This is a genomic window from Hymenobacter plasmatis, assembly GCF_020711255.1.
GTDB lineage: Bacteria > Bacteroidota > Bacteroidia > Cytophagales > Hymenobacteraceae > Hymenobacter.
In genome coordinates, this window is sequence record NZ_JAJFAW010000005.1 from 1 (window position 1) to 229,623 (window position 229,623).

Below are 229,623 nucleotides of genomic sequence, written 5' to 3' on the forward strand. Positions count from 1 at the left end.
GAGTACTTGTCCCATAAGTGCGTGCGAAATTCCAGCCCGGAAAATACACCATCACTCTTTGGGACTATACATCTAAGGGGCAATAATTCAATAAAAAAAGGCCTTTCCTAAGCCGGGGAAGGCCTTTTTTTATTTCCCGAATTTGGTTCGGGACCATGGGGGATTTGCGAAGAATTCGGAGAAGCTGAAAATAAAAAAATACAGGGGCAAAAACCGCAAATATTGACAGAAATGGGATTAAATAAGTACTTTTGATTGTTCAGTACCTAGCAACCCGAAGGGCTGTTTAACGACCTGATTTAATCCCGCCCACATGAGCGAAACGAAAGAGAAAATGGCACAGTCGGACTATTCCGCCGACAGCATTCAAGTACTGGAAGGGTTGGAGGCCGTGCGCAAGCGGCCCAGCATGTACATCGGCGACACTGGCATGAAAGGCCTGCACCATCTGGTGTGGGAAGTAGTCGACAACTCGATTGACGAAGCCCTCGCCGGGCACTGCGACCTGATTAACGTTACCATCAACGAAAACAACTCCATCACCGTCCGCGACAACGGCCGCGGCATTCCGGTGGACTGGCACGCCAAAGAAGGCAAGTCGGCCCTGGAAGTGGTGCTGACCGTGCTGCACGCCGGTGGCAAGTTCGATAAGGGCTCCTATAAAGTATCCGGTGGCCTGCACGGCGTAGGCGTGAGCTGCGTGAACGCGCTGAGCACCGACCTGAAAGTGACCGTGCGCCGCAACGGCCACATGTACGAGCAGGAGTACAAAATTGGCTTCCCGCAGTACCCCGTGAAGGAAGTAGGCGACACCGAGGAGCACGGCACGGAAGTGCAGTTCTTGCCCGATGCCAGCATCTTCACCGAAACCGAATACCGCTACGACACCGTGGCGTCGCGCCTGCGCGACCTGTCTTATCTAAACAAAGGCATTCGCATCACCCTCACCGACCGCCGCGAGAAGCTTGAAGGCGGGGAGTTCCGCGGCGAAGAGTTCTTCTCGACCGGTGGTCTGCGCGACTTCGTGCAGTACCTCGACGGCGAGCAGCGGCCTTCGCTGCTCTCGGAGCCCATCTACGTGGAGAGCGAGAAAGGCGGCACGCCGGTAGAAGTGGCTCTGCAGTACAATACCTCGTACCAGGAAAACGTCTATTCCTACGTTAATAACATCAACACCATTGAGGGTGGCACGCACGTGGCGGGCTTCCGCTCGGCGGTGACGCGGGTGCTCAAGACCTACGGCGATAAGAACAAACTGTTCGAGAAAGCTAAGGTGGAAATCACCGGCGACGATTTCCGCGAAGGCCTCACGGCCGTAATCTCGGTGAAGGTGATGGAGCCGCAGTTCGAAGGCCAGACCAAAACCAAGCTCGGCAACTCCGAGGTGAGCGGCGCAGTGAACTCGGTAGTGGGCGAGATTCTGACCCAGTACCTGGACGAGAACCCCAACCAGGCCAACCGCATTATGGAGAAGGTGATTCTGGCTGCCAAGGCCCGCATCGCCGCCCGTAAGGCTAAGGACATGGTGCAGCGCAAGGGCGTGCTATCGAGCAACAGCCTGCCGGGTAAGCTGGCCGACTGCTCGGAGTCGGACCCCGAAATATGCGAACTGTACCTTGTCGAAGGTGACTCGGCTGGTGGTACTGCTAAGCAGGGCCGCAACCGGGCGTTTCAGGCTATTCTGCCGCTGCGCGGTAAAATCCTGAACGTGGAGAAAGCCCAGGAGCACCGCATCCTGGAAAACGAGGAAATCAAGAACATGATTACCGCGTTGGGCGTGAGCTTCAACGAGCGTAAGTCCTTGGCCTTTACTACCGAGGATGACGGCACCGAGTCGGGCCCGCTCAACTTCAGCAAGCTGCGCTACCACAAGGTCATCATCATGACCGACGCCGACATCGACGGCTCGCACATCCGGACCCTGATTCTGACCTTCTTCTTCCGCTACATGCGCGAGCTGGTGGACCGGGGTATTATCTACATCGCCCTGCCGCCGCTCTACCTCGTGAAGCGTGGCAAGGAAGAGCGCTACTGCTGGACCGAGGAGGAGCGCAGCCAGGCCCAGGAAGACCTTGGCCGCGGCAAGCCCGAAACGGTGAACGTGCAGCGCTACAAAGGTCTTGGTGAAATGAACGCCGAGCAGCTCTGGACCACCACCATGCAGCCCATGACCCGCACCCTGAAGCAGGTAACGGTAGAATCGGCCGCCGAAGCCGACCACCTGTTTTCGATGCTGATGGGCGACGAAGTAGCGCCCCGCCGCGACTTCATCGAACGGAACGCCAAGTATGCGAAACTGGACGTGTAAGCACCACGCCACTGCAAAGGCCCGCTGCAAAGCGGGCCTTTTCTTTTTCAATGAAACGTCATGCAGAGAAACGTCATGCTGAGCGCAGCCGAAGCATCTCGCTTGTGGTAGTAATCCAATCGTGAGGACGAAGCGAGCGAGATGCTTCGGCTGCGCTCAGCATGACTGCCACATGACGGTATTGAGTGGTGCTACCCGATATTTATAAACCTTATGCGACAACTGATTTCTTCCGGCGCACCCTGGGAAGCCATCGTAGGCTACTCGCGGGCCGTGCGCGTGGGCAACGTGGTGGAAGTAGCCGGCACCACGGCTCAGGACGGCGACACCGTGACCGGCTCGGACGCTTATGCGCAAGCCCGGCGCGTACTGGAGAAGATAGGAATGGCACTAACCGAGGCCGGTGCATCGTTTGAAGATGTGGTCCGCACGCGCATGTTTGTTACCGATATCTCCCGGTGGGAGGAGGTAGGACGGGCCCACGGGGAGGTGTTTGGGCACATCCGCCCCGCAACGTCCATGGTTGAAGTTAAGGCGCTGATTGACCCGCGGTTGCTGGTTGAAATAGAAGCCACGGCCATTATTTCCACATAAAATAGCCTGAACAGGGCCATTTCCCCGTATTTTGCCCTGTCTTTCCCCGCCACCATGAAGCTCTTCAAATCTGCCGACCTTATTCGTAAAAGCAAGTACATCAGCCGCGACCTGAGCTGGCTGCGCTTTAACTACCGCGTGCTCGACCAGGTGCAGGACCCCAACCGAGCCCTGTTTGACAAGCTCAAGTTTCTGGCCATCACCAGCTCGAACCTGGACGAGTTTTTCATGATTCGGGTCGGGTCGCTGTACAACTACCTCGACTACGGCAAGGAGCGGATTGACTATTCGGGCCTACGGGAGCTGCCGTTTCGGCGCAAACTGCTTGATTTCGCGCACCGCTTCGTGAACGACCAAAGCCTGACCTATCTGAACGAGCTGAAGCCCAACTTCGAAAAGAACGGCTTCAACATCCTCAAGATGGCGGACCTGACCGAGCTGGAAGTGAAGAAGGTGGACGGCTTTTTCAAGAACACCGTGTTTCCGCTGCTTACGCCCATGGTGTACGACGCCTACCACGGCTTCCCGCTGATGATGAACCAGATGCTCATCTTCGGCGTGGTGACGCGCATCGGCAACGGCGTGGCCGTGGGGCTGGACGGCGAAGCCGAGAAAGGGCAGGAGCGGCTCACCTTCGTGCAGATTCCGCAGAACCTGACCCGTTTTTTTGAGCTCAACCGCAAAGACAAGGTCATCTTCGTGCCCATCGAGGAAGTGGTGCGAGAGTTTTTGCCGCGCCTATTCCGCAACGTGGAGATTGTGGCGGCCAACCTGTTCCGCATCACCCGCAACGGCGACTTTACCCTCGAAGAATCCGACGACATCGACAACGACTTCATCAAGGAAATCCAGGTTGGGCTAAAAACCCGGAAGCGCGGCCGCGTGGTACGGGTAGAAGTCGAGCCCAACGCCTCGCCGGTACTGATGAACGTGCTGCGCGAGCGGTGGAATATCGATAATGGTAACGTATTCGTTATCAACTCGCTGATTGACCTGAAAGGTCTGTGGCAGATTGTGCGCCACCCCAACTTCCGGGGCAAAACCGCTAAGTTGCCCTCGCCGGTGGCCCCGCTGAGTTTGCCCGAGGGTGCCGAGGAAAACATGTTTGAGTACCTCAAGACGCACGACGTGCTGCTGCACCATCCCTACAACAGCATAGAGCCCATGGTGCGGCTGCTGGAGCAGGCCGCCGTGGACCCGCACGTGCTGGGCATCAAGCAAACCATCTACCGGCTGGCCGACGACTCGCGCGTATCGGCCGCGCTGCTGAAGGCGGCGGAGAATGGCAAGCACGTCTCGGTACTCTTTGAGGTGAAGGCGCGTTTTGACGAGGAGAAGAACATCCGCGAAGGAGCCCGGCTGGAGAAGGCTGGCTGCTTCGTGATTTATGGGGTGAGTAAGTACAAGACGCACACCAAGCTCCTCATGATTATCCGCAAGGAAGGGGAGAAGGTGACGCGCTACGTGCACATCGGCTCGGGCAACTACAACGAGCAGACCTCGCGCCTGTACACCGATGTGAGCCTGCTCACGACCAACGACGTGTATGGCCACGATGTGTCGGAATTCTTCAACGTTATCACCGGGCACTCGCAGCCCGACGACTACGAGTACCTCATCACGGCACCCAAAGACATGCGCCAGCAGCTCATCCACCTGATTCGGGAGGAAGTGAAGCACGCGAAAAAGGGCCTGCCCAGCGGCATCGTGATGAAGATGAATTCGCTCGAAGACAAGGAAATCATCGACGAGTTTTACAAGGCCGCGAAGGCCGGCGTGCCCATCCGGTTCATCGTGCGCGGCATCTGCTGCCTGCGCCCGGGCCGCCCGGGACTGAGCGACAACATCGAGGTTCGCAGCATTGTGGGTGAGTACCTGGAGCACACGCGGTTGTTCTATTTCCACCACGGCGGCGAGGCCCGGGTGTACGCCGGCTCAGCCGATATCATGGTGCGTTCTTTTGACCGCCGCATCGAAGCGCTGTTTTTGATTGTTAATCCGCAGCTTAAAAGAGAGGCCATTAATATTCTGATGATGAATATGATGGATAATCAAAACAGCTACGTGATGCGCGAGGATGGCGCTTACATTCGCCAGCACCCGGCCCCCGGCGAACCGGTGGTGAACGTGCACCGGGACTTCTTCAAGCGCGACGAAGCCCAGCTGGCCACGGCCTCGCCCGAAGGCCTGCTGGCCCTGCTAGACGTACAGGCCCAACGCCGGGTCGACGCAGCTGTAGCCCTTGGAGTGGCTGAAGAAGCCGCTGCCCAAGCTGCTCTCGAAGCCAGCGAAGCAGCAGGAGACGATTCCTTCGGCGAAGGAGAAGAAGTTGAGGTCGAGGTGTGCGAGGACGACGCTACGCCCGTAGGTCATATCGATGAGGAAGGTGTAGGGGAGTTGGTCGTTCCGAGCTAATTCACCTTGCCATGCCGTGGGAACCTCACCCCCGGCCCCTCTCCAATAGAGAAGGGAGCCACGGCGCAACATTTTAGTTCAATTCCTGAAAACCAAAAGTCCCAGCTCAATATTGAGCTGGGACTTTTCATTTGGTTACCTTCAGGCTCCCCTCTCTTTTGGAGAGGGGCCGGGGGTGAGGTGTCCCTCAGCGCGTCCGCAGTTACTCCAACTGCTCGGCGTGCTGATTCTGCATGTCGGGCACGGGGAGATGGGCGGGATGGCCGGTTTCGGGATGCGGGTTGAGCTCATCGAAGAAGTCTTCGAACAAGGATTGGAGCATGCCATCTTTCAGCCCAATGTCGGGCACGAGCATGCTGTTGATGCCAGCCCACTCCATGGCGGACAGGTAGATGTGGCCGGCGGGCACAATGACATCGGCCCGGTCGGGGTTGAGCATGGCCACGTTCACGCGTTGTTCCATGCTCAGGCCGGAAAGGCGCGTGAGGATGGTGTCGATGCTGCGCTTGGTGATGGGCCGGTTGGGCGCGGCGGGCGAGAGGCTGTAGATTTTGTTGATGTTGCCGCCCGTGCCGATGGCCCGGGTGACGTGGTGCTTGCGGGACTGCTCGCGTACCCAGGCTTCCATGCGGGCCCAGAGGTCGGTTTGGGCGTCGGTATTGGCATCGCCGCTTTCTTCCTGCTGCATCCGCCGAATGGAGCCGATTTCGAACGACTGAGCCGCCACCTTGCGGCGGTCGTGGTATATGTTGAATTCGGTACTGCCACCGCCTACGTCGATGTGCAGGTAGTGCTTGTTGTCTTCCAGCAGGTGTTCGATGACGCGGTTGATGAAAAAGGCTTCGTCCTGGCCGTCAATTACCTTGATTTCCATGCCCAACTCCTGCTGCACACGGGCCTTAATGGCGGCTCCATTGCTGGCCGACCGCATTGCTGAGGTGGCACACACCAGGTAGTGGCAGACTTCGTGCACCTCCATCAGCAGCTTCAGCGAGTGCAGAAACTTTACAAATTTCTCTTCCTTGGCCGGTGAAATCTTGCCGGAGGCAAACACATCTTCGCCCAGCCGCATTGGGAAGCGCACGTACTCCACGCGCTTGAGCCGGTAGCGTCCTTCGTAGTAAAGCACCGCGGAAATCTGGCACCGCACGGCGTTGGACCCTATATCAATGGCGGCAAGTTTGCGAAGCGGATAGTTCATAAGCACGAAATTACGGTACAATAGCTGCGGGCTACGCTTTAATTCCTTGAGCCTAGCAAGTCCCATTTGTCCTGCCCACGGCTACACCAATGGCGCTCAAGTTGCTGAGTGGGCTTTGGTCAACGGTAGAAATGCAGCTCGCGTTTTGCTTTCAAAAGCACGGTATCTGCAGCAGAACGTTGGATTTTAGCTCAATTTTCTACTTATCGATGCGGAAGCCCAGGCCGAATTGGATAAGCGTACTTTCAGCTGACTGCTGATAGGACACTGAAAGGGCCAGCGTTTCCACTACCGGGGCTATGTAGAAGCCCGCGCCGTAGCCGCTGTGCCAGCCATCGGTAGAAGCAGCCTGGAAGTACACACGGCCCTGGTCGTAGAAGCCAAATACGCCGTAGTAGAAGGGCAGGAAGCTGTTTTTGACCTGACCCAGGGCAAAGCGCAGCTCGGTGTTGTAGTACAGGCTGGCGTCGCCGCTGAAGCGGTTGCGGTAGTAGCCCCGCAGGTTTTCGGTTTGGCCCAAGCTGGCAAATTTGTAGAACGGAATGTTCGAATCGGGGCCGTAGTTTTTGGCGCCGCCGCCTTTCACCACCAGCGTGATGGGAACGCCGATTTTGGCAGTGCCATAGTACTCGGCGAAGGCTTGAGTTAGGCCGAAGTTACTCATGGTATCGTTGAGCTGGCGGTAAGAGTCGTGCTGCACGCGGATGCGGACACCGCGCTGGGCGAAGCTGGGGCGGTTACGCAGGTCCAGGTCAAGCACGGCGTTTAAGCCCAGCAGCTGCTGAGGATTGGTATTGGCCCGGGCCCGGTTGGATAGCTCCAAATTAGTGGTGCCCAAGTAACTGTTGCCGGCGAAGCTGCTGGTGTAGTCTTCGTAGGTGGGGCCCACGCGGAGGATGCTGCGCTGAAAAAACGTGCGCTCCACGAAGGCATTGAGGGTATAGCCGCGGTAGCGGGCGTTGTAGAACTTGTTGTCGTACTGGTCCTGGCTGAAGGCGGTATTGTTGCCCAGCCCAAAGAAGCGGTAAAAGGGGAAGTAGTTACCGTAGCGGACCTCGGCGCCTACATCCACTTTGCCAATGGCGTAGCGGTGGCGGGTGCTGGCCGTGACCTGAAACAGACCATTGGAGCTGCCCTGCACGTTGAACTGGTACATGTTCTTGTAGCCGGGCTTGCGGAAGCCCTGGCGCAGGAAGGTGACACCCGCCCCGGCCCCGAAGCCGTCGTTGGCGTTGTAGAACAGTGAGATGCTGGGCCGGTAGCTGTTGTACTCAAACTGCTCCCGGTCGTAGGCATTCACGCCCACGCTAGAGCTGGTGTGGTTGTCGGATTCGGGGCCCAGGTGCAGGTCGGTGTCGGGCACGTCGTACACTTTGGTGAGGGTACGCAGGCCGGCCGCGTGCGAGTCGTCGGTGATGCGGTCTTTGCCCTCGCCGCCGATTACGCGCACCAAAATGCTGTGGCTGCCGCCGTCGCCGGTGACCGTAAATACGTCTTTCCCGTCGAGGCCGTACAGGCATACTTCGTCGGTTTCGTTGGGCTTGAATGTACGGTCGAACAAGGCCGGACCATTGGCTGCTTCGCCCTCTTTGGCCTTGTCAAACATCTGCACCCGCACCTGCCCATCAGGCATCCGGTTGACCTGAAATACCTCGCTTTTGTTGCTGCCTACCACGTCCACCCGCTTGGCCAGCAGGAGGTAATATTCGTCTAGTGCTTTGGGCAAGGTTTGGATTCTGGACTTCAACTTTCGGTTGATGTCTTTGCCGGATAGGGGCTGAACTTCAGATGGTAGCTTGGCCGTTGCTTCGTCGATAACGGCGGGTGTCAGCTTGGCCTGGAGGTACTTCCCTGCCTCTTGCCACTGCTCCCGGCTCAGGCCCTGGAGCAGAAACCGGTCGAGGTGCCGCGCGGGCCAGTTAAGGCTTTTGAGGTCGTGAAACTCGTCCTCGAAATCCTCGATGCTGGGCACGGCCCACTCCCGGTTGGCGATGTAAGTGAGCAGGCCGTTCCACAGGGTAAAAGACTGGTCGCGGTCGCGGGGAATGGGGCGGTAGAGAATGCCGCCACCGGGCTGCTTGAAGCCAGCCCACTTCCAGTTGTCTTCGTGTTTGCCGAAGTCGGCCACCAGCATATCAAAGGCCCGGGCCCGGGCCAGACCGGGGGCGTCCACCCGGTTGTCGTGGTCCTTGAAGAGCTTGCGGAAGAGACCGAAGCTGCGGGTTACTTCGTCGGAGTTGCCAAACCCAGCCAGGTTGGCTTTGGGGTCCTTGGGGCTTTCCTCGAGGGTACCCAGCAGGCCGGCGTATTGCTCCCGGTAGGGGCCCAGCTGCTGGTTGTCGGGCAGGCGGAACAGGCGGGGCCGGGCGTGCAGGATATCCGTCTGGTCGAGCAGGTAGCCGATGGGCAGGTTGGAATAAGGGTTGGCCGTGGCCGTGATGTCGCGCAGCACATCGGACGCAATGGAGTTGCGCAGCTCCGGGGGTAGGATTCGCGTCACGTCCTTATCCACCGACCGGAACACGTATTCCGAACTATCGTTGGCAATGAGCTTGAGGGAAGTCGTCTGCCGACCGCCGCCCTTGCCATAGGGATGCAAGCCGCCTTTTTCGGTGGCCAGGTCCAGCGTGGGCACGGCCACGGGCTGCAGCCAAGAAGAGCGGTAGAGGTCGCCGAGGAGAAAGCGCTTTGTGGGCCCAGCCTTGTACTCCGGGCCGGGCACTACAGTAGTAGTAGCCTGAAACGGGGCGTCGGGTTTGCTTTCGGCAACTGTTTTGGTAGCGCCAGGGCACTGGGAGATAAACGGATTGACCGGGGCCTTGCCGCCCGCCCCATCGGTGCAGGCCGAACGGAATAGCGTGCCGGTGTAGGCATCCTGGCCTGGCTGGCTCCCCCCGCCAAACGTGTGGAAATGCGTGGTGACGGTACCGTCGGCAAAGTATTCGAGGGTGGTGTATCCTTCTTTGCTTTCGTTGTAGAGCGACTCCTCGTTGGCTCCGACGTGCTCACTCTCTACAAAGCTGCCGCTTACGATGTGGTAGTTGCCCTGAAAGGGCGTGAGCTGCAGGCTGTAGTCGTGGGCAGCGGCGTACACCAGGCCGGGGTTGCTTTGCAGGGTGTTCAGCAGTTCCTTGCTCAGCTCCTGGTAGCGCGGGTTGGCCAGGTCGCGGGGGCTGCCCACGTTCTGGCGGTAGGCGGCGTAGATGGTACCCAGCACCGGTGGGCTCAGGTGCCGCGAAAGGGGCTGGCGGCCGCCATACTCCCCATTGCTGAGGACGGGGTGGTGGCCCACTAGCAGCACATTTTTGTTCTTGGTGTCGTCGAGAATGTCCTGGAGCTGCTCCCGAAATTCCTCTTTGGTCAGGGTTTTGCAATCGGTGTCGGGCGCTTCGGGCCGGTCATACGGGTGCGTGAACCAGGGCGTGTTGAGCGCCACGAGCCGAACCAGCGGGGCTACGTCCACTACCTCGGGGCCCGGGCATCCATTGGTCGGAATGAAAGCGTTTTGCCCCGGTAGCTGCTTCTCAATGTATTTCTCCAGGCGGCGCACAGCCTTGAGGCCTGTGGGGCCGGAGTTGGCCCAATCCTTATCACCGGGCAGGAAATAAATTTTGCCCTGTGGCAGGCCTTTTACCAGCCCAATTAGCGCATCGGCGCGGCTGTGCTCGGCCTCCGCCAGGGCCGTATCGCCTTTGGCGGCCAGTCCCGTGTTGCCCACGATATCGCCGAGGTGCACCACCGTAAAAGGACCAGTCTGCTGTTCCAGCGTTTGGCGCAATAGCTTGAGGTGCTCGGTGGGTAAACTGGCCTGAGCGGTATTGCCTAGCAGAAAAACGGTGTGGGCGGGAGCGGAAACCTGGGCGTTAGCAGTGCCTGCCAGCAGCAGCGAGGCTGCTAGTAAAAGTGAGTAGATGCGACGCATAAAAACAGAATATAGGCTCTCTTACGGCTGTTCAACCAAAAAGTAAGGCCGTAGTTGCGCGATGCTCCGCAGTAACGCCTTGCCCAAAGTCAGCCCGAATGCCAGCTCAACTGTTATTTATACCGAGTTATACCGAGGCCAGCTCCCGCAAAATCTTGGGCACGCCCGAGGTCGCGGGCTCGGCCACGTACTGAATGCCGCGCCGGCCGGCTGCGGGCTGGTGTGGGTCGATGACGTATACCGGGCAGCCCACGGGAGCATAATGCAGCAGCCCGGCCGCCGGGTACACCTGCAGCGACGTGCCCACCACGAGCAAGGCATCGGCGGTGCCGGTGGCTGCGGCCGCGTCTTCTATCAAGGGCACCATTTCGCCAAACCACACGATGTGGGGCCGCAACTGCCCGCCGTCCGGGGCTAGGTCGCCGAGGTGAATGTCGCCGGGGCAGTCGTACACCACGGACTCGTCTTTCACCGAGCGCATCTTGTTCAGCATGCCGTGCAAGTGAATGACCTCGGTGGAGCCGGCGCGCTCGTGCAGGTCGTCTACGTTTTGGGTAATGATGGTGACGCGCCAGCCCGGCTCCTCCTCAAAGCCGGCCAGGGCAAAGTGGGCGGCGTTGGGCTCCACGCTGCGGGCCTGGGCGCGGCGTTGGTTGTAGAAATCAAGCACCAGCTCGGGGTTGCGGGCAAAGCCTTCGGGCGAGGCCACGTCTTCCACCCGGTGGCTTTCCCACAAGCCATTGCTGTCGCGGAAGGTGCGAATACCTGACTCGGCGGATACGCCGGCACCGGTAAGAACGACAAGGTGTTTCACTGCGGAGTAGACTAAAAGGTTGGAGGGTGTTTTTAGCTGGCAAACGCTGCTTCCAGTATTTTAACCGACGTTTTTCCAGCTCAGCGCCTAATTTTCAACTAAGCAACAGGCTGGAAGGCATAATCATCAGTACCCCAACAAGGCGGATAATGGCAGGGATATAAACCGGAAAAGCGCCACAAAGTGGCTGCGCCCAAAAGCGGCAGTTGCTGCCTATTTTCTCTAACGGTCTTGCACCTGCGGGGTTATAGACGAGAAATACAGGCGACTGACTTGCTTGAGCAGCTTTAGTAACTTGACGTTTTAGCTCAATTTGCCAGAAGCCGGCTCAGTCGAAAATCACCGTCTTATTACGGTGCACAAACACCTGTTCATCAAATACCAGCTTGAGCGAGCGGGCCAGCACGATTTTCTCTACATCGCGGCCGGCCTGAGCCATTTCGCGGGCGCTCTGGGTGTGGTCGATGGGGATGACGCTTTGGGAAATAATGGGGCCCTGGTCCAGCTGCTCGTTCACAAAATGCGCCGTGGCCCCGATGATTTTTACGCCCCGCTCGTAGGCCTGCGCGTAGGGGCTGGCGCCCACAAAGGCCGGCAAAAAAGAATGGTGAATGTTTATCAGTCGGTTGGAGTAGTGGGCCACGAAGTCCGACGAAAGAATGCGCATGTACTTAGCCAGCACCACAAACTCGGGCTGGTATTGCGTGAGCACAGCCAATACCTCGGCCTCGTGCGCCTCGCGGCTCTTGCCTTCGTGCGTGATGAAGTGAAACGGGATGTCAAACCGGCGGGTCAGGTCGCCCAGCACCTCGTAGTTGCTCACCACGGCCAGCACGCGGGCATTCATCTCGCCAAATGCGTGGCGCACCAGGAGCTCACTCAGGCAGTGATGCTCCTTCGTTGCCATCAGCACAATGTCCTTTCTGTGGTTGTTGGTAAGGCGAATGTGGGCGGCCGCCGGGAGCACCGCCTCCAGCTCAGCCAAAAGCGCCGCGGGCTCCACGGAGCCGGCAAATTCCGTGCGCATGAAAAAGTGGTTGTCGTGCCGCTCCACAAACTCCCCGTTGCGGATGATATTTAAGTGGTGGCCAAACAGTACCCCCGTGATTTTATACACCAGCCCGGGTTCGTCGGGGCAATTGATAAGTAATAAATGCGCCATAGGATAGTAGATGACAGCTGGGTTAGATTCTGAGTGAGGCTAAGTCCTACAATGTAGTAGAAGGATAAAGAAGCAGACCAAGGGGCAAACAAAAGCCCGCAACGAGGCGGGCTTTTGAGGAATTTAATTGAGCTAAAACCAGCTCAATTTCGCAACTATTTTGCTTTTGCCGGGGCTTTTTTGGCGGCCGGCTTGGCAGCGGCTTTTGCAGCTGGCTTCTTCTTTGCCGCGGGCTTTTTGGCGGCTGGTTTTTTCTTAGCTGGCGTGTCGGCTTTCTCCTCCTTGGCGGCAGGGGCAGCCTTTTTGCCGAAGCGTCCGCCTTTGGCGGGCTTGTCGGGGGTGGCGTCGGCCAGCTCCTGGCAACGCGCCAGCGTGAGTTCGGTAGGCTCTTCGCCTTTGGGAATCTTCACGTTCTTCTTGCCTGCCACGATGTAGGGCCCAAATCGGCCATTCAATACCTGAATGTCAGGGTTTTCGGGGAAGGACTTGATGAGGCGCTCGGCATCGGTTTTGCGCTTGTTTTCAATCAGCGCCACGCCTTCCTCGGCCGTGATGGTGTGCGGGTCCTGCTCCTTGGTGAGGGAATAGAACTTGCTGTCGTGGCGGATGTAAGGGCCGAAGCGGCCCAGGTTGGCCGTCATGTCCTTGCCCTCAAACTCGCCCACCACGCGCGGCAGTTTGAACAGGTCCAGCGCCTCATCAAGGGTAATGCTTTCGATGAACTGGCCTTTGCGCAGGTTGGCGTATGCGGGTTTCACCTCGGGGTCGGTGGTGTCGCCCAGCGCCACGTAGGGGCCGTAGCGGCCCAGGCGGGCCGTTATTTTCTCGCCGGTTTCGGGGTGCACGCCGATTTCGCGGGTGCTGCCCAGGGTGCTCCGTTCAATGTCCTGCCCGGCCTCGATGGTTGCGTGGAACTTGCCGTAGAAGCCGGTCAGCATCTGCGTCCAGTTTTCGTGGCCGTTGGCAATCTGGTCAAACTCATCCTCGACCTTGGCCGTGAACTGGTAGTCCACAATCACGGGGAAGTGCTCCACCAGAAAGTCGTTGACTACCATGGCCGTATCCGTCGGAAACAGCTTGGCTTTTTCGGCGCCGTAGTTCTCGGTTTTGATTTCGGTGTTAACTCCGTTGCCTTCCAAAGTCAGCACGTGGAAAGCACGCTCCTTGCCTTCGCGGGTGTCCTTTTCCACGTAGCCGCGCTTCTGCACGGTGCTGATAGTAGGCGCATAGGTGGAAGGCCGGCCGATGCCCATTTCTTCCAGCTTCTTCACCAGCGAGGCTTCGGTGTAGCGCGCCGGGGGCGCCGAAAACCGCTCGGTAGCAGTTAGACGCTGCAACGGCAGGTTCTGCCCAATGCTCAGCGGCGGCAAACCGCGCGAAAAGCTGGATTCACCGTCTTTTGCTTCTTCCTCGTCATCGTCGTCCTTGCTCTCGGCATATACTTTCAGGAAGCCCTCGAAGGTTATGACCTCGCCGGTGGCCGTGAACGTGACGCCCGGCTGCGTGCTGATGCCAATAACCGCCGTGGTGCGCTCAATCACAGCTTCCGCCATCTGCGAGGCCATGGCCCGCTTGCGAATCAGGTCGTACAAGCGCTGCTCCGACGCATCAGAGCCCGCTTTTACGGCGCCAAAATCGGTGGGCCGGATGGCTTCGTGCGCTTCCTGAGCCGACGCCGACTTGGTTTTGAACGTGCGAGTGTGGTGATACTCGGCGCCGTAAGCCGCCGTGATGGCCGCCTGCGCGCCCGCCAAGGCCTCGCCCGAGAGGTTCACGGAGTCCGTCCGCATGTAGCTGATTTTACCAGCTTCGTAGAGCTTCTGAGCTACGCTCATGGTCTGGGCCACCGAGAATCCCAGCTTACGCGAAGCCTCCTGCTGCAGCGTAGACGTGGTAAACGGCGCGGCCGGGCTGCGCTTGCCAGGCTTCTTGTCGAGGCTCTCAATCTGATAAGTAGCGCCCATGCAGCGCTGCAAAAACGCCTCGGCTTCTTCCCGCACCTTATAGCGGGTCGGCAGCTCGGCTTCGAGCACAGCGCCCCGGCCGGCATCAAAGCGGGCCACAATGCGGTAGGCGCTGGCCGACAGGAAATGGGAAACTTCGCGCTCCCGCTCCACTACAAGGCGCACGGCCACCGACTGTACCCGGCCGGCCGAGAGGCCCGGCTTTACTTTTTTCCAGAGCACGGGGCTCAATTCGAAGCCCACGAGGCGGTCGAGTACGCGGCGGGCCTGCTGGGCATTCACCAGGTTCTGGTCAACTTCGCGCGGGTTGGCAATGGCGCCCAGAATGGCGTTTTTGGTGATTTCGCGGAATACGATGCGCTTGGTCTTCGCAAGGGGCAAGTTCAGGGTTTCGGCCAAGTGCCAGCTGATGGCTTCGCCTTCGCGGTCATCGTCACTCGCCAACCAAACCATTTCGGCCTCCTTGGAAAGTTTTTTTAGCTGGGCAATTAGCTCCCGTTTATCGGCCGATACCACATAAGTGGGCTTAAAACCATTGGCTATATCAATGGCATTATTGTCTTTAGGCAGGTCGCGGACGTGCCCGTAGCTGGAGCGCACCACGAAATCCTGGCCCAGATAGCCTTCTATGGTTTTGGCCTTGGCCGGCGACTCGACGATAACTAAATTCTTGACCATGTGGGCACGTAAGGGGAAACGGCAGGCAATTGAAGGCGGTGGGAAGTGAAACGGCCAGCCGTAGGGAAATGTTAAAATTGGCCGCAAAGATGCCGGATATTTCCCAGCGACGCCGCACTCGGCCATAATCCGGCCCCGACAGGCCAGGTTAACAGGGCTTCTGTACGGCGGAGTTCATTGGCTTGGTAAACCGGCGTATCTTTGCTTATTCGCGGATAACCCCCGTACTTCGCCTTCCCCTTTTTGTCCTCCTTCCATCCGCTTGTTACTTATATAATATGGCTTCCCCCAAGAATCCGCAGACTAAGCTTCGCCGCACCCCGACGACCGCTGACACGGATGATATTACCGGTGGCAAGCCGGATACCGGTGCCGTATCGGCCCTGGATGTTGTGCGGACCAACAACGACCTGACCCGCAAAAAAGGCGGCTCGCGGGGTTCGGTGGATACCCAGGACCCGGGCTACGTAAACGACCAGCTCAACCGGGTGCTCTACGCGCTTGACGCCTTCAAAAAAGGCGACGTGTCGGTGCGCCTCACCAAGCAGAACGACGACATCTTCGCCGAAATCGCCGAAGCCTACAACTCGATGGTTGAGATGATAGGCGGGGTAGGCGGCGAGGTATCGCGCATCTCGAAGGTGGCCGGGGTAGAAGGAAACCTGAAGGCCCGCGCCTCGGCCGACGGCGCCGCGGGTTTCTGGCGCGACATGATTAACAATATCAACGGCTTGGTGGACAGCATCGCCGTTCCGGTATTGGAAGTAGGCAAGGTACTGAAGAACATCAGCCGCGGCAACCTGGACGAAAGCTTCCAGATTCCGGTATCGGGCGACTTCAAGCTGATGGCCGAAACCATCAACAAAACGATTGACAACCTGAACATCTTCGCCGGCGAGGTAACTCGTGTGGCCCAAGAAGTAGGAACCGAAGGCAAGCTCGGTGGCCAGGCCAGCGTACCAAACGTAGGCGGCATCTGGAAAGACCTAACCGACAACGTAAACAACATGGCCTCGAACCTGACTTCTCAGGTACGAGACATTGCCAACGTAGCTACCGCCGTGGCCAAAGGCGACTTGACCCAAAAGGTAACGGTTGATGTAAAAGGTGAATTCCTGCAGCTGAAGCAGAACCTGAACCAAATGGTGGACTCGCTGAACCTGTTTGCTGGCGAGGTAACCCGCGTGGCCCAGGAAGTAGGAACGGAGGGGAAGCTGGGTGGACAAGCTAGCGTGCCCAACGTGGCCGGTGTGTGGAAGGACCTGACGGATAACGTAAACAACATGGCCAGCAACCTGACCTCTCAGGTGCGGGACATTGCCAACGTAGCCACCGCGGTAGCCAAAGGCGACTTGAGCCAGAAAGTAACGGTTGATGTAAAAGGTGAACTGCTCCAACTGAAGCAGAACCTTAACCAGATGGTGGACTCGCTCAACCTGTTCGCCGGCGAAGTAACCCGCGTGGCGCAGGAGGTGGGCACCGAAGGGCGCCTGGGTGGCCAGGCCTCCGTGCCCAGCGTCGCTGGTGTGTGGAAGGACCTGACCGACAACGTAAACTACATGGCTTCGAACTTGACGAGCCAGGTACGAGACATTGCCAACGTAGCCACCGCGGTAGCAAAAGGCGACTTGACGCAGACGGTAACCGTCGACGTAAAAGGTGAATTCCTGCAGCTCAAGCAAAACCTCAACCAAATGGTGGCGTCTCTGAACCTGTTTGCCGGCGAGGTAACTCGCGTGGCACAGGAAGTAGGAACGGAAGGGAAGCTGGGTGGACAGGCTAGCGTGCCCAACGTGGCCGGTGTGTGGAAAGCCCTCACCGACAACGTAAACGACATGGCCGCGGCTCTTACCTCGCAGGTACGAGACATTGCCAACGTGGCCACGGCCGTAGCGCGCGGCGACTTGAGCCAGAAGATGACGGTGAACGTGAAGGGCGAAATCCTGGAGCTGAAGAACATCCTCAACCAGATGGTTGACTCCCTGAACATCTTCGGTGACGAAGTAACCCGCGTGGCCCGCGAAGTAGGAACGGAAGGGAAACTGGGCGGCCAGGCCGTTGTGCCCCGCGTAGGTGGTACCTGGAAGGAGCTGACCGACAACGTGAACACGATGGCGAGCAACCTGACTTCTCAGGTGCGAGACATTGCCAACGTAGCCACCGCCGTATCGAAAGGTGACTTGAGCCAGAAGATTACGGTAGATGTAAAAGGCGAACTGCTGGACCTGAAGGACAACCTTAACCAGATGGTGGACTCCCTGAACATCTTCGCCGGCGAGGTAACTCGTGTGGCCCGTGAGGTGGGCACCGAGGGTATTCTGGGCGGTCAGGCCAACGTGCCGCGCGTAAGCGGCACCTGGAAGGACTTGACGGACAACGTGAATACGATGGCCTCGAACTTGACCTCGCAAATGCGCGACATTGCCAACGTGGCAACCGCCGTAGCAAAAGGCGACTTGAGCCAGAAAATCACGGTTAATGTGCGCGGTGAGCTGTTGCAGTTGAAGGAAAACCTCAACGAAATGGTTGACTCCCTGAACACCTTCGGTGACGAAGTAACCCGCGTGGCCCGCGAAGTAGGTACCGAAGGCAAGCTGGGCGGCCAAGCCAAGGTGCCCAACGTGCGCGGCACCTGGAAAGACCTGACCGACAACGTAAATACGATGGCCAGCAACCTGACCTCTCAGGTGCGAGACATTGCTAACGTAGCTACCGCCGTATCGCGCGGCGACTTGAGCCAGAAGGTATCGGTAAACGTCAACGGCGAGCTGCTGGACCTGAAAGACAACTTGAACCGAATGGTGGACTCCCTGAACATCTTCGCCGGCGAGGTAACTCGTGTGGCCCAAGAGGTAGGCACCGAGGGCAAGCTGGGCGGTCAGGCTTCGGTACCCAGCGTGGCTGGTGTGTGGAAAGAACTCACCGACAACGTAAACTACATGGCATCGAACCTCACCACGCAGGTGCGGGGCATTGTGAAGGTAGTAACCGCGGTATCGAAGGGTGACTTGACCCAGAAACTGACGCTGCAAGCCAAAGGCGAAGTAGCTGAGCTGGCCGACACCATCAATCGAATGGTGGACGACCTTAACCGCCTCGCCGTCGAAGTAAGCCGCGTGGCGAAAGTGGCCGGTGTGGAAGGCAAGCTGACTGAACGCGCCACGGTAGGCGGCGTATCCGGCTCCTGGAAAGAACTAGTGGACACGCTCAACGCCCTGCTCGAATCCATTGCCTCGCCGGTACTGGAAGTAAGCCGCGTGGTGCGGGCCATCTCGGAAGGCGACCTGACCCAGCGCGTGGAAGTGCCCACCACGGGCGACATCCTGGCCATGTCCAACGCCCTTAACCTCGCCGTAGAGAACCTGAACGAGCTGCTCGGCGAAATCAACGACTCGTCGCAGATTGTGGGTACTTCGTCGGAAGAAATGGCTGGTAAAGGCCAGGAGATGAGCCGCGTAACCGTCGATGTGGCCTTGGCCATGCAGCAGATGGCTGAAGGCGCTCAGAACCAGGCTTTGAAAACCGACCAGGCCTTTAAGCTGATTGAAGAAATCATGCAGGCCACGAAGGAAACCGCCAACAAGGCCGACGTGGTAAACAAATCGGCTATCCTGGGTGAGCAGACCTCGCAGCTCGGTCTGAAAACGGTGGCGGAAGTGGTAAAAAACATGGAAGAAATATCCAGCGCCGCTTCGCAAACGTCCCGCACCATTGAAGTACTGAGTACCCGGTCGGGTGAAATCAGCAAGTCGCTGGGTGTAATTACCGACATTGCCTCGCAAACCAACCTGCTGGCTCTGAACGCCGCCATCGAAGCCGCCCGCGCCGGGGAAGCCGGCCGTGGCTTCGCGGTAGTAGCCGAGGAAATCCGGAAGCTGGCCGAAGGCTCCCGCAAGTCGGCCAACGAAATTGCCACGCTGGTAGAGGACGTTCGCAAGGACACCACCTCGGCCGCAACCGCTATTTCGACCATGGAAAACCGGGTACTCAAAGGCAAGAACGCCACGTTCGAAGCCAGCTCGGCCTTTAAGAACATTGCGACCAGCAGCGGCGAAACTCTTCGCACCTCGCGCGACATTCTAACGGCTACCGAGGTACAGAAAACCTCGATTGGCGACGTAGTGAAGTACGTGGAAGAAGTGGTAGCCATTGCCGAGCAAACGGCAACGGGCACGCAGCAAGTGGCCGGCACGGCCAAGCAGCTGTCGACGGCTATGCAGGAGCTGACTACCAGCTCGCAGCGCCTCACCGACATTGCCGACGACCTCCAGGCCGGTCTCGAAACCTTCCAGCTCAGTTCCTACGAGCCGGAGCCCGAGCCGCTGCCGCTGCGCCGCGGCCCCAGCGTGCGGGATATGTACCGGGCCCGCGATTCTTACGCCCCCGCTCCGCAGAATGGCAACGGCAGCGCCAACCGTCGGGCTCAAAGCCGGTCCGAAGCAGCTCCGGAACCTTCCGAAAATGGCCGCCGCAACGGCATGGTGCGTCGCAACGGCCGGGCCGAAACGTTTGCTCCGGCAGCTCCCAAAACGGAGCGGCGGGTACGGTCGAATCGCGCGGAGGTAGAAATTAACGGCAATGGGGCGCCCAAGCCTGCAGCTCCAGCCTCGCGGCCGGCGCCTGCAAAGCCGGCGGCCCAGCCCGAACAGGCGAAGAATGGCAAGAGCCCGCGCAACGGCCAGGCCGTGAAGGACGCAGCCCCCAAATCAAAAGCCAAAGCCAAGTAATTTTTGGTAACTGGTAGTGGTATTTGGTAGTCGCAAGCAACAGTGCTTTAGCCTTCCGACTACCAAATACCCACTACTGACCACCAGCTGCTGACTACCAAGTATATGGCCGAGATTGAACTAGCCGCTCCTGCCCCTAAATCTGAACGTGCCAAACCGGCCGAGCTGGTTCAGCTCATTGTGTTCCGGCTGGGCGACGAAGACTACGGCATCCGCATTGAGCAGGTGAAGGAAGTGACCGTGACGCCGGAAGTGGCGCGCATGCCCAAAACACCGCCCTTCATCAAAGGCATTGCCAACCTGCGCGGCGACATTATTGCCATCATCGACCTGGAGGAGCGGTTTCGGCTGCGGCCCGCCGGCCGGCCCTTGCCCGAGCGCAGTTATACTGTAGCCGTGGAGGCTGCCGACTATACCCTGGGCCTGATGGTGCGCGAAGTGCCGCGTCCCTTCACGCTGCCCCTGAGCCAGATTGAGCCGGCCCCGGAGTTTGTGCAGGACTCCAGCACCCGCGACAAGTACCTCGAAGGCATTGCCAAGCTACCGGAAGGAGGCATCATCATCGTGCTCGACATGCGTAAGCTGCTCACCCCAAGCGAGGTGATGCGGCTGCCGGGCAAAGGGGCATCTTCGTAGCCCCCAGCCCGTACAACGCGGGGCCGGGCGCAGTAGCTCGGCCATGCAATCGAATTATCCCTATGTCACCCAATACCATGAACAAGCGCATTCTCATCGTCGACGACTCATTTTACATGCGGACGATGCTCAAGAACATGCTCACCGACGCTGGCTACGAGGTAGTAGGCGAAGCCGCCAACGGGGCCCAGGCCCTGGAAATGGCCACTTCAACCGAGCCTGACCTTATCACCCTCGACGTGATTCTGCCCGATAACACCGGGCTGGACGTGCTCAAGAGCCTTCGCCAAACGCAGCCGTCGGCCAAGGTGGTAATGTGCAGCGCCGTGGGCCAGGAGGTCATCGTGAACGAAGCCATCGAGAACGGGGCCCTGGCCTACATCGTGAAGCCGTTCTCGGAAGAGAAGGTGTTGGAGATAGTGGGCGCCGCGTTGCAAAACAACGACGCCACCGAACAGACGGCCTAAGGTGCGGCCGCAACCTCCCGTGACTATGCAGCTCACCGTCGGAAACGATGGGGCTTGGCAGCGCGTGGCGGTTTGGGAAGAACGTGTAACTAAGAAAATCGGCCAATGAAAACGCGCGACCAGGAATACCGGGAGCTGTTCATGGCCGAGGCGCTGGAGTATTACGACTCCATGAGCCGGCACCTAAGCGAGCTGGAGCGCAATCCTGACGCAGGCCCGGCGCTCAACGAGCTGTTCCGGCTCATGCACAACCTCAAGGCCAATGCCCGGGCCATGGGCTTTACGGACCTGGGCGAGGTTGCCCACCACCTGGAAACGCTATTTGGGCTGATTCGGGACCATGAGCGCACCTTTAGCGGGCCACTCATTCGGGTGGTGTTTGCCGGGGTCGATGCGTTGGGCAATATGATTCGGGCGGTGGGGGCCAACCAGCCCCTGCCCGATGCCAGCGCGCTGCTTGAGAACCTCGACCGCTTGGTGCGCGGCGAAGCGCCGGTGCTGGATGAAGAAGAGACCATCGACACCGAAGAGGAGTCGAACCGGAAAATGGAGCTGTCGGACCTGGTGTACATCCAGGTCAAGAAGCTTGATAACCTGCTGAACCTGGTAGGCGAGCTCGTGATTGACCGCGACCGGATAATGACTCTGGCCCAGGAGCTTGATAACCCCGCGCTGCTGGCCACGGCCCAGCACCTGTTCCGCATTTCCGATGATTTGCAGTACAGCGTGATGGATGCCCGGCTGGTAGGAGTGGGCGTCCTGCTCAACAAGTTTCCGAGGGTGGTACGCGACGTGGCCGCTGTCGAGGACAAGCAAGTTGAGCTGACAATGAGCGGGCAGGACGTGCAGATTGACCGCAACATCCTGCAAATCATCACTGACGCCTTGCTCCACTTGGTGCGCAACGCCGTCAGCCACGGCCTCGAAACTACCGAGCAACGCCTGAAGTCGGGCAAGTCCCCAATCGGGCAGCTCACCCTTTCCGCCCTGACCGAGCGCGACGACGTGCTCATTCAGGTGCGCGACGATGGCCGCGGCATCGACACCGAAGCCGTGCGCCGCAAAGCCGTAGAGCGCGGCCTGACCACGGCCAAAGCCGCCGCCAAACTTGACGAGCACGCCGTGTGGGCGTTCTTATTCGAGCCGGGCTTCTCAATGGCTCAACAAGTGACCGACATCTCCGGCCGCGGCGTGGGCCTGGATGTGGTGAAGCTGGCCCTGGATTCGCTGGGCGGCCAGCTGCGGGTGGAGTCGCAATTGGGCGTAGGCACCACGTTTACGCTGGTACTGCCCACCTCCATTGCCGTAAAAGGCGCCTTGCTGGTGGAAGTAGACGACCGTCCCTACGCCGTTCCACTGCTGCACACCGACACTGTGCTGGCATTGCACCCCGGGCAGATTTCGGTGGTGGGCGGCGTGCTTGTGACCCAATTCCACGAGCAGTCCGTGCCGCTGGTGCCCTTGCGGCAGCTGCTGTACGACGAAGGCGATGGGCCGCTGCCCCTTGCCGACAAGAACGACATGAATGGCCCCCAGCATGTGCTGGTGGTCAACTACAACAACCGCCGCCTGGGCCTGGTCGTCGACCGATTTATGCGTCAGCAGAACATCGTCATCAAGCCACTCAGTAAGCCTTTAGATACCATTGACCTGTTTGGGGGAGTCACCCTGCTCGGAAGCGGGCAAGTGTGCCTCGTACTGGATGTGCCGGCACTCACCCGCTTGTTTTTAAACAAACGGCCCTAAACTCACCTTCTCTCACCACAGTCCTCGCAGCTGCACTTCCCCCTATATTCGACGTTATGGATTTATCGATGACCGACTTAGAACGTGATATAATCCGCGAGATTTTGAACATTGGCCTGGCTCGCGCCGCCGATTCGTTCGCCGTAGTCGCACAGGAACGGGTGCTCCTGGAAGTGCCGAATATTGACTTGCTGGTAAGCGACGATATTTTGGTTAGAGTGCGCGATTACCAGACCAACCACGTTGCTATTCAGTCCGATATCCGGGGGGACTTCAACGGTACTACGCTGATGTTCTTCTCGGGCCAGCACATTCAGCGGCTTTCCCGGGTATGTCTGCGCATGCAGACGGCCGAATCGTTGGAAGTGAATGAGCTTCAGGAATCGCTACTACTGGAAATCAGCAACATCATCACCGGAGCCCTGGTCACGCAGCTCGCCAACATCCTCAAGGCCAACATTTACGGGGCTCCTCCCACAGCTCCTCACGGCGACATCGGGGATATCCTGCAGAGCCTGCTGCCTCAGCACCAATTGCAGCCGCTTATTTTCTCGGTAATCACCCAGTTTTCCGACAAGGACAACATGGTGGAGCTGCCGCTGATGCTGTTCTTCGACCGGATTACTTTCTCGAAAATTCTGGAGATAATCCGCAGTTACGATTTCCTGGGCAGCCAGATGTCGGCTTAGTCTTTTTACTGAAGGCTGTTTACTGCGTTTAGCAACATAACGTCCTTTGATATAAGCACGTCATACAGATTGAGCTGTTTCATTTGGCTCAACTTGATACTTTGGATTTTTGAGGAGCTATCTAATAGCTTCCCTGCCCATGCCGCCAGCGGATTCAACCCGATTGGCGGCCTTGGTTTTTAATAACCCTTCACTAGCAAACACCGATGTCTAAGAACGATGCCGCTTTGGCCCAAAAAATAGCCTCCTTCGACCCCAATGCTCCTGGCGATGCGGGAGGCGGCCTGTTTGGTTTGCCCTTCACCACCGAGGAAGCTCAGGTGGTGGTGGTGCCCGTGCCGTGGGAAGTGACGGTGAGCTACCGTGCCGGTACCGCCGATGGGCCAGCCGCCATTCGCGAAGCCTCCATGCAAGTCGACCTGTACGACCAGGATTTGCCCGATGCCTGGAAGCTGGGCCTGGCCATGGAAGACGAGGACGAGGCCATTGCCGAAACCAGCCGCCAGCTCCGGCCGCAAGCCTCCGAATACATCGATTGGCTGGAAGCCGGCCAGCCCGAGGCCGACCAGCAAAAATTCAGCACCGTGCCCGGCCAAATCACGGCCGCAGGCAACAAGATGCTAAATTGGCTCAAGGATAAAACCGGCGCCCTGCTCGACGATGGCAAGGCCGTAGTAGTGCTGGGTGGCGACCACAGCACGCCCCTGGGCTACCTGCACGCGCTGGCCGAGCGGCACGAAGAATTCGCCATCCTGCAATTCGACGCACATTGCGACTTGCGCCCGGCATACGAAGGGTTTCAGTATTCGCACGCCAGCATCATGTACAACGCCCTGGAACTGCCCCAGGTGAAGAAGCTGGTGCAAGTTGGCATCCGGGACATGTGCCAGCAGGAGGCCGATTTTATTGCTACTTCCAACGGGCGGGTGGCGTTGTTTGGCCAGCGCTTTTTGAGCGAAGAGAAATTCGCCAAGAAATCCTGGAAGAAAGTCTGCGGCAAAATCATAGCCCAACTTCCCCCCAAAGTGTACATCAGCTTCGACATCGACGGGCTCGACCCCAAGCTATGCCCCGGCACCGGCACGCCCGTGCCCGGCGGCCTGGAGTTTGAAGAAGCTACGTACCTCATCCGCTCCATCGTGCGGGCAGGTATTACCATCATCGGCTGCGACCTCAACGAAGTAGCCCCCGGTGATACCGATTGGAACGGCATAGTGGGCGCGCGCCTGCTCTACCAACTTTGCAACTGGATGGCCGTATCTCAAGGCCGCCTCGTCGCGAAAGGGATGGAGGCGGAATAAACTTCTTTCACCTCAACCCTTTTTTCCATGATTGGTTTTATCCTCAAATTTATCCTCACGGCAGTGCTGGTGTACGGCCTCAGCCTGGTGCTGCCCGGCGTGGTACTGAGCGGCTTTGGCAGCGCGGCCATTCTGGTGCTGGTGCTGGGCCTGCTCAACGCAGTTGTGAAGCCCATCCTCAAGATTCTCGGCTTTCCCATTACCGTACTGACGCTGGGTCTGTTCCTGCTGGTCATCAACGTCATCATCGTGAAGCTGGCCGATTTCCTGATGAGCAGCTTCGACGTGCACGGTTTTCTCAATGCGCTGCTCTTCAGCATTGCGCTGTCGCTGGTGAACGCCGTGGTTGATTTGGTGGTAGACTAATTCGCCATTTCAGCTCAACTTAATCCAGGACTTCACTTAAGAATTGGCAAACAAAAAAGCCCGGCTTCATAGCCGGGCTTTTTTGTTTGCTAAAATGCAATTGGTTATAACCGGCGAATGTCGGCCCCGAGGGCGGTGAGGCGCTGGTCGATGTTCTGGTAGCCGCGGTCAATCTGCTCCACGTTTTCAATGATGCTTTTGCCTTCGGCAGAAAGGGCAGCGATGAGGAGGGCCACACCGGCCCGAATGTCGGGCGAGGTCATCGTGATGCCGCGCAGGCGCGTGCGCTGGTCCAGGCCGATAACCGTGGCGCGGTGCGGGTCGCAGAGAATAATCTGGGCGCCCATGTCAATGAGCTTGTCCACGAAGAACAGACGGCTCTCGAACATCTTTTGGTGAATGAGCACCGTGCCCTTGGCCTGGCAGGCCACCACCAGCACAATGCTGAGCAGGTCGGGTGTGAAGCCAGGCCAGGTATGGTCGCTCACTGTGAGGATGGAGCCGTCGAGATAGGTGGCGATTTCGTAGTGGGGCTGGGCCGGAATGTGTATGTCATCGCCGCGGAACTCCAGCTGAATGCCCAACTTGCGGAACGTATCCGGAATAAGGCCCAGCTGCGGAATCTGGCAGTCCTTGATGGTGATTTCGGAGCCCGTCATGGCGGCAAGGCCGATGAAGGAGCCGATTTCAATCATGTCGGGTAGCATGCGGTGTTCGGTGCCGCCCAGGCTTTCCACGCCTTCAATGGTGAGCAAGTTGGAGCCGATGCCTTGGATGTTGGCACCCATGCGCACTAGCATCCGGCAGAGCTGTTGCAGGTACGGCTCGCAGGCAGCGTTGTAGATGGTGGTGGTGCCTTCGGCCAGTACCGCCGCCATCAGGATGTTGGCTGTGCCGGTTACGGAAGCTTCATCGAGTAGCATGTGGGTGCCCTTGAGCTTGCCCTCGGCCTTGATGCGGTAGAAATCGGTGCCTTCCAGCGTGAGCTTGCCGCCCAGCTTCTCGAGGCCCAGGAAGTGCGTGTCCATGGGCCGGCGGCCAATTTTGTCGCCACCCGGCTTGGGTAGCTGGCAGCGGCCGTAGCGGCCCAGCATCGGGCCCAGAATCATTACCGAACCCCGCAGCGCACCGGCCTGGGCCACAAATTCGGCGGAATCCATGTAGTCGAGGTTAACGTCCTCGGCTTGAAAAATGTACGTGTCGGTGGCCAGCTTGCCCACTTTCACGCCCATATCGCGCAGCAGCTCAATGAGCTTGTTCACGTCCCGGATGTCGGGGATGTTGCTGATGGTCACCGGCTCCGGCGTCAGCAGTACTGCACAGAGAATTTGGAGGGCTTCGTTTTTAGCGCCCTGGGGCGTGATTTCGCCGCGCAGCGCTTTGCCACCGCGTACTTCAAATGCAGCCATTTTTTAATTTAATCGGTTTGATATTCGAGTAGGCAGAATGTCATGCTGAGCTGGCCGAAGCATCACGCCTGCTTTACTAAACTCATTTAGTTGAGCAGTATAGATGCTTCGGCCAGCTCAGCATGACGTTCTGAAAGAAACTGTTACTGAGGAGGCTGTTGGGGTTCCTGGCGACCTTTCTTGCGCTTTTTACCGCCTTTGTTACCAAAGCCGCCATTACGGCCATCACGGTTGTCGCGGCTTTCGCGACGGTCGCGGCCTTCCCGTTGCTGGGGCTGGGGCACGATAAAGACCGGGGTGCGGCCAGTGCCAGCCGGCATCTCAAAGAGGCTCTCGCTGTCGACCACAGCCGGGTCGAGTCGGAGCTGGCCGCCCGACAGCTCGCCCAAGTGGCGCAAGATGGTCACGTCCTTAGCGTTTTCCTTGTTGTGCTGGCGGTACAGGAACTTCATCGTCCGGCCGATTTGCACAGTGGCCTGCTCGCGCTCGGCGGGGTCCTCAATGGTGAGGGCCTTCGCAATCAGGGCTTCAACGGCCGCGCCGTAGGCCCGCAGCTTGGGAGCCTGGCGGGGGTAGGGCACACGCGTTGGCTTCTCGGTACGAATGGTGAGGCTGCGCAGTGGAACCGGTGCATCCAGGGTCACTTCTTCGCCAGCCATGGCGTGCAGGTGGTTCCAGAGGCGGGTTTGCACCTCGGGCAGCTCGCGCAAAGAAGGCTGCAGGCGAAGCATGAGCTGCACAATCTGCCCGGCCCGCTTGGTGCGCTCGGCCAGGTCTTCAATCTGAGCCAGGCCCTGAATGAGCTGATAGGTGCTGTGCCCGTATTCGCGCACCAGCAGTTGCAGGTGGAAGGGCAGGGTGGTGAGGTCGGTCATAGAAAGCAATAGGAGGGCCCGCCAAAGGCGGGCCCGGGCCAAAGATAGGAAGAAGGCTTACGCCTCCTCCATACGGGCCGCAAAAGGTTAGTGCACCCGCAGCTTGGCGAAGCTGAGCAACAGCACTTTCTCGCCGACTTCTTCAAATTGAATGGTGGCTTTGGTGGTGCCCTGCTGGGTTTCGAGCTGGCTCACTACGCCGAAGCCAAACTTGGCGTGCTCCACGCGCTGCCCGCTTTGCAGCTTGGAGGTATCGGAAGGAGTGAAGTCGGCCGGAGCCACGTACTTGGTAGCTTGTACTTTACGCGGCGCGGTCGGAATCAGGTTCGAGCGCCGCTCAAATACATGCTGAAACGGTGACTCGCCCGCGCCCGGCCCAGCCTCGAATTTGAAGTTGACATACTGCGGGTCAATCTCATCCAGAAAGCGGCTTTTCTCGCAGCTGCGCAGGTTGCCCCACTGGTAGCGCGAGGTGGCGTAGCTCAACGTGAGCTTCTTCTCAGCCCGCGTAATGGCCACGTAAAACAGGCGGCGCTCTTCTTCCAGGTCGGCCCGCGAGGTAATCATCATCTGGCTCGGGAAGAGGTTTTCTTCCATGCCCACGATGTAGACGTTGCGGAATTCCAAGCCCTTAGCCGAGTGAATGGTCATCAGCGTCACAGCTTCGCCTTCCTGCGCCGCATCTTTAAGGTCAGAATCCGTTACCAGGGCAATGTCCTGTAGGAAGGCGCCAAGGCTCTTGTCTTCGCGCTCGGGGTCGTCGACGTATTCATTGATACCGTTGAGCAGCTCCTGCATGTTTTCGTAGCGGGAGAGGCCTTCGATGCTCTTATCGGCGTACAGTTCCTCGAGCATGCCCGAGTTTTTGGCGATGAACTTGGCGGCTTCGAAGGCATCCTCCTTGGCAGCTATCACCATGTAGCTCTTGATTTTCTCGGCAAATCCCACCACCGGGTTCGATACCCGCGCCGGCATAAACTGGTCGGCGTTGGCTACTACTTCCCACAGTGAGTGGTTATTCTCGTCGGCCGTGGTAATTAGCTTGCTAATCGTCGTGTCGCCGATGCCGCGCTTGGGGTAGTTAATCACTCGGCGCAGCGCTTGCTCGTCGTTTTGATTGACTGTCAGGCGCAAATAGGCCACCAAATCCTTGATTTCCTTGCGCTGATAAAACGACAGGCCCCCAACGATTTTATACCGGATATTGAGCTTCCGCAGGGCTTCTTCCATCGCGCGGCTTTGCGCGTTGGTGCGGTACAGGATGGCGAAGTTGTCGTAGGACAAATGGCCGTTCATCTTGTCCTCGTAGATGGAATTGGCCACCAGCTTGCCTTCTTCGTTGTCGGAAGCGGCTTTTAGGACTTCAATCAGGGTGCCGTCTTCGTTCTCTGAGAAAACGTCCTTGCGCAGCTGCGCCTGGTTGTTTTTAATTACAGAGTTCGCGGCCCACACGATGTTCTTAGTGGAGCGGTAGTTCTGCTCGAGTTTGAAAACCTGGAGTTCGGGGTAGTCTTTCTCGAAATTAAGAATATTGGTGATGTCGGCGCCGCGGAAGGCATAGATGCTTTGCGCGTCGTCGCCCACCACGCAGATGTTGCGCTCTTTGGCGGCCAGCTTGCGGGTAATCAGGTACTGCGAGTAGTTGGTGTCCTGGTACTCGTCCACCATCACAAACCGGAACATGTTCTGGTACTTGTTTAGCACGTCGACGTGCTCTTTGAACAACACGTTGGTGTTGAAGAGCAAGTCGTCGAAGTCCATGGCGCCGGCCTTGAAGCAGCGCTGCTGGTACTGCTGGTAGAGAACGCCGATTTTGGGCCGAAGCGCTGCCTCGTCGTCGGCCTTGATGGCCGCGTCGTTTAGATACTGGTTTACCGAAATCAGCTTGTTCTTAGCGGCCGAGATGCGGCCCAGCACCAGGCTGGGCTTGTAGAGCTTATCGTCTAGCTCCAGCTCTTTCACAATCTGCCCAATCAGGGTTTTCGAGTCCTGCGTGTCGTAGATGGTGAAGCTGCGCGGGTAGCCAATCTTGTCGGCTTCGGAACGGAGGATTTTGGCGAACACCGAGTGGAAGGTACCCATCCAGAGGTTGCGGGCGGCGGGGCCAACTACTTTCTCAACACGGGCGCGCATCTCCTTGGCGGCCTTGTTGGTAAAGGTGAGGGCGAGGATGTTGAACGGGTCGACGCCCTTTTCCAGTAGGTTGGCAATGCGGTAGGTGAGCACCCGGGTTTTGCCCGAGCCGGCACCGGCGATAATCATGCACGGGCCTTCGGTTTGCATCACCGCGGCGGCCTGCGACGGATTGAGGAGGGATAAATAATCTAGTGCCATCTGCGAATTAAGCCGCCTTTTGGGCGGTTGACAAAGATACGGCCCGCCGGGTAGGGGGCCCAATGAATTTCTGGCCCCGCGGCCGGGGTTATCTTTGTACTAATGATTATTATTCAAGAAACGGTCATCTCCGACGACATCGCCGACAACTTTTTCGTCTGCAACCTCGAAGCCTGCAAGGGCGCTTGCTGCGTGGAGGGCGACCTCGGCGCGCCGCTCGAAGAACCCGAGCTCAAGATTCTGGAGCAGGAATACGCCAACATCAAGCCCTTCCTCACCGAAGCGGGCCGCGCGGCCATTGAGGCCCAGGGCCTGTATATCAAAGACTGGGAAGGCGACTTCAGTACAACAACAATTGACGACAAGGAGTGCGCCTACGCGCTCTACGACGAGCGCGGCATCCTGAAGTGCGGCATTGAGCAGGCGTATCTGGCCGGCGCCACCACGTTCAAAAAGCCCATCAGCTGCCACCTGTACCCCATTCGCATCACCAAATACGACGGATTCGACGCGCTTAACTACGACCGCTGGGGCATCTGCAACCCGGCATGCGCCTTTGGCGGCTCACTAGGCGTGAAGGTGTACCAGTTTTTGAAGGACCCGCTGATTCGCAAGTACGGCGAGGGCTGGTACAGCGAACTGGTGCAGGAAATTGAAGACCCAACGCCCGTTAAGAAATAGCTCCCGTCATCCTGAACGCAGTGAAGGACCTTATCACACTAGAACAAGTCGTTCTGGCGTGATATGGTCCTTCACTGCGTTCAGGATGACAAAGGATTGAAACGCCTAGGCTTCTTTCACTACAATCTTCTCGATTTCGTCGTTAGCCTGAATCTGGTCAATAACCTCGACGCCTTCCACCACTTTGCCGAACACGGTGTGCACGCGGTCGAGGTGGGCGGTGTTCTGGCGGTCGTGCACGATGAAGAACTGCGAGCCGCCGGTGTTTTTGCCGGCGTGAGCCATGCTCAGGGCGCCGCGCTCGTGGTGCTGGTTGCCGCCGCTGGTTTCGCAGTCAATCTTATAGCCGGGGCCGCCGGTGCCGGGCACGCCTTTGGCGCCGGCGCGGGTGTTGGGGCAGCCACCCTGAATCACGAAGTTCGGGATGACGCGGTGAAACTTCAGGCCGTCGTAGTAGCCTTTTTCGGCCAGGTCGATGAAGTTCTTAACGGTTTTCGGAGCGTCCTGCTCGTAAAACTCGACCTTCATTACCCCCTTTTTGGTGTGGATTTCAGCAGTTTTCATAAATCTCGGAATGGTGCTTGCGAATTGGGTTTGGCGAAAGACTGTGGCGCTTTCCCGGGGGCGAAGGTAAGAAATCGGTTGGCGTAGCGAAACATCCATGCCGGTTTGTTACTTCGTAAGCTCAACTGCCGCATCGGCATAGTCACACCAAACCACTTTTTCACCACACTTCTTTCATGAAAAAACATTTTGCTCCTCTGCTCGCGGCCCTGGCTACTTCGCTGATGCTGGCAAGCTGCGGCAACGACAAGCCCGCTACCACCGAAACCGAGACCACCAGCACCGTCAACCCCGCTGACTCGGTGGCTGCCATGGCCGGCGACTCGGCCCGGATGGCCAAGCCCGAAGGCGTAATGGTGGACGGTGTGGCCATGACCGCCGACAAAAACATTGTAGAAAATGCCGCTGCCGCGAAAAGCGTGAGCACGCTGGTGGCCGCCGTGAAGCAGGCTGGTTTAGTTGAAACCCTTAGCGGCCCCGGCCCCTTCACCGTATTCGCGCCCACCAATGCCGCCTTCGACAAGCTGCCCAAAGGCGCCGTAGCCGGCCTGATGGACCCCGCCAGCAAAGCCAAGCTCGCCGGCGTGCTCAAGTACCACGTCATCCCCGGCCGCCTCGTAGCCGCCGACCTGAAAGACGGCCAGGAACTGACCACCGTAAACGGTGAGAAGCTCCACATCATGGTGCGCGACGGCAAGGTGATGGTAGGCAACGGCAAAGACGCTCCCGCCACCGTGCAAATCCCCGACGTGATTTCCAGCAATGGCGTAACCCACGTTATCGACGGCGTAGTACTGCCCTTGGGCAAGTAGAGTGCCCGTCATTGCGAGCGCAGCGCGGCAATCCGTCTGTTTTGCGCGACCAGCCTTATAATGTGAAAAGCCCCGGTACTACGCAGTACCGGGGCTTTTTGCTTAAGAAAGTGTCTGACCTTGACAGGACGGATTGCCACGGCCTGCGGCCTCGCAATGACAGATGTTTAGTGTCGGTTGTCTTCGCCGGCAAGCATGCTCAGGTAGCTATCGTACCGGGGCAGTGCAATGCGGCCTTGTTCTACGGCCTCGCGCACGGCACAGCCGGGCTCGTGGGTGTGCTGGCAGTTGTGGTAGCGGCACTGGTTGAGCAGGGCGCGCATCTCGGGGAAATAGCCGGCCAGCTCTGCGGGCGGGATTTCAACTAGCCCCAGCTCTTTAATACCGGGTGTATCGATAATATGGGTGCCGGGGCGCACTTCCAGCATTTCGGCGAAGGTGGTGGTGTGAACCCCTTTATCAGAGAACTCGCTGATTTCAGCGGTTTTCAAATCGAGGTCAGGCACGAGGGCATTGATGAGAGTGCTTTTGCCCACGCCGGAGTGTCCGGCCAGCAAACTCACTTTGCCCTCCAGCAAGGCATCGATTTCGGCCACGCCCTCGCCCGTGGTGGCAGCGCAGGTACGGCTGGGGTAGCCCAAGCTGGCGTACATGCCCGCAATCTCAGCCTGGTACTCAAACCCATCGGCGTCGTACAAGTCGGTCTTGTTGAAAAGGAGCGTGACCGGAATGTGGTAGGCCTCGGCCGTAACCAGAAATCGGTCGATAAACCCGAACGATGTGGCCGGCGACACCAGCGTCACCACCAGCAGTGCCTGGTCGAGATTAGCTGCTACGATGTGCACGTGGCCGGTTTTGTGCACCGAGCGGCGTACGATATAATTACGCCGCGGCACAATGTGCGAGATTACCGCCGACCCTTCGGCCTGCGCTTCCACTGTGAAATCCACGTGGTCGCCCACAGCCAAGGGGTTGCTGGCTTTCAGACCTTTGATTTTGAATTTCCCCCGCAGTCGGCACCGGTGCAGCTGGCCCGCGGTATCGCGCACGATGTACCACGAGCCAGTAGATTTCACCACGGTACCGTGCAGCAGGGCAGTTGGGCTGGTTGTTGAAGAAGTATCCGAAATCATGATGCAGTGAGGTGGGGCAGCGCGGCCATAATGGTGCGGGTGGCGCCGGCCTGGCTGTGCACGTAGGTTAGCATTGTGGCTCGCAGGCGCAGGCGGGCTTCTTCGTTGTGCCAGAGTTGGGCAAAAGCCGTTTCCAGCTCCTGCGCATTATGCACGGGAAACGCGCATTTCAGCTCAACTAATTCAGTAGCCTCCTGGAATTTGGCATAAGTAGGGCCAAAGAACAGCGGCAGCCCAAAAGCAGCAGCCTCCAGCGTATTGTGCAAGCCCTTGCCAAAAGCGCCGCCCACGTAGGCGTACTGGCCAAAGCGGTAGAGTTGGCTCAACAGCCCCACGTTGTCGAACAGCAGGATGCGGGCCTGCGTCACCGTGGCGGCGTCGGCCTGCGAATACCGCAGTACCTGGCCCGGAAAAGCTGCCTCCACCTGGCGTAGGTTGGTTTCGCTTATTTCGTGTGGGGCCATGAGCACCCGCAGCTTGGACTGGTAGTGCGTGAGGAGCGGGGATAGGGCCGGCAGGTCTTCGGGCCAGCTGCTGCCCACCACCAGCACCGGCGCGCCATCGGCCACAAAGGCTTCCACTACGGGCAAGGACCTGGGCGGGGCCGCGGCCGTGGCCACCACGGTATCGAACCGGGTATCGCCGGCCACGCTCACCCGGGTCAGGCCCAAGCCACGAAGCAGGGAAGCCGAGGCTTCGTTTTGGGTGAAGATGTGCGCAAAACGGCTCAGAATCTGGCGAAAGAAACCACCCCACGGCTGGAAGAATACTTGGTCGGCCCGGAAGATGGCGGAAACTACCACGGCAGGGATGCCGCGCCGATGCGCTTCGTTGAGGAAGTGGTACCAGAATTCGTACTTCACAAACACAATCAGCCGGGGCTTCACTATGTCCAGAAAGACGCGCGCATTGCGGCGGGTATCCAGCGGTAGGTAAAAGATATAGTCGGCGCCAGGCCAGTTATGACGGATTTCGTAGCCCGAAGGCGAGAAGAACGTCAGCACCAGTTTGGTATCGGGGTGGGCTTGGCGGTAGGCCTCCAGCAGCGGCCGGCCTTGCTCAAACTCGCCCAGCGAGGCGCAATGGAACCACACCCGTGGTGCGGGGTCGGCCCCTATGGTGCGGGCAATGTGGGGCAGCAGCCCGCGGCGGCCCGCGACCCAGGCCGCCGCCTTGGGCACAAACGGCGCCGCGAGGCGCAGCAACAGGCCATACAGGCCCAGCGCAGTATTATAGAGGAACAGCAAGGCGCAAAATTACGCAATCCGGACTCGGCCCGGAATTACGGTCGCGTTTATAATTGCGGGTGGGCTTCCCAATCGACGGGGCAGGCCTCGCCATGTTTCTCGAAGTGCTGTAAGGCATCAATCATGCGCAGGGCTTCGGCAAGGCTCCGGCCCAGTGGGCGGTCGTTCACCAGCTGGTGCCGCACTATGCCGTCTTTATCGATGAGGAAAAGGCCGCGGTAGGCCATGGGCGAGCCCACGTAGGTCATTTCGCCCTGCTCGTTGTAATCGTAGTGGCCGCCCAGCACGTCGTAGTTGGCCGAAATGGTTTTCGTGGAGTCGGCCACCAGCGGGTATTTCACGCCCGCAATGCCGCCCTTGTCGCGTGGCTTGAGCTGCCAGGCCAGGTGCGAATACTGCGAATCGGTGGAGCAGCCCACCACGGCCACCCCGCGGCGCTCAAATTCCTCGAGCCGGTCCTGAAACGCCAGGATTTCGGTGGGGCACACGTGGCTGAAATCGGCTGGGTAGAAGTAAAACAGGACGTGCTTTTTGCCTAGGTAGCGGTCCAGCGAAAAGTCCTCTTCGAAGGAGCCGTCAATCACGGCCGTGGCTTTAAAGGAAGGGGCACGCTTGCCGACGAGAACTGACATAATCTTAAAGTGAAATTGTAATGGGTGAGTACCGTACGAATCTTGAGCTAATTCGCCGAAAAGCGAGGGGCTATTTGCGTCCCGCTAAGGCTTAGGCAATACTACCACCGCATTGCTGAGCTACTTACACACAAACTGAAACGTGCTGCGGGTGCGCTGCTCCAGGAGCAGGCCACGGCCTTGGGTGAGGCGGGCTATGCTGGCCGTATCATAATTCTTAATGGTGAAAAGTGTGAGCCCGGTATTGTAGTGCAGCGTGAAATGTTCGCGCAGCAAATCCAAAAGCTGGTGAATGCGACGCTCGGAATAATCGGTGCATACCGAAAAACTGATGGCCGAATTCTGCATGACGTTAATTTTCAGCTTGGCCTGGGCCAACGCGCCGAAAATTACTTCCAGGTTTTCTTCCGAGATAAACGCGAAGTCCTTGCTCTCGAAAGACAGCAGGCACTGGTTGGTTTTGCAAATAAAAGCCGGCGCCAGCATGGGGTGGTGGCAGTCGTGAATGAGCGTGCCCTCCGCTTCGGGGTCCATAAACGACTTCACGCGCAGCGGAATGCGGCGGTCGGCCAAGGGCTTTAAGGTTTTGGGGTGGATGACGGAAGCCCCGTAATACGCCATTTCGATGGTTTCGCGGTAGCTGATTTCCGGATAGCGCACCGTGTCGGGGAATATTTTGGGGTCGGCGTTGAGCAGGCCGGCCACGTCCTTCCAGATGGTGACGCTCGCCGCCCGCAGGCAGTATGCAAAAATGGCCGCCGTATAATCAGAGCCTTCGCGGCCGAGTGTGGTGGTGGCCCCGCCCGCGGTGCCGCCCAAAAAGCCCTGCGTCAGCACCGGCCCCTCGGCCAGCAGCGCCGGTACAGCCGCCGTGATGTGGCGCTCCGTAGTGGGCCAGTCTACGCGCCCTTCGCGCCAGGTGTGGTCGGTGCGAATCAGCGGGCGGCAGTCGAGCCACTGCATGCCCAGCGCCCGGGCCACGATGCACGTCGCCAGCAGCTCGCCGAAGCTCACAATTTGGTCATACTGCCGGTCGTAGTCGCTGGGGCCCACTGTGGCGAGGCGGTCGGCCATTTCGGTGAGCAGGTCCGAAAGGAGCGGTGCTTCTGCTTTATCGGCGGCGTGAGTTTCCTCAGACCAGCCCAGTTCAGCGGCCACGCCTTCGTGAAAGGCACTGAGCCGGGCGAGTTGGGCTGAATAATCCTGACCTTCGTAGGCCAGCTGAAACAGCTCCTCGAGCGCATTGGTGGTTTTGCCCATGGCCGACACCACCACCAGCAGCGGCTGCTGGCGGCCGTATTGCCGCACGATTCCGGCCAGGTTTCTGATGGCGTCGGCATCGCGCACCGAAGCCCCGCCAAACTTGTAAACATGCACATTATCCATGGCGGGCAAAGGTAGGAGTACCGACAGGCTTTGCCCAGCCCAACTTAAAAACAATCCTTACACCCCGCCAGCCCTATTCCCAGGCATAGCCCAACTACCATATAGGTCCGGTGCCGAGCAATTTTAAGCGAAAATTTTCGGCCCCGCCGAAGTAGCTTTGCCCTGCGTTCCTGCCCCTCATTTCGCTCCTCTATATATGGACCACAATAAACTGGCCCTGCCCGTTGGCACCACCCTCGACCGTTTTATCATGCGCAAGCAGGAGGACTTTCCCTACGCCACCGGGGAATTGTCGCAGCTGCTGCGCGATATCGCCTTGGCAGCCAAAATTGTAAACCGCGAAATCAACCGTTCGGGCCTCATCGACATTGCCGGCGCCTACGGCAACCGCAACGTGCAGGGCGAGGACCAGCAGAAGCTCGACGTGATTGCCAACATCCGCTTCATCCGGGCCTTGCGCAACGGCGGCGAAGTCTGCACCATCATCTCGGAGGAAGACGATGAAATGATTCAGACCGGCAACAACCAGGGCAAGTACGTGGTGGCCATCGACCCGCTTGACGGCTCCTCGAACATTGACGTGAACGTGAGCATCGGCACCATTTTCAGCATCTACCGCCGCGTGTCGCCCACCGGCCGCGAAGGCACCGCCGCCGACTGCCTGCAGCCCGGCACGCACCAGGTCGCCGCGGGCTACGTCATCTACGGCTCCAGCACCATGCTCGTGTACACCACCGGCAACGGCGTGAACGGCTTTACCTATGAGCACTCGCTGGGCGAATTCTTCCTTTCGCACCCCGACATACAGACGCCCAAAACCGGCGCCATCTACTCTATCAACGAGGGTAGCTCCGACTCGTTTTCGCCCGGGGTGGCCGCGTTTGTGAAGCATTGCAAGGAGCGCAGCTTTTCGGCCCGCTACATTGGCTCGCTCGTGGCCGACTTCCACCGCAACCTGCTCAAGGGCGGTATTTATATTTACCCCGCCACTTCCAAAGGGCCCCAAGGCAAGCTGCGCCTCATGTACGAGTGCAACCCGTTGGCCTTCATCGTGGAGCAGGCCGGCGGCAAAAGCTCCAACGGGTACCAGCGCACCATGGAAATTGAGCCAAAAACGCCGCACGAGCGTTGCCCCGTTTTCATCGGCAGCAAAGAGCTGGTAGAAGAAGCCGAAGCATTCCTGGCGAAAGAGAAGCAGCCCAAAAGCGTGCCTACCAAATAGCTTAAACAAATAATAAAAAAGCCCGCTCCTGATTCAGGAGCGGGCTTTTTTGTGGGAATCAATTACTGATTACTCGGCCTTTTTGCGGCTTTTCTTGGCGGGAGCAGCTTCCGGGTTGCCCTCGGCACTGGCATTCTCGTCGGCTGCGGCAATTACGCCGCCGGTGCTCAGGGGCTCGTCGGCCGTGGGCTCGCTGTCAGCCTTGGACGCCTTGCCTTTGGCTTTGGGAGCAGCTTCGGCGCTATCGGTGGCTTCGGCAGGGGCCGTGGCTTCCTGGTAGGGGACGTACTTGCTCACAATGCCAAACCAGCTGGCCAGCTTCTTGATGTCGGACAGGTACACGCGGTCGCGGTCGTAGTCGGGGATTACGCTGGCCATGAAATCGGTCAGTTCGCCTTCGCTCGACTTGGATGTAACCGGCGCCGTAGCGCCGTGCTTTTGGTAGATGCGGTCAAACGCTTCCGTGAGCGGCACGGTCTGGTCGGGGTCCTGGGTGTAAATGGAGATTTCCGACAGCAGCGACACTTTGTTGCGAGCCGGCGCCAGGGTGCGAGTGGCTTTCTCATCGAGGCTTTCAACCAGCACGCCGTGGCGCGCGGCGCGCACTAAGCGGTACAGACCGGGCATGCCGCTGATGGCGGCCAACTCTTGCAATTCGTAAGGCATCTTGGGGAGTGTAAGAATGGAAAATGAGGAATAAGGAGTGAAAATTGGGCTGGTTAGGGCCCGTCTTCCTTCCTCATTCCTCATTCAAAATTAGGGATTATTGTCCGTCCGTCGCGTTCGAGGCCGTCTGCCCGAGCTTGAACACAATGGGGAGGCTGGCCCGGATGGGCAGTTCAGGCTTCTTGAATTTGAGCAGGCGCACCACGCGCAGCGCTTCCTCGCCGGTGCCGCCGCCCAGCTGTTTCACAATGCGCATGTCTTGCATGGTGCCATCGGCGTTGAGCTGAAAGCTGATGATGCACTGGCCCTGAATGCGGTTGCGCTTGGCGATGGGTGGGTATTTCAGCTCCTTGGCAATGAAGGCATACATGGCCTCCTGGCCGCCTTCGTAGTACTCCGCCACGGGAATGACCTTGCCCACCGAGCCAATGCCGGTGCCTTGTTCGGCGTGGGCCTTGGCCCCGGGCTGGGTGTTGGGGGCGGTTTGGGCCATGGCCGGTGCGGCAGCGGCCAGCAGCAGGCCCATAGCCAGTTGCGAAATGGATGGTTTTCTAATCATGATATATAAAAAGCGGAGAGTAGATAGGGGAGCAGCAGCCCAATGCAGGCCGGGCCGCTAATGGCAATTTCGGGGCCAATTTACTCTTGGGCAGCAGCATTGGCATCCCACTGCTTGTTCACTTCTTCAATAAAATCCAGCACTTCGTCGCGCCCCAGCCCGGTTTCGGCCGAAGTCTGGAAGTAGCGTGGCAGCTCGTCCCAGATTTCGCTCATTTTTTGCAGGTAGGACGTAACCAGGGCCTTGGTTTGGGCAGTGGACTGCTTATCCGTCTTGGTAAATATCATTACGAACGGAATGCCTTCTTCGCCGAGCTTTTCCATGAATTCAAGGTCGGCGGCCTGCGGCGGGTGGCGCGAATCGATGAGCACGCACACGCACATCAGATTGGCCCGGTTGCGCAAATAGAAGTTAATCATGCGGGCCCACTCGGCGCGCGAGGTTTTGCTCACTTTAGCATAACCGTAGCCCGGCAAATCGACCAGGAACCATTCATCATTAATTACAAAATGGTTTATCAATTGCGTCTTGCCCGGTGAGGACGAGGTTTTGGCCAGGCCGTTGCGGCCCGTCAGCATATTAATAAGGGAGGACTTGCCAACGTTGGAACGGCCAATAAAGGCGTATTCGGGCATCGTAGGCTCGGGGCAGAGGTCGGCCCGGGAGTTACTGGTTAAAAAACGAGCATCGCGAATAATCATCGAATGGCTGGTAATAGCGAAAATGTAAGGAGTTGCAAAATTACATCCGAAACCCAGCGGCGGTCTGAGAAATAAAAATGTGCAAATCAATGGCTATTTCATTGGTGCTTCTATATTTGCGCGTCATGCCTGCCAATCCAGTGGGCCGCTGCCGTCGCACTCGCCCGTCGTAGAATGGCCCTAATGCCGCCAAAAACCGCTTTTTGCAAGCAAAAAACCTATCTTTGCTCGTCATGGGCCTGCCCTTGACCATATAAATAGGCACGCGGTTGGCGCTACTGTACGGTTACCTTAGCCGTAAACAGGTATTAAAGCCTAACCCTGCAGCCTTTTTTGAGTATAAGGCCAAAAAAACTACGCGGCCCAACGCTTCGCGTTTCTACTTACCAACCCTTCAGAAATTTCTTTTTTTCAAACCTCTCCTCCAATGGACAACTTATCCAGAAGGTTACTGCAAGCGTCGTGCGCCGTTGCCCTCACCGCCACTATCGCCTCACCGGCCCAGGCGCAAAGCACACGGAAGGACCTCAAGACCGGCAACAAGTTCTTCGAGCAGGAAAACTACCGCGCTGCCCTCCCTTACTACGAAAAGGTGCTCGCCAAAGACCCAAACAATGCCAAAGCGTTGTTCAACGCGGGTATTTCCTATATGTCGTTCGACAAGGAGAAGGCCAGCGACTACATCTATAAGGCGCAGAAAATTAAGCCGAAGGTTTCGAAGGACGTGGAGTACTGGCTTGGCCGGGTAGACCACCTCAACTATAACTTTGATGAGGCCGTAGCTCACTTTCAGGCGTACAACGCTACCTTGAAAAAGAACGACCAGCGCAAAGAAGAGCTGGCTCAGCTGATTCAGCACAGCAAGAATGCTAAGGTGCAGTTCAACTCGCCGAAGGACATTTTCGTGAAGAACCTGGGCCCGACCATCAACACGCAATTCTCGGAGCACAGCCCGGTTATTTCGTCCGATGACAAGTTGCTCATCTACACCTCGCGTGGTGAGAACGTAACCGGTGCTACCGGCAAGCCCAGCGACAAGAAAAACAAGAGCATTGCCGCCGACGGTGAGTACTACGAAGACATCTTCGAAGCCACCCGCCTCGACGACGAGAACTGGAACAAGCCCCGCTCGCTGAGCGGCGTGCTCAACGGCAAAGGCCACGATGCCTCGACGCAGCTGTTCGACAACGACACCAAGCTGCTGATGTATCGCAACGATAACAACGGCGATATCTTCATCTCGGAGAAGAGCGGTGGCGACTGGACGGCTCCTAAGCCCTTGGGCAGCAACATTAACTCGAAGTCGTACGAAGGTGATGCTTACATTACTCCGGACGGACTGACGCTTTACTTCTCGACGGGCCGCTATTCGGAAGATGGCACCCTCGACCTGTACGTGTCGACCCGTGCTTCGATGACCGACGAATTTGGCCCGGCCAAATCGCTCGGTGGCGCCATCAACACCAAGTACGACGACGACAGCCCATACCTGAGCAAAGACGGCAAAACGCTGTATTTCTCGTCGCGCGGCCACAACACCATGGGCGGCTACGACATCTTCAAGTCGGAGTATAACCCCGATACCCGTCGTTGGGGCGAAGCTCAGAACCTGGGCTATCCCATCAACACGCCGGACGATGACTCGTACTACCGTTTGAGCCCCGATGGTTCGTATGCTTACCTGAGCTCCTACCGCATCGGTGGCTACGGTGAAAAAGACATCTACACCATCAACTACATCAAGAACGCCATCATCAAAGGCAAGGTGTTCTCGTCGAAGGACAGCACGACGGTGATTCCGGGTGTTGAGCTGGTGTTCACTGGTGCCCAGGCCGACAAAACGGCGTTGAGCTTCCGCGACGTAACCAAGCCCGATGGTGCTTACCAAGTAGCCGTGCTTTCGGGCCGTACCTACCAGGTAGCCGTAAGCAAAGACGGCAAAAACATCGAAACGCAGGAATTTGCCGTGCCGGTGTCGACGAATGACTCGACGACCATCACGAAGAACTTCTACGTGAACTACATCGACACCACCACCCTGGCGAACGGGATGTTCAAGAACATCTACTTCGACACCGACAAGTACAAGCTGCGTCCGGAGTCGATTACGGAGCTGAACAACACAGCTCAGAAGCTGATGGCTAATACGGGCATCAACATCTCGATTGAAGGCCACTGCGACTCGCGCAACACCGACGAGTACAACATGGTACTGGGCCAGAACCGCGCCGATGCCGCCAAGAACTACTTGAAAAAGCAGGGCATTGCTGAAAGCCGCATGACTACGGTAAGCTACGGCGAGCGTCGTCCGGCTGCACCGAACGATTCGCCCGAGAACATGCAGCTCAACCGTCGTGACGAGTTCCGTCCGGTGATGCAGGAAGGCGCTACCATGCCGACCACTGCCGCCCCGGCTGCTCCCGCCGCCACCGACACCACCGGTACTTCCGGCGCTAGCACTACCGGTACCACCGGCACCGCTGTGCCGCTGGCCCCCGGCAAGAGCAAGGTGAAGATGGCCGACGGCACCAAGGTGAAAACCAAAGTGGACGAGGACTCGGACAAAGTGAAAGTGAAAACCAAAAGCGACGCTGGCGACACCAAAACCAAAACCAAAAACGGTGAGTTGGATGGCAAAGCCAAAGACGCCAATGGCGAAAAAACCAAGATTAAGACCAAAAACGAGTAGTCGTTCAGGCCTTTAACTAGGGGAGCGGGCCGGGCAAATTGTCCGGCCCGCTTTTTTATGTGCTTACCCGAATAGCCCTGTCGCGCTTTTATGGCGGGGCCGCCTAACAAACCTGACCCGTTGGGCGTTGGGGAAGGACAATTTTCTCGCTTCCATACCGTTCTTTGCGCCCGCTCATGGCCGTAGTACCCTACAAAGACAATTCCGCCGATAAGAAATCGCAGGTTGCCCAGATGTTTAACTCCATCGCGGGCAAGTACGATTTTCTCAACCATTTCCTCAGTGCTGGCACCGATATTTATTGGCGGCGCAAAGCGGTGGACGAGTTGAAAGAACTGCGCCCGGCGCGCATTCTCGACATCGCAACCGGCACCGCCGATTTTGCCATTGAAACCCTGCGCACCGCCGCAACCGATGCGCACGTGACGGGCGTGGATATTTCGGAAGGCATGCTGGAAGTGGGCCGGCGCAAGCTGGCTGCCAAAGGCCTGGGCCACCGCATTCAGCTGGAGCTGGGCGACTCGGAGAACCTGCCCTTTCAGGACGGGGAATTCGACGCCGTGACCGCCTCTTTTGGCGTGCGCAACTTTGCGCACCTGGAGGCGGGCTTGGCCGAAATGCTGCGTGTGCTGCGCCCGGGCGGTAAGCTTGTGATTCTAGAATTCAGCAAGCCCACGGCGTTTCCGCTCAAGCAAGCGTATAATTTTTACTTCCGTCGGGTGTTGCCGGTTTTTGGCAAATTGATTTCCAAAGACCAATCGGCTTACACCTATTTGCCTGCTTCGGTGCAGGCATTTCCCGATGGCCCCGACTTTTTGGCTATTCTGGCCAAAGTCGGTTTTAAAGAACCTGCATGGCAACCACTCACCTTCGGCATCAGCTCCATTTACACGGCGCACAAGTAAAGCGCCTCGCGCTGCTGGGCCTTTTAGGCCTGCTGCTGCCCACCGCAGCAATGGCGCAGCGCAAGTCTAGCAACAAAGCCAACCGCGGCAAGGGCGGCACCGTGAAGTCCGTAACCGTGAAAAACCTGCCGGCTTACGACGACCGGTGGTTTCACCCGGGCATGTACATGGCGTTCACCGCTTCGCGGTTCGATATCGAGCATTCGGAGCGGTACATCAATCGGCAGGACATTACGGCCAACGCCATTATCAGCCCCAGCTTTGGCGTCGGTTTCATTGGCGATGCCCGCTTGGGCAATGCGCAATCGCCGTTTATTCTGCGGTTTGCCCCGGGCGTTAGCTTCCTGACCCGCAAAGTGGAATTCCGGCCCCGTGGCTATCCCAGCCCGGATTCTATTGTGACCCAGCAGGTCACAACTACCGTTATCCAATTCCCGGTGCTTTTGAAGTACCAGTCGGAGCGGCGGCGCAACACCCGCGTGTACATGATAGCCGGCCTCAGCCCCAGCCTGACGGCCAGCAACCGCCGCAGCGACCTCTTGCGCAACCAGCTCCAGATAGTGAAAAGCGACCTAACCTTGGAATATGGTTTTGGGCTGGACTTGTTTTACCCGCTGTTTAAGCTGGCGCCGGAGGTTCGCTTTTCGCATGGCCTGCGCAATTTGCTGGTGCCGCACAATGACACTTTCACCCGCAGCTTGCAGAGCTTGAGTACCAATTCGGTGACTCTTTACATTAATATTCAAAACTAATCGGGCTGTAATTATTGAGCTGATTGCAGTGGAGTATGAATTCATACTCCGCTGCAATCAGCTCAATTTCTGCGTTTGCCTATTATTCAGCTTTATGAAAACTGCATTTATTACTGGTGCTTCGTCGGGGATTGGTCGGGCCACGGCGGTAGCGCTGGCCGGGGCTGGTTTTCAGTTGGTGGTGGCGGGTCGGCGGCGTGAGCGGCTGGAGGAGCTAGCCGCCCAGGTGGCCCCAGTGCCGGTGCACATTCTGGAGTTTGACGTGCGCGACCGGGCCGCGGTGCAGGCGGCCGTGGCTACATTGCCAGCCGAATTGCAAGCGCCCGACGTGCTGGTGAACAACGCTGGGGGCGCCCATGGGCTGGCTCCCATCCAAACGGGCGACCCGGCCGACTGGGACCAGATGCTGGACGCCAACGTGCGCGGCTTGCTGAACGTGACCCACGCCCTGCTCCCTGGTATGACGGCCCGCCAGACCGGCTTCATTCTCAACGTTGGGTCGGTGGCCGGGCAGGAAGCGTATGCCAATGGCAACGTGTATTGCGCCAGCAAAGCGGCAGTGGGCATGCTCACCAAAACCATGCGGCTGGATTTGCTGCCGACCGGCGTGCGGGTGGCCGAGGTGAACCCAGGGGCGGTGGAAACCGAGTTCTCCCAGGTGCGCTTCAAAGGCGATGAGGCACGAGCGGCCAAGGTGTACGAAGGCTTTGAACCCCTGCGGCCCGAAGACATCGCCGACATTATTGTGTTTATGGTGACCCGGCCGCCACACGTGACCATTGCCGAAGTGCTGGTGCTAGCTGGTGCGCAAGGTGCCGCCACCACCATTGTGCGGAAGTAAACGCTTCGGCCTTGCCTAGTCAGCTTAAGCCTTGCGCTGGGCTTAGGCTGGCAAGCGCTTCCAAAACTGCCCGGTTCATTTCGTGCTTGCCGGCAAACGTGACCAGTTTGGGTGTGGCCCCAAGTTCCCGCAGTTGCTCTTGTTGCTGCTGCATCCGAGACAAAGTGATGTATTGGTCTTCCGTGCCTAATACGAGGGTTAAGGAGAGGCCATTGAGCAGGCGCTTGGCCGCGGCTGGCTCCAGGTCTTCGGGGAAACTGCCCGCCCAGAGGATGAGGCGGGCCGGGGCAAAATGCGCCCGCGTGAGCCAACGGCAGACGGTAGCCGTGCCCTGCGAAAAGCCCAACACGGTGACCTGAACATCGGCGGCGCATAGTGCCAGCACCTGGTCAGCTAGTTGATTCAGGAAGTTGACGTGGTCTTCTATCTCGTGCAGGCGGTCGTCGCGGGTCATCCAGCTGGCGCCCACGCGGCCGCCGTTGCCGGTGAGGTAAAAACGCGAGAGGCCTTCGGGCGCGATGACGACGGTGGCAGGGTCGGCTTCTGGTAGAAAAGCGAAGTGCCGGGAGAAGTACCCGGCAAGCTGTCCGTAGCCGTGGCACACAAACCACACGCGCTTGGTCGCTGCCGATAATTGGCCTAACTGATAATAGCGGGCCGTGCGCATGACGGCCAAGTGGTGTTCAGTCATGCTTGAGGCCGGATTCAGGTTGTTTTCAGGCACTATCCAACCCGACAACGCGCCGCGCGAATGGGTAGGCGCATATCCTTCAACTAGCTCGCCGGCAAGTCGTCGGCCGAGAAGTTGAAGGGCATGATGGCAGCCAGGGAGTCGAAGCGAAGAATGGTGCCCGCGCGGCTGGGCAGCAGCAGGGGGATAAGCTGGCCCTGGCGAGCTTCGTATTCGAGCATGACCTGGCGGCAAGCTCCGCAGGGGAGGGCGGGGCCGAAATCGCCCCCGTTGGGGCGGGCAGCCACGGCCATGCCCACAATGGCTTCATGGTTGGGCTGGCTGGCGGCGAGGCCAAACAGGGCCGTGCGCTCGGCGCAGAGACCCGAGGGGAAGGCGGCGTTCTCTTGGTTGGTGCCCCGGAAGATGGTGCCGTCGGCCAAGAGCAGGGCGGCGCCCACGTGAAAGCTGGAGTAGGGGGCGTAGGCGTGCGCGGTGGCATCGCGGGCGGCTTGCCACGTAGCATGCTCGGCGGCGGTGAGGTCGTTGGCGGAGTCCAGCTCTTCGTAGGAAATCAGTTGCTGGCGAGGAATGCGGGCCATGAGGTGGGAATAAGGGGCGGCGAAGATAAGGCAGTTCACCGCGATTTTTAAGCACCTGCGGAAAGTTCGCTCAATGGGGACATGGTTGAGCTTAGCATTTGGTTTCCAAGTGCGGCGCCTACGACTACTTTTGCCGCATGACTACCCGCTTGCTATTGCTTGGCGCCGGCCGTTCGGCTTCGTCCCTTATTCAGTACTTGCTGCGCCATGCGCCCACCGAAAACTGGTTTTTGACCGTAGCCGATGCCAACCCGGCGCACCTCGCGCCGGTGCTGGCGGCACACTCCGAATACGCGCGGGCGGTTCCGTTTGCCTTAGAGGATGAAGCGCTGCTCGATGAACTAGTGGAGCAGGCCGATGTGGTGATTTCTATGCTGCCGGCGATGCTGCATGCGGTGGTGGCCCGAGCCTGCGTGCGGCACGGGCGGCACCTGGCCACGGCCAGCTACGTGAGCCCGGAAATCCGGGCGCTGCACGAGGAGGCCGTAGCCGCGGGAGTGACGCTGCTCATGGAATGCGGCCTCGACCCCGGCCTGGACCACATGTCGGCTATGCGGGCCATCGAGCATATCCGGGCGCGCGGCGGGCGGCTCACTTCCTTCAAATCGTATTGCGGGGGGCTGCTAGCCCCGGCGGCGGAAGGCGACAATCCTTGGAAATATAAGTTTACCTGGAACCCGCGCAACGTGGTATTGGCGGGCCAAAGCACGGCCAAATACCTGGAAAATGGCCTTCTGCGCTTTATTCCTTACCAGCAATTATTTGCCCGCACCGAAACGCTGGCGGTGCCTGGCTACGGCGAATTTGAGGGCTATGCCAACCGGGACTCGTTGAGCTACCGCACGCCATATGGTCTCGATGATATCCCGACCATTCTGCGGGGTACGCTGCGCCGGCCGGGATACTGCGCCGCCTGGCACGCGCTGGTGCGGCTGGGTCTCACCGATGATACCGTGAACCTGGACAACTCCGAAGCCATGACCTGGGCTGAACTGGTGGAAGCCTACTTGCCCGTTTCGCTCGTTCCCGACCTGGACTTGTCGGTGCGCGTGGCCAATTACCTGGGCCTGGACCCCACCGGCGAGGAAATGGGGCGCCTGAACTGGCTGGGGTTGTTTTCGGACCGGCCTGTGGGCCACGCCAACGGCACGCCAGCCCAACTGCTAGAGCGCCTGCTCAGCGAAAAATGGCAGCTCCAGCCCCACGACCACGACCTGATTGTGATGCAGCACCTGTTCGGGTTTGAGTTGAATGGAGCTGTCCGCAGCCTGACCTCATCCCTGGCCGTGCTGGGCGATGATGCCACCCACACGGCCATGGCCAAAACCGTGGGCCTGCCTTTGGGCATGGCCGTGCGCCGCCTGGTGCGCGGTGAGATAACGCAGCGCGGCGTGCTGCTGCCGGTAGGAGCCGAGCTGTACGAGCCGATACTCGATGAGCTGGCTGCGGATTATGGCATTGTATTCACCGAGGAGGAGAATTGAGCTAAACGCCGCACGCCACGGCGGTCACTCACAGAGCCAGGTAAAATCCTGTAAGCAATGCCCGGAACTCACTCGAATACCCGGGCGTGGCACCGGCGTGAATCACCAGTTCCTTTTCAGCACAAGCTGCTGCGCCGCGTTCGAATCTGGTGATGTGCCGCGTCACACGTGCCCCGGGGCGGTGCCGAATTGATAATCGTGTCGCTGCCGATAAGCCCACGGCTTGAGCAGCCTGCTCGAACCAAGCCATTTCCGGCGGCGGGAGCAATACCGTGAGTGAACCGCTTGGCAGCAGGAATTGGGCAGCAAATTGAGCCAACTCTTCAAACGAAAGCGAGGCGGCGCTCACGTGCCGGGCGTTATTGCGCGCCAAGTCAGCTGAAGGCAGGGACTCCCGAAAAAACGGGGGGTTGCAGATAATGTGGCTAAATGATGCGGGTTGTGTGGCTGCATAATCAGCCAGGCCCACGGCGTGTACCCGCATGCGGTGGGCCCAGGGGCTCGCGGCCACATTGGCCGCGGCCTGAGCGGCGGCCGCGCTGTCTATCTCCACCGCTTCGATTTCCACGCTGGGGTGGCGCTGAGCGGCCATTAGCGCGAGCAGGCCGGTACCGGTGCCAATATCGAGCAGGTGCGTGGCGCTGGTGAGGTCGGTGGCGGCGCCCAGCAGGCAGGCATCTGTGCTCACCTTCATGGCGCAGGCGCTTTGCTCGATGCGGAACTGCTTAAAATCGAAGTAGTCGTTGGGCATGAGGCGCGGCTACAGCAGCGGCGTTTGGCTCAGGGCCTCGTAGCCTTCGTCAATCAGCAGGCCCTTGCCGAGGGCGCTTTGCACGGCCAGCACGTCGCAGCGCTCGTTTTCGGGGTGGCCGGCGTGGCCCTTTATCCAGTGGAAGCTCACTTTGCGCTGCCGGTAGATTTTTAGAAAGCGGCGCCACAGGTCCTCGTTGGCCTTTTTGCCAAAGTCGGGCTTCTTTTCCCAGCCAAACACCCACTTTTTCTCCACGGCATCCACCACGTACTTCGAGTCGGAAACAACGCGAATGGGCAGGTCGGGCCGCGTCACGGCTTCGAGCCCGACAATGACGGCGAGCAGTTCCATGCGGTTGTTGGTGGTATAGCGGAAGCCTTGGGTGAGCTCCTTTTCGTGAGGGCCGTAGCGCAGTATGGTCCCGTACCCGCCGGGGCCGGGATTGCCGCGGGCCGAGCCGTCGGTGAATAAATGAATCATGTACTTAGAGAATGAAGGAATCGGGTGAGGACCCGGCTATGGGAGCATCGGCCCTCACCCCGGCACTTCAAGCCGGAAATTCTTTGGCAAAAAACTGCACCAGGGCCTCAAAAGCGGCATCGGGCACAGCGGGGAAGTTGGCAATGCGCACGGTCGTGTTCTTCAGCGGGCCGTAGCCGCTACCCAGGTTCAGACCCGCCTCCTGGGCCTTGCGCTTGATTTCTTCGATGATGCTCGCCTCGCCTTTCAGGCCGATGACGGTGGTGGAGCGGGTTTCGGGGTTGGTAATGAGCGGTTGCAGGGGGGTGGCCTGCTCGAAGAAGTCGTAAAGCTTCTGGGCGCGGTCGGCCAGGTGCTGGTGCACGGTTTTGATGGGCTCACGCTCGGCCATTACACGGCTCAATAAATAGATGTCGAGCACGTTGGGCGTGAAGTTGGTTTGGAAGTTGAGCATCTGGGACAGCATGGCGGGCAGTCCGTTGTAATGTGCCCGGTCGTTGACCAGGCGGGCCTGGGCCACAGCGCGCGGCGAGAGCACGAGCAAGCCCAGGCCCGCGGGCAGCCCAAAGCACTTCTGCACGGAGGCAAACCAGGCGTCGGCCTTGATGTACTTGAGGTTGAGTCCGCCGAGGCTGCTGGTGGCGTCTACGGCCAGCAGGGCGCCGCCGAGGCGGTTGTAGAGGTTCAGGATAAAGCCCTCACGGAGCTGGGTAGCGGTGCTGGTTTCGTTTTGGGTGATGCACACCAGGTCGGTTTCCTCGCTGTTGAAGGGCAGGGCCGCGATGTCGGGCACTTCGTCGAGGCCAAAGGATACGCCCGTGCTGGCGGGCCGCAGGGCCTTGGCGTACTTCAGCCATTTCTCGCCGAAGTCGCCGTTGTAGAGGTGAAAGCTGCGGCGCGGCGTGAGGCTTTGGGCCAGAATTTCCCAGCACTCGGTGGCCGAGCTGGTGAACAGGACGGTGTAGTCCTGCGGGATGTTGAGCTTGGATTTGAGGTCGGCAACGGTCTGGCGCACCAGGCTGGTGACTTTCTCGCTGCGGTGCGGGGCCGAGAGCCAGCCCTCGTCGTAGGCATCGGTGAGGTACTGGCGAACGGCAGGATATACGGCCGAAGGCCCGGGGTTGAAAGTGAAGGTCTGAACCACGAATTGAACGGATTTTCAGATGGAAGGAAGGTTGGGGGAGGGCTCTGGGTTCCCGGCCGGCAGCACCGGCGCAGGTGCCAGCGATGGGTGGGGCCGGGAAGAAGCTGCTACCCGCAACGTGGATGGAAGGTCAAAAAATATCCACCCGCACAAAGTTCGCCCCCAAATACTCGCCAACCGAATGCGCACACGGGGAAATTCAGCTCAATTGAAAAACCCGGGCTCTGGGGTTAGGAGACCCGAAAACCGACCTTTTTGGGCTGCTGGTTTACGAACCACTGCACGGCCAGCCGGTAGCTTTCCAGCCCAAAGCCGCTGATGCTGCCCGCGCAGTTTTTGCCCAGCAGGCTTTTTTGCCTGAATTCCTCGCGGGCGTGAAGGTTGCTTAAGTGAACCTCCACCACGGGGGCGGCAATGGCAGCTACGGCATCGGCCAGGGCCACGCTGGTGTGGGTGTAGCCGCCGGCATTCAGCACGATGCCGTGGTGGGTGAACCCAATTTCGTGGAGCTTGTCGAGCAGCTCGCCTTCGTGGTTGGACTGGAAGTGCGTGAGCGTGGCCTGGGGGAAAGCCGTTTCTAGCTCCGGGAAAAAGTCATCGAACGAGCGGGTGCCATAAATGCCGGGTTCGCGGCGGCCCAGCAGGTTCAGGTTGGGGCCGTTGAGAATGAGAATGTCCATCAATTCAGTTAACAATTATCAATTAACATTTAACACGCTGGCACTGGGGCTGCCCAGCGGGGCGCGCCATAGTCGTGGTTAGCGGCGTTCTTTGGGACCGCAAGCTACGTCGTCGGCTTTCGTGCGCTCGCAATGCCCGCCAGCGTGATAAATGTTAAATGGTAATTGTTAACTGACATGACCTGGCCCGTTGCCATCAACCAATTTCAGGGCTACCTCCGGCTCGAAAAGTCTCTATCGCCCAATTCGGTGGAGGCGTATGTGCGGGATGTCACCAAGCTCCAGCAGTTTCTGGTGATGCAGCAACTGCACATGGGCCCCATCCAGGTGAGTACGCCGGTGCTGCATGAATTCCTGGCCACGCTGCAGGGCCTGGGCCTGAGCGCCACCTCGCAGGCCCGCACGCTTTCGGGCCTGAAGGCTTTTTTCAACTTCCTCATCATGGAAGACCTGCTGAAGCTGGACCCCACCGATACCCTGGAAGCACCCAAAACCGGCCGCCACCTCCCGGATACCCTCAGCTACCCCGAAATTGAAGAGCTGCTGGCCGCCATCGACCTGAGCACTGACGAAGGGCTGCGGGCCCGGGCGCTGCTGGAAGTTATGTATTCCTCCGGCTTGCGCGTGAGCGAATTGTGCGACCTGCGGCTGTCGAACATGTACGCCGAGCAGGGCTTCGTGAAGGTGGTAGGCAAGGGCAACAAAGAGCGGCTGGTACCCATCGGCCGCGAGGCCCTGAAGCACCTGAACTTCTACCTCAGCGGCGTGCGCGGGCACCTCGATATTAAAAGTGGCGCCGAGGACGTGGTTTTTCTGAGCCAGCGCGGCCGGCCGCTGTCGCGCATCACCGTGTTTACCACGCTCAAAAAACTGGCCGAGCAGGCGGGGCTGCGCAAGACCATCAGCCCGCACACCCTGCGGCATTCTTTCGCCACGCACCTCATCGAGGGTGGCGCCGACCTGCGCGCCGTGCAGGAAATGCTCGGTCACGCCAGCATTACCACCACCGAAATCTACACCCACCTCGACCGGGACTATCTACGCCAGGTTATTACCGAGTTTCACCCGCGGAGCTAGGAAAGGGGAGGGGTGAGGCAGTTGGTGCTGTGGGCACCGCTACAAAGTCGGACGAGGTGCTTGGGCGAGGCATATAGTAAGAAAGCCATACGGCAAGATGCGCAAGATGCGGCCGTGCAATGCGTTCTGGTGGCGTTCGGGCCCGCAGCCATTCCAATTTCAGGATGGTTAAATTGGCTCATCCGTTAATAGAAGGTGAGTTTGGCCTTCTGCTGGTCGTTTACTAGCCTGCATTATGTAAATTTGGCCTTTATGCTTCCGTCGAATGGCAGATAATCGTTACAAGAACCCTTCCTCCGGCTCCTCTGCCAACCGCCCCGCCGACCCCCGGCAGCCCCGGCGCAACGAGCCCCGCCCTGCTACTCCTGCCTCTGAGCCCGCCCCCGTGCGCCCGGAGCCGCGCCCGGCAGCCACCAACGTACCCAAAGCCGCTCGCGCAGCGGCTCCACCAAAGCCCCCCAAGCCGCCGCGCGCGCCTCGCGGGCCCTTGCCGGGCCTGAGCAACGCACTGGCCTTGCTGCGCGACCGCCGCTTTCACCTGTTTATCGGGTTTGGGCTACTGCTCGGGAGCTTATACCTCACCATTGCCTTCACGTCGTTCCTCTTCACCGGCCACGCCGACCAGAGCGTGGTGGCGAGCCTGAGCACCACGCCGCTCAAAGAAGCCGGGCAGGAGTCGGGCAACTGGCTGGGCTTGCTGGGCGCCTGGGCCGCGCAGCTGTTTATCTACAAGCTGTTTGGGGTGGCGGCGTTTGCGCTGGTGCCCATGGTATTTTTTTTGGGCTATAAGATTGTCTTCCGCTCGGCGGTGGGCTCGGTGAGCTACGTGCTGGCCCTCGGGCTGTTCACCATGGCTTGGCTGAGCATTCTGCTGGGTTATGTGGTGGTTACGCTGGCCACACCTGGCGCCGACCCGGTGCTTGCCCATCGGCTCGATTTCCTGTGCGGCGGCGTGGGTTTTGAGGCCGCTTCCTGGCTCGACAGCCTCATTGGCTGGGGCACGGTGCTGCTGCTGGCGTTCGCCCTGATTTCGTTTGTGGTCTTTTTCTTCAACGTCACCAGCATTAACCTGGGTAGCTTCCGCCGCCTCGGGGCCGAAGACGATGCCGAGGAAGACGCGGAGCTGGAAGCCGAGTTGGCTGCCGAGCAAGCCGCGGCTGCCGCTCCAGTGGCCGTAGTTGCTCCGGCCGTAAAAGCCAGACCGGCAGTACAGGAATCGGCAGCCAACTCAACTGCTACTGTAGCTGCTGGCGGTGCTCAGGCAAAACCGGCCTTGGCGCTCGATGCTGATGAACCTGAAGAAGCGCCGGCAGCGGTAGAATTTGAGCCGGCGCCCCGCCTGGGCGCTGGCGTAGCTCTGAGCGTGGCCAGCGCTGCTGTCGCTCCGGCCGCTGTAACGGTTGCTGCTGCGGCAGTGCCGCTGGCGGTCAGCGGCCCCGCTTTCTCCATCGAAATGCCTACGCCGGAAGTGGCTTCTAGCGTGCCGGCTTCCACCGTCCCCACGCCGCTATCGCTGGCCGATTTGGCGGATAACGACACGCCGCTGGCCAAACCGGAAAAGCGCGAACTGCCCGACCTCACCCTCACCACGCCTGGCCGCGACGACCTGGACCCGAACGCGGGCGCCGACATCGCTGCCGTGGCCGACGAGGACGAGGACGCCGACGCCATGCCGAACGTGAACTACGACCCCACGCTGGACCTGCCCCGCTTCCAATTCCCGACCCTCGAGCTGCTCAACGACTACGGCCAAGCCAAGGCCCAGGTCACCAAGGAAGAACTGGAGGCCAACAAGGACCGCATTGTCGAGACCCTGGGCCACTACGGCATCAGCATTGCCAGCATCAAGGCCACCATCGGCCCCACCGTTACGCTATATGAAATCGTGCCCGAAGCCGGCGTGCGCATCTCCAAAATCAAGGCCCTGGAAGACGACATCGCCCTGAGCCTGGCCGCCTTGGGCATCCGTATCATCGCGCCCATTCCGGGCAAAGGCACCATCGGTATCGAGGTGCCGAACACGAAAAAGGAGATGGTGAGCATCCGCTCGGTGCTGGGCTCGGAGAAGTTCGCCCGCTCGGAAATGGACCTGCCCATTGCCTTCGGCCGCACCATCACCAACGAAGTATTTGTGGCCGACTTGGCCAAAATGCCCCACTTGCTCATGGCCGGTGCCACAGGCCAGGGCAAGTCGGTGGGCCTGAACGTGATTCTGGCTTCGCTGCTCTACAAGCGCCACCCCGCTCAGCTCAAATTTGTGCTCGTCGACCCCAAAAAGGTGGAATTGAGCATCTTCAACAAGATTGAGCGCCACTACCTGGCCAAGCTGCCGGATACCGACGAGGCCATCATCACCGATACCAAGAAGGTGGTGAACACGCTCAACTCGCTGTGCATGGAGATGGACCGGCGCTACGACCTGCTGAAGGAAGCCGGCTGCCGCAACCTGAAGGAATACAACCACAAGTTCATCGAGCGCCGGCTCAACCCCAAGAAAGGCCACCGCTTCCTGCCCTTTATCGTGCTGGTAATCGACGAATTAGCCGACTTGATGATGACGGCCGGCAAAGAGGTCGAAACCCCCATTGCCCGCCTCGCGCAGCTGGCCCGCGCCATCGGTATTCACCTCATCGTGGCCACCCAGCGCCCCAGCGTGAACGTAATCACCGGCATCATCAAGGCCAACTTCCCGTGCCGCATTTCCTTTAAGGTGACCAGCAAGATTGACTCGCGCACCATCCTGGACACCGGCGGCGCCGACCAGCTCATCGGCCAGGGCGACATGCTGTTCTCGGCCGGCTCGGACCTGATTCGCGTGCAGTGCGCCTTCATCGACACGCCCGAAGTGGACCGCGTCTGCGACTTCATTGGCGAGCAGCAGGGGTATTCTGATGCCTACATGCTGCCCGAAGTGGCCGGGGCCGACGGCGACGCCGGCAGTGGCAACGAAGACATGGACCCCACCGAGCGCGACTCCATGTTTGAGGACGCGGCCCGCTGCATTGTGCTGCACCAGCAGGGCAGCACCAGCCTGCTCCAGCGCAAGCTCAAGTTGGGCTACAACCGTGCCGGCCGCCTCATCGACCAGCTCCAGCACGCTGGCATCGTGGGACCGTTTGAGGGCAGCAAGGCCCGCGACGTGCTCATTCCCGATGAGTACCAACTCGAGCAACTGCTCAATAGTATGAGCAAATAATAGCCGCTGAGAACCTTGCCCAATTACGGCGGAGGTAATTTTAGCTAATTATTTTGCCTTCCTCGGCGTCGACGTAGCATTTTGGCCGGTCGTTTGTTAAACGAAATCTGTATCAGGCCATCGGAGCGTATTTCAGACGCTTCAGTTCTTACCCCTTCAAATGAAAAAAACGTTCTCCTTCCTGCTGCTCGCGGCCACGCTGGCACTGCCCGCCTCCGCCCAGCAGGACCCCAAAGCCGGCAAAATCCTTGACCAAATGAGTGCCAAATACCAGGCGCTGAATGCTTTTCAAGCCACTTTCACCCAAACCCTGGAAAACCCCAGCGCCAAGGTGAAGCAGAACATCAACGGTGACATCATCGTGAGCGGTAAGAAGTTTCGCTTGAAAATCAGTGGTCAGGAAGTCATCAACAACGGCACTACCACCTGGACTTACCTGAAGAACGAAAACGAGGTTAACATCTCTGATTCAGACCCGGATTCGCAGGAAATGTCGCCCTCGCAGATTTATACCATGTACAAAAAGGGGTATAAATACACCTATGTGCAGCAAGTGCAAGAAGGCGGCGAAGCCCTAGATGTAATTGAGCTATCGCCGGAAAATCGGCAAAACGACGTGTTCAAAGTGCGCCTGAAAGTGCGCAAGAAAGACGCTTCGGTGAAGAGCTGGCAGATGTTCAAAAAGAACGGCAACCAGTATACCTTCACTATCAAGAAGTTTCAGCCCAACCCACCCGTTGATGCCAATACCTTCGCCTTCGATAAGGCCAAGTACAAGGGCGTGAAGGTGGTGGATTTGCGGTAATGATTTAGTTATTCGTTATCAGTTGCTAGGCTGGTAATATTTGGCGGCCCGTTTCTTTGGAGACGGGCCGTTTTTTATGGAACGTGGCCTCACAAATTTGCGGACAACTGATAACGAGCAACTGACTACTAATTTTGCCCAATGCGCGAAGATTTTCTCCATTACATCTGGCAGCACCAGTACTTCGATAAAGTCGATTTACGCACCGCCGATGGCGAAGAAATCCAGGTATTACGCCCGGGCCACCGCAACGCCGATGCGGGCCCGGACTTCCTAAATGCCCGCCTGCGCCTAGGCGAAGTGGAGTGGAATGGCGCCGTGGAAATCCACCTCCGCGCCTCCGATTGGGCCCGGCACAGCCATCAGACTGACCCGAAGTACGACCAGGTAATCCTGCACGTAGTGGGCAGCCACGACGTCGACGTCGCCCGCACCAACGGTAGTCTCATTCCTACCCTGGCCCTGCAGCCGCGCCTGATGCCTGAGCTGCTGGCCCGCTACCAAGCCTTGGTGGAGGCACCGGCTGCTGCTCCTTTGCCCTGCGCCCCGCTCTTGCCCCTGGTCCCCGAAATCACGAAAACGATGATGACCGAGCGTGCCCTGCTTGAGCGGGTAGAACGCAAGGCCGACACCATCATGGACCTCCATAAGCACCTGGGCCAGGACTGGGAGGCCACGGCCTATCATGCGCTAATGGCGGCTTTTGGCTTTCAGAAAAACAGCGAGCCCCTGTCCCGGCTAGCTAAAGCGCTGCCGCTGGCGGTGCTCCGTCGGCATCGGCACGACCAGCGCCAACTGGAAGCCTTGCTTTTTGGACAGGCCGGATTTTTGGTTGAAAATGAGGAAACTGTTTCGGATGAGTACATCCAGGACTTGAGGCGCGAGTACGAGTTTCTGAGCCATAAATACGGCCTACTACCCACGGCACTGCACGTGCACGAGTGGAACTACCTGCGCCTGCGGCCGGCGAATTTCCCGCCCGTGCGCCTGGGCCAGCTGGTGGCCATGCTGCACGCGCGGCCGGCGCTGTTCGATGCCCTGCTGACGGCGCAAAGCGTGCCGGCGCTGACCGAGTTTTTCCAGGCTCCGGTGCCGGCATATTGGCGCACGCACTTCCGGCCCGGCCGGCCGGGTAAGGTGCCGGCCCTGGGCAAAAGCAGCACCGACCTGTTAATTACTAACGTGGTGGTGCCGCTGCGCGTGGCCTACGCCCGGCACGTAGGCCAACCCGCCTTGGTCGAAAGCAGCGTGGCCCTGCTAAGCGAGTTACCCGCAGAGCACAACCAATACACCGACGTGTACGACCTGCTCGGTTTCACCCACCGCTCCGCCGCCGATTCGCAGGGGCTTCTGGCTTTGCACAAGAGCTATTGCGCGCCGCGCCGCTGCCTGCACTGCGCCATCGGCAACCGCCTGGTGCAGCAACCCCGGGTAGTTCGATGAGGCTGCTGCTTGCTATTCTGTTGAATGCCGGACTGCTGGTGGTGCTGGTGCCGTGGCTGCGGCGGCAGTGGCACTGGGCTGGTACTGGCTGGTGGCGCACCGTGCTCGTGGTTGGCCTTGGGCTGCGGGTGCTGGTGGGCGTGGCCCGCAACTGGACTCCGAAGCTCGATGCTGAGTTTATGAGCGGCATAAGCCAGCAGGTCACCGCCCAGCTCTGGGCCAGCCCAAGCACGGCCGTCCAGACACTGACCAAGGCAATAACGATAATGCATATTGATACGCCGGGTGGGGGTTACGATGCGGTGTATCAGAATACCTCCAACACCTGGTTTCTCATAAAACTCCTGGCATTGCTCAACCTGGGCTCGCTGGGTGCCGGTTGGCTCAACGGATTATACTTAAGCGTATTCGCCTTTGTGGGGTGCTGGAAGTTGGTTCGGGCGCTGGCTGATGTACTCCCACGCACGCCGGCTGCGGCTGGAGTAGTTGGCTTTTTGCTGTGGCCATCGGTCTGGTTTTGGGCCACGGGCATCAGCAAAGAAGCGGTGCTTTTGGGCAGCGGGGCGTGGCTTACGGCCCGGGTGTTGAAGTGGCTTTATAGCCAGAAACTGGAATGGCGGGCGTCGGCCCAACAGCAAATTTTGTGGTGGCTGGGCACGACTTTGCTGGCGCTGCTGCATTTTCAGATGCGGTACTTTTTTGCGCTGCCGCTGCTGGGGGTGATGGGCGGCGTGGCCCTGGGGCATTGGCTGCAGCGCTTTGGTTTCGCCCGTTACAGGTGGGCGCAGGTGGCGGTTTTGGCGGCCGTATTGGGCGCCGGGGTTTGGCTTGCGCCCCAATTCAGCATTGCTTTTAGCATTAATAAATTTACGTATCAGGTAATTCGGGTATATTCCTTCGAGGTAACCCACTCAGTGGGCCGGCCCCATTTCGAATATCCGGACCTTCGTCCTACCATAGAAAGCATCGCGGCGCACGCGCCGCTGGCCGCGGTCAATACCGTTACCCGGCCCTGGCTTGGGGAAGCCTGGCAGCCCTTATACATCGCAGCAGCCCTCGAAAATGTGGCCCTACTGGTGTTGCTGGGCATGGCTGCCGTGGCCACGGCCCGGGGCCGCGCGGGGCACATGCCGTTTGAACTGGGGCTGGGATTAGTCATTTTCTGTGTGGTGCTGGCCATGCTGATGGGACTAACCACGCCCAACTTTGGCTCCCTGAACCGGTACCGCAGCGAGCTGCTGCCGTTTTTACTGCTGCTGCTCCTGCAGAACTATTATGCGGCAGCGCTGCTCCGTCGTGTAGGGTTGGGCAGTGGCACCCGGGCCAGCGGGATGCCGGCTAAATCGTCGGCACGGCCGGTGGCGTAACTTTGCGGTTCGTTCTGCTGCGGCCGGGGCCTTTTTCTCCGGGGCTTAGAACGCCCAATTGATAACGTATTCATGGAAAATCCCGTCATTATTCTTGGTGCCCAAACGGTTGGCACGGCTGCCCTCGATGCTTTCCTATCCAACGACGTGGTGGTGTACTGCCTGCTCGACGACGACAAAACGCTGCAAGGCACGGAGCTGCTCGACGTGCCGGTAATGGGCAACACCGACGACGGTGAACTGCTGAAGCTGTTGGGCAAGAAATGCGAAGTCTTTGTAGCCACCGACGACACCGCCAGCCGCCGCAGCCTCACCAATATGCTGCGCACCGAATACGAGGCCGTGCCCGTGAATGCCATCCACCAGCGCGCCAGCGTCGCCACCCACGCCACGCTGGGCCACGGCAACTACGTGGGACCAAACGCCGTGGTAGCCGCCACCGCGACCCTCGGCGATGGCTGCCTGGTGGGTGCCAATGCCGTAGTGGAAGCCCGCGCCACCGTCGGCAGCTTTGCCCAACTTGGCAGCGGGGCCTTGATTGGCGCCGATGCGCAGGTCGGTGAGCTGGCCTTCATCGGGGCCGGCGCTGTGGTGGTAGCCGGTGTGAAAATTGGTGAAAAAGCCCGCGTAGGCGCCGGCTCGGTCGTGGTGGCCGACGTGGCGAACGGGCAAACCGTTTTTGGCAACCCTGCTGTGAAAGTGTAAATTTTAATGAGGAATGAAGAATGAGGAATGAAGAATTGATAATGCATTGCGCATGTTCAGCCCTTTAATTCCTCATTCTTCATTCCTAATTCTTCATTGAGACATGTCGTTTCAAGTTCTTCTTTATTACTGCTATACGCCACTCGACAATCCGGAGCAGTTCCGGGAGGAGCATCATCGCATGTGCCTGGAATTGGATTTGCGCGGGCGCATCATCGTGGCCGCCGAGGGCTTGAACGGAACCGTGTCGGGCACGGTGGAAAGCTGTGCGCGCTACATGACAGCCGTAAAAGCTGACCCGCGCTTTGCGGCGCTGGAGTTTAAAATTGACGAAGTGCTGGCGCACACGTTTCAGAAGCTGCACGTGCGCGTGAAGCCCGAAATTGTGCACAGCAGCCTGCGCCACGTGCGGCCGCATGAAAAAACCGGCCAACACCTTTCGCCCGAAGAGTTTAAGGCCCTAAAAGACCGCGACGATGTGGTGGTGGTGGACGTGCGCTCCGACTACGAGTACAATCTGGGCCGCTTCAAAAACGCCGTTACCCTGGACATGGAAAACTTCCGCGACTTCCCCGAGCGGGTGGAGCGGCTCAAGGAATTCAAGGACAAAAAGATTCTCACGTACTGCACCGGCGGGGTGAAGTGCGAAAAAGCCAGTGCGTTTCTGTTGGAGCAGGGGTTTGAAAACGTATACCAGCTGCACGGCGGCATCATCAAGTATGGTATCGAAGCCGGCGGCGAGGATTTCGACGGCCAATGCTATGTGTTTGACAACCGCGTGGCCGTGGACGTAAACCGGGTGAACCCCACCGTGATTTCGCGCTGCCAGCACTGCCAGCAGCCCAGCAACCGCCTGGTGAACTGCGCCAACCCGCACTGCAACGCCCACCTGCCGCTGTGCGAAGCCTGCGGCGAGCAGCTGCAGGGCGCGTGCTCGGAGGCCTGCGCCGCCCACCCCGACAAGCGCCCTTACGATGGCACCGGCGCATATCCCAAACTCAGCAACCACTACAACCCCGCCCAGGGCCTGGCCTCGTATAAGGCATAGTAAGTACCAAGTATAGCTGAACATTCAGCTCAATTACTAGCCTTTCCCCCGTACTCCACACCGAGCGCTCTGCTCTTTCACCATGATAAAATCTTCCGAGCTCATCCTGAATCCCGACGGCAGCATCTACCACCTCAACCTGCTGCCCGACCACATTTCCGATACCATCCTCACCGTGGGCGACCCCGGCCGGGTGGCCCAGGTGAGCCGGCATTTCGATTCCATTGAGTTTGAAACCACGCACCGCGAGTTTGTGACCCACGTGGGCTACTACCGAGGCAAGCGCATCACGGTGCTAAGCACGGGCATGGGCACCGACAATATCGACATCGTGATGAACGAACTGGACGCGCTGGTGAACATCGACTTTATGTCGCGCACCGTGCGCCCGGTGGAGGAGCGCATGAGCCTACGCATCATCCGGCTGGGCACCAGCGGCAGCCTGCAGGCCGATGTGCCCATTGGGGCGATGCTGGCCACCGAGCACGCTGTTGGACTCGACAGCCTGATGCAATTCTATCCCCTGATGGAAACGGGCATCGAAACCGAAATTGCCACGGAACTCCAGCAGTCGTTGGGCCTGGCCTTTGCGCCCTACGTGGTGCGGGGCTCCGATATCTTGCGCGAGCAAGTGGGCGCCGGCATGGTGATGGGCAATACGCTCACTTGCCCCGGTTTTTATGGCCCGCAGGGCCGCAGCCTGCGTCTCGATTTGCGCCAGCCCGACTACATCGCGCGGCTGCAGAATTTCCGTCACCAGAGCGCCGAAGGCGTGTTCCTGCTCAGCAACTTCGAAATGGAAACTGCGGGGTACTATTCCCTGGGCCGCCTGCTGGGCCACGAGGTGCTGTCGCTCAATGCCATTGTGGCCAACCGCGCCACCGGCGAGTTCGCCGAAAATGCCGGGGCCGTAGTGGATGCCATGATTGAGCGCACACTGCTGCGCCTCTAGCCCATCTTCGCAGAAGAATCAAAAAAGGCTTGCCACTTGGCAAGCCTTTTTTGATTTGGAAACGACCCCAAAATCTGTCGACTGTGCTTAGTAGAAGTCAAAGCCCAGCACGGCGCGCATGGGGAGCGAAGCGCCTGACTTCAGCGTGAGGTGGTCGGCATCGGCGGCCCAGATGGTGGTAGCTACGCGTTTGGTAGCGCCATCGGCGGTCTGGAAATAGATGTCGAGCTTGCCGTGGTAGGCGTTGCCCAGCGTGGCGGCGCGTTCGGCATCGGCCCGGCGGCGCTGGCGGGCCGCTTCGTCGGTCAGCACGTCCTCCGGGGCGAAGTGCATGGTAGTCAAATCCTCTTTTTCAACTATCTCGACAGAGTGAGCAGCGGGCGTGAACGACATGGTGATATGGCTTAGCGGTACAGCAGAAAGGTAGCAGGGAAATGCATAAATTCTTCCGGTTTGTAACGATAAATAAACCGCGTCAGTCTAAGTTTTTAATGAAAATGTTAAGGCAGTTGGGCCAGGAATTCCATGGTGTCAACCCGGTCGGCGTATTCGTCTACGCCGGGCGACTGGGCCTGGCCAAACGGCAGGCTTCCGGCAAAGCGTCCACCGGCCGAAACCACGCATTGGGTCTGGGCTGCGATGTCGGTGAGCTGGTCCACCAGGTCGATTTCGCTGCAATATTCGGCGTAGTGCGCTACCGAAATGGGCGAAACCAGCACCGGGCTGGGCCGGAGCAAAAAGAAGCCATTGTCGTAGTGATGCACGCGGTTGACTAGCAGAATGCTCTTATTGTAGTCATAGTTGTTGTTGTACTTGTGGTGGTTAATCACGCCTTCGCAGGGTTGCAGGGCATCCAGCAACGGAACAAAATCATAGTTCTCGGGTACGAACAGCTTGCTCACGTTGCGGCAGCCCAACCCGTAGTACTGAAAGATGTCGGGGCCCAGCAGGGCTAGCTCCGCGCCGGTTTCCTGGCCGGTGAGCACAGCTACGCTGGTGCGGTTGCGGCGAATGAGGTGGGGCTTCTTGCCGAAGTAAAATTCGAAGTAGCGCGCCGTGTTGTCGGAGCCGGTGGCGATAAAGGCATCGGCCGCGTTGAGGCGGGGCAGCACCTGGATAAAGTCGGCGAAGCGCGGCTCAATGCGGGTGAGTTCTTCTATCACCCAGGTCATGAGCACGGTATCGTCGGCACTGAGCTTGGCCAGGAGGATGTGGCCGCTGAGCAACACGCACAGCAGGTCGTGAAAGCCCACCATGGGGATGTTGCCGGCCATTACCACGCCCACTTGGTGCACGGTGGTGGGTTCGGGTGGGTAGCGGGCGGCCCAGTGCCGCAGGGGCTCTTCGGCCAGCATGTGGGCGATGCCGGCCACGGCGGCCGTCACACTGGGCTCGTCGAACCAGGCGTTTTGGTTGCGGGCCCGGGCAGCCAGCGTGAGGATTTCGTCGGAGGAAAGGGTGGCCAGGCGCTGGCCCAGGGCCACAAAAGCAGCTAAACGTTCGGAGTGATTCATAGGAAAGAAAGGAGCCGGGAAACCAAAGGCGGGGCCTCAGCAGGCAAATACCCGGCAAAATTGGGCAAAACCATGTAAACCCAGCCGCTGTTGGTTAATTTTGCAGCGCCAAAGAACGGCGCAGGCTCGGCGTTTTACGTAAAGCCCGCAGTTTCCGCTTTGGTTTCCCTTCACTACCTGACCCCCGACGCCCTATGGCCATCATGATAACCGACGAGTGCATCAACTGCGGTGCCTGCGAGCCGGAATGTCCCAACAATGCAATTTACGAAGGTGGTGCCCAATGGCGCTGGGCCGATGGCACCACTTTGAAAGAAGTAGCCACTGCCGATGGCACCGTAGTGAGCGGCACCGCTCCCCAGACGCCAGTTTCGGACGAGTACTACTACATCGTATCGGATAAATGCACCGAGTGCGTAGGTTTCCACGAGGAGCCGCAGTGCGCCGCCGTGTGCCCCGTCGATTGCTGCGTGGACGACCCCGACTACCGCGAAACCCGCGAGCGCCTGCTCGAAAAGAAAGACTGGCTGCACATTGCTGCTTAAGTCTAAAACAAGGACGAATTAAAAAAGCCGCTTCTCATCAGAAGCGGCTTTTTTAATTCAGTTTTATTAATTGTTGGCCTATGTGCCGCAGTTGAAGTACTTGTCGTAGGCCGACTCTGGAATCAAGTTGAGCCGGCTCATTAGCTTGATTGGGCCCTTGAATAGCCGCAGAAACTGGTAGCTATTTGGGTAGTCGTGGAAAGTCTTGGGGGGGGCTGCCACGATTTCGTCAAACTCGGCGCGGGTCAGGCCCAGGCGCTTGATGCACAGCGCCACCACCGACTCATCCTCGATGGAATTAATGCGAGAAATGCGGTCCAAGGCCACCTCCCGGCTCATTTGGCCAGACCGCACCAGGGCCGAATAATTGAATAGCCGTCGGTCAATGTTGAACTTGATGCGGTTGAGGTAGTAAATAAGGCTTTGGTATAGGTCGTCGGCGTAGTGAGCGCCGGGGCTTTTCCAGGCCAGCTCGCGCACCAGCAACTCGTCTATTTCGGTGCGCACATAGTCCAGGTGGTAGAGCAAGGTCACGGTTTTGATACGCCGGATGAAAGCGTAGTAGAACATTTCCTTGATGCCAAGATTGAACCCCGGGTCGTTGGGCTGCCAGCGCCGCAGCGGCCCGGTGCCAAACTGCTTGTGCACGGCGCGCAGATAGCGGCCATCGAGAAAATTCCAGCTCAACGGAGCAATGCCTTCGGTGCGGAACGACTGCCCAATGACCATGTGCTGCAGGCCTTCCTTGGCGGCCACACCGTAGAGCGCCGTGGCGATGCCAAGGTCGGTGCCTTCTTCCATGTCGGGCACGGAGGCTTTCAGAAAAGCAATTTTCAGGTCTTTCGACTCGCGCCAGTCCGAGGTGATGGTGCGGAGCTCCACGCCCAGGCGCTGGCAGGTGCGCACCATGTTTTCGCCGGCGATAGGGTTGCCAAAGCCGTCGTTGAAGTGCACTGCCAGCGGGCGCAGCTTGAGCTGGGTCACGCAGTACCAGAGCGTGTAGGTGCTGTCGCGCCCGCCGCTCACGCCCACTACGCAGTCGTAGCGGCGGCCGCGGCCGGCCCGGCGCATGTCGTCGGCCAGGCGCTGCACAGTGCGGCGCCCGGCTTCGCCCAACGGGAAGGCGTGCTCCAACCGGTCGTGCAACTCACAAAAGCTGCACACGCCGGCCGCGTCGAAGGAAATGCCCGGCGCAGTTGTATCCATCACGCAGCGGCTGCACCGCTGGTAATCTTCCGGCGGGGCCGCCGATACGGAAGCTTCAACAGGACGTAATTGAGTAAGCAAGGGGTGGAAATGAAGGGGTGGCTGCGGAAGGAAAGGGCGGGTGGGCAGCAAAAGGAAGAACGAGGTAAGCTTAAAGACCGGGCATCTGGTCAAATTGGTAGCCTTTGCCCTGCAGCATGACGCCAATGTCGGTGCCGCGCTCGGGGCGGTGGGGGCGGGCCAGGTCGGCCACTACGAGTTGCCCGGCAAATTCATTGAAAACGCCTTGGGCCTGCACGCCGCTGGCATCAACCGCCAGGGAACACCCGACGCTTTTTTTTCCTTCGTAAGGGCCGCCCACGATGTAGCCCACCGACGTTGTCCCGACAACTACGACGTTATACAGCTTGGCCAAAATGGAAAAAGGACGGACCCATTTTTCCTGGTAGGGGTCGTGCTCTTCGGTGATGGAATAATCGACGGTCCAGGACGACGGCGCGATGATGAATTCAGCACCCATGCGGGCCAGGGTGTGGCCAATGGCTAAGCCGTCGATGTAGTTATCGGCGCAGATGTTTACCCCGATTTTGCCCAGGGGCGTGTCCACCACATTCAGGGTCTGGCCCACAGCATAGAAGGGCTGCTCCACCGAAAGCAAGTTAATTTTATGATACTTGACGATTATCTCGCCCTGGGAATTGATAAGAATTGCGGCGTTGTAGTTACGGCCATCGGCCGCACGCTCAGTAAGGCCAGCACATATGTAGATGCCGTGTTGGGCAGCGGCCTGGCACAGCAAGTCGCTGAAGGGCCCGGGAATGGGCTGGGCTTCGTAGAGCGCGCTGGGGTGCGTCCAGGCAAAGTCCAGGGTTTCGGGCAGCAGCACCAGGTCGCATTTTTCGGCAGCGGCTTGGGCAATCTGCTCTACCGCGCGGGCCAGGTTGCGGGCGGGCTCGCCTCCCTCCACCAGCAGCTGGCCCATGCCGATGCGCAGCGTGCCCAGGCTGGGCTGGGCAACGGGCGGGACGGGAGCCGCCGGAGAAGGCTTGAGGAAAGAGAAAATAGTCTTCACAGCTTGATGGTAGGAGGGTGGCGACGGACGAGCTATTTCGAAGATTTATTGGAAGTTACAAATAGGAGATTAAACCTTGTGTCCTCTGTTTTGTCGCCGCTATCCATTGGCGTTAAACGCGAGGTGCAGGCAATTAGAAGGTGTTAGCTGAGACGTTCTTTATAAGTATTTGTTATTCAGTGAGAAAAGCGATTTTTGCTTCGGTCTTGTCATGCATCAAAACAGATTAATTATGATTTTGAGAAATGCAATCTAGCTGACATGAAGTTTACATGAAACTGGAAAACGAATAGCACTTGGTGCTGACCAGTTAGGAATTCACGCGTCGCTGCGTAGAGCGTTTTCCGGGCCCGCGCTTCTAATGCCTATTTTTGCTCTTTCTGCTTCTTGTTATTTCCCTTATGTCCCTCGCCACCACCTATTCGCCCACCGACGTTGAAGCCAAATGGTACCAGCGTTGGCAGGAACAAGGCTTTTTCAAAGCGTCTCCCAACCCGAAAAAGGTCCCTTATACCGTAGTCATCCCGCCACCCAACGTAACCGGTGTGCTGCACATGGGCCACATGCTGAACAATACCATTCAGGATGTGCTGGTGCGCCGTGCGCGCATGCAGGGCAAAGAAGCCTGCTGGGTGCCCGGCACCGACCACGCCAGCATCGCCACCGAGGCCAAAGTAGTGGCCCAACTCAAGGAGCAAGGCATCGAGAAGCGCGACCTCACGCGCGACCAGTTCCTGAGCCACGCCTTCGACTGGAAAGAGAAGTACGGCGGCATTATATTGGAACAGCTCAAGCAGCTGGGCGCCTCCTGCGACTGGGACCGCACGCGCTTCACCATGGAGCCCGACCTGACCGAGGCCGTTTTGCGCGTGTTCGTTGATTTGTATAAGAAGGGTCTGATTTACCGCGGCGTGCGCATGGTTAACTGGGACCCTGAAGGCCGCACCGCAATCTCCGACGAAGAGGTGATTGCCAAGGACGTGCAGGCCAAAATGTTCTACCTCAACTACGCTGTAGTAGGGCAGGAGGGTCAGTTTCTGACCGTGGCCACGTCGCGGCCCGAAACCATCATGGCCGACGTGGCCGTGGCCGTGAACCCCACCGACCCGCGCTATGCCCATCTGGCTGGGGCCAGCGTGCGTATCCCGCTGTTGGGCCGCGAAATCCCGGTGATTTTCGACGAGTACGTATCGGTGGAATTTGGCACGGGCGCCCTGAAAGTGACGCCGGCGCACGACCTGAATGACTACGAACTGGGCCTAAAGCACAACCTGCCCGTAATCGACATTCTGGCCGACAACGGCACGCTCAACGAGAAAGCCGTGCTGTACGTGGGCCAGGACCGGTTTGCGGCGCGCAAGCAAATCACCAAGGATTTGCAGGAGGCCGGCTTGCTCGACAAAATCGAAGAGTACGCCAGCATCGTGCAGACTTCGGAGCGCACCAAGGCCGTAATTGAGCCAAAACTGAGCTTGCAGTGGTTCCTGAAAATGGAGCACCTCGCCAAACCCGCCCTGGAAGTGGTGGAAAACGACACCGTGCGCCTGCACCCGCCCAAGTTCAAGAACATGTACCGGGCCTGGATGGAGAACGTGCGCGATTGGTGCATCTCGCGCCAGCTGTGGTGGGGCCAGCAAATCCCGGCTTACTACCTGCCCGACGGCACCTTTGTGGTGGCCCTCACCGAGGAGGAGGCCTTGGTGCAGGCCCGCACGCAAAGCGGCAACCATGACCTGCAGCTCAGCGACCTGCGCCAAGACGAGGACGTGCTCGATACCTGGTTTTCGTCGTGGCTGTGGCCGATTTCGGTGTTTGATGGATTCAAAGACCCCGACAACGCCGACATCAATTATTTCTACCCTACCAACGACCTAGTGACGGGCCCGGACATCCTGTTCTTCTGGGTGGCCCGCATGATTATGGCCGGCCTGGAGTACCGCAAGGAAGTGCCGTTTAAAAACGTGTACCTCACCGGCATCGTGCGCGACGCCCAGGGCCGCAAGATGAGCAAGCAGCTCGGCAACTCGCCCGACCCGCTGGAGCTAATAGCCCAATACGGCGCCGACGGCGTGCGTACGGGCATGCTGTTCTCGGCGCCGGCCGGCAACGACTTGCTGTTCGACATCAAGCTCGTGGAGCAGGGCCGCAACTTCTCCAACAAGCTCTGGAACGCCTTCCGCCTCGTGAAAGGCTGGGAAGTGGACGCTGCGTTGCCCTTCGTGAACGAGAAGCCTGTGGCGTGGTTTAACGCCAAGCTGCAGGCCGCCATCGTGGAGCTCGACGACCACTTCGAGAAGTTCCGGATGAGCGACGCGCTGATGACGGTGTACAAGCTGGTGTGGGACGATTTCTGCTCCCAGTACCTGGAAATGGTGAAGCCCACTTACCAGCACCCCATCGACGCCGAAACGCTGCGCCACACCACCGCCTTCCTCGAAACGCTGCTCAAGCTGCTGCATCCTTTCATGCCCTTCATCACCGAAGAGCTGTGGCACGAGCTGGCCGAGCGCGGCCCCCGCGACTACGTGACGGTGGCGCCCTGGCCCAAAGCCTCGGCACCAGCCGATGCCGCTCAGACGCTGGCTGAAATGGAAAAGGCCCTGGCAGTAGTGGCGGGCATTCGCACCGTGCGCAACCAGAAAAACATTGGCCCCAACAAGCCCCTGGCCCTTGTGGCCAAGACCGACGAGCCCGCGCTGCTGACTAACTACGACGGCATCATCCGCAAACTCGGCAGCATTTCCGAAGTAACCTTCGCCGATGCGGGCCCTGCGGCCTCGGTCACCTTCGTGCTGGGCGGCAGCGAGTTCTTCATCCCGCTGGAAGGCCACATCGACATGGCGGCTGAACGCACGCGTTTGGAGAAAGAACTGGAGTATGCCCAGGGCTTCCGCGAGTCGGTGCAAAAGAAGTTGGGCAATGAGAAGTTCGCTCAGAATGCCAAGCCCGATGTACTCGAGCGGGAGCGCCAGAAGTTGGCCGACGCAGAAGCGAAAATCTCCGCCTTGGAGCAGTCATTACAAGCGCTGTAATTACTTTCGGAGCGAAAAAAAGGCCACTTCCTGGAGCAGGAAGTGGCTTTTTTATTTTACCAGTTATCGTAATCAAAATTCCAGCTCAATTTTTCCGAATGCTTGCTCGGTGTAGCATTCCGCTAATCAAAGCTACTGCGGGATGCCGCCGGGCTGTTTTTTCTGCAGCGGCGCCAGCTGGTGCTGCAGCTGGAACGTGACTTTTTCGCAATCCGCAAACCGCTTTTGGGCCAGTTGTAACTCTTTTTCGGTAGCTGACAGCTGTTGGTATAAATAACCGATGAGGCCCAGCGCCAGTACCAGGGCCCCCAGGACGATAATGTTTTTCATGTGGTTCTAAAAATGAAAAAAGAACGTCATGCTCATCTGGCTTTCGCGCAGCCGAGCATGACGTTCTGGAACGCTACGGTAGATTAAATAGCCATATTGGGGTCAAACTGCTCGAGGTAATCGGCCACCTTGCGCACAAACATGCCGCCCAGCGAACCGTCCACCACGCGGTGGTCGTAGCTGTGGCTCAGGAACATGAAGTGGCGGATGCCGATGAGGTCGCCCTGCGGCGTTTCAATCACGGCGGGCTTCTTCTTGATGGCGCCCACGGCCATGATGGCCACCTGCGGCTGCATAATGATGGGCGTGCCCATCACGTTGCCAAACGAGCCCACGTTGCTGAGGGTGTACGTACCTCCCTCCAGGTCTTCGGGCTTCAGCTTATTGATGCGGGCGCGGTTGGCCAGGTCGTTCACTTTTTTGGTCAGCCCATTCAGGTTGAGCTGGTCGGCGTTGTGAATGACCGGCACAATCAGGTTGCCGCTGGGTAGCGCCACCGCTACGCCAATGTTGATGTCGCGCTTCTTCACGATGTAGTCGCCGTCAATCGACACGTTAATCATCGGGAAGTCCTGGATGGCGCGGGCCACGGCCTGAATGAAGATGGGCGTGAAGGTGAGGTTTTCACCTTCGCGCTTCTTGTAGGCGTCCTTGTGCTTGTTGCGCCAGTTCACCAGGTCCGTCACATCGGCTTCCACGAAGCTGGTCACATGGGGCGAAATCCGCACCGAATCCACCATGCGCTGCGCAATCATCTTGCGCATGCGGTCCATTTCTATCAGCTCCTGGCCACCACTCACGCTCGGCGCGGGCTTGGTGCTGGGAGCGGCTGCGGGGGCGGCAGGAGCAGGCGTGGCAGTGGGCTGAGGCTGTGCAGCAGGAGCCACAGCGGCAGGTTGAGCTGGGGCAGCGGTGGGCGTCATCGCCTGTTTACCATTGGCTACGTAATCCAGAATGTCTTTTTTGGTCACGCGGCCTTCTTTGCCGGTGCCGGGCAAGTACTCCAGGTCTGTCATGCTCACGCCCTCTTCGCGGGCAATGCTCAGCACCAACGGCGAAAGGAAGCGGCCGGGCTGATGCACTGCATTGGTGGCGGGCTGCATGCCGCGTTGGGCTGCCTGTGGGTCGCCGGCTTCGGGCAGGTAAGGCACTTCGGCCACGCCAGCGTCTACGGGTACGCCGTTGCTGGAAGGAGCGGGAGCGGCTTGCGCAGCACCAGCAGGCGCAGCCGTTGCACCGGCCGAATCAGTTTCCATGATGGCGATGGGGGCGCCCACGGCTACCACTTGGCCTTCCTGCACCAGAATCTCCTGCAATACGCCCGCGTAAATGGCTGGCACTTCGGTATCTACTTTGTCGGTGGCCACTTCCAGTACCGATTCGTCCTGCTCAATCGTGTCGCCGACTTGCTTGAGCCATTTCAGGACGGTGCCTTCCATGATGCTTTCGCCCATTTTGGGCATCGTCATTTCCACTCGTGCCATATTAGGAGGGGTGTTTTGGGAATTAAGGGTGGGATGGGAATTTGGTGGGGCAAAGGTAGCCAGAAAGCCGAACGCCCCCGGCGCTTGGGGCGGCGGGGGCGTTCGAATTAGAATTAAGGACTAACTATATCGCGGGATGTGCGATGAAAGTGCTTGCGTTTCAGCTTGCGGCGAATGGCGGGCGGGATGGAACCGCCAGCTTGGTAGCGCTGAATGATGGCGGCCTCGTTCTCGGCGCTGTAGTCACCTGCCTTCAGCACGCTCGCAATCGCGAATCCGGTACTGGCCAGCGCATCCTGCCTCGCTTCCTGGGCAGTGCGGGGTCTGCCCATGCGTTCGGCATATAAGGCCGTGCTGGCTACGCTGTCCTTGGCTGCCTGCAAACCCTTGGCACTGCTGCGTTTCGCCCTAAACAATTTGTGCACGGCAAAAACAGTATCTCGGCCTTGGCAAAAGGCAGGTAACGAGCTGCCAAGCAGCAGGCCACCAACAAGCAAGAAAACTCTCATCAATTCGAGCTAGGCCAGAGTATAGTCAGTGAAAAGAGGCCAACCGGACCGTCAACAGTTGCAGCCTAATCCGATTTCTTTAATAGAGCCGAATCTGTGGAATGCCATCCTCACTCAAATCGCCTCCAGCTTCTGCAGCTCCTTTTTGGTATTCGGTAAAGCAGATTTTGCTGTTCGACGCAAATTTGCTGGCCGGGTCGTGAATGATAATCACATGGGGAAAGGTGCCAAACTCCTTGCCTTCATACAGCAAGGTCTTTTTAATACCTAGGTCAGGTTTGTTGACCACATCTACATATATGGACCGGCCCACGCCTTTGGGGCCTGGTTTGGCGTAGAGCACCGTGGTTTCAATGTTGCCATTGCAGGATTCAGCGCAGCCATCAAGCAAAAAGCTAGTGCTCAAGAAGAGGCAAAATGTAAGTAGCTTTTTCATAGTCGGGATAAATCAAAATTGAGCCAACAGCAACGCCTAACCAAATATGATTAGGCGTTGCTGTTGACTCAAAATAGGAAGCTTAAATCGATGAGAAATCGAATGACTGCTCCAGAAAAGCCGTCGTGAAATTGCCTTCGCGGAACTGCTCGTTATCCATCAGCGCGAGGTGGAAGGGGATGGTCGTTTTCACGCCTTCTACCACAAACTCGCTTAGGGCGCGCTTCATCTTCACGATGCACTCTTCACGGGTTTGGGCCACGGTGATGAGCTTGGCAATCATCGAGTCGTAGTTGGGCGGGATGGTGTAGCCCGCGTACACGTGCGTATCCACGCGCACGCCGTGGCCGCCGGGAATGTGCAGGGTGGTGATTTTGCCGGGAGCCGGGCGGAACCCGTTGCGCGGGTCTTCGGCGTTGATGCGGCACTCCATGGCGTGCATCTTCGGGAAGTAGTTCTTGCCCGAAATCGGGATGCCCGCGGCCACCTTGATTTGTTCTTTAATGAGGTCGTAGTTAATGATTTCCTCGGTCACGGGATGCTCCACCTGAATGCGGGTGTTCATCTCCATGAAGTAGAAATCACGGTTGGCATCCACCAGGAATTCAATGGTGCCCACGCCCTCGTAGCCAATGGCCGCAGCGCCGGCAATGGCCGCTTTGCCCATTTTCTCGCGTAGCGCGTCGGTCATAAACGGGGAAGGCGCTTCCTCCACCAGCTTCTGGTGGCGGCGCTGGATGCTGCAGTCGCGTTCCGAAAGGTGGGCTACGTGGCCGAACTGGTCGCCCACAATCTGCACTTCGATGTGGCGGGGCTCCACCACAAACTTCTCCAGGTACATGCCGTCGTTGCCGAAGGCGGCTTTAGACTCCGTGCGGGCGTCGTCCCAGGCTTTCTGGAATTCGTCGTCGCTGTGGATAATGCGCATGCCGCGCCCGCCGCCGCCAGCCGTGGCCTTCAGAATAACGGGGTATTTAATTTTGTTGGCAATCTTCTTGCCCTGCTCCACCGAGTCGAGCAAACCCACCGAGCCAGGAATGCAGGGCACGCCGGCTTTAATCATCGTGGCTTTGGCAGTAGCCTTGTCGCCCATCTGATTAATCATCTCGGGCGCGGCCCCGATGAACTTGATGCCGTTCTCGGCGCAAATGCGCGAGAATTCTGCGTTCTCCGAGAGGAATCCGTAGCCGGGGTGAATGGCGTCGGCGTTGGTGATTTCGGCTGCCGAAATCAGGTTGGGCATGCTCAGGTACGATTGCGACGAGGCGGGCGGGCCGATGCACACGGCTTCGTCGGCAAATTTTACGTGCAGGCTTTCCTTGTCAGCGGTTGAGTACACGGCCACCGTCTTGATGCCCATTTCCTTGCAGGTGCGGATAATGCGCAGGGCAATTTCGCCCCGGTTGGCGATGAGTATTTTCTTGAACATGGGTGGGATAGTCAGGAATAAAAAAACTGTCATCCTGAGCGGAGCGAAGGACCCTATCAAGTCAGAACAAGTCGTTCAAACATGATAAGGTCCTTCGCTCCACTCAGGATGACAGGCGTATTAACTACTCAATCAAAAACAAAGGCTGGTCGTACTCCACCGGGGTAGCATTTTCCACCAGGGCCTTCACGATGCGGCCGCTTTCTTCGGCTTCGATTTCGTTGAAAAGCTTCATGGCTTCGATAATGCAGATAACCTGGCCTTTTTCCACCATATCACCTACTTGCACGAAGGCTGGAGCATCGGGGCCGCTGCTGCGATAGAACGTACCAATCATGGGCGCTTTCAGGGACTTGTGGTTAGCAGCGGGCGCTGCTTCTGCGGGCGCCGCGGAAGCCGCGGGGGCAGGAGCCGGAGCTGCAATCTGAGCCGGGGCAGGCGCGTGGGTATGGGCCGGAGCGGCCATACTCACTACTTGTTTGGTATTGGGGTCACGCTGCACCGAAATCTTGAATTCCTCGGTTTCAATGTTAACCTTGTTGAGGCCTGATTTGGAGATAAAATCGAGCAGTTCCTGTATTTCTTTGGCTTTCATGGCAGCGTCCTTTTTGGGCGAATCCTTACTTGACTCTTTCGACATAAGCGTAGTTGCGGGTGTCCACCCGAATTTTGGTGTCCTGGTCGATGAACAGCGGCACCTGGATGCGGGCGCCGGTTTCAACCGTGGCGGGCTTCAGGGTGTTGGTAGCCGTGTCGCCCTTCAGGCCGGGCTCGGTATACGTTACCATCAGCTCAACGGTGGTGGGCAGTTCGGCGGTGAGGGGCTGCTCGGTTTCGGCGTGCATCAGGATGGTTACTTCCTGGCCTTCCTTCATGAGGTCGGCAAAGGGCACCATGGCGTCGGGCAGCACAATTTGCTCAAAGGTGCTGGTGTCCATGAACGTGTAGCCGTAGTCGTCCTTGTAAATGAACTGGTGGGGGCGTTGCTCTACGCGGGCCGTTTCCACTTTCACCCCGGCGTTGAAGGTGTTGTCGATAACGCGGCCGGTCTTGATGTTACGCAGCTTGGTCCGCACAAAGGCCGGGCCTTTGCCGGGCTTTACGTGCTGAAATTCGGTAATGACGTGCAGCTCGTTGTTGTAATTAAGAACGAGCCCGTTGCGGAAGTCGGCGGTACTTGCCATGGCTTTAAAATCTATTAGCGTATAGCACGGGGCTAATAGCTGGTTTGGATGGGAAAGAAATGTAATTCAGCGCAAAGGATGCAAAGCTAACAGCTATTAGCTTCTGGCTACCGCTGCGCCATCATACGCCCATTTGATATAGATGGAGCCCCAGGTGAATCCACCCCCAAAGGCGGCCAGCACCAGGTTGTCGCCGCGCTTGAGCTGGCTTTCGTAGTCGGCCAGGCACAGCGGAATGGTGGCGTTGGTGGTGTTGCCGTAGCGGTGAATGTTGAGCATCACTTTCTCGGGGCCCACACCCATGCGGTTGGCCGTGGCGTCGATGATGCGCTTGTTGGCCTGGTGCGGTACCAGCCAGGCCACGTCGTCCTTGCTGAGGTGGTTGCGCTCCATTACCTGCGCGGCCACGTCGGCCATGCTCTTCACGGCAAACTTGAACACCGTGGCACCCTCCTGGTAGATGAAGTGCTCCTTGGCGTCCACGGTGGCGTGCGACGGGGGGCGGCGGCTGCCGCCGGCTTTCTGGTGCAGGTAGGCCTCGCCGCTGCCGTCGGTGCGCAGCACGTGGTCGAGCAGGCCGTAGCCCTCGGTGTTGGGCTCCAAAAGCACTGCCGCGGCACCATCGCCGAACAGGATGCAGTTGGCGCGGTCCGTGTAGTCCACAATGGACGACATTTTATCCGCACCCACCACAATTACCTTCTTGTAGGTGCCCGCCTGAATGAACTGTGAACCCGTAGCTAATGCAAATAGGAAGCTGGAGCACGCTGCGTTCAAATCGTAGCTGAACGCCTTGGTGATGCCCACGCCATTGGAAATGATGTTGGCCGTAGCCGGAAACAGCACGTCGGGGGTGGTGGTGGCGCAAATCAGGAGGTCAATGTCCTCCGGATTGGTGCCGGTTTTATCCAGCAATTGCTGCACCGCTTTGATGCCCATCACGGACGCGCCCTGGTTTTCACCCTTCAATATGCGGCGTTCCTTAATGCCGGTGCGGGACATAATCCACTCATCGGTGGTATCCACCAGCTTTTCAAGCTCAGCATTGGTAAGCACATATTCGGGCACATAAGCGCCCACGCCGGTGATGGCAGCAGTAATCTTCATACGGGCAAAAGTAGGCGTGGTAAGCGAGAAATGGGCATCGCAACAGAAAAAAGCGCGACCATTTCGCGCTAAAGGTGCCGCCAGGGGTGCCAGGGAGTTATAAGAAAAATCCGGCCGGGGCCGGAAGTTTCCCCTTCGCTTAAAGCTGGAGTTATGACTTAAATGTAGCCTTTATTTGGTCGACAATGCCGGAATCCGCCATGTTGTAGCCCTGCACCAACATGTTGCAGATAGCCAGCGGCGTGCTCCGGCCGTGGCCGATGATGGCGTTGTCGTTGATACCCAGGATGGGCGAGCCGCCCACGGCCTCGTAGTTGAACTTGTCGAAGAACGGGTCGTGAATCTGCTTTTCGTCCATCATCTCGTAGATGGACTCGGCCATTTTCAGCAAAATGTTGCCGGTGAAGCCATCGCAGACCACTACGTCGGCCTTTTCGTTGAACATGTCGCGGCCTTCGATATTGCCCACGAAATGAATGTGCGGGTTGGCTTTCAGCAGCTGATGAGCGGCTTGAGTGTTGGGGGTGCCCTTGCCTTCTTCTTCGCCCAGGTTTACCAGCCCAACTTTGGGCTCGGCAATGCCCAGCACGTACTGCGCATACAGGGAGCCCAGCTCACCAAACTGCTCGAGCATTTCGGGTTTGCATTCGGCATTGGCGCCCACGTCGAGCAGGATGCCGAACTTGTCTTTTAGCTTGGGAACGAAGTTGGCAATGGCCGGGCGAATCACGCCGGGCACGGCCTTCACCGTGAACATGGCCCCAACGAGCATGGCGCCCGTGTTGCCCGCCGAGCAAAATGCATCGACCTCGCCCGCCAGCAGCAGCTTGTAGCCCACGGCAATGCTGGAGTCCTGCTTTTGTTGGAAGGCTTTGGCCGGGTGCTCGGCCATTTCGATAATCTGCGTCGCAGGCACGAATTCGAGGGCGGCACCGGCGGGGCCGGCTGCTTGGAGCAGGGGCCGCACGGCGTCTTCCTGACCAATGAGGACGATGGTGGCCCGGCCGGCGAGTTCTTCGGCGGCCAGCAGGGCACCCGCCACGGCGGCTTGGGGAGCGAAATCGCCGCCCATTGCGTCGAGGGCTATTTTCATGTAGGAGGTGTTTGGGGAGGTCAGGGAAAGGGGTAGTAACTACAAGTCCGGCCCCGCTGGCTTAAAAAAGGAGCGAAGCCGGACCGTAAGGTACCGCGAATTAACAACCTGACGCGCTATTCGTCGTCGCCGGTGGTATCGGCAGCGGGAGCAGAGCTCACCTTCGAGTAGTTTTTGATGGCCAGCTGGCCGTTGTGGTACAGGTCGCCGTCTACTACATAGGCCTTGTGGCGCAGGTGCAGTTCGCCCGTGTTGGGGCACAAGGTAACGGCCTTCGGGGTAAGCTTGTAGTGCGTGCGACGCTTATCGCGAACGGAGGAAGAGGTGCGGCGCTTAGGATGAGCCATGGGTTTGTTGAATTAGGGAATTTGAAGTAACGGTGAACGAGTGGGGCGCGACTCGGGGCGCTTAGTTGAGGTTGCGCAGGGCGGCCCAACGCGGGTCGGCCGGCTCGTCGTCATCGGGCGCATCATCGGCAGGACGGGTGCTGAAGATGAGCTTGGTGGGAGCGTCGGGGTTGTCGTCGGCTTCGTCCTGGAAGCGCGGGTGCAGCTTCTTCATGGGCAGCGCCAGGCCGATGTAATCGTACAGGTGCTGGGCCAGGGGCAAAGACTGGGTTTCGGGCGTGATTTGCAGCACGTTGTCGTCCAGTTCCTTGTTCTCGTCGCCGAAGCGCACCAAGAGCTGCTCCTCGATGTCCAGCGGCTGGTCGAACTCGTCGAGGCTGCGGTCACAGGTCAGGCGCACGGTGCCGGTGATGTGAAAATTCAGGGTGAGGAGCCGCTCGGTTTTGATTAGCTCAACGTCGGCGTGCAGGTTGCCTTGCTCCACCAGGGGCTGGTCGAATAAGGCAAAAAAGTCGGGACCCAACTCAAATTCAAAATGGTGCGTTTTCAGCGCCAGCTTGGCAAGATTGAGGTCGAATTGGCTTTCTTTTTTCACGGTCGGCTTGATAGCAGGGGGCAAAAGTAGTGAAATTCCGGCTTTTTGCCAAAAGATAAGCCCAACTTTCTTAGCGTTTTCACCCAGCTAGAGCCGGTGTTTACGCTGAGGGTCAGCTCATCTCTGGCAAAATGTGCAGCTCACTATACGTAGCTCACTTTTTATTGATGCCCGATAATATCCCCTTTGGCTACCGAGCCGAACGCGGCTGGGCATCTTCCCAGCGCTGCCGCCACACCTCGCAGGCCAGGTAAACCGCCGCTCGAAACGACGCTTCGCTGGCTTTGAACTGTCCTGCTAAGCTGTACGCTGTGCCATGGTCAGGAGAGGTGCGCACCACTGGCAGGCCCGCCGTGAAGTTCACGCCGCGCTCAAATGCCATCAGCTTAAAAGGAATCAAGCCTTGGTCGTGGTAAAGTGCCAGGGTGGCGTCGAACTGCCGGAACTGCTGGGTGCCGAAGTAGCCATCGGCCGGGAAGGGGCCAAAAACCAAGTGACCTTCCTGAGCAAACTGCTGGATGACGGGCGTCACGATATCACCTTCCTCGCTACCCAGCAGGCCGTTTTCGCCGGCGTGGGGGTTGAGGCCCAGCACCGCGATGCGCGGCTTGAGAATGCCGAAATCCTGCGTGAGCGATTTGAGCAGCAAGGTGATTTTGGTGCGCAGCAGCTCCGAAGTAAGGCGCCCGGGCACATCCTTGAGCGGGATATGACCCGTGACGGTGGCAATGCGCAGGCCACCTTCGTCCACGAGGAACATCAGGCTCTCCGGCGCTCCGAAAAACGTGGTCAGGAACTCGGTGTGGCCAGGGTAGCGAAATTCGTCGGACTGGGTGTTGTCCTTGCTAATGGGCGCCGTGACGAGGGCATCGAGCTTGCCAGCTTTGAGGTCGCGGCTGGCGGCCAACAGGCTTTCGCGGGCTGCCTGACCCGTGGCAGGCGAGGGCTTGCCGGGCGCAAGGACAAAGTCCTCTTCCCAGCACGTGACGGCGTTGAGCCGGCCGGGAGCAATATCGGCCGCGTCCCGCAACTGCCGGAAGGTGAGGTGCTCGGCATCGGGGTCAACCGGGAAATCGTCAAACAGCGCTGTGGCCGTGCCGTAAATAACCGGGGTGCAAATCTTGAGCAGCCGCTCGTCGAGCAGCGTTTTGTAAATAACCTCGGGGCCGATGCCGGCAAGGTCGCCGACCGAAAAGCCTAAGCGGGGAAGGGAGGGGGGCATTGTACTAATCTAGAACGTCAGGCAAAAAGAACGTCATGCTAAGTGTAGCGAAGCATCTCTACCGCTTCTACTGTCAACCTGAGCAGCGCGAAGGGCCTTCTCACGGCTGAACAATTCGTTTCAACGTGATAAGATGCTTCGCTGCACTCTGCATGACAGACGGCGCGAGCGAGATGCTTCGACAAGCTCAGCATGACGGCTATTTATTCAATTGATTGGTCAGGAACTGGTACAGCAAGCGCACGCCGGTGCCCGTACCGCCTTTGCCGCGGTAGCTTTCGGCTGCCGTGAGGAAGGCGGGGCCGGCGATGTCGAGGTGCAACCAGGGGTAAGCCTCGGCGAAGCGCTCCAGGAACTTGGCGGCGGAGATTTGGCCGGCTTCGCCCTTGCCCAGGTTGCTCAGGTCAGCGATGTCAGACTTGATGTGGTCGGCGTACTCGTCCCACAGCGGAAACTCTACCAGCCGCTCGTGGACGCGGTAGCCGGCAGCGGTAAGCTCCTGCTTGGTGGCAACATCGGCAGTGCCCATCACGGCCGAGGCTTCGGTGCCTAGAGCGCGCACGGCGGCGCCGGTGAGCGTAGCAAGGTCGATGACTAGTTCGGGGTTGTATTTCTTGGCGAAGCTCAGGGCGTCGGCGAGAAGCAGGCGGCCTTCGGCATCGGTGTTTTTTACTTCAACGGTGAGGCCGCTGTGCATGGTGATGACGTCGCCGGGAGCATAGGCCAGGCCGCCGGGGCGGTTGTCGGTGGCCGGCACCAGGCCGATGACGTGCAACGGAACGTTGTTTTTTGCGAGGGCGTAGAGCGTGCCGGCCACGGCCGCGCCGCCCGCCATGTCGCACTTCATCATGTCCATGCTATTTGGCGTGGGCTTGAGGCTGAGGCCGCCGGTGTCAAACACCACGCCTTTGCCCACCAGCACGTAGGGCTTGGCGTTTTGGGCGCCGGCAGGCTTCCACTCCAGGATGCTGAAGGTGGGCGGCTCGGGCGAGCCCAGGTTCACGGCCAGCAGACCGCCCATGCGCAAGGCTTCGATTTTGGGCAGGTCGAGGATGTCGGTGGTGTAGCCGGCTTCGTCGCCGGCGGTGGCGATGCTCTCGGCTAGCTGCAGGGCGTTGAGCTTATTGAGCGGGGCATTGACCAGGTTGCGGGCCAGGAACACGCCTTGCAGCAGGCCGTCGAGTTCGGCGATGGCGGCCGGTGTGGCGGCGTCGCCAACCACAGAAACAGTGGTGAGGCTGGCGGCCTTGCGCGATTTCTCGTCGGTTTTGTAGCCTTCAAACTGGTAGGCTGTCAGGGCTAGGCCTTCGGCTAGCAGCAGGGCGGCGTCGGGTGTGTCGCTCAGGTTGTGAATGAACAGCTCGGCTACTTTTTCTTTCTTGAGCTGGGCGTGCAGGGAATTGCCGCTTCGGCGCAGGGCCTCGGCTACCTGCTCGGGGGTAGGCTTGTTGGCCAGTACCACAAAGAAGTGGTGATGGCTGAAGTGATTGAGGTGAACGAGCTTCTGGTCGTCGGCGAGGGCCGCAGTCACGTATTGCTGGGCTTCGGCCGAAAGGTCGCCGGCGGCGCCGGCAGGCAGGGCAGAAACCCCGTGCGACAAAATGAATACCTGCGAAGATTGGGCCGGTGCGGTGGCCGCGTGGGCAAGGACTAGGGACATGAGCGGGAGTGAAGGCCGTAGATTTGAGGCCGCAAGGTACTGTTTAGGTGGCGAGGTTTTGACAGAACGCATAGGAACGTCAGGCTGAGCCGCTCGAAGCAGTGTTACCGTCTCGGTAAACGGCTTTGATTCTTTGCGTACTAGCGTTGTTGGGCTGGCGCCTTCCTTCAGTTGGGCCGAGCCGACACCGCGTTTTGTTTCCTTCTTAATAGATCCCTGTGAATACCGTTCGCCCCAAAAAACACCTCGGCCAACACTTCCTGGCTGACCCCAACATTGCCCGCCGCATCGTGGCTGCCCTGCAGCTGCCCGATGGCGTGGGCCAGGTGCTCGAAATTGGGCCCGGCATGGGGGTGCTCACGCAGTATTTGCTGGAAAACCCAGCCTACCAGACCAGCGTGGTGGAAATCGATACCGAGTCGGTGGCCTACCTAAAGGCCCACTACCCAGCGCTGGCAGACCGCATCTACGCCACCGACTTCCTGCGGCAGGACCTGAGCACGATGTTCCCGGACCAGCCGCTGGCCATTATCGGCAACTTTCCCTACAATATCAGCAGCCAGATATTTTTCCAGGTGCTGGCCAATCGCCAGCAGGTGCGCGAAGTGGTGGGCATGATTCAGAAGGAAGTAGCCCAGCGCCTGGCCGAGCCGCCCGGCTCCAAAACCTACGGCATTCTGAGCGTGCTTCTGCAGGCTTATTATAAAATCGAGTACCTGTTTACGGTACCGCCGCACGTGTTTGTGCCGCCGCCCAAAGTGGAGTCGGCCGTGGTGCGCCTCACACGCAACGAAACCCAGCAGCTTGACTGCGACGAGAAGCTGTTTTTCCGGGTCGTGAAGCAGGCGTTTCAAACGCGGCGCAAGACCCTGCGCAATGCGTTGAAGCCCTTCGGCCTGCCTCCAGAGGCCACGACGGATGCCATATTCGAGAAGCGGGCCGAGCAATTAGGTGTGGCCGAATTTGTTGGGCTGACCCAGCGCATCGGGCAGCACAATGCGGGCTTGAGCGCCGCCCTGCCCGATTTGGACCTGAACGACCTATCTGAATAGTATTGCTGTAGCGCGGACTTTGTAGTCCGCGTCCCCGGCGGACATCCGGACGACACCCTAACGGCGCCGGGACGCGGACTACAAAGTCCGCGCTACTTCGCCCTCAATACGACACTAGCCGCATTTTATGAACCTGGCCCAAGGCCCTGCCTCAACTGCTCACCTGCCGCCCGCTCCCGCAACCCAAGGCATATGCCTAGTGGTGGACGAGATGCACCCGTCGCTGCAGCCGATGCTGCAAGCCATTGGCGTATCAATAAACTATTGCCCTAACCTAACAGCCGCCGAAATACCCGCCGCCCTCGCAGCTTTTCCCTACGAGGGCCTGATGGTGCGGAGCAAACTGCGCGTGACGGCTGACCTGCTGGCCCACGGACCACAGTTGCGCTACGTAGCCCGGGCCGGTGCCGGAGTCGATAACATTGACGAAGACGCCATGGCCGCGGCGGGCGTCACGCTGCTCAACGCGCCGGAGGGCAACCGCGACGCTGTGGGCGAATACGCTGTGGGCATGCTGCTGGCGCTGTTCCGCAACATTGCCCGGGCCGACCACGAAGTGCGACAGGGCCGGTGGCAGCGCGAGGCCAACCGGGGCGAAGAAATCGGGGGCAAAACCGTTGGGCTGTTGGGCTATGGGCACATGGGCCGGGCGTTTGCGCGCCGGCTCAGCGCTTTTGGCTGCACCGTGCTGGCCCACGACATTGACCCAAACTGTGCTGCAGATGACTATGCTAAGCTAGTGAGCCTGTCCGAGCTGCAGGCCCGCGCCGAGGTGCTGAGCCTGCACATTCCGTACTCGCCGGCCAACCATCATTTTGTCGATGAGCGCCTACTCGCGGGGTTTGCCGCGCCGATTTGGCTGCTTAATACGGCCCGGGGCGAAGTGCTAAACCAAGCGGCATTGGTGCGAGCCCTGCAGGCCGGTACGGTGCGTGGGGCCGCGCTCGATGTGCTCGAAAATGAACGGCTTGGCACGCTTACTCCTGAGCAGCAACAGACGTTTGAGTTCCTCGCTTCCGATGCCAACGTCGTGCTTTCGCCCCACATCGGTGGCTGGACGCACCAGAGCTACGCTCGCATCAACGAAGTGCTGGTGCGTAAGATTGCGGCCTTTCGGCAGGGGCCCCAGGGGGCGGTAGCAGGGAGCTAGCCCATTTTGCGTATCTTTGCAGTGAACCTAAGAAGGGAGAACGGTTGGCAGTGCCAGCCGTTCTCCTTGCTTTTTAGCCAAACCCACCAGCCGCTACATTCATCATGTCCACCATCAACTATTACACCCCCGAGGGCCTGCAAAAACTGAAGGAGGAACTCCAGGACCTGAAAGTCCGGGGCCGGGCCAAAGCTGCCGAAGATTTGCGCGAAGCCCGCGACAAAGGCGACCTGAGCGAAAATGCCGAATACGACGCCGCCAAGGATGCCCAAGGTTTGCTGGAGCTTAAGATTTCGAAGCTCGAAGAAGTGGTCGGCAACGCCCGCGTCATCGACGAAACGAACATGGACTTCACCAAAGTCCTCATCATGAGCAAGGTGAAGCTCAAGAACCTGAAAAACAACATGGTGCTCGACTACACGCTGGTAGCCGAGGAAGAAGCCAACCTGTCCGCGGGCAAAATCTCCGTGAAGTCGCCCATCGGCAAAGGCTTGCTGGGGAAATCGGCCGGCGACATGGCCGAAATCATTGTGCCGGCTGGCAAGCTGCAGTTTGAGATTCTGGAAATCAGCCGCTAAACTGGACTGACGATTTCTGATTGTCCATGGAAAGGGCAGCGCCGCAGGGCGCTGCCCTTTTTATTTTTCCATCTGCATTCAGCTATGGCTGGATGGTTCTCGTTTACTTGCACCGACAACCGTTCCCCAACCTACGCCCACCCACCAATCCCAGCTTATGCCTTCTATTTTTTCGCGCATTGTTTCCGGCGAGCTGCCGGCATTTAAAGTAGCCGAAGACGGCCGCCACCTGGCATTTCTCGACATCACGCCCCTGGTGGAAGGCCATACGCTGGTGATTCCAAAAAAGGAAGTTGACTACATCTTCGACCTGCCGACGGATGAGCTGGCCGCGCTGCACGTCTTTGCCCAGCGCGTAGCCAAGGGAGTGCAGGCCGCCGTGACTTGTAAGCGCATCGGGGTAGCAGTTATTGGGCTGGAAGTGCCCCACGCGCACATCCACCTCATCCCGATGAACAAGGTGTCGGACATGAATTTTGCCAACCCCAAAATCAAAGTGCCCGAAGCCCGCATGCAGGAACTGGCGGCGGCCATCGCGGCCAAAGTGGAGGGCGGCAGCGGCCTGAGCGAAGCAAAAGCCAGCTCAACTGCCGACTCTGGAGCCGCGGTGCCACCAGAGCTAAAAAAGCAGGTGGAAGGCCTAATTTTTATGAGCGAATCGGATGCCCCGCTTGAAGCCGTGGCGTATGCCGCTCCCGGTGGCGAGTTGTCCGATGCCGCGCTACTGAAAGCGGTGGGCGAGCCCGCGGGCACCAAAGTGGAAACCGTGGAGCTCACCCAGTTCCTGCGCAACCACACGGCCGATAACGGCGTGCTGGGCGATGAAAAGCTGGCCAACCGCTACAAAGCCCTGCAGATGTTCATGAAGCAGGAGCTGGATGGTACAAAAGTGTACCGCGTGGGCACCGGGCCGCAGGTGCACGCCTACGCGCTGGGCCGCACTGCCGATGGGACCTTGGCCGGCTTCAAAACCGTGCTGACGGAAACCTGAGGCCACTTCATTTTTGCATATTTAGCTCAATAAGGCGTGCAACTTTAGCGTAGGGTTGGCGGTCAGGCACAAACACGGGAGGGTCCCGTGCAAAATGCCCTGCTACCTCGATGAAAAAACTTTATGCCTTTCTGCTGCTAGGCCTGAGCTTCAGTGCCTGCCAGCAACAGCCAGTTCCTCTAGCCACGGACCAGGTAAATACCCTCGTGGGCAATGCGGGCTACGTAGCCGCTACGGGCCAACAGCCCACCGCCAGCACCAATGACGATGCCCGGGTGCAGGCCCACCTGGCGTATGCCGAGCGGCTGTTGCGCCAGCGCACTGCCGCTGGCCTGAGCCCCACCCTGGCCCAACGCCGCGCCCACGTGCTCGATTTGCTGCATAGCTACTGGACGGCCGGCGTGTTTCCGCGCAACTACGACTATCCCGGGGAGCGCCGGCCGTGCTTCATCGACCGCGACGGCCGCCTGTGCGCGGTCGGATTCTTGATAGCCGAAACGGCTGGCCGCCCCGTGGCCGAACGCATTAACAAAGCGCATCAGTACGACCTGATTGCCGACATGCGCACCCCCGCGCTGGCCGAATGGGTGCAGACTTCCGGCCTCACCAAGCAGGAGTGCGCTCTGATTCAGCCAACTTATGGCTACCCAGTTCCCGGCGCCAGCACCCAAACCGTGGTGCCGGTAGCTACCCGCTACGCGGTGGGCACGGCTGTATGGAGCGGCTTCAACACCATGCTGGGCGTCGCCAATGCCAGCCAGTTCAACCTGTCGGGAGTGAGCCGGGGCGTGGCCTACGTAGGCCTGCTCAGCGGAGCTGGGCAAGTGCTGATGGGCGCCTTCAATATGCCCGCCGACGAAACGCCTTATTACGGCATTGGGTGGAATCCTTATCCTGCGGCTGGCATATCGCACGCACCGGAGCGTACCGTTTCCACTATCAATATTGGAGCAGGCACAGCTACTGTGGCGCTGAGTACCTGGAATCTGCTCCACCACCGAAGCATGGCTAAAGCCAGCCGCACGGCAGTGGGAGTGGTGAATTTCCCGGGCCACTCGGGAGGAACCGGGCTTTCGCTTACGCACCGCTTCTAGCTGTTAGCAGTCAAATAGTCTAACTGAAACGATAACTAAAACGCCTGAAGCAACTGCTGCTTCAGGCGTTTTGGCTTTACATCAATCCAGTCAAATATGGCGTCAATTCTGATGCCTGCTCTCGTTTGCTACTGCTAGTGCTAGAGTGCCCGGCCGCTGTCTACCAGCTTCTGCAAGCGGGCCTGGGTGTTTTGCGGCAAGGCACTGAGCAAATCCAATCCGGAAGCGGCTTCGATTTTATCGACGGAAGTGAGGTACTGCCGCCAGTCGGGGTTCACGCCGTTGTCGTTGGGCGTGTCGATGGCCAGCACGCGCACGCTGGGGTCGGTGCTGAGCCGCTGCAGGTCGTTCTGGCCTTCGGGGAGCATGACCATGACTTTCCAGATGCGGGCGGGCACGGTCACGCGGCCCTGGTCCAGGGTTTGGGCGAAGCCGTTGGCGCCGGTGCCGCCGCGGCCGTAGCTGCCCATGATGATGTATACCTCCTGGCCGCGTTGTACCTGCGAGCGGCCGTATTCTTCTAAGTGGGCCCAGGTCTGCTGGTTGTTATGCGGGGCCTGGGGCACCATGTTGGTCATCAGGAAGGTGGCCGAGTTGGCGTCGAGGTCGCTGGTGCGGTCGCCGCTGGGGCAGTTGTGACCTTTATCGAAGCCGGAGCGGGCATAGCTGGCGGGCGTTACCTGATAAAACTGCCGGGGCAGGGCAGCGTCGGGGCGGAAGTTGTTCTGGCGCGGGGCCTGGCCAAGGTCGCCGCGGCCCAGGTGCCAGCTCACCCACGTGGGTATGCCGCGCGTGGCGTGGTAGCCTATCGTAAATTCCGGGTGGACCAGCAGGTAATTGTTGGCGTTGGCGGGGTCGGAAGTGGCGCCGCTGGGGTTGCCCAGGGCCAGGTTGTCTTCGGAAGTAGAGGGCGCCTGGGCACCCGTGGCTACCGGTACCTCGCCGGTGCGGGGCTGGGAAGCCCGCGAATTGGGTTGGCTGGGTGTGGCTGGTTGGGGGTTATTTCGGTTTTCGAAATAGCCGCCGGTGGCGCCGGTGCTCACGGCTATGGCGGGCCCTTTAGCTGTTTCCAGCGTGATGTCGTCGATGTTGAGCCGGTTGTTTGGGCCGCTGGTTTTGCGGATTTCCAGGCGGATGGGCTCGTTGGCTACCCCGGCGAACACGTGGGGCACTAGGGTCGCGCCGCGGGTTTCGATGGGCTGGCCGGTGCGCACGAAGCTGCGGCCGCCGTCGCGGCTCAGCCACAGCTCCCAGGTGCTGGGGCCGTCCTGCCCGTAGGCCGCTGCGCTGATGGTAATGCGCTGCACCCCGGGCACGGCGTCGAAGTTCATGCGGATGCGGCCCAGGTTGTGCAGGCGGGCCGCGCGCTCGCCACTTTTATGGTCTTGCGGGCTGCTGCCCACCAGGGCGTCGGCAAAGTGCCAGGTACCGGTGGCCAGGGGCTCGTCGGCCTCGGTATAAGCGCCCTTGCTGCCGGTTTCGAAGGTCTCGGGGAAAGGAGCGGGGGCTGCCTGAGCAGACTTTGCAGGGACCGGGGGCCGCTGGGTAGTGTTTTCGGGCTGCTGCTGCGAGCAGGCCAGCAAAGCCAGGGATAAAAGCAGGAAAGGGGAGCGCATGAAGGCGAAAGTAGGAAGCCCGGCGGTTTCAAGCAGACAACAAAAAGACCTCCGTTGGGCTACGGAGGTCTTTTGCAACGTTACCAAAGTGATTTACTGCTATATCAAGGCTTCGGGAAGACTTTGTGCCGGAAGTTGAGCGGAATTTAAAACGCAGAATTCCGGCCAATGCCTACAAGCTTATGAACTGCACGAAAGCGTGGCGCAGCCCGGCATGTCCCAGGCCCAATCGGGGCGTTTGGCGGCAAATTCCTCGTGCTCGGGTTGCTCACTGAATGGGTTTTTGAGAACTTCCATCAAGGTGTTCAAGTAGGCCAGGTCGCCTTTTTCGGCGGCTTCAATGGCGTTCTGAGCCAGGTAATTCCGCAGTACGTACTTGGGGTTGGCGCCGAGCATCAGGGTCTTGATGGCTGCCTCGGAATTGGTTTCCTGCCGCAGGCGCTGCAGGTAGCGCTGCAGCCACTGGAGCAAAGGCGCGTGGGCTGGGTTGGGCAGCGGAACGTACGTCGCAGCGGCCAGCAGCTCCTGAAACCGTTCGCTTTCCTGCTCGGGTGCCGTCACCAGCGCTGGGGCAATGTGCGAAAGCTGCCGGAAGAAAATAGTCATGTCAACCTCCGCTTCGGCCAGAGCCTCGTGCAGGCCGCCGGTCAGGTGCGCGTCTTCCTTGGGGTGCAGGGCGGTGAGCCCCAGTTTGCGGAGCATGATTTCCTGTCGTGTGCTTTCAAACGCAGTGACATACAAATCAAGGCCGGGCCGTAACACTTCGACATCGGCAACGAGCAACGCCAGCGCCTCGGCCAGCCGCGCCAGGTTCCAGAGCGCGACCTGGGGCTGCTGGCCAAAGGCGTAGCGGCGGTAGCTGAAGTCGGTGGTGTTGGGCGTCCAGCCGGGGTCGTAGGGCTCGAGCCAGCCGTAGGGGCCGTAGTCGATGGTGAGGCCCAGGATGGACATGTTGTCGGTATTCATCACGCCATGCACGAAGCCCACGGTCATCCAGTGGGCCACCATCACGGCGGTGCGGCGGCAGATTTCGGCAAACCACTGCACGTAGACTTCCGTTGAGGGCGCCCCCAGCTCCGGGTAGTGGTGCGTGATAACGTAGTCGGCCAAGGCGCGCAGGTTGTCCAGCTCGCCGGCGGCGGCCATCATCTGGAAGTTGCCAAACCGAATGAAGGTGGGCGCCACGCGGGCCACAATGGCGCCCGGCTCGGGCCGGGGGTTGCCGTTGTAAAACATGTCGCGCACCACGGTATCGCCGGTGCCCACCAAACTAAGGGCCCGGGTGGTGGGCACGCCCAGGTAGTGCATGGCCTCGCTGCACACAAACTCCCGCAGGGAGGAGCGCAGCACGGCCCGGCCATCGGCGCGGCGCGAGTAGGGCGTGGGACCCGCGCCCTTGAGCTGGATTTCCCAGGTGCTGCCGTCGGTGGCTTCCAGTTCGCCCAGGGAAATGGCGCGGCCGTCGCCGAGCTGGCCCGCCCAATTGCCAAACTGGTGGCCGGCATAGCGCGCCGCAAAGGGTTTCATGCTGTCCGTTACGAGGTTGCCAGCCAGGGCATCCACCGTGGGGCCGCGCTCGGCGGGCCGGGCCAGGCCGAGGTAGTCGCCCAGTTCGTCGGACCAGGCCAGCAGGTGCGGGTCGCGCACGGGCGTCGGCTCTACCCGCGAATACGTGTAGCCCGGCACCTGGCGGGGCCGGTTGTCCGGGGCGGTTTCGCCGTGCAGCTCATCAACTAAAGTGTTGCTGAATTCGGCTTCGTGTAGTTGCTGAGGAGTCATGTGGATAGAATAGTGAGCAAAAAGAGACGGAGCAGCAGGACCAAAACCAGCCGCTGTAAGCTGGCAAACGCGTATGGAGCAGGCTTGTTCGGTTCAGCTTCGGATGAGGGTGCTTCCGAAATCAGGGCAGCCCAACACCGTAACGCGCACACTTAAAAAATCCTTGCTGATTCCCAGCAAACTCAACAGGCCCACAGTTGAGCTGCGGGCCTGTTAGGTGAAGGTGCTTGGGGCAGGAGTTACGCTTGTCTGTCGCCGCCGGTGAAAGCCAGCATCCAGCCCGGGTATTCGGGCGTGAGCTTGCTTACCTCATCCAGCTGCTGCAGTTCCTCGGGCGTAAACCGCACGTCGATGGCCTGGAGGTTGTCGTCGAGTTGCTCCATCTTTTTGGCGCCGATGATGACGCTGGTCACCACTTGCTGGTGCAGCAGCCAGGCCAGCGCCAGGGCTGCTACCGAAGTGTCTTTGGCCAGGGCCATGGGCCGCAGGTGGTCGATGATGTCGAAGGCCAGGTCTTTGTTGACGGGCGGGAAGTCGAAGCCGCTGCGGCGGGAGTCGTCGGCGTGCTGGTTTTCGCGGGTGAACTTGCCGCTGAGGAAGCCGCCGGCCAGGGGGCTCCATACCATTAGCCCCACTTTCTGGTCGAGCAGCAGCGGCACCAGTTCGCGCTCCAGGTCGCGCCCCGCAATGGTGTAGTAGGCTTGCAGCGACACGAACCGGGACAGGTGGCGGAAATGCGAGTAGTCGAGGGCCTTCATCAGCTGCCAGGCCGCCAGGTTGCTGGCCCCGATGTAGCGCACTTTGCCGCTGCGCACCAAGTCGTCGAGGGCCCGCAGGGTTTCGTCGAGGGGCGTGAGGGGGTCGTAGCTGTGGATTTGGTAGAGGTCGATGTAGTCGGTGTTCAGGCGCCGGAGGCTGGCCTCGGCTTCGGCCATGATGTGCTTGCGCGTGAGGCCGGAATCGTTGGGGCCTTCGCCCATTTTGCCGCGCACTTTGGTGGCCAGGACCAAATCGTCGCGGTTCACGCCCAGGTTGCGGATGGACTGCCCGGTGAGCTCCTCGGAAAGGCCTTCGGAGTAGACGTTGGCCGTGTCAATGAAATTGATGCCGGCGTCGAGCGCGCGACGCATAATGTCGTCCACGGCTGGCTGCTGGAGCGAGCCAATGGCCTGGGCCCAGCCCTTGCCGCCAAAGGTCATGGTGCCGAGGCAGAGCTCCGATACTTTGAGGCCGGTTTGGCCGAGTAGGTTGTATTTCATAGAGACAGAGTAAGGGTGATAGCGGGAAAGAACCGAGGCCGGGCCGGAATGTTGTTGGGCTGACTTGAGCCAGCTCAACCTACGGCCAACCCAGCTACAGCACCGTTACCCCATTTTGCTTCAGCACCTGCTGGAAAAAGAGCAGCTGGTACGGCAGCGCATTCTGCCAGTATTCCCAGGTGTGGGCGCCGGGCCGCTCGGTGTAGTCGTGCGGGGTGTGGTTGTAGACCAAGCGGCGGTGCAGTTCGCGGTTGATGTCAATCAGGCCGTCATCAACGCCGCAATCGATGATGAGCGGCAGCTTGTTGCGCTGAATCTGGTCGACGAGGCCCATGACCGAGTTGGCGGCGAAGCGTTCGGGGTTGTCGGCTTCAGAGCCAAGGATGGGTGCCCAGAGCTTTACGCGTTGGGCGACGTCGGCGGGGGAGAGCTTGCGGTTCAAGCTCATCAAATCAAGGGCGCCACTCATGCTGCCGGCGGCGTAGTAGAGGTCGGGGTGACGGGCCGAGAGGTACAGGGCGCCGTGCCCACCCATGGAAAGCCCGGCGATGACGCGCCCTTTGCGGTCGGCCACGGTGCGGTAGGTCTGGTCGATTTTGGGCAGAACCTCCTTCGTCAAGTAAGTTTCAAACTGGCTATCGGGGCTCACTGGGCTGTCGAGGTAAAAGCTGAACGTTTCGCCCTCGGGCAGCACAATGATTATGTTGTACTGGTCGGCTAGGTTGTGCACCAGCTGCTTGTCGGGTGTGCTTTTCAGCCAATCGGCAAAGTGGCCGTAGGCGCCGTGCAGCAGGTAAAGCACCGGGTAATGGGCCTTCTTGTTTTTGGCGTAGGAAGTCGGCAGCACCACGGCGGCGCGGTAGGTTTTGTGCATTGCCGCGCTGGGAATGGCTAGCGTATCAACGCGAGCTGCGAAGGAGGCAGTAGTGGCTGTGAACAGGAGTAGAGCGAGGAGTAGGAGGCGGGGCATGGGGTGAATGGGAAAGATTAGGAGGGAAAAGAACTTCATGCAGATAGCGCTTGCATGCAGCAATAAATCAATCGTCTGTCATGCAGAGCGCAGCGAAGCATCTTATCAGGTCAGCACAAATCGTTGAGCCGTGAGAAGATGCTTCGCTGCGCTCTGCATGACAGACGGCGCGAGCTGCATAACAGACTGCCAGAAAATACCAACTGTCGCTACCGCATAAACACCGGCCGAATCAGGTTCTCAAAGGTGAAAATCTCGTCCCATTTCTCCTGGGTGAGCAGCCCGCGTTCCGTTACAGCAATTTCGTGCACCGACTTGCCGGTGAGCAAGGCTTCCTTGGCGATTTCGGCCGAGGCCTCGTAGCCGATGACGGGGTTGAGCTGGGTGACGATGCCAATGCTATTGCGCACGAGGCTTTCGGCGTGGGCCTTGTTGGCGGTGATGCCCACCACGCACTTGTCGCGCAGGGTGCGGCAGGCGTTGGTCATGTAGCTGATGCTGGTGAACAGGGCGAAGGAAATCACCGGCTCCATCACGTTGAGCTGGAGCTGGCCGGCTTCAGCGGCCATGGTCACGGTGAGGTCGGCCCCGATGACGTAGAAGGCGGTTTGGTTCACCACTTCGGGCACCACGGGGTTCACCTTGCCGGGCATGATGCTGGAGCCGGGCTGCAGGGGCGGCAGGTTGATTTCGTTGATGCCACAGCGGGGGCCAGAGGAGAGCAGGCGCAGGTCGTTGCAGATTTTGGAAAGCTTCACGGCCGTGCGCTTGAGCACGCCGGAGAGCTGCACGTAGGCGCCCGTGTCGTAGGTGGCCTCGATGAGGTCGCCGGCCAAGCTCAGGTTGAGGCCGGTGATGCGGCGCAGGTGCTCGGTCACTAGCTCGGGGTAGCCGGCGGGGGCATTTACGCGGGTGCCGATGGCGGTGGCGCCCATGTTGATTTCGTCGATGAGGCGGCGCGAGTCGTCGATGCGGAGCAGCTCCTCGCGCAGGTTGGTGGCGAAGGCGTGAAACTCGTCGCCCATGCTCATCGGCACGGCATCCTGAAGCTGGGTGCGGCCCATCTTGAGCACGTCTTGAAACTCAACGCCTTTCTGGGCGAAGGCATCGGCTAGGGCGCCTAGGGTTTCGCGGTAGCCCACCAGCTTGTTGTTGAGTGCAATGCGGAAGGCGGTAGGGTAGGCGTCGTTGGTGCTTTGCGAGCAGTTGACGTGGTTGTTGGGGTGGCAGTACTGGTAAGCACCCTTGGGGTGGCCCATGATTTCGAGGGCCACGTTAGCGATGACCTCGTTGGCGTTCATGTTCACCGACGTGCCCGCACCGCCCTGAATCATGTCGGTAAGAAACTGATTGTCGAACTCGCCGGCCGCCACCCGGTCGCAGGCCGCCACAATGGCTTCGCCGATGTTGGCGGGCAGCACGCCCAGCTCGCAGTTGGCCAGGGCCGCGCCTTTTTTCACATAAGCCAGGGCCTGCACAAACAGCCGCTCGGTGTTGATGGGAATGCCGGTAATGGAGAAATTCTCGAGGGCGCGCAGGGTCTGGATGCCGTAGTAAGCGGTGTCGGGCAGTTCGCGCTCGCCGAGGAAGTCGTGTTCAAGTCGGAAGGTGGTCATGGGCATGGGAAGGGTGGGATGGAGGGGCTTGTACGAAATGAGTAAAGCGGCAGACAAACGTACAGCCCAGCTTTGCTAATTGTGGGGTTTGCGGCGTTCCTTTACTGCATTCCTGCCCAAAAATTATCCGCGTTTTCGCTCTGCATGAAACTCCGTTACCTGCCCTTGCTGGCCCTGGCCGTAGCCAGCTGCTCCCATGCCGATAAGCCGGCCGCAACCGCTGCGCCCGATGCCCGCTTCGATGCCTTCAAAAACCAGTTTATTGAAGCGCTGTGGCGTCAAAACCCCGATTTTGCCTCCTCGCAGGGCTACCACAAGTACGACTCGCTGCTGGTAATACCCGATGCCGCCCAGCGCCAGCGCGACGCCGCTTTCATGCAGCAGTACCTGGCGGCGCTGGGCAAGTTTTCGCTGGATAGCCTCTCGCCCAACAACCAGATTGACCTGCGACTGCTGCGCAACGAGCTGCGGGCCGAACGCTGGTATGCCGACACGCTCCAGAACTGGCAGTGGAACCCGGCCGGCTACAACCTGGGCGCCACGGTGGGCGACCTGCTCAACGGCCGCTACTTCCCGCTGGACCGCCGCCTGCGCAACATCTCCGACAAAATCAGCCACGCCAGCGAGTTTTATACAGCTGCTCGGGCAAACCTCAGCAACCCCACCCGCGAGCACACCCAGCTGGCCATCAAGCAAAACACCGGTGGCCTGGCCGTATTCGGCTCGGCCCTGGCTGACTCGGTACAGAAATCGGGACTAAGCGCGGCCGAAAAGAAAACGCTCACCGACCGCATTGCCACCACGCGGCAGGCGGTGCAGGGCTACCTCGATTTTCTGCAAAAGCAGGTGCTGCCAGCTGGCAAGTTTCGCTCGTTCCGCATCGGCAAGGACCTGTTTGACCAGAAGTTTGCCTACGACATACAGTCGCATTTCACTGCCGCCGAAATTTACCAGCAAGCCCTGAAGCACAAGGCCGAGCTGTTGCACGACATGGGCCACCGCGCCGCGCGGCTGTACCCTAAGTATTTCCCCGGCCAAAAAGCCCCGGCCGATACGCTGGCCCTCATTACCGCCGTCGTCAATCAGCTCACCTTGAAGCATGCCCCGCGCGAAGGGTTTGTGGATGCGGTGAAGCGCCAGATTCCCACGCTCGTGGCGTTTGTAAACGAACATAAGCTCCTGACCCAGGACCCCAGCAAGCCGCTGGTGGTGCGCGAAACGCCGCTCTACATGCGTGGCAGCGGCGCGGGCGCCAGCGTATCGGCTCCCGGCCCCTACGATAAGGGCGCCAACACCTACTACAACGTGGAGCCGATTCCGGCCGAGTGGACGCCCGCTCAGGCCGAAAGCTACCTGCGCGAGTACAACGACTACACCCTGCAAATCCTCAACATCCACGAGGCCATCCCCGGCCACTATACCCAGCTGGTTTACGCCAACCGCTCGCCTTCGCTGGTGAAAAGCATTTTCGGCAATGGCGCCATGGTGGAGGGTTGGGCCGTATACGCCGAGCGTATGATGCTGGAAAACGGCTACGGCAATAATTCCGACGAAATGTGGCTGCTCTGGGACAAGTGGAATATGCGCGTGACCCTGAATACCATCATCGACCGCGCCATTCAGGTCAACAACATGAGCGAAAACGACGTGGTGACGATGCTACGGCGCGACGGTTTTCAGGAGGAGGCCGAGGCCCGCGGCAAGTGGCTGCGCGCCACGCTCAGCCAAGTGCAGCTCAGCAGCTACTTCTCGGGTTACACCGAGATTTATGCCCTGCGCGAAGAGTTGAAGAAGAAAAAAGGCAAGGATTTCAACCTGAAAGCCTTTCACGAAGAGTTTCTCAGCTACGGCAGCGCCCCGGTCAAATACATCCGCGAGCTGATGCTGCGGAAGTAACCGCCAGCCCAACCGCCTGCGCTGGGGCACCGGAATCATTTAGATGTTCATGGTGTCTGAGGCGCGGGGCATCAAGTTTGACCTTGTTTTTGGCGGTGCCCCGCCACCGCTACTTATTCTATGTTAGAAAAACTACTCAATTCAGCCGTCGTTGATACAGATGACCAGGGACTACGCCAGTTCATCTATGAGCACTCGAAGGTGTTTGCCCAATTCACCGCCGACAACTGCCCGATTTGTGCTTTGGTAGCCCCGGGCTTCCTGAAGCTTGCCGACGACAAGGCCTATGACAGCATCCTGTTCATCCGCCTGGATTCCGACGACAACCCCGTGGCCAAACACTTGATGGCCGAGCGCGCGGCGCCGTTTTTCGTGAGCTACTGCCAGGGCCGGATGCTGGAGTGCGACACCCAGGTAACCGATGCGGCCGTGCTGGCCCAACTTGACCGCCTGCGCGCTCACCAACCCCACCCGGCCTAACACGCCCGTCGCCTTACTTTTGGCGATGTTCTTTCTGCTTTCCAAAATTCTTGATTTCGTATTGCTGCCCACCGTGTGGCTGCTGGCGTTGCTGCTGGCGGCGCTGGTGACCCGGCAGCCGCGCCGCCAGCGGCGGTGGCTGATAGCCGCCGCACTGCTCACGCTCATCGGCACCAATCCGGCCCTCGTCAACGAGGCCTTGCTGGCGTGGGAAATGCCGCCGGTGCCACTCGCGGCACTGCCCGCCCACGCCGATGCGGCTGTGGTGCTCACCGGCGTTACGGAAGTCAGCAAATCGCCGCACGACCGGGTGTACCTGGGCCAGGGCGCCGACCGCCTTACCAATGCACTGTGGCTGTACCGGGCCGGGCGGGTACGCCGCATCATCGTATCGGGCGGCTCGGGAGCGGTGCAGCAAAGGGCCCACACCGAAGCCGAGGACTTAACCACGCTGCTGCGCCTAGCCGGTGTGCCGCAGTCGGACATTCTGGTGGAAACGCGCAGCCGCAACACGCACGAAAACGCCGTGTACACAAAGCAACTGCTGGCTGCCTACCCCGACATCAAGTCGTTAATATTGGTAACCTCGGCGTTTCACGAGCGACGCGCCTTGGGCTGCTTTCATAAAGTTGGGCTGAATCCCATTCCATTCCCCGCCGGCTTCCGGACTACCGACCGCGCCCGCACCCCAGACTACTGGTTTGTGCCCAACCCTGAAGCTCTGGTGCTCTGGAGTTTGCTGGTGCACGAGATGAGTGGTTGGGCCGTTTATAAGGTGTCGGGGTATTTGTAAGTTGGGCTGAATTGGAACGTCATGCCGGGCGCAGCGAAGCATCTCTACCGCTTCGTTGTAATCGTCTGTCATGCAGAGCGCAGCGAAGCATCTTATCACCGCAAAACGAATCGTTGTGCCGTGATAAGATGCTTCGCTGCGCTCTGCATGACAACGAAGCGAGAAGCTACCCTGCGTACTCCAAGTTGTCTGGTTCAATTTTACTTGAGCTAAAACCCGCCCTTCGCACTACTCCACCTTCGCAGGCGCGGCCGAATCCTGGCCAATCCACACGGATTTCTGGTTCACAAATTCCCGGATGCCCAGGTACGACAGCTCGCGGCCGTAGCCGGATTTTTTGACGCCGCCGAAGGGCAGCTCGGGCATCGATTTTACGAGGCCGTTGACGAACACGGCGCCGCTCTCAATGTGCCGGGCCATTGCCTCGCCCTTCTTGGGGTCCGATGTCCAGATGGCGGCGCCCAGGCCGAAGCGAGAGTCGTTGGCGAGGCGCACGGCGTCGTCGGCGTTTTTGGCTTCCAGTACCAAGGCCACCGGTCCAAAAAGCTCTTCCTCGTAGGCGCGTTGGCCGGGCTTGATGTTCGACAAAATCATGGGCCGGAACAGGGCGGTGCCGGGCTTAGCCTGGCCGCCGAACAGCTCCACTTTGGCGCCTTGCTCCACGGAGTCGTCTACCTGTTTGGTGAGCTCATCGGCGAGGTCTGGGCGGGCGAGGGGGCCGTACTGCGTGGCCTCGTCGAGGGGGTCGCCGGGGCGCATGGCCAGCAGGTGGGTTTTCATCTGGCTGATGAAATCCTTGATAACCGGCTTCTCCACGATGAAGCGCTTGGCGGCAATGCAGCTCTGGCCGGTGTTTATCATGCGCGCCTGGGCGGCGGTTTTGGCGGCCAGGGCCACGTCGGCATCCGCCAGCACGATGAAGGCGTCGCTGCCGCCCAACTCCAGCACGGTTTTCTTGATGTGGGCACCGGCGATGGCGGCCACGGAGGCGCCAGCGCCCTCGCTGCCGGTGAGCGTGGCCGCGCGCACCCGGTCGTCGCTCAGCAGTTTCTCGACCAAATCGGAGCCGATGAGCAGGGTGCGGAAACACGCCGGCGGCAGCCCCGCATCGTGAAATATTTTCTCCAGCGCCAGGGCGCATTGCGGCACGTTGGAGGCGTGCTTGAGCAGGCCCACGTTGCCGGCCATGAGAGCCGGCGCGGCAAAGCGCACGACCTGCCAGAGTGGGAAGTTCCAGGGCATAATGGCCAGCACCACGCCAAGGGGCTGGTAGCTGATGAAGCTGCGGCTGGCGTCGGTTTTCACCACCTCATCGGCCAGGAAACCTTCGGCGTGCTCGGCGTAGAACTCGCAGCAGGCCGCGCATTTCTGCACTTCGGCGCGGCCGTCGGTCACGGGCTTGCCCATTTCCAGCGCCATGGTGCGGGCCAGGTCGTCCTGGCGCTCGCGCAGCAGGGCCGCGGCGGCGCGCAACACGTCGGCCCGGTGGGCAAACGGCGTGGCCTGCCACTTGGCAGCGGCGCGGTGGGCCTGGTCGAGGATGCGCTCGGTTTTGGCCCAACTAAAAGCAGTGAAACGGCGCAGCACGCGGCCGGTGTGGGGATTGTAGGTTTCGATGGCCATAGCGGAAGGGGAAGAATAGCGGGGTGAGGAAGACGGAACTGTAGACGGAAAATGGCCTTAAAGCTGAAGCGCAAGGCGGTAATTTCCTAAAGCTTCAACTTCAGCGGGGGTGGTACGGTTACGTAGGCCCGGCGCGCATGGTGCCCATTGCCCCGCTCCGCGTATTTTCGTGCGCTAAGTATGGCGCCGGTTCCGGCCTCATTTTCCACTTTCTGTCACTCCCGTGTCCGATACCCCCCTTATTTCCCTACCACCCGCCGCCGAGGCGGACCTCGTGCGGCGGCTGCAGGCCCGCGACGAATCGGCCATGACGCTCTTTTACGAGCGGTATTCGTCGGCCCTCTACGGCGTCATCTTTCGCATTGTGAAAGCCGAAGACGAAGCCGAAGACGTGCTGCAGGAAGCCCTGGTGAAAATCTGGCACGCCTTTGCCAGCTACGATTCCAGCAAGGGCCGCCTCTTTACGTGGGTTCTGAATATATGCCGGAATCTGAGCATCGATAAAATCCGCTCACGACAGCACCGCGTAGGTAGCCGCACTCAGGGACTGGACGATAGTCTGACGGCGCAGCGCCAAGCCGCACCCACGACCTTCCGCCCGGAACACATTGGGCTGCAGGAAATCACCCAAAAATTGATTCCCGAACAGCGTCAGATTATCGACCTGCTCTATTTCGAGGGCTTTACGCAAAGTGAAGTGGCCGAGGAGCTCAACCTTCCTCTGGGAACGGTGAAAACCCGGGCCCGCACCGCCATCAAAGTCCTTAGCAAACTTATTCGCTGAATCAATCGTGGAAAACATCCAAGACTATATAGAATCGGGCATCCTGGAGCAATACGCTCTCGGAGAGCTTTCGCCCGCCGAACAAGCGTCCGTGGAAGCTCAGGCGGCCCGCCACCCCGAAATCCGGACGGAACTGCAACAGGTACAGGAGGCATTAGGTTTTTATGCCGAAGCGCACGCCATCACCCCACCCGCCGGCATGCGCGAGCGGGTGCTGGGCAACGTAATGGCCCAGATTGCCAAGCCCGCCAGCACGCTGCGGGCCGATGTAGACGCCGTGGCGCAAGCCAATAGCGGCGCCTATGTTTCTGCAGCTCAACCCGTGGCCGCTGCGCCGGAAGCGGTGGTACGCCCCATATCGTCAGCACCCGTAGCTGGTCCTTCGCGCTCCACTTGGGCCATGGCGGCCTCGGTGGCCCTCATCCTGAGTTTGGGCGCCAATGCCCTGCTTTACACCCGCTGGAAAGACGCCAGCTCCGACCTCGTGGCCCTGCAAAACGACCAGGCCCGCTTTGCCACCACGACCACCGTGGTGCAGAAGGAGCTCGGCGCCCTGCGCCAGGAAAACGAGGTGTTGCGCAGCGACGAGTTCCGGGCCGTGGCCCTGGCCGGCACCAAAACCGCCCCCACCGCGCATGCCAAGGTGCTGTTCAATCCCGCTACCCACAAGGTCTACGTCGATGTGAAAAGCCTGCCCGCCCTGCCCGCCGGCAAGCAGTACCAGCTCTGGGCCCTCGACAAAGGCAAGCCCGTAGATGCCGGCGTGCTCACCGCGGCCACGGCTACCGGCGAGGGAATTCAGCAGATGAAGGACATTGCCAGCGCCCAGACCTTCGCCATGACGGTGGAGCCCGAAGGCGGCAGCGTGAGCCCAACCCTGAGCACCATGACCGTAGTGGGGAATATATAAAAGCCGCGCAAGCATTTCCTTGAATGGAATTCAGAAAGAGTTGAGCTGATTTACAATACCTTTCGGACGATTACCGCCTGATGGCCGAAGCGGCTGCCAGGCGGTAATTTTGTTTTCTACCAGTTTGGAATCCTGTTCTATGCACGGCACTATTTTTACGTTGCTAAAGCGCTATGTGCAAACCCAGTACGACCACAGCACCTGGGTGAAGCTCGTGGAGCTATCGGGCCTCGAAAACACCGAGTTTGACCACAAGACTGTTTACCCCGACGAGCACATCTATGCCCTGGTGGGCCACGCGGCCGAGATGACCGGCATGTCGGCGGGCGAATTGCACGAGAAGTTCGGCGAGTACCTGGTGCCCGACCTCATGTACATGTACCAGAAACTGGTGCAGCCCGGCTGGCGAACCCTGGAAATGATTGAGCACACGGAAGATACTATGCACAAGCAGGTGCGCCAGGAGCATTCCGAAAACGCGCCGCCCGTGCTCAACGTCACGCGTTTGGGCCCCAACGAGCTGATGATAGAGTACGTCTCGACGCGGCGCATGAGCGGCCTGGCCGTGGGCATCGTGCGGGGCCTGGCCACTTATTTCGACGAAGCCGACCGCATCGACGTGATGCCCACCACCAGCGAGGAAGGCGAACGGGTGAGCATCCGCGTGCGCCGCAATTGAACCGCAGGCCGCCCAAGTGGTTTTTCATTCCCAGATACATTTCATCGGGAGGTACAATCAGCTCAACTCGGCTAGCCATTCTTCCTTCATTTCCCTTATTTGCGCCACTATGGCCTTGAAACGCGCCAGTTTAGCCTTCTTTAGCTTGTTTGCGCTGAGCGCCTGCGGCCAGGCTGGCACCGGCACTCCGGGTGGCAGCCATCCCAACTACGACCGGCTTCTGAAGGCCTTGTATCGCAACACCGTGCCCACCGTCAAAGCGGCGGCCCTGGTACAGGAATTGAGCCGGCCCGCCGCGCCGCTGCTGCTCGATGCCCGCACCCCGGCCGAGTTCAAGGTGAGCCACTTGCGCGGCGCCCGGTTCGTGAATTATGATTCGCTGGCCAAGGAAAAATTTGTGGGCATCGACCGCAAGCAGCCGGTGGTGGTGTATTGCTCGGTGGGCTACCGCAGCGAGCGGCTAGGCGAGCGGCTGCACACGTTGGGCTTCCGAAGCGTGCGCAATCTGTACGGTGGACTGTTTGAATGGGTGAACGAAGGCTTCCCCGTGTACAACGCCCAGGGCCTCACCCACAACGTGCACCCGTACTCGCCGCTGTGGAGCCCCTGGCTCAAAAACGGGCAAAAAGTATATGAGTAAAGAACTGATGGACGCAATAACTACCCCAACCAGCGCGGTGCAACTGCTGGTATTTGCGCGGGTGCCCGCGCTGGGCCAAGTGAAAACCCGGCTCGCTGCCGGCGTGGGAGACACCGAGGCGCTGGCCATTTACCACGAGCTACTGGGCATCACCCGCGCGGCGATAGCGGAGGCGGGCGTGGCGGCCACGGTTTGGCTAGCCGGTACCGCCGGCCCGGAACCCACGGCGCTGGAGGCGCAGGAGTGGGCTCAACTAACTGCCCGCAGCCAACAAGCCGGCGACTTGGGCCAGCGCATGACCGCGGCTTTCGCGGCAGCGTTTGCGGCTGGAGCCGAGAAGGTGGCCATCATCGGCACCGATTGCCCCGGCCTGCGGCCCGAGCATCTCACCGAAGCTTTTGCCTTGTTAAGCCAGCACGACGTGGTTCTGGGCCCGGCCACCGATGGCGGGTATTACCTGCTGGGCCTGCGCCAGCCCCAGCCAGAGCTGTTTCAAAACAAAGCCTGGAGCACCGAAACGGTGCTGGCCGATACCGTGGCCGATGCCCGACGCCTGGGCCGGCGCGTGGCACTGCTGCCGGAGCTGCACGACGTGGACACGGCCGAGGACCTGGCCACCTGGCGAGCAGCTATAGAGGGTTGAGAATAAGATGTGTACAAGCAGCATTAAAGCTAATTGGCCGCCAGGAAAATAAGCAAGCAGTAAAGACGCGACATGTTGCGGCGCTACTCTGTACTGATTTTTTGACAATTTTAATAGGCTAAGCTACAGCTGTAAGCTGTCCTCGGCATCGCCCACTGACAGCATTAAGGAGCTTTAGAAGCTGCGATTACGGGCTGCTTATCAGCATCGGGCCGGTAAAGCTCCCAGACTAACACAGCAAACGTAACCGCATATTCCAGCCCAACGAGCCAGAGGTTTTCGGCATACGCGCTGGTGCGGTAGGCGGCGTAGGAGAGCACGGCCATGCCGCCCCACACCAGCGGGAAGCGAAACCGGGACAAGGCACTTAGCCCAATTAGCAGCGTCAGGTACCAGGGGTGCACGGTAGTGGCCAGGGCGTAGTAGGCCGTGAGCATGAGCAGCAGCGTTTGGGGCAATGCGGCCCCGCTGAGGCGCCGCTCGCGCCACGCCAGCGCCAGCCCAACGACGCCGCTGGTAAGCGCCAGCAACGGCCCAATAATCGCAATTTCATTGTAAGTAGTGAGCCAATACCCCAGGGCGCGCAGCAGGTAGTAGAAGCTAGCGTTGAACTCAAAACTGCGGAAGTACAGGTTGAGGCTCCGGCTGATGTTCACAAACAGCTCAACCGAAATAAAGGGGCTGAAAAGCAGCAGGAGCGTGCCCGCCACGGCAGCCACATATGCTAGAAACCGGCGCCAGCCCAACCGCCTAACCAGCAGGGGCAACGCCAGCAAAGGCAGCAACTTGGTAGCCACACCCAGCCCCAACGCCACCGCCGAAACAGCCCAACGGTTGCGGCTGAGCAGCCATAGTGCCAGCAGTAGGAAAAAGAACACCAGCCCTTCAAAGTGCAGGTTGCCCGTGATTTCTACAATCACCAAGGGGTGCAGCAGGTACCGGAGCGCCCGCTCGGGGCGCATTCCCAAGGCGGGCAAGAGCGCCAGCAGCAGCCAGGCCGTGCCCACTTCGGCCGCTAGCACCACGGCACGCAGGCAGGCAGCAAAACCAGCCTCTGAAACTGGAAACAGCCGGGCCGTCGCCCCGAAAATAAACTGGCAAACGGGCGGGTAAACCGAATAATAGTGGGGCGAGTTTATCTGGCGGTAGAGCTGCTGCAGCTGCGGCAGGGCCACGTCGCGGCGCGGCTGGTTTGGGATGGCCGTGCGGGCACCATCGGCAATGATTTCGTCGGGACGAAACTGGAAGGGGTTGGCGCCATTTGCCACCAGCAGGCCATCCCAGCGAAAGCGGTGCACGTCGTCGGACAGGGCGGGCGTGGCCGGCAGCCACAGCAGCCGGAACAGCAAGGCGCCCGCCAGGCCCCACCGCAGCGGTATTTCGCTGCGCAGCAGCCAGACATAGGCCAGCAAAGCCACGGCAAACAGCCCCACCAATTGCCCAAAGTGCGCCCGCGGCGTGGCATAGGCCAGCCCACCATACGCTGCGCCCGAAAGCAGGAGCGCCGCAACTTGCGAAACCGAACGAAGCTTAGTGGCCAATGAGTTTGGAATGGAAAGCTTAGCGGGCGTGCCGCACCGAGTAAAAGCACACCGCCGCAAAGCCAAAAGTGAGCAGCGTGTGAAACGGCACCAGCCCCGCATCGCCGAAGTAGATGCCGGCCCCGAGCCCGAAGGCAAAATACGCGGCCAATAAGCCTTCCAGCACCTCCAGAGGGCCCAGCCCACCGGTACGGTACCGGCGTTTGCCCCGCGCCAGGGTGCCGGATTTGGGGGTGCGCACAAACGGCGTGCTTTGCCCCATCCAGCCCAATATCACCGCCCGGGAATTGTGCAGAGCCAGGCCCATGGAAACCGACAAAAACAGCAGAAAGAACCCTGGATATAGCTGGGCCTTGCCGGTGGGCCGGGCCAGCCGCCAGGCGGTATAGTAGTAGTAAATGAGCGGAGCAAAACCGAGCAAAAACACCGACGACAGCTGAAACACCAGCTTGTAGCCCGCGTAATTGGCGCGCACAAATACCAGCGGCACGCTCAGCAGGGCCATGAGCAGAATCACGACGTACACGCTGCTGTTGAGCAGGTGAAAGGTGGCCTGCAGCTTGGTGGCCAGGGGCTGCGACGAGCGCCACATGGCGCCCAGGTGCTTGCGGGCGGTTTCGGCGGCGCCCTTGGTCCAGCGAAACTGCTGCGACTTGAGCGCGTCCATCACGGCGGGCAGTTCGGCGGGCGCCACTATTTCGGGACGGTACACAAAGCGCCAGCCGCGCAGCTGGGCGCGGTAGCTCAGGTCGAGGTCTTCGGTGAGGGTGTCGGTGTGCCAGCCGCCGGCATCGGTGATGCAGGTGCGGCGCCACACCCCGCCGGTGCCGTTGAAATTGATGAAAAACCCGGCGAAGGTGCGGCCCACCTGCTCAATGAGAAAGTGCGCATCCAGCCCAAATGCCTGCAGGCGCGTGAGCAAGGATTCATCCTGGTTGAGGTGGCCCCAGCGGGTCTGGACCACGCCCACGGTTTCGTCCTGCAAAAAATACGGCACCGTCCGGCGCAGAAAATCGGGCGTGGGCACAAAGTCGGCGTCGAAAATGGCGATGAACTCGCCGTCGGTTTCGTCCATGCCGTGGCGCAGGGCGCCGGCCTTGTAGCCCTCGCGGGTGGGGCGCCGCACGTGGCTGATGCGCAGGCCCCGGCCGGTGTGGTGGGCCACGCGGGCTGCCGCCAGCGCCACGGTGGCATCGGTGGAGTCGTCGAGTACCTGAATGTGCAGAAGCTCGGGCGGGTAGTCGAGGGCGGCCGTGGCGTCAATTACCCGCTCCACCACGTTCTGCTCGTTGTAGAGCGGCAGCTGCACCGTCACGCGGGGCCACGCGGCCGGGGCAGGGGGCAGCGCGGCATCGGGCCGGGCATAGGCCCGCCGCGCCAACCGCGTAAGCTGCCACTGGCCCAGGCTGAAGCAAATAATAAACAGCAGGCACAGGCCATAGAGCACCACAAGCAAAAGAGGCAGTACCGGCATTACAAAAACGAGCAGAAGACCAAAAACACGGAGAAGTATTGCCAGAAAGAAGCAGGAAAGTAGCAGCAAGCGGGCTTACCAATACCGAAAAATGGTCCACAGAATCTTGTAGCCGGCCCCGATGGTGCCGCGCACCGTGCCCGACACCTTGCTGGTGCCGATGCGCTTGCGGTAGCGCACGGGTACTTCCACGGTGCGCAGGCCGTGGCGGGCGGCTTTTACCTGCATTTCCACCGTCCAGCCGTAGGTTTTGTCTTCCATGTGGAGGCTGAGCAAGGCAGGAGCGATGATGGCCCGGAAAGGCCCTAAATCAGTGAATGTGCCGCCGTAACGCAGGCGCAGCAGCCGCGAAGCCAGCCAGTTGCCGAAGCGCTGCTGGGGCAGCAGCGCGCCGCGCTCCCGCACACCCAACGCCCGCGAGCCGATGACCATATCGGCATCGCCCCGGAGCAGGGGCGCCAGCAGCTCCGGCATCTGCTCGGGAAAATCAGAATGGTCGCCGTCGAGGAATACGACGATTTCGGGCTGTTCGGATTGGGGCTTGCCAAAAACGTAGGCCATGCCGGCCAGGCACGCGTAGCCGTAGCCGGGGCGGGGCTCGCGGAGCACAGTGGCGCCCGCGGCATGGGCGGCGGCGCTGGTGTCGTCGCTCGAGTTATTATCCACTACCACCACTTCCTGCACCAGGCCGGCCGGGATTTCGCCCAGCACCAGCCCAATGGCTTTGGCTTCGTTGTGGGCGGGAATAATGACGCTGATGCGGGGTTGGGGCATGAAAGACAGGAGCGGAGCCAAGCCCCGGCAAAGCAATAAAGGCGACCGCACAAGCCAGCCGCGCCACAAAGATGCCGCCGCCGCCGTAAAGCAGCGCGCTGCCGCTACTTTGCGGCTGTCAATCATTTACTCGAGATATGCTCCAGGTAGGCCAACCCGCCCCCGATTTTACCCTCAAGACCACCACCGGCGAAACCTTTCGCCTCTCCGAGCTGCGAGGCCGCCACGTGGTACTGTACTTCTATCCCAAAGACGACACCCCCGGCTGCACGGCCGAAGCCTGCTCGTTCCGCGACCAATACGAGGACTTCAAAGACCTCGGCGCCGAAGTAGTAGGCATCAGCTCCGACAGCGAAAAGTCGCACCAGAAATTCACGGCCAAGCACAACCTGCCTTTCCAGCTGCTGGCCGATGAAAAAGGCGAAGTTCGCAAACTCTACGAGGTGCCCCGTGCGCTGCTGGGCCTGCTGCCGGGCCGCGTCACGTTCGTGATTGATAAGAAGGGTGTCATCCAGTACATTTTCAATTCATTGAGCGGTGCTACTGACCATGTGAACAACGCCAAGAAAGTGTTGGCTGGGCTGCCGGCTTAGTACTGCTCAACGTCTTTGCACCGTTAGTTGTCTGGGCAATTAATCGTCTGTCATGCAGAGCGCAGCGAAGCATCTTATCACGGTTGAACGAGTCGTCCAAACGTGAGAAGATGCTTCCTGAGTCAGCATGACAATAGTTTAGGATAACAGAAGCACATAGCACAGTTTTCATACATCGGCGCAAGCGCGAGCCCTGGCTTTCGCGTAATGAGAATTTCACCTTCTCCATCGCGATGCCCCGTTCCTTTTTGTTGCTGCTGTTTCTCTTGCTGCTCGCATCCACTTCTGCTTCAGCCCAACCTGCTGTTCTCAACGCCACGCTCGACGGCTATGACTACCCGTACCCCGTAAAAACACTGCCGCTGAAGCTGGAAGGCCAAGCCCTACGCATGGCCTACATGGACGTGCCGGCCACCGCCAGGCCAAACGGCCGCACCGTGGTGCTGCTGCACGGCAAGAATTTCTTCGGAGCCTACTGGCGCGAAACCATCAAGGTGCTGACGGCGGCCGGGTTTCGGGTGGTGGTGCCCGACCAGATTGGGTTTGGCAAGTCTGACAAGGCCGATATCCACTACTCTTTCCACCAACTGGCCCGCAACACCAAGCACCTGCTCGATACGCTGGGCGTGAAAAATGCCGTCATCGTGGGGCATAGTATGGGCGGCATGCTGGCCACCCGCTTCGCCCTGCTGTACCCGGAAACCACCGAAAAGCTGGTGCTCGAAAACCCGATTGGGCTGGAAGATTACCGTGTTGGCGTGCCTTTTCAAAGCATAGACCAGGCCGAGGCATCTGAGCTAAAAAGCACCGAGGCCAGCATCCGCAAGTACCACACAACCTACTATCCCAACGGCTACCCGGCCGCCCACGACCAATGGCTGCTGCCCCTGGCCGCCCAAACCAAAAGTCCCGACTTCCCGAAAGTAGCCCGGGCCAATGCCCTCACCTTTGACATGATTTACCAGCAGCCGGTGAGCTATGAATTCGGCCGCATCGCCATGCCCACGCTGCTCATCATCGGCCAGCAGGACCGCACCGTGGTGGGCAAAGGATTGATAAAAGACCCCAAATTGCTGGCCCAAATGGGCCAATACCCGGCGCTGGGCCGCCGCACTGCCGCCCAGATAAAAGGTGCCAAGCTGGTTGAGCTAAACAAGGTGGGCCACATTCCGCACCTGGAAGCACCAGCCCAATTCCACCAAGCGCTGCTAGCGTTTCTAAAGTAGCGCTTACAGCGGTGAGCCGAAATCCCTCGATTTGGTAATTCTAATAGAGACTGTTAAAGGCTTGACAAAGAGCCTTAATTACAAACTCACCCTACTACAACCCCTTCAGCATTTTGTAAAATGCATCGGCATAGGTATCACTGATGGGGATGATTTGGTCTCCAATCCGAATCCTGTTTTTCTCGATGTGCTCAATTTTGTCGATAGCGACCAGAAAGGACCGGTGCACGCGGGCAAAATCCTGGGCGGGCAGCAGCTCTTCCAGCCTGGCAAAGCTGAGCAGCGTCATAATCTTCTCGTCCCGGGTATGAATTCGCAAGTAGTCTTTCATGCCCTCCACAAAGAGAATATCACGGGTTGCTACATTCTGGATGCGGTGGCCCACCTTGAGGAAAAGGTACTCCTGTTCGGGCTTTGTTTCCGCTTTTACTTCCCTTTTCTCCACGGCCTGCCGGGGGCTTTGTTCCTGGTACAGGCGTAACACACCTTTATAAAACCGCTCGAACGTGAAGGGTTTTAACAGGTAGTCCTTCACCTCCAGGTCATACGCCTTCAGCGCGTACTGGTCGTAGGCGGTGGTGAGAATAATTATGGGTTTGGGGTTCAGCATCGGGATGAAACTGAGCCCATCCAGGTCCGGCATGTTGATATCCAGAAACAGCAGGTCGGGTTTGTCCGCCGCCAAATGAGCGGCGGCCTCCAGGGGACTTGCGAAGGTCCCTTTCAACTCCAGGAAGGAGACTTTGCTGATGTATTCTTCCAGTATTTCCTGGGCCAGGTACTCGTCCTCAATGATGTAGCAAGTCAGCTTGTCTTTCATGAGCCGGTACGTGTAGGCCGTGGATGGTAAGATTCACCGTAAAAGTCTCGCCGGTGTCCTGAATGGTAAGTTTATGCTGGTCAGGATACAACAAAGCCAGCCGTTTCCGCACATTGGGCAAGCCGATGCCCCCGGGTTCTTCCAGCGGATTGGCCGCCTTTTTGGCAATGGGGTTCTGCACGCTGAAAGCGAGGGTATCTTCTTTTACCTGCACCCGCACCTTCAGGTCGCCGGGTTCCAGGCGGGCGGGGCTGTGCTTGTAGGCATTTTCCAGCAGGTGGATGAACAGCAAGGGGGCAATGTAGCAGGATACAATCTCCCCCGCTATCTGCAGGTCGACCACCGGGCTGTTCTTGTAGCGAAGCTGCTGCAAACTCACATAATCCCGCAAATAGTCCATCTCCCGGGCCAGCGGCACCGTGGCCGCATTGGACTCATAAATCATGTAGCGCATCAACGAGGCCAGGTGCATGACCGCCTCCGGAGCGGCCGGGGCCTGCTTGTACACCAGCGTGTGGATGTTATTGAGGGTATTGAACAGGAAGTGCGGGTTAATCTGCGACTTCAGGTTGGTGAGTTCGGCCTCCACGGCTTGCTTCTCCAGTTGCTCTTTCCGGATGGTATTCAGTACCAGCGTCTCGGTGACTCGGGCCAGCCAACTCAGGAAGAGAAAGACGGGTACGGTCGTGACCAAGTACATCGCATAAAACCCAAAATCGAACGGCTTCTGGTGGAAAAGCAAACAGGGCAACGGCCCGCTCAAGGCAATTCCCCCCAGCCGGAGCCAGTATCCTCTTCCTTTTCTCCTACCGGAATACTGGGTCAGTAGGTAGAAATGGATGTAGAAAACATACAGACCGGTGGCCATGAATCCTGCCGCGGTGCTCCGCCAGTAGGCATCGGTGTCACTCTTGAGTTGCAAGACGACCATCAAGGTGAACAAGGCCCAGACGGACAAGTGAATCAGCCAGAAGATTTTTTTGACGTGCTCCATAACACAAAGGTGGGGTTGTAGGCGGTGGCCCGCGCCCGCGTTTCGACCAGCTGGGAAGGCTAATCTACGGGAGGGAAAAAGGAGCCTGCCAGTGCTTTGGCGGAAGCAAAGACCTGCTTGGCAGATTACTTCCCCGCATCAGCATATCGGGTTTCGCTATGCGAGCCAATAGCCATTGCTTCGTACCAAAATAGAGAAAGCCAGCATCAGCCAAGGTGCTTCACTTCCCTCATTCTAAACGATTCACCGAAGCAAATCAAGATAAAATGGAAAAGCACCCGTTGGGTCTGGCCATCCGCAATGTTTCCAAAAGGTATGCAAATGGCGTGCAGGCATTGGATAATGTATCACTGGATATTCCTCCGGGCATGTATGGCCTGCTGGGCCCGAACGGCGCGGGCAAATCCACCCTCATGCGCACGCTGGCCACGCTGCAGGAACCCGATGAAGGGCAAATATTCTTGGGAGACATCGATGTGGTGAACCAGAAGGAGGCGGTGCGGCAGACGCTGGGCTACCTGCCCCAGGAGTTCGGCGTGTACCCCAAAGCCAGCGCGGAGGAACTGCTGGACTACTTCGCGGTGCTCAAAGGCCTTACCAACCGGGCGGAGCGCCGGGCCACCACCGAGGCCTTACTCCGACAAACCAACCTCTGGGACAAGCGCCACCAGAAGCTGGGCGGCTACTCCGGCGGCATGCGCCAACGCTTTGGCGTGGCGGTGGCACTACTGGGCAACCCCACCCTGCTCATTGTGGACGAGCCCACCGCCGGCCTGGACCCCGCCGAACGCGTGCGCTTCCTCAACCTGCTCAGCGAATTAGGGGAAAACAGCGTGGTCATCCTCTCCACGCACATCGTGGAAGACGTCTCGGAGCTGTGCACCAACATGGCCATCATCAACCAGGGCCAAATCCTGCTGGAAGCGCAGCCCCTGGAGGCCGTGACTGCGCTCAAAGGCCGCATCTGGCGCAAACTGACCGATAAACCCGCCCTGCCGGCACTGGAGCAGGAGCACCAGATTATTTCCGCCAAACTGCTCAGTGGCCGCACCATGGTGCACGTGTACAGCCCGGACATGCCCGGCAACGGGTTTGAGCCGGTGGAACCGGACCTGGAGGATGTCTATTTCAGTGCCATGACGGGTTGCTTCGACGCGGTTAGTCAGCAGCCAAAAGCGGAGGGGATAACGCTATGAAATTTCAACGGATTTTTGCGCTGGAATTCAGCTACCAGCTGCGCCAGGTTGCTACCTGGCTCTACTTCGGGGTCATCTTACTCATCACGTTTCTGGTGGTCATTGCCAACTTTGCCTCCGATGCGCGGGACGGGTACATTTTACTGAATGCGCCCATCGTCATGGCCGCCGTCACGGTTATTTGCTGCGTGTTTTGGCTGGTGATAGGCGCCTCCGTGGCGGGCGAGGCGGCGGCCCGCGATGTGCAGACCCGCATGCATTTGCTCACCTACGCGGCCCCCGCCAGCAAAGCCGCCTACCTGGGCGGGCGGTACCTGGCCGCCTTGGCCCTCAGCGCCTTCCAGCTGCTCGCCATCCCGGTGGGTATGCTGCTGGCCATGCACTTTGCCGGGGTAGAAGCCGAGATTCTGGGGCCGTTCCGGGTGGCGCCCTACCTGACTACCTTTTTCTTTATCGCGCTGCCCAACGCTTTTTTCGCGACGGCCATGCAATTTTCGGCGGCGGCGCTCAGCCGCCGGGCCCTGGCCAGTTATCTGGTGGGAGCGGTCCTGTTCGCGGCGGCCTACACGATATGGCCGCTGCTGGAAAAAGGGGGAGAATGGGGGAATCTGGCCGACCCGATGAGTTTTGGACCGGTGCTGAGCCATTTGTCCACTGACTGGAGCCCGCAGGAGAAAAGCACGCGTTTTCTGCTGCTGGAGGGCTCATTTCTCGCCAACCGCCTCCTGTGGTTCGGCATTTCGCTGGGCCTGCTCGCGTTTACCTACTTCCGGTTTCAGTTCGTATTGCCCGGAACCGGCCAAAAACAGCAGTCGGGCAAACCGCTACCCGCAGCGGTGACGGCCTGGGAGAAGCTGAACTGGGGAACCGGGGAAGCGCTGCCGCAGGCCAAGCGAACATATGGATTGGTCACCCAACTGCGCCAGTTGCGCCTCATTACCTGGGAATCGTTTCTGCAGCTTGCCAAAAGCAAAGCCGGGCTGCCCCTGCTGGCCGTCCTCGCCCTGCTGGTGGGCGCGACCGTGCCCGGCAACCTGAAGGGCCGAGGCGTGCCCCTGCTGCCCCGAACTGACTTTGTCCTGGATTATCTGACCGGGCCCCTGGCGCAGCCAGAGCGTTTCTGGATACTCATCGCCCTGCTCACCATTTTCTACGCCGGCGAGCTAGTCTGGCGGGAACGGGAGGCGGGCCTGAGCGAAATTGCCAACTCCGCGCCGGTCCCGGAATGGGTGCTTTTTCTGAGCCGCTTTCTGGCGCTGAGCCTGGTACTGGTGGTGTGGCTGGCCTTCCTGATGACGGCCGGCATGGTGGCGCAAGTGGCCATCGGGGGTGCTACTCCGGAAATCGGGCTGTACCTGCAAACCCTCTTCGGGCTGCAGCTGGTCGATTGCCTGCTTTTCGCCCTGCTGGCCCTGCTGGTGCACGCGCTGGTCAATCAGAAATTCGTGGGCCACCTGGTGGCGCTGGTAGCCTACGGCTTCATCGCCTTCGCTCCCAGCCTGGGCATAGCGCACAAGCTGCTTCTCTTTGGCGCCAGTCCTCCCTGGACCTATACCAATATGGCCGGCTTTGGCTCGTCGCTGGGTCCCTGGCTGTGGTTCAAGGGGTATTGGGTGGCTTGGGCGCTGCTGTTGGCGGTGGTGGCGCGGCTTTTCTGGGTACGAGGCCGGGAGGGCAGTGTTGCTGCACGGCTGCAGTTGGCTCGTCGGCGCTTCACGGGTTCTACCGTCGGGGTTTCGGCGGCGGCCTTTGCCGGCATCTTCTTGTTTGGCGGCTTCATCTTCTACAACACCAACGTGTTGCACGACTACCTGTCCGCTGCAGAGACCACGGCGCAGCGAGCGGCTTACGAGCAGCTTTACCGCCGGTACCTGAACGTACCTCAGCCCCTGCTGACCGGCGTCAACCTGCGGGTGGAAATCTATCCCCAGCAGCGGGCGGTGGACATACGGGGTAGCTACCTGCTGGTGAACAACAGTCCATCACCCATTGACTCCATCCATCTGGCGACGGGGGCGGGCGTTGAAACCGCCGCGGTTCACTTCGACCGGCCCTTCAAGCAGGTGCATCGGGACGCGGAGCATGGCTACCACATGTACGCGCTGACCAGGCCCTTACGCCCTGGCGATTCGCTGCGCCTGAGCTTTCAGGTAACGCACCAGGCGCGGGGCTTTTCCAACAGCGGCGCTGACGCGCAGGTGCTGGCCAACGGCACCAGCTTTCGGAATCTGGAGTGGCTGCCGGTGTTAGGGTACCAGCCCTACCGGGAGCTGGACGAGGCCGGCGCCCGCAAAGCGTATGGCTTGGCCGCCCGACCCGCCACGTACTCACTCTACGACGTGGCTGCCCGCCGCTACGCCCCGTTTCCGGAGCAAATCCGCTTGGAGGCCATCGTGGGTACGGATGTAAACCAGACGGTGGTGGCCCCGGGCACCTTGCGCCGGACCTGGACCAAAGCGGGCCGCCGCTACTTTCACTACGCCACGGACGCGCCCATCCGCAACGAATACGCCTTTTTCTCGGCCAACTACGCGGTGCAGGAAGGGAAATGGCGCAACCCGTCGGCCCCGGATAAGGAGGTTGCCATCCAAGTCTACTACCCCCCCGGGCTGAAGGAAAACCCGGCGCGCATGGTCCGGAGCGCCCAGGCGTCGCTGGACCATTACACCAAGCAGTTTGGGCCGTACCCGTACCGGCAGCTCCGATTTGTAGCCCATCCCAGCTACGCCTTCGGTCACCACGCCGCGCCCATCAACATTACGGCGGAGGAAGGATTTTTCCTGCTCAACCCGAAGGATGATAAGCGGGGCTTTGACCTGGTGACGGCCGTGGTGGCGCACGAGGTAGCGCACCAATGGTGGGGAAACCAGCTCAAGCAAGCCTATGTAGCGGGCGCCGGGCTGATTACCGAAAGCCTGGCGTGGTACTCGGCCATGGGCGTGCTGGAAGACAACTACGGCCCGGAGCACCTGCAAGCACTGCTGCGTTTTCTGCGGGAAGAAAACGAGACCCCGCGCACCCGCGCCGCCAAGCCGCTACTGCAGGCCGACGACTTCTACCAAAACTACCGCAAAGGGCCCTTGGCGCTGTACGCGCTGAGCCAATACATCGGCCGGGACCGGATAAACGGGGCGCTGCGGAATTTGCTGGCCAGGCACCGCCCCGGGGCGCTTCCCTTCGCAACTTCGCTGGACCTCTATCGGGAGCTGCAGACGGCCACGCCGGACTCGCTCCAACCGCTGCTGCACGACCTATTCGAGGCCAACACCTTTTGGGAGCTGGCGGCGGAAACCGCCACCGCTAGACAGCTCAAAGGAGGCGCCTGGCAGGTGACGCTCAACCTGAAGGCCAGCAAGCTGGTAGTGGACAGCGCCGGCACCGAGACGAAACGACCGATGAAGGAATGGGTGGAAATCGGAGTCTTCGCCCCCGGCGAAGCGGGCAAGGAGCTAGGCAAGGCGCTCCATCTGCAAAAGCACCTTATCAAATCCGGCCAGCAGACAATCTTATTGACGGTGCCTGGCAGACCCTCTAAAGTCGGTGTTGACCCCCGCAATTTGTTAATTGATTGGAAGGTAGAGGATAATTTCAAAGTGGTGAAGCTGATAAAATAGCTCTTTGTCTGAACCCCGTAGCCAACTTCTGTCGCAACTTCTCACGGAGCAGTTAAGAAGCGCTTTTAGTTGCTTCGGATATGCCTACTCCGTCCCTCCCGGATAGGGTTGTGGCAGTGCAGCTGCGTGGTTCCTGTTTAAATCTAATGCAACACTTTGCCCTGCTTAATTAAGTCTTTGATGGTGCCCACCACGTCCTCAATGGGCACGGCCGGGTCGACTTGGTGTTGATACAGCAGGTCGATACGGTCGGTGCGCAGGCGCTACAGCATGTTGTCCACCACGGCCTTGATGTGGTCGGGCCGGCTGTTCAGGCCCGGCAGGCGCTGGCCGGTTTACTGGTCGATGTTCCAGCCGAACATCTTCTCAATCACGATTTTGTTGCGGAAGGGGCCAACGGCTTCACCAAGAATGCGCTCCACTTCCCAAGGACCGTAGGCTTCGGTAGCATCGAATAGGGTAAGGCCGTGGTCGTAGGCGGTCCGGATGATGTTATGCATTTCGGTCCGGGTGGGGACCGTTGTTTGGTAGGTCCGGCTCATGTTCTGCACGCCCAGGCAATGCTGGAAACCTCCAGGGCGCCCAACCCTATTAATTCTTGTGGCCTAACAAGACTTAGCTCAATATCCGCAGGCTATCGGCGTGAATGAGCTGCGAGCCTTGGTAACGGCCTTCGCGCGGGCCGTTTTCGAGGTTGAGCACGCCGCGGGGGCAGGCGGTGCTGCACATGCCACAGCCCACGCAGGACGCCCTGATAATCGGCTCGCCGCGCTGGGCGTACTGCTTCACGTCGATGCCCATTTCGCACACGTTAGAGCAGTTGCCGCAGCTGATGCACTGGCCGCCGTTGGTGGTGATGCGGAAGCGGGAGAAATGCTTTTGCAGCAGGCCCAGGTAGGCCGCCATGGGGCACCCAAACCGGCACCACACCCGCGAGCCCATGATGGGGTAGAAGCCCACGCCAATCACCCCCGAAAACACCGCGCCAATGGCGAAGCCGTACCACTTCGCCGCCACGTTGCCCACCTCGCCGAGCAGCGCGCTGTGCATGGCAAAATTCGCCCAGAGCAGTACCGTGATAGTTATGATGATGGCCAGCACCGAGTAAATAATGCGCACTTCCCAGCGCCAGGAGGCGCGGCTTTTGTCGGCGAGCTGGCGGTAGGGGTCGCCGGCGGTTTCGGCCAGCCCGCCGCAGCCGCACACCCAGGAGCAGTACCAACGCTTGCCGTAGAAATAGGTGAGCACCGGCGTGGCCAGGAATGACATCACCGCGCCCCAAAATACCATGAAGACGCCCAGGCCACCGTTTTGCACCAGCGAAGTCACGGTGCCCGGAAACAGGTAATCGTACTTCAGGGGCCAGAAGTAGCTGAAGTAAAACTCGGGCTGCTGGAAAAACTGCAGCACCCCCGGAATGATAAAGGCAAAAGCCAGCTGGAAGAACATCACCGAAGCGGTGCGGATAATCTGGTAGCGCGAGTGGCGGTATTTCCAGAGGGCCCGGGCCCCCATCACCAGGATGGCCAGTGTGTAGAACGTGCCGTAGAGAAACCACTGGTCGGCAGGGCGGGCGCGCAGCAGCTGGCTGAAGCCGTCGAGGCCGTGCACCAGGTTGTTGAGCGGGCCGAAGTTGCCCTGGCCGTTGTCGCCGCTGTACCAGTACAGCACCACGTAGAAGCCCGTAAGAACGAGGCCGGTTACCCAGGCTATGCCGCCCCGCCCGGTGCTCGCCCGCAGCCATAGGTTGTTCTGCTGCACGCCGGCTGGGTGCTGCCCGAATTTCAGCCAGCTCCAGCCCAGCGTGCCGCCACTCACCAGGCCCAGCGCCAGGTACAGCCAGGTGCGCTGACGGCCCGGGTCGGCATCGGCCAGTGCCAGGAGCAGCGCCAGTAATCCGCCTGCTACCACGGCCAGGGTGAGCTTTTCAGCCGGCGAGGAAGTGGGCAGCGGTGGCGTGGCGAGCGTTGGGGTCATTTCTTGTTAATGAAGGCTGGTTGTTGAGCTGACTTCCTGAGCTGAACTATTTAATCGGCTGTCATGCAGAGCGCAGCGAAGCATCTTCTCACGCCAGACCGTTTCTCGGCGATAAGATGCTTCGCTGCGGACTGCATGACGGCACTTATCCAAGCAGTTCTTTGCGTCAAAAACTAGTGGTGATGCTCGTGCGGCTCGTCGGGCTTGCCGAACAGGTTGATGAGGGTGCCTACCACGTAGAAGCCAGCCCAACAGACGTAGAGCCAGTTAAAACCCGCGGGCATGGGGCGGGTCACGAAGTAGCGCAGTATCAGGTGGGCGCCGGCGCTCATCAGCAGGCCCGTGAGGGCGATGAACTGGAAGCTATTGAGCGCCGAAGGGCGGTAAAGTTTGGATAAGTCCACGGCGGGTATGGGATGACAAGTGTATGGAGCTAAAAGCGGGCAAACAGGCCTTTCTTCTGCTTCAGCGTGACAACGCGCTGCGGAAACTGCTGGTTGAAGGCCGTCACAATGGCTTTTTCGTGCTGCGGAAAAAACTCCGGGTCAAAATTAGCCGCGCCCAGGTGGGCCATCACAGTTTCTAAAGGCGCCCGTTGCTGAATCCACTGTTCGCATACGTGGTGACGCAGGCGTAGGCCCAGGGCGTTGAACCCGACTACCGCGTGCGGCGCCTCGACCCGGAAGTAGATGCGTAACGCCACCCGGCCCGAGGGATGTTCCCAGTAAAAGCTGTCGAGCCCGGCCACGGAGCAGGCCGGGGCCTGGCCATAGGTCTGGTATTCAAGGTTAAAGAACTTGGCCGAGTTGTACCACACGCCGCGCCGGTAGGGGGTGGGCTGCCCGGCTATGGTCTGGGCTACGGTTTCGCCCTGGATGCGGCCAGTGTACCAGAGCTGCTCGATGGAGACCTCGGCCGCGTCGGGTTGGCGGAATTGGGCACAGTCGCCGGCGGCGTACACGTTGGGCACGCTGGTGCGCAGATACTCGTCGACGAGGATGCCGCGGTCAGTTTCCAGGGTCGAGGTTTTGGCCAGGGTGAGGTTGGACGTTACGCCGATGGCCAGCCCAACCCACTGGCAGGCGATTTCCTCGCCGGCGGCGGTCACCACGGCCCGCACGCGCCCCTGGGCATCACCCAGAATCTCGCGCAGCTCGGTGCCGTAGTGCACCGCCACGTGGTTTTCCTGGAACTGGCGGTCTACCAGCTGGGCTTCCTCGGGTGGCAGCACCGAGCCCCAGAAATGGGGCGCGCGCACCAGTACTGTGGCCGCAATGCCGCGGGAGTGCAGCATTTCGGCCAGTTCTGCGCCAATGAGGCCGCCGCCCACCACTACGCCGCGGCCGATGCCGTGGGTATCGCGGGTCATAGCGGCGAGGTCGGGCAAATTGTAGAAGCCCTGCACCCCGGCCAGGTGCTGCCCGGGCCAGTCGGCTAGTTTGCTTTCGGAGCCCGTGGCCAGCAGCAGCTGGTCGTAGCGCAGGGTGCTGCCATTGTCCAGGGTTACTAGGTTTTCGTTGGTGTGCAGTGAAGTGGCGGTGGCGTGCACCAGGGTCAGGCGGTTTTCGGCCCAGAACCAGTCTTCGTAGGGCTTGATGTCCTGCGGGCGCAGGTGCCCCATGTACACGTACATCAGCGCCGTGCGGGAGTAGTGGTGCGCACTCTCCGACGAGACAATGGTTATTTGCGCTTCGGGCCGCAGCCGGCGCACGGCCAATGCACACGTGACGCCGGTAATGCCATTGCCAATGATAACCAGGTGCATGCGTGAGGGCAGGGGTGAAGGCAGGAATTTGAGTTAGAAGCCAAAAGTAGGCGGAGCCCGAGGAATACCACCGGCTCCATTTCCGACGTTTGTGGCTCAATCATTGACTGGCCGCAGTGGTCAACCTTACAAGGGTACGCTTGTTCTCATCCTCCTGGATTTACGCTCATGATAATGCTAGACCGCTCCCGGCGTTTCGCCGCCCGCTTTGCCACAGCTGTTTGCCTGCTTGCCGCGCATGTGGCAGCCGCCGAAGCCACACCGCCCACGCTGCCGGCGGCCGCCACGGCCTTCCTCACCAAGTTTGTGGATACGGAGGGCAACGTAAACTACGCCGCCATCAAGCGCAACCCGCTGGAGCTGCAGGGCTTGCTGAAGCGCGTGGCGGCGTTCGATGCGGCCACGGCCCAGCCCAACGACCGCAAAGCCTTCTACCTGAACGCCTACAACCTGTCGGTGATTGGCCAGATCGTGGCGAATTACCCCCTCGAATCGGTGCAAAAAGTGCCGGGCTTCTTCGATAAAAACCTGGTGAGTGTGGCCGGCGAACAGCTCACGCTCAACGACCTGGAGACCAAAAAGCTGCGCCAGCCGTATGCCGACCCGCGCGTGCATTTTGCCCTGGTGTGCGGCGCCAAGGGCTGCCCCCGCCTGCGGCGCGCCGCCTACGAAGCCAACTCGCTCGACGCGCAGCTCACCATTCAGGCCCAACAGGTGCTGCAGGACCCGGCCTTTGTTCGGGTCGATGACAAGGCGCGCAAGGTGCACCTTTCCCAAATATTCAAGTGGTACGAAGCCGACTTTAAGGCCAGCGGCAAAACCGGGGTGGCGTACGTCAACCAGTTCCGGGAAGGCAAAAAGATTCCGGCCAGTTACGCCGTCGACTATTACCCCTACGACTGGTCCCTGAATAGCCAGAAGTGAGCCGGCTAGCCCAATTGAGCTGGTATCCTGCGTAATTGGGCTAAAGTTGGGCCGCGCCATGGCCGGGCTTTTTCGTAACGGAAAGGCTGGGGTTGCGTAAGTCTGGAAACACAAGCTCCCACCACTTTAGCTTATACCCTATGCTTCCTGACAATATTTCCGGCAACGGAACCGATGCCGACGAGGGCGAAAACGCCCACATTACGGAGAACAAGCATTTCCCGAAAAACGAAGAGCTGGAACGGCAGAAAGAATACAAGCAGGACCAGAGCAACAACAAATCCAGCAACGACCCTTCGGCGGCCCGCAACACGGGGGCCAACGGCTATACCCAGCGCGATAACCAGAAAGACCAGCTCCAGAACCTGCACATCGGCGGCTCGGAAACCAGCCCCCAGGGCGGCAACCAGCACACGAGCGCAGACGAGCAGGCTCAGGGCCCCGGCTTCGAGTCCGAAGGCAGTATTGAGCTGGACCACAACCTGCGCACCCGCGACCAGGAGTTCGGCGAAAAAGCTCCCAGCGGTGAGGCCAAGCCGGCCGGCCGCAACGAAACCATCAGCGACGGCTAACCGCTGCTGCCACTCAGCCCCATGCTCCCGGAAGCGGGGCGGGAACTCAGGCAATATGCCTGGGCTCTCGCCCCGCTTCTGCATTTGCCGGCTGCCCCGAATTGTGCTCTGCGGCTGGAGAAACAGGTTGCGGAAGTGATTCCGGCCAGTATATCCGGCTTACCAACAGCGCGTACCGGCGCTAGGGCCGAGGTTGGGCTAGAAGCGGCCGAAATAAATTTTCCGCTAGAGCATAAAACCCGACAATAGCTTAACTTGCGGACCATATTTGGGATAGTGTCTTCGATGACTAACTATTTCCGGATATCCCTTTGTCATCATCTCAAACCTCATTTTAAACCTATGAATCCAGAAAATCTACCCAAGCTTGAAGAGGAGCAATACGACCCCAACCTGGACGCCCAGGATGAGGAGGTAATGTCCGGCGGAAACAACCGCCTCATGTACGTGCTGGTGGCCGTTATTCTGGCGCTGGTGGTGGGCTACATCGCGTTGCCCAAGGGCGGCAAGGGCGGAGGAAGCGGCCTGGCAGCTGCCACGCCTTCGTTCATGCTCGATGACGCGGCCGTTACTGCTACCGCCCGCACCTCATCCGATAGCATTGCCGCCGGCCTCAAAGCCGCTCCGGCTGCCAAAGACGAGGAAGCCGACGAGGAAGTAGCCAAGCCCGCCGCCAAAACGGCTGCTCCCAAGCCCGCCGCGGCCACGACCCCCACGGCTGCTCCGGCAGCAGTAGCGGCTGCCCCGGCACCCGCCCCAGCAGTAGCTGAGGCCGCACCCGCACCGGTGGCTGCACCCGAACCCGCGGCTCCGGCCAACTCTACCATCTCGGGTCGCATTGTTGACGAAAATGGTAAGCCGATGGTAGGCGCTACCGTTTTGCTGAAGGGCAGCAGCAAAGGCACCAGCACCGACGCCAATGGCAACTACTCCATGGAAGTGCCCGGTGGCGACGACCACAGCCTGATTTTTGGCTACGGCGGCTACGAAGACGAAGTGGTGCGCAGCAGCGGCTCCAAATCTGTGAATGTGACCCTCACGCCTCGCGCCAAAGCCAGTAAGCGCCGCTAATCCACGAAGCAAGCGCCGAAGTATATCGACATAAAAAAAGGCCTCCCGACGGGAGGCCTTTTTTTATGTCCTGGCATTGCTACGCTTCGGAGCGTTTGCCAAAACCTCGGCCGAATAGGAAGTAGACAGGAAGGCCTAGGGCTACCAGGCCCAGGCCACGGCGGGAGAACTCGGCGGTGTCGGGCGCAATCAGGAGGATGATGCAGAACGCGCTGGCCAGCAAAATGTACAGGCCCGGCACCACCGGGTAACCCCAGGCGCGGTAGGGCCGGGGTGCGTCGGGGCGGGTGCGGCGCAGCACGAAAATTCCGATGATGGTGACGACGTAAAACAAAATCACGGCGAACATCACGTAGTTGAGCAGCTGGCCATAGGACCCGCTTAGGCAGAGCAGGCAGGCCCACAGGCACTGGGCCCAGAGGGCGCGGCCGGGTACGCCGGCTCCGTTCAGGCGGGCCAGGCCGGGGAAGAACAGGCCGTCCTTGGCCATGGCAAAATAAGCCCGCGAGCCGCTCAGGATGATGCCGTTATTGGCCCCGAAGGTGCTGAGCATGATGAGCACGGCCATGATGTAGGCGCCAGCCTTGCCCAGTACCGATTCGGCCACGGCGGTGGCTACCCGGTCGTCGGCGGCGTACTGAATGCCGCGGCCGGCCAGGGTGGTGGCTTCAGGCGAGCCGTGCAGCGGCAGCACCAGCAGGTACACCACGTTGATGAGAATGTAGAGGGCCGTGACGATGGCCGTGCCGATGGCCATGCTGCGCACCAGCGTGCGCTCGGGATTCTGGATTTCCTCGCCGGCAAAGCCGATGTTGTTCCAGGAGTCGGACGAGAACAGCGAGCCCGTCATGGCCATGCCGATGGCGATGACAAGGGCGCTGCCGCTGATGGGCACAGTAAGTGCGCTCACACCAGGGGCGGGGGACCGGCTCGCCGACCACAGGTCAGCAAAGTTGGCCTGGATGGCTTCGTGGTTCATGCCCAGGGCCACGCCGAACAGGATGAGCAGTCCCAGCGCAATGAGCTTGGTGCTGCCCAGCACGTTCTGAATGAGCTTGCCGGTGCGCACGCCCTGCGCGTTGAGCGCCGTGATGGCGATGATGAGGATGATGGCCAGCAGCTGCACGCTGCTGAACTCAAAGCTGCCGGCCTGAAACAGCACGTTTTTCACGCTGAAATACGGGACCAGCACGCCGGTGAACTTGGCAAAGGCGACGGCCACGGCGGCAATTACACCGGTCTGGATGACGAGGAAAAGCGTCCAGCCGTAGAGGAACGCCGTGAGGCGGCCAAAGGCCTCGCGCAGGTACACGTACTGCCCGCCCACCTTGGGGAACATGCTGGCCAGCTCGCCGTAGCTGATGGCCCCCGCCATGGTGATGAAGCCGGTGAGCAGCCACACCACCAGCAGCCAGCCAGCGCTGCCCACTTGCCGGGCAATGTCGGCCGAAACGATGAAGATGCCCGAGCCTATCATGCTGCCCGTGACGAGCATGATGGCATCGAAGAGGTTAATGGCCCGCTTAAAGTGCGGTTGTGCGGTTTGCGGTTCGGTCACGAGTTGAGGTTCGGTCATAGAGGAGGAGAGAATTTTGTCAAAGAAAACGAAAAGGCCCGCCGTAAACGGCAGGCCTTGCTTGAAAACGTAGCGAAAAGCGAATTAAAATTTGCTGCGGTCGTACCAGCTGCGCATGCGCCACGGGGCGTTGCGATGCTTGCGCACCAGCACCAGCCGGGCCGTGCCCGCGCCCGAAATCCGCTCGTTGTTGCACTGCTCGATGGTGAGCAGGAAGGAGCGTTCCACATTAGCCAGCGTGTCCGATGACAGCGTGTCGGAGCTGGGCAGGTACTGCATCCACTGCAAATTGATGGAACGGGCGGCTTTGAACAGGCGGGAGGTGGTATTGGCATCCACGTCGCGGGGCCAGGAGCGGTCAGCGTTGGCCGCGAAATCGTGGTAGGTAAACCGGAACTTGGGCGCGAGCAGCTGCCCGTAGAGCGTGGAGTCGCGCCGCTGGTAGGCTACCTGAAACCGGTCGAAGAAGCCGCGCACCATTTCGGGGGTGCCCAGCAGCTCATTGTGGACGGCTGTTACCTCATCGAGGCCCGGCGCAATGGGGTTGCAGGCGGGCATCATCAACAGCAGCACGATGCCCGAAAACAGCTCAACTGAAAACGAGGGGCGCACCAGCAGCTTCATGAAGCGAAATATACGAAGCCTGCCGCAACGCTGAGCTTTTTATTTTAGCCGTTAGCGTCGGCTAAGGCATTGGGCTAATGGCTGCTAAAATGCTTTTCAAAGTAACCCCGGCTAAGAGTGCCGAATGGCGCCAGCCACGTTTTTCCACCCCTTGTAACTCTATATAGCTTCACTTTTTTGAGCGCGGTAGCCTGCAGAAAGTACTCTGGCTTTCGCTGGCTGCCTAATTGAGCTGGATATTCCTGGTCGCCGCTGGTTACCGTTGCGTTGGCAACCTGCCTTAGGCCGTACTTTCGTCGCCCGTCATCCGCTTCCCTAAGCATGTCCCGAAAGCTCCTGGCGTTATTAACGGCGCTGCTCCTGCTACTCGCGCTGGCCACTTACGTCTATTACCGGCGCACCCTGGCGGCCGTGCCAGTAGACCCTTACACCCTGGTGCCGGACGATGCCGTGCTGGTGCTGAGCACCCACGACCACCCCGCGCTGGTGCGCCACCTGCAGGAAACGGAGCTGTGGGACAACCTCACGGCAGTGCGCTACTTTCAGCAGGCCGCTGGGCACCTGGCCCTAGCCGACAGCCTGGCGGGTGGCAGCGCGCGGCGCCGCAACGGCATTCTGGCCCTGCTGGGCCGCAAGCTGGTGATAACCTCCGTGCACGTAACCGGGCCGGGCGAGTTCGATGTGCTCTACCAGATTCCGCTGGCCCGCGTGGCCGAGTACCGACAGGTGCGGAGCCTGCTCGAAACGCTGGGCCGCGACCCCCGCTACCAGCTCAGCACCCGCGACTACGAAGACCAGGAGCTTACCGTGCTCACCGAGCGGCGCAGCGAAAACAGCCTCACCGTGCTCAACTACCGCAACCACCTCGTGGTGAGTGCCAACCCGGGGCTGGTGGAATCAGTAGTGCGCTGCCTGGCCCACCCCGATGCGCCGACGGTATTGGCCGCGTTCAGTTCCACCGATTTGCTGAAGCTGCGAGGCCTGGATGCCAGCCTGCTGGTGAACTACCGCCGCCTGCCGCAGTTTCTGGACGTGCTGTTTCGAAAGGATGCCCACAGCCAGTTTGACCAGCTGGCGGGCCTGGTATCCGAGGGCCTGCTGGGCGTGAAGCTGGCCGGCAGCCGGGCCCAGCTCCAGGGGTTTTCGAACCCCGAAACGGCCCGGGGCGCGCTGCACCAGCGCCTGCGCGGCCAGCCCGCCCAACCCCAGCGAATGACCAGCCTGATGAGCACGCGCACGGCTATGCTGCTGCACCTGGCCGCCGACCCCGCCCGCACCTGGCCCAGCCCAGGCCGCCCGTTGGTCGATTCCCTGGGTCGCAACGCCGCGCTGGATAGCTTGCGGGCTTCTTTTGATGGGGAAATGGCCATTGGCTACTTGGCTACGGCGGCGGCGGGCAGCCGGCCCGGCCGGCTGGCTTTTGTACGCTGCCCGGTGCCCGCCCGCACCAACAAGTGGCTGGCCCGGCTGCGCCGCATCTACAACAGTTCGCCAGCGTTTACCAGAGTGGGCCCCTACGAGGTGCACCCGGTCGCATTCCCGGAGGCGGCTATTTTGGGCCCCTTGCTGGCTCCGGCGCGGCCCTACGCGGTGGAGGCCGTTGCCGGCGCGGGCGTGATGGTGGGAAATTTTCTGGTACTCTCCGACGATTTGACCCTTAATGGCTACCTGGCCGACGTAGTGGCCGGCCGCACCTGGGCGCAAAGCCCGACGCAGGTTTCTTTTTTGCAGGAAACCCTGCCCCAGGCCCGCCTGAGCATTATTATCGATACGCGCAACAGCTGGAATGCCCTGCTGGGTGTGCTCACCGAAGAGCGTCGGGCGGGCCTGCTGCGCAACGAGGCCCTGTTTAAGCGCTTCCCCCAGATTGCGATGCAGCTGGTGCCGGCCGAGAATGAGTCGGCCCCGGATGCGCAGTATTACACTCAGCTGTTGCTGCGGCACCCCGACCTGGGGCCCGCTTTATCCCAGGCCGGTGGGGCGGCCAACGGGCGGGTCATGACCTTTCAGTACCCGTTGCTGGGGGCGCCTACGCTGCTGCCGGCGTTGGGCACGCGCATACCGGCGGTGGTGGTGCAGGACTCGACGGGCGTGCTCTACTATGTGAGTGCCGATAACACCGTGCTATGGTCGGATACGCTCACCACGCCGGTAGTGGGACTGAACCTGCTGCCGAGTGCGGGCGGTGTCCCAGGCGGCCTGCTGCTGGGTGCTGGCCACAAATTGCATCTGCTCGCCAATGATGGCCGCGAAGTGCTGCCCTTCCCCCTGAACCTGCCCGATAGCGTGCGCGTGGCCGCCCTGCTGGCCGCACCTGGCAACGGCGCAGGCACCCCCGCGCGCCTGCTGGCCGTGACGGCCGGCAACGACCTGCTGCTGCTCGACGCCAAAGGCCACCTTTTCCCGGGCTGGCAGCCCAAGCAGCTCGACTTTCCGCTGGTGGGCCGGCCGGCCTTGCTCAGCGTGAATGGGCGCGATGTGGTGCTGGTGCCGCTGCAAAACGGCTACGTATATGCCTTTGATGGGAAGGGGAGCCTGTTCCCCGGCTTTCCATTGAGCATGGGCGGGCGGCTGGCCGGTGGGGTGCTCGTGCAGGCTGGCGCCACGCTGGCGCGCAGCCGCTTCACACTCGTCAACCAGCACGGCGAGCTGGTGGTCTTCAACCTCAGCGGCGACATCATCAGCCGAACCCGGGTGGCCACTTGGAGCCGCACCGCCCGCTTCCGGCTGGTGCCCGACCCCCGCGGCCGCACCTTCGCCGTGACCCGGGAGGATGGCAATCAACTCGATGTATTTCTGCCCAAAACGGCCACTCCGCTCATCACTCAACGCTTCGTGACCTCGGGCGAAAAACCCGTTCAATACTTCGATTTCGGCAATGGCCGGCGGATTATTGCCATCACGGAAACAGGCCCGGGTCACGTGTTTGTGTACGATGGCAAGGGCCGGCTGCTGGGTGGTGCGCCCATGCCCAGCACCGGCACTGGCGTGGGACTGAGCTACGATGCCACCACCGATACTTATCAGTTGGTGCGCACCGTGGGCCGCGAATTGCGCCGCACGGAGCTAAAGGTGGCGTTGCCTTAATAACAAGCTCAACAGGACGTCATGCAGAGCACTTTGGAGCATCTTTCCGCTTCGTTGCAAATCGTCTGTCATGCAGAGCGCAGCGAAGCATCTTATCCCCGCGGAACGAGTCGTGCTGACCTGATAAGATGCTTCCTTCGTCAGCATGACAAGCGGCGTGAGCGAGATTTTGCGCTGCGCTAAGCATGTCAGTCTGTTACGTTGATACATACATCTTACATGAACCCATCTGAATCAACAGGCTTGGTAGTTGGCAAATTCTGGCCGCTGCACAAAGGCCACCAGCTTCTACTTGAAACCGCTGCTGCTCAAGTAACCGAGCTGGTGCTGCTAGTGTATGCCAATCCTGATTCGGACACGATGCCCGCCGCTGTTCGCGCCGGCTGGATTCGGGAGCTGTACCGGGGCGATGAGATTTCCGAAGGCCCAAGAATCAGCGGCACGCCCCTGCGCATTTACGCCCTTTCGGCCGAAGCTGATGGTGTACCGCCTGATGCGGCCGATGACGCCACGCAGCGTGAATTTGTGCGCCGCTGGCTAGCCCAACATGATATTCATGTCGACGTTGTTTTCAGCAGCGAGGCCTACGGGCCTGGGTTTGCCCAGCACCTGGGCGCCGCGCATGTAGCCGTAGACACTGCCCGCCAGCAAATGCCGATATCCGGAAGCATGGTGCGCAGCAATCCGGCAGCATTTGCGCAATACCTGCATCCGCTGGTAGCAGCTCAATTTGGTGTCGTGCCACCGGGCAGCGTGCCCCGCGTGGTGTTGCTCGGGGCCGAAAGCAGTGGCAAATCAACCTTGTGCGCTGCCCTGGCCGAAGCGTTGGATACGGTGTGGGTGCCGGAATACGGCCGCACACTGCACGAGCAAAAAAGCGGCAACCTCGACTATGAAGACCTGCTCTATATAGCTCGCCGCCACGTGGAATTGGAGGACAAAGCCGCTGCTCAAGCCCAGGGAGTTATTTTTTGCGATACCAACGCCGCCACTACGGCCCTGTATTCCTATTACTATTTCCACCGCTGCGACCCCATGCTGCAGGCCATGGCCGCCGTGTGCGGGCAGCGCTACGCCCACACCTTTGTGTGCGCCCCCACCGTGCCCTTTGAGCAGGACGGCTGGCGCGGGCCCGAGGCGTTGCGTAGCTTCCAGCACGGCATGATTATCATGCAACTGGACTTCTTCGGCATCCCCTACACCCTCTTGGAAGGCACCGTGGCCGAGCGAGTAGCCCAAGTTTTGGGTCATTTAACAGTTAGCATTTAACATTTATCAGCCGTTCGGTCAGCTCAATTTGGGCAGACCGAACGGCTGATAAATGTTAAATGCTAACTGTTAAATGAAATCTATCTATTTGTCAGCCAGCCTTTGCGGTAGAAATACACGAGCTGAATCATAACTACGATGAACATGAGGCCGAGCACCATGGGGTAGCCCCAGGGTTTGTAGAGTTCGGGCATGTTGAGGGGCAGCACGTGGCCGTGGCCGTCGTCGTGCTGGAAGTTCATGCCATAGAGGCCCACCACGAAGCTTAGGGGGATGAAAATGGTGCTGATGATGGTGAGCACCTTCATCACTTCGTTCATGCGGTTGCCCTGGTCGGAAAGGTAGAGGTCGGTGAGCGAGGAGATGTTGTCGCGGTAGCTCTCGGCCAGGTCGAGGGCCTGAATGGCGTGGTCGTAGGCGTCGCGGTAGAAAATTTTCAACTCCTCGGGCATTACTTCATCGGGCAGGCGCAGGATTTCTGCGATTTTGTCGCGCTCCGGGTACACCAGGCGCCGAAAACGCACCACGTCCTTTTTGATGCGCAGGATGCGGTTGAGCAACCGCCGCGGGCGCTTGTCGGCAAAAATGGCTTCTTCGAGCTCCTCAATGTAGTCGCCGATGGCGGCCATGGTGGGGTAGTAGTGGTCGAGCACCACATCGGTGAGGGCGTAGGCCAGGTACAGCATGGGCCGGCGCCGCAGGGTGCTGAAGTTGGACCGGATGCGCGTGCGCAGCGAGTCGAGGCAGTCGTCGTAATCGTCCTGAAACGACAGCATGTAGTTGGGACCCGTAAAGAGCGAGAGCTGGTCGTCGTCGATTTCGAGGTTGCGGGTGAAGTCGGTCATCCGCGACACCATGAACAGGCGGTGGTCGTCGAATACCTCCACCTTGGCGCGTTGGTAGTCGTTGAGCACGTCTTCCATTTGCAGGGGGTGGAGGCCGAAATCCTGCATCAGCTGCTCCATCAGGGCCAGGTCGCCGTAGCCGCGCACGTCAATCCAGTGCTTGAGCTCGGGGTGGTCGCGTAGCCAGGCCAGCAGCTCGTCGTAGCGGTCGGTGTATTCTTCTTCGATGAAGCTGTTTTCGTCGTAGGCCATCAAAAACAAGCGCGGCTTCATGGCCCCTTCGCGCACGTTGAGGGTGCCGGGGCGCTGGCCCACCATCTGTTCGCGGGCCTGCCGGGTGGCCTCGCGGTCGGTGACGGTGTAGCCCACCGGGCCGTCGGTATCGGCCAGAGCCGGCGAGCGGTTGGGCGCGGCCGAAGCAGGAGAAATAAGCGGGTTCATGCGGCGGAAAGGAAATAAAGAAACGAAAACGCAAATTCGGCCCCTACGCATGGCGGGCAGATGAAGATATCTCGGAGCGCAGTCGTACCCGGATTAATGAAATGGCGCCTGATGATGGGGCCGTCCGTGGTCAGACGACGGTTCTGTGCCGTACTTTGCTGGCAGGGCTACGATAAGTAAGTTTGAAAAGTACGGATTCTACAGTTGCGGTTGAGGCGGACGCGGAGCGCGGGGCGGCGGGGCTCGCCGTCTGGGCCGTGGAAAGTGGGCCGGCTGGCCCGGCCGCGCCCCGGCTGCCGCTGGCCTTCGAGTCGTTTCTGTATCTGCGGCCCGAGCACCAGGCACTGCAGCCGGCTGCCCCCTCGGTCCTGAGCCTGTACCTGGAAGACGCCGGGGCCGGCCAAACGGTAGCTCAACTGCACCTGGCACTGGAGGAAAACGACGGCCTGGCCCGCAGCCCCGCCCAGGCGCCCTTTGGGGCGGTGCAGCTGGCAGCCGGCGTGAGCGTAGCCCAACTGCACGGCCTGCTCGATGCCGCCGAAAACGCCCTTAGCCAACGCGGGATTCAGGAAGTAGCCTTACGCGGCTACCCCTTTGCCTACGACCCCGCGGGTGCCGCCGTGCTGGCCGAAACGCTTCGGCAGCGCGGCTACCGCGTCACGCTGGCCGAGCAGAACTATCACCTCGACCCCAACCGGGCCTACGAAGCCAACCTGCATCCATCGGAGCGCCGCCGCCTGCATAAGTGCCGGCGCTATGGCTTGCATTTTGAGCAGGAACCGCCCTTTCTGCTGCCGGCGGCTTACGAGTTTATTCAGGCGTGCCGGCAGGAGCGGGGCCAGGAGCTGTCGTTGCCGTTGGCGCGGGTGCAGGAGCTGTTTCGAAACTTCCCGAAAGAGCATTTTCTGTTCTCCGTGCGACAGCCGGATGGGGGCTGGGCCGCGCTCACGGTCGCCATTCGGGTCGATGAGCAGGTGCTGTATAATTTTTACCCCGCCAGCCCTTTGCGCTGCAATGCCCTGAGCCCGGTGGTCATGCTCAACGAAGGCCTGCACGCCTTTGCCCAAGCCAGCGGCATGGCGGTGCTGGACCTGGGCACTTCCACGCTCGATTCCGGCCCCAATACCTCCTTGCTGCGGTTTAAGCGGCACCTGGGCGGGGTGGCGGGCCTGCGCCTAAGCTGGGCCAAAAGCCTCCGGAGCAAGTGAGAAGGGCCATGAAACCAGGGCTGTCGTTCTTTACGCCCTCGTTGGGCAAATCTGCCGCGCCGCCTGTGTTGCCAACTTCTTCTACATCACCAGCCCGGCCGCTTGCCGCCCCGTCCGTCTGGCGGGGCTTTGTGCGCGGCTCCCTGGGCACGGGTGTGGCCGTAGTAGCGCGGGCCGCGGGCGCGCTGGTGCTCAACAAGCTGTTTGCGACCTACGCGCCGGCCGGCGGCCTCACCCTGCTGGCCCAATTCCAAAACCTGATGGCCCTGCTCACCACCCTGCCCAACGACGGCGTGCAGGTGGGCCTGGTGAAGTACCTCGCGCCGCTGCAGCCCGGGAGCCCCCGCTTCCGGGTGTGGCTGGGCGCGGCGGCAGGACTCAATGGCGCGGCGCTGCTGGCCGGGGCCGCAGTGCTGGCCAGCCAGGGTCTGTTGGGCTGGGGATGGGGCAGTCTGGCGGCATTTGTGGTGGGCATTGCGCTGCTCACCGGACAAGGGCTGCTGAGTGCTGCGCTGCTGGCGGCGGGGCGGCTGCGGGCCTACATCAGCTTATCGGTGGCGGTAGCGCTGCTGGGCACGGGTGCGGCCGCCGTGGCGCTGCTGCGCCATTTACCGCTCAACCTTGTGCTGCTGGCCTACCTGCTGGCGCAGGGCCTCACGCTGCTGCCGGCCCTGGTGCTGGCGGCGCGGGCCGGCGTGCTGCGGCACCTGCGGCCGGAAGGGCCCGTCAGCCGCTTGGCCGTGCGCCGGTTGAGCCAGTTTCTGCTCATGGCCATGAGTACGCTGCTGTTTGGCAAAGCTGTGGACTATGTGTTGCGCAGCTACCTGTTGGCCACCTTCGGGCCCGCCCGCACCGACTTATGGCAGACCGTGGCCAAGCTCTCCGACAATTACACCATGGTATTTGCAGCGGTGATGAGCAGCGTTTTCTACCCGCGGCTGGCGGCGCTGGCCGGGCAGCCGCGGGCCGCGCGCGGCTACCTGCTGGGGGTGCTGGGTTTGTTGGCCCCGGTGCTTGCCGTCGGCCTGGGGCTGATTTTTGCCTGCCGCAACTGGCTGCTGCCGCTGCTTTTCGCGCCGCAGCTGCTGGGGGCACGCGAGTTTCTCGGGCCCCAATTGCTGGGCGATTGGGCTAAGCTATTGAGCTGGATTTTCATTTTTCAGCTCACCGCCCGGGCGCGCACGGGCCCCTACGTAGCCGTGCAAGCAGCTTCGGCAGCGGTGTTTGCCGCGTTACTGGCTGTGCTGCTCCCACGCTTTGGCCTGGAAGGCGCGGTGCTCGCCCACGCCGGCCGCTACTGGCTGTTGCTGCTGGTCTGCGCGGGATTTCAGTTGAGAAGGAAGAATGAGCCATTAGAAATGAAGAATGAAGAATGAAGAATGAAGAATGAAGAATTTTTCTTCCCTTCATTTGTCGCCATTGCCCCATGCCAAATTCCTCATTATCCATTCCTCATTCTTCATTCCCCAGCGCAGCGCCCGTTACCATAGTGGCGCTGTGCCACAACCATGCGCCGTTTTTGCGTGAGGCGCTGGATTCTATTCTCAGCCAAACCTATCCGAACCTGGAAGTGTGGCTCGTGGACGATGCCAGTACCGACGAAAGCCCTGCCATACTGCGCGAGTACGCTGCCCGGTACCCAAGCTGGCACGTGCATTTGCTCACCGAAAACTTGGGAAACTGCCGCGCCTTCAACCTGGCATTCCGGCAAAGCCAAGGTGAGTTTGTGATTGATTTCGCCACCGACGATGTGCTGCTGCCCGAGCGGGTAGCCCAACAAGTGGCGGCGTTTCGGGCCGCCGCGCCCACGGTGGGAGTGGTGTATTCCAATGCCGAGCTGATAGCCGAAAACGGCACCCTACTGGGCCTGCACCACCGGCCCGATGGCCACGGTGGCCTGAAGCCCCGCCCGGCCAGCGGCTGGGTATTCGCCGAGGTATTGCGGCGCTACTTCATCAGCACGCCCACCATGATGATGCGCCGCGCCTGCCTGGCCCAACTGGGCGGCTACGACGAGACGCTGGCCTATGAAGACTTTGACTTCTGGGTGCGCGCCAGCCGCGAGTGGCAGTTTCAGTACCTCGATGAAGTGACGACCCGCAAGCGCAAGCACCCCAGCAGCATGAGCAGCCGCGCCTACCAGCGCCACGACCCATACCTTGCCTCCACCATCCAGGTGTGCGGCAAGGCCCTGGCGCTCGTGCGCACCGCCGACGAGCGCGCCGCCCTGGCCACCCGCTTGCGCTGGGAACTGCGCCAAGCCGCCCGCCGCCACCGCCACACCGAAGTGAAGGAGCTGTTCGCGCTGTTGCGGCAAACCACCAGCCCCACCGCCCTGGATTGGGCCCTGGCTACGTGGAGCCGGATGTTTTAATAATTAATAGCCCAGCTTAAATCTGGTGGTCTTTTTTGAAAGTAGGAAGACCAAGCAAGGCTTAAGAAATGAGCTCATGGCAGGGACGATGCCGCCCGGCCCCGTTTCTTCGCTGAAAATCTCCCGTTGCCCCAGTGCCGAATCACTCCCGTTTAGCCATTTTTGCCCGCGTTGTGTTGCTGCCATTGGCGCTCACGCTTGGTACGGTGGCGGGATTGGGCAGCTACTACGAAACCAGCGATGATGGCTCACTGGCCTGGCTTTTTTCGGGGGTGATGGCCTTGAAGCCAGTCACGTCCTTGCCGCTTTATTTCCACGGCTACGGGCACGTGCTGGCCGCGGCCTACAATGCCCTGCCCAACTGGCCTTGGTTTGGGCTGCTCAATGCCGCGCTGCTTGGCTTGGCCACCGTGCTCATTTTTGCGGTACTTGATAGGCTCTTGCGGCCCCATTTGCGGCCAGCGATGCTGGTGCTGGCGCTGGTTGTGTTCTTCGGCATGGCGTGGCTGGAGCATTGGCTGTGGTTTAGCCACGTGCGGGTGGGGGTGCTACTGGCCGGGGGCGCGGTGCTGTTTGCGGCTCAGCGGCCGGGGCGTGGAGCGGCGCTACTTATTGGGCTGGCGGGGTTGGGGGCCGCTTGGCTAATGCGGCCCAGCCTGGCTCTGTTGGGTTTTGTGGCGGTGCTACCCGCAGCCGTGCTGTTGGCAGGCAGCATTCGGCGGGCGGCTCCGGTAGTGCTGGGCGCGGCGCTGGGGCTGGCCCTGGCGGCTGGCGCGGCCGCGTTGCTGCAAACGCCTACTGAAGCGCGGACCCAAGCGCGCGACCGCTACTTCGCCCGCGTTCTCGACTTCGACCAACTGTGCCCGCAACCCCGCACACCTGCGGATAGCCTGGGCACGGCTGCGCTTAGCCTATGGCTAATGGGCGACTCAACCGTAGTAAACGAAGCCTTGTGCCAGCGAGCGTATGCGTTCAGTGCCCGGGAGTTTTTCGCCCAGCAGGTGCCGGCCAAAATCATGGTGCGGGTTGGGCAGATGGTTCGCGACTATTTCCCCTTGTTGCTAGCCTTAGCGGCAACTGCCTGGGGCATGGTACGGTACCGGCGACAGCGCCCCATGTTCTGGCTGGTGCAACTAGGTTTTGTAGCGGCGCTGGGGCTCTGCGCAGGCTTCCTCAAGCTGCCGCCGCGCCTGGCGCTCCCGCTGCTGGATTTCTGGCTGCTTACTAATCTGGCTTTCGTGTTCTCAGCGCAAGAACGAAGCGTTGGCCTTAGCTCAACGGCCAGTGTCTTATTCCCGAACCTCCCGCGTGCCCTACGCTTGCTGGGCTTAGTCGTTGGGCTGGTAGTCGTGCTGATTTACGGGGCCAAAACGCTTCATCGCCGGCAGGTGTTGGGCCAGGAGGAACGGCGCCACCGGCTGGCGCTACAAGCAATAGCTCAAGCTCGTGCGGGCCGCATCCTCATCCTGGCGGGAAGCAATGACTTGCTGAAAAGCCTCTCGCCCTTTCGCTCATATTCACTCGGGCCCGGGCCGGTGTTGGTGCTCACCGGCTGGCAGTCGCACGATGCGTCACAAAGCCAACTGCGGCGCGCGCTCAGCGGCACCGCCGACCAAACCGAGTGCTTGCGTCGCCTGGCAACTTCAGCTCAACCCGGCCTAGCGCCCGTGTGGGTGCTCACCCCCGAAACGGCCGCCTGGCTTAGCCGTCGTTTCCGTTTCGATGGGCCCCGCATGCAGTTAAGCCCTACCTTTGGCCTAGCGCTGCCCACCGAGTCAACGCTGCGTTTTTATCGCGTGCAGCCCTGGCCGGCCCGCTGAGCCCGGCAGCCATGGTGGTGCCCGATTGCGCCAATGCCATAATTTTATACCCTGCTCCGTGCCCGCGCCGCAGACCTTTGCTTCGGCAAAAGCGTTTCTTCATTAATTATTCACGCTTCTTCGCCCCCTCTTATGCTAACGTCCACGATGACTTCCCGCAGCGAAGTGCTGCAGAACCTAGAAGGCTATTTGAAGTCCAACATGGGCACCTTCCTCAAAAGCGTGGAAGACAGCTGGCAGCCCGCCGATTTTCTGCCCGATTCGCGCGAAGAGTCGTTCTTCGACCAGGTAAAAGAATTGCGTGAAAAAGCCGGCAACCTCAGCTACGACTTGCTGGCCGTGCTTATCGGCGATACCATCACGGAAGAAGCGCTGCCCAACTACGAGGCCTGGTTTCACGAGCTCGACGACCTGAACCGCGACCGCGACAACGGCTGGGCCCAGTGGATTCGGGGCTGGACGGCCGAAGAAAACCGCCACGGCGACCTGCTCAACCGCTACCTGTACCTGAGCGGCCGCGTCAACATGCGCGAGTTTGAAGTGTCGACTCAGTACCTCATCAACGACGGCTTCGACCTCGGCACCGCCCACGACCCGTACCGCGCCTTTGTGTACACCAGCTACCAGGAGCAGGCTACCAACATCTCCCACCGCCGCGTGGGCCAACTGGCCCGCACCGCCGGCGACGACCAGCTTTCCAAAATCTGCGGCATGATTGCGGGCGACGAAAACCGCCACGCCCGCGTCTACAAGACCTTTGTGGAGAAGATTTTCGAAGTAGACCCCAGCGAAATGATGCTGGCCTTCGAGGACATGATGCGCAAGAAAATCGTGATGCCGGCCCACTACATGCGCGAAATGGGCATCGAAATGGGCAAAACCTTCGGCCACTTCACCGACGCCGCCCAGCGCCTCGGTGTGTACACCAGCTCGGACTACACCGACATCCTCGACTCGCTCATCCACGATTGGAAAATTGAGCACATCGGCGGCCTCACCGGCCCGGCCGAAAAAGCCCGCGACTACATCATGGCCCTGCCCAACCGCCTGCGCCGCGTAGCCGACCGCATGCCCGTTCCCAAGCTGGAATACAAGTTCAAGTGGATTTCTTAATCCAGTTATCAGCTAGCATTTAACAATTAACAGCCGTTCCGACGGGCCCATTTGGTCCTTCAGAACGGCTGTTAATTGTTAAACGCTAACCGTTAAATGACATGTCGTGCGGCTTCCCAGCCAATCAGCGCAGCTTTGCGCGTGGCGCCCCAGCGGTATTGGCCCAACTCGCCGGTTTGCCGAATCACGCGGTGGCAGGGGATGAGGTAGCCCACCGGGTTGGCCCCGATGGCCGTGCCCGTAGCGCGCACCGCCGCTCCATTCTCGGCCGCAGCGGCCAGCTGGGCGTAGGTGCGCAGCTCACCTTCCGGAATACGCAGCAGTGATTCCCAAATTTTGAGCTGAAACGGCGTGCCTTTCAGGTGCAAATGCAGGCGGTCGGTGGGCTGGAACGTGCGGGCGAAAAACCGCGCTACCTGCGCGTGGGCCGGCGCTTCGGCAGCAACTAGCGTCGCGTTGGGCCACTCCTGGCGTAAGTCGGCGAGGGCCATTGCGGCGTCTTCTACAAACACAAGTTTGCAGATGCCTTTGGCTGTGGAGGCCACGAGGTAGGGGCCGAATTGGCACTCTCCAAAACTGTACGCTATGGCCAACGAGGCGCCGCCTTGGCGGTATTCGCCGGGCGTCATGGCTTCCAGGGTTACGAATAAATCGTGCAGGCGCCCAGTGCCCGATAGGCCCGTTTCATACGCTGCTTCGGCTACCGAAACCTGCTGCCGCAGCATGCGCTTGGCGTGGTCCAGGCTCAGGTATTGTAGAAACTTCTTGGGCGACACGCCGGCCCACTCCTGGAACTTGCGCTGGAAGTGAAACGGGCTCCAATGTGCCTGTTCGGCCAGCGTCTCCAGGGTGGGCTGTTCCTGGAAATTGTCGCGCGTGAAGGTGAGCGCGGCGGCAATGCGTTCGTAGTCCGTCATGGGAATCGGGGGCTGATTGGCTACAAATTTCGTGCATTGCCCCGGCCTTCAAAACCCGATTCTTGCGCAAGTTGCGCGGGGCTTATTGCTCGATTTTGACGCCCTTCCAAAAAGCCACCCGCCCTTTGATGTGCTGGGCGGCATCCTTGGGCTCGGGGTAGTACCAGGCGGCGTCTTTGTTGTGCTCACCCGCTACCCGCAGGGAGTAGTAGCTTGCGCGTCCTTTCCAGGGGCAACTGGTTTGGGCAATGCTGGCTTCGAAGAACTCCGATTTGAGGGAATCGGCGGGGAAGTAGTGGTTGTTTTCAACCACTACGGTGTCGTCGCTTTCGGCCACGACGGTATTGTTCCAAATAGCTTTCATGAGAGTACGGGGATACCAAGCTCCTGCCGGGCAGGCAAAGGGCAAGACAATGGATGCCCAAGGCCAAGCTTGGGCTTACCGGTTGAACATTGCGTCCGCGCCGGTTGTTTTCCGGGCCTACCCTTGATATTCGATACTTATGGCCGTTGGCTTCCGATTCCGCGATTTTGTTCCCGAAGACCAGCCCGAAAAAGGGTTTGAGTCCTTGTTTAAGCTATTCATGCAGCTCGTTACCATCACCTCCGGCGATGTGGGCGAAGCGCTGCAATGGCTCAACGAACTAGACAAACAGTACGGCCTCACCGACGACCAGTACGGCATGGGCAATTTCATCGATGACCTCAAAAAGAAGGGCTACATCGATGAGAACGAGAAGGAGCGGGGCGCCTTCAAAATCACGCCCAAAACCGAGCAGGGCATCCGCAAATCGGCGCTGGAGGAGATTTTTGGCAAGCTGAAAAAGAGCAGCACCGGCAACCACCGCACGCCCCACACCGGGCAGGGCGACGAGCAAAGCACCGACCTGCGCGAATTCCGCTTTGGCGACTCGCTCGAGCAGATTCAGATGTCGGAATCCATCCGAAATGCCCAGCTCAACCACGGCATGGACGGCGACGATTTCATGTTGACCGAAGGCGACCTGGAAGTGCGCGAAAACGAGCACAAGTCCCAGACCAGCACCGTGCTGATGATTGACATCTCGCACTCGATGATTCTTTACGGCGAGGACCGCATCACCCCGGCCAAGAAAGTGGCCATGGCCCTGGCCGAGTTGGTGAAGCAGAAGTACCCCAAGGATTTTCTCGACGTCATCGTGTTCGGCAACGACGCCTGGCAGATTGAGGTGAAGGACTTGCCCTACCTGCAAGTGGGCCCCTACCACACCAACACCGTAGCCGGTCTTGAACTGGCCATGGACCTGCTCCGCAAGCGCAAGACACCCAACAAGCAGATTTTCATGATTACCGACGGCAAGCCTACCTGCTTGAAGGAAGGCAACGGCTACTACAAAAACTCCTTCGGCCTCGACCGCAAAGTGGTGAACAAGACCCTGAACATCGCCGCCGCCGCCCGCCGCGTGAAGATTCCCATCACCACATTCATGATTACCTCCGACCCGTATTTGCAGAAATTTGTGGAGGAATTCACCGAGGTGAACCAGGGCAAAGCCTACTATTCCGGCTTGCAGGGCCTGGGCCACTTAGTATTTGAGGACTACAAAAAGAACCGCCGCAAAACCCTGTAAGGCTGCTTTTTATGAAGCTTGAATCTGGCATGTCAGGCGCAGCAAAGCATCTCGCCCCGACATTTGTCATGCAGAGCGCAGCGAAGCATCTTATCACCGCTGAACGATTGGTTCTGACCTGATAAGATGCTTCGCTGCGCTCTGCATGACAGGCGATTCATCGAAGCGGTAATAATGCTTGGCTACGCCGACCTTCGGTTCGCTGCGCTGCGCATGACGAATGTTCCTTCTTTGCTTCAATTCCAAGTAATCCCAATACTACTTGGTAGTAACAGCAACATCTTCCGGCGTAGCATTCTTGATTTTTGGGACGGTTTTCAGGTAAGCCCATAAGGCATGAACCTCCTCATCGGTCATGGTCGAGAATTTGGGCATTGGCGCGTGCAGAATGCCGGTAGGTGCCATTCCAAATTTCACTGCTTTGCTGAATTGAGCTTCACTCCACTTGCCTAGGCCGGTTTCGGGGTCCATGGTCAGGTTGCGGCTGATGCGGAGCTGCAGCTCATCGTCAAGCATTTTGTGCCCGCCGCCCAAAAAGCCTTTGGATAGTTCGGGCTTGGCTTCGTTGTTGGTGCTAAAATCCTGCGAATGGCAGAAGTAGCACTGGTAGCGGCCCACTACCAGGTAATGGCCCAGTGCCACGGGTTGGGAAGCCGGAGGGGCATCGGCCAGGTGCTTGACCAGGGGAGTTGGTTTCAGCACGTTTTGGAGCAGGTTCTTGCCTAGGGGAGACAATTCCTGGGGGTGGCTGGGCTCCGCGGTGGGCAGCACCAGGGCATTATTCGAGCGCAGAAAGGCCACAATACTAGCGGCGTCTTCATCAGATAGGTACGCAAAGTGGGGCATTGCTACGCGCAAGCGGCCGTCGGGGCCCGCCCCCGTACGCACCATGGTCACAATCTGCTGGTCGGTCCAGTCGCCGATACCAAATTTGGGGTCCTTCGTGATATTGGCCGAATACAGCTTGCCAAAGTCGGTGCCCAGGTCGGGCATGGGCCGGCCGGCCAGGGTATTGGTGGACGGGTTGCGGTGGCAGTGCGCGCACATCACCGTCACTATTTTTTCGCCTTGCTCCACGCGTTTCGGCGTACTGGGCCGAACCGCTGCCACTGCCGGAGCCTGCTGTTGGGGCTCGCTCTGCTGCAAGCTGATAAATGCCGCGGAGCCAGCCACGGCCAGCAACAGCAATCCAATTGCCAAGCTGGGAGTACGTGGGTTTCTTTTCATTTTCTCGCAGAAGGTTATCGTAGTGAAAAAGGATAGTGTCAATTAAAAAACAACAATTATTATTAAAAAAGCAATAGTTGAGCTGGTGCTGAGTTAGGAATACAGCCGATGCTTTTTCCTGCAAGGCTGCTTCAGCAAGTGTTCCTTATGCCTCTTCCGTAAGCAGTAGAGCACGCGGCTGCTCAGGCAGCTTGGCGTGTAGCGGCGGCCGCGAGTGCCCGCCTGAACCTCCATCCCCCTTTCACGGTTAAACTACCCGGGAAGCCCTTTTCCCTCCAACGCACTCCATGAAGCACGAAACCATCCGCACCCTGGGCCAACTCCGCGCCAGTGGCTATAAACCGCGCAGCGTCAAAGCAGAGCTGCGCGAAAACCTGATTCAAAAGCTCCGTAACAAAGAGGAAGTATTTCCCGGCATTTTCGGCTACGACGAAACCGTGATTCCGGACCTGCAGCGCGCCATCTTGGCCGGGCACCACATCAACCTGCTTGGCCTGCGCGGCCAGGCCAAAACCCGCATTGCGCGCCTGCTGATAAACTTATTGGATGAGTGGATGCCCGTAGTAGCCGGCTCCGAGCTGAACGACGACCCGCTGCAGCCCCTGTCGGTGTTTGCCAAGAATCTTATTGCCGAGAAAGGCGAAGACACGCCCGTAGACTGGATGCACCGCGACTCGCGCTACACCGAGAAACTGGCCACGCCCGACGTATCAGTGGCCGACCTTATCGGTGACGCCGACCCCATCAAAGCGGCTACGCTCAAGCTGCCGTACAGCGACGAACGGGTGATTCACTTTGGGCTGATTCCGCGGGCGCACCGCGGCATTTTCGTCATCAATGAATTGCCCGACTTGCAGGCCCGAATCCAGGTGTCGTTGTTCAACATCCTGCAGGAAGGCGACATCCAGATTCGCGGCTTCAAGGTGCGCCTGCCGCTGGACATCCAGTTTGTGTTCACCGCCAACCCCGAGGACTACACCAACCGCGGCAGCATCGTGACGCCGCTCAAGGACCGGATTGATGCCCAGATTATCACGCACTACCCCAAGTCGATTGAGATTGGCAAGCGCATCACCAAGCAGGAAGCCCGCATCAAAGACGAGCAGAAAGGCATGGTGACCAGCAACGAAATCATCCACGACCTGGTGGAGCAGGTGGCCGTGGAAGCCCGCGGCTCCGAGTTTGTGGATGCCAAATCGGGCGTGTCGGCCCGCCTCACCATCTCGGCCTACGAGCAGGTGATAGCCGGAGCCGAGCGCCGCGCGCTGCTAAACGGCGAAAAGAACACCTACGTCCGCGTGGGCGACTTTATTTCGGCGGTGCCCGCCATCACCGGCAAAGTTGAGCTGGTGTACGAGGGCGAGCAGGAGGGCGCGGGCATCGTGGCCGAGAAGCTCATGGGCAAGGCCATTCGCACGCTGTTCCTGCAGTATTACCCCGACCCCGACAAGTCCAAGAAGCTCAAGAACCGCCCGTCGCCCTACAAAACTGTGCAGGAGTGGTTCGGCAACGGCCACACCCTGGACCTGCTGCACGACGCCAGCACCACCGACTACCGCAAGGCGCTGGACCAGGTGCCCGGCCTGCGCGACATCGTGACCGAGCTGCACCCCAATGAAACGCCCGAGCACACCTATTTCCTGATGGAATTCCTGCTCCACGGCCTGGCCGAGCACAGCCTGATTTCGCGCAACCGCCTCACCTCGGGCGCGCAGTTCAAGGATTTGCTTTCGTCGATGTTCACCATGCCCACCTTTGGCGAAGATGACGACGAGGACGAAGACGAAAAGCCGCGCCGCCGTCGCTAGCCCGCGACTTCGAACCTAAAGCAAAGCCCCGCGCACCAACTGGTGCGCGGGGCTTTTTAGTTGCTTTTGAGGACCAAGTTTGCGGGCCACTGCCGGTGGCTCAATCCATAGCTGGTTAGTAGCGTTCAGCTTCGTAGTTTTGACTCTTCCCGGTTTTTGCATCGTTTTCTTTCATTTCCCTTGCAGTTTGCTTACCACCCCGACCAGGACATCTTCACCGCACGCTGGGTTACATCGCACGCCCTCCAGACCGAGCGCGCCGAGTATGAGGCCATCTTGCTGGCACCTGAGGGCCTGGGTACCCCGTACTGGCTGCTCGACGTGCGGCGCCGGCCCACTACCGATGCCGATGCCGCTAGCTGGGTGACCACCAACTGGCTGCCACGGGCCGCCGCGCAGCATCGCCCCGCCCGCCTGCGCTTAGCCTTTTTGGTGGCTCCGGTACGTGCCGAGAACCTGCGCGCCGACCTTGCTTTGCGCGCCGTGATGGACGCAGCTTATGCCCCCGGCAACCTCTTCGACCTGCGGACTTTCACCGACGAGGACGCCGCCCGGAGCTGGTTGCAAGGGCTGCTTGACAAGCCAACTGAAGTAGCGGGATGAGAAATCGAAAAACGGACTTTGCCCAACCAGCTCAACTTTCGCGCGCGGTTCCAGTGGCTCGTTGGTTGCGAGAAAGGCGGGACTTAGGCCGGTAAGCGCGAGCGTAGTACAGCGAAACCGCTCGGTTTTGCGTACGTGGGCATTCCAGCGACGGCACAGTCGGCCTTAGTCGCTGCATGCAATTATTGAACCCTTGCTCATGAAGAAAATAGCGGAAATCACCCTCCTTTTCTGGATAATGAAAATTTGCGCCACCACGCTTGGTGAGACAGCGGGCGACCTGCTGGCCCAGACCATGAAGGTGGGCTACGGCACGAGCTCGCTTATTCTCATTGGGTTTTTCCTGGTGGTGCTGGCGGGCCAGCTGGCCGTCTCGCGCTACATCCCGGCGTTGTATTGGGCCACTATTCTGGCCACCAGCACGGCGGGTACCACCATTTCCGATTACATGGACCGGACTCTGGGGTTGGGCTACGCCACCGGTTCGCTCATTCTGGTTTCGCTGCTCGTAGCCGTGCTGGGCCTGTGGTGGCTGCGGGAAAAGTCGCTTTCAGTAACCGAGATTAAAACCCGAGCCGGCGAAGTTTTCTACTGGGCTGCTATTTTGGTATCCAATACGTTGGGCACGGCCCTGGGCGACTTTCTTGCCGATGATTCCGGGTTAGGGTTTGGCGGCGGTGCGCTGCTCATCGGCAGCTTGCTCGCCGTGCTGGTGCTGGCTTACTATTTCACCAGCATCTCCCGCGTGCTGCTTTTCTGGGTGGCATTTGTGCTCACGCGCCCATTCGGAGCCACGTTTGGTGACTTACTGACCAAGTCTACCGAAAAGCATGGGCTTGGCTTTGGTACGCAAGGCTCCTCGCTTATTCTGTTTGGGCTCTTGGTTGGACTGGTTCTTTACGAGACCTTCCGCACCAAGCAACCTGGCAGCTTGACCGATGCCCGAACTTCGCTTTAAGTCCCCGGCGGCTGGCTGCGATGACACCCACAAGCGTGCATCACCCGAATCAGCCACCGCGCATTGCTTATTGGTCTAAGCGGCCGGTGCCCAACCACCGGGCCACGGGGTAGCGGTTGAAGCCAGCCTCCCGGTGGGGCGAGTTAAGATATACCCATTCCAGCTGGGCGGCGCCGTTGCTGGCGAAGGCCGGATTTTGCTGCTTCAGCGTTTCGAGGCGCTGCTTCAAGGCCGGGTCGCGGCGCAGGAGGTCGGCGGCCACGTCTTCGAACACATAGTCGGAGAAATGCTCCTTTTGCTGCAATATGCTGTCGAAGAAGCCCCAAGCGAAGAACGAGTCGGTGGCCTGAGGCTCCAGCGTTTCGATGAGGTAGCGTACGGGGGCTGCATCCGTCAGGTAACACACGAAGTCCCCTTTGTGAAAGGTCACGGTTTCAGTGGTGGGCCTCAACTGCACCTGGCTGTGCAGGTAGTGGCCTTCATAGGCGCGCGGGCTGGTTTTGTAGTCTTCCAAGTAATACACTTCCACGGGCGCGGTCAGGTCGCTGGCCAAGGGTTCCAGCGTGGCGCCGTTGCGGCGCAGGATGTCCAGCACTTCGCCCCAGGCCTGGGGGATGATATAGGCCGTGGGGCGGGCGGCGGTAGCGGTGGGTTTGTAGGTGTTGAAGTACTTTACGGGCCGGGTGAAGGGCGCGGCGCGGTCGTAGTAGAGGCGGGTATGGCCGCTCACTTCGCTGGGCTTGGTGCGGCCTTCGTAGCCCCGGAACTGCACGGTTTCGTGCTGGCTCTCGTCGAGCGTCCAGGCGAGCGGGAAGGTGGTTTGGGTTGCCATGCTGGCCGTGGCAGCGGCGCGGGCTGTTGCAATGGCGGCCGACTGCTGCCCCACGGTTTCGAGCATGATTTTCAGAAAGTCATAAGTGGCGTGCACCCGCGGCGCAAACGCCTTCAGCATGTGCGTTTCGGGCATGAAGCCGATGGTATTGAACAGCGCCGCGTAGCCGGTGGAGTAGCGCGGCGTTTCCAGAAAAGCCTGCAGGCCGCTCTCGGGCGTTTTGCCTTCAAAGTCGACGTAGGGCGTCATGGGCCACTTTTTCTGCTCCATGCTCTTGTACAGCGCGGGCAGCAGCTGGCCCTGCAGGTAGGTGCCCAGTGCAGGCGCCAGCTTGCTGTGCTGGGTGGCAATGAGCGTCATCGTGTACTGGTAGTCGGCCCCGTTGGAGGTGTGGGTTTCCACGAAAATATCCGGCTGCCACTTCTGAAACAGCGCAGCAAAGGAGCGGGCATTACGCGAGTCCTGCTTGATGTAGTCGCGGTTCAGGTCGAGGTGCCGGGCGTTGCCCCGAAAGCCGTAGGCGGCGGGGCCGTTCTGGTTCACGCGGGTGGTGGAGTTGCGGTTGAGCATGCCGTCCACGTTGTACACCGGCACGATGACGACCGTCACGCCCTCGAGCAGCTTGTGCAGCTTGGGCTGCTGCACGAGGTCGCGGGCCAGCATCATGCTGGCGTCGATGCCTTCGGGCTCGCCGGGGTGAATGCCGTTTTGAATGAACAGCACGCGGCGGTTTTTGCGGCGCGTGCTGGCGGGGTCGGTGTCGCCATCCGAGGCCAGCACCACCTCGTGCAGCGGCAGGCCCGAGTCGGTGGGGCCTGCTTCGGCCATATGCAGCAGCTTGGGGTAAGCACTTGCCAGCTTTTGGTAGTAGGCAATGCATTCTGCGTGCGTGGCGGTGGTGTTGCTGGCGGGGTCGTTTTCGAACGGCGTGCGCCAGGCTGGGGCCGGAGTGGTCGGGGTGGGAGCGAGGGTCATCAGCGAAGCAAGGAGAAAAGCAAACATGCAACAAAAGAACAACACCCAACTTAGTGGTCAGAATAGTTGAGCTAAAGGCTGGCCTTGAATTGAGTGGGTTGGGGAAATTGAGCTGAAAGCCAGGGGTGTTTTCGTTCGCTCTTTGTTCGTTATGCTCACCTTCGGTTCAACGCACGCAACCACCCCAGCTCAACTTAGCAGTTGAGCATCCCCTCCTTAACCAATGAGGGGAGTATGGTCCGGGGTTACCTTTGCGCACGTAGTACCTACTTTTCACTCGCCTCCTTGCTCTTGAAAAAGCCCCTAATACTCGTTTCAAACGACGACGGCATCACTGCTCCCGGCATCCGCTACCTGGTTGAAATTGTGCAGGCCCTGGGGGCCGAAGTCGTAGTGGTAGCCCCCGATGCGCCGCAGTCGGGCATGGGCCACGCCATCACCATCGGCCAAGCGCTGCGCCTCACCAAAAACCCAGTTTTCGGCCCCGACATTGAAGCCTACGAATGCTCCGGCACCCCGGCCGACTGCGTGAAAATCGCCAAGCATTACGTGCTCAAAGACCGCACGCCCGACCTCGTGGTTTCGGGCATCAACCACGGCTCCAATGCCTCTGTGAACGTGCTCTACTCCGGCACCATGTCGGCGGCCATCGAAGCGGCCATTGAAGGCCTGCCCGCCGTGGGCTTCTCCCTGTGCGAATACGGGCCCCAGGCCGATTTCTCGCACGTAGGAGAATGGGTGACCCAAGTGTGCCGCTACGCGCTGGAGCACGGCGTGCCCGCCGGCACGGCCCTCAACGTAAACATCCCCAAAAACTCCGATACGCCCATTGCCGGCCTGCGCCTATCGCGCCAGGCCCGCGCCAAGTGGCAGGAAGAGTTTGACCGGCGCCTCGACCCGTACCAGCGCCCATACTACTGGCTCATCGGCTCGTTCGTCAACCTCGACCACGGCACCGATACCGACGAGTGGGCCCTGGCCAACAACTACGTGTCGGTGGTGCCCTGTCAGTTCGACCTCACCGCCCACCACGGCCTCGACCACCTCAGTGCCAAGTGGCAGCTGCCCATGCCCGAAGCCATGGAAGCCCAGGCCGCGCCCCAGCCCGTGCCGTCCGGCGACTACGGCCCTGCCACGCAAAGCTAAACCCCCACAAAAAAGCCCCAACTACTGAGTTGGGGCTTTTTTGTGCGATTTTGAAGGTGGTATGTTGGCGGGCTTCTTGGTGGGCTCCTTTACCTGGCGCACGGTTTTGGGGGGCGCGTGGGCGTGGGGGGCTTTGCGCACCACCACGGGAGCCGCTGGTTTAGGTGAGCCGGGCACCTGGCTGCGATGCAGGGCCACCACTTCGGTGCCCAACGCCACGGCCAGCAGCAGTAGCAACCCGCAAAGCAAGACTTTGAGTAGATTTTGCACGGAAGTTAAATTTCTTCCCGAAGGTAAAGCGCTGCTATGAAGAGGGAATGAACCCGACGGCGTGGTTTGATTCGGGCTTAAATTCCAGCTCAAAAGCAGTGCCTTTCCCTAGTTCTGACTCGGCCCGCAGCGTGGCACCGTGGAAGCCAGCAATGGTCTGGGCGATGGGCAGCCCCAGCCCATAGCCCTCCGGCGCCCCGGGCGCATTGCCATGGAAGCGCCGGAACCGGTCGAAGAGGTAGGGCTGGTGGTCGGGCGCAATGCCCGGGCCCGTGTCTTCCACCCGCAGGCGATAGCCGCCCTGCGGCAGGGGCCGGCCCAACACCCGGATGTGGCCCCCTTCGTGGTTGTACTTAATGGCATTCGAGAGCAGGTTGCGCAGCAGCGTGTGCAGCAGGCTGGCGTTGGCCCGGGGCCGCACGTCGTCGCCGGCGATGTCGATGTCTAGGGTGATTTCGCGCTGCTGGCGGCGGTCGTCAAGCTCCTCGGCTACGTCTGCCACGGCGGCCGAAAGGCTCACTGGCTCGTCGCGCAGGTACTGCTCGTTTTCGATGTTGGCGATGAGCAGCAGGGTGCGCACGGTGTTGCGCAGGCGGTAGAGCGTGCGCTGCGATTCCACAATCTGCTGGGCATGCGCCTCGGGCAAGGTAGGGTCCTGAAGCATGTTCTCGAAGCGCGACTGCAGGATGCTGACCGGCGTGAGCAGCTCGTGGCTTACGTTGCTCATAAATTCCCGCTCCTTGGCAAAAGCCGACTGTACCTGGTGCATCAGTGAGTTCAACCGGTCGTCGAGGCGGCGGAAGTCAGTAGTATCAGTATCAATGGGTTCAAAGTTAAATTCCGAGGGCTGCCGGATGCTGCGCAGCTTGCGAATGGTCAGCTCCCGGAGCGGCTTAAGCAGGTAGTGGGCAAAGGCCGCATCAGTAAAAATGGTGAGGACAGACGCCGCGACCAGCACCCATAGCGCCAACTGGCGGAGGGTATTGGTGAGTAGCTCAACCGTTTCGAGCGAGGAGCCTATTTCGATGCGAAAGGCCCGCTGCCCCGGCGCGCTCGGCGCTCGGGCAAAGCTGAGGATGCGGAAGTCTTCCACCTGCTGGTCGACCTGCCGGCGCTCTTCAAAAATGCGCTCCTTGGGCAGGGGCGCACCGGCGGGCAGCGGCGTGAGGGTGATGTACTCCTGCTTGATGATGTTGTAGTCGGCGTAGGTTTCGGCGCGCTCTCCCTGCTCAAACGCCTGCAGGCCGTCGCGGGCAATAAGGGCCAACACCCGCCGCTGCTTGTCGCGCAAGTGATAGTCGGTGTGGCCCACGGCCACCCGCTGCACGATGGGCGGAATCACCACCGCCCCCAACAGTACCAGCAGCAGCTTGGAAAGGCCGTTGAATAAGGCAAGCTTGGCTTCTAATCGCATGGCATTCCATTTATCAATTAACATTTATCATTTAAACACCCGAGTAGCACCCGGGAGAGGTTGCGGACGCTTTGTAGTACCAAAGCCGCCTTAAGCTGATAAATGTTAAATGAAAACTACTCGGCGGCCCGGTAGCCAATGCCGCGCACGGTTTCCAGAAAATCGGCGGGCCCGAATTGAGCCAGTTTCTTGCGCACGTTTTTGATGTGCACGTCGATGTAGTTGGAGTCGGAGTCGTCTTCGAGCACGTTGCCCCACAGATGTTCGCCGAGCTGCAAGCGGGTGAGCACCCGGCCGCGGTGCAGCAGCAGGTAGTGCAGCAGGTCGAATTCCTTTTTGGTGAGGGGCACTTCCTGGCCATTGTGCCGCACTGTGCGCGCATTGGAGTCCATGCTAAACCCTTGGCCGAAGGTGATTTCGGGCCGCTTTAGATTGAATTTGCGGCGGGTAATGGCCTGCATCCGGCTGGTGAGCTCCAGCAGCGAGAAGGGCTTGGGCAGGTAGTCATCGGCCCCGAGGTCGAGGCCCCGAATCCGGTCGTCGAGGGCGCCGCGGGCGGTGAGAATGATGAACGAAGCCTCCTGGTTTTCATTCAGGCGAGCTTCCTTGAGCAGGTCCAGGCCATCGCCGCCGGGCAACCCCAGGTCGAGCAGCACAAAGTCGTAGCTGCTCACATACAGCTTTTCGGAAGCTTCGGCGAAGGTGTAGGCCGAGTCCACCAGGTATTGGGCCTGTAGTAGAAACTGGCGCATTTCCTGGTGCAGGCTTTTTTCGTCTTCGATGAGCAAAACGTGCATGGCTTCTGGGGGAGATGAGGGGTGGAGACGGCGAATTCCGCGGCGCAACATACGGTACGGCTACCTGAACACCGCATGAAGGTTCTACGCGCTGGGCACCCGAACAGAAGGCTTACGGGATTGTGCCGTAATTTGCTAGTGATTCATTTTCCTAGTTTTTGCCTTTTCGATATGACCCCACGCTTTTCTCACCTGTTGTTTTTGCTGGTTGGGCTGGCAGCTTTCCTCAGTAGTGCCACGGCCCGGGCCCAGGCACCTGCAAAGGGTAAAGCCAAGCCACGCGTGACCACCGTTTACCTCGTGCGCCACGCCGAGAAGGACACCGCCGCGAGCACACTCAGCGACCCGCCGCTATCGGCCGTGGGCGAGGTGCGGGCCCAGGTGCTGAGCCAGTTGCTGGCCCGCCGCCACCCCGCGGCACTGTTCACTACCGATACCAAGCGCACGCGCGCCACCCTGGCCCCGCTGGCGGCCGCCACCCGGCTTGAGCCGCAGGTGTACAACCCCAAGGAGACGACGGCCCTGGCCCTGCGCATTCGCAAAGAATACCTGGGCAAGACGGTAGTGGTCGTGGGCCATTCCAATACCTTGCTGCCCCTCATCGAGTCGTTGGGTGGCACGCCGCCCGTCGAGAGCATCGCCGATAATGAGTACGACTATTTGTTCACGGTTCGCATTACGGAAGGCGCATTGCCCAAGGTGAGCGTGCAGGGCTACGGCCCCGAGCGGCGCACCGAAGCCGTCGCGAAGCCCTCACGTGTGCACTAGCTGAGCCGTCCCGCGTACTTTCGCAGCACAACCCCGCCGTTTGGGGTGCCTACACATCCATTATGACCCATTTTAATTCAGCCGCCTGGTGCCGTCGCACCGCGCTGGCCGCTGCCGCAGTACTAACCGGGCTGGCGCCCGCCCATGCCCAGCGCGGAGCCAAAGCTGCCAAAGCCAAACCCGAAAAACCGGCTGCCGCCGTAGCTGCCGTGCCCGTATCGGACTCGGTGGCTTTGCGCCGAATCTTTGATGAAGCCCTGCTGCGCGGCGAGAGCTACGACAACCTTCGCTACCTCACCGGCACCATTGGGGCGCGGCTGTCGGGCTCGCCCCAGGCCCAGCAAGCAGTGGAGTGGGGCAAGGCCACCATGGAAAAAGCGGGTTTCGACCGCGTATACCTGCAGGAGGTGATGGTGCCACACTGGGTGCGTGGCAGCAAGGAGAAAGGCGAAATTGTGGGCAATAAGGGCAAGGAAATCAAGGTGCCTGTATGCGCGCTGGGTGGCTCGGTGGGTACCGGCGGCAAGCTCAAGGCCGGCGTAGTGGAAGTGCACAGCTTCGACGAGCTGAAAAAACTGCCCGACGCGGCGGTAAAAGGCAAATTCATCTTCTACAACCGGCCTTTCGACGATGCCCTGATTGAGCCCGGCACGGCCTATGGCCGCGCCGGCGACCAGCGCCGCAGCGGCGCCATCGAGGCGGCCAAGCGCGGGGCGGTAGGCGCATTGGTGCGCTCGCTCACCAGCGCCCGCGACGACAACCCGCACACGGGCACCATGGCTTATGACGAGGCCGTGACCAAGGTGCCCGGCGCCGCCCTGAGCACCAACGCCGCCGACCAGCTGAGCCTGCTGCTCAAGGCCAACCCCGAGCTGCAGTTTGAGCTGGAAATGGAATGTGCCACCCTGCCCGAGGTGAAAAGCTACAACGTGGTGGGTGAAATCAAAGGCAACAAATTCCCGCAGGAAATCATCACTGTTGGCGGCCACCTCGACTCCTGGGACCTCGCCCAGGGGGCTCACGATGACGGCACCGGCTGCGTGCAGAGCATGGAGGCTTTGCGCCTGTTGCGCGCCGCAGGCTTCCGGCCCGAGCGTACCGTGCGTGCGGTGCTCTTTATGAACGAAGAGAACGGCGCCCGCGGTGGTAAAGAATACGCCCGCCTGGCCGCCCAAAACAAAGAAACCCACGTAGCGGCCATCGAATCAGACGGCGGCGGCTTCACACCCCGCGGCTTCAATCTGGAAGCCGATGCGGCCACCCTGGCCAAGGTGGCGAAATGGGCGCCCTTACTCAAACCCTACAACGCGGACGACATCACGGCCGGCCACGGCGGCACCGATATCGAGCCCCTGCAAGAGGCGGTGCACCCCAAAGCCCTCATCGGCTATAAGTGCGACTCGCAACGCTACTTCGACATCCACCACACCGCCGCCGATACCTTCGATAAGGTGAACCGGCGCGAGCTGGAGCTGGGCGGTGCCAGCATGGCTTCGCTAATATATTTGCTGAGTAAATACGGTCTTTAAGAGTCGGTTATTGCTGAATAGCTTAATGAGTAGATTAAGTTAATTTTTGGTGAGCTACTGCTGGACAATGCAACTGGGCCGCGTAAATTAGCCAGAATGGCAGGTGCTCTTTGGATTATTGCGGCTGCCAAATCAGCTCAATAAATGGTTTGAGCCGGTAGTTGCTAGGGACAGGAATCAGTTTTGATGCGTGAATTTTGAAAGGTAATTGGGCTCGTCTTGTGTGGAGTTTGGTGCTGCTGCTTGGGCTGGCGGCACGGGCCGACGCGCAGGAATACGGCGCCGATGGTGCGAACCGGTACTGGGTAACTCTGAAGGATAAAAGCGGCGTCAGCTTCGCCCCAACCCGCTACTTTACGCCAGCAGCCCAAGCCCGTCGGGGCCGCCAGCACCTCCCGGCTTTTGAGACAACCGACCTGCCCGTACGGGCAGACTATGTGGCCAATATCCGGGCCCGGGTAGACACAATTACTTTGGTGAGCCGCTGGTTTAATGCCGTTGCGTGCCGGGCCACTCCGGCCCAGGCGGCGGCGCTGCGCACGCTCCCGGGCGTGCTGTCGGTGGAGCGCTGGCCGCAAGCAACTGCCCAGATAGCCGCGCATAAGGCTGCCACTTTACTTCCTAAGCCCAAAACGAACTTAACGGTTGAGCCAATTTCGGCCAGTGACTACCTGCTGTCCCGCCGCCAGACGGCTCACCTGGATGGCCCAGCGCTCCGCGCCGCGGGGCTCGAGGGCCAGGGCCTACGCATTGCGGTCTTCGATGTGGGCTTTCGGGGGCTGCCGGAACACCCCGGGTTCCAGGAGTTGGTGAAAAGCAAGCGCATCGTGGCCACCCACGATTTCCTGAAAAACCGCGACGACGTGTACCACGGGGGCAGCCACGGCACGGAGGTAATGGGCTGCCTGGCCGGCCGCCTGGCTACCACTACGGGTGCTCCCGGGCCAGCGCTGGGCTTAGCCCCCGCAGCTGAGTACCTGCTGGCGCGCACGGAGCAGCTGGGCCGGGAGCGCTACGCCGAGGAAGAAGCCTGGCTGGCCGCAGTGGAATGGGCCGACCGCCTCGGGGCCGACATCATCAATTCCTCGCTGGCTTACACCGAGCAGCGCTATTTCCCGGAGCAAATGGACGGCCGGCGCAGCCTCATTTCTCGCGCCGCCAACCTGGCCGCTCGCAAAGGCATTCTGGTAGTAAGCGCGGCCGGCAATGACGGGGACAACGACTGGGTGCGCATCGGCACACCGGCAGATGCCGACTCGGTGCTCGCCGTGGGTGGCCTGGACCCCGAAACGGGACTGCACCTCGATTTTAGCTCTTTTGGGCCCACGGCCGACCGCCGGCCCAAGCCCAATTTGTCCGCCTTCGGCATCGTGCTCACCACCACGCCCAGCGGATACGAGCGGCTGGAAGGAACTTCCTTTTCTTCGCCACTGGTGGCGGGCTTTGCGGCCTGCATGTGGCAAAAGAACCGCAAGCTGACGGCCATGCAGCTGTTTCAGGAGCTGGAAAAATCAGCCGAGCTGTATCCGTATTTTGATTATGCGCACGGTTATGGGCGGCCGCGCTATCAGCAATTTGGCATTCCGACCGCTGCCCCGCAGGCCAAAGCACCGGTTCCCACCTTCGATTTTGTGGCTCACGACAGCTTGATTGCCGTCATCATCCGGCCGGAAGCGGCCATGCGCCTGGCGGAAATGCTCCCGCTCACGATTGACCAAAGCGGAATAGCCGTGCAGGTTGCGCCTATCGTGCCGGGCGCAAAAGCGCCGGCCGCCGATGCGTCGGCGCCGCCCGTAGGCCACGAGCAGCCGGCCGTCCCCGGTAGCTCCTCGCAGGCCGCGCTGCCCGAGCCCAATTACCCCGCCTACCTCTACTGGAACGTGGCCGACCGTCGCGGTGTGCTGCGCCGTTACGAAACCCGCGCCGTGAACCAACGCCTGGTGGTGCAGGTGCCGCGCCGCCTGCTGAGCCCCGGCGATGTGCTGCGGGTATATTTCAAAGGCTACACCGGGACTTATTCGGAATGAGAAGGCTACTTTCCAGATTAAGGGTCCTGCGTTCAGAGGGGCATTTTTGCCTGGGCAGGGAGGCGCGGTGGGCCGCGGCCGCGCTGGTGTTGGCCTGCGGGCCGCAGGCGGCGCGGGCGCAGCAAGTGCTGGTACAAGCCGACGTGGCCGAAGACACCCTGAAGAATACATTTGGGCCCAACCGCAGCTACTACGGCCATTTGTACCTGGGCTATGGGCTGCTGGCAGGCCCAGCAGGCGCCGGGGCTGGCGTGCGGTATGGCACGGCCTCGGCCGAGCTGCGCGCCGGGGGGCGCCTGAAAGTCCGGCTCAACCAAGCGCTTTCTCTCAACCTCGACCTAGGGTATGCCTACCAGCACTATGGCCTGGCTCAGAATAGTCACAAGACTCTGCCGACACCCGCCGTGCACCTGCGCGAAAGCCTGGGCACACAGCAGGTATTCTCAGAAGTGAGCCTGCGGTTGAACGCCGGCCGCCGGGGCAACTCCATTGGGCGCTACGTGGATGTGCTGGCCAGCGGCGGCTGGATTGCCGCCACCAGCCACCAAACGGAAGACGAGCCCGCGCCCGGCATCGCTTCCGTCGAAACCACTGAGCGCGGCCTGCCGTATCTGCGCCGCTGGATGGGTGGGGTAGGTGCCCGCCTCGGCATAGACCGCTACGCGCTGGTTGGCCGCTACCGGCTGACTTCGGTGTTTGGGCCCAGCTACGCGGCCTGGCCCGAACTGCCGCGGTGGGTGGTGGGAGTGGAAGTCGGGTTATTCTGAGAAATGAATAGGGCAAAGGCAAACCTATTGCTTAGCTATTCGCGTAAAATCCCCGGCTTCGGTTCAGTTTAAATATTGAGACCTAACCACCCAACCCCTTTTTTCTCAGCATATCTTCGTGCGCCTAATTGTTTGCGCCGCCCCATTTCATATGAAAATTTTTCCTCTTAAACTTTCGGGCATTGCCCTGCTTGCTGCCGGGCTCACGCTCCAGCTTTCTTCTTGCGTAAGCACCGAACGCGAGGTCAGCGGTTCGACAACTGACCCCCGCACTACCTACAAGCCGCCGGTGGCCGGCAACGGTGCCCGCATCAGCAGCAAGACCGTGCTGAATACCGTGAGCACCAGCCACACGTTTTCGGACCCCAACACCAAGGACAACTTTATTCTGCAGCTGCGCGGCCCGCGGGTGCTCACGGCCCGGGCCCACCTCATCGTGACCAGCAGCAAGGGCGACACCCTGCGCCACGAGGTGATGCCCGCCCGCGCCTTACTGAGCGAAAGCACCTTAGATCCGCAGGCTTCGAGCGTGCGCGACCAGGAAATTGCCATCCTGCAGGGCATGAACACCTTCTTCTCCGATGGTCACTTTAGCCAGCCCGCCGTACCCGCCGGCCTGGAGCAGCCCGCCGAGGTAGATACCAAGACCTGGGCTGCCCTGCGCGAAGACCCCTCCACGGTGGCCTTCGACTTTACCGGTACGGGTGGTGCGGAGCGGCGCTTGGCGTACGTGCGCAAACTGGGCAAGGCCGTAGTCATTAGCCACTAGCCCAATTGCCCCGTAAGCTATGCATGGGCAGAATGACCATGCTTCTAGCTCGGTTTTACACGTTTTGCATCCTTTTCAATCATTGAGTTATGAAGTTTATCCTTTCGTTTGCCGGCGTGCTGGTCGCCATCCTGCTGTATGTGCGCTTTGTTCCCTCGGCTCCCATCAACCCGGTGCTGCCGGTGGGCCCCCAAAAGGAGGTGAACGGGCATAATTCCGATGTGCCTCCGGGCGGCGATGCCGATTCCACCACCATGCAAGAGGAGCGGGGCGAAGCGCCCAGCACCAGCGTTCCGGCGGCGCGCCCCGGCCAGACTTACGGGGTGGCCATCAGCCCCGAGGGCGCCGTGCCCATGAGCGCCCTCGCCACCGCCCTCGGCTCGCGCGACTCAGCCCAACTAAAGCTGATTGGCAAGGCCCAGGCCGTGTGCCAGGCCAAGGGCTGCTGGATGACCCTGCCCACGGCCGATGGCAAGCAGATGCGCGTCCGCTTCCGGGATTACGCTTTTTTTGTGCCCAAAGACCTCAGTGGTCACAACGTGGTGGTGAGCGGCTGGGCCCACCGCAGCACGGTGCCCAAAACTGACTTGCAGCATTACGCCAAAGACGCCGGCAAGTCGAGCAAGGAAATTGCCGCCATCACCCAGGACGAGCAGCAGCTCACTTTTCTGGCCGACGGGGTTTTGGTGCAAGACTAGCGGTTGTCCCCTGACCCTTAAAGCAGTAGAAAGGCCGCCCGCTGAGGTGGCCTTTTTTGTTCTTAAACTCGTTTTAAAACGCTGGCGTAGCTTGTGCGCCGTTAGATATTCCGACCCGTATTGCCACGCCTGGCGCCCTGCCCATGCCCGATTCTTCCGCCGTTCAGCAACGCATCCTGGCCCTCACCGAGCGGCTGCACCACCTCAACCACCAGTATTACCAGCTCGACATTTCCGAAGTCTCGGACCAGGAATTTGACCAGATGCTGGCCGAACTGCACCAGTTGGAAGCCGAATACCCGGATTTGGCATTGCCTAACTCGCCCACCCGGCGCGTGGGCGGCACCATCACCAAGCAGTTTCCCACGGCCGTGCACCGCTACCCCATGCTCAGCCTGGGCAATACCTACTCCGAAGACGACCTGCGCGAGTTCGACGAGCGAGTGCAGCGCGGCCTGGAAGGGGCGCCCTATACCTACGTCTGCGAGCTCAAGATTGATGGCGTGGCCATGAGCCTGCGCTACGAGCACGGCCAGCTCGTGCAAGGCGTGACCCGCGGCGATGGCACCCGCGGCGATGTGGTGACCGCCAACGTGCGCACCATCCGCACGCTGCCGCTGGCCCTGCGCCCCGGCCCCGACCAGCCCGAGGACTTCGAGGTGCGCGGCGAAGTGTTTATGCCCCTCCCGGTCTTTGCGGAGCTAAATGCCGAGCGCGAGCAAAACGGCGAGCCCCTGCTGGCCAATCCGCGCAATGCCGCCAGCGGCACCCTCAAGCTGCAAAACTCCGCCCAAGTGGCAGCCCGCAAGCTGCGATTTTATGCCTACTCGCTGCTCACCCCGGGCCGGCATTTTGCCAGCCATAGCGCCGCCCTGGAGGCGCTGAACCGCTACGGCCTGCCCGTGTCGGATACCTGGCGGCGTTGCGCCAACATCACTGAAGTCCTGGACTTCGTGCATTATTGGGCCAAACAGCGGCACGAATTTCCCGTGGCCACCGACGGCATCGTCATCAAAGTCGACGATTTGCGCCAGCAGGACCAGTTGGGCTACACCGCCAAAAGCCCGCGGTGGGCCATTGCCTACAAGTACCCGGCCGAAGCCGCTCGCACCCGGCTCAACGAAGTCATCTACAACGTGGGCCGCACCGGCGCCGTGACGCCCGTGGCCATGCTCACGCCCGTGCCCCTGGCTGGCACGGTGGTCAAGCGCGCAACGCTGCACAATGCCAACCAGATTGAACTGCTGGACCTGCGCCTAGGCGATTTGGTGTACGTGGAGAAAGGAGGCGAAATCATCCCCAAAATCACCGGGGTTGACCTGGCGGCCCGCCCCGCCGATGCCGTTCCCATTCAGTACCCGACGCTGTGTCCGGCTTGCGCCACCCCGCTGGTGCGCCCCGAAGGCGAAGCCCATTTCCGTTGCCCCAACGAGCGGGGCTGCCCGCCCCAGCTCAAGGCCCGCCTCGAGCACTACGTGTCGCGCAAAGCCCTGAACATTGATGGCTTGGGAGCCGAAACCGTGGGCCGGTTCTTCGACCTGGGCCTGGTGACGACGCCAGCTGACATTTACGACCTGCCCGCCCGCCGCGCCGAACTGGTGACCCTGGAGCGCCTCGGTGAAAAGAGCATTGACAACCTGATTGCCGGCATTGAGGCCAGCAAGCAGGTGCCGTTTCCCCGGGTGCTATTCGGCTTGGGCATCCGCTACGTCGGCGAAACCGTGGCGCAGAAATTGGCGGCTCACTACCGCACCATCGACGCCCTGATGGCGGCTTCGGCCGAGGAGATGGCCGCGGTACCCGAAGTAGGGGGCGTCATTGCCGTGGCCGCCGCTCACTGGTTCCGGCAGCCCGAAAACCAGGAGTTAATCGAGCGTCTCCGCCAAGCCGGGGTACAACTGGCCGTAACGGGCGAGGCCCCAGTGCCCGCTTCGGACCGTTTAGCAGGGCTCACCTTTGTGATTTCCGGGGTTTTCGAATCGCACAGCCGCGAAGAATTGCAGCAGGTCATCATTTCCAATGGCGGCAAAATCACGGGCTCCATCAGCAAGAAGTTGAGCTATTTAGTGGCTGGCGACAACATGGGCCCCGCCAAACGCGAAAAAGCGCTGGCCCTCAAGGTGCCTATCATTTCCGAGATGGAGCTGATGGCTTTGCTGCCAAGCTCGGCAGACGATACCGCAGTTTCCGAGGAGAGCGTGGTTTCGGCCAGTGGTTTAGGGCTGGGCAGCCAAGGCGAGCTATTTCGTTAGCCAAGCATGTTTGGGCGAGGTTCGCGCGAGCTTATCTCAATTGAGCCCCGGCCTGGCTATTCACTGCTTGGCCAGACTTTCCGCCTTCGCAATAAAAAGGAATGTTGGCGGTGGCTACCCCACCATGCCCGTCATGAATCCAAAGCAGAAGCCGATAAGCACCCGGCTTAAGCGGGGTGCGCAGGGTGGCGCCGTGGGTTGATGCATGGCTGACATACCCCGACAAAGGCTCCACAGCCTCCTCCGCATTCCCGGTTGGAGGAAGTTCAGGCCATAATTCCCAATCAGCCGTCAGCGCCTGGCCCTCCGGGTCTCGAACTACTGCCGTGGCGGGATATTCGGTGTTGGTGCGCAGGCGAGGGGAGTTCACGTCCCGCTTGCCAGCTAGGGTCATCCCGACAATGCTGGGAGCAAAGTTTGCCGGTTTTTTGCCTTGCCATAAATACTGCAGGGTATCCACCGCCAGCGTCTTTTCGCCTTCCTCAGAAAAAAGGCTGAACCAAGTTGGGGTTTTTTCAAATTTCGTTCCCCAAAAGAAAACATAAGACCCCATACAATGCGCCGAGTCTTCTATCATAGTATGCCGATAGCGCTTTGCGATAAAGGCGGCTTTTTCGGCACTATTCAGTTCAACCGGAACTGCCCATTGAGTCGAGTCTGATTCCCAATATCCCTTCGAACCATATTCGGTCACTATATAAGGCCCTTGCCAGCCAATTTTTCGCAACTGCTCGGGCAGTTTATTCAAACCGGCGTATTTATTCACGGAAAGAAAGTCGATGGCCGGTGCCCGGCGCTGCAAGAGCGGTATCGAAGTAGCAATCATTGCTAAAGGCGTGGTAACCGGGTGATTGGGGTCCAGCTTATGAATCATAACGGCCACCTCATTTATGGCCGAATACATTTTGGGATTCACCTGGCCTAAGTCAAGTTCGTTGCCGACACACCACATCAGTAAAGCCGGGTGCTTGCGGAAACGCAAAACTTCGCCGCGGATGCGTTGAAGTTGGGTTTGCACCGCGGTGCGGTCATTATAATCTATGCCTTTGCCTTCGGGAGTTAGCCAGAGGCCCAGCATCACGGTGAGGCCGTTGCGGTGCGCCTCGTCAAGTAGAGGCCCAGCGTAATCGGCTGTCCACAGCCGCACGGAGTTGCCACCTGCCTCCTTGATTCGTTCAAAATGTTGGGTGGCGCCCGCGCCACGAATTCGGTATGGGCGCCCTTGCCTTTCCAACCGGAAGCCACCGGGAATCTGCACCACACGCACAGATACAGGTTTCCATTCAGCTGGTGTGCTCGAGGCCTTGCCATCCCCTTTACACGCACTAACCGTCATTGTCATCAAAACGAGATAAGCGGTTGTTTTTACTGATTGAATAAGCTTCACGGAGTTGAACAGTAATGGCAGGTTGAATCGATGTATGGCATATGTAATTGCTACTCAAATAATTATAATATTATAAAAGCCGATTTATTAGCCTATTTAAGGGTTGATTTAAATGTTTGAATATGGAAAGCCATTCATTTGAAAGTTAATCTTTTTAGGATAAAAAATAATTTTAATTATTTTCATGCGGAACGTTTACATCTAATGGTCGTTAAAAAGGGAGTGAGTTATCTATTGTTGATTTAATTATGATTGCATATATCACTCAAAAAAAAATAGTGGATGCTGTCAAATCAGTAAAAAAGAAAAAACGGCTAATTGATAAGATAGTTGCTGCCCCTACAGTTTCCGCTACAGCATTCGAGGTAAGCTATAAGCTAGCCACTGGCGTGAAATCCATGCGCATTCTGGTTGGCTTTGGGCTGGTGGCAATGGCGTATTTTCTTTTCTGGTTTATCAGCTTTGAGCATATAGGCTATGCGCCTTTGTTTTGGCTGCTGGTAGTTTCGCTAGGCTTTAAAATGCTGCGGATGCTGCATGAATGGGTGCATTATGTGCAGGTGCAAGAGCCCATTGCACCGGTGCCCGCGCAGGTTAGACTGAGAACCGTTGATGTGCTTACTACTGCCTGTCCGGGTGAACCGCACGATATGATTGTGCGCACGCTGGAAGCCATGCAGGCCCTGAACTACCCGCATACCAGCTACCTGTGCGACGAGGGCGACGACCCTTTGCTACGCCGGGAGTGCGAGCGGCTGGGGGTGGTCCACGTGACCCGGGCGGAGAAAACGAATGCCAAAGCCGGCAATATAAACAACGCCCTGCGGCAAGCCACTGGCGAGTTTTGCGTTGTGCTGGACCCGGACCACGTCATGGCACCAGACTTTCTGGACCAGGTGATGCCTTATTTCGAGGATGAAAAAATCGGCTTTGTGCAAGTAGTGCAAGCCTATGGCAACCAGGAGGAGAGCTTGGTGGCCCGGGGTGCAGCAGAACAGACTTACCACTTCTACGGCCCTTTGATGATGGGCATGAATGCCTACAGCACTGTGCAAGCAATTGGTGCCAACTGCACCTTTCGCCGGGCCGCCCTGGATACCATTGGAGGGCACGCGGCCGGCCTGACCGAAGACATGCACACAGCCATGCGCCTGCACGCCGAGGGGTGGCAGTCGGTGTACGTGCCCAAGGTGCTCAGCCGGGGCCTTGTCCCCTCGTCATTGGGCGCGTTTTATTCCCAGCAGCTCAAGTGGTCCCGGGGTGCGTTTGACCTGATGTTTCGGGTGTATCCACGGCTGTGGGGCCGGTTTACGTGGGCACAGCGTCTGCACTACTTCACGCTGCCATTGTATTTCTTTTCGGGGGTTGTCACTCTCATCGACATCCTGGTGCCGGTGGCTTCGCTGGCTTTGGTCGAGTTTCCCTGGTACGTTTCGCTTAAAGCATTTGCGCAGCACATGCTGCCGCTGTGGGGCATTGCGTTACTGATTCGCTGCTATGCCCAGCAGTGGCTGCGCGAACCCCACGAGCGGGGCCTGCACCTGGCGGGGGGCTTTTTGCGGATAGGCACTTGGTGGGTGTACACCATGGGGTTCTTATATGCGGTGTTCCGCGTTCGGGTTCCGTATATCCCAACTCCCAAAGAAGAAGGCTGGCTGCGGAATGAGTGGCGCATGGCGCTTCCTAACATAGCAACCGCCCTGGTACTTCTGGCGGCCTGCAAGTACGGCCGCATGCAGTCGTTAACCATCTACACCAATCTAATGGTGGCTTTGTCCGCAACGCTGGCCATAATTTTGCTGGCGGCCAGCATCATGGGCCAGCACGAAGCCCTGCGGAACTTCGTGCGCGACATGGCCACGTGGCCGTTCCGGCCGCTGGTGCTTGGCTTAAACCGTCTTTACGACGGGCTGGTCCGGGCCACGGCGTGGCGCCTGCGGCGGGCGGCCGTCGGCCTGGTCACGAGCATCGGAACCGTGGGGGCCATTGTTCAGTTGCTTATTTACCTGGACGTCATTGCTCCCGTGCCCCATTTGGAATGGGCAAAAACTGGTGGGATGGCAGTGCACGTCGGAGTAGAGGCGGCAGGCTTGGAGCCACCTGCTGCCACCCGCGTTTCCACGGGCCAGGAAAAATATAAGGGAAAAGACATTGCGACGTTTGAGCTGGGTGCTGGCCCAATGCCGCTGTTGCCGCAGGATGCGCTCCAGTTTCTGCCAGCAGCCCAAGTACCGCTGGTTACTTGGCCCGTAACCGGGCCAGCCCAAAGCATTGTTTACTGGCAGAACGTTGCCCGCCGGTTTAAGCAAACTACTAAGCGCACGGTGATGCTGCGCCCGCTGTTTGCTGCCAACTCCGCGAAGGAATATCGACGGAAGTGGCGGGCGATGATAAGAGGTTTTCGGGCCGAACAAGTTTCCAACGTAGTTTGGATGTGGACCCCGCCCCGCCAAGAGGACCTGGCTATCTATTGCCCCGGTGCTCCCTACTTTGACTGGATGGTGGCCGACCATCCGGAACAAGAGGCCGGCCAGGGATACGAAGCCCTTCGGCTTCAGTCGGCGAAGCAGCTAGATCTGCATCAAAAGCCGGTTCTTCTGCTTACTGCTTTGCCGCCCAATCGGCTAGACCTTACTATACTGGCCCGCCGAGTGGCACGTCGCTATCCAGAAATCAAAGCAGTTGTGTACGACACTGATACCGATGCTATCGGAAAGACGACGCTGCTGCAGGTGCGAAATCTAACAACTGCTCCGCGGCTTAAAGTAAGCACTACAACCCACGCGTTGACACGATTGCCTACCAAAATAGCAAGAGTATTTAGCCCAATTAAAGGGTAACCGTATTCTAATATCTGCTTTGAAGGTGTCTACTCCTAAAGCGCATTGTTCGAACTATGGCTGATTACCAGAACCGATTTTCAGCAGGGAAGCAGAGATAGGAGGTGGAGGGGCCGTTTGATTGAAGGCCAATGAGAAGCCGGTATCAGCAGGGTGTAACAGTCGTGGTGGACCGGCTTTTGGCGTTGGCTCACTCCGATACAGCAGGCTCTGGAACAAAAATTGACAGCGTTAGCATGGCAGAATCTGGCAGCAGGCTAATTGTGAGGAACCAAGATGCTGAAACAGTGTGCAGAAGCACTTGCTGGCTGCCTTAGCCTTTGCTGAAAACGGTGGCTGCAATCTGCAGAATTGGAAGAGAAGTGAATGACCAAGGCCTTGGCTGAGGTTAAGTTGATTCGCGTTTCTTTTAATATTAAACTTGTACTATGTTTATAAATGTACAAATCCATTATTTACCAATTGTTAAAAAAAGAATTGGAGAATCAGGGGCTGATATTCTTGTTAAATTATAATACAGCTTCGTAAATGTTGATATTTTAATAATAGTTAAATCGTTTAACTTTGTCGCCTCATCTTATTTATTGAGGTTGCATGAAGCCAAAAATTATACTTTTATCACTTCTTGCCATTTTAGGCTCTCGTTCATTGCGCGCAGAAACTTATTATATAAGTCCAACTGGGAATGATGGGCAGGTGGGCACTTCCCTAACCACCGCTTGGCGCACGATTGATAAGGTTAACGCAACCGCTTTTCAGCCGGGCGACCGTATTCTGTTTGAGGGCGGCCAAACGTTTCAAGGCGGAATCTGGCTGCACAATGGCAGCCAGGGAACCCCGGCGCAACCGCTGGTGGTAAGCTCATACGGAAGCGAACGGGCTACGATTTCCAGTGGCAGTTCATTTGGGTTTTATGCCCCGAACACGGCGGGCATTGAGCTGAGCAAACTGGTCTTTGTAGGAGCGGGCCGCTTGAGTAGCACCAATTCCGGCGTGATTTTTACCATTGACGCCGACAATGCCCCCCTTGCACACCTCCGCCTGGAGAGCCTGGACGTAAGCGGCTACCGCAACTCCGGCATTATCATCGGGAGTGAAAAGGCCACGAGCGGGTACACCGATGTGCGCATCACCGACTGCCAACTGCATGCCAACGGCGAAGCCGGCCTGAGCTCCTACCAGCCGTTTCCCTTGGCGGGGCAGGTGCACCGCAACTGGTATGTGGGCAACTGCCAAGCCTACGACAACCCCGGCCGGGCCGACGTCACCAACACCCACACGGGCAACGGAATTGTACTCGCGGGCATCGACGGCGTGCTTATCGAGCACTGCATAGCGCACGACAACGGCCGGCTCAATGCCAACCCTTCCGGTGGGCCGGTGGGCATCTGGGGCTGGGCCTGCAACAACCTGGTGATACAACTGAGCGAATCGTACAACAATAAATCAGGCACCGCTTTGGACGGTGGCGGTTTCGACCTGGACGGTGGCTGCACCAATTCGGTGATGCAGTACAACTATTCGCACGACAACCAGGGCGCTGGCTACCTGCTGGCCCAGTTTGGTGGTGCTGCCCCGATGCACGACCTCACCATCCGCTACAACATCAGCGAAAACGACGCCCGCGGCCACAACCAAGGCGCACTGGAGCTATGGTCTTCGGGGGCCAACGGCGGCATTCAACGCGCCAGTATCTACAACAACACCGTGCTCCTGACCCCGCCGGCCGACGGCACGCGGCCCAAGGCAGTATACATCACTAGCGGCGGCTTTTCGGACCTATCCCTGCGCAACAACGTGCTGCAAACAACGGGGGGGCTACCCGTGGTGAGTACCGTGTGCACGGCTGGCTTGCGCCTGGAAGGCAATTGCTACTGGAGTACCGCGGCGCCGCTGGTGGTGGAATGGAACGGCTCAACTTACACGGACCTGCAAGCCTGGCGAACCGCCACTACCCAAGAGCAACTGAGCGCTGGCCGCACCACCGGTCTTAATGTCGACCCCCAGTTGAGCAACCTCTCGGCTGTGGTTGCCCCGCTCGCTACCTCCCCGGTGCTGGCCGCTGGTATTGATTTGCAAGTCGAGTTTAATATTAGCCCCGGCGTGCGGGACTTCATGGGTAACCCAATGCCTCAGGCCCCGGCTCGTGGCAACATCGGCGCGTTTGAAAGCGCGTCGGCTGTGACCACACCTCTGCCCGTAACCCTCAGTGCATTTACCGCCGAGCAGCAGGGAACCGCAGCGCTGCTGCGCTGGAGCACGGCGTCGGAAAAGCACAATGCTTATTTCGAGGTGGAGAGCAGCACCGATGGGCGCACGTTCTCCCCGTTGGGCCAAGTGCCGGGCTATGGCACCAGCGCCCAGCCCCACGCGTACCAGTATATCGACTTGGGCTTTGCCCGCCACGCGGCCCCTACGGTTTACTACCGCCTGCGCCAGGTTGATACCGATGGCAAGGCTACTTACTCGCCGGTCCGGGCGTTGTCGGGGATAGGGGAGGTTTCGGATAAGACGACCCGCCTGCAAGTGTGCCCCAATCCTGCCCAGGCCAGCAGCACTATCGTGGTGAAGGGAGGGCCCTCGAATGAAGTGACACTGTTTGATGTGCGGGGGCGGCAGGTTACTAAAGCATGCGCTGGTGCCGACGGAGCAGCTTTGCTCCAGGTGGAAGGCCTTGCGGCCGGCATTTACATTGTTCGCAGTGGCGCCCAGTGCACCCGTTTGACCCTCGAAAAATAGGGGTGTTGTCGAATTGAGCTGATAAATTTCAGCTCAATTTCCCCATGTGCCATGCGGTCAAGAATTGGGCTGCCTGAGGAGGGATAATACCGCTCCAGGTGTAGGGGTAGGAAAATATGGCAAGTAATATGTTCTTATTTTCCTGAATAAAAATTAGATATAATAATCGATTTAATTTTTCCCAACGGAGTTAAATCCCGTTATTGAACCTCTATTTTCCCTCCATGAGATTATTTATACTGTTGATACTGCTTGCTTTGCAAGCGGTAGTTCCTGCTTCCCTGCGTGCGCAATGCATCGGTTTTGCCGACCTTCTAACAATAGGGGCCGAACCTACGGCGCTGACGTCGCCCCAGGTGGTGACCCAGCACCTCACGTCTGAATGGAGTTATACTGCCCCAACGGCGTCTTCCCGCGAAGCTTTCTGGACTTTGCCAGCTCAAAACGGGGCGGCGGTGGCGGCTTGTCGGCTCATGCTGCGGGCGCAGCGCCCTGGCCAGGACGTGGTATTCAAAACGGTGCAGGCATCGTGTGTGCGTGAGCTGCGAAGTGAGTTGAAGAGCCGCAAACTCGTGGCGGAACCCGTGACGTGCCCGAGCTGCGAAGCGGTGCGGTATAAAGGGCCCGACTTTGAAGCCACCATCTACAGCCAGATGAAAGGCGACTACCCCTTTGTGGTGGTGGTTCACCAGGTGCCAGCGCTGCTCCCGGGGCCTGCCGCCAAGGGCGCGGGAGCTAAAGTGGTGCTCCCTGCAAAGCTATGAGCGGGAATAGCCGCTACCGTTAGATAAGCGAAGCCTAGCGAACGAAAACAGAAACTTAGGACGCGTTCCGGCGTATTTCTAAAAAGACCCGGCAGTAGGCTGCCGGGTCTTTTTGGTAAGTGCCCGCCGGAATTGCACTTGGTTGGGCCGCGCTTCACGTAATGCCCGCCGTATGATTTCTGACTCTTTGCACCCCGCACCCAGCCCCGCCAACCCGGCCAGCTCCACCAAGCACACCTACGAAATGGGCTTGATTGGCAACTGCGCCTTTCTGGCCCTCATCCGAAAAGATGCCTCCATGGCCTGGCTGTGCTGGCCTAGGTTCGACAGCAGCTTCGTATTCGGCAGCCTGCTCGATGCTAACAAAGGCGGCGAATTCAGTATTCGCCCGGCCGCCGGGGCCAATTTTAGCTCGCACCAGTATTACCTGGAAAACACCAACGTGCTGTGCACGGAACTCACCACGCCCGACGGCCGGTACCGCGTCACGGATTTTGCCCCGCGCTTCTCGCAATACGAGCGCTACTACAAGCCGCTGATGTTTATCCGCAAGGTGGAGCCCATGGCTGGCGCGCCGCGCATACGGGTTACCTGCGACCCCGTGGGCGAGTACGGCACCAAAGAGCTGAGCCGCCGCCGCAGCTCCAATCACATTGCGTACTTGGGGCTCGAAGAAGAGATTCGCCTCACCACCAACATCCCGCTCACCTATGTGGTGGACGAGGAGGACTTTGCCCTGAACGAAACCAAGTACCTGGTGCTGACTTATGGAGCGCCGCTGGAGGCCCCGCTGGAAAGCACGGCCGAGCGGTTTTTGAGCAGCACCGTGGAATACTGGCGCAAGTGGGTAAAAAGCATGAGCATCGGCGACTTCTACCAGGGCCAGGTCATTCGGTCGGCCCTGGCCCTGAAGGTGCACCAGTATGAAGACACCGGGGCCATTATTGCGGCCAGCACCACCAGCCTGCCCGAAGCGCCCGGCAGCACCCGCAACTGGGACTACCGCTACTGCTGGATGCGCGATACCTACTACATCCTCACGGCCTTCAACAACATCGGTCACTTCGAGGAAATGGAGCGGTATTTCCATTATATCGCCAACATTTCGACCAAAGTAAAAGGCAAGTACCAGCCGCTTTACGGCATCAGCGGCGCTTCGGAGCTGGTGGAGCAGGAACTGGACCTGGCCGGCTACATGGGAAATTTGCCGGTGCGCATCGGCAACGATGCCTACACCCACGTGCAGAACGACGTGTACGGCCAGGTGCTGGTGGCGCTGCTGCCGCTCTACGTCGACCACCGCTTCGTGAACCCGGAGCGTACCTCGTCCGAAACCTTGATGTACGAGGCCCTGGGCCTCATCAAGGCAACCATGGACGTGCCGGATGCCGGGCTGTGGGAGTTTCGCAACCTGGCACAGTACCACTGCTACACCTACCTGTTTCATTGGGCTGGCAGCCACGCCGCCCGCAAGGTGGCGCGGGCGCTCGGCAACAAGGCCATGGAAGCCCTGGCCACGGAACTAAACGAGGAAGCCACGCGGCGCATCGAGCAGTGCTACAACCCTGACCTTGGTGCGTACACCAACGCCATCGGCTCGCCCCATCTCGATGCCAGCACTTTGCAGCTGATACTCATGGGCTACCTCGACCCCAATTCCGAGCGCGCCCGGCAGCACCTCATTGCCCTGGAAAACGAGCTGAAAACTCCGGAAGGCCTGTTCTACCGCTACCGGCACGCCGACGATTTCGGTACCCCCGAAACCACTTTTCTCATCTGCTCTTTCTGGTACGTGGAGGCGCTGGCCTGTGTGGGCCGCCTCACCGATGCCATCAGGGAGTTTGAGAAGCTCATCAGCTACGCCAACCATTTGGGGCTGTTGAGTGAAGATGTGGACGCGAAAACCGGCTCCCAGTGGGGGAATTTCCCGCAAGCCTACAGCCACGTTGGGCTGATGAACGCGGCTTACCGCATTGCCAAAAAGCTGGACAAGCCTAATTTTATCTGATAAGCGAAAAATTCTGGCTCAATTTCAATTAATCAAAAAGCCCCGACCAATTTTGGTCGGGGCTTTTTGATGGCAATTATGAAGCGTCGGATTGCTTATGGTAAGCAAATCTGACCGTCATGCAGAGCGCAGCGAAGCATCTTATCACCCTCACACGACTCGTTCAATCGTGATAAGATGCTTCCTTCGTCAGCATGACAGACGATTAGGTTGGTAAGCCACGCGATATGCTTCGCTGCGCTCTGCATGACGGTCAGTAATTCTTCAGCGTGCTAGAATGACTGCACGATGCTGTTGTGCAGCGTGCGGGGCGTCCAGTAGCCGCTGGCGATGATGCGGCGAATGGTGAAGAGCGGGTCGTTCTGGTCGCGCTTTTCGGCCAGGGAGAAGGCTGCCACAAAGCCGCGCTTCTTCAGCTCGGGGAAAGCCTGCTCGTTCCAGAGGCCGAAGGGGTAGGCGAAGTAGTTGATTTTCTTGCCGGTGATTTCCTCCAGGGTTTTGGTGGGCTTGTCGATTTGGGTTTCCCAATCCTTGCCCTGGTATTTCTTCACGTTGTGGTGGTCCCAGGTGTGCGAGCCGATGATGTTGCCTTCGTCGGAAAGCTGCTTCACCATGGCCTTGGTCATGTAGTGGGGGCGGCCCAGGCTCACGGTCATCACAAAGTACATGGCCTTGAAGCCGTACTTGTCGAGCTCGGGGCGGGCAATGGTGAACTGGTCGAGGTCGGTGTCGTCGAAGGTGAGCATGATGGGCTTGCTCGGCAGCTTGGCCCCGGTGGTCATGTAGGCGTAGAGCTGGTCGGGCGAGATGGTGTGGTAGCCCGAGTCGGCCAGCATCTTGATGTGGCCCTTGAAGGTGGCAATGGGCGTGATGTAGTCCTTGGCGTTTTTGGAGTCGCGGGCCGTCCAGTCCCGAATCTGGTGGTAGCACAGGATGGGCACCTGCGGCCGGGCCAGGATGGCGGCCGCGTCGCCGGCTTTGCTGGCCGGAATGCTGGTGGGGGCCGGCGCGGGCGTGGCGTTGGCCTCGTCAGTAGAGGTGGCGCGAGTACCGGACGTGCCGGCCACGGCCGGGACGGTGGTGACGGCCTCCACAGTGGCAGAACTGGCTGCGGACTCGCCCATGGTGGCGGTTTTGGAGTCGCAGGCGGCTACCGCAAGGGCAGCCAAAAGGAGGGAAGCAGAGGTGAATTTCATAATAATTGGGCCGTGTCGCACACGTCCGCCGGAATAGGCAGCTAAAAATGGATGAGGTAGCCAACGGCGAAATGCCGGGCGCGTGCGACGCACCCCTACCTTTGTACAAAACTAACCCCCAATCACCCGCATGAACAACACTGGCACCCGTCTTCCGGCATTTCACGGCACGGGCGTGGCCTTGGTCACCCCGTTTACCGACGATTTTAAGGTGGACTATGTCGGCTGGCGCCACTTGCTTGATTTCTGCATCGAAGGCGGCGTGGAATACCTCGTGGTGAATGGCACCACCGGCGAATCGCCGACCACCACCGCTGAGGAAAAAGCCGAGCTGCTGCGCGTTGCCAAGGCCCACGTGGCCGGCCGGGTGCCCTTGGTGTACGGCATCGGCAGCAACGACACGGCCGCGGCCGAGGAGCTCCTGCTCAGCACCGACCTCGACGGCATTGCGGCCGTGCTATCGGCCAGCCCGGCTTACAACAAGCCCACCCAGGCCGGCTTAGTGGCCCACTACCACCGCCTGGCAGAGGCCAGCCCCGTGCCCATTATTCTCTACAACGTGCCCGGCCGCACGGCCTCCAACATCACCGCCGAAACCACCCTGCGCCTGGCGCAGCACCCCAACATCATCGGCATCAAGGAAGCCAGCGGCAACATGGAGCAGTGCCTGGCCATTGCCGCCCACAAACCGGAAGGTTTTCTGCTGCTCTCGGGCGATGACGTGCTCACGCCTGCCCTCATTGCCTGCGGAGCAGAAGGCATTATTTCGGTAATGGCCAATGCCTTCCCCAAGCGCTTCGCCGACATGACCCGCGCGGCCCTGGCCGGCGACTTTACCAAAGCGCGCACGGGTCTTTTCCACCTGCTGCCCATCAACCCGCTCATGTATGAGGAAAGCAACCCCGTGGGCGTGAAAGCAGCTCTGGAAGCGCTGGGCGTATGCGGAGCCGCCGTTCGCCTGCCGCTTCTGGAGGCCACCCCCGGGCTCAAAGAGCGAATTAGAAAAGCGCTGTAGGGAAAAAACAATGACGAATGAGCAATGACAAATGACGAATTAGCCCGACGACCAATTCGTCATTTGTCATTGCTCATTCGTCATTATTCAATGTTGCTACCGCTAGGAAGCCGTAGCCGAAGATGAACAGGTTAAGACCAATTTGCAGGGAGAGCACGGCGTCGACCATCATGGCTGTGGCTTGAATCAGCAGGAAGAAGCAGAGGTAGGGATTGTGCCGGGCCTGGGCTTGGGTGAATGGCCACAGCAGGAGCAACAGCAGCAGGCCAAAGCCAAGCAGCCCACCGCCCATTAGGGCTTCGAGGTATTGGTTGTGCACCTCGACGCGGTTGGCCTGCCGAAGACCGTAATCTTTCCAGTCGTATTGGGCCATCATCGCCGCACGAGTATCGGCCGGGCCTACGCCAATCAGCCAATGCTGACCAATCACTGCTTCGGCGGTTTCAACGGCCGCGAGCCGGCGCGCCAGGGAATAGTTGTTGATGTCCTGCTGATTGGTGAACTGGCCCACGTCCCACACCGTAGAGTCGACACGTTGCCGCACCGATTCGAGCGTGTGGTAGGCCAGCCACGGGCCCAGCCCCAGCAGCACCAGCAGCCCAATTCCTAGCAGCCAACGCCGCCGTACCAGCAGCCACACCGCATAGCCCAACAGGCTCGTGTAAAATACCAGCAGGCCCGTGCGATATGCCAGTACGTGCAGCGTGAGCGCCGCCACTACTGCCGCCACAAGCAGCGCGCCCCGCAACACTGGCCCCACAAGTTTGCTGCGCCGCAGCAGCAGGCCCCAGAAGAAGGCCAGGGCCAGCATCACGCCAAACGTGATGTGGAAAATGCGCGTCACGGCCTGAACGTTTTGGCCCAAGTTGATGGCCTCGTTAGCCGCGGCCGGGTCCAGCAGGTACTTGCCGAGGGTAGCCGCACCGTTGGCCGCCGTGCCCAGCACAAACAAGCAGCCCACCGCCAGCCGCTGGCGTGCCGTGAGGGGCACGGCCAGGGTGAAGGCCAGTGGCACGCCCAGCAAGGGCAGGTAGCGGAATAAGTCGTGGCGCCAGGTAGCCCACTCGCTGGTATATAGGCCGCTAATAAGCAGAAATCCGAATACAGCCGCGGCGCACATGGCAGCTCCATTGCGGAAGTACCGGGGAAATTCAGCCCGCAGATTGGGATTGGCCAACACGGCCAGCACACCCACCACCGGGGCCAGGGCCACCAAGGACCGCGCCGCCAGCAGCCCCACCACGCCCGCCAGGCAGGCCAGCCACAACAACTGCTGCGAAAGACGGCCGGATAAGTAATACTGCACCAGAGAAAGTCAGAAAGTAGGGGGCCGGGTTAGCTCAATATTGCAGCGGGCTGCTACCAGCCGCTGGCCAGCACGTCGGCGATGTGCAGGCATTTCAGGGGGAGCTTTTCTTTCTTGATGTACGCCTCCAGATGCATCAGGCAGCTCACGTCGGTGCTCACGATGAAGTCGGCGCCGGTGTCGAGTGCGTGCTCCACTTTTTGCTGGGCCATTGCCACCGAAATGGCTTCGAACTTCACCGCAAAGGTGCCCCCGAAACCGCAGCAGGTGGTGTTTTCGGCCATCTCCACTCGTTCCAGCCCGGCCACATTGTCCAGCAGCAGGCGCGGGGCCGCCCGGATGCCACACTCCCGCAACGCGGAGCAGGAATCGTGGTAAGTGTACTTGCCCGCCAGCCGGGCGCCCGGAATCGCGCTGATGCCCAGCACATCCACCAGAAACTCGGTCAGCTCGTAGGTGCGGCCCTGCACGGCCTGGCAGCTGGCCAGGGCCTGGGTGTCTGCGAATAAGTCGGTGTAGCTGTTGCGCACCATGCCCACGCACGACGCCGAAGGGCTCACGACGTAGCGCGGATTGGCTGCTTCCGGTGCCGCAAAATCCTGAAGAAATTTCTCGGCCACGGCCCGGCTTTGGGGCTTGTAGCCGGCGTTGTAGGCCGGCTGGCCACAGCAGGTTTGGTCGGGGTTGTAATTGACCTGCACACCCACCCGCTCCAGCACTTTCACCATGTTCATGGCGGTAGCAGGGTAGAGCTGGTCGACGAAGCAAGGAATGAAAATATCGGCGGTAGCAAGCATCGGCTATAGGTTAATGAAAAGCAAAGACGCCCGTAGCCGCCGCCCGGGCCTGGGCAAAGGCCGCTAAGTCCAAGCCTGAATCGAGCCCGTTTTCCGCCAGGAAAGCCAGCAGGTTTTCGGTGGCCATGTTGCCGGTGAGCTCGTCGGCAGCCATGGGGCAGCCGCCAAAGCCGCCAATGGCGCCATCGAAGCGCCGGCAGCCGGCTTGGTAGGCGGCGCTTACTTTCTCGTGCCAGGTAGTAGGGGTAGTGTGCAGGTGAGCCCCAAACTCAATAGCAGGAAACGCAGGAATCAGGGCTGAGAACAACGGCGCAATGGTGGCCGCCGTGGAGGCGCCGATGGTGTCGGACAAAGCCACAATGTGAATGCCCAGGGACGCCAGCTGCTGAGTGAAGTCCGTTACGATTTCTGGACTCCAGGCATCGCCGTAGGGGTTGCCAAATCCCATCGACAGGTAGGTGACGAGGGTTTTGCCGGTGCGCTCACACAGCTCGTGCATGGTGGCCACGTCGGCCAGGGCTTCGGCGGTGGTTTGGTTGGTGTTGCGCCGCTGGAAGGTTTCGGAGACGGAAAGTGGAAAGCCCAGGTAGCTGATTTCCGGGTGTTGGGCGGCGGTTTCAGCGCCGCGCAGGTTGGCCACAATGGCCAGCAGCTTGGTTTTGGTGGCGCTCAGGTCCAGCCCCGCTAGCACTTCTGCCGTGTCGCGCAGCTGCGGAATGGCTTTGGGAGACACGAAAGAGCCAAAATCCAGGGTATCGAAGCCGACCTTAAGCAGCGTATTGAGGTAGGCAGTTTTGGTGGCAGTCGGAATGAAATCGGGCAGGCCTTGCATGGCGTCGCGCGGGCATTCGATGAGCTTCATAGAGCAGGGGTGAGGCGGGAATGGAGCGTAAAGGTAGCAGGCCGGCCCAGGCCCGGAAGTGCTGCCCCGGCCCAGGGTGGGCTAGGCCCGGCCCGCACCCGAACTACCCGACGGAAGCCGTTGTTTAACGCGCATGTTATTAATGACGGATGCTTCTATTAAGCGGCCCGCGAATCGGCCGCTGGCAGGACTGCTGTGGCCCTTTTTCTTCGGAGTAATCCTGTTGCTGAGCGGCTGTAGCAAGCAGCAGACTTTGCAGGCCATATTCCAAAAGGCGACCCCGCACGAGGCGTATGCCCGGCAACTGCACCAGTCCGGCCTCGACCGCCGGCCCGCGGGCCGCGCCTGGCTTGCGGCGGCCGAGCAGGCGCTGCGCGATTCGCTGGTGGTCACGCTGCCATTCACCGAGACGGGTTATTTCCGGCCCGAGCGGCCCACAGCGGCCAGCTACCGCTATGCCGTGCGCGCCGGCGAGCAGGTCCACGTAAGCCTGTCGCTGCCCACCGGGGCGGCAGTCCGTGTATTTCTGGATGCTTTTGAAGTGGTGCCCGGCCGGGCCCCGGTACCCCTGGCCAGCGCCGATACGTTGGTGCTGGATTTCCGGTACTTGGCCGAAGCCGACGGGCAGCACCTGTTGCGGGTACAGCCCGAGCTGCTGGCCGCCGGGCGCTACACCCTGCGCGTGGCCCGCGAGCCAAGTTTGGGCGTGTTTCCGGTACAGGGCCGCACCGATGCGGCCGTGGGCAGCTTCTGGGGCGCTCCGCGCGAAGCCGGCGCGCGCTCACACGAGGGCATCGATATTTTTGCCGCACGCGGCACCCCGGCTGTAGCCGCCACCGCGGGGTTCATCACCCGCACCGGCGAAACGCCCATCGGCGGGCGGGTGGTGTGGCTGGCCGACGCTGCGCACGGCAACCACCTGTATTACGCGCACTTAGATAAGCAGCTGGTGACGGTGGGCCAGCACGTGCGGGCCGGCGATACTCTGGGCCTGGTGGGCAATACCGGCAACGCCCGCAGCACTGTGCCCCACCTGCACTTTGGCATTTACCGCAGCGGCCGCGGGGCCGTTGACCCCTTTCCGTTTGTGCACCATCCCGCCCCGGTGGCGGCGCTGCCCAGCGGCCCCGACCAGCGCGGCGAATTCGTGCGGATGCGGGCGGCGGCCGTGCTGCGGACCTCGGTGGGCAAGGAGAAAATCGAGCACTTGCAAGCTGCCGCCCGGCTGCCCAAGCAGTTGCCGCTGCTGGTGATAGGCCAGCAGGGTACCGACCTGCGGGTGCAAACCCCGGGCGGTCAAATCGGCTATGTGGGGGTGCATGCCGTGGTAGGAGCAGCGGCCACCCCGCTGCGGCGCCTGGTGCTGCCCACGGCTACGGAGCTGCTTTTACAACCAACTAAGACGGCCCCGGCCGGGGGAGCCCTGGCGCCCCAAACGCCCGTGGAGGTGCTGGGCCAGCAAGACCACTACAGCCTGCTGCGCGGCCCACAGGGCGAAACGGGTTGGGCTATTTTATAACTCGAGCCCCGGCAAATGCTAGTGCTTGGCCAGCACCCGCGATTGCAGTAGCTTGCCTTTCTTATCGTAGTACTCGGTCTTGATGATGCCCACAGCGGGGTCGTAGTAGTCGATTTCCCGGCCCGCATTTTTTAGGACGAGGTCGGCACGGGCAGCGGTGGCCAGCTCGCGCTCACTCTCCACCATGTAGCAGCTGAACGTGCCGGCAGGCACCGTGACGGGAATGCGCCCGGCCACGAGCTTGCGTTTGAGCACCGTGGTCTTCACCTTGGCAATGGCCACCGAAGGGCTGCTCACCTGCACCAGGGCGCCGCCGTCGGCCAAGGCGCTACCGGGCGCCGGCTGGTTGGGCCAAGCCAACGGCGTGCCTTGGTAGGTCATCCGCCGGTCGCGGAAAGACTTGAGGCCTTCGTAATTGATTTCCCGCAAGCCATCGGTAAACGTGGTGTCGTTGCGGCAAAAGAAGGTGAGGTCCTGTTGGGCCAGCACTAGGTTGGTGGGGTCGTAAAGGCCGCTTTTCAGCCGAACACTGGTGGTTACTACCGCTTTATTCTTTTTGCGGGCAACGGAGTCGGTGCTGATTTTAACAACCCGGTAGCGCACAGCACCGATGGATTTGCCTTTGTTGTTCAGAATTTGGTACTCCAGGTTCTGGCCCTCATGCAAGCCAAAGGGGTGGGCGCAGGAGGCTGGGCTTGCTTCAAAAGCTAGCTCAGAAACTGCTTCCGGCCGTGGTGGGAGCATGGAGTCGGTAAGGGACTGGGCGCGGCCGGAGCCCGAAAGCAAAAGCAGGAAAGCGGCCGCATGACCAGAACAGGAGCGCGAAGCGAACATTGGGTTGAGCTAAAAGGCAATGGGTACAAATGTACGCGGCCGGCAGGGGGCAAGGATGCCCCACAACCCGGGCCGTTTCGTTGCGTTAGCAGGTGCATGGTCGTACTTTGCGGCCAATCGGGGCAGGCGCTTTGCCCCATTTTGCCCCTTTCACCACCTAACCCACCTGCTAACATGGCCGATTCTTCCTCATCTAATTGGGCCGACATGGCCGCCTCCCTGCTCGGCAAGCTTTCGGGCGGCGTGGAGCTCAGCTGCGCGTTCGACCAAATGGAGCTGCAAGTGCCAAACCCCCAAAACCCCAACGCCCCGGCCGCCACCTGGAAGCTCAACGGCTCGCTCCGCATCCGCACCCGCGGCGACCAGCCGGCCGGCACCACGGCTGCCCCCCAGCTGCCATCCAGTCCCGCCGAAGCCGGTGCCTAGTACCCTCGAAATTGAGGCCCAGCTCGTCATCAACTGGAATGGCCACGCCCTGCAGCTCGCCGCTGCCGGCACCTACCTCATCCTCAATATTCCCAGCCAGCAGGTGCTCGACCTGCTTACGGCGGCCCCGCCAACGCCCCCCGGCGTGCCCAAGCCGCCCAAGCCCCCCGGCCCCGACCCCATGCAGCAAATCAATGACTTAGCCCGTCAATTGGGCTGGGTCTTGGATTTGCGGGTGGGCGGCAAAACCTACGTCACCTTCGGCGTGCAGCGCACCCCCAAAATCACGCTCAACGCCGTATTGGGCAAAATCGGCTCGTTCTTTCGGTAGCACCGTCCCGGCGCAAATCGTGGTGGTTTTGCAACTAATTCCAGTTCGATTAGTTTGGAAAGGAACACCCCTTTCCCACCCCGATGAACTCCGAACACGAACACGAAAACCAGGTAGGGGCCCGTCGGCGTTCGTCGCCGTTTGGCCGCATCGAGCGCATGCCGCCGCTGCTGGTGGTGCTCTACCTGGTGATTCTGGCCATCACCATCATGTTTGTGATGCTGGTGACGGCGTATGTTACCACGCGGCTGCGGAGCGGGGTGCCCACGGGCTTGCACGCCTTGCCGCGGTATTTCTCGCTGAGCACCATCGTGCTGCTGCTCAGTAGCTACACCATGGCGCAGGCCCCGCGGCTGTACGCCGACGACGACCTGAGCAGCCTGGCCCGCTGCCTGGGCGCTACGCTGCTGCTGGGCTGCGTGTTTGCCGGGCTGCAGGTGCTGGGCTGGCGCGAGCTGATGACTACCGGCGTGCCCTTCCAAGGCGATGCCAGCAGTAGCAGCGGCCAGTTCATTTATCTGATATCGGCCCTGCACGTGGCCCACTTGCTGGGCGGCATGCTGTTTTTGCTGGCCCTGCTGCTGCGTGTGGTGCACGCCGACCGCGACGCGGTGCGGACGCTGGTCTTCATTCGCAACCCCTACCACCGCCGCCAGTTGGGCATGCTGGGCACCTACTGGCATTTCATCGATGTGCTGTGGGTTGCGTTGTTTGCCGTGTTTCTATTTCTCTTTTGAGTGGATAAACTATTCAAATTGAGCTAAATAACGAGAGCCGCTAAAGTGATTTAGCGGCTCTTTTTGTGGCAGCTGTGGAGTGCCGAATGGCAAGTTGGCTACCGAATTACCTCAAGCCAACCCCGGTATTTGCGGCCGTCGGTGTAGGACACGAAGTAGTAATACAGCCCCCCGTTGCCCTGGCCCGGCCAGCGAAACTCCCGGTCCTGCGATTCAAAAACCTGCTGGCCCCACCGGCTGAAAATCTTGATGTTGGCAAACTGCGCGTCGCAAAAGTTCGGCGGCAGGTCGGGCAGCCGGAACTCATCGTTTTGCCCGTCGCGGTTGGGGGTGATGACGTTGTAGAGCTTCACGGCCAGCGAGTCGGGGCTTTTTACCTGAAGGCGGACGCGTTGCACCTGGGGCAGGGGCTTGCAGGTGGCATCCACGAGCTGAAACGTGACGGTGAGCTCACGGTGCAGGTTGGCGGCGGCGCAGCTCACGTCCCAGCTAAAGGTGCCATTGGCCACGCCCGTACCGTTGAAGGCCTGGAACCGCATGCCCGCGGCAGCCAGGTCGAAGCCTTCTTTGCCATCGTTGGAGGTGCCGCTGGCTGTCAGCGTCAGGCCGTCGCGGTCTACATCGGTGCCCATGAAAGTGGCAGTATATAAGTGGCCGAGGGGCAGCACCAGCAGCGGGATTTCCGACCCCTTGGGCACCGGAAGGCTCGAAGCCAACACGGGCGCGTGGTTGGCATAGCTCACCACCACTGGCACCGAGATGGTGGCGATGTCGCGCGTGCTGCACGGCGACGTAGCGGCCGCAAACTGGAAGGTGAAGATGGAATCGGGCCCCACAGCCCGGCAATCGACGCGCCAGTTGAAGCGGCCGCGCTGCTGGTTGCCGGTGGTGCCCTGCGAGAGCGTGGCCCCCAGCGCACCGGGGCTGAAGCCTTGACCGGTCATTTCCAGCAGCACGGGGTCATTGTCGAGGTCGGTGCCGGTCACGTCGAAGGCTACCAGGTCGCCCACGCGCACACGCAGGGGCAGGGCGGGGCCCGCAGTGGCAGCGATGGTGGGTGGGGCATTGCCCGGCGGAACGGCGGTGAAAGCCACGCGCACTGTATCGCGCTTGGGCAGGCTGCAGCCATCATCGCCCACTACCACGTCCAGCAAAAAGACCCCGCCGCGGGTGTTCATGCATTCGGGAAAGCAGAGCGTGGCCGTGAGCGTATCCGGCGCGCCCGCGGTGCGAACAGCGCCGCTGCTGGCCGACGTAAAAGTGGGTAGCAGCCCCGAGAAATTAACCGGGCTCAATGATAAGGTCAGCCGTGAATTGGGGTCGGGGTCGGTGAAGCGCACCCGAACGCAGCGGTTGCCACTTGGCACAAAATGGAGGGTGTCGCGGCCGGGCCGGTAGGTGGCGGAACTGGTGGGAGCGGGCAGTAGCCGAAGGCTGGGCTTGATGTTCACGGCGCAGTTCAGCACCATGAGCTGGAAGTCGCGGCGCGATTCCCCGATTTTCTCGCCCCGCCGGTATTCGGCACAGCGCACCCCAAACACGAAGAGGCCCAACGACGTGGGCCGCACGGTGAGCCGTCCCGAGTTCCGGCCGATTTCGAGGGTGGGAGCGCCCGGTATCTGGTTGAGGGTGCTCAGGCCCGGGTTCCACTTGATGAGGGCATACGGGGCCGCTTCGGCTGCGGCGGGCTTGGGCACGGTGGCGTTGGCGTGGCCGTTGAGCGGCGTTACCAGGTCGTACACCAGGGAGTCGCCGTCGGCGTCCTGGCCGCCGAAGTCGTAGTAGAACAGTTCGTTGCGGCAAGCGTAGTCGGCCAGTGCTGGAAAGATGCGCGGCGTCGAGTCGTAGAAGGCTTTGCCGCCCCGCACCACGGCCGGAAACTCCAGGTAGAAGGTTTGGGCGGCGTTGTTGGGCGCCACAATGTTGCTGATGGAGTAGTTGCGGCAGCAGCGCTCCACGGCTACATAGTACCCTTGCGGACTGTTGTAAGTATCGGCCGCGAGCGTGATAAGCTTGCTGTAAACCAGCTTGCGGGTGCTGAGCGTGGGCTGGGCACACGCCGGATTGGTGTAGTTGACGAAGGTGTTGCTGCTGAGCGGCAGCACCACGTTGGTCATGCGGTTGTTGGTGCTTTTCTCAAAAATGCTGGCCGTCAGGTCGGCATCCAGCACGCTCACGTTGCCATTCACGGCATCGAAGTACAGGTTGAGCAGCAGCGTGTAGGAGTCGCCTGTGTTGTGCACCAGCTCCATTTCACCGCCCACAATGTGCGTGGCCCTTGCCGTCTCGCCAAATCCCAGCCAACTGCACCAAAACAGCAGGCAGGCAGCCCACGCCGGACCGGGCAAAGGAAGGCGAAAGGGCATTAGTTTGAGAAATAAGCGTACTAAATCCGGATTGAGCCGAAATATACGGCCGCATAAGTCAACTTCTGGCCGGGGCACCGCGTTTCGCAGGCATAGCGAATTTACCCGTCCGTAAGCTGGTTTTAGGGGTGTGCTGCCATACCTTAGGTGCCCGAAAGATGGTGGCTCTACCAGCCGGTATGGCACTATTTTCTTCCTTCTGCTATCCTATGCGCCCACTTGTTTACACCTTCTTACTGAGCAGCTTACTTTCTGCGCCCCTGGGGCTGCGTGCCCAGCAGCTGGCACCCGGCGCCACTGTTCGCAGCTTCAGCCTGAGCCCGGAAGAACTAGACGGCGGCCGGCTCTGCGCCGCGGGCCACGTGCAGGCAGCCTTGCGTAGCGCGACCACCTCGGTGCCGCACCGCCGCAAAATGGACCGGTACGACGTGAAGTACTATAAGCTGGACCTGGCCATGGAAAACAACTCGCTGAACGTGGCCGGCTCGGTGTGGATGCGCTTTCGGGTGGGGAGCCAAGCCCTCGATTCGCTGGCGTTTGAGCTGTACCAGGCCCCGGCGGGCTCGCCAGCCGGCACGGCCACGCTGCTCATCGACTCGGTGGTGGTGAACGGCCGGCGCTCTGCCGGCATCCGCCGGGCTGGGCCCGATGCCACCGCCGGCCTGGCCCAACCCGTGGCCGCTAACACCCTGGCTGATGCCCGCATCTACTACCACGGCACGGCGCCGAGCGGCAATTCGGCGGCCATCGGCAACGGCCTTAGCAACCGCAACTCGGTGCATATGGACACCTACAACGGCGCCCCGACCTTCGCCTATGACGTTACCTGGTCCTTGTCTGAGCCTTATTCGGCGCACGAGTGGTTTCCGTGCAAGCAGGTGCTCACCGACAAGGCCGACTCTTCCGACGTGTGGGTGACCACTACCCAGCCCAACAAGGTGGGCTCCAACGGCGTGCTGGTGCGCACCGTGCCGCTGCCGGGCAACAAGGTGCGCTACGAGTGGAAGTCCCGGCATCCCATCGATTATTACCTGATTTCGGTGTCGGTGGCGCCGTATCTGGAGTATGTGAACTACGCCAATCCCGCCGGTGGACCCCGCATTCCCATCGTCAACTATGTCTACAACCAGGCCTACCTCGATTACTGGAAGAGCCGGATAGACCTGACGCCGGGCTTTATCGAAAACTACTCGGCCCTGGTGGGGCTATACCCGTTTGCCGACGAAAAATACGGGCACACTACGGCCCCGATATACGGCGGCATGGAGCACCAAACCATGACCACCCAAGATGGCTTTTCGTTTACGCTCACCGCGCATGAGCTGTTCCATCAGTGGTTTGGCGACAACGTGACCTGCGCCAGCTGGGAAGATATCTGGCTCAACGAAGGCTTTGCTTCTTACGGGGAGTACCTCTCGCTGCAAGCCTTCAGTACCCCCGCCAGTGCCCGCGCCTGGATGGACAACACCCACCAGACCGCGCAATTAAGCGTCGGCAGCGTTTATGTAGATGATACCACCAATGTGAACCGCATCTTTAATGGCGGCCTGACCTACAAAAAAGGCGCCGCCGTGATTCACATGCTGCGCTATTTGCTGAACGACGACACCAAGTTTTTCCGGGCCTTGCGCACCTACCAGACCCAGTTTCGTGGCTCCACGGCTCGCACCGCCGATTTGCAGCGCATTTTTGAGGGCGAGGCCGGCCGGCCGCTTGGGTATTTCTTTCAACAGTGGTTCCGTGGCCGTGGCGTTCCTCTCTTCAACGGCAAGTGGAACCAGAGCGGCAGCAGCTTCGTGCTCCGCGTGAATGAAGCGGCCACCGATGCCGCATTCACGCCTTTTTTTGATACCGATGTGGATTACCGCCTCACCTTCGCCGACGGCTCCACCCAAACCGTGCGCCTGCACCAAGGCCAGGCCACCGAAACCTTCTATTTCTCCGTGAACGGCCCCGTGGTCAGTGTGGCCATCGACCCCGACCAGTGGATTTTAAATGCAGCATCCAGCGCCCCCGTTCGCGACAATACCCTGCCGGCCAGCCAGCCCGCTGCCGGTGTGGCTCCCCTTAGCCTTTACCCCAATCCCTGCCGTGACCAGCTGCAATTGGACGCGCTGCCCGCCGCCCGCGTCACGGCCGAAGCTCTGGACGCCACAGGCCGCGTGGTGCTGCGGCAAGTGGTAGTGGCGCAGCAGCCCACGCTCTACACGGACGCGCTGGCCTCGGGCTTGTACCACCTGCGCCTGCTCGGTGCCCAGGGAGAGCTGCTGGGCCAGGGCCGGTTTGTACGGGAGTAATTCAGCTCAACCCGTTAATTAAAAAAGCCGCTCCTTTTCAGGAGCGGCTTTTTTAGCTCAATTGCTAGAACGTGTCGTGGTACTTCGCAATAAGTGCCTCGGTGGCGGCATCGGCCGGTGGCGCGTCGAGCAGGGCCTTGAGCAGTTCATCAAACGAGCGCGCGGGCGTGAAGCCCGGCTCGAGCACAGCGTTGCTCGTGAGGCGAATAAACATGGGCTGACCGTTCACGGCCACCAAATCGATGGTGATAAGGCCGAAGCGCTGGTTGCAATCGCCGGTTTTGGGGCAGTCGGTGGGGTTGGGCTTGTAGAACTGCTTGAGCGTGGTTTCGGTGTGGTGTTCGTGCTGCTTGGTGCATTTATCTGCACAGGCGCGGTGGTAGCCCAGCGCCAGCACTCGTTCGCCGAGGTGCTCGTAGAAATGCCGGAAGTTGCCAGGCCCAATCGAAGGGTCAAAGAAAAACAGCGCGCCCTGGCGGCCGTGCTCCTGCAGCAGCTGCACCTGGAAACCGCGGGTGCCCGCCGCGCCGCCCTTGCGCAGGTGGTAGGCCTTGAAGTAGGGCCCCAGCCAGTTTAGGTACACGCGCTGCTCGACCCATTGGGCATGCCGCCGGGCCTGGGCCGGCGACAGCGCCACCGCGTGCCAGGAGGCGGGGGATTTCGCTTTGGAGCGAAACAGGTTGTGGATAAAATCGAGCAAAACGTGGAAAGTTAGTGGAGTCAGAACACCCACTTTGGTAAATAGTTTGTGAGCCGGCGCGGGGTAGGCCGCCGGTTTGGGCCCGGTGTGGGGCGCGCATCCAAGGGGCGTGCCATAAACAAAGGCCGGCTTCCGTGCGGAAACCGGCCTTATTACCGTTTATCAGGCAACTATGCGGGCGGTTATTTTACCCGCGTCCAGGTCTGGGATTTGCCTATGAGCGAAAAGCCGATGTAGCCTTTCACTTCCATGGTGTTGGCGCCTTCCATTTTCATGTAGCAGGAGTAGGTCTTGCCGCTTTCGGGGTCGTAGATTTTGCCATCGTCCCACTTGTTGTCGTCGTCGTACTTGAAGCCTTGCATAAACACCAGGCCCAGGCGGGGGCGGTTGCGCAGCTTCGGGTCGGGGTTTTGGCTATCGGTTTTGGGCTTGCCGGTGGCCGGGTCGTTGGGCACGGTCAGGCTCACAATTTTGCCGCACAGCTTGTCGCCGCACTTGTATATTTCAAACGTGGCCTTCTTCTCCGAGTTCGTCCATACCCCGAGCGGGGTCATGGTTTGGGCGGAAGCCATTCGGGCAACGCCCAACACGAGGGCAATGAGTAAAAGCAGTGTTTTTTTCATTTCTGAAGAGAAGAGGAGTGGGTTTGATGGGAAAAGGTAATTGAAAATATCCGGAGGGCCCGCCGGGGGTATTGAATAGCACCTAGGCAAGTTTACGGCCAAGTTATGAGCTTTTGCTAAGCAGACGAGATTTTTGCTACTTAAGACAAAAAAAATATAGCTGTAAATCAGGGCTCAAGCTACTGTTGAGCGGGTTTAGCCCAATAATTGGGTCGGTAATTTTGAACCTTAGTTTCCGCTATTAACTTTACCGTCCAGTAGTGAGTGCTACGGCCTCATTCAAGCAGCCCTAAGGTGCTGGGCCGCGCGAATGAGTGTTATGTCGAACGTAAAGAAAGGAGGTACAAAATGTCTAGTAGTCCCAAACAAATCCTGCCAAGCCTGTCGAATGTCGTACGCTTCACCGCAGTACGCGCCTAACAACAGCTTCGTGGGGTAGCTCCTAAGGCTGCCCACATTCGGCCAGGTCTTACTCTTGAAAGTGACGCCGGAACTGTACCCCAGTTTCGCCGCTTGGTAAGATTTGAAGGATTAGATGCCCGGTTCGCCCAGTCGCCCTTAAGTGGGACGGCAGAGGCGAACCGGGCATCGCTTTTTTTAGCCCAATTAGAAAGCCTTAAGATTTCAGGACTTAATGGGTCGTCCGCTTTTTGGCAGTGGTGCGGGCGGTTTTCTTAACCGGCGCTTTCTTGACCGGTGCTTTGTGCCGGATGGTGGGCGCTGCCTTCTTTTTGGCCACCGTGCTTTTGCTCGTGGCTGCTTTCTTGGCCACTGTGCGGGTGCTCTTCCGGGCTACTGGCGCCGCTTTTTTCAGGGCCGGCAGCACTTTGGGCGGGGCCGATACGGGTGCGGCTAGTGGCTCAACTTCTGCCGGGCGGGCGGGCAGCGCTGCTACCGGGGCTGCTGTACGAGCCAGTAGAGCTGCCTTGGGCGGGGTGGTGGCAGCCAGAGCGCCGGGCCCCAGCACGCGGCGCACCTGCATAAAGCGGCGCTCGTAGTCGGTGCCTTCTACCTGGCTCACTTTCACGCCAGACTCGCGCCGGGCGGAGGAAGCGTGCACGAATCGCAGCGGCACCTCGCCCCGCTTGGAGATGACGATGCCGGCGTGGCCGGGCGTGGTGCTGGTAGTAGCCGTGCCCGTAAACACCACTATGTCGCCGGGTTGGGCTTCGGCGCGCGCTACGGGGCGGCCCACATCAATGAGCAGGGCCGTGGAGTGCGGCACGTTGATGTTGAAATGGGCGAAGGTGAACATGATAAAGCCCGAACAGTCGAAGCCCGTGAGGGGCGAGGTACCGGCAAATACATAGGGCGTGCCCTGATGCGACAACCCGAAGGCCACAATGCTATCGGCGCGGGCCGCCAGGCCCGTGGCCGGCGCTTCGCGCAGGGCGGCGAAGGAAGTGGAAACAGGCTGTGCGGGCAGGTCGTCAGACTTTGTAGTGGTCCAGGTTACGCGCTTGGGGGCCGCGGCCCGGCGGTTCAGCCGGGGCAGAACTATGGCCATTGCGGCCAATAATCCTATAAAAACCAGCCAGACGTAACGCATAATCGAACGGAGTGCAAAGTGGGTGCCGAAAGTAAGCGCCACAGTAGCCCCTAACGCAAGGGCTGTTCGCTAGGTTGGAGGCAGCCCTGAGGGCTTACTTTGTGCCAAAGGTCCAACTTATAACATTGCTAATGCTCAGAAATTCAAAAACACGCCTTAGTCATACCGCGCTTGCTCTGCTGCTGGCCGGCGGGCTGGCGGTGCAGGCGCGCCCGGCGGCCGTGGTGCCCACGCTGCGCTACACACTGGCCATGCCCGCGCCCCAAACCCACTACTTTGAAGTTAAAATGGAGCTGGGCGGCTTCCCGGCCGACTACACCGACGTGAAAATGCCGGTGTGGGCTCCGGGCTCCTACCTGGTGCGCGAATACTCCAAGAACGTAGAAGGCTTCCAGGCCCGCACGGCAGCGGGCCAGCCGTTGGCCGTCGAGAAAATCAACAAAAACACCTGGCGGGTGCGCCACGCCAAGCAGGCCAATTTCCAGGTGAGCTACCGCGTCTACGCCTTTGAGCTGACCGTGCGCACTTCGTTTATCGACGCCGACCACGGCTACCTCAACGGCACGAGCGTGTTCATGTACCCCGCCGATAACAAGATGCTGGGCAGTACGGTGGTGGTGCAGCCAGCCGCGGGCTGGGCCCAGGTGAGCACGGCGCTGCGCCCAGGCACGGGCAAGTTCACCTACAAAGCCGCCAGCTACGACGAGCTGGCCGATTCGCCGATGGAAATCGGCAACCAGAAAGTGCTGGAGTTCACCGCCAATGGCACGCCGCATCAAGTGGCCATGTTCGGCACGTACAATGCCGACGACGCCAAGCTGACGGCCGATATGAAGAAGGTGTGCGAAGAAGCGCAGCGCGTGGTGGGCCAGAATCCGCTCGACCACTACCTGTTCATCGTGCACAACCTGGAGCGGGGCGGCGGGGGCCTCGAGCACCTGTACTCCACCACCCTGGAAGTGGGCCGTGGCACCTACGGCACCGAGGCCGGCTACAAGTCGTTTCTGGGCCTGGCAGCCCACGAATACTTCCACCTCTGGAACGTGAAGCGCATTCGCCCGGTGGCCCTGGGGCCGTTCGACTACGACAAGGAGAATTACACCCACATGCTGTGGGTGAGCGAAGGAATTACGACTTATTACTCGAAGCTCATCAACCTGCGCGTGGGCAATACTGCGCGTGAAGACTTTCTCAACGGGCTGGCCAACGACATCACCTCAGTGGAGAACACGCCCGGCAACCGCGTGCAGTCGGCCGCCGAATCCAGCTTTGATGCCTGGATTAAATCGTACCGGCAGAATGAGAACTCCCGAAACAGCGAAATCAACTACTACGCCAAGGGCGACCTCATCGGTACCATTCTCGACCTGAACATTGCGGAGGCCACTAAGGGCGAGAAACACCTCGACGACGTTTTCCGCCTGCTTTACGACACCTATTATAAGAAGGCCAGCCGTGGCTTCACCGACATGGAATTCCAGGATGCCGTGGCCAAGGTAGCCGGCCGCCGCTACGACGACCTCTTCCAGAACAGCGTGTACGGCACCAAGCAGCTGCCCTATGCCACGGCCCTGGGCTACGCCGGCCTGACCCTGACCACTACGCCCCTGAGCACCGACGGAACTTTGGGCGCCACCTTTTCCAATAAAACCGGCAAGCTGCTCGTGACTGGTGTGGTGCGCGACCGTTCCGCCTGGAACACCGGCCTGAGTGTAAACGACGAGGTGCTGCTGATAAACGGCGCCGCCCCCAGCGAGGAAACCGTGAAATCGCTGATGAGCGGCCCAGTGGGCTCAGAAGTGAAGCTACAGGTGCGCCGCGATGGCCTCAACCGCGACATCACCCTAAAGATGATGTCCAACCCGGACCTGAAGTATCAGATTCAGCCCATGGCCAACCCAACCGCTGCCCAGCAGCGCGTGCTGGCTAAGTGGCTGGGTGCAACGAAATAGGTTTTCGGCATAAACAAAAAAGCCCCGTGCTACCAGCACGGGGCTTTTTTGTTGATTCCACCATTACGTCTGTCATGCAGAGCGCAGCGAAGCATCTTATCAGGCCAGAACTAATCGTTGAAGCGTGAGAAGATGCTTCGCTGCGCTCTGCATGACAGACGATTGGGATGTCTGAATGAGGGCGATTACCAGCTTACCGAATGCGTTTCAGGGCTACTTCGCGCACCGGGGCAATAACCAGTGGCACCTTCTCCACTTTTACCGACGAGGTATCCAGGCCAAAATACTGGTCTTCCGAAGCAATGAACTGGCGGATGTAGAAGTAGGCCTGCATAACGAGCTTTTCCCGGGTGGGGAAGTCGTTTTCAATGCTCAAGAACTTCTCCAGTACCACAAACCGGAAGTCGCCGGTAACGTGCTGCTTATTCAGCGACTCGTAGCGCGAGGTAATGTCCACTTCCTTGTTGCGCACCAGGTCTTCAATCACTTTGCGGAAGTACAGGTTGATGCGCTGCTGCACCCGGAAGCCCAGCCGGAAGTTGATGCGGAACACGTCGTCGGGCGCTACTTCGGTCACTTTATACTCCATGGTATAAGGCTCATCGGTGGTGTCGACGTGGATAAACCAGTAGATATCCGCGCGCTTGGGCCGCTTCTGGAAGATGGAGTAAATGATTTTCTGCTCAATTTCGGAGCTGCGCTCGGCCGACGTCAGGAACACCAGGTGGGTGGAATACTTGGGGATGGATTCGTCGTCGCTGAGCTGCTTGAGGGCATCAACGTACGGCTCCAGGCGCACAAATTCCGTGAGCCGGCGCTTGATGTAAAACGCCTTCAGCCACACGTACATCACGCCCATTAGCGCGCCGCCAATGGCCAGCGACACCCAGCCGCCGTGCGGAAACTTGCGCATGTTGGCAATCAGGAAAGCTCCTTCGATGATGCCGTAAAGCGACGCAAACCCAATGACCAGCGGCATGGCCACTTTCTTGGAGCGCAGCCACACCGTGAGCAAAATCGTGGTCATGAGCATGGTGAGCGTGATGGCCAGGCCATAGGCCGCTTCCATGTTGGTCGATTCCCGGAAAAACAGCACCACTCCAATGCAGCCCAACAGCAGGAGCCGGTTCATGCTCGGCACGAAGAGCTGGCCTTTCACATCGGTGGGGTAGTTGAGCCGCACCTTGGGCCACATGTTGAGCCGAATGGCTTCGGCCACCAGCGTAAACGAACCCGTGATAAGCGCCTGCGAGGCGATGATGGCGGCAATGGTGGCAATGCTGATGCCGATGAGCAGAAACCACTGCGGCATCAGGGCAAAGAAGGGGTTTTTGCCGCCCAGCATCTGGCCTTCATGCTCCAGCAGCCACGCGCCCTGGCCGAGGTAGTTCAGCACGAGGGCGCTTTTTACAAAGGTCCAGCTGATGCGGATGTTGCCCTTGCCGCAGTGGCCCAGGTCCGAATACAAGGCCTCGGCCCCAGTGGTGCACAAAAACACTGAGCCCAGCAGCCAGAAGCCGCCTGGGTACCGCACCAGCAAATCATAGGCGTAGTAGGGGTTAAAGGCTTTTAGAATGATGGGGTTCTCAAAAATCCAGATGCCACCGAGCACGCCCAGCATGGTAAACCACAGCAGCATAATTGGGCCGAATGCCTTGCCTACTATTTGAGTGCCAAAGCTTTGAAGTAAAAACAAGCCCGCAATAATGCCAATCACGATGTACACCACCACATCCTGCGTGAGGCTGGGGTACACGGCTTTCAGGCCTTCGATAGCCGACGATACCGAAATGGGCGGCGTAATCACGCCATCGGCCAGCAGGGCCGCCCCACCAATGATTGCCACCGCCGACAGCCACGCACCCCGGCGGCGCACCAGGGCATAGAGCGAGAAAATGCCACCTTCGCCGTTGTTATCGGCGTTGAGGGTGAGCAGCACATACTTGACGGTGGTTTGCAGCGTCAGGGTCCATATCACGCACGAAATGCCACCCAATACCAAGTGGGCATCTATCATGTCGGGGACCGTGCCGCTCTTTAGAATGGACGACATTACGTAGAGCGGCGAGGTGCCAATGTCACCGTAAATAATGCCTAAGGCAATAAGTAGTCCTGCACCCGATATAGCGGTATGCGAATGTTTAGAGTCCATGAAGGGGATAAAAAACGATAATCAGCCGTTGGAGAAGCGCAATTGATTTACGGGGCGCGAAGGTAGCTGTCAGGCCGCCGAACAGCATACGGCAACGGTACAGTTAAGTAGCGCTATGTGACAATCAAGCCATTATCATTTGGCGGGTCGTGCCCGCCGGCCTCGGCAGCGGCTTGGGCATCTAGCGCAGCCTGGCGCATGGCCTCGTCGGCCGCGGCCAGCACGGCGGCCGCTTCGCGGGCCGCCTGGTCGTGCACCCGGAAAATGCGGCGGTTCACCTCCGCGATGACGCGCTGCCAGGGCGGTGTTTCGCCTGGCAGGGCGAAGTTGACCAGCTCGCGGCCCAGCCGGTGCAGGCGCAGGCGATTGGTACCGCGGTGGCCGTAGGCCAGCAGCAGCGCCGTGAGCGCCATGCCTATCATGGCCGGGCCGGTGCGCAGCCAGTTCTGCAGGAAGGCAATCATCACGGCGGCCAGGCCCAGGCCGCCGAGCAGGTACCACAGTATCCAGCGCACCGGCGTGATTTCGGCGCGTTCCAGCTCCAGCAGTAGGAAGGTTTGGCCCCGCACGGTAAGGGTCGTGTCGGTGAGGGTCAGCCGGCCGTCGTCGCTGCGCAGGGGCGGGGCGGGCGGCAGCTCGGGTGTGGGTGCTGGCGCTGCGGCGGAGGCAGTAGTCAGCAAAGCGGCCCCGGAAGGTTGTTCCGGGGCCACGGGCAATATTGAGTCAGCGGGTGGCTGGGCTTCGAGGTCTTTCATGTGCTCAGAAACAGCCAAGGTACTAGTGGTGCGGGCCCAGCGGGGCGCCGCGGTGCGCGTGGTAGTGGAGGCTGCCGGAGCAGCCCCCGCCACCACGGCCCCTCAGTTATTTACTTTAATCAGCTCCACGTCGAAGATGAGTGCGGTGTCGCCGGGAATGTCGCGGCCCGCGCCACGCTTGCCATAGGCCAGGTCCGAGGGGATGTAGAGGCGGTACTTCGAGCCTTCGGGCATGAGCTGCAGGGCTTCTGTCCAGCCGGCAATCACGCCGTTGACGGGGAAGGTGGCGGGCTGGCCCCGCTGGTAGCTGCTGTCGAACACGGTGCCGTTAATCAGGGTGCCGTGGTAATGGGTCGTCACCGACGATTTCAGCGTGGGCTTGGGGCCGGTGCCCTGGGTCAGCACTTCGTACTGCAGGCCGCTGGGCAGGGTGGTGATGCCCGGCTTCTTGGCGTTTTCGGCGAGGAAGGCTTCGCCTTCGGCTTTGTTGTTGTTCACGGCGTTGGGGTTTTGGTTGTCGTCTTGGTCATCGGTACCGCCCATTTGCTCTTGCAATTGCTGCATGGCGGCCTGCATTTGTTCCTGGGTAAGGCGGCTGGGGAGGCCCTGCAGGCCTTCCTTGAGGGCGCCGGCCAGGGTGTCTACGTCCAGCTCCAGGCCTTGCTGGGCAAAGTTGCGGGCCAGGTCGCGGCCAATGATGTAGCTCACCTGAGCTTGGTGGGAATCTAGGTTCATGAGCAGGGTAGGAGTAAGTTGAGCTGGGCAGGAAGTTGGGCTGGTTGCCGTGGTGCCACCGCCAGCCGGTGAAAAAATAGGTGAACGGGTTACGCCGTTGCGGGGGCAAAGTTCCAAAAGCCGCGCCGAACCGCCGCGCCCGGCCGTAATGGCCGAGTTTAGAACAAAAAAGCCCAGCCTATGGGCCGGGCTTTTCGCTTATTTAATTGCAGAGAACGGTGGGTACCGATAAAATAACGCTTAGCAATAAGAATGGTGGTCGTCGTCGCCGGAGAAGTCAAACGTCAGGTCGAGGTCGGCCAGTTTGGCAGCCAGGTAGCTCACGCCGCCCAGCAATAGCAGCGACGAAAAGGATAAGGCAGTGTTCTTTTTCATAATCATACGGCAAATAGCCTAGTGGTAATTCCGGTGCAAAGATACGAGAGTTGAGCTAAATATGTTATGCATGCAGCATAATTAACCTTGGCTTAACCTTCGAACCCCGGCACTTCCACCACCTCGCCCGGCTGCATGGAGCCCAGGTGCAAGCTGCCCACCCGCACCCGCACCAGCCGCAGCGTAGGGAAGCCCACGGCCGCTGTCATCTTGCGCACTTGCCGGAATTTGCCTTCCGTGAGCGTAATGGAAACCCAACTGGTGGGCCCATGCCGGTCGTCGCGGATTTTCTTGGAGCGGGGCGCAAAGTCCGGCGCTGGGTCAAGCCGAAAGGCCGTGCAGGGGCTGGTCTGGTACTTCTCGTTATGAATCCCAATTTCGACGCCGGCCTGCATGCGGGCGATGGCCTCCTCATCAATCAGCCCATCTACCTGGGCGTAGTATTCCTTCTCGATTTTCTTGCTGCGGATGTGCTGGCTCACCTTGCCATCGGTGGTGAGCAGGAGCAGGCCTTCGCTGTCTTCGTCGAGCCGGCCCACGGACATGGTGCCCGCCGGGAAATCATAAAACTGGCCCAACATGGTCTTTTTGGCTTCGCCCGAAAACTGGCTCACAAACTGGCTAAGGCAGCCATATGGTTTGTGGATGAGGAAATGGCGATGGGAAATAATTTCCTCGCTCGGTAGCATGGTCACGGTATTATAAGTTAGCTCAAGTGGCGCAAGGCAGCCGGGCTGGCTAGCGGGTGAGGCGGTAAATCATCAGCGCGGCGCGTTCCACCAGCATTGGAAACTCTTTGAGGTTGATGGTTTCGCCGGCCGCGTGGGCGCCTTTGCCCGATACGCCGAGGCCATCGAGGCAATCGACGTATTGGGCTATGTAGGAGATGTCGCCGCCCCCACGCGAGCCCGGGTCGCCCGCGGCTACCGGCCCGTAGCCCAGGTCGCGGCTGGTTTGGTCGGCCAGGGCGGCCAGCTTCTGGTTGCCGGGGGTGGGCGCCATGCCGGGCAGGCCGTCGGTGAAGGTGATTTCGGCTTTCGTGTTGGTCAGGTTCTGGGCCACAATGGTGCGCATTTTTTCGCGGGCCGCGTCTTTCTGGGCTTCGGTGAGGAAGCGCAAGTCGCCGGTGACGGATGCAGAGGGCGCGATGATGTTGGTCTTGCCCACCACTTCACCGCGCGCTTTGGCCTCGTCGTAGTTCACCTCCGAGCCGCCCACCATCAGGCCGGGGTTGAAGGTGAGGTACTGCTCCTGGCTCAGGTTTTCGCGGAATGAATTGAGGATGCGGGCGGCTTCGTAGATGGCGCCGTAGCCCACGGCCGGCTTGAAGATGCCCGAGGAGTGGGCCGCCGTGCCAAAGGTTTTGAGCTGCCAAGTGCTGGAGCCGCGCCGGGCCGTGGCCACGGTGTGCAGGTTGGTGGCGGTTTCGAAGGCAAGAGCCACGTCGGCTTGTTTGGCCCGGGCAATGAAATCGGCGCGGCTCTCGGGGCCTTTGCCGCCGCGCTCCTCGTCGCCGGTGAAATAGGCCGTGATGCTGGCGTTTTTCAGCAGGCCGTTGGCTTGCAGGGCCTGCAGTGCCGCCAGTATCACCACGTCGCCGCCTTTCATGTCGTTCACGCCCTGGCCCGTGGCGGTGGAGTCGTTGAGCCGCGTGTACTTCGTGAAGGGCATGTCCAGCTCAAACACCGTGTCGAGGTGCCCAATCAGAAACAGCTTCTTGCCTTTTTTGCCTTTGTGTTGGGCTACCAGGTGGCCGGCGCGCTGCATCGTTTCGGGCATGGCCACCCACTCGGTTTTAAAGCCCAGCGCGTCAAATTCCTTCTGGAACACGGTGCCCACTTCCCGCACGCCTTTCACGTTGAGCGTGCCGCTGTTGATGTTGACTACCTGCTCCAATAGCTTCTCCGACTGGGGCATGCCCTGGTGCACGGAGGCCACGATTTTGCGCTCAGTAGCCGTGAGCTTTTGCGCCTGAGCAGCGTAGGAACAGAGAAAAGCAGAGGCCAGAAGAAGTTTTTTCACAGAATAGAAATTGAGCTGAATCAGCTGTAAAGTTCGTGATTTAAAGGGCGCGGGAAGGCAACGCCCTATTGCTTAACAGCTGATGAGGCCTGCTGCAGCGCCTTGATTTTGGTGGCCACTTCCACCATTGGCGCCACCCAGATTTCTTTTTCGTGCGCCTTGAGGTAGCGCAGTAGCTGCCGATGAGCCTGCAGGTCTACATTGAGGCTGTGGCCGCCGCCCACGCCGTGAAACAAGAACACCAGCAACGTGTGCGACTGCTGGGCCTTTTTCACCAGATCAATAAGGTACTCGCCCGATTGGCCATTTATCATGTAGCTGTTGATGTTGTCGAGGTTGACTTGGGCTGGCGACTGCAGGCCGGCGGTGACGCCGCGGGCCGCCACGAAGTCGTTCTTCAACTGGTCGTAAAAATTGACATCGCCGATTTTCAGGTCGCCGCATGGGTAGGCGAAGGTGCGAGCAGTTTTGCCATCGATAGCATTGAGCAAGGTGTTGTTGACCCTCACCTCATTTACAGCCCGGCTCACGGTGTACTTGCTCAGGTCAGTGTCGGGCGTGACGAAGCCACGGCCCGGCCGGCTGCCATCGCAGGGGTGAAACAGGGCGTGGTTGCCCAACTCGTGCCCGCGCTTAGCCGCCTGGCGCCACTCGTTGAGCCGGCGCGCCACCACCGGCGAGGAGCCTATCAGGTAAAACGTGCCCCGCAGTTTCACGGAGTCCAGCGCCGGAAGGGCGTTGTCCAGGTCCACGTCGATGGCGTCATCGTAAGTCAGCACCACCGCACACTGCTTGTTGTTCCAGGGACTGCCAGCCTGGGCCTGGGCCGCGGTTTGTATACAGCCCAATAGGGCAAGCGCGAGCGCGAGAATTCTACCGATTTTCATGCGCTAGGGAGGAGCTGATTGTTGCTTTGGGTACTGAGACACGGGCAAGATGCAGAGACGCATACTTGCGTCTCGTCGTTGAACAATACCCTGCGGATAAATGCCAACGGCGGCGCCCACCAGACGCAAATATGCGGCTCTACACCCCAAAACGTACGAAGCTAACAGCCCCTACGCGCACTTAGCGCCTTTACTTCACTTCCTCCACCTCCACCCGGCGGTTGCGAACATTGGGCGAGGTGAAAAGCGGGCGTGTGTCGCCGTAGCCGATAGTGCTGATGCGGTCGGCCGCCACGCCGGCTTGCACCAAATAATCCTTCACCGCCGCTGCCCGTTGCTCCGAGAGCAGCTGGTTCTTTTCGTGCTCGCCTACCCGGTCGGTATGGCCCACTACGCGTATCCGCAGGGTGGGCCGGGCTTTGAGCTCGGCCGCCAGCTGGTCGAGCGCGGGCCGGCCTTCGGGCAGCAACTCGGGCGTGCCCACCTTGAATAACACCGTGGGCAAAACCACCGGCGTAGGCGTGATAATAATGGGCGCCGGGGCCGGGCGCGCCGTATCCGGGCGCAGCACTGGCGGGGGCGGCGGGGGCGCGGGCTTCGGCGTAGCCTTGGCCACTGCGCCCGTTGCCTGAATGGTGATGGGCACCACCGGGCTCTGGCTGGTAGGGTAAAACCCCTGCGTGAGGTAAAACGTGGTGGTTTTGTTGAGCCGGGTGCGGTAGGTGTTGCCGGTATTCAGCGGCTGCTTCAGCTCCGGGTCAGCGTACCACATCACGTTGCGGCCCGATACCCGAATCGTGCTTTCGGTCCCAGCTTTTACCGTGGCCGGCGATTTCAGCTTGATGCGATACATCGTGAACGTGCCCACGTCGCAGTCGCCCACCGGGCGGTAGGTGGCATGGCCGCTCAGCTTTTCGAGTTTGGCGTCATAAGTGAAGGTGATGGCGCCGTCGCACCAGTAGCTGAAGGGCGTGCGGCCGGTTTCGTTGAGCTTGCGCACGTGCCGGAGCCGAAGCCCATCGGCCGAGGGGGCACCCTCCATCTGGAACGTAACCGAGATGGCCGGCATCCCGCCAACTTCCTGGTAGAGCACACCGAACACGTCGGTGCCCTTGCCCTTTTGCAGCCGCAGCACCGCCGGCCACACGGCATCCTGCTCGCCGGTATCGGTTTCTACGCCCTGCCATACGCCCGTCAGGGACTGGGCTTGCACCGGCCCCGCCGGATACCACCCCGCCAGTAGCAGGGCGCTAAAGCCATACCAAAAGCCGCGTTTCATGGAACAAAATTAAGGCCCAACTGAAAATACTGCTATTGCCGACCTTCGTTTATTCTATGCTTGTCGAGGTTGAGCCAGCAAGTATGTCCTGCTGACGAGCGATGCATCCGGCCACGCCCAATGACCGGTTGGCCCGCCAAAGGATGCCTCCGGCGCTAACAAGACCAACGATGAAACCGCGCTAAGTAATATGGACTCTGGCGCGGCTAGCCCAGGAATGCCATGTCCTCCGCACACAGCTGGATGTGCGCCGCCTGCAGGTTTTCGCGCAAGTGCGCCAGCGACGAGGTACCCGGAATCGGCAGTATCCAGGGCGACTTGTGCAGCAGCCAGGCAATGTTAATCTGCGCTTCCGAGGCGTTGTGCTTCCGGGCAATGGCCGCCAGCTTGTCGCCGGCGTTCGGCAGGCCGTGAATTAGCGAGAAGAAGGGAATGAGCGGAATGCCGTGCTGCTCACATAGGTCCAGCACTTCTTCGCCGCCCGGGTTGGCGCCGTAGGGCAGCTGCACGGTAGTGCGCTGGGCGTAGCTGTACATGTTCTCGACGGTTGCAATGGGGCCCAGCTGCAAGCCTTCTTCCAGCTCGGCGCGGGTGGCGTTGCTCAGGCCCACGTGCAGGATTTTGCCTTCTTGCTGCATCTCAAACATGGCCCCGAGCTGCTCGGCCAGCGGCACCGCGCCGTGGCCCATCAGGCGCAGGTGCACCAGCTGAATCTGCTCTTGCCGGAGGGTGCGCAGGTTGTTGTCGATGCTGGCCCGTAGGTTTTGGGGCGTGTTGTAAGGCACCCAGCTTTTGTCGGGCCGTCGGGTGGCGCCCACCTTGGTGCAGATAACCAGGTCCTGCGGGTACGGATGCAGGGCTTCGGCAATCAGCCGGTTGGTCACGTCATCGCCGTAGTAGTCGGCGGTATCGAGGAAATTTACGCCTGAACCAACTGCCGTGCTGAGAATCTCCAGCGCCTCGGGACGGTTAGCGGGCTCGCCCCAGATTTCAGGGCCGGTGAGGCGCATAGTGCCGTAGCCCAAGCGGGACACGGTAAGGGGTTGGGCTGAATGCTGGGCGATGGTGATGGTCATGCGTGGATGCGATAAGTGAGGAAGGTTTTAATAGAAAGTGCCTAAGTAAACCAGAACGGGCCCGGATGTTTGGCAAAAATGCTAACCGAAGCGTAGCCGGCACAATGAAAACAGCTTAATTCAGTAGCAATGATTTAAACTGGAAAATTGATTTAATTTTGTTTAATGTAAAAATATTGCTAAATTATAAAAACAAAGCCTGGCCTAAGGGGCTGGCTAACTGGAAGCTGCTCGGCTAGCATGCCAGCACAACCGATGTAGCATCACTAGACGGCCATGTAGCGAAGGGCGTCTGTGCTTTTTTTCATCCTTCACCCTTAATGCCATGAAAACATTGTTGCTGAGCATCGTCGGTTTGATATGCAGTCACTTGGCCTCGGCGCAGCTCACGCCGGCCGACGACAAGGCCATTCGGGCAGTAGTTTCTCATTGGGATGCTAACCTGAACAACCACCGCTTTCAGGAAATGTCGACCTACACGACCAAGGACATCGGCTTCATCACGCCCGTGGGGATGCACTGGAAAGGCCAGTCGCAGCTAATAAAAGGCCATGAGGAGCTTTTCAAGATGTATAAAGGAGTGCCCTTTAAACCTGCCAACACGACCGTACGGGCTATAACCCCAGAAGTGGCAGTCGTGAACGAGGAAATGGCGATTGGCGCTGCATACCCCCCTGACGGGGTAAACCGGGGCACGAACAAAGAAGGCCCCAGTCGGGACCTGGTAACGATGGTGCTGGTGAAGAAAAGCGGCCAATGGCTGGTTGCGGCCGGCCAGGTAACCCAAATCAACGAAAAGGCCATCAAGCAGGCTCATCCCGTAGCCACTACCAAAAAATAAGCATCGGCATAGTCAAGTTTGGTTGGCTAACTCCAAGAGAAAAGCTCCCCGGTAGCTACAGCAGCTGCCGGGTCGCTTTTTTAGTTTCACGGCTAGCGTTGCTCAAGCACCTAGCCCAACAGTTGCTGAAAAGCTGACAGAAATAGCCCCACGTGGTAGCCATCGGCCAGGCCGTGGTGGATGTTGACGGACACTGGCATCAGCGTAGCCGTGCCCTCCACGTAGGTTTGGCCCACCGAAATCTTAGGGCAGCTATCCGGGTGGCTGAAGCTGCGCGCGTGGCTCAGGCCCGTGAAGCGCACCCACGGAATCGCCGAGAAATGGATGACGTCGGGCCGGCTGGTGGCGTCGCTCAGTCGCAGGCCTTGGCTGGCTTGAACTGCCGTGATTTCGGCGTTGGCCGTCGGTAGAAAATCCGCCAGCTCGTCGTGGTGCTCGATAAAGGAAAACCCAAACGTCTGGTCGGCCCGCCCAATGGTGGCCGAGGCGTGAATGCGGTCGTAGCAATACACCTGGCCGTCCTCGATGCGGTAGCGAAAGGCCTCGACCTGGTTTACCGCCTGCAAGGCCGCGTGCAGGTAATAGAGGAAAAATGGCACGCCAAGTCGCTTGGCTTCAGCCAGGGCGCGGGTGCAGTCCACGGTGGCTACCAGGCCGAAAAAAGGCTCCTCAAAGGCGGAGAAGAAGGTGAAATGCTCGCGCCGGTTCCAGCTGGCTAGGTCAAGAAGGTGTTTCATGGGCCGGCAAAGGTCGGCACGGCTAACCGCGCCGCAACTACCCAAGCCGGCGCACGTCGTAGGGCACTGCCAGTCCGAGCAGGGCTGCGGCAATGTGCTCGTCGGAGGCCGAACCAGTGACGGTGATTTCGGCCACTAAGCCGCGTTGCCGGTCGTCGCGCACAGTCATGGAATCCACTGTCAAGTCAGCCACACCCGCCAGGTGGCGAGTGTAAACGCGACTGATTTCCTGCTTCGCCAACCCCGGCTTGAAGATTTTGCCGATGGCCGTGAGCGGCAATTCGGCAGCCGTGTAAACTTGCTTAGGCCAGGCGGCGCGTTCGGGAATGTTGGCTTCGGCAAAAGCCCGCAGGTCGGCCTCCGATACCTGCTGGCCGGGTGCCAGGGTCACATAAGCCACGGGCAGCTCGCCGGCGTGGGCGTCGGGGCTGCCAATTGCGGCGGCCAGCGCCACGGCCGGGTGGGCCATCAGGGCATCCTCAATCACCTTGGGGTCGATGTTGTGACCGCCGCGGATGATGAGCTCCTTTTTGCGGCCCGTAATGTAAAAGCCGCCTTGGGCATCCTGCCGGCCCAGGTCGCCGGTGTTGTAGAAGGGGCCCTGGCCGTCGCCGGTATCTACCCAGATGCCCTTGTTGTGCTCGGGCTGCAGGTAACCATGGAAGATATTGCTGCCCCGCACCACTATCAGGCCGCTTTCTTCGGTGTCGGCTTCGCGCAGGTACTGGCCGGTTTGCTCGTCAAGCACCACGATGCGCACGTCCTGGTAGGGTACGCGCAGGCCAATGCTGCCGGGCATGGGCGGCCCCGCCAACGGCCCCACCACGCTGATGCAGCTGCCTTCGGTGAAGCCATAGCCTTCCACCAGCCGCAGCTTGGTGCGCTGCTCAAACGCCCGCAGCAGCTCAACCGGCAGCGGGGCCGCCCCACAAATGGCGTAGCGCAAGGAGCTCAGGTCGTGCCCGGCCACGGGCAAGTCGAGCAGCCGGCTGAAGATGGTGGGCACGCCGCTAAACAGCGAAATGCGGTAGTGCGCCACCAGCTGCCAGAAATTGTCCAGAATGCCCGGCCCGCGGTAGCCCGCCGGGCTGCCCAGCACCACGGTGTGGCCCAGCAGCCACGGCACGCTGCCCGTCACCACCACGCCGTTGACGTGAAACAGCGGCAAGCCGCAGAAGAACACCAGCCGCTCGGGCTCCGCTTCGCCGCCCAGCAATTGCGCCGAGGCAAAGGTGGTACTCGTGATATTGTAGTGGGTGAGGGGCGCGATTTTGGGGGTGCCCGTGGTGCCGCCGGTATGGAAGTAGCAGGCCACATCGGTCGGCGCGAGTTGGCGGCCCGACACCAGCCGGTCGTTGGGCTGGCGGCGGCTGGCTTCGGCAAAGTCCAGTACCTGTACGCCGGGCAAAGCCGGGCGGCCCTGGCTCAGGCGCAGCGCCCCAAGCAGCAGTCGCTGCGCCAGCGGCAGATAAGGCAACAAATCGACCGTGACCACCGTGCGTACCGTGGGCACCAGCGCCGCCACGGCCTGCACCTTCTGCCAGATATCCGTTTTCGGAAATGCGCGCAGCGTAACGAGCACCTTGGTGCCGGCCGCGTTGAGAATGTCGGCAATCTGGGCCGGCTCCAGCAGCGGATTCAGCGGGTTGACGATTCCGGCGGCTTGCCCACCCCAGAGGGTAAAGTGCGTTTCGGGCAGGTTGGGCAGCAGGTACGACACCACATCGGTGGAACCCACGCCCAGCTCGTGCAGCATGTTGGCCGTCTGGTAGCAGCGCTGTACCAGCTGCGCATACGTAAAATCAACCGACTCCGTGGGCCGCTCCCCACTGAAAACAAAGCGCAACGCCAGCGCCTGGGGGTTGCGCGCCGCGCCGCGCTCCAGCAGGGCCAGTGTATGGGCAGGCACCGGCTGGGCGGCCAGTGGCGTTTGTTCCAGCGTTAAAATGTCGTCGAGGTTGCGGTAGCCCGGCATAGAGAGGGTAGAAAAGCAGCGGCTGATGCCGTTAGAAAGCTGTTTATCCCTCAAAAGTAGGTAGGAAGTAAGCTGGTGTGTGTAGTAATCCGTACTGGCGCCAGTACGGGGGCATGAGTCAGGGCTGCCCGCAACTGGCGCGAGTTTAGCGCCAAATTGAAGCTTGGGAAGCCCGGGCCTGTTCCTTCCAGCGTGGTTCATCCACCCCAAATACCAGCAGCCACCCAATGTTGGCAATGGACCCTATCAGCCCCAGGATTGCAATGACTGGGAACATCTGATAACCCAGCGGGGGCCACAGAAACAGCAGCCACCCTGCTCCGCCCAGCACCGATACCACGCCTAGCCAGGAAGGGAGAAACCAAGACTTGATGATGAGGTAGCCTTTGAGCAAGGCATGAATACCGAAAAAAATCAGCGCGATAGCGGCCCCGTAGTCGTTTATCTTCAGCATGAGCAGGGACAGCCCCGGTAGTTGCTGCGGGCTGAATCCCTGCAGGTAGTGCCGGCCACCAAGCAGCAGGAGCGGGGCGAAGTAGAAGAGACGGGCCAGTATCTTAATGGTACAGCCAACCAGGCTGAAGACTGCCGCCAGCAACGACATGCTTCGATTCACGGGCTTCAGCAAGTCATAAAAGATAACCGTCATCGTAATCTGGCACGCCATCTCAATGAGATAGACCGCGAAACCAGCTCGGTACAGCGACTCGTGGGTCAGAATATTATGGGCGGTAGCCGCCGCATCATCCGCCACTACCAACCGGCCGCTAATAAAGCCTTGGGCCAGGATGCCAGTCAGGATGGTGAGTATGTAAAATCCTGCCCCGATTCTAGCCTTGAGCCGTGGCGACATCTCCGTAACGGGCTCTTTCAGTAATGTTGTTTCCATTGCAGTTTGGGGAGGAAGGTTGGGAGGTAAGCATTTGGCAGGCAGAGTCAAATATAGAAAATTCGGGGCCGGGCCCACCTACAGGAGCAGGCTAGTACTAGTGGTTCCCCCTTTACGCGCGAAACCCTGCCCTCCCGAGATTGGGAAGGCAGGGTTTGGGGGCGATTAAGCTTCGTAAATTTGGCGCCTGTGCCTTTTCACCGAGGTCTAGGTACAGGAGCGGTGAAAAACTCTAAGTGCCTACCAAGTCACTCCGCAGTAATGCGCTGCAGTATGGATAGCCGCACATTCCTCCAACCGGTTTTCAACTTAGAAATGCAAGCCTACTCGCTAACCGATTAGGCACCCGAGCCGGGTTAAGCCGCCGCTGGCTGAATGCCTTGATGGTCCTTGCTCAGTACCGGTTTCCGGGCTTTGCCCTTGGCTCGGCCTTTCTTGAACGTGATGGTCCAGATGCTGTCGTAATCATCGTCGGGCCATTCCTGGGGCTCTTCAATGCCCAGGGCCTTGGCAATTTTAACAATGTTGTGGTGCTCCCATACCAGCAGCACGGTTCCGCGGTGGTGCCGCAACTCTTTAACGAGGCCCTTGATTTCATCGGGGGCGTAGTCGCTGTTGATGGTGAGGTTATGCTGCACGGCGTACGGAAGCACGGTTTGCATCATTCGCACCCGGGTGGTTTCCTCCTTATCGGTACCGATGCACGGCACGTAGGTGAAATGGGGAGGGCGAGGCAGCAAGTTATTGAGCACGTCGGGCAGGGCCAGCGCCCGTTCGAAACCTTTGGCAGAAAGGTTGTCGCCCTCGGTGGGCTTTTCGCCGTGCCGGATAATAACAATCTGGAGCAAAGGGCCTTTAGGAACGGGCGGGGCTTTGGGGTGCACCGGATTGAGATGATACAGCAGAAAAAGCTTGGTTCTATCTAATTCGGTGAAATGGTCTATCATAAGATAAAGGCCGTGATAAGAGGTCGGAAACAAGCATAGAAGGCCCAACCCGGCACCAAGGTAGCTGCGGCATACTAGCCCAGCAGGAGCAGGGTTACAAACAGGCGTTTACCAAGCGCTTTTAACGCTATCACCGCCGCTGCCGAAGCGGGCCGAGTCGCGCCGCCGCGCCCGGCTGGCCCGCGTGGGCGGGGCCCCCATTACGCACAACACCCTGCCCTCCCGAGGTGGGGAAGGCAGGGTGTTGGCGGATGATGTAATGCATGCCAATCTAAGACTCTAATACTGTACGACATCAACGTGTTTTGTAGGAATAGGATGGTTTATTAGTTGAGCAATGACTTTAAAGGAATTAGTCAACTCAAAATCATCGTCAATTGAATTCATTAATCTTATAAATCCGAAAAACTCTGGCTCAGTGTTATGAATAAGAAGAATATTATCACGATTGCCAGCATAGATTTCTCGCAATTCTATTTTGCTTTCGCCGAGTTCGTATGAGAATAGGTATCCTGAATCAAATTTTTCATGAAAAGCATTGTATTCCTTTTGATAATGCTTGTCGTCTGTAATGTAAAACTCATTAGTTGGCATCTTTAATAGACCTTCAATTGACCTAATGAATAATTCTGCAATATCGATAGATTCATTGGCCTCATCAATCGAAGGCGTTTTGTAAAAATGCTCAAGCTTATGTCTTACAACTCTGGTTTCCTCACCAAAAAATTTGGTGCCAAATTCAGTGCGCTGATTAATTTGGATTTGAATGAAGTGTCATTAGCAAGGTCAAAGCATTTTACAAAGGTTTCTACTGACTTTGGTATCTTATGATATTCAATTCCAAGATTGTGTAATACAGTATCAATCTGGCAATCAATTGCTCTTTTAGCGTTTGATATGCTGTTTATAATGCCACGAGATTCTTTAGTACTGATATCTTCTTTGGCGTATTTTAAAAAGTCTCTTGGGTTTATATCAAAGTCATAGTTCAAACTAGTGCCGCCACCGCTCGGGATGATTATTATTTTGGATAAATCGAGTTTGGTGTTCTTTAGCGACTCTTGAAAGGTCATGTCTTCTAATGAAGATAAAACGGGTGTTGCTAGCAATTAGCAACACCCGTTCATTTAGTTGGATAAAGTTATTGCAGCAAAAACCTACATATTCCGCCGGTACTGCCCGCCGACCTCAAACAGTGCATTCGTAATCTGCCCGAGCGAGCAGTATTTCACCGTTTCCATCAACTCGGCGAAGAGGTTGCCGTTGACTACTGCAACTTGCTGCAGCTGCTTGAGCCGCGCCGGTGCCTGGTCGGCGTTGCGCTGGTGTAGCAGGGTGAGCATGTCGATTTGGTACTGTTTTTCCTCCTCCGTGGCGCGGATGACTTCGGCCGGCACTACCGTGGGCGAGCCCTTCGACGAGAGGAAGGTATTCACGCCGATGATGGGGTACTCGCCGGTGTGCTTCAGCATCTCGTAGTGCATGCTCTCCTCCTGGATTTTGCCGCGCTGGTACATGGTTTCCATGGCCCCGAGCACGCCGCCGCGCTCCGTGATGCGGTCAAATTCGAGCAGCACGGCCTCTTCCACCAAGTCGGTTAGCTCCTCGATGATAAAGGAGCCTTGCAGCGGGTTTTCGTTTTTGGCCAGCCCCAGCTCGCGGTTGATGATGAGCTGAATGGCCATGGCCCGGCGCACCGATTCCTCGGTGGGCGTGGTGATAGCCTCATCGTAGGCGTTGGTGTGCAGGGAGTTGCAGTTGTCGTAGATGGCATACAGCGCCTGCAACGTGGTGCGGATGTCGTTGAAGTCGATTTCCTGAGCGTGCAGGCTGCGGCCCGAGGTCTGGATGTGGTACTTCAACATCTGGCTGCGGGCATCGGCGCCGTACTTCAGCTTCATGGCTTTGGCCCAAATGCGGCGCGCCACCCGCCCAATCACGGCGTACTCCGGGTCGATGCCGTTGGAGAAGAAGAAGCTCAGGTTGGGTGCGAAGTCGTTCACGCTCATGCCGCGGCTCACGTAGTACTCCACAAACGTGAAGCCGTTGGAGAGCGTGAGGGCCAGCTGCGTAATCGGGTTGGCGCCGGCCTCGGCAATGTGGTAGCCGGAGATGGACACCGAGTAGAAGTTCCGCACCTTCTGCTGGATGAAGTATTCCTGCACGTCGCCCATCAGGCGCAGGGCAAACTCGGTGCTGAAGATGCAGGTGTTCTGGGCCTGGTCTTCCTTCAGAATGTCGGCCTGCACGGTGCCGCGCACCTGCGTCAGGGTTTTGGCTTTGATGGTGGCGTACACGTTGGCGGGCAGCACCTGGTCGCCGGTCACGCCGAGCAGCATCAGGCCGAGGCCGTCGTTGCCGTCGGGCAATTCGCCCTGGTAGCGGGGGCGGGCCAGGTTCTTCTCCGCATATATCTGGTCGATTTTGGCGTCAACCTCAGCTTCCAGCCCGTGCTCCTTGATATATAGCTCGCACTGCTGGTCGATGGCAGCGTTCATGAAAAACGCCGCCAGTGTAGCGGCTGGCCCGTTAATGGTCATCGAAACCGACGTGCTGGGGTTGGCCAGGTTGAAGCCCGAATAGAGCTTCTTGGCGTCGTCGAGGCAGGCGATGCTCACGCCGGCGTTGCCGATTTTGCCGTAGATGTCGGGCCGCAAATCCGGGTCTTCGCCGTAGAGCGTCACCGAGTCGAAGGCCGTGCTCAGGCGCTTGGCCGGCAGGCCCATGCTCACGTAGTGGAAGCGGCGGTTGGTGCGCTCGGGTCCGCCCTCGCCGGCAAACATGCGGGTGGGGTCTTCGCCCTCGCGCTTGAATGGGAACACGCCGGCCGTGTAGGGGAATTCGCCGGGGAAGTTCTCCTGCATGGCCCAACGCAGGCGGTCGCCCCAGCCAGTGTAGCGCGGCGTGGCCACCTTCGGAATCATGTTGCCCGAGAGCGACTTGGTGTGCGTCTGTACCCGGATTTCCTTGCCGCGCACCGAGTACACGTACTCCGGATTGCGGTAGTTCTGCAGGGTGTTTTCCCAGTTTTCCAGAATGGCCTGGCTGTCGGCGTCGAGCCGGCGGAGCTGGGTTTGCTTGTTCTTGCTAAACTCTTCCACCGAGCTGTCGCCGTCTTTTTTCTCGGCGCGGTAGTGCTCTTCTAGCTTGGCAAAGGCACCGGCTACTTCCGCAATCTGGGCCTGCTCGCGCACGCGCTGGTCGTAGGCGCGGTTGGTTTCGGCAATCTCGGAGAGGTAGCGGGTGCGGTGCGGCGGGATGATGTAAATCTTCTCCGAATCCGACGTGGTGGTTTCCAGGTGAGAGGCGAAGGTGGCGCCGGTTTTGGTTTCCAGCATCTTGAGTACGGCCCGGTAGAGGCGGTTCATGCCGGGGTCATTGAACTGCGAGGCGATGGTGCCGAACACGGGCATTTCGTCCACCGGCTTGTCCCACAGCTGGTGGTTGCGCTGGTACTGCTTGCGCACGTCGCGCAGCGCATCCAGCGCGCCGCGCTTGTCAAACTTGTTCAGGGCAATGACGTCGGCGAAATCGAGCATATCGATTTTCTCCAGTTGCGTGGCCGCGCCGTACTCGGGCGTCATCACGTACAGGCTGGCGTCGGAGTGCTCGATGATTTCGGTGTCGGACTGGCCGATGCCGGAGGTTTCGAGGATAATCAGGTCGTAGTTGGCGGCGCGCACCACATCCACGGCGTCCTGCACGTAGCGCGACAGGGCCAAGTTGCTCTGACGCGTGGCCAGGCTGCGCATGTACACCCGCGGCGAGTTGATGGAGTTCATCCGAATCCGGTCGCCGAGCAGGGCGCCGCCCGTCTTGCGCTTGCTGGGGTCGACGGAAATAATGGCAATGGTCTTATCCGGGAAGTCCATCAAAAAGCGCCGTACCAACTCATCCACCAGCGACGACTTGCCTGCGCCGCCCGTGCCCGTAATGCCAAGAATGGGAGCGGAGTGCCTAGTGCTCAGCTCCTGGTTCTGGTTGTTTTCGTTGAGCTGAAATTCGGCTACCAATTCGCTTTTCACGCGCTCAAACTCCTCGGGAAAGTTCTCCGCCGCCGAAATCAGGCGGCCGATGCTGCGGGCGTCCTTCTCCTTCACGTGGCCGGCCTCGCCGTTCAGGTTCTGGCCCGTGGGGAAGTCGGCTTGCTCCAGCAGGTTGTTAATCATGCCCTGCAGGCCCATGGCGCGGCCATCGTCGGGCGAGTAGATGCGAGTAATGCCATAGCCTTGCAGCTCGGCAATTTCGGTGGGCAGAATCACGCCGCCGCCGCCGCCAAAGATTTTGATGTGGCCCGCGCCTCGCTCCTTCAGCAGGTCGTGCATGTACTTGAAGTACTCGTTGTGCCCGCCCTGGTAGCTGGTGATGGCAATGGCCTGGGCATCTTCCTGAATGGCGCAATCCACGATTTCCTGCACCGAGCGGTTGTGGCCGAGGTGAATCACCTCGGCGCCGCTACTCTGAATGATGCGGCGCATGATGTTGATGGCCGCGTCGTGGCCGTCGAACAGCGCGGCAGCGGTGACAATGCGAACGTGGTTTTTGGGCTTGTAGGGCGCAACGGGAGCTTGCATGAGCAGGGGAGTAGCGAGTGGGAATTTGACGGGGTGAAGGTACGAAAGAAGCCCCGGCGCGGTGGCACCGGGGCTTTTTGAAACGGAAGGATAGGAATGTTTGGGAGCCTAAGCAGCCGCTTTTTCTTTAGCTCTGGGCTTGGCGTTGGGAATCAGGTTGTGCGGGTTCAGCACAAACTTCTTGGCCACCCCGCTATCAAACTCGGCGTAGCCTTCGGGGGCTTGGTCGAGCGTAATAACTTCCACGTTTACGGCTTTGGCAATCTGCACCTTGTCGTACAAAATGGCCTGCATGAGCTGGCGGTTGTAGCTCAACACCGGCGTCTGGCCGGTATAGAAAGAGTGGCTCTTAGCCCAGCCCAGGCCGAAACGGATGGACAAGCTGCCCTTCTGCGCGGCCTTGTCCTGCGCGCCTGGGTCGGCGGTTACGTACAGCCCGGGAATGCCGATGGAACCACCGGCGCGAGCAATTTCCATGAGCGAGTTGAGCACGGCAGCGGGCACTTCCTCCTTCGCCGTCCGGCCCTCCCCGTGGGCTTCGAACCCCACGCAATCGACTGCACAGTCAACTTCAGGTACTCCCAGAATCTGGGCGATTTGCTGCGCCAAGGTGGCATCCTTGGTCAGGTCCACGGTTTCGCAGCCGAAGGAGCGGGCGTGGGCCAGGCGGGCTTGGTTCAGGTCACCCACAATTACCACGGCCGCGCCCAGTAATTGAGCTGAAGCGGCGGCCGCCAGCCCAACTGGCCCGGCCCCGGCGATGTACACCGTGGCCCCCGGCCGCACGCCGGCGCGGATGGCGCCGTGGAAACCGGTGGGGAAAATGTCGCTCAGCATTGTCAGGTCACGGATTTTCTCCATGGCCTGGGCCTTGTCCGGGAATTTCAGCAGGTTGAAATCGGCGTAGGGCACCATCACATATTCGGCCTGCCCGCCGACCCACCCGCCCATGTCGACGTAGCCATAAGCGCCACCGGCGCGGCCCTCGTTCACGGTCAGGCAGATGCCGGTTTGCTGCTCGCGGCAGTTGCGGCAGCGCCCACAGGCCACGTTAAACGGCACCGACACCAGGTCGCCTTTTTTCAGAAACTCCACGTCGTCGCCGGTCTCGATGATCTCGCCCGTGATTTCGTGGCCCAGCACCAGGCCAGGTGCTGCCGTGGTCCGACCGCGCACCATGTGCTGGTCGGAACCGCAGATGTTGGTGGACACCACTTTCAAAATGGCCCCGTGAGTGATTTTTCGGCCCTTGGGGTTTTTCAGCTCCGGAAAATCTATGACTTGAACCTCGACTTTGCCGGGTCCCAGGTACACTACGCCTCGATTGTTTGCCATAGCTATAGGAAATTAGGAGTGAGAGAAAAACCTGTCAGGGACCAGTCGCGGCGCGGTGGTTATTGGGCTGGTTGGGCTAAGGCCTGCACGCCGGCTTGGGCTACGGCGTGGTCGTTTTCGACCGAGTCACCGGATACGCCAATGGCGCCCATAAAGCCGCCGCTACGCCCCGGGATGGGGATGCCGCCGGGGAACGTGATGAGGCCGCTGTTGGAATGCTCGATGTTGAACAGGGCGCCGCCAGGCTGCGAAATCTTGCCGATTTCGCCGGTGGGCATGTCGAAAAAGCGGGCCGTTTTGGCCTTCTTAATGGAGATGTCGAGCGAACCCAGCCAAGCGTCGTCCATGCGAATGAAAGCCACGAGGTTGGCGCCCGCATCGACCACGGCGATGTTCATCTTGACATTCAGCTCAATGGCTTTCTGGTGAGCGGCCTGGAGGGCCGTTTGTGCTTGTGCTAGGGTAATGCCCATAGTGCTGGTTGGTTAAGAAGGGAAAAGGGTGTGCTGCCCCAGAGGCGGGGCAGTGTTCTTAACCCAACTCGCAGTCCTGGCATTTGGTTACGACGGCCCAGCTACCAATTTCGCCAGAGTTCTCCTTTACCCATGGCTACCCCGGCACCTTAGCCAAATAATACCGGCGGGCTCAGCGCCAGGCGCCAGGCTATCGCCACTACCACAGCCAGCCCAACCAGACCCCAGGCGACATACGTTGGTTTGGGGCGGCGCACCGTTTCCGAAAACACCTCGTTCTGACAGCTAAGTGCTAGGGGCAGTATCAGCAGGCCCATCATTAATAAGTGCAGGCCTTCGTGTAGCGTAAAATACGGGACCTTGGTGAGGGCGATAAAGATGCCCCCGGCCAACCAGGGGATAAACAAGGTAAAAACCACCATGAGCCGCCGGTTTTCGTAGCGCATCACCGTGCGGGAGTCGTGGGCCTGCAGGAAAGCCACGGCCGCAAAGTAGCCCAGGGCCAGTTGCACCAAGCCGGCAATAATGGCCAGCAGCACGTTCGCCACGTTGCCCATGCGCAGCACCCAGTCGGGCACGTACCAGAATCCCGAATGCGTAAACGTGTCGGCAAGCAAGGCGCCAAATACCGCGTTGCAGCTGTGAAAAGCCACCCAGAGCAAAAGCAGCTTCATCTGGCCGCGTTGAGCCCGTTTTTGCCGCCAGAACCACCAGAACGCGCCTATCCCTAATAGGAAGCAAACCGCTGGCCCCACGCTGTATACGGCGATGACGGCCGCACTGAACCACTCATTGTCGGCCAAGCTATAAGTGATAACGCTGGGGTTCCAGCGGCCGCGGAGCTCGTAAAAGAGTGATACTTCCATCTTCGCCGCCTGGTGCAGGCCCCACACCAGGTAGTAAGCCAATACATACAAGGCCGTGCCGTTGAGGGCGGAAATCAGGAACTTGCTTGTATTGGTTTGCTGAGGAGCCGACGACGGCGTAGCGGTTTCCGGTTGCATAGGCGGACTTTACAAATCGCATAAAATAAGGCGAATCGGCAAAACTAAGCAGCTCAGCCCAATTGTTCCTAGGCTGCCCCGGGACGGCCAAATGGCTCCCGGCTGGCTTTTGCGCCCTACGGTTCGTACCTTCGCGGACTGAAAAACTGCCCTCTGTGAAGAATATTCGTAACTTTTGCATCATTGCCCACATCGACCACGGTAAAAGCACGTTGGCTGACCGCCTGCTTGAGTTTACCAGCACCGTGGCCAAGCGCGACATGCAGGCCCAGCTGCTCGACAACATGGACCTGGAGCGCGAGCGCGGCATCACCATCAAGAGCCACGCCATCCAGATGCAGTTTCCCTACAAAGGGGAAATCTACACGCTGAACCTGATTGACACCCCTGGCCACGTCGACTTTAGCTACGAGGTGAGCCGCAGCATTGCCGCCTGTGAAGGCGCCCTGCTGATTGTGGACGCCTCGCAAGGCATCGAAGCCCAGACTATTTCCAACCTGTACCTCGCCATCGGGGCCGACCTGGAAATCATTCCGGTGCTCAATAAAATTGACCTGCCCCACGCCATGCCGGAGGAGGTAACTGACGAAATCGTGGACCTTATCGGCTGCAAGCCGGAGGATATTCTCCATGCCTCGGGCAAAACCGGCATCGGCATCGAAGCCATTCTTAATGCCATCTGCGACCGCATTCCGGCCCCCAAAGGCGACCCGGAAGCTCCATTGCAGGCGCTGATTTTCGACTCGGTTTATAACTCATACCGCGGTATCGAAGTCCTGTTCCGCATCAAGAACGGCACGATGCGTAAGGGCGACAAGGTGAAGTTCATGGCCACGGGCAAGGAGTACGGCGCCGATGAAATCGGCATTCTGGGCCTGAACCAGGAGCCGCGCCAGGAAATGAGCGCCGGCAATGTGGGCTACCTCATCTCGGGCATCAAAGAAGCCCGCGAAGTGAAAGTGGGCGACACGATTACGCACGTGGCACGGCCCACCACCGAAGCTATTCTGGGCTTTGCCGATGTGAAGCCGATGGTATTCGCCGGTATCTACCCCGTCGAAACCACCGAGTACGAGGAGTTGCGCTCGTGCATGGAAAAACTCCAGCTCAACGATGCCTCGCTGGTGTGGGAGCCCGAAACGTCGGTGGCGCTGGGCTTCGGCTTCCGTTGCGGCTTCCTGGGCATGCTCCACATGGAAATTGTGCAGGAGCGTCTGGAGCGCGAGTTCAACATGACGGTTATTACCACGGTGCCCAGCGTGCAGTTTCACGCCATCGGCACCAAGGACCAGATGCTGACCATCAACGCGCCATCCGAAATGCCGGAGCCGAACCTGATTAAGCTCATCGAAGAGCCCTTTATCAAGGCGCAGATTATTACGGCTGCGGAATACGTGGGGCCCATCATCACGCTGTGCATGGACAAGCGCGGCATCATCAAGGGCCAGTCCTACCTCACTTCCGAGCGGGTGGAAATGACTTTCGAGCTGCCGCTCTCCGAAATCGTATTCGACTTCTTCGACAAGCTCAAAACCATCAGCCGTGGCTATGCCTCGCTCGATTACGAGCTGATAGGCTTCCGCGAAGCCGATATGGTGAAGCTCGATGTGATGCTGAACGGCGAAAAGGTCGATGCCCTGTCGGCCATCGTGCACCGCTCCAAGAGTTACCAATGGGGTAGCCGCCTCTGCGAGAAGCTACGCGAGCTGCTGCCCCGCCAGATGTTCGATATTGCCATTCAGGCTTCCATCGGCCAGAAAATTATCGCCCGTGAAACCGTCAAGGCCCTGCGCAAAAACGTTATTGCCAAGTGCTACGGCGGCGACATCAGCCGCAAGCGCAAGCTGCTCGAAAAGCAGAAAGAAGGCAAGAAGCGGATGCGCTCCGTGGGCTCTGTCGAAATTCCGCAAGAAGCCTTCCTGGCAGTTTTGAAAATCGATTGATTTGTAAAGAGCGGCTTTCGGGCCGCTCTTTTTTTATGGTCCCGCTAGCGAAGGAAGCATCTTATCACGGCCTCTTTCGTCAGAATTTACAAACCCATGCGGCGCGAGGCGTGAAAAGGTCCTTCGCGGTGTTCAGGATGACAGCCACTTTATGAGCCCAGTTCAAACCAACAACCTCATCGACGGCAAACAAACCGCCGAGGACATCAAGGCCGAAATTGCTATTGAGGTAGCAGCCCTGAAAGCCGCCGGCGAAAAGGTGCCGCACCTGGCCGCCATCCTCGTGGGCCACGACGGAGGCTCCGAAACCTATGTGCGCAACAAGGTGCTGGCCTGCGAGCGGGTAGGCTTTCAATCCACCCTGTTACGCTACGAAGACGACATCAGCGAGGCGGACCTATTGGCTAAAGTTGACGAGCTAAACAACGACCCCGAGATTGACGGCTTCATTGTGCAACTGCCGTTGCCGGCCCACATCAACCCTGAGAAAGTCATCGAAGCCATTCGGCCGGAGAAAGACGTGGATGGCTTTCACCCGATGAACATAGGGCGTATGGTAGCCGGATTGCCGGCCTTGCTGCCCGCCACCCCGTCCGGCATTGTAGAGCTGCTCAGCCGCTGGGGTATCAAAACCAGTGGCAAACACTGCGTGGTTATTGGTCGTTCTAATATCGTGGGTACGCCGGTTAGCATTCTGTTAGCCAAAAATTTGGATACGGCGAACTGCACTGTTACTTTATGCCATTCTCGCACGCAGAACCTGGCCGAAATCTGTCGGACGGCCGACATCGTGGTGGCCGCCATTGGCCGGCCCGAGTTTGTGACGGCCGACATGGTGCGGCCCGGCGCCGTGGTGATTGATGTGGGCACAACGCGCGTTGCCGACGCGACCAAGAAGAGTGGCTATGCCCTAAAAGGCGACGTGAACTTTGCGGAAGTAGCTCCCTTGGCTTCAGCCATTACCCCGGTGCCAGGGGGCGTGGGCCCGATGACCATTGCCATGCTGTTGTTGAACACCCTACGCGCCGCCAAAGGCGAAATATATCCCAAATTAGGAAGCTGATTTTTGGAATATTTGGTTAAGCTATCCGCAAACCGTACTTTTAAAGTCCGGCATTGGGAACGGTGTGTTCCTGTGCCAGCGTTCAGTAAGCTTAGCTTTCTGTCGATTTTCGTTATGATTCCTGTGAGTATACTTTCTTCTGATATTATTGCACCGAGTGGTGCTACTGCCGCTTCGGAAGCCGGCGTAATGCTGCCTGTTATGGAGCAGTTTTACACCATCCAGGGCGAGGGTTACAACACCGGCCGGGCAGCCTATTTCATTCGGCTCGGCGGCTGCGACGTGGGCTGCCATTGGTGCGACGTAAAGGAGTCGTGGGATGCCAATGCGCACCCCCGCCAATCAGTTGCCCAGCTGGTGGATGCTGTGCTGGCGCACCCGGGCCGCGATGTGGTGATTACCGGCGGCGAGCCGCTGATGCACGAGCTGGGCCCACTCACGGCGGCCCTGCAGGCAGCGGGCTGCCGCACCTGGCTCGAAACCTCGGGCGCCCACCCGCTCTCCGGCACCTGGGATTGGATATGCCTTTCGCCTAAAAAGTTTAAAGCGCCGCTGCCCGATGTGCTGGCGGCGGCCCATGAGCTAAAGGTGGTCGTGTTTAATGGCCACGATTTTGCATGGGCCGAAGAACACGCGGCGCTGGTACCCGCCAGCACCCGCCTATACTTACAGCCGGAATGGAGCCGCGCGGCTCGCATGACGCCCGAACTGGTGGAGTATGTGAAGCAGCACCCGCGCTGGCAGGTGTCGCTTCAAACCCACAAATACCTTGACATCCCGTAGCCTATCCTATGCGTTGCAATTCAGTGTTGGGGGCGTTCCGCCTCGGAATGATGTTTCTGTTGTGGCTGGCCACGGCGGAAACCGCTTGGAGCCAGTTGCCCGTCAAGGTGCAAACGCCCACCAACACCAAGGCCCGCAACCTGCTTGAGAAAGCCCAGCAGCAAACCAAGGAACGGGACTTTATCAAGGCCATCGAGACGCTAAACCAGCTCAACGAGAAGTTCCCCTCTTTCGGGGAGCCTTACTTGCTGAAAGGCTCGTTGCTGAAAGCCATTGGCGACAACCGAGGAGCCTTGGCCGCCTACCGCGACGGCCTCACCAAAGTGCCCACAGATGCGGTACATGCGTCGGAATACCAAATGCTCGGTGACCTGGCCTTGAGCTACGGCGAGTACCAAACGGCAATGGATGCCTACAAGCAGCTGCTGAAAGTTGCCCCCAAAACGCAGAAGAACCTGGCCAAATCGCAGCGCCAGCTGCTGACCTGTGAGTTTGCACTTGAGGCCATGAAGCACCCCGTGGGCGAGGCGCCCGTGCCGTTGCCCGCGCCAATGAACAGCTTTAAGTTTCAGTACTTCCCAGCCCTGACGGCGGACAACCGCTTCCTACTGTTCACGGGCCGCCCGGCCGCCAGCAGTGGCGAGGATTTATTTGTAAGCCGGCAAAACAAGGACGGCTCGTTTGGGGCACCAGTATCGATATCGCCGGCCATCAACACGAGCTACAACGAGGGAGCCGGCTCAATTTCGGGCGATGGCAAAACCCTGGTTTTTGCTTCCTGCGACCGGCCCAAGGCCATTGGCAACTGCGACCTGTACATTTCGCGCCGTACCGGTAACAACTGGAGCAAGCCCGTAAACCTCGGCACCAACGTCAACTCCACGGAGTGGGACTCGCAGCCTACCCTATCGGCCGATGGGCGCACGCTGTACTTCACCTCGACCCGCCGCGGTGGCCAAGGCCAGGAAGATATTTACATAACTACTCTTCAGCCCGATGGTAACTGGAGCGCGGCAAAGAACCTGGGCACCCCCGTAAATACGCCAGGCAAGGACATGGCCCCGTTTATTCACGCCAGCGGCACCACCCTCTACTACGTGACCGATGGACTGGTGGGCATGGGTGGGCTCGACGTGTTTCGGTGCGAGAAAACCGCAACCGGCAAGTGGAGCGAGCCCCGCAACCTGGGCTACCCGCTCAATACCTTCGAAAACGAAGCCTCGCTCTTCATAACCTCGGACAATCAGAAAGGCTTTTGTTCGCGCAGCCGCGTGTCGGATGAGCCGCTGAATGGGGCCCGCATGTCGCGCGAGCGGCCCGTAGAGCTGTTTAGCTTTTCGGTGCCCGCGCCGGTGAAAGCCCGCGAAACCAGTACCTATACCCAGGGCCGCGTGTTTGATGCCATCACCAAAAAACCGCTCAAGGCCGAGGTAAAGCTATACGACGTGGAAACCGACGAGCTGACGCAGTTCGTGACCTCTGACCCGGAGTATGGAGACTACACGGTGGTGCTGAACGAAGGGCACCACTACGCCATGTACGCGGCCGCCGATAAGTACCTGCTCAAAAGCCTCAGCTTCGATTATACTGACCAGCACACCTTCGACCCGCTAACGCTGGACATTTACCTGGAGCCGGTGCGCTCGGGGCGCAGCGTGGTGTTGAACAACCTGTTTTTTGATACCAATAAGTACGACCTGAAGCCGCAGTCGCGCACGGAGCTGAACCGGCTCATTGAGTTTTTGCGGCAATACCGGGACGTGCAAATCGAGGTATCGGGCTACACCGACAACGTGGGCACGCCCGAGGCCAACCTCCAGTTATCGGAGCGGCGAGCGCAGTCGGTGGTGGCTTACCTATCCAGCCACGGCATTTCGCCCAATCGCCTGCGCTCCAAAGGGTACGGCGAGGGCCATGCGCTGGCTGCCAACGACACCGAAGGCCACCGCCAGCTCAACCGCCGCATCGAGCTTCATATCCTTTAAGCAGTTTTGGGGCAAACCACAGCATTGAGGCAACCTTAGCGAAAAGGCTGACATCGTGATTTTACTTAAAGTAATACTTTAGATAAGTGGAAATATAATAGGATTTGCGCTCAAAAAAATATGGCTCGCCCGTTGGCGGGCTTTTTTTTTGTCTCATTGCGGAGTTTTTCTAATTAAAACAAGGGGCTATAAATGAGTTATTTATATGTAGGCAAAGAAACTGGTTGGTTAAAAAAGTGCCAAAAAAAATTATTTGTATTCAAAAAAATATTGTGCTTACGTTTGGTCCAGTCAATCACCAACGAATTGGCCATTCACTCATCTTTTCACCATTACCTACTACCCATGAAAACTTTGTTCCTGGCTGCCTGCATTACGGCAAGTGTTTGTTCGGCTTCGGCTGCTGTAGCAGGTGGACCCGGCGATGGCGCCTATTCGCAGGCCATGATTAGCCGCGCTACTACGCTTACCCGGGCCCTGGCCAACCGCATCCATTTCAACGAGGCGCAGTACGTGGCCGTGAAGCAGCTGCACCTGAACATGCTCACTGAGCGCCGTGACCTGGAGATTCTCCTCAATGGCGCCAGCGCCGAAGAGCGTGACGCCCAGCTCTCGTGGGCCCAGCAGCGCTACGAAAGCGACCTGATGTACTTGCTCAAGCCGCAGCAGCTGGTGGCCTACCAGTCGCTCCGCACCAACTTTACCGCACACAGCCTGAAGTAATTGCTTAGCAGTGGCCCCACCGAGGTTGGGGCCACCATCCTGCATTTATGAAACAGTTCGAATACCGTCTGCTGGATACCGTTAGCGGCTTTTTCAGCGGCATTGACTTCCAGGAATTAACCAACCATCTGAATGGCATGGGCAGGGAAGGGTGGGAGGTGGTGTCCGTCGTGGATACTATTTTCACCTCAAACCGCACGCGAGGGCTGCTCATCACGCTGAAGCGGGAGCTTTCATCGTAAATCAGGCGATAAATTCTAACTGGTCGACTTAAAAGGCGAAAGGCCCACGAAACCAAATTTGGTTTCGTGGGCCTTTCGCCTTTTAAGCGGGCTTGAGCTTAGGCTCGCTCGGCCATGGGTACGTAGTCACGCTCCAATTCGCCGGTATAAATCTGGCGGGGGCGGCCGATGGGCTCTTTGTTTTCGCGCATTTCCTTCCACTGGGCAATCCAGCCGGGCAGGCGGCCCAGGGCAAACATCACCGTGAACATCTCGGTGGGGATGCCCAGGGCTTTGTAAATGATGCCCGAGTAGAAGTCAACGTTGGGGTACAGCTTGCGCTCGATGAAGTACTGGTCGGTGAGGGCGGCTTGCTCCAGCTCCTGAGCGATTTTCAGCAGCGGGCTGTCTTGCAGGCCCAGGGCTTGCAGCACCTCGTCGGCCGCCTTCTTAATGATGGTGGCGCGGGGGTCGAAGTTCTTGTACACGCGGTGGCCGAAGCCCATGAGGCGGAACGAGTCGTTCTTGTCCTTGGCCTTGGCAATAAACTTGCTGGTGTCGCCGCCGTCGGCCTGAATGGCTTCCAGCATCTCAATCACCTCCTGGTTAGCGCCGCCGTGCAGGGGGCCCCACAGGGCGTTGATGCCAGCCGAAACCGAGCCGTACAGGCTGGCATTTGCCGAGCCTACGAGGCGCACGGTGCTGGTGGAGCAGTTCTGCTCGTGGTCGGCGTGCAGGATGAGCAGCTTATTGATAGCGCTTACTACTACGGGGTTGATTTCATACTTCTCGGTGGGGAAGCTGAACATCATGTACAGGAAGTTGGCGCAGTAGTCGAGGTCGTTGCTCGGGTAGTTGAGCGGGTGACCCATGTTGTTTTTGTAAGTCCAGGCCGCGATGGTGGGCATTTTGGCCAGCAGGCGGATGATGTTCAGCTCCATTTCCTCGGGGCTGAGGTCGGGCGACACGCTCTGGGGATAGAAGCCCGTGAGCGCGCAGATGAGCGACGACAGGATGGCCATGGGGTGTGTGGCCGAGGGAAAACCGTCGAAAATCTTCCGCATGTCCTCGTGCACCAGCGTGTGCTTGGTGATTTGGCCGTTGAAATGCTTCAGCTCAGCCTCGGTGGGCAGGGCGCCATAAATCAACAGATAAGCTACTTCCAGAAAGCTCGACTTTTCGGCCAGCTGCTCGATGGGGTAGCCCCGGTAGCGGAGAATGCCTTCCTCGCCGTCGAGGAAAGTGATGGCGCTTTTGGTGGCGCCGGTGTTTTTGTAGCCTGAATCGAGGGTGACATAACCGGTTTGGTCACGCAACTTGCCGATGTCAAACGCCTTTTCGTGTTCGGTACCTTCAATGACGGGCAAGCTAATAGATTTGCCGTCGAGGATAAGTTCAGCAGATTCTGCCATGGGCGGGAGGGATGTGAGGGGAATTTCAGTGCGAAACTAAGGCATAAGCCGTGAGCCGGGAAATTTTCCGGCTATTCGACCCGGCATTAGTACAGGATAACTAGCGTGCAGGTTCGATAAAAAGGAGATAGGTATTGAGCTAATCAGTTATTTGCCGATGCAGAACTGCGTGAAAATGCTGGTGAGCAGGTCTTCGGAAGATATTTCCCCAGTAATCTCACCCAAAGCGGCCAGGGCGTGGCGCAGGTCGGCGGCCAGCAGTTCGGTGCCCTGACCGGTATCCAAACCTGCCTGGACTGCCATGAGGTGCGCGGCGGCCGTTTCAAGTGCGCGGGCATGGCGCACATTGGTCACGATGGTAGCCGAAGCGGTGTTCTCCAGCGTGGAGCCGCGCACTTCGGTCAGCAATGCCGTCTGCAGTTCTTCCAAACCACGCTTCTGGCCGGCAGCCACCAGCACCAGGGGCGTGGAACTGGCCAAGCCTGCCTGCGCTGAATGAAATTGAGCTAAAAAAGTGCCTTGAGCCTCAGGCGTCGCCAAATCGGTTTTGTTGCCCACCGCCAGCACCGGCAAGGCCAGGCCCGTGGTGAGCTCCTGGATTTCGGCCACTACCTCCGCCGGCGTCATTTCGGTCAGGTCGAACAGGTAAAGCAGCAGTGCGGCCTGGCGCACGCGCTGGCGGGTGCGGCTCACGCCAATGGCCTCAACCTCATCGGCGGGGTTGTCGCGCAGGCCGGCGGTGTCCACGAAGCGAAACCGGAGGCCGTCGATGCTGACCTCGTCTTCAATAAAGTCGCGGGTGGTGCCCGGAATGGCCGACACAATAGCACGCTCCTCGCGTAGCAAGGCATTGAGCAGTGTAGACTTGCCGGCATTGGGCCGCCCGGCAATGACCACGGTAATGCCATTCTTGATGACGTTGCCGAGTTCGAAGGAGTGGAGCAGCCCGGCCACTACCCCGCGCACTTCATTCAGGAGTTGGGCCAGGCCGGTGCGGTCGGCAAACTCCACGTCTTCTTCGCCAAAATCCAGCTCAAGTTCCAGCAAGGCCGCGAACTTGATGAGCCGGGCCCGGAGCTCGCGCAGCTCCTGCGAGAAGCCGCCCCGCAGTTGGTTCAGCGCCACCCGGTGGCTCAGGGCCGAGTCGGAGGCGATGAGGTCGGCCACGGCTTCGGCCTGGGCCAGGTCCATGGCCCCATTCAGAAAAGCCCGCTTGGTAAACTCGCCGGCTTCGGCCAGGCGGGCGCCTTGGCGCAGGAGCAGGCCCAGCACCTGGCGCACCACGTAGTCGGAGCCGTGGCAGCTGATTTCTACTACGTCTTCGCGGGTGAACGAGCGCGGGCTGCGGTAAAGCGCCGCTACTACTTCGTCCAGGATTTCTCCCGTGCCGGGGTCGCGCAGGGTGCCGTAGTGCAGGGTATGGCCCGCGGCGTTGGGCAAGCTTTTCTTGGAGAAAACCGAAGCCGTGATGGCGATGGCCGCCGGGCCCGACAGGCGAACCACTGCCAACGCGCCCGCGCCGGGAGGCGTCGACAAGGCGACAATGGTATCGGAAAAAATGGTTTGAACCACGGAAGTATTGGAAGATGTTGGATGCCGCGAATTGAGCTGGCTATTCCGTGGGAAAGGCTATTCGGTTACAAACAAATTGCAGCTCACTTCGGCTGAAATCAATGTGGTGCGTTCCCGGTTAATTCTGATTTCGAATGAATTATCAAATACAACCTTATCCAATACTTCAACCAATGCGCCGAGCTGCAGCCCAACTTTGTCGAGGTACTGCAGGAAGGGTGCTGTGGTATTTTTGACCGCGGCCAGAGTGCCCCGCTCGCCCACTTCGAGGTCGGCCAGCAGGCGGTGTGTGGGCCGGCGCATGGCGCCGTCCTCGGCCGGAATGGGGTCGCCGTGCGGGTCCAGTGCCGGGAAGCCCAGGAAGGCATCGAGGCGGCGCATGAGCAGCGGCGACTGCACGTGCTCGAGCTCCTCGGCTACTTCGTGCACCTCGTCCCAGTTGAAGCCCAACTGCTGCACCAGGAACACTTCCCAGAGGCGGTGCTTGCGAATGGTGAGTAGGGCCACGCGCTGGCCCTCGGTGGTGAGCTGCACGCCGCGGTATCGCTCATACGCCAGAAGGCCTTTGTCGGCGAGGCGGCGGAGCATATCCGTGACGGAGGCAGCCCGGGTGTCCAGGGCCGCGGCAATGCGGTTGGTGCTCACGCCCGCCGTGTCCGGCTCTGCCTCGGCCAGTTTATAGATGGCCTTCAGGTAGTTTTCCTCGGTGTGGCTCGGCAGCTTGGAGGGTAGCGCTGGCAGGGTGGTAGGATTCATGCGGGCCGAGCCTGGGTAGTTTCTTTAAATGCCGCACCGCGTTGCGGAGTTCTTACACCCCTCAACTATTTCGCGCCGCTGGCTAAAAATGCTTCGACAATAACACTCGGCTCTCTAAAAAAGCCCTTAGAATTTCAGCAAGGCCGAAGCCCAGGTAAAACCGCTGCCGAACGCCGCCAGGCAAACCAGGTCGCCGCGTTTTATTTTGCCTTCTTGTACGGCTTCGCTCAGGGCAATGGGCACCGAGGCGGCGGTGGTGTTGCCGTAGCGCTGGATATTGCTGAACACCTTGTCGTCGGACAAGCCCATTTTCTGCTGCACGTACTGGGTGATGCGCAGGTTGGCCTGGTGCGGGATGAGCATGTCGATGTCGGAAGCCTGCAGGCTGTTCTGGTCTAGCGCTTCCTTAATGACCTGCGGGAAGCGGACCACGGCGTTCTTGAACACGTTCTGGCCGTTCATGTAGGGGTAGAGCTCCTGCGGGTTATCGAGTACGTACTGCACGCGGTTGTTGCGGTTGGAGCCGGGCTCCTTCACAATCAGCTCCTCGGCATGCTCGCCCTGGGCGTGCAGGTGGGTGCTGAGAATGCCCTGGCCGTCCTGCGTGCTGGGCCGCAGCACTACCGCGCCGGCGCCATCGCCGAAGATGACCGACACCGTGCGGCCTTCGGCCGACTTGTCGAGGCCGGAAGAGTGGATTTCGGAGCCCACCACCAGCACGGTGTCGTACATGCCGGTGCGGATAAATTGGTCGGCTACCGACAGGGCGTAGATGAAGCCCGAGCACTGGTTGCGCACGTCGAGCGCGGGCGCGTTGTTGGTCATGCCCAGCTCGCGCTGCAGCAGCACGCCGGAACCCGGGAAGAAGTAATCGGGGGAGAGCGTGGCGAACACAATCAGCTGCACGTCGTCGGGCGTCACGCCCGCCATCTCCAGGGCCTTGCGGGAAGCATTGGCGCCCATGTTGGCCGTGGTGTCTTTCCCTTCCTCAAACCAGCGCCGCTCCTTGATGCCGGTCCGCTCCTGAATCCAGGCATCGGAGGTGTTCATCATCGGCTCAAGCTCGGCGTTGGTAACTACCCGGCTGGGTACGTAGTGGCCGACACCGGCAATGTAAGAGTGACGTAGGGTTGCCATGGATGACGAAAAAAGGAGTGGGAATTCGGAGTGAAAGTGAGATGCAGCGGCCAGGGCCGGCTAAGGTCAAGCTGCACAGCTGACGTAAAATGGGGGCAAAGGTGGCAGGTTAAACGAGAGAATCCAGCAAAAGACACAATTTTTTGCCTTCCTCGGCCCACAGAACTTCGGTGGGTATGCCTAAAGGATAAAAATTGCTGCTTCGCAAGCTGGCCACCAGGGCGGGGCCGTCGGCCGGTTTGGCAAAGTCCAGCTCCAGGCCGGCGCCGTATTTCTGGAGCAGCGCCTGCCACAGCGGGTTGGGCGAGGCGATAACCGGCAGGCCGTGGGCCAGGTATTCAAACAGCTTGGTGGGGCGGCAGCGTTCCGTGCTGGTGTGGGGCCGGTAGGGCAGCAGCCCTAGGTGGCTTTGCTGGATGGCCGCCACGATAGCCGCGTGCGGCACCGGCACCGCGCCGCCGCTCAGGCTAAGCCAAGAGGGATGTTGGGCTACCTTCTCCTCAAGCTCCCGGAGCAAGGCCGGCTGCTGGCAAAAGCCCATAATGGTGAGCTGGGCGCCGCCCGGCCAGGCATACTGGAGCTGCTGGGTTAGCGCAATGGCTTCCCACACCCCATTGAGCTCCGAGATGGTGCCCGAAAAAAGAAGCCGGAGCGGCATCTCCGGAAAGGGCAGCCGCTTGGGCTGGGTTGGCAATGGCTCGCCGGGGCCGGGCTGGTATTTGTTTTCCAGCACGACGACGCGGCCGTTGGGCTGGGCTGCTAAAAATGGCAGCTCCTCGGCGTAGCTGGCTTCGGCCAGAATAATCCCGGCCGCCCGGCCAGCCGCCAATGACTCAACCCAGCGCAGGCCCGCGGCCAGCCAGCGGCGGGTCATGCCTTGGTAGACGTGCTGGGTAGATACGTTCAGCGCGTAGTTTTCGCGGATGTCGTACATGAATTTGCGGCCGGGCGCCAACCATTGCCACAGCATGGTAAGGGGCAAGAGCTCCGGCGCATGCACGATAACCACGCTGGGGGCCAGCTGCTGCAAAAGCCGCCAGTAGTTAAGCTGAGCACCGAGCCGGGCCAGGCTGAGCCGCGACCCGTTAAAAATGGCGTGCTGGTGAACGCCCTCGGCCTGGTTGTCAGCGCTGGTTTTGCCGGCTGGGCTGCCGCGCCCGGCCACGTGAACCTCCGTATTGGGCCGGCTGCGCAGGGTTTCGGCAAATTTGCCCCACATACGGGTATCGTCAACCGGTTTCAAAACGGAAGCCAGCAGAACCACTAATTGAGACGAACCCGAGCCAAGCACGGGCCAAAGATGCTAGTTTTGCCCTTATTTATCTTGCGCCAGCCGCCATACCTCATGCCCGACCAAACCTCCACCCTCAGCCTTTCGGCCACGCAAACCCTCGTTGAAAGCGCCTGGGCCGACCGCGCCCTGCTCCAGACCCCCGAAACCAAAGCCGCCATCGAGCACGTCATCGAAGAGCTGGACAAAGGCCGCCTGCGCGTAGCCACCCCGCCCACCGAAGACGGCGGCGAGTGGACCATCAACGAGTGGGTGAAAAAGGCCGTGATACTTTACTTCCCCATCCGCCAGATGAACACGCAGGAAGTCGGCCCCTTTGAGTACCACGACAAAATGCTGCTCAAAACCGACTACGCCGGCCAGCAGGTGCGCGTGGTGCCACCGGCCGTGGCCCGCTACGGCGCGTTTCTGGCCCCCGGCGTCATCCTGATGCCCAGCTACACCAACATCGGCGCCTATGTGGGCGAGGGCACCATGGTGGACACCTGGGCCACGGTGGGCTCCTGCGCACAAGTTGGCAAAGGCGTGCACCTGAGCGGGGGCGTGGGCCTGGGCGGCGTGCTCGAGCCAGTGCAAGCCGCGCCGGTCATCATCGAAGACGGAGCCTTCATCGGCTCGCGCAGCATCCTGGTCGAAGGCTGCCGCATTGGCAAAGAAGCCGTGATTGGCGCGGGCGTTACCATCACCGGCAGTACCAAGATTATAGACGTAACCGGTGCCGAGCCCAAGGAGTACCGCGGCTATGTGCCGCCCCGCTCCGTGGTTATTCCCGGCTCAATTCCCAAGCAGTTCCCCGCCGGCGAATACCAGGTGCCTTGTGCTTTGATTATCGGCCAGCGCAAGCCCAGCACGGACCTGAAAACGTCGCTCAATGACGCCCTGCGTGATTTTGGCGTTTCGGTATAATCCAGCGGCTTCTTTCGGGATTATAATAATTCCGCATAAGAATTAGCAGGCGATTAAATAGCAACAATTAAAAAGGCCACTCGCATGAGTGGCCTTTTTAATTGTTGCGGACAGCTAAATGGAAGTTGAGCCAATTCAGCTCAATTCACATTTATTCTTTGTCCATCCAGATGTCTATAAAAAGCTCTTCTTCCTCGACCCGGTAAGCCCGGCGAAAGACATTGGTGTTGGATTCAATGGCGATGTTGCCTTCGGGGTCGAGCGCGATGATGCCCCGGTCGCCCGCCAGCTTATCGGCGTACATGCCCACAGCCTCGCGGGCGGCTTTGGTTATCGTGAGCTTCTTGTATTTGCACAGGGCGTACACTTCGTGGGCACAAGCTGCGAGCATGATGATTTCGCCGTCGCCGGTGCAGGAGGCGGCGCATACCTCGTTGTTGGCGTAGCTGCCGCCACCGTAGATGCAGCTGTCGCCCACTCGGCCCCGGAGCTTGCCTTCGATGCCGCCGGTAGAGGTGGCCACGGCCAGGTTGCCGTGCTGGTCGAGGGCCACTGCTCCCACGGTGTCGTGCTTGCCGGCGTGCTCTACCTCAGCCTGCTGCAGGATTTCCAGCCATTCCTGACGCTGTTGGTCCGTTTTGAAGTAGCTGGGGTCCTGCAATGTCAGGCCCTGCGACAGGGCAAACTCATGGGCGCCATCGGCGGTCAGAAAGGTGTGTTTGCACTTCTCCATCACCAGCCGGGCCAGCCGCACCGGGTTCTTCACCAACTTGAGCCCGCTCACGGCGCCGCCGCGCAGCGTGAACCCGTCCATAATAGAGGATTCGGTTTCCACGTCGCCGTTGATGTTAAACATGCCCCCGCGCCCGGCATTAAACAGCTCATTGTCCTCCATGCTCATCACCGCCGCTTCCACGGCATCGAGGGCAGTGCCGCCCCGATTCAGGATTTCCCAACCCGCTTGCAAGGCCTGCTCCAAGCCTTCTTTCAGCTTGGCTTCCTTTTCCGGCGGAATTGTAGAAGGGTCGGTATTTACCGCGCCGCCATGAATTAATAAAACATATTTTCCCATGATGCTAAGTAGAGGTTGTGGTGTGGCTTCTACTTAGGGGGCAAGATTTGGTTTTGTTGAGCTTAACAAGTCGGCTGGCTAATGCCTTAATGATTAAGACATGTCATAGCCCAACTTTTTTGGCCCAATGTTAGGCAACATAAAAAAAGGCCGTTCCGCTGGAAAGCGAAACGGCCTTTTTTAACTCGAATTGTAACCGGATTAATTAAATAGCAGCGCCGGTTTTTAATTTATCGCCAAACAAAGCCTTTACTTTTTCAACCTTGGGGCGAGCCACAAATTGGCAATAAGGCTCGTGGCCGTGCAGGTTGAAATAGTTCTGGTGATAGTTTTCGGCGGGATAAAATTCGGGAGCCGCGGTAATTTCAGTTACCACCGGGTTCGGGAATGCTTTTTCCTCGTTGAGTTTCTGCTTGTAGTGTTCGGCAAGCTGTTTTTGCTCGTCGTTGTGGTAATAAATCACCGAGCGGTATTGCGTACCGGTGTCATTCCCTTGGCGGTTGAGAGTGGTCGGGTCGTGCGTTTTCCAGAAGATTTCCAGCAGCTCTTTGTAGCTGATAATGGAGGGGTCGAACGTGATATCAATTACCTCCGCGTGCCCGGTCAGGCCGCTGCACACTTCCTTGTAGGTTGGGTTCTTAATGCGACCTCCCGCATAACCGGAAACCACTTTTTCAACCCCTTTCAGATTTTGAAAAACCGCTTCGACGCACCAAAAGCAGCCGGCTCCAAATGTTGCATGTTCCATAAGTAGGGAGTTTGATTCTTGTCTAATTTCAATTACAACTCAATAGACGTGTTCCAGGTTATTTCCTTACAGCGTACAGAAACCCAGTTTTAGAAATAAGAACGACATGCCACAATCGGTAGCGTGTCGTTCTGTAATGGCAATTTAGCTTAGTTGCGTTCGCTGGAATGATTTGGGAACGTCGAAATCAGCTCAATAACCTAGCGCCGGAACCGTTCTGCCACTACCAGGTCCTTAGAGCCTGCCGTGTATTGGTAGAAGCCTTCGCCGGATTTGGCACCCAGGCGGCCGGCCATTACCATGTTTACCAGCAGCGGGCAGGGGGCATATTTGGGATTGCCCAGGCCGTCGTGTAGCACCCGCAAGATGGCCAGGCACACATCCAGCCCAATAAAATCGGCGAGTTGCAACGGCCCCATGGGGTGGGCCATGCCCAATTTCATCACGGTGTCAATTTCCTCCACGCCGGCCACGCCTTCAAATAGCGTAATGATGGCCTCGTTAATCATGGGCATCAGTATGCGGTTGGCCACAAAACCGGGGTAATCATTCACTTCGGTGGGAGTTTTACCCAGCTTTCGCGACAATTCCATTACCTGCTGCGTCACGGCATCGGACGTGGCGTAGCCCCGAATCACCTCCACCAGCTTCATTATCGGCACGGGGTTCATAAAGTGCATGCCAATTACTTGCTGCGGGCGTTTGGTGACGGCGGCAATCTTGGTAATGGAAATGGAGGAGGTATTCGACGCCAAAATGGCATCGGCGGGCGCATACTGGTCGAGGTCGCGGAAGATTTGCAACTTCAGGTCCACATTTTCGGTCGCAGCTTCCACCACCAGGCCCGCGCCGGCCACGCCGGTTTCCAAAGAAGTAGAAGTGCGAAGGCGGCCCAGGGTAGCCGCTTTATCTTCTTCACTTAGCGTCGCTTTGGCTACCTGGCGGTCCAGGTTTTTGGTGATGGTGGCCAGGGCGCGGTCCAAGGCGGGTTGGCTGATGTCGATAAGCGCGACGGAAAAACCGTGTTGTGCAAAGACGTGAGCAATGCCATTGCCCATGGTGCCGGAACCGATAACGGCTACATTCATAACTAGCGGAAAAAGTGTGGGAGAGAAGGATATAAAGCTCAGTTGAGCAGGACAACAAAGCTACGGCACCATTGGTAAGGGGCGTTTTTGTTTGCATCCGCAAAAATATTTTTTCATTTATTATATCCTTTTAAACGAGCCCGCGTACAAAGCCGCAGAGACACTTCTTTTTTCTTTCACCTTCTTCACTCTCTCCAGCCATGGGCAACCTCCTGTATATCATCGCCGTCATTCTCATCATCATTTGGGCAGTTAGCTACTTTGGTGGCTTCTATACTGGCGGCATCATTCACACCCTGCTCGTAATTGCTATCATCGCCATTCTGCTCCGTGTAATTAGCGGCCGAAGCGCGGTCTAACGCCACCTGTGAGTTAACTATAAGACAAAAAAAGCCCCGCTGATATACCAGCGGGGCTTTTTTTGTCTTCTTATTAATTATTTATTGAGCTTACCGCCCGAAATTAAATAAGAAGCTGAAACGAATAACGAGGCCCGGGTACAGCGAATAAATGGTGTTGTCGAAATTATAAAGCCCGACAATGTCAACTGCTGCGTTTTGGCCCAGATATGAGCGGTAGCCAATGCCCGCGAGGGGAGTGGTTACCGTGCGTTTGTATTTAAAAAAACCATTATTGGAGTCCACGTCAACCAATTCGGCGTTGGTTACTTCGTATTCGGCGTGAACAAAAAATTCTTTGTACACGATGTACTGCGCAAATGCCTTCAGCCCCACGCTGCTCGATTTGATGCTATTATCGCCTTGCGCGTTCAGGACATAACCGGCGTTTTTGGCCGCATCGGTTAAACTGTAGCTGCTGTAGGCGTACGAAATGCCCGGCCCGATAGCAAACTTGTCGGTAATGCGGAAGCCGATGGCCGGCGCGGCGCTCACGTTAAATTGGTTGAGCCCACCGTTGGATGAAAAGCCTAGGCCGAAATTGGTGTATAGAAATTTCTTTGTCGGCGGCTTGTCTTCGGCGCCCCCCGCTTTGGTCGCTTTGCGGTTTGGGAATTCCAGGCCCGAAGGGGCATTGGGCGAAGGTGCCGCAGCCGGAAACTCAGGTGCCGGCGTCGGCGCGGCCGATGGCTCAGTGGTAGTAGGAGTGGTAGGGGCCGGTGCCGGCGCCGGCGTTGTCTCAACGGGGCGTGGCTTAGCCGGGGGTGGCCCGGGAGGTGCCGAGTTGAGCACCGGCTTATCCTGCGCCTGGGCACGGTAAGCAGGCAGGCAGGCTACGCCGACAAGCAGCAGCAGCGGAAGCAATTTAGATTTCATTTACAAATAGGGAGGAAGAATGAAAATTAAGAACGAGGAATTAACAGGAATGAGTTAAAAGAAATTCTTTATTCTTTAATTCCTCATTCTTAACCAATCTTAAGCCATTTTGTACATTTTCTGGCGCTGCGCTTTCAGCGTTTCGTCGGCCAGGTATTCTTCGTAGTTCATGCGCCGGTCCAGGATGCCATCGGGGGTTAGCTCAATGATGCGATTGGCAACGGTTTCGATGAATTGCAAGTCGTGCGAAGCAAACAGCAGCGAGCCCGGATAGTCGCGCAGGGCATTGTTCAAAGCAGTGATGCTTTCCAGGTCCAAATGGTTGGTTGGGTCATCCAAAACCTGCACGTTGCCGCTTTGCAGCATCATTTTGGAGAGCATGCAGCGCACTTTCTCGCCTCCGCTCAGCACGTTGCTTTTCTTCTGCGATTCTTCGCCCGAAAACAGCATGCGGCCCAAAAAGCCCCGGATAAAGCTTTCGTCCTTTTCTTCGGAGTACTGGCGCAGCCAGTCCACCAAATTCAGCTCACCCGACTGAAAGAAGCTGTTGTTTTCCTTCGGGAAATAGCTGGGTGTGATAGTGGTACCCCATTTTACCTCGCCCGTGGTCGGAGTAGCTTCGCCGAACATGATGTCGAAGAGGAGGGATGCAGCGCGGTCGTCGCGGCCCACGATGGCCACCTTGTCCTTTTTGTCGAGCGTGAAACTCACGTTCTTAAATACATACTGACCATCTACTTTGGCGCTCAGGTTTTCCACGCTCAGCAGCTGGTTGCCGGGCTCGCGCTCCGACTTGAAGGCGATGTAGGGGTAGCGGCGCGAGCTGGGCTTGATGTCCTCCAGAGTTAGCTTTTGCAGCAGTTTCTGGCGGGAAGTAGCCTGCTTAGATTTTGAGGCGTTGGCCGAGAACCGGCGCACAAACTCCTCCAGTTCCTTGCGGCGGTCTTCGGTCTTCTTGTTGGCATCCTGGCGCTGGCGCAGCACCATCTGGCTGCTCTCGTACCAGAACGTATAGTTGCCGGGGTACATCGTGATTTTGCCGAAGTCCAGGTCGGCCATGTAGTTGCACACGGCGTCGAGGAAGTGACGGTCGTGGCTCACCACAATCACGGTGTTCTGGAAGCTGTCGAGGAAGTTCTCCAGCCACAGCACGCTCTCGGCGTCCAAGTTGTTGGTTGGTTCGTCGAGCAGCAGCACGTCGGGGTTGCCAAACAGGGCCTGAGCCAGCAGCACGCGTACTTTTTCGCTGGCGCCAAGGTCGGCCATGAGGCTGTGGTGTTTGTCTTCCACAATACCGAGGCCCGACAGCAGCTCGGCCGCTTCGTACTCGGCATTCCAGCCTTCCAGGTCTGCAAATTCGCCTTCCAGCTCGGCAGCGCGCTCGCCATCGGCGTCTGAGAAATCGGCTTTGGCGTAGAGAGCGTCCTTCTCAGTCATCACGGCATACAGCCGCTGGTGGCCCTGAATTACTGTTTGGAGCACCGGCTGCTCGTCGTAGGCAAACTGGTTCTGCTTCAGCACGGCCAGGCGCTGGCCCGCCGGCATTTCCACCGAGCCCGTGTTGGGCTCCAGCTCGCCAGAGAGGATTTTCAGGAAGGTGGATTTGCCCGCACCATTGGCCCCAATGAGGCCGTAACAGTTGCCAGGCAGGAATTTCGCGGTAACGTCTTCAAACAGGATGCGCTTGCCATAGCGCAGGCTCACATTGGTGGTCGAAATCATTCAGTAAGAAAATAGTAGCAAACAAAAACTGCACAACCGTGCGCAGCAGCGCGCAAAATTACGCATCAGGAGGCGGGTCGAAATCCTGCCCGAAAAAAGTCATTGACAAACCTGATGAAAATAACTAACTAGGTGTCAAAATAGTGCCCTGGGTGTGGGCCAAAAACCCCCTGGCGCGGCATAATCCGTCTATGAATAACTTCTGCCTACTTGAGCTAGTATAAAAAGACAATCAGCCGGAGATTCCGGTTTTTCCTCTCCACACTTTAATTAAGCTTCGGCCATGGCAGACCTTTCAATAACCTCCGAGAACAATGGCTTTCGCATGGGCGCCTACACGGCAGCAGCCCTGATTGCTTACACGGGCATTGCAATGCTGGCGGGGTTCCTCGATAAAATTGAAGCGGGCTCGCTCGACCTGGTAATCATAGCGGCAGGCGTAGTAATGGCCATTAAGCGCTTTAAGCGGGCGCGCGGCAACCGCATGTCGTACCTGCAGGGCTTTGGCACGGGAATCATCACCGGACTGGTGGCCTCGGTATTGCTGGCCGCTTTTTTCTGGCTTATGGGCGGCATTAGCAAAGGCGTCATGAATTCGGTGCAGCGCATCCAAGCGCGCGACCTGTTTGGCGCCGACCTTGGCGTGCTCATCGGCGGGCTGGGCATTATCCTGATGGGCACCATGACGGGGGTTATCGTGTCGCTGATAGCCATGCAGTACTACAAAAGCCCCGACCATCAGGCTGTGGCCAGTTTAGACTAAATCATTGTGTGATTGAACTTTCGCGCTACGTGACGGCCCCGGTTGGGGCCGTTTTGTTTGCACAGAGATATAGCGCTAAAAATATTTTTATGAAAAATATTAGACTAAACAAGAATTAACCGGTATCTTTCGGGTGTTAAGCCAAAAAATACACGGAGTTCTTCTACTCAGTCCCTTGAATTTTATGTTTAAAATTCTATTTGCCTCGTTGACAGTCTTGCTGGCCCTGGGTTCCTTCTCGGCCCACGCCCAAATGGCCGACCGCCTGTCGGAGCACCCCACGTTCAACAAGTCGGCCATGAAAGAATCGGTAGGTCCCGATGCCGTGGCGCTGACGCGTGAAATGACTATAAAGCTCCACCTCAACGAGGCGCAGATACTGAACCTCCTGGCCCTAAACCGCACCAAGCTGGCCGGCCTGAAGAACATCAACCAAGAATACAAAGACGATGAGGCCACCCGGGCCGCCAAAACAGCCGAGCTGGAATCTCAGTTTGAGCAGGAGTGCAGCCGCGTGCTAACCCCTTCGCAACTCAGCCAGCTCCACCAGGAAACGGAACACCCCACGACCGCGCCCGGCAACTCCGGAAACGGCTTGGGCTAACCACACTATTACTTTATAAAAAAGGCCCGTCATCAATATGACGGGCCTTTTTCGTTATGGACGTTTGGGAGAGAGTGGGTCGGCCAATACTTCCGTAACGGTACCCAGTGGGCCAAACCGAAGGCTGATGCATGCAGCCCCGGAACGGGCGTGGCGCGCCTCGCACTGCGTGCCGGGCTCCAGGTAGTAGTAGTATACTTTTTCGGTGCCCGCGCGCAACTCTTCTTCATCGGGAGGGCCAAGCAGGGCAGTCACATCGTCAGCCCGGGCCTCGTAGAGGGCCTCTTTGCTCCGCACCAGGGATGGCACGGCGGCACGGCGCTGGTCGCGGCAGGCGTAGGGGTCGGCGCGCCAAGCCTTGGCATCGAACCCCGGAAGCCTTGGCAGGGCGTGGCCGCAGCCGCCTAGCAGTCCCGTGGTACCCAGCAGTAGTAGAAGGCGACGGCTGCGGGCTGGCAAAAAGGGCAAAAACATAACGAAAATGAGGAAAAGTGCTAGGTCTATAAGAATTGGGCTAAGCTAAGCACTAAGTTTGGCCCGATAGTGTATACTGCTGTGCTAAACAGTGTAACCACACAGTTTAGTCATATTTCGAACCCACCGAATATTCATGTTTCAAATACCTGGAAAGGTTGTAATTGTTGGCCTGCTGCTGGGGCTGATGGTACCATCAGAGCAACTCGCCGCACAAACCCTGCCTACTAAAGCTATTGCGATGCTGCCGGTGGCAGCCCGCCGGGCTTATTATCAAACAGCTTTTGAACAGCGGGCAGCCCAACTTTATACCGTGCTGGGCTTAGGTCAGTCGGGATTGCCGCTTAAGGTGTTTCGGGAGGGCTTGGTGGGGTACTACAACCTCCGCCCCGCGGGCAAGCCCACGGCCAGTCCTCCGGTGCTCACGCTCATCGATTTTAGCATTTCCAGCCAGCAGAAGCGCCTGTGGGTTATCAATGTTGAGAAAGCCAAAGTGCTGTACCATACGCTGGTGGCTCATGGCAAGGCAAGCGGCGCCGATGTGCCCCTGGCATTTTCAAACAAAGGCGGCTCGGAGATGAGCAGCCTGGGCTTTTATCGCACCGCACCCACCACTTACACCGGCAAGCACGGCCTCTCCCTCAAGCTGGTGGGCCTCGACCCAGGTTTCAACACCAACGCCGAAAGCCGGGCCGTGGTGGTGCACGGGGCCGAATACGTGTGCCAGGACTTCGTGAAAACGCACGGCCGTTTGGGCCGCAGCCAGGGCTGCCCGGCGCTGCCCGTGGCCGAAACCGCCGCCATTGTGAAGGCCATCAAGGGCGGAAGCGTGCTGTACTTGCACGGGCCGGAAAGGGCAAACTATCACTCGCGGTGGTTGAATTTGGATACGGCAGTGGCTGCGTACTCGGGCGTTTATTAGCCGGCCAGCCCCAGGGCAATAACCAGAACGGAAAGGGTGCGTTATAAGGCAAGTGGGCCATATGTCGGCAGTCGAAAAGCTGCGGCGTGGTCGATTTAACCCTTCATTTCACTTACACTTTCCAATGCGTCTCAATCTCCGCTTCATCATTGCCATCATCGTGGCGGCGGTGTCCCTTTTTGGCTACTACTTCAACACCTCCAAGAACGAGGTGACCGGCGAAACTCAGCACGTAAACATGAGCGCCGACCAGGAAATAGCCCTTGGCCTGCAGGCAGCGCCCGAAATGGCCGCCCAATACGGGGGCGAAAGCCCCGATGCCCGCGCCACGGCCGCCGTGCAGCAGGTGGGCCAGAAAATCATTGCCAGCACCAAGGCCGGCCAGACTCCCTACAAATTTCAGTTTCACCTACTGGCCGACGACCAAACGATTAATGCCTTCGCCTTGCCCGGTGGGCAGGTGTTCATCACCCAGGGCCTGCTGAAAAATCTGACCTCAGAAGCCCAGCTGGCGGGCGTGCTGGCACATGAAATTGGGCACGTAGTGGGCCGGCATTCGGCTGCACAGGTAGCTAAGTCCAACCTCACGCAAGGCTTGGCCGGCGCTGCTACCATTGCCTCCTACGACCCCAATAGCCCCGGTAGCTCGGTAGCCAAGGCTGCAGTGGCCGCGGCCATTGCCAAGGTTATCAGCCTGCGTTTTGGCCGCAACGACGAGCTGGAGGCCGATAAACTGGCCGTTGATTTCACCCCGAAGGCTGGCTACGACCCCCGCGCTATGATTCAGGTGATGAAGATGCTGGAGCAGCAAAGCGGCCGTAGCTCAACGCCCGAGTTTATGAGCACGCACCCCGACCCAGGCAACCGCATTGCCGAACTACAGAAAGAAATTGCGGCGGAATTCCCCCAGGGAGTGCCCGCAGGACTGAAAGAATAGTTTTGTCATTGCGTGCGCAGCGCGGCAATCCATCCTGGTCTCAGCGACTAGCCCAATAATGTGACAAGCCCCGGCTCTACTGCAGAGTCGGGGCTTTTTGCTTTAAATAGAGGTTGTCACAACTCGGGGTTGGTCGCACAGAGAGGACGGATTGCTTCGGCTCCGCCTCGCAATGACAGACCGCCTGCCACGCAATGTCAAAAGTTGGGTGGAGTCAGGTTTTTGAAGTGGCCGTTGAGCCGCACTCGCTCCTTGAGGCGCTCGGTTTCGAGTACCACAGGCAGGATGGTGTCAAGGTGCTCGCGCACCATTTCCTGGCGTTCCTGTTCACTGGTGGTGGCCAAGAGCTGGTATTCCTGCTCGGTGCTTAGCCCAATGTGGTGGGCCACGTCGAAGATGCAGTAGTCGGGGGCCAGTTCCAACAGGAGCTTGCGCAAGCCGAGGGCTTCGTAGAGCAGCCGCACCTGCTTGGTAATAATTTCGCGGAGCACGGGGTCGGATTCCTCGTCCTGCACCACATCTTCGACCTGGCCGCCGGCATAGAGCTTGCCCGGTGCCTGGCGGTAAAATTTATTGATGCGGAAGACGCCAACGGCTTTGGTTCGAATGTCGAGCTCGCCGCTGGAATACGTTTGCTCCACGCCCAGCAGCCGCATTTCGGTGCCCAGCTCGCTGAGGGAATTGTCGAGGTAGGGCGGGATGCCAAAGGTGATGTTTTGCTCGATGCATTCGCGCACCAGCTGACGGTACCGGGGCTCAAAAATGTGAAGGTTAAGCTTTTCCCCCGGGAAAACCACCAGATTGAGCGGAAACAGCGGCAGTAAGCGGGACATAGCAGCGGGACTGAGGAAGTATGGTAACTGAGACTTCAACAAGTTGAGGCCACTGTTAGGTTTGGTGCTGCCGGCCGGGGCCAGCTTCCGGGGAAGAGAACGAAAGGTAGGAGTGAAAGCCGAAACCCCGCTTGTCACGCTACTTTTGCCCCAATGGCCACCACTGCACTTATTCCCAACACGTCGGTTTTAATTAAAAAAGGCATTCGGCTGCTGCTGCAAGTGGTCGCGGCGCTGTTTCTGGCCTCGGTGGCCTGGGTGCTGATTTACCGGTGGGTGGCTCCGCCTGCTACCTGGCTGATGCTCGACCGGCGGGCCCACGCGCCGGTGGGCCTGGGCTACTACGGCATTCAGCAGGAGCCCCGGCTCATTCGCTACCAGTTCCGGAACCTGGACGAAGTGGCGCCCGCCGTGCCCCTGGCACTTGTAGCCGCCGAAGACCAGCGCTTTCTCATCCACCACGGCTTCGATTTCGACGCCCTGGCCAGCGCAGCCAAGCGCAACTGGAAAGGCGACGGTACCCACATTGTGGGTGGCAGCACCATTTCCCAGCAAGTGGCCAAAAACGTGTTTTTGTGGCACGGCCGCAGCTACGTGCGCAAAGCAGCCGAGGCCTATTTCACGGTGCTGATTGAGTTTTTGTGGAACAAGCGCCGCATCATGGAAATGTATCTCAGCGTGGCCGAAATGGGCGACTGCACCTTT

The 229,623-nt window shown here is 59.5% G+C and carries 196 protein-coding genes and 1 pseudogene (1 of these 197 only partly in view); 92 read left to right on the forward strand and 105 right to left on the reverse strand.

What is annotated here, in order from left to right:
• Positions 1–313 precede the first annotated feature (313 nt).
• From gyrB to ppk1, 3 genes are all read left to right on the forward strand, one after another.
• A complete protein-coding gene (gene gyrB / locus LJ738_RS04685) occupies positions 314–2,308 on the forward strand; it encodes a DNA topoisomerase (ATP-hydrolyzing) subunit B (protein ID WP_068194360.1) in 1,995 nt (664 codons plus the stop codon).
• Positions 2,309–2,521: 213 nt separating this feature from the next.
• Positions 2,522–2,902: a RidA family protein gene (locus LJ738_RS04690; RefSeq protein ID WP_227785157.1), complete on the forward strand. Its 381-nt coding sequence runs from the start codon at positions 2,522–2,524 to the stop codon at positions 2,900–2,902.
• Positions 2,903–2,956: 54 nt separating this feature from the next.
• On the forward strand, positions 2,957–5,317 hold the full coding sequence (gene ppk1 / locus LJ738_RS04695) for a polyphosphate kinase 1 (RefSeq protein WP_227785158.1): 2,361 nt from the start codon (positions 2,957–2,959) through the stop codon (positions 5,315–5,317).
• Positions 5,318–5,519: 202 nt separating this feature from the next.
• On the opposite strand, the gene LJ738_RS04700 is transcribed toward ppk1, so the two are convergent.
• The 5 genes from LJ738_RS04700 to topA all read right to left on the reverse strand — a co-directional run bounded on the left by LJ738_RS04700 (position 5,520) and on the right by topA (position 15,058).
• Entirely contained in the window at positions 5,520–6,518 is a 999-nt protein-coding gene (locus tag LJ738_RS04700) for a Ppx/GppA phosphatase family protein (protein WP_227785159.1), read from the reverse strand.
• Positions 6,519–6,717: 199 nt separating this feature from the next.
• Entirely contained in the window at positions 6,718–10,440 is a 3,723-nt protein-coding gene (locus LJ738_RS04705) for an outer membrane protein assembly factor (RefSeq protein WP_227785160.1), read from the reverse strand.
• A 127-nt stretch (positions 10,441–10,567) separates the two neighbouring features.
• Positions 10,568–11,254 carry an SIR2 family NAD-dependent protein deacylase gene (locus LJ738_RS04710; protein ID WP_068194370.1) on the reverse strand — a complete coding sequence of 229 codons (687 nt, stop codon included), beginning with the start codon at positions 11,252–11,254 and terminating at the stop codon, positions 10,568–10,570.
• A 328-nt stretch (positions 11,255–11,582) separates the two neighbouring features.
• Positions 11,583–12,416, reverse strand: coding sequence for a formyltetrahydrofolate deformylase (gene purU / locus LJ738_RS04715; RefSeq protein ID WP_227785161.1), 834 nt, complete (start codon positions 12,414–12,416; stop codon positions 11,583–11,585).
• Between the two features lie 155 nt (positions 12,417–12,571).
• Positions 12,572–15,058, reverse strand: coding sequence for a type I DNA topoisomerase (topA, locus tag LJ738_RS04720; RefSeq protein WP_227785162.1), 2,487 nt, complete (start codon positions 15,056–15,058; stop codon positions 12,572–12,574).
• A gap of 278 nt (positions 15,059–15,336) precedes the next feature.
• Here topA and LJ738_RS04725 point away from each other — a divergent pair, with 278 nt between their 5' ends.
• The 7 genes from LJ738_RS04725 (at position 15,337) to LJ738_RS04755 (ending at position 24,990) form a co-directional block, all read left to right on the forward strand.
• On the forward strand, positions 15,337–19,785 hold the full coding sequence (locus LJ738_RS04725) for a methyl-accepting chemotaxis protein (RefSeq protein ID WP_227785163.1): 4,449 nt from the start codon (positions 15,337–15,339) through the stop codon (positions 19,783–19,785).
• Between the two features lie 105 nt (positions 19,786–19,890).
• Positions 19,891–20,421, forward strand: coding sequence for a chemotaxis protein CheW (locus tag LJ738_RS04730; protein WP_068194378.1), 531 nt, complete (start codon positions 19,891–19,893; stop codon positions 20,419–20,421).
• A 62-nt stretch (positions 20,422–20,483) separates the two neighbouring features.
• Positions 20,484–20,888: a response regulator gene (locus LJ738_RS04735; RefSeq protein WP_227785164.1), complete on the forward strand. Its 405-nt coding sequence runs from the start codon at positions 20,484–20,486 to the stop codon at positions 20,886–20,888.
• 105 nt (positions 20,889–20,993) lie between these two features.
• On the forward strand, positions 20,994–22,634 hold the full coding sequence (locus tag LJ738_RS04740) for a chemotaxis protein CheA (protein WP_227785165.1): 1,641 nt from the start codon (positions 20,994–20,996) through the stop codon (positions 22,632–22,634).
• 68 nt (positions 22,635–22,702) lie between these two features.
• Positions 22,703–23,323, forward strand: coding sequence for a chemotaxis protein CheC (locus tag LJ738_RS04745; RefSeq protein ID WP_227785166.1), 621 nt, complete (start codon positions 22,703–22,705; stop codon positions 23,321–23,323).
• Positions 23,324–23,529: 206 nt separating this feature from the next.
• A complete protein-coding gene (locus LJ738_RS04750) occupies positions 23,530–24,624 on the forward strand; it encodes an agmatinase family protein (protein WP_227785167.1) in 1,095 nt (364 codons plus the stop codon).
• Between the two features lie 27 nt (positions 24,625–24,651).
• Positions 24,652–24,990 (forward strand): phage holin family protein, encoded by a 339-nt coding sequence (locus LJ738_RS04755; protein WP_262907577.1) that lies wholly within the window; start codon positions 24,652–24,654, stop codon positions 24,988–24,990.
• Positions 24,991–25,094: 104 nt separating this feature from the next.
• Here LJ738_RS04755 and murA read toward each other — a convergent pair whose 3' ends face one another.
• From murA to LJ738_RS04770, 3 genes are all read right to left on the reverse strand, one after another.
• Complete coding sequence (gene murA, locus LJ738_RS04760; protein WP_227785168.1) at positions 25,095–26,399, reverse strand: UDP-N-acetylglucosamine 1-carboxyvinyltransferase; 1,305 nt, start codon at positions 26,397–26,399, stop codon at positions 25,095–25,097.
• Positions 26,400–26,542: 143 nt separating this feature from the next.
• Positions 26,543–27,274 (reverse strand): DUF4290 domain-containing protein, encoded by a 732-nt coding sequence (locus LJ738_RS04765; RefSeq protein ID WP_227785169.1) that lies wholly within the window; start codon positions 27,272–27,274, stop codon positions 26,543–26,545.
• A gap of 87 nt (positions 27,275–27,361) precedes the next feature.
• Positions 27,362–29,608: an ATP-dependent helicase gene (locus tag LJ738_RS04770; RefSeq protein ID WP_227785170.1), complete on the reverse strand. Its 2,247-nt coding sequence runs from the start codon at positions 29,606–29,608 to the stop codon at positions 27,362–27,364.
• A gap of 102 nt (positions 29,609–29,710) precedes the next feature.
• On the opposite strand from LJ738_RS04770, the gene LJ738_RS04775 reads away from it, so the two are divergent.
• Positions 29,711–30,289: a DUF3109 family protein gene (locus LJ738_RS04775; RefSeq protein ID WP_227785171.1), complete on the forward strand. Its 579-nt coding sequence runs from the start codon at positions 29,711–29,713 to the stop codon at positions 30,287–30,289.
• A 105-nt stretch (positions 30,290–30,394) separates the two neighbouring features.
• Here LJ738_RS04775 and LJ738_RS04780 read toward each other — a convergent pair whose 3' ends face one another.
• Positions 30,395–30,853: a peptidylprolyl isomerase gene (locus LJ738_RS04780; protein WP_227785172.1), complete on the reverse strand. Its 459-nt coding sequence runs from the start codon at positions 30,851–30,853 to the stop codon at positions 30,395–30,397.
• A gap of 176 nt (positions 30,854–31,029) precedes the next feature.
• Here LJ738_RS04780 and LJ738_RS04785 point away from each other — a divergent pair, with 176 nt between their 5' ends.
• Positions 31,030–31,665: a fasciclin domain-containing protein gene (locus LJ738_RS04785; protein ID WP_227785173.1), complete on the forward strand. Its 636-nt coding sequence runs from the start codon at positions 31,030–31,032 to the stop codon at positions 31,663–31,665.
• A gap of 167 nt (positions 31,666–31,832) precedes the next feature.
• On the opposite strand, the gene rsgA is transcribed toward LJ738_RS04785, so the two are convergent.
• The 4 genes from rsgA to LJ738_RS04805 form a co-directional block, all read right to left on the reverse strand.
• Positions 31,833–32,798 (reverse strand): ribosome small subunit-dependent GTPase A, encoded by a 966-nt coding sequence (gene rsgA, locus LJ738_RS04790; protein ID WP_227785174.1) that lies wholly within the window; start codon positions 32,796–32,798, stop codon positions 31,833–31,835.
• Entirely contained in the window at positions 32,795–34,045 is a 1,251-nt protein-coding gene (locus LJ738_RS04795; RefSeq protein ID WP_227785175.1) for a 3-deoxy-D-manno-octulosonic acid transferase, read from the reverse strand. Before LJ738_RS04795 ends, rsgA begins: the two co-directional genes overlap by 4 nt.
• A 47-nt stretch (positions 34,046–34,092) precedes the next feature.
• Positions 34,093–34,677 (reverse strand): peroxiredoxin, encoded by a 585-nt coding sequence (locus tag LJ738_RS04800; RefSeq protein ID WP_227785176.1) that lies wholly within the window; start codon positions 34,675–34,677, stop codon positions 34,093–34,095.
• Between the two features lie 120 nt (positions 34,678–34,797).
• Positions 34,798–36,063: an aspartate kinase gene (locus LJ738_RS04805; protein WP_227785177.1), complete on the reverse strand. Its 1,266-nt coding sequence runs from the start codon at positions 36,061–36,063 to the stop codon at positions 34,798–34,800.
• Between the two features lie 196 nt (positions 36,064–36,259).
• Between LJ738_RS04805 and fbp the strand changes: the two genes are divergently transcribed.
• Positions 36,260–37,285, forward strand: a complete 1,026-nt coding sequence (fbp, locus tag LJ738_RS04810) for a class 1 fructose-bisphosphatase (RefSeq protein WP_227785178.1) — start codon at positions 36,260–36,262, stop codon at positions 37,283–37,285.
• A gap of 69 nt (positions 37,286–37,354) precedes the next feature.
• On the opposite strand, the gene LJ738_RS04815 is transcribed toward fbp, so the two are convergent.
• The 3 genes from LJ738_RS04815 to yihA form a co-directional block, all read right to left on the reverse strand.
• Positions 37,355–37,951, reverse strand: a complete 597-nt coding sequence (locus tag LJ738_RS04815) for a DUF5606 family protein (protein WP_227785179.1) — start codon at positions 37,949–37,951, stop codon at positions 37,355–37,357.
• 97 nt (positions 37,952–38,048) lie between these two features.
• Positions 38,049–38,510, reverse strand: a complete 462-nt coding sequence (locus tag LJ738_RS04820) for an energy transducer TonB (RefSeq protein ID WP_227785180.1) — start codon at positions 38,508–38,510, stop codon at positions 38,049–38,051.
• Between the two features lie 80 nt (positions 38,511–38,590).
• On the reverse strand, positions 38,591–39,211 hold the full coding sequence (gene yihA / locus LJ738_RS04825; protein WP_227785181.1) for a ribosome biogenesis GTP-binding protein YihA/YsxC: 621 nt from the start codon (positions 39,209–39,211) through the stop codon (positions 38,591–38,593).
• 427 nt (positions 39,212–39,638) lie between these two features.
• On the opposite strand from yihA, the gene LJ738_RS04830 reads away from it, so the two are divergent.
• The 4 genes from LJ738_RS04830 to LJ738_RS04845 all read left to right on the forward strand — a co-directional run bounded on the left by LJ738_RS04830 (position 39,639) and on the right by LJ738_RS04845 (position 44,398).
• Positions 39,639–41,900: an OmpA family protein gene (locus tag LJ738_RS04830; protein WP_227785182.1), complete on the forward strand. Its 2,262-nt coding sequence runs from the start codon at positions 39,639–39,641 to the stop codon at positions 41,898–41,900.
• A 176-nt stretch (positions 41,901–42,076) separates the two neighbouring features.
• On the forward strand, positions 42,077–42,805 hold the full coding sequence (ubiE, locus tag LJ738_RS04835) for a bifunctional demethylmenaquinone methyltransferase/2-methoxy-6-polyprenyl-1,4-benzoquinol methylase UbiE (protein WP_227785183.1): 729 nt from the start codon (positions 42,077–42,079) through the stop codon (positions 42,803–42,805).
• The gene (porT, locus tag LJ738_RS04840; protein WP_227785184.1) at positions 42,754–43,557 is read left to right on the forward strand and encodes a type IX secretion/gliding motility protein PorT/SprT; all 804 of its coding nucleotides are present in this window, start codon (positions 42,754–42,756) and stop codon (positions 43,555–43,557) included. The genes ubiE and porT overlap by 52 nt, the downstream gene beginning before the upstream one ends.
• Positions 43,558–43,651: 94 nt before the next feature.
• Positions 43,652–44,398: an SDR family NAD(P)-dependent oxidoreductase gene (locus tag LJ738_RS04845; RefSeq protein WP_227785185.1), complete on the forward strand. Its 747-nt coding sequence runs from the start codon at positions 43,652–43,654 to the stop codon at positions 44,396–44,398.
• Between the two features lie 19 nt (positions 44,399–44,417).
• Here the strand turns inward: LJ738_RS04845 and LJ738_RS04850 are convergent, their stop codons facing one another.
• The gene (locus LJ738_RS04850; protein ID WP_227785186.1) at positions 44,418–45,089 is read right to left on the reverse strand and encodes an alpha/beta hydrolase; all 672 of its coding nucleotides are present in this window, start codon (positions 45,087–45,089) and stop codon (positions 44,418–44,420) included.
• Positions 45,090–45,172: 83 nt separating this feature from the next.
• Complete coding sequence (locus tag LJ738_RS04855; protein WP_227785187.1) at positions 45,173–45,670, reverse strand: cytidine deaminase; 498 nt, start codon at positions 45,668–45,670, stop codon at positions 45,173–45,175.
• Positions 45,671–45,807: 137 nt separating this feature from the next.
• On the opposite strand from LJ738_RS04855, the gene LJ738_RS04860 reads away from it, so the two are divergent.
• Positions 45,808–47,154, forward strand: a complete 1,347-nt coding sequence (locus LJ738_RS04860) for a saccharopine dehydrogenase C-terminal domain-containing protein (RefSeq protein WP_227785188.1) — start codon at positions 45,808–45,810, stop codon at positions 47,152–47,154.
• Positions 47,155–47,182: 28 nt separating this feature from the next.
• On the opposite strand, the gene LJ738_RS04865 is transcribed toward LJ738_RS04860, so the two are convergent.
• The 4 genes from LJ738_RS04865 to aroQ form a co-directional block, all read right to left on the reverse strand.
• On the reverse strand, positions 47,183–47,905 hold the full coding sequence (locus LJ738_RS04865) for a tRNA1(Val) (adenine(37)-N6)-methyltransferase (RefSeq protein WP_227785189.1): 723 nt from the start codon (positions 47,903–47,905) through the stop codon (positions 47,183–47,185).
• A 9-nt stretch (positions 47,906–47,914) separates the two neighbouring features.
• The gene (gene rnhA / locus LJ738_RS04870; RefSeq protein WP_068194441.1) at positions 47,915–48,385 is read right to left on the reverse strand and encodes a ribonuclease HI; all 471 of its coding nucleotides are present in this window, start codon (positions 48,383–48,385) and stop codon (positions 47,915–47,917) included.
• Positions 48,386–48,452: 67 nt separating this feature from the next.
• Positions 48,453–49,529: an aminotransferase class V-fold PLP-dependent enzyme gene (locus LJ738_RS04875; protein ID WP_227785190.1), complete on the reverse strand. Its 1,077-nt coding sequence runs from the start codon at positions 49,527–49,529 to the stop codon at positions 48,453–48,455.
• Positions 49,530–49,759: 230 nt separating this feature from the next.
• Entirely contained in the window at positions 49,760–50,209 is a 450-nt protein-coding gene (gene aroQ, locus LJ738_RS04880) for a type II 3-dehydroquinate dehydratase (protein WP_227785191.1), read from the reverse strand.
• A 177-nt stretch (positions 50,210–50,386) separates the two neighbouring features.
• Between aroQ and xerD the strand changes: the two genes are divergently transcribed.
• The 8 genes from xerD to LJ738_RS04920 all read left to right on the forward strand — a co-directional run bounded on the left by xerD (position 50,387) and on the right by LJ738_RS04920 (position 60,802).
• On the forward strand, positions 50,387–51,286 hold the full coding sequence (gene xerD, locus LJ738_RS04885) for a site-specific tyrosine recombinase XerD (RefSeq protein WP_227785192.1): 900 nt from the start codon (positions 50,387–50,389) through the stop codon (positions 51,284–51,286).
• 265 nt (positions 51,287–51,551) lie between these two features.
• Positions 51,552–54,482, forward strand: a complete 2,931-nt coding sequence (locus LJ738_RS04890) for an FtsK/SpoIIIE family DNA translocase (protein ID WP_227785193.1) — start codon at positions 51,552–51,554, stop codon at positions 54,480–54,482.
• Positions 54,483–54,642: 160 nt separating this feature from the next.
• Complete coding sequence (lolA1, locus tag LJ738_RS04895) at positions 54,643–55,287, forward strand: outer membrane lipoprotein periplasmic chaperone LolA1 (RefSeq protein WP_227785194.1); 645 nt, start codon at positions 54,643–54,645, stop codon at positions 55,285–55,287.
• 141 nt (positions 55,288–55,428) lie between these two features.
• Positions 55,429–56,730, forward strand: a complete 1,302-nt coding sequence (locus tag LJ738_RS04900; RefSeq protein WP_227785195.1) for a DUF2851 family protein — start codon at positions 55,429–55,431, stop codon at positions 56,728–56,730.
• Positions 56,727–58,097 (forward strand): hypothetical protein, encoded by a 1,371-nt coding sequence (locus LJ738_RS04905; RefSeq protein ID WP_227785196.1) that lies wholly within the window; start codon positions 56,727–56,729, stop codon positions 58,095–58,097. Before LJ738_RS04900 ends, LJ738_RS04905 begins: the two co-directional genes overlap by 4 nt.
• A 72-nt stretch (positions 58,098–58,169) precedes the next feature.
• On the forward strand, positions 58,170–58,802 hold the full coding sequence (locus tag LJ738_RS04910) for a DapH/DapD/GlmU-related protein (protein ID WP_227785197.1): 633 nt from the start codon (positions 58,170–58,172) through the stop codon (positions 58,800–58,802).
• A gap of 103 nt (positions 58,803–58,905) precedes the next feature.
• Positions 58,906–59,850: an oxygen-dependent tRNA uridine(34) hydroxylase TrhO gene (gene trhO / locus LJ738_RS04915; protein ID WP_227785198.1), complete on the forward strand. Its 945-nt coding sequence runs from the start codon at positions 58,906–58,908 to the stop codon at positions 59,848–59,850.
• A gap of 82 nt (positions 59,851–59,932) precedes the next feature.
• Positions 59,933–60,802 carry a nucleoside phosphorylase gene (locus LJ738_RS04920; protein ID WP_227785199.1) on the forward strand — a complete coding sequence of 290 codons (870 nt, stop codon included), beginning with the start codon at positions 59,933–59,935 and terminating at the stop codon, positions 60,800–60,802.
• Between the two features lie 87 nt (positions 60,803–60,889).
• On the opposite strand, the gene LJ738_RS04925 is transcribed toward LJ738_RS04920, so the two are convergent.
• Both LJ738_RS04925 and LJ738_RS04930 read right to left on the reverse strand, forming a co-directional pair.
• Entirely contained in the window at positions 60,890–61,195 is a 306-nt protein-coding gene (locus LJ738_RS04925; RefSeq protein ID WP_227785200.1) for a hypothetical protein, read from the reverse strand.
• Between the two features lie 107 nt (positions 61,196–61,302).
• Positions 61,303–62,316 carry an aldehyde dehydrogenase family protein gene (locus LJ738_RS04930; RefSeq protein ID WP_227785201.1) on the reverse strand — a complete coding sequence of 338 codons (1,014 nt, stop codon included), beginning with the start codon at positions 62,314–62,316 and terminating at the stop codon, positions 61,303–61,305.
• 194 nt (positions 62,317–62,510) lie between these two features.
• On the opposite strand from LJ738_RS04930, the gene LJ738_RS04935 reads away from it, so the two are divergent.
• Entirely contained in the window at positions 62,511–62,861 is a 351-nt protein-coding gene (locus LJ738_RS04935; protein WP_068194483.1) for a 4Fe-4S dicluster domain-containing protein, read from the forward strand.
• 78 nt (positions 62,862–62,939) lie between these two features.
• On the opposite strand, the gene LJ738_RS04940 is transcribed toward LJ738_RS04935, so the two are convergent.
• On the reverse strand, positions 62,940–64,148 hold the full coding sequence (locus tag LJ738_RS04940) for an N-acetyl sugar amidotransferase (RefSeq protein WP_227785202.1): 1,209 nt from the start codon (positions 64,146–64,148) through the stop codon (positions 62,940–62,942).
• A 70-nt stretch (positions 64,149–64,218) separates the two neighbouring features.
• The gene (locus LJ738_RS04945; protein WP_227785203.1) at positions 64,219–65,139 is read right to left on the reverse strand and encodes a carbon-nitrogen hydrolase family protein; all 921 of its coding nucleotides are present in this window, start codon (positions 65,137–65,139) and stop codon (positions 64,219–64,221) included.
• Between the two features lie 401 nt (positions 65,140–65,540).
• Here LJ738_RS04945 and LJ738_RS04950 point away from each other — a divergent pair, with 401 nt between their 5' ends.
• Positions 65,541–68,171, forward strand: coding sequence for a valine--tRNA ligase (locus LJ738_RS04950; protein WP_227785204.1), 2,631 nt, complete (start codon positions 65,541–65,543; stop codon positions 68,169–68,171).
• A gap of 132 nt (positions 68,172–68,303) precedes the next feature.
• On the opposite strand, the gene LJ738_RS04955 is transcribed toward LJ738_RS04950, so the two are convergent.
• From LJ738_RS04955 to LJ738_RS05015, 13 genes are all read right to left on the reverse strand, one after another.
• On the reverse strand, positions 68,304–68,501 hold the full coding sequence (locus LJ738_RS04955) for a hypothetical protein (RefSeq protein ID WP_068194490.1): 198 nt from the start codon (positions 68,499–68,501) through the stop codon (positions 68,304–68,306).
• An 83-nt stretch (positions 68,502–68,584) separates the two neighbouring features.
• Entirely contained in the window at positions 68,585–69,985 is a 1,401-nt protein-coding gene (locus LJ738_RS04960) for a dihydrolipoamide acetyltransferase family protein (RefSeq protein ID WP_227785205.1), read from the reverse strand.
• 113 nt (positions 69,986–70,098) lie between these two features.
• The gene (locus LJ738_RS04965; protein WP_227785206.1) at positions 70,099–70,494 is read right to left on the reverse strand and encodes a hypothetical protein; all 396 of its coding nucleotides are present in this window, start codon (positions 70,492–70,494) and stop codon (positions 70,099–70,101) included.
• Between the two features lie 79 nt (positions 70,495–70,573).
• Entirely contained in the window at positions 70,574–70,930 is a 357-nt protein-coding gene (locus LJ738_RS04970) for a hypothetical protein (RefSeq protein ID WP_227785207.1), read from the reverse strand.
• An 82-nt stretch (positions 70,931–71,012) separates the two neighbouring features.
• Positions 71,013–72,359: an acetyl-CoA carboxylase biotin carboxylase subunit gene (gene accC, locus LJ738_RS04975; RefSeq protein ID WP_227785208.1), complete on the reverse strand. Its 1,347-nt coding sequence runs from the start codon at positions 72,357–72,359 to the stop codon at positions 71,013–71,015.
• Positions 72,360–72,483: 124 nt separating this feature from the next.
• The gene (gene accB / locus LJ738_RS04980; RefSeq protein ID WP_227785209.1) at positions 72,484–72,954 is read right to left on the reverse strand and encodes an acetyl-CoA carboxylase biotin carboxyl carrier protein; all 471 of its coding nucleotides are present in this window, start codon (positions 72,952–72,954) and stop codon (positions 72,484–72,486) included.
• 25 nt (positions 72,955–72,979) lie between these two features.
• Positions 72,980–73,543: an elongation factor P gene (efp, locus tag LJ738_RS04985; protein WP_068194505.1), complete on the reverse strand. Its 564-nt coding sequence runs from the start codon at positions 73,541–73,543 to the stop codon at positions 72,980–72,982.
• A 96-nt stretch (positions 73,544–73,639) separates the two neighbouring features.
• Positions 73,640–74,650 carry a beta-ketoacyl-ACP synthase III gene (locus tag LJ738_RS04990; protein ID WP_227785210.1) on the reverse strand — a complete coding sequence of 337 codons (1,011 nt, stop codon included), beginning with the start codon at positions 74,648–74,650 and terminating at the stop codon, positions 73,640–73,642.
• 151 nt (positions 74,651–74,801) lie between these two features.
• The gene (gene plsX / locus LJ738_RS04995) at positions 74,802–75,743 is read right to left on the reverse strand and encodes a phosphate acyltransferase PlsX (protein ID WP_227785211.1); all 942 of its coding nucleotides are present in this window, start codon (positions 75,741–75,743) and stop codon (positions 74,802–74,804) included.
• 116 nt (positions 75,744–75,859) lie between these two features.
• The gene (gene rpmF / locus LJ738_RS05000) at positions 75,860–76,090 is read right to left on the reverse strand and encodes a 50S ribosomal protein L32 (RefSeq protein WP_068194512.1); all 231 of its coding nucleotides are present in this window, start codon (positions 76,088–76,090) and stop codon (positions 75,860–75,862) included.
• Positions 76,091–76,151: 61 nt separating this feature from the next.
• Complete coding sequence (locus LJ738_RS05005) at positions 76,152–76,709, reverse strand: YceD family protein (RefSeq protein WP_227785212.1); 558 nt, start codon at positions 76,707–76,709, stop codon at positions 76,152–76,154.
• A 166-nt stretch (positions 76,710–76,875) separates the two neighbouring features.
• Positions 76,876–77,907 carry a 4-hydroxythreonine-4-phosphate dehydrogenase PdxA gene (gene pdxA / locus LJ738_RS05010; RefSeq protein WP_227785213.1) on the reverse strand — a complete coding sequence of 344 codons (1,032 nt, stop codon included), beginning with the start codon at positions 77,905–77,907 and terminating at the stop codon, positions 76,876–76,878.
• Positions 77,908–78,106: 199 nt separating this feature from the next.
• Positions 78,107–79,567: a leucyl aminopeptidase family protein gene (locus LJ738_RS05015; protein WP_227785214.1), complete on the reverse strand. Its 1,461-nt coding sequence runs from the start codon at positions 79,565–79,567 to the stop codon at positions 78,107–78,109.
• 218 nt (positions 79,568–79,785) lie between these two features.
• Between LJ738_RS05015 and rsmA the strand changes: the two genes are divergently transcribed.
• The 5 genes from rsmA (at position 79,786) to LJ738_RS05045 (ending at position 84,432) form a co-directional block, all read left to right on the forward strand.
• Positions 79,786–80,619, forward strand: coding sequence for a 16S rRNA (adenine(1518)-N(6)/adenine(1519)-N(6))-dimethyltransferase RsmA (gene rsmA, locus LJ738_RS05020; RefSeq protein WP_227785215.1), 834 nt, complete (start codon positions 79,786–79,788; stop codon positions 80,617–80,619).
• 127 nt (positions 80,620–80,746) lie between these two features.
• Entirely contained in the window at positions 80,747–81,769 is a 1,023-nt protein-coding gene (locus tag LJ738_RS05025; RefSeq protein WP_227785216.1) for an NAD(P)-dependent oxidoreductase, read from the forward strand.
• A 104-nt stretch (positions 81,770–81,873) separates the two neighbouring features.
• Positions 81,874–82,347: a transcription elongation factor GreA gene (greA, locus tag LJ738_RS05030; protein ID WP_227785217.1), complete on the forward strand. Its 474-nt coding sequence runs from the start codon at positions 81,874–81,876 to the stop codon at positions 82,345–82,347.
• Positions 82,348–82,504: 157 nt separating this feature from the next.
• Positions 82,505–83,338, forward strand: coding sequence for a nuclease A inhibitor family protein (locus LJ738_RS21440; RefSeq protein ID WP_317206783.1), 834 nt, complete (start codon positions 82,505–82,507; stop codon positions 83,336–83,338).
• Positions 83,339–83,448: 110 nt separating this feature from the next.
• Positions 83,449–84,432 (forward strand): hypothetical protein, encoded by a 984-nt coding sequence (locus LJ738_RS05045; protein ID WP_227785218.1) that lies wholly within the window; start codon positions 83,449–83,451, stop codon positions 84,430–84,432.
• A gap of 140 nt (positions 84,433–84,572) precedes the next feature.
• On the opposite strand, the gene LJ738_RS05050 is transcribed toward LJ738_RS05045, so the two are convergent.
• The 5 genes from LJ738_RS05050 to aspA form a co-directional block, all read right to left on the reverse strand.
• A complete protein-coding gene (locus LJ738_RS05050) occupies positions 84,573–86,048 on the reverse strand; it encodes a DNA/RNA non-specific endonuclease (protein WP_227785219.1) in 1,476 nt (491 codons plus the stop codon).
• Positions 86,049–86,228: 180 nt separating this feature from the next.
• A complete protein-coding gene (locus tag LJ738_RS05055) occupies positions 86,229–87,827 on the reverse strand; it encodes a protein adenylyltransferase SelO (protein ID WP_227785220.1) in 1,599 nt (532 codons plus the stop codon).
• A gap of 239 nt (positions 87,828–88,066) precedes the next feature.
• On the reverse strand, positions 88,067–89,086 hold the full coding sequence (locus LJ738_RS05060) for an aldo/keto reductase (protein ID WP_227785221.1): 1,020 nt from the start codon (positions 89,084–89,086) through the stop codon (positions 88,067–88,069).
• Positions 89,087–89,180: 94 nt separating this feature from the next.
• Positions 89,181–90,056: an alpha/beta hydrolase gene (locus LJ738_RS05065; RefSeq protein ID WP_227785222.1), complete on the reverse strand. Its 876-nt coding sequence runs from the start codon at positions 90,054–90,056 to the stop codon at positions 89,181–89,183.
• A gap of 209 nt (positions 90,057–90,265) precedes the next feature.
• The gene (gene aspA, locus LJ738_RS05070) at positions 90,266–91,672 is read right to left on the reverse strand and encodes an aspartate ammonia-lyase (RefSeq protein WP_227785223.1); all 1,407 of its coding nucleotides are present in this window, start codon (positions 91,670–91,672) and stop codon (positions 90,266–90,268) included.
• A 144-nt stretch (positions 91,673–91,816) separates the two neighbouring features.
• Between aspA and LJ738_RS05075 the strand changes: the two genes are divergently transcribed.
• The 3 genes from LJ738_RS05075 (at position 91,817) to LJ738_RS05085 (ending at position 94,841) form a co-directional block, all read left to right on the forward strand.
• Positions 91,817–93,568 (forward strand): DUF885 domain-containing protein, encoded by a 1,752-nt coding sequence (locus LJ738_RS05075; protein ID WP_227785224.1) that lies wholly within the window; start codon positions 91,817–91,819, stop codon positions 93,566–93,568.
• 120 nt (positions 93,569–93,688) lie between these two features.
• Positions 93,689–94,048, forward strand: coding sequence for a thioredoxin family protein (locus LJ738_RS05080; RefSeq protein WP_227785225.1), 360 nt, complete (start codon positions 93,689–93,691; stop codon positions 94,046–94,048).
• 25 nt (positions 94,049–94,073) lie between these two features.
• Positions 94,074–94,841, forward strand: a complete 768-nt coding sequence (locus LJ738_RS05085; RefSeq protein ID WP_227785226.1) for a YdcF family protein — start codon at positions 94,074–94,076, stop codon at positions 94,839–94,841.
• A 228-nt stretch (positions 94,842–95,069) separates the two neighbouring features.
• Here the strand turns inward: LJ738_RS05085 and LJ738_RS05090 are convergent, their stop codons facing one another.
• Entirely contained in the window at positions 95,070–96,464 is a 1,395-nt protein-coding gene (locus LJ738_RS05090) for an NAD-dependent succinate-semialdehyde dehydrogenase (RefSeq protein WP_227785227.1), read from the reverse strand.
• Positions 96,465–96,687: 223 nt separating this feature from the next.
• On the opposite strand from LJ738_RS05090, the gene LJ738_RS05095 reads away from it, so the two are divergent.
• The 5 genes from LJ738_RS05095 to LJ738_RS05115 all read left to right on the forward strand — a co-directional run bounded on the left by LJ738_RS05095 (position 96,688) and on the right by LJ738_RS05115 (position 100,120).
• The gene (locus LJ738_RS05095; RefSeq protein ID WP_227785228.1) at positions 96,688–97,248 is read left to right on the forward strand and encodes an RNA polymerase sigma factor; all 561 of its coding nucleotides are present in this window, start codon (positions 96,688–96,690) and stop codon (positions 97,246–97,248) included.
• Between the two features lie 7 nt (positions 97,249–97,255).
• A complete protein-coding gene (locus tag LJ738_RS05100; protein WP_227785229.1) occupies positions 97,256–98,158 on the forward strand; it encodes an anti-sigma factor in 903 nt (300 codons plus the stop codon).
• A gap of 139 nt (positions 98,159–98,297) precedes the next feature.
• Entirely contained in the window at positions 98,298–98,837 is a 540-nt protein-coding gene (locus LJ738_RS05105) for a heme NO-binding domain-containing protein (protein ID WP_227785230.1), read from the forward strand.
• 109 nt (positions 98,838–98,946) lie between these two features.
• Complete coding sequence (locus LJ738_RS05110) at positions 98,947–99,477, forward strand: rhodanese-like domain-containing protein (protein WP_227785231.1); 531 nt, start codon at positions 98,947–98,949, stop codon at positions 99,475–99,477.
• Positions 99,470–100,120, forward strand: coding sequence for a TIGR04282 family arsenosugar biosynthesis glycosyltransferase (locus tag LJ738_RS05115; RefSeq protein WP_227785232.1), 651 nt, complete (start codon positions 99,470–99,472; stop codon positions 100,118–100,120). The genes LJ738_RS05110 and LJ738_RS05115 overlap by 8 nt, the downstream gene beginning before the upstream one ends.
• A gap of 164 nt (positions 100,121–100,284) precedes the next feature.
• On the opposite strand, the gene LJ738_RS05120 is transcribed toward LJ738_RS05115, so the two are convergent.
• The 3 genes from LJ738_RS05120 to LJ738_RS05130 form a co-directional block, all read right to left on the reverse strand.
• Positions 100,285–101,661 (reverse strand): MptA/MptB family glycosyltransferase, encoded by a 1,377-nt coding sequence (locus LJ738_RS05120; RefSeq protein WP_227785233.1) that lies wholly within the window; start codon positions 101,659–101,661, stop codon positions 100,285–100,287.
• 19 nt (positions 101,662–101,680) lie between these two features.
• Positions 101,681–103,135, reverse strand: a complete 1,455-nt coding sequence (locus LJ738_RS05125) for a cellulose synthase family protein (protein WP_227785234.1) — start codon at positions 103,133–103,135, stop codon at positions 101,681–101,683.
• Between the two features lie 75 nt (positions 103,136–103,210).
• Complete coding sequence (locus tag LJ738_RS05130; protein WP_227785235.1) at positions 103,211–103,909, reverse strand: glycosyltransferase family 2 protein; 699 nt, start codon at positions 103,907–103,909, stop codon at positions 103,211–103,213.
• A 137-nt stretch (positions 103,910–104,046) separates the two neighbouring features.
• On the opposite strand from LJ738_RS05130, the gene LJ738_RS05135 reads away from it, so the two are divergent.
• Positions 104,047–104,502, forward strand: coding sequence for a peroxiredoxin (locus LJ738_RS05135; RefSeq protein ID WP_227785236.1), 456 nt, complete (start codon positions 104,047–104,049; stop codon positions 104,500–104,502).
• A 233-nt stretch (positions 104,503–104,735) separates the two neighbouring features.
• A complete protein-coding gene (locus LJ738_RS05140; RefSeq protein ID WP_227785237.1) occupies positions 104,736–105,728 on the forward strand; it encodes an alpha/beta fold hydrolase in 993 nt (330 codons plus the stop codon).
• A gap of 94 nt (positions 105,729–105,822) precedes the next feature.
• Here LJ738_RS05140 and LJ738_RS05145 read toward each other — a convergent pair whose 3' ends face one another.
• Positions 105,823–106,548: a LytR/AlgR family response regulator transcription factor gene (locus LJ738_RS05145; RefSeq protein WP_227785238.1), complete on the reverse strand. Its 726-nt coding sequence runs from the start codon at positions 106,546–106,548 to the stop codon at positions 105,823–105,825.
• On the reverse strand, positions 106,517–107,542 hold the full coding sequence (locus LJ738_RS05150; RefSeq protein ID WP_227785239.1) for a sensor histidine kinase: 1,026 nt from the start codon (positions 107,540–107,542) through the stop codon (positions 106,517–106,519). The genes LJ738_RS05145 and LJ738_RS05150 overlap by 32 nt, the downstream gene beginning before the upstream one ends.
• 281 nt (positions 107,543–107,823) lie before the next feature.
• On the opposite strand from LJ738_RS05150, the gene LJ738_RS05155 reads away from it, so the two are divergent.
• The gene (locus LJ738_RS05155) at positions 107,824–108,738 is read left to right on the forward strand and encodes an ABC transporter ATP-binding protein (RefSeq protein WP_227785362.1); all 915 of its coding nucleotides are present in this window, start codon (positions 107,824–107,826) and stop codon (positions 108,736–108,738) included.
• Positions 108,735–112,352, forward strand: coding sequence for an ABC transporter permease/M1 family aminopeptidase (locus tag LJ738_RS05160; protein WP_227785240.1), 3,618 nt, complete (start codon positions 108,735–108,737; stop codon positions 112,350–112,352). The genes LJ738_RS05155 and LJ738_RS05160 overlap by 4 nt, the downstream gene beginning before the upstream one ends.
• 143 nt (positions 112,353–112,495) lie before the next feature.
• Here the strand turns inward: LJ738_RS05160 and LJ738_RS05165 are convergent.
• The 4 genes and pseudogenes from LJ738_RS05165 to LJ738_RS05180 form a co-directional block, all read right to left on the reverse strand.
• Positions 112,496–112,894 (reverse strand): annotated as a pseudogene (locus tag LJ738_RS05165) (aldo/keto reductase).
• Positions 112,895–112,967: 73 nt separating this feature from the next.
• Entirely contained in the window at positions 112,968–114,329 is a 1,362-nt protein-coding gene (locus tag LJ738_RS05170; protein WP_227785241.1) for a 4Fe-4S binding protein, read from the reverse strand.
• Positions 114,330–114,502: 173 nt separating this feature from the next.
• On the reverse strand, positions 114,503–114,733 hold the full coding sequence (locus tag LJ738_RS05175) for a hypothetical protein (RefSeq protein ID WP_227785242.1): 231 nt from the start codon (positions 114,731–114,733) through the stop codon (positions 114,503–114,505).
• 29 nt (positions 114,734–114,762) lie between these two features.
• The gene (locus LJ738_RS05180; protein ID WP_227785243.1) at positions 114,763–116,094 is read right to left on the reverse strand and encodes an NAD(P)/FAD-dependent oxidoreductase; all 1,332 of its coding nucleotides are present in this window, start codon (positions 116,092–116,094) and stop codon (positions 114,763–114,765) included.
• 174 nt (positions 116,095–116,268) lie between these two features.
• Here LJ738_RS05180 and LJ738_RS05185 point away from each other — a divergent pair, with 174 nt between their 5' ends.
• The 3 genes from LJ738_RS05185 (at position 116,269) to LJ738_RS05195 (ending at position 118,661) form a co-directional block, all read left to right on the forward strand.
• Positions 116,269–117,018 (forward strand): DUF547 domain-containing protein, encoded by a 750-nt coding sequence (locus LJ738_RS05185; protein ID WP_227785244.1) that lies wholly within the window; start codon positions 116,269–116,271, stop codon positions 117,016–117,018.
• A gap of 140 nt (positions 117,019–117,158) precedes the next feature.
• On the forward strand, positions 117,159–117,590 hold the full coding sequence (locus LJ738_RS05190; RefSeq protein ID WP_227785245.1) for a hypothetical protein: 432 nt from the start codon (positions 117,159–117,161) through the stop codon (positions 117,588–117,590).
• A gap of 342 nt (positions 117,591–117,932) precedes the next feature.
• On the forward strand, positions 117,933–118,661 hold the full coding sequence (locus LJ738_RS05195; RefSeq protein WP_227785246.1) for a carboxypeptidase-like regulatory domain-containing protein: 729 nt from the start codon (positions 117,933–117,935) through the stop codon (positions 118,659–118,661).
• A 79-nt stretch (positions 118,662–118,740) separates the two neighbouring features.
• On the opposite strand, the gene LJ738_RS05200 is transcribed toward LJ738_RS05195, so the two are convergent.
• Together LJ738_RS05200 and LJ738_RS05205 are read right to left on the reverse strand one after the other, a co-directional pair.
• A complete protein-coding gene (locus LJ738_RS05200) occupies positions 118,741–120,237 on the reverse strand; it encodes an APC family permease (protein ID WP_227785247.1) in 1,497 nt (498 codons plus the stop codon).
• Positions 120,238–120,321: 84 nt separating this feature from the next.
• Positions 120,322–120,861 carry a hypothetical protein gene (locus tag LJ738_RS05205; RefSeq protein WP_227785248.1) on the reverse strand — a complete coding sequence of 180 codons (540 nt, stop codon included), beginning with the start codon at positions 120,859–120,861 and terminating at the stop codon, positions 120,322–120,324.
• Positions 120,862–121,182: 321 nt separating this feature from the next.
• Between LJ738_RS05205 and LJ738_RS05210 the strand changes: the two genes are divergently transcribed.
• Positions 121,183–123,948 carry a hypothetical protein gene (locus tag LJ738_RS05210; RefSeq protein ID WP_227785249.1) on the forward strand — a complete coding sequence of 922 codons (2,766 nt, stop codon included), beginning with the start codon at positions 121,183–121,185 and terminating at the stop codon, positions 123,946–123,948.
• A 219-nt stretch (positions 123,949–124,167) separates the two neighbouring features.
• Positions 124,168–125,217, forward strand: a complete 1,050-nt coding sequence (locus tag LJ738_RS05215; RefSeq protein ID WP_227785250.1) for an AAA family ATPase — start codon at positions 124,168–124,170, stop codon at positions 125,215–125,217.
• 80 nt (positions 125,218–125,297) lie between these two features.
• On the opposite strand, the gene corA is transcribed toward LJ738_RS05215, so the two are convergent.
• Positions 125,298–126,503 (reverse strand): magnesium/cobalt transporter CorA, encoded by a 1,206-nt coding sequence (corA, locus tag LJ738_RS05220; RefSeq protein WP_227785251.1) that lies wholly within the window; start codon positions 126,501–126,503, stop codon positions 125,298–125,300.
• A 182-nt stretch (positions 126,504–126,685) separates the two neighbouring features.
• On the opposite strand from corA, the gene LJ738_RS05225 reads away from it, so the two are divergent.
• From LJ738_RS05225 to LJ738_RS05245, 5 genes are all read left to right on the forward strand, one after another.
• Complete coding sequence (locus tag LJ738_RS05225; RefSeq protein WP_227785252.1) at positions 126,686–127,711, forward strand: hypothetical protein; 1,026 nt, start codon at positions 126,686–126,688, stop codon at positions 127,709–127,711.
• 8 nt (positions 127,712–127,719) lie between these two features.
• Positions 127,720–129,087: an MATE family efflux transporter gene (locus LJ738_RS05230; RefSeq protein WP_227785253.1), complete on the forward strand. Its 1,368-nt coding sequence runs from the start codon at positions 127,720–127,722 to the stop codon at positions 129,085–129,087.
• Positions 129,088–129,137: 50 nt separating this feature from the next.
• A complete protein-coding gene (locus LJ738_RS05235; protein WP_227785254.1) occupies positions 129,138–130,085 on the forward strand; it encodes a glycosyltransferase family 2 protein in 948 nt (315 codons plus the stop codon).
• A gap of 173 nt (positions 130,086–130,258) precedes the next feature.
• A complete protein-coding gene (locus LJ738_RS05240; RefSeq protein ID WP_227785255.1) occupies positions 130,259–131,905 on the forward strand; it encodes a hypothetical protein in 1,647 nt (548 codons plus the stop codon).
• 132 nt (positions 131,906–132,037) lie between these two features.
• A complete protein-coding gene (locus LJ738_RS05245; RefSeq protein WP_227785256.1) occupies positions 132,038–133,018 on the forward strand; it encodes an acyl-ACP desaturase in 981 nt (326 codons plus the stop codon).
• 92 nt (positions 133,019–133,110) lie between these two features.
• Here the strand turns inward: LJ738_RS05245 and LJ738_RS05250 are convergent, their stop codons facing one another.
• Positions 133,111–133,935, reverse strand: coding sequence for a bifunctional transcriptional activator/DNA repair enzyme AdaA (locus LJ738_RS05250; protein ID WP_227785257.1), 825 nt, complete (start codon positions 133,933–133,935; stop codon positions 133,111–133,113).
• Between the two features lie 82 nt (positions 133,936–134,017).
• Positions 134,018–134,299 carry a DUF427 domain-containing protein gene (locus tag LJ738_RS05255; protein ID WP_227785258.1) on the reverse strand — a complete coding sequence of 94 codons (282 nt, stop codon included), beginning with the start codon at positions 134,297–134,299 and terminating at the stop codon, positions 134,018–134,020.
• A gap of 139 nt (positions 134,300–134,438) precedes the next feature.
• On the opposite strand from LJ738_RS05255, the gene LJ738_RS05260 reads away from it, so the two are divergent.
• Complete coding sequence (locus tag LJ738_RS05260; protein ID WP_227785259.1) at positions 134,439–135,545, forward strand: vWA domain-containing protein; 1,107 nt, start codon at positions 134,439–134,441, stop codon at positions 135,543–135,545.
• 258 nt (positions 135,546–135,803) lie between these two features.
• On the opposite strand, the gene LJ738_RS05265 is transcribed toward LJ738_RS05260, so the two are convergent.
• On the reverse strand, positions 135,804–136,745 hold the full coding sequence (locus LJ738_RS05265; protein WP_227785260.1) for a c-type cytochrome: 942 nt from the start codon (positions 136,743–136,745) through the stop codon (positions 135,804–135,806).
• Positions 136,746–137,059: 314 nt separating this feature from the next.
• Here LJ738_RS05265 and LJ738_RS05270 point away from each other — a divergent pair, with 314 nt between their 5' ends.
• The 3 genes from LJ738_RS05270 to LJ738_RS05280 all read left to right on the forward strand — a co-directional run bounded on the left by LJ738_RS05270 (position 137,060) and on the right by LJ738_RS05280 (position 140,141).
• Positions 137,060–138,580, forward strand: a complete 1,521-nt coding sequence (locus tag LJ738_RS05270) for a sigma 54-interacting transcriptional regulator (protein ID WP_227785261.1) — start codon at positions 137,060–137,062, stop codon at positions 138,578–138,580.
• Between the two features lie 180 nt (positions 138,581–138,760).
• A complete protein-coding gene (locus LJ738_RS05275) occupies positions 138,761–139,183 on the forward strand; it encodes a hypothetical protein (RefSeq protein ID WP_227785262.1) in 423 nt (140 codons plus the stop codon).
• 199 nt (positions 139,184–139,382) lie between these two features.
• The gene (locus LJ738_RS05280; RefSeq protein WP_227785263.1) at positions 139,383–140,141 is read left to right on the forward strand and encodes a COG4705 family protein; all 759 of its coding nucleotides are present in this window, start codon (positions 139,383–139,385) and stop codon (positions 140,139–140,141) included.
• 67 nt (positions 140,142–140,208) lie between these two features.
• Here LJ738_RS05280 and LJ738_RS05285 read toward each other — a convergent pair whose 3' ends face one another.
• Positions 140,209–141,975: a M14 family metallopeptidase gene (locus tag LJ738_RS05285; RefSeq protein WP_227785264.1), complete on the reverse strand. Its 1,767-nt coding sequence runs from the start codon at positions 141,973–141,975 to the stop codon at positions 140,209–140,211.
• A gap of 264 nt (positions 141,976–142,239) precedes the next feature.
• Here LJ738_RS05285 and surE point away from each other — a divergent pair, with 264 nt between their 5' ends.
• Positions 142,240–143,094, forward strand: a complete 855-nt coding sequence (gene surE / locus LJ738_RS05290; RefSeq protein ID WP_227785265.1) for a 5'/3'-nucleotidase SurE — start codon at positions 142,240–142,242, stop codon at positions 143,092–143,094.
• 21 nt (positions 143,095–143,115) lie between these two features.
• Here the strand turns inward: surE and LJ738_RS05295 are convergent, their stop codons facing one another.
• The 3 genes from LJ738_RS05295 to LJ738_RS05305 form a co-directional block, all read right to left on the reverse strand.
• Positions 143,116–143,364, reverse strand: coding sequence for a hypothetical protein (locus tag LJ738_RS05295; protein ID WP_227785266.1), 249 nt, complete (start codon positions 143,362–143,364; stop codon positions 143,116–143,118).
• 34 nt (positions 143,365–143,398) lie between these two features.
• On the reverse strand, positions 143,399–144,778 hold the full coding sequence (locus LJ738_RS05300) for a sensor histidine kinase (protein ID WP_227785267.1): 1,380 nt from the start codon (positions 144,776–144,778) through the stop codon (positions 143,399–143,401).
• 116 nt (positions 144,779–144,894) lie between these two features.
• Entirely contained in the window at positions 144,895–145,575 is a 681-nt protein-coding gene (locus tag LJ738_RS05305; protein ID WP_227785268.1) for a response regulator transcription factor, read from the reverse strand.
• Positions 145,576–145,746: 171 nt separating this feature from the next.
• Here LJ738_RS05305 and LJ738_RS05310 point away from each other — a divergent pair, with 171 nt between their 5' ends.
• The 7 genes from LJ738_RS05310 (at position 145,747) to ligA (ending at position 154,385) form a co-directional block, all read left to right on the forward strand.
• Entirely contained in the window at positions 145,747–146,343 is a 597-nt protein-coding gene (locus LJ738_RS05310; RefSeq protein WP_227785269.1) for a histidine phosphatase family protein, read from the forward strand.
• Between the two features lie 62 nt (positions 146,344–146,405).
• Positions 146,406–147,872: a M20/M25/M40 family metallo-hydrolase gene (locus tag LJ738_RS05315; protein ID WP_227785270.1), complete on the forward strand. Its 1,467-nt coding sequence runs from the start codon at positions 146,406–146,408 to the stop codon at positions 147,870–147,872.
• Between the two features lie 221 nt (positions 147,873–148,093).
• Positions 148,094–149,899, forward strand: a complete 1,806-nt coding sequence (locus tag LJ738_RS05320) for a S8 family serine peptidase (protein ID WP_227785271.1) — start codon at positions 148,094–148,096, stop codon at positions 149,897–149,899.
• Positions 149,896–150,666, forward strand: a complete 771-nt coding sequence (locus tag LJ738_RS05325) for a hypothetical protein (RefSeq protein WP_227785272.1) — start codon at positions 149,896–149,898, stop codon at positions 150,664–150,666. The genes LJ738_RS05320 and LJ738_RS05325 overlap by 4 nt, the downstream gene beginning before the upstream one ends.
• A 151-nt stretch (positions 150,667–150,817) precedes the next feature.
• Positions 150,818–151,435, forward strand: a complete 618-nt coding sequence (locus LJ738_RS05330) for a hypothetical protein (protein ID WP_227785273.1) — start codon at positions 150,818–150,820, stop codon at positions 151,433–151,435.
• A gap of 89 nt (positions 151,436–151,524) precedes the next feature.
• On the forward strand, positions 151,525–152,133 hold the full coding sequence (locus LJ738_RS05335; protein WP_227785274.1) for a DUF4920 domain-containing protein: 609 nt from the start codon (positions 151,525–151,527) through the stop codon (positions 152,131–152,133).
• A gap of 143 nt (positions 152,134–152,276) precedes the next feature.
• Complete coding sequence (gene ligA, locus LJ738_RS05340; RefSeq protein WP_227785275.1) at positions 152,277–154,385, forward strand: NAD-dependent DNA ligase LigA; 2,109 nt, start codon at positions 152,277–152,279, stop codon at positions 154,383–154,385.
• Between the two features lie 31 nt (positions 154,386–154,416).
• Here the strand turns inward: ligA and LJ738_RS05345 are convergent, their stop codons facing one another.
• Positions 154,417–155,772 (reverse strand): glycoside hydrolase family 2 TIM barrel-domain containing protein, encoded by a 1,356-nt coding sequence (locus LJ738_RS05345; protein ID WP_227785276.1) that lies wholly within the window; start codon positions 155,770–155,772, stop codon positions 154,417–154,419.
• Between the two features lie 398 nt (positions 155,773–156,170).
• Here LJ738_RS05345 and LJ738_RS05350 point away from each other — a divergent pair, with 398 nt between their 5' ends.
• The 4 genes from LJ738_RS05350 (at position 156,171) to LJ738_RS05365 (ending at position 164,123) form a co-directional block, all read left to right on the forward strand.
• Complete coding sequence (locus tag LJ738_RS05350; RefSeq protein ID WP_227785277.1) at positions 156,171–158,612, forward strand: glycosyltransferase family 2 protein; 2,442 nt, start codon at positions 156,171–156,173, stop codon at positions 158,610–158,612.
• Positions 158,613–159,605: 993 nt separating this feature from the next.
• Positions 159,606–161,351 (forward strand): right-handed parallel beta-helix repeat-containing protein, encoded by a 1,746-nt coding sequence (locus LJ738_RS05355; RefSeq protein ID WP_227785278.1) that lies wholly within the window; start codon positions 159,606–159,608, stop codon positions 161,349–161,351.
• A 224-nt stretch (positions 161,352–161,575) separates the two neighbouring features.
• Positions 161,576–162,115, forward strand: coding sequence for a hypothetical protein (locus LJ738_RS05360; protein WP_227785279.1), 540 nt, complete (start codon positions 161,576–161,578; stop codon positions 162,113–162,115).
• Between the two features lie 172 nt (positions 162,116–162,287).
• On the forward strand, positions 162,288–164,123 hold the full coding sequence (locus LJ738_RS05365; RefSeq protein WP_227785280.1) for a glycoside hydrolase family 15 protein: 1,836 nt from the start codon (positions 162,288–162,290) through the stop codon (positions 164,121–164,123).
• A gap of 272 nt (positions 164,124–164,395) precedes the next feature.
• Here LJ738_RS05365 and LJ738_RS05370 read toward each other — a convergent pair whose 3' ends face one another.
• Positions 164,396–165,319, reverse strand: a complete 924-nt coding sequence (locus LJ738_RS05370) for a polysaccharide deacetylase family protein (RefSeq protein ID WP_227785281.1) — start codon at positions 165,317–165,319, stop codon at positions 164,396–164,398.
• A 130-nt stretch (positions 165,320–165,449) separates the two neighbouring features.
• On the opposite strand from LJ738_RS05370, the gene dapA reads away from it, so the two are divergent.
• Positions 165,450–166,334: a 4-hydroxy-tetrahydrodipicolinate synthase gene (gene dapA / locus LJ738_RS05375; RefSeq protein WP_227785282.1), complete on the forward strand. Its 885-nt coding sequence runs from the start codon at positions 165,450–165,452 to the stop codon at positions 166,332–166,334.
• A gap of 73 nt (positions 166,335–166,407) precedes the next feature.
• Here dapA and LJ738_RS21445 read toward each other — a convergent pair whose 3' ends face one another.
• Genes LJ738_RS21445 through LJ738_RS05390 form a run of 3 tightly spaced genes read right to left on the reverse strand, consistent with a single transcriptional unit; the run spans position 166,408 to position 169,299 of the window.
• Positions 166,408–167,640, reverse strand: a complete 1,233-nt coding sequence (locus LJ738_RS21445) for an O-antigen ligase family protein (protein WP_227785283.1) — start codon at positions 167,638–167,640, stop codon at positions 166,408–166,410.
• A gap of 53 nt (positions 167,641–167,693) precedes the next feature.
• Positions 167,694–168,437: a (Fe-S)-binding protein gene (locus LJ738_RS05385; RefSeq protein ID WP_227785284.1), complete on the reverse strand. Its 744-nt coding sequence runs from the start codon at positions 168,435–168,437 to the stop codon at positions 167,694–167,696.
• A 10-nt stretch (positions 168,438–168,447) separates the two neighbouring features.
• Positions 168,448–169,299, reverse strand: coding sequence for a hydroxymethylglutaryl-CoA lyase (locus tag LJ738_RS05390; protein ID WP_227785285.1), 852 nt, complete (start codon positions 169,297–169,299; stop codon positions 168,448–168,450).
• A gap of 142 nt (positions 169,300–169,441) precedes the next feature.
• Here LJ738_RS05390 and LJ738_RS05395 point away from each other — a divergent pair, with 142 nt between their 5' ends.
• Positions 169,442–170,818: a M23 family metallopeptidase gene (locus LJ738_RS05395; RefSeq protein ID WP_227785286.1), complete on the forward strand. Its 1,377-nt coding sequence runs from the start codon at positions 169,442–169,444 to the stop codon at positions 170,816–170,818.
• A gap of 18 nt (positions 170,819–170,836) precedes the next feature.
• Here LJ738_RS05395 and LJ738_RS05400 read toward each other — a convergent pair whose 3' ends face one another.
• Positions 170,837–171,562, reverse strand: a complete 726-nt coding sequence (locus LJ738_RS05400; protein WP_227785287.1) for a TapB family protein — start codon at positions 171,560–171,562, stop codon at positions 170,837–170,839.
• 264 nt (positions 171,563–171,826) lie between these two features.
• Here LJ738_RS05400 and LJ738_RS05405 point away from each other — a divergent pair, with 264 nt between their 5' ends.
• The 3 genes from LJ738_RS05405 to LJ738_RS05415 all read left to right on the forward strand — a co-directional run bounded on the left by LJ738_RS05405 (position 171,827) and on the right by LJ738_RS05415 (position 173,146).
• Positions 171,827–172,078, forward strand: a complete 252-nt coding sequence (locus tag LJ738_RS05405; RefSeq protein WP_227785288.1) for a hypothetical protein — start codon at positions 171,827–171,829, stop codon at positions 172,076–172,078.
• Positions 172,071–172,409, forward strand: coding sequence for a hypothetical protein (locus tag LJ738_RS05410; protein WP_227785289.1), 339 nt, complete (start codon positions 172,071–172,073; stop codon positions 172,407–172,409). The genes LJ738_RS05405 and LJ738_RS05410 overlap by 8 nt, the downstream gene beginning before the upstream one ends.
• An 83-nt stretch (positions 172,410–172,492) precedes the next feature.
• Complete coding sequence (locus LJ738_RS05415; protein ID WP_227785290.1) at positions 172,493–173,146, forward strand: cytochrome c oxidase subunit 3; 654 nt, start codon at positions 172,493–172,495, stop codon at positions 173,144–173,146.
• Positions 173,147–173,244: 98 nt separating this feature from the next.
• On the opposite strand, the gene LJ738_RS05420 is transcribed toward LJ738_RS05415, so the two are convergent.
• Positions 173,245–175,512, reverse strand: a complete 2,268-nt coding sequence (locus LJ738_RS05420; protein WP_227785291.1) for a T9SS type B sorting domain-containing protein — start codon at positions 175,510–175,512, stop codon at positions 173,245–173,247.
• 209 nt (positions 175,513–175,721) lie between these two features.
• Here LJ738_RS05420 and LJ738_RS05425 point away from each other — a divergent pair, with 209 nt between their 5' ends.
• The gene (locus tag LJ738_RS05425; protein WP_227785292.1) at positions 175,722–177,809 is read left to right on the forward strand and encodes a M1 family metallopeptidase; all 2,088 of its coding nucleotides are present in this window, start codon (positions 175,722–175,724) and stop codon (positions 177,807–177,809) included.
• A 64-nt stretch (positions 177,810–177,873) separates the two neighbouring features.
• On the opposite strand, the gene LJ738_RS05430 is transcribed toward LJ738_RS05425, so the two are convergent.
• From LJ738_RS05430 to LJ738_RS05440, 3 genes are all read right to left on the reverse strand, one after another.
• The gene (locus tag LJ738_RS05430) at positions 177,874–178,509 is read right to left on the reverse strand and encodes a hypothetical protein (protein ID WP_227785293.1); all 636 of its coding nucleotides are present in this window, start codon (positions 178,507–178,509) and stop codon (positions 177,874–177,876) included.
• 182 nt (positions 178,510–178,691) lie between these two features.
• Positions 178,692–179,132, reverse strand: a complete 441-nt coding sequence (locus LJ738_RS05435; protein ID WP_227785294.1) for a DUF2147 domain-containing protein — start codon at positions 179,130–179,132, stop codon at positions 178,692–178,694.
• A gap of 631 nt (positions 179,133–179,763) precedes the next feature.
• Positions 179,764–180,639 carry a C40 family peptidase gene (locus tag LJ738_RS05440; protein WP_227785295.1) on the reverse strand — a complete coding sequence of 292 codons (876 nt, stop codon included), beginning with the start codon at positions 180,637–180,639 and terminating at the stop codon, positions 179,764–179,766.
• 173 nt (positions 180,640–180,812) lie between these two features.
• Here LJ738_RS05440 and LJ738_RS05445 point away from each other — a divergent pair, with 173 nt between their 5' ends.
• Complete coding sequence (locus LJ738_RS05445; RefSeq protein ID WP_227785296.1) at positions 180,813–182,633, forward strand: M61 family metallopeptidase; 1,821 nt, start codon at positions 180,813–180,815, stop codon at positions 182,631–182,633.
• Positions 182,634–182,826: 193 nt separating this feature from the next.
• On the opposite strand, the gene LJ738_RS05450 is transcribed toward LJ738_RS05445, so the two are convergent.
• The 9 genes from LJ738_RS05450 to LJ738_RS05485 all read right to left on the reverse strand — a co-directional run bounded on the left by LJ738_RS05450 (position 182,827) and on the right by LJ738_RS05485 (position 191,914).
• The gene (locus LJ738_RS05450) at positions 182,827–184,785 is read right to left on the reverse strand and encodes a KUP/HAK/KT family potassium transporter (protein ID WP_227785297.1); all 1,959 of its coding nucleotides are present in this window, start codon (positions 184,783–184,785) and stop codon (positions 182,827–182,829) included.
• A gap of 113 nt (positions 184,786–184,898) precedes the next feature.
• On the reverse strand, positions 184,899–185,540 hold the full coding sequence (locus LJ738_RS05455) for a hypothetical protein (protein ID WP_227785298.1): 642 nt from the start codon (positions 185,538–185,540) through the stop codon (positions 184,899–184,901).
• 102 nt (positions 185,541–185,642) lie between these two features.
• The gene (gene bamJ / locus LJ738_RS05460) at positions 185,643–186,275 is read right to left on the reverse strand and encodes a BamJ family beta-barrel-assembly machinery protein (protein ID WP_227785299.1); all 633 of its coding nucleotides are present in this window, start codon (positions 186,273–186,275) and stop codon (positions 185,643–185,645) included.
• Between the two features lie 240 nt (positions 186,276–186,515).
• Positions 186,516–186,650, reverse strand: coding sequence for a hypothetical protein (locus LJ738_RS21250; RefSeq protein ID WP_262907579.1), 135 nt, complete (start codon positions 186,648–186,650; stop codon positions 186,516–186,518).
• Between the two features lie 92 nt (positions 186,651–186,742).
• On the reverse strand, positions 186,743–187,339 hold the full coding sequence (locus tag LJ738_RS05465) for a pseudouridine synthase (protein ID WP_227785363.1): 597 nt from the start codon (positions 187,337–187,339) through the stop codon (positions 186,743–186,745).
• Between the two features lie 49 nt (positions 187,340–187,388).
• Positions 187,389–188,672 (reverse strand): M20/M25/M40 family metallo-hydrolase, encoded by a 1,284-nt coding sequence (locus tag LJ738_RS05470; RefSeq protein WP_227785300.1) that lies wholly within the window; start codon positions 188,670–188,672, stop codon positions 187,389–187,391.
• Between the two features lie 65 nt (positions 188,673–188,737).
• Positions 188,738–189,559, reverse strand: a complete 822-nt coding sequence (locus LJ738_RS05475) for a polysaccharide deacetylase family protein (protein ID WP_227785301.1) — start codon at positions 189,557–189,559, stop codon at positions 188,738–188,740.
• A 190-nt stretch (positions 189,560–189,749) separates the two neighbouring features.
• Positions 189,750–190,838, reverse strand: coding sequence for an OmpA family protein (locus tag LJ738_RS05480; RefSeq protein ID WP_227785302.1), 1,089 nt, complete (start codon positions 190,836–190,838; stop codon positions 189,750–189,752).
• A gap of 206 nt (positions 190,839–191,044) precedes the next feature.
• The gene (locus LJ738_RS05485; RefSeq protein ID WP_227785303.1) at positions 191,045–191,914 is read right to left on the reverse strand and encodes an aldo/keto reductase; all 870 of its coding nucleotides are present in this window, start codon (positions 191,912–191,914) and stop codon (positions 191,045–191,047) included.
• A gap of 325 nt (positions 191,915–192,239) precedes the next feature.
• Here LJ738_RS05485 and LJ738_RS05490 point away from each other — a divergent pair, with 325 nt between their 5' ends.
• Entirely contained in the window at positions 192,240–192,755 is a 516-nt protein-coding gene (locus LJ738_RS05490) for an SgcJ/EcaC family oxidoreductase (protein ID WP_227785304.1), read from the forward strand.
• Positions 192,756–192,865: 110 nt separating this feature from the next.
• On the opposite strand, the gene LJ738_RS05495 is transcribed toward LJ738_RS05490, so the two are convergent.
• The 10 genes from LJ738_RS05495 to LJ738_RS05540 all read right to left on the reverse strand — a co-directional run bounded on the left by LJ738_RS05495 (position 192,866) and on the right by LJ738_RS05540 (position 204,689).
• Entirely contained in the window at positions 192,866–193,492 is a 627-nt protein-coding gene (locus LJ738_RS05495; RefSeq protein ID WP_227785305.1) for a chloramphenicol acetyltransferase, read from the reverse strand.
• A 37-nt stretch (positions 193,493–193,529) separates the two neighbouring features.
• The gene (locus LJ738_RS05500; protein ID WP_262907580.1) at positions 193,530–195,467 is read right to left on the reverse strand and encodes an acyl-CoA synthetase; all 1,938 of its coding nucleotides are present in this window, start codon (positions 195,465–195,467) and stop codon (positions 193,530–193,532) included.
• Between the two features lie 145 nt (positions 195,468–195,612).
• On the reverse strand, positions 195,613–196,356 hold the full coding sequence (locus LJ738_RS05505) for a DUF4386 domain-containing protein (protein WP_227785307.1): 744 nt from the start codon (positions 196,354–196,356) through the stop codon (positions 195,613–195,615).
• Between the two features lie 356 nt (positions 196,357–196,712).
• Positions 196,713–197,303 (reverse strand): histidine phosphatase family protein, encoded by a 591-nt coding sequence (locus tag LJ738_RS05510; RefSeq protein ID WP_227785308.1) that lies wholly within the window; start codon positions 197,301–197,303, stop codon positions 196,713–196,715.
• Between the two features lie 279 nt (positions 197,304–197,582).
• Entirely contained in the window at positions 197,583–197,897 is a 315-nt protein-coding gene (locus LJ738_RS05515; protein WP_227785309.1) for a hypothetical protein, read from the reverse strand.
• Between the two features lie 104 nt (positions 197,898–198,001).
• Positions 198,002–198,376 carry a hypothetical protein gene (locus LJ738_RS05520; protein WP_227785310.1) on the reverse strand — a complete coding sequence of 125 codons (375 nt, stop codon included), beginning with the start codon at positions 198,374–198,376 and terminating at the stop codon, positions 198,002–198,004.
• A gap of 84 nt (positions 198,377–198,460) precedes the next feature.
• The gene (locus LJ738_RS05525) at positions 198,461–201,877 is read right to left on the reverse strand and encodes a methylmalonyl-CoA mutase family protein (protein ID WP_227785311.1); all 3,417 of its coding nucleotides are present in this window, start codon (positions 201,875–201,877) and stop codon (positions 198,461–198,463) included.
• 108 nt (positions 201,878–201,985) lie between these two features.
• A complete protein-coding gene (gene fdhA / locus LJ738_RS05530) occupies positions 201,986–203,212 on the reverse strand; it encodes a formaldehyde dehydrogenase, glutathione-independent (protein WP_227785312.1) in 1,227 nt (408 codons plus the stop codon).
• A gap of 59 nt (positions 203,213–203,271) precedes the next feature.
• Positions 203,272–203,685 (reverse strand): GlcG/HbpS family heme-binding protein, encoded by a 414-nt coding sequence (locus tag LJ738_RS05535; protein ID WP_227785313.1) that lies wholly within the window; start codon positions 203,683–203,685, stop codon positions 203,272–203,274.
• A 149-nt stretch (positions 203,686–203,834) separates the two neighbouring features.
• Entirely contained in the window at positions 203,835–204,689 is an 855-nt protein-coding gene (locus tag LJ738_RS05540) for a hypothetical protein (RefSeq protein WP_227785314.1), read from the reverse strand.
• A 155-nt stretch (positions 204,690–204,844) separates the two neighbouring features.
• On the opposite strand from LJ738_RS05540, the gene lepA reads away from it, so the two are divergent.
• The 6 genes from lepA to LJ738_RS05570 all read left to right on the forward strand — a co-directional run bounded on the left by lepA (position 204,845) and on the right by LJ738_RS05570 (position 211,428).
• A complete protein-coding gene (gene lepA, locus LJ738_RS05545; protein ID WP_227785315.1) occupies positions 204,845–206,632 on the forward strand; it encodes a translation elongation factor 4 in 1,788 nt (595 codons plus the stop codon).
• Between the two features lie 151 nt (positions 206,633–206,783).
• Entirely contained in the window at positions 206,784–207,695 is a 912-nt protein-coding gene (locus LJ738_RS05550; RefSeq protein WP_227785316.1) for a bifunctional 5,10-methylenetetrahydrofolate dehydrogenase/5,10-methenyltetrahydrofolate cyclohydrolase, read from the forward strand.
• Positions 207,696–207,896: 201 nt separating this feature from the next.
• Positions 207,897–208,478: a 7-carboxy-7-deazaguanine synthase QueE gene (locus LJ738_RS05555; RefSeq protein WP_227785317.1), complete on the forward strand. Its 582-nt coding sequence runs from the start codon at positions 207,897–207,899 to the stop codon at positions 208,476–208,478.
• 8 nt (positions 208,479–208,486) lie between these two features.
• Positions 208,487–210,463 carry an OmpA family protein gene (locus LJ738_RS05560; protein ID WP_227785318.1) on the forward strand — a complete coding sequence of 659 codons (1,977 nt, stop codon included), beginning with the start codon at positions 208,487–208,489 and terminating at the stop codon, positions 210,461–210,463.
• Between the two features lie 345 nt (positions 210,464–210,808).
• The gene (locus LJ738_RS05565) at positions 210,809–211,186 is read left to right on the forward strand and encodes a hypothetical protein (RefSeq protein ID WP_227785319.1); all 378 of its coding nucleotides are present in this window, start codon (positions 210,809–210,811) and stop codon (positions 211,184–211,186) included.
• A gap of 47 nt (positions 211,187–211,233) precedes the next feature.
• Positions 211,234–211,428, forward strand: coding sequence for a DUF4177 domain-containing protein (locus LJ738_RS05570; RefSeq protein ID WP_227785320.1), 195 nt, complete (start codon positions 211,234–211,236; stop codon positions 211,426–211,428).
• 98 nt (positions 211,429–211,526) lie between these two features.
• Here the strand turns inward: LJ738_RS05570 and LJ738_RS05575 are convergent, their stop codons facing one another.
• The 5 genes from LJ738_RS05575 to LJ738_RS05595 all read right to left on the reverse strand — a co-directional run bounded on the left by LJ738_RS05575 (position 211,527) and on the right by LJ738_RS05595 (position 217,503).
• Positions 211,527–212,819 carry a citrate synthase gene (locus LJ738_RS05575; RefSeq protein ID WP_227785321.1) on the reverse strand — a complete coding sequence of 431 codons (1,293 nt, stop codon included), beginning with the start codon at positions 212,817–212,819 and terminating at the stop codon, positions 211,527–211,529.
• 147 nt (positions 212,820–212,966) lie between these two features.
• Complete coding sequence (mnmE, locus tag LJ738_RS05580) at positions 212,967–214,391, reverse strand: tRNA uridine-5-carboxymethylaminomethyl(34) synthesis GTPase MnmE (protein ID WP_227785322.1); 1,425 nt, start codon at positions 214,389–214,391, stop codon at positions 212,967–212,969.
• A gap of 57 nt (positions 214,392–214,448) precedes the next feature.
• The gene (locus LJ738_RS05585; protein WP_227785323.1) at positions 214,449–215,147 is read right to left on the reverse strand and encodes a metal-dependent transcriptional regulator; all 699 of its coding nucleotides are present in this window, start codon (positions 215,145–215,147) and stop codon (positions 214,449–214,451) included.
• A gap of 126 nt (positions 215,148–215,273) precedes the next feature.
• Positions 215,274–216,284: a 3-oxoacyl-ACP synthase III family protein gene (locus LJ738_RS05590; protein WP_227785324.1), complete on the reverse strand. Its 1,011-nt coding sequence runs from the start codon at positions 216,282–216,284 to the stop codon at positions 215,274–215,276.
• 109 nt (positions 216,285–216,393) lie between these two features.
• Positions 216,394–217,503 (reverse strand): glycosyltransferase, encoded by a 1,110-nt coding sequence (locus LJ738_RS05595; protein WP_227785325.1) that lies wholly within the window; start codon positions 217,501–217,503, stop codon positions 216,394–216,396.
• Positions 217,504–217,629: 126 nt separating this feature from the next.
• Here LJ738_RS05595 and LJ738_RS05600 point away from each other — a divergent pair, with 126 nt between their 5' ends.
• The gene (locus LJ738_RS05600; RefSeq protein WP_227785326.1) at positions 217,630–218,481 is read left to right on the forward strand and encodes a 2,3,4,5-tetrahydropyridine-2,6-dicarboxylate N-succinyltransferase; all 852 of its coding nucleotides are present in this window, start codon (positions 217,630–217,632) and stop codon (positions 218,479–218,481) included.
• A 151-nt stretch (positions 218,482–218,632) separates the two neighbouring features.
• Here LJ738_RS05600 and LJ738_RS05605 read toward each other — a convergent pair whose 3' ends face one another.
• The 3 genes from LJ738_RS05605 to LJ738_RS05615 form a co-directional block, all read right to left on the reverse strand.
• Positions 218,633–219,553: an isoaspartyl peptidase/L-asparaginase family protein gene (locus tag LJ738_RS05605; protein WP_227785327.1), complete on the reverse strand. Its 921-nt coding sequence runs from the start codon at positions 219,551–219,553 to the stop codon at positions 218,633–218,635.
• A gap of 205 nt (positions 219,554–219,758) precedes the next feature.
• The gene (msrA, locus tag LJ738_RS05610; protein ID WP_227785328.1) at positions 219,759–220,301 is read right to left on the reverse strand and encodes a peptide-methionine (S)-S-oxide reductase MsrA; all 543 of its coding nucleotides are present in this window, start codon (positions 220,299–220,301) and stop codon (positions 219,759–219,761) included.
• 200 nt (positions 220,302–220,501) lie between these two features.
• Complete coding sequence (locus LJ738_RS05615; RefSeq protein ID WP_227785329.1) at positions 220,502–221,389, reverse strand: 3-hydroxybutyryl-CoA dehydrogenase; 888 nt, start codon at positions 221,387–221,389, stop codon at positions 220,502–220,504.
• A 200-nt stretch (positions 221,390–221,589) separates the two neighbouring features.
• Here LJ738_RS05615 and LJ738_RS05620 point away from each other — a divergent pair, with 200 nt between their 5' ends.
• Positions 221,590–221,748: a lmo0937 family membrane protein gene (locus tag LJ738_RS05620; protein WP_157781084.1), complete on the forward strand. Its 159-nt coding sequence runs from the start codon at positions 221,590–221,592 to the stop codon at positions 221,746–221,748.
• A gap of 90 nt (positions 221,749–221,838) precedes the next feature.
• Here LJ738_RS05620 and LJ738_RS05625 read toward each other — a convergent pair whose 3' ends face one another.
• Both LJ738_RS05625 and LJ738_RS05630 read right to left on the reverse strand, forming a co-directional pair.
• Positions 221,839–222,663, reverse strand: coding sequence for a hypothetical protein (locus tag LJ738_RS05625; RefSeq protein WP_227785330.1), 825 nt, complete (start codon positions 222,661–222,663; stop codon positions 221,839–221,841).
• Positions 222,664–222,762: 99 nt separating this feature from the next.
• Complete coding sequence (locus LJ738_RS05630) at positions 222,763–224,385, reverse strand: ABC-F family ATP-binding cassette domain-containing protein (RefSeq protein ID WP_227785331.1); 1,623 nt, start codon at positions 224,383–224,385, stop codon at positions 222,763–222,765.
• A 283-nt stretch (positions 224,386–224,668) separates the two neighbouring features.
• Here LJ738_RS05630 and LJ738_RS05635 point away from each other — a divergent pair, with 283 nt between their 5' ends.
• Together LJ738_RS05635 and LJ738_RS05640 are read left to right on the forward strand one after the other, a co-directional pair.
• A complete protein-coding gene (locus LJ738_RS05635) occupies positions 224,669–225,148 on the forward strand; it encodes a DUF4199 domain-containing protein (RefSeq protein WP_227785332.1) in 480 nt (159 codons plus the stop codon).
• A 184-nt stretch (positions 225,149–225,332) separates the two neighbouring features.
• The gene (locus tag LJ738_RS05640) at positions 225,333–225,752 is read left to right on the forward strand and encodes a hypothetical protein (RefSeq protein WP_227785333.1); all 420 of its coding nucleotides are present in this window, start codon (positions 225,333–225,335) and stop codon (positions 225,750–225,752) included.
• Between the two features lie 54 nt (positions 225,753–225,806).
• Here the strand turns inward: LJ738_RS05640 and LJ738_RS05645 are convergent, their stop codons facing one another.
• A complete protein-coding gene (locus LJ738_RS05645; protein ID WP_227785334.1) occupies positions 225,807–226,226 on the reverse strand; it encodes a hypothetical protein in 420 nt (139 codons plus the stop codon).
• Between the two features lie 136 nt (positions 226,227–226,362).
• On the opposite strand from LJ738_RS05645, the gene LJ738_RS05650 reads away from it, so the two are divergent.
• Together LJ738_RS05650 and LJ738_RS05655 are read left to right on the forward strand one after the other, a co-directional pair.
• On the forward strand, positions 226,363–227,148 hold the full coding sequence (locus LJ738_RS05650; protein ID WP_227785335.1) for a murein L,D-transpeptidase catalytic domain family protein: 786 nt from the start codon (positions 226,363–226,365) through the stop codon (positions 227,146–227,148).
• Positions 227,149–227,272: 124 nt separating this feature from the next.
• Positions 227,273–228,085, forward strand: coding sequence for a M48 family metallopeptidase (locus LJ738_RS05655; protein WP_227785336.1), 813 nt, complete (start codon positions 227,273–227,275; stop codon positions 228,083–228,085).
• A gap of 197 nt (positions 228,086–228,282) precedes the next feature.
• Here LJ738_RS05655 and LJ738_RS05660 read toward each other — a convergent pair whose 3' ends face one another.
• Positions 228,283–228,918, reverse strand: coding sequence for an LON peptidase substrate-binding domain-containing protein (locus LJ738_RS05660; RefSeq protein WP_227785337.1), 636 nt, complete (start codon positions 228,916–228,918; stop codon positions 228,283–228,285).
• Between the two features lie 153 nt (positions 228,919–229,071).
• Here LJ738_RS05660 and mtgA point away from each other — a divergent pair, with 153 nt between their 5' ends.
• Positions 229,072–229,623: the 5' portion of a monofunctional biosynthetic peptidoglycan transglycosylase gene (gene mtgA / locus LJ738_RS05665; RefSeq protein WP_227785338.1), read on the forward strand. The gene runs 213 nt beyond the window's last position; 552 of the gene's 765 nt are visible here — the first part of the coding sequence; it begins with the start codon at positions 229,072–229,074; its stop codon lies beyond the right edge, outside the window.

What these genes read in the sequence shown, in the direction of transcription:
- LJ738_RS04910 (WP_227785197.1), top strand. Translation starts at nt 58,170, where the DNA reads ATGGAAAATCCCGTCATTATTCTTGGTGCCCAAACGGTTGGCACGGCT.
- LJ738_RS04920 (WP_227785199.1), top strand. Translation starts at nt 59,933, where the DNA reads ATGATAAAATCTTCCGAGCTCATCCTGAATCCCGACGGCAGCATCTAC.
- LJ738_RS04700 (WP_227785159.1), bottom strand. Translation starts at nt 6,518, where the DNA reads ATGAACTATCCGCTTCGCAAACTTGCCGCCATTGATATAGGGTCCAAC.
- LJ738_RS05620 (WP_157781084.1), top strand. Translation starts at nt 221,590, where the DNA reads ATGGGCAACCTCCTGTATATCATCGCCGTCATTCTCATCATCATTTGG.
- LJ738_RS04830 (WP_227785182.1), top strand. Translation starts at nt 39,639, where the DNA reads ATGGACAACTTATCCAGAAGGTTACTGCAAGCGTCGTGCGCCGTTGCC.
- LJ738_RS05465 (WP_227785363.1), bottom strand. Translation starts at nt 187,339, where the DNA reads ATGCTACCGAGCGAGGAAATTATTTCCCATCGCCATTTCCTCATCCAC.
- plsX (WP_227785211.1), bottom strand. Translation starts at nt 75,743, where the DNA reads ATGAAAATAGCCCTCGACGCAATGGGCGGCGATTTCGCTCCCCAAGCC.
- LJ738_RS05045 (WP_227785218.1), top strand. Translation starts at nt 83,449, where the DNA reads ATGAAAAAACTTTATGCCTTTCTGCTGCTAGGCCTGAGCTTCAGTGCC.
- LJ738_RS05305 (WP_227785268.1), bottom strand. Translation starts at nt 145,575, where the DNA reads ATGCACGTTTTGCTCATCGAAGACGAAAAAAGCCTGCACCAGGAAATG.
- LJ738_RS05650 (WP_227785335.1), top strand. Translation starts at nt 226,363, where the DNA reads ATGTTTCAAATACCTGGAAAGGTTGTAATTGTTGGCCTGCTGCTGGGG.
- LJ738_RS05360 (WP_227785279.1), top strand. Translation starts at nt 161,576, where the DNA reads ATGAGATTATTTATACTGTTGATACTGCTTGCTTTGCAAGCGGTAGTT.
- LJ738_RS04855 (WP_227785187.1), bottom strand. Translation starts at nt 45,670, where the DNA reads ATGGCCCGCATTCCTCGCCAGCAACTGATTTCCTACGAAGAGCTGGAC.
- porT (WP_227785184.1), top strand. Translation starts at nt 42,754, where the DNA reads ATGGCAACCACTCACCTTCGGCATCAGCTCCATTTACACGGCGCACAA.
- LJ738_RS05285 (WP_227785264.1), bottom strand. Translation starts at nt 141,975, where the DNA reads ATGTTTGCTTTTCTCCTTGCTTCGCTGATGACCCTCGCTCCCACCCCG.
- LJ738_RS05195 (WP_227785246.1), top strand. Translation starts at nt 117,933, where the DNA reads ATGAATCCAGAAAATCTACCCAAGCTTGAAGAGGAGCAATACGACCCC.
- LJ738_RS04730 (WP_068194378.1), top strand. Translation starts at nt 19,891, where the DNA reads ATGGCCGAGATTGAACTAGCCGCTCCTGCCCCTAAATCTGAACGTGCC.
- LJ738_RS04805 (WP_227785177.1), bottom strand. Translation starts at nt 36,063, where the DNA reads ATGGATAATGTGCATGTTTACAAGTTTGGCGGGGCTTCGGTGCGCGAT.
- LJ738_RS05570 (WP_227785320.1), top strand. Translation starts at nt 211,234, where the DNA reads ATGAAACAGTTCGAATACCGTCTGCTGGATACCGTTAGCGGCTTTTTC.
- LJ738_RS05385 (WP_227785284.1), bottom strand. Translation starts at nt 168,437, where the DNA reads ATGCTTGCTACCGCCGATATTTTCATTCCTTGCTTCGTCGACCAGCTC.
- LJ738_RS05245 (WP_227785256.1), top strand. Translation starts at nt 132,038, where the DNA reads ATGCTAACGTCCACGATGACTTCCCGCAGCGAAGTGCTGCAGAACCTA.
- LJ738_RS05130 (WP_227785235.1), bottom strand. Translation starts at nt 103,909, where the DNA reads ATGCCCCAACCCCGCATCAGCGTCATTATTCCCGCCCACAACGAAGCC.
- LJ738_RS05550 (WP_227785316.1), top strand. Translation starts at nt 206,784, where the DNA reads ATGAGCCCAGTTCAAACCAACAACCTCATCGACGGCAAACAAACCGCC.
- LJ738_RS05630 (WP_227785331.1), bottom strand. Translation starts at nt 224,385, where the DNA reads ATGATTTCGACCACCAATGTGAGCCTGCGCTATGGCAAGCGCATCCTG.
- LJ738_RS05520 (WP_227785310.1), bottom strand. Translation starts at nt 198,376, where the DNA reads ATGACCTTTCAAGAGTCGCTAAAGAACACCAAACTCGATTTATCCAAA.
- LJ738_RS05605 (WP_227785327.1), bottom strand. Translation starts at nt 219,553, where the DNA reads ATGGGAAAATATGTTTTATTAATTCATGGCGGCGCGGTAAATACCGAC.
- LJ738_RS21440 (WP_317206783.1), top strand. Translation starts at nt 82,505, where the DNA reads ATGCCTTCTATTTTTTCGCGCATTGTTTCCGGCGAGCTGCCGGCATTT.
- LJ738_RS05160 (WP_227785240.1), top strand. Translation starts at nt 108,735, where the DNA reads ATGAAATTTCAACGGATTTTTGCGCTGGAATTCAGCTACCAGCTGCGC.
- LJ738_RS05515 (WP_227785309.1), bottom strand. Translation starts at nt 197,897, where the DNA reads ATGCCAACTAATGAGTTTTACATTACAGACGACAAGCATTATCAAAAG.
- LJ738_RS05140 (WP_227785237.1), top strand. Translation starts at nt 104,736, where the DNA reads ATGCCCCGTTCCTTTTTGTTGCTGCTGTTTCTCTTGCTGCTCGCATCC.
- lolA1 (WP_227785194.1), top strand. Translation starts at nt 54,643, where the DNA reads ATGAAAAAAACGTTCTCCTTCCTGCTGCTCGCGGCCACGCTGGCACTG.
- LJ738_RS05300 (WP_227785267.1), bottom strand. Translation starts at nt 144,778, where the DNA reads ATGCGATTAGAAGCCAAGCTTGCCTTATTCAACGGCCTTTCCAAGCTG.
- trhO (WP_227785198.1), top strand. Translation starts at nt 58,906, where the DNA reads ATGTCGTTTCAAGTTCTTCTTTATTACTGCTATACGCCACTCGACAAT.
- LJ738_RS05210 (WP_227785249.1), top strand. Translation starts at nt 121,183, where the DNA reads ATGTCCCGAAAGCTCCTGGCGTTATTAACGGCGCTGCTCCTGCTACTC.
- ppk1 (WP_227785158.1), top strand. Translation starts at nt 2,957, where the DNA reads ATGAAGCTCTTCAAATCTGCCGACCTTATTCGTAAAAGCAAGTACATC.
- greA (WP_227785217.1), top strand. Translation starts at nt 81,874, where the DNA reads ATGTCCACCATCAACTATTACACCCCCGAGGGCCTGCAAAAACTGAAG.
- LJ738_RS04900 (WP_227785195.1), top strand. Translation starts at nt 55,429, where the DNA reads ATGCGCGAAGATTTTCTCCATTACATCTGGCAGCACCAGTACTTCGAT.
- LJ738_RS05485 (WP_227785303.1), bottom strand. Translation starts at nt 191,914, where the DNA reads ATGACCATCACCATCGCCCAGCATTCAGCCCAACCCCTTACCGTGTCC.
- LJ738_RS05230 (WP_227785253.1), top strand. Translation starts at nt 127,720, where the DNA reads ATGAAACCAGGGCTGTCGTTCTTTACGCCCTCGTTGGGCAAATCTGCC.
- bamJ (WP_227785299.1), bottom strand. Translation starts at nt 186,275, where the DNA reads ATGAACCTAGATTCCCACCAAGCTCAGGTGAGCTACATCATTGGCCGC.
- LJ738_RS04950 (WP_227785204.1), top strand. Translation starts at nt 65,541, where the DNA reads ATGTCCCTCGCCACCACCTATTCGCCCACCGACGTTGAAGCCAAATGG.
- LJ738_RS05200 (WP_227785247.1), bottom strand. Translation starts at nt 120,237, where the DNA reads ATGACCGAACCTCAACTCGTGACCGAACCGCAAACCGCACAACCGCAC.
- rsgA (WP_227785174.1), bottom strand. Translation starts at nt 32,798, where the DNA reads ATGATTTCGGATACTTCTTCAACAACCAGCCCAACTGCCCTGCTGCAC.
- LJ738_RS04930 (WP_227785201.1), bottom strand. Translation starts at nt 62,316, where the DNA reads ATGAATCACTCCGAACGTTTAGCTGCTTTTGTGGCCCTGGGCCAGCGC.
- LJ738_RS05250 (WP_227785257.1), bottom strand. Translation starts at nt 133,935, where the DNA reads ATGACGGACTACGAACGCATTGCCGCCGCGCTCACCTTCACGCGCGAC.
- LJ738_RS04765 (WP_227785169.1), bottom strand. Translation starts at nt 27,274, where the DNA reads ATGACCGACCTCACCACCCTGCCCTTCCACCTGCAACTGCTGGTGCGC.
- LJ738_RS04925 (WP_227785200.1), bottom strand. Translation starts at nt 61,195, where the DNA reads ATGTCGTTCACGCCCGCTGCTCACTCTGTCGAGATAGTTGAAAAAGAG.
- LJ738_RS04775 (WP_227785171.1), top strand. Translation starts at nt 29,711, where the DNA reads ATGATTATTATTCAAGAAACGGTCATCTCCGACGACATCGCCGACAAC.
- LJ738_RS05335 (WP_227785274.1), top strand. Translation starts at nt 151,525, where the DNA reads ATGAAGTTTATCCTTTCGTTTGCCGGCGTGCTGGTCGCCATCCTGCTG.
- LJ738_RS05525 (WP_227785311.1), bottom strand. Translation starts at nt 201,877, where the DNA reads ATGCAAGCTCCCGTTGCGCCCTACAAGCCCAAAAACCACGTTCGCATT.
- LJ738_RS05050 (WP_227785219.1), bottom strand. Translation starts at nt 86,048, where the DNA reads ATGCGCTCCCCTTTCCTGCTTTTATCCCTGGCTTTGCTGGCCTGCTCG.
- xerD (WP_227785192.1), top strand. Translation starts at nt 50,387, where the DNA reads ATGACCTGGCCCGTTGCCATCAACCAATTTCAGGGCTACCTCCGGCTC.
- LJ738_RS04770 (WP_227785170.1), bottom strand. Translation starts at nt 29,608, where the DNA reads ATGGCACTAGATTATTTATCCCTCCTCAATCCGTCGCAGGCCGCCGCG.
- LJ738_RS04890 (WP_227785193.1), top strand. Translation starts at nt 51,552, where the DNA reads ATGGCAGATAATCGTTACAAGAACCCTTCCTCCGGCTCCTCTGCCAAC.
- LJ738_RS05315 (WP_227785270.1), top strand. Translation starts at nt 146,406, where the DNA reads ATGACCCATTTTAATTCAGCCGCCTGGTGCCGTCGCACCGCGCTGGCC.
- LJ738_RS05655 (WP_227785336.1), top strand. Translation starts at nt 227,273, where the DNA reads ATGCGTCTCAATCTCCGCTTCATCATTGCCATCATCGTGGCGGCGGTG.
- LJ738_RS05535 (WP_227785313.1), bottom strand. Translation starts at nt 203,685, where the DNA reads ATGGGCATTACCCTAGCACAAGCACAAACGGCCCTCCAGGCCGCTCAC.
- LJ738_RS05420 (WP_227785291.1), bottom strand. Translation starts at nt 175,512, where the DNA reads ATGCCCTTTCGCCTTCCTTTGCCCGGTCCGGCGTGGGCTGCCTGCCTG.
- LJ738_RS05600 (WP_227785326.1), top strand. Translation starts at nt 217,630, where the DNA reads ATGCCCGACCAAACCTCCACCCTCAGCCTTTCGGCCACGCAAACCCTC.
- LJ738_RS04740 (WP_227785165.1), top strand. Translation starts at nt 20,994, where the DNA reads ATGAAAACGCGCGACCAGGAATACCGGGAGCTGTTCATGGCCGAGGCG.
- LJ738_RS04865 (WP_227785189.1), bottom strand. Translation starts at nt 47,905, where the DNA reads ATGCCCAACGACTACTTCGATTTTAAGCAGTTCCGCATCGAGCAAAGC.
- LJ738_RS05640 (WP_227785333.1), top strand. Translation starts at nt 225,333, where the DNA reads ATGTTTAAAATTCTATTTGCCTCGTTGACAGTCTTGCTGGCCCTGGGT.
- topA (WP_227785162.1), bottom strand. Translation starts at nt 15,058, where the DNA reads ATGGTCAAGAATTTAGTTATCGTCGAGTCGCCGGCCAAGGCCAAAACC.
- LJ738_RS04690 (WP_227785157.1), top strand. Translation starts at nt 2,522, where the DNA reads ATGCGACAACTGATTTCTTCCGGCGCACCCTGGGAAGCCATCGTAGGC.
- LJ738_RS05635 (WP_227785332.1), top strand. Translation starts at nt 224,669, where the DNA reads ATGGCAGACCTTTCAATAACCTCCGAGAACAATGGCTTTCGCATGGGC.
- LJ738_RS05445 (WP_227785296.1), top strand. Translation starts at nt 180,813, where the DNA reads ATGCTCAGAAATTCAAAAACACGCCTTAGTCATACCGCGCTTGCTCTG.
- aroQ (WP_227785191.1), bottom strand. Translation starts at nt 50,209, where the DNA reads ATGGACATTCTCATTCTCAACGGCCCCAACCTGAACCTGCTGGGCCGC.
- LJ738_RS05505 (WP_227785307.1), bottom strand. Translation starts at nt 196,356, where the DNA reads ATGGAAACAACATTACTGAAAGAGCCCGTTACGGAGATGTCGCCACGG.
- LJ738_RS05370 (WP_227785281.1), bottom strand. Translation starts at nt 165,319, where the DNA reads ATGAAATTCACCTCTGCTTCCCTCCTTTTGGCTGCCCTTGCGGTAGCC.
- LJ738_RS05585 (WP_227785323.1), bottom strand. Translation starts at nt 215,147, where the DNA reads ATGAATCCTACCACCCTGCCAGCGCTACCCTCCAAGCTGCCGAGCCAC.
- LJ738_RS05280 (WP_227785263.1), top strand. Translation starts at nt 139,383, where the DNA reads ATGAAGAAAATAGCGGAAATCACCCTCCTTTTCTGGATAATGAAAATT.
- LJ738_RS05440 (WP_227785295.1), bottom strand. Translation starts at nt 180,639, where the DNA reads ATGGCCATAGTTCTGCCCCGGCTGAACCGCCGGGCCGCGGCCCCCAAG.
- LJ738_RS05105 (WP_227785230.1), top strand. Translation starts at nt 98,298, where the DNA reads ATGCACGGCACTATTTTTACGTTGCTAAAGCGCTATGTGCAAACCCAG.
- LJ738_RS04780 (WP_227785172.1), bottom strand. Translation starts at nt 30,853, where the DNA reads ATGAAAACTGCTGAAATCCACACCAAAAAGGGGGTAATGAAGGTCGAG.
- LJ738_RS04750 (WP_227785167.1), top strand. Translation starts at nt 23,530, where the DNA reads ATGTCTAAGAACGATGCCGCTTTGGCCCAAAAAATAGCCTCCTTCGAC.
- LJ738_RS05415 (WP_227785290.1), top strand. Translation starts at nt 172,493, where the DNA reads ATGAACTCCGAACACGAACACGAAAACCAGGTAGGGGCCCGTCGGCGT.
- LJ738_RS04800 (WP_227785176.1), bottom strand. Translation starts at nt 34,677, where the DNA reads ATGTCAGTTCTCGTCGGCAAGCGTGCCCCTTCCTTTAAAGCCACGGCC.
- LJ738_RS04960 (WP_227785205.1), bottom strand. Translation starts at nt 69,985, where the DNA reads ATGGCACGAGTGGAAATGACGATGCCCAAAATGGGCGAAAGCATCATG.
- LJ738_RS05450 (WP_227785297.1), bottom strand. Translation starts at nt 184,785, where the DNA reads ATGGACTCTAAACATTCGCATACCGCTATATCGGGTGCAGGACTACTT.
- LJ738_RS05090 (WP_227785227.1), bottom strand. Translation starts at nt 96,464, where the DNA reads ATGGCCATCGAAACCTACAATCCCCACACCGGCCGCGTGCTGCGCCGT.
- LJ738_RS05215 (WP_227785250.1), top strand. Translation starts at nt 124,168, where the DNA reads ATGAACCCATCTGAATCAACAGGCTTGGTAGTTGGCAAATTCTGGCCG.
- LJ738_RS05395 (WP_227785286.1), top strand. Translation starts at nt 169,442, where the DNA reads ATGACGGATGCTTCTATTAAGCGGCCCGCGAATCGGCCGCTGGCAGGA.
- LJ738_RS05575 (WP_227785321.1), bottom strand. Translation starts at nt 212,819, where the DNA reads ATGGCAGAATCTGCTGAACTTATCCTCGACGGCAAATCTATTAGCTTG.
- LJ738_RS05490 (WP_227785304.1), top strand. Translation starts at nt 192,240, where the DNA reads ATGAAAACATTGTTGCTGAGCATCGTCGGTTTGATATGCAGTCACTTG.
- LJ738_RS04820 (WP_227785180.1), bottom strand. Translation starts at nt 38,510, where the DNA reads ATGATTAGAAAACCATCCATTTCGCAACTGGCTATGGGCCTGCTGCTG.
- LJ738_RS05405 (WP_227785288.1), top strand. Translation starts at nt 171,827, where the DNA reads ATGGCCGATTCTTCCTCATCTAATTGGGCCGACATGGCCGCCTCCCTG.
- LJ738_RS05480 (WP_227785302.1), bottom strand. Translation starts at nt 190,838, where the DNA reads ATGAAACGCGGCTTTTGGTATGGCTTTAGCGCCCTGCTACTGGCGGGG.
- LJ738_RS04850 (WP_227785186.1), bottom strand. Translation starts at nt 45,089, where the DNA reads ATGACTGAACACCACTTGGCCGTCATGCGCACGGCCCGCTATTATCAG.
- LJ738_RS05255 (WP_227785258.1), bottom strand. Translation starts at nt 134,299, where the DNA reads ATGAAAGCTATTTGGAACAATACCGTCGTGGCCGAAAGCGACGACACC.
- LJ738_RS05555 (WP_227785317.1), top strand. Translation starts at nt 207,897, where the DNA reads ATGGAGCAGTTTTACACCATCCAGGGCGAGGGTTACAACACCGGCCGG.
- LJ738_RS05205 (WP_227785248.1), bottom strand. Translation starts at nt 120,861, where the DNA reads ATGAAGCTGCTGGTGCGCCCCTCGTTTTCAGTTGAGCTGTTTTCGGGC.
- LJ738_RS05615 (WP_227785329.1), bottom strand. Translation starts at nt 221,389, where the DNA reads ATGAATGTAGCCGTTATCGGTTCCGGCACCATGGGCAATGGCATTGCT.
- LJ738_RS04955 (WP_068194490.1), bottom strand. Translation starts at nt 68,501, where the DNA reads ATGAAAAACATTATCGTCCTGGGGGCCCTGGTACTGGCGCTGGGCCTC.
- ligA (WP_227785275.1), top strand. Translation starts at nt 152,277, where the DNA reads ATGCCCGATTCTTCCGCCGTTCAGCAACGCATCCTGGCCCTCACCGAG.
- LJ738_RS05565 (WP_227785319.1), top strand. Translation starts at nt 210,809, where the DNA reads ATGAAAACTTTGTTCCTGGCTGCCTGCATTACGGCAAGTGTTTGTTCG.
- LJ738_RS05540 (WP_227785314.1), bottom strand. Translation starts at nt 204,689, where the DNA reads ATGCAACCGGAAACCGCTACGCCGTCGTCGGCTCCTCAGCAAACCAAT.
- LJ738_RS05510 (WP_227785308.1), bottom strand. Translation starts at nt 197,303, where the DNA reads ATGATAGACCATTTCACCGAATTAGATAGAACCAAGCTTTTTCTGCTG.
- LJ738_RS04705 (WP_227785160.1), bottom strand. Translation starts at nt 10,440, where the DNA reads ATGCGTCGCATCTACTCACTTTTACTAGCAGCCTCGCTGCTGCTGGCA.
- fbp (WP_227785178.1), top strand. Translation starts at nt 36,260, where the DNA reads ATGGACCACAATAAACTGGCCCTGCCCGTTGGCACCACCCTCGACCGT.
- LJ738_RS05110 (WP_227785231.1), top strand. Translation starts at nt 98,947, where the DNA reads ATGGCCTTGAAACGCGCCAGTTTAGCCTTCTTTAGCTTGTTTGCGCTG.
- pdxA (WP_227785213.1), bottom strand. Translation starts at nt 77,907, where the DNA reads ATGCCCCCCTCCCTTCCCCGCTTAGGCTTTTCGGTCGGCGACCTTGCC.
- rnhA (WP_068194441.1), bottom strand. Translation starts at nt 48,385, where the DNA reads ATGATTCATTTATTCACCGACGGCTCGGCCCGCGGCAATCCCGGCCCC.
- LJ738_RS05060 (WP_227785221.1), bottom strand. Translation starts at nt 89,086, where the DNA reads ATGAAATACAACCTACTCGGCCAAACCGGCCTCAAAGTATCGGAGCTC.
- LJ738_RS05015 (WP_227785214.1), bottom strand. Translation starts at nt 79,567, where the DNA reads ATGTCCCTAGTCCTTGCCCACGCGGCCACCGCACCGGCCCAATCTTCG.
- LJ738_RS05080 (WP_227785225.1), top strand. Translation starts at nt 93,689, where the DNA reads ATGTTAGAAAAACTACTCAATTCAGCCGTCGTTGATACAGATGACCAG.
- LJ738_RS05185 (WP_227785244.1), top strand. Translation starts at nt 116,269, where the DNA reads ATGCTAGACCGCTCCCGGCGTTTCGCCGCCCGCTTTGCCACAGCTGTT.
- LJ738_RS05260 (WP_227785259.1), top strand. Translation starts at nt 134,439, where the DNA reads ATGGCCGTTGGCTTCCGATTCCGCGATTTTGTTCCCGAAGACCAGCCC.
- ubiE (WP_227785183.1), top strand. Translation starts at nt 42,077, where the DNA reads ATGGCCGTAGTACCCTACAAAGACAATTCCGCCGATAAGAAATCGCAG.
- LJ738_RS05170 (WP_227785241.1), bottom strand. Translation starts at nt 114,329, where the DNA reads ATGACCCCAACGCTCGCCACGCCACCGCTGCCCACTTCCTCGCCGGCT.
- LJ738_RS05085 (WP_227785226.1), top strand. Translation starts at nt 94,074, where the DNA reads ATGTTCTTTCTGCTTTCCAAAATTCTTGATTTCGTATTGCTGCCCACC.
- LJ738_RS05270 (WP_227785261.1), top strand. Translation starts at nt 137,060, where the DNA reads ATGAAGCACGAAACCATCCGCACCCTGGGCCAACTCCGCGCCAGTGGC.
- LJ738_RS04935 (WP_068194483.1), top strand. Translation starts at nt 62,511, where the DNA reads ATGGCCATCATGATAACCGACGAGTGCATCAACTGCGGTGCCTGCGAG.
- LJ738_RS04745 (WP_227785166.1), top strand. Translation starts at nt 22,703, where the DNA reads ATGACCGACTTAGAACGTGATATAATCCGCGAGATTTTGAACATTGGC.
- efp (WP_068194505.1), bottom strand. Translation starts at nt 73,543, where the DNA reads ATGGCAAGTACCGCCGACTTCCGCAACGGGCTCGTTCTTAATTACAAC.
- LJ738_RS05645 (WP_227785334.1), bottom strand. Translation starts at nt 226,226, where the DNA reads ATGTTTTTGCCCTTTTTGCCAGCCCGCAGCCGTCGCCTTCTACTACTG.
- LJ738_RS05025 (WP_227785216.1), top strand. Translation starts at nt 80,747, where the DNA reads ATGAACCTGGCCCAAGGCCCTGCCTCAACTGCTCACCTGCCGCCCGCT.
- LJ738_RS04815 (WP_227785179.1), bottom strand. Translation starts at nt 37,951, where the DNA reads ATGCCTTACGAATTGCAAGAGTTGGCCGCCATCAGCGGCATGCCCGGT.
- LJ738_RS04785 (WP_227785173.1), top strand. Translation starts at nt 31,030, where the DNA reads ATGAAAAAACATTTTGCTCCTCTGCTCGCGGCCCTGGCTACTTCGCTG.
- LJ738_RS04725 (WP_227785163.1), top strand. Translation starts at nt 15,337, where the DNA reads ATGGCTTCCCCCAAGAATCCGCAGACTAAGCTTCGCCGCACCCCGACG.
- msrA (WP_227785328.1), bottom strand. Translation starts at nt 220,301, where the DNA reads ATGGAACATGCAACATTTGGAGCCGGCTGCTTTTGGTGCGTCGAAGCG.
- LJ738_RS04965 (WP_227785206.1), bottom strand. Translation starts at nt 70,494, where the DNA reads ATGAGAGTTTTCTTGCTTGTTGGTGGCCTGCTGCTTGGCAGCTCGTTA.
- LJ738_RS05390 (WP_227785285.1), bottom strand. Translation starts at nt 169,299, where the DNA reads ATGAAGCTCATCGAATGCCCGCGCGACGCCATGCAAGGCCTGCCCGAT.
- dapA (WP_227785282.1), top strand. Translation starts at nt 165,450, where the DNA reads ATGAACAACACTGGCACCCGTCTTCCGGCATTTCACGGCACGGGCGTG.
- LJ738_RS05595 (WP_227785325.1), bottom strand. Translation starts at nt 217,503, where the DNA reads ATGTGGGGCAAATTTGCCGAAACCCTGCGCAGCCGGCCCAATACGGAG.
- LJ738_RS04905 (WP_227785196.1), top strand. Translation starts at nt 56,727, where the DNA reads ATGAGGCTGCTGCTTGCTATTCTGTTGAATGCCGGACTGCTGGTGGTG.
- LJ738_RS21250 (WP_262907579.1), bottom strand. Translation starts at nt 186,650, where the DNA reads ATGAAAAAGAACACTGCCTTATCCTTTTCGTCGCTGCTATTGCTGGGC.
- LJ738_RS05125 (WP_227785234.1), bottom strand. Translation starts at nt 103,135, where the DNA reads ATGCCGGTACTGCCTCTTTTGCTTGTGGTGCTCTATGGCCTGTGCCTG.
- LJ738_RS05495 (WP_227785305.1), bottom strand. Translation starts at nt 193,492, where the DNA reads ATGAAACACCTTCTTGACCTAGCCAGCTGGAACCGGCGCGAGCATTTC.
- gyrB (WP_068194360.1), top strand. Translation starts at nt 314, where the DNA reads ATGAGCGAAACGAAAGAGAAAATGGCACAGTCGGACTATTCCGCCGAC.
- LJ738_RS05235 (WP_227785254.1), top strand. Translation starts at nt 129,138, where the DNA reads ATGCCAAATTCCTCATTATCCATTCCTCATTCTTCATTCCCCAGCGCA.
- corA (WP_227785251.1), bottom strand. Translation starts at nt 126,503, where the DNA reads ATGAACCCGCTTATTTCTCCTGCTTCGGCCGCGCCCAACCGCTCGCCG.
- aspA (WP_227785223.1), bottom strand. Translation starts at nt 91,672, where the DNA reads ATGACCACCTTCCGACTTGAACACGACTTCCTCGGCGAGCGCGAACTG.
- LJ738_RS05625 (WP_227785330.1), bottom strand. Translation starts at nt 222,663, where the DNA reads ATGAAATCTAAATTGCTTCCGCTGCTGCTGCTTGTCGGCGTAGCCTGC.
- LJ738_RS05660 (WP_227785337.1), bottom strand. Translation starts at nt 228,918, where the DNA reads ATGTCCCGCTTACTGCCGCTGTTTCCGCTCAATCTGGTGGTTTTCCCG.
- LJ738_RS05455 (WP_227785298.1), bottom strand. Translation starts at nt 185,540, where the DNA reads ATGAAAGACCTCGAAGCCCAGCCACCCGCTGACTCAATATTGCCCGTG.
- LJ738_RS05065 (WP_227785222.1), bottom strand. Translation starts at nt 90,056, where the DNA reads ATGCCCCGCCTCCTACTCCTCGCTCTACTCCTGTTCACAGCCACTACT.
- LJ738_RS05325 (WP_227785272.1), top strand. Translation starts at nt 149,896, where the DNA reads ATGAGAAGGCTACTTTCCAGATTAAGGGTCCTGCGTTCAGAGGGGCAT.
- LJ738_RS05180 (WP_227785243.1), bottom strand. Translation starts at nt 116,094, where the DNA reads ATGCACCTGGTTATCATTGGCAATGGCATTACCGGCGTCACGTGTGCA.
- murA (WP_227785168.1), bottom strand. Translation starts at nt 26,399, where the DNA reads ATGGCTGCATTTGAAGTACGCGGTGGCAAAGCGCTGCGCGGCGAAATC.
- LJ738_RS05055 (WP_227785220.1), bottom strand. Translation starts at nt 87,827, where the DNA reads ATGACTCCTCAGCAACTACACGAAGCCGAATTCAGCAACACTTTAGTT.
- LJ738_RS05115 (WP_227785232.1), top strand. Translation starts at nt 99,470, where the DNA reads ATGAGTAAAGAACTGATGGACGCAATAACTACCCCAACCAGCGCGGTG.
- LJ738_RS05330 (WP_227785273.1), top strand. Translation starts at nt 150,818, where the DNA reads ATGAAAATTTTTCCTCTTAAACTTTCGGGCATTGCCCTGCTTGCTGCC.
- LJ738_RS04860 (WP_227785188.1), top strand. Translation starts at nt 45,808, where the DNA reads ATGACTACCCGCTTGCTATTGCTTGGCGCCGGCCGTTCGGCTTCGTCC.
- LJ738_RS05560 (WP_227785318.1), top strand. Translation starts at nt 208,487, where the DNA reads ATGCGTTGCAATTCAGTGTTGGGGGCGTTCCGCCTCGGAATGATGTTT.
- LJ738_RS05190 (WP_227785245.1), top strand. Translation starts at nt 117,159, where the DNA reads ATGCTTCCTGACAATATTTCCGGCAACGGAACCGATGCCGACGAGGGC.
- LJ738_RS05590 (WP_227785324.1), bottom strand. Translation starts at nt 216,284, where the DNA reads ATGGCAACCCTACGTCACTCTTACATTGCCGGTGTCGGCCACTACGTA.
- accB (WP_227785209.1), bottom strand. Translation starts at nt 72,954, where the DNA reads ATGAAAGCCAAAGAAATACAGGAACTGCTCGATTTTATCTCCAAATCA.
- fdhA (WP_227785312.1), bottom strand. Translation starts at nt 203,212, where the DNA reads ATGGCAAACAATCGAGGCGTAGTGTACCTGGGACCCGGCAAAGTCGAG.
- LJ738_RS05310 (WP_227785269.1), top strand. Translation starts at nt 145,747, where the DNA reads ATGACCCCACGCTTTTCTCACCTGTTGTTTTTGCTGGTTGGGCTGGCA.
- LJ738_RS05400 (WP_227785287.1), bottom strand. Translation starts at nt 171,562, where the DNA reads ATGCTCCCACCACGGCCGGAAGCAGTTTCTGAGCTAGCTTTTGAAGCA.
- LJ738_RS05150 (WP_227785239.1), bottom strand. Translation starts at nt 107,542, where the DNA reads ATGGAGCACGTCAAAAAAATCTTCTGGCTGATTCACTTGTCCGTCTGG.
- LJ738_RS05425 (WP_227785292.1), top strand. Translation starts at nt 175,722, where the DNA reads ATGCGCCCACTTGTTTACACCTTCTTACTGAGCAGCTTACTTTCTGCG.
- LJ738_RS05500 (WP_262907580.1), bottom strand. Translation starts at nt 195,467, where the DNA reads ATGCCGGGCTACCGCAACCTCGACGACATTTTAACGCTGGAACAAACG.
- LJ738_RS04735 (WP_227785164.1), top strand. Translation starts at nt 20,484, where the DNA reads ATGTCACCCAATACCATGAACAAGCGCATTCTCATCGTCGACGACTCA.
- rpmF (WP_068194512.1), bottom strand. Translation starts at nt 76,090, where the DNA reads ATGGCTCATCCTAAGCGCCGCACCTCTTCCTCCGTTCGCGATAAGCGT.
- LJ738_RS04845 (WP_227785185.1), top strand. Translation starts at nt 43,652, where the DNA reads ATGAAAACTGCATTTATTACTGGTGCTTCGTCGGGGATTGGTCGGGCC.
- accC (WP_227785208.1), bottom strand. Translation starts at nt 72,359, where the DNA reads ATGTTCAAGAAAATACTCATCGCCAACCGGGGCGAAATTGCCCTGCGC.
- LJ738_RS05075 (WP_227785224.1), top strand. Translation starts at nt 91,817, where the DNA reads ATGAAACTCCGTTACCTGCCCTTGCTGGCCCTGGCCGTAGCCAGCTGC.
- LJ738_RS05145 (WP_227785238.1), bottom strand. Translation starts at nt 106,548, where the DNA reads ATGAAAGACAAGCTGACTTGCTACATCATTGAGGACGAGTACCTGGCC.
- LJ738_RS05365 (WP_227785280.1), top strand. Translation starts at nt 162,288, where the DNA reads ATGATTTCTGACTCTTTGCACCCCGCACCCAGCCCCGCCAACCCGGCC.
- yihA (WP_227785181.1), bottom strand. Translation starts at nt 39,211, where the DNA reads ATGATTATTCGCGATGCTCGTTTTTTAACCAGTAACTCCCGGGCCGAC.
- LJ738_RS05350 (WP_227785277.1), top strand. Translation starts at nt 156,171, where the DNA reads ATGCGCATTCTGGTTGGCTTTGGGCTGGTGGCAATGGCGTATTTTCTT.
- purU (WP_227785161.1), bottom strand. Translation starts at nt 12,416, where the DNA reads ATGGCGCATTTATTACTTATCAATTGCCCCGACGAACCCGGGCTGGTG.
- LJ738_RS05475 (WP_227785301.1), bottom strand. Translation starts at nt 189,559, where the DNA reads ATGAAAATCGGTAGAATTCTCGCGCTCGCGCTTGCCCTATTGGGCTGT.
- LJ738_RS04990 (WP_227785210.1), bottom strand. Translation starts at nt 74,650, where the DNA reads ATGAAGATTACTGCTGCCATCACCGGCGTGGGCGCTTATGTGCCCGAA.
- LJ738_RS05135 (WP_227785236.1), top strand. Translation starts at nt 104,047, where the DNA reads ATGCTCCAGGTAGGCCAACCCGCCCCCGATTTTACCCTCAAGACCACC.
- LJ738_RS05435 (WP_227785294.1), bottom strand. Translation starts at nt 179,132, where the DNA reads ATGAAAAAAACACTGCTTTTACTCATTGCCCTCGTGTTGGGCGTTGCC.
- LJ738_RS04970 (WP_227785207.1), bottom strand. Translation starts at nt 70,930, where the DNA reads ATGAAAAAGCTACTTACATTTTGCCTCTTCTTGAGCACTAGCTTTTTG.
- LJ738_RS04755 (WP_262907577.1), top strand. Translation starts at nt 24,652, where the DNA reads ATGATTGGTTTTATCCTCAAATTTATCCTCACGGCAGTGCTGGTGTAC.